The 230686-nt window shown below is 49.9% G+C and carries 218 protein-coding genes, 25 pseudogenes and 4 riboswitches (1 of these 247 cut by a window edge); of the genes and pseudogenes, 27 read left to right on the plus strand and 216 right to left on the minus strand.

The window, feature by feature from the left end; translation table 11 throughout:
• Positions 1–165 precede the first annotated feature (165 nt).
• The 5 genes and pseudogenes from DWX76_RS00005 to DWX76_RS00025 form a co-directional block, all read right to left on the minus strand.
• Positions 166–1386 carry an aldo/keto reductase gene (locus DWX76_RS00005; protein ID WP_118569921.1) on the minus strand — a complete coding sequence of 407 codons (1221 nt, stop codon included), beginning with the start codon at positions 1384–1386 and terminating at the stop codon, positions 166–168.
• Entirely contained in the window at positions 1383–2063 is a 681-nt protein-coding gene (locus DWX76_RS00010; RefSeq protein WP_107000683.1) for a GntR family transcriptional regulator, read from the minus strand. Before DWX76_RS00010 ends, DWX76_RS00005 begins: the two co-directional genes overlap by 4 nt.
• Positions 2047–2958, minus strand: a complete 912-nt coding sequence (ispE, locus tag DWX76_RS00015) for a 4-(cytidine 5'-diphospho)-2-C-methyl-D-erythritol kinase (RefSeq protein ID WP_022360083.1) — start codon at positions 2956–2958, stop codon at positions 2047–2049. The genes DWX76_RS00010 and ispE overlap by 17 nt, the downstream gene beginning before the upstream one ends.
• 55 nt (positions 2959–3013) lie before the next feature.
• On the minus strand, positions 3014–3715 hold the full coding sequence (locus DWX76_RS00020) for a GNAT family N-acetyltransferase (RefSeq protein ID WP_118569922.1): 702 nt from the start codon (positions 3713–3715) through the stop codon (positions 3014–3016).
• Positions 3716–3718: 3 nt separating this feature from the next.
• A pseudogene (locus tag DWX76_RS00025) lies at positions 3719–4245 on the minus strand (peptidylprolyl isomerase).
• Between the two features lie 283 nt (positions 4246–4528).
• On the opposite strand from DWX76_RS00025, the gene DWX76_RS00030 reads away from it, so the two are divergent.
• Positions 4529–4969, plus strand: a complete 441-nt coding sequence (locus tag DWX76_RS00030) for a hypothetical protein (RefSeq protein WP_118471406.1) — start codon at positions 4529–4531, stop codon at positions 4967–4969.
• A 367-nt stretch (positions 4970–5336) separates the two neighbouring features.
• Here the strand turns inward: DWX76_RS00030 and DWX76_RS00035 are convergent.
• A pseudogene (locus DWX76_RS00035) lies at positions 5337–6289 on the minus strand (alanine:cation symporter family protein).
• A complete protein-coding gene (locus DWX76_RS14105) occupies positions 6175–6693 on the minus strand; it encodes an alanine:cation symporter family protein (RefSeq protein WP_243022399.1) in 519 nt (172 codons plus the stop codon). The pseudogene DWX76_RS00035 and the gene DWX76_RS14105 overlap by 115 nt, the downstream one beginning before the upstream one ends.
• 382 nt (positions 6694–7075) lie before the next feature.
• Between DWX76_RS14105 and DWX76_RS00045 the strand changes: the two genes are divergently transcribed.
• Positions 7076–8053, plus strand: coding sequence for a zinc dependent phospholipase C family protein (locus DWX76_RS00045; protein ID WP_117796288.1), 978 nt, complete (start codon positions 7076–7078; stop codon positions 8051–8053).
• Positions 8054–8189: 136 nt separating this feature from the next.
• Here the strand turns inward: DWX76_RS00045 and DWX76_RS00050 are convergent, their stop codons facing one another.
• From DWX76_RS00050 to DWX76_RS00120, 16 genes and pseudogenes are all read right to left on the minus strand, one after another.
• On the minus strand, positions 8190–8783 hold the full coding sequence (locus tag DWX76_RS00050; protein WP_182429704.1) for a hypothetical protein: 594 nt from the start codon (positions 8781–8783) through the stop codon (positions 8190–8192).
• A gap of 188 nt (positions 8784–8971) precedes the next feature.
• Entirely contained in the window at positions 8972–10717 is a 1746-nt protein-coding gene (locus DWX76_RS00055; RefSeq protein ID WP_117796289.1) for a D-alanyl-D-alanine carboxypeptidase family protein, read from the minus strand.
• Between the two features lie 14 nt (positions 10718–10731).
• Positions 10732–11688: a glycosyltransferase family 2 protein gene (locus DWX76_RS00060; protein ID WP_117796321.1), complete on the minus strand. Its 957-nt coding sequence runs from the start codon at positions 11686–11688 to the stop codon at positions 10732–10734.
• Positions 11689–11798: 110 nt separating this feature from the next.
• Complete coding sequence (locus DWX76_RS00065; RefSeq protein WP_118569924.1) at positions 11799–12692, minus strand: LicD family protein; 894 nt, start codon at positions 12690–12692, stop codon at positions 11799–11801.
• 121 nt (positions 12693–12813) lie between these two features.
• On the minus strand, positions 12814–14169 hold the full coding sequence (rfbH, locus tag DWX76_RS00070) for a lipopolysaccharide biosynthesis protein RfbH (protein WP_118471412.1): 1356 nt from the start codon (positions 14167–14169) through the stop codon (positions 12814–12816).
• Positions 14170–14257: 88 nt separating this feature from the next.
• On the minus strand, positions 14258–15322 hold the full coding sequence (gene rfbG, locus DWX76_RS00075; protein ID WP_118471414.1) for a CDP-glucose 4,6-dehydratase: 1065 nt from the start codon (positions 15320–15322) through the stop codon (positions 14258–14260).
• 259 nt (positions 15323–15581) lie between these two features.
• Positions 15582–16355 (minus strand): glucose-1-phosphate cytidylyltransferase, encoded by a 774-nt coding sequence (rfbF, locus tag DWX76_RS00080; protein ID WP_022360069.1) that lies wholly within the window; start codon positions 16353–16355, stop codon positions 15582–15584.
• Between the two features lie 26 nt (positions 16356–16381).
• Positions 16382–16747, minus strand: coding sequence for a hypothetical protein (locus DWX76_RS14110; protein ID WP_243022400.1), 366 nt, complete (start codon positions 16745–16747; stop codon positions 16382–16384).
• Positions 16735–17844: a hypothetical protein gene (locus DWX76_RS00085; RefSeq protein ID WP_243022401.1), complete on the minus strand. Its 1110-nt coding sequence runs from the start codon at positions 17842–17844 to the stop codon at positions 16735–16737. The genes DWX76_RS14110 and DWX76_RS00085 overlap by 13 nt, the downstream gene beginning before the upstream one ends.
• Entirely contained in the window at positions 17841–18776 is a 936-nt protein-coding gene (locus tag DWX76_RS00090) for a glycosyltransferase family 2 protein (protein ID WP_117796293.1), read from the minus strand. The genes DWX76_RS00085 and DWX76_RS00090 overlap by 4 nt, the downstream gene beginning before the upstream one ends.
• A 16-nt stretch (positions 18777–18792) precedes the next feature.
• Positions 18793–20982 (minus strand): hypothetical protein, encoded by a 2190-nt coding sequence (locus DWX76_RS00095; RefSeq protein ID WP_118569925.1) that lies wholly within the window; start codon positions 20980–20982, stop codon positions 18793–18795.
• Positions 20983–21060: 78 nt separating this feature from the next.
• Positions 21061–21695: pseudogene (locus tag DWX76_RS00100) on the minus strand (SIS domain-containing protein).
• Positions 21696–21729: 34 nt separating this feature from the next.
• Positions 21730–24330, minus strand: a complete 2601-nt coding sequence (locus DWX76_RS00105; RefSeq protein WP_118569926.1) for a potassium transporter KefB — start codon at positions 24328–24330, stop codon at positions 21730–21732.
• Positions 24331–24389: 59 nt separating this feature from the next.
• Entirely contained in the window at positions 24390–25007 is a 618-nt protein-coding gene (locus DWX76_RS00110) for a D-glycero-alpha-D-manno-heptose-1,7-bisphosphate 7-phosphatase (RefSeq protein ID WP_118569927.1), read from the minus strand.
• Complete coding sequence (locus tag DWX76_RS00115) at positions 25000–26070, minus strand: GHMP kinase (protein WP_118569928.1); 1071 nt, start codon at positions 26068–26070, stop codon at positions 25000–25002. The genes DWX76_RS00110 and DWX76_RS00115 overlap by 8 nt, the downstream gene beginning before the upstream one ends.
• Entirely contained in the window at positions 26064–26771 is a 708-nt protein-coding gene (locus DWX76_RS00120; protein ID WP_107000699.1) for a nucleotidyltransferase family protein, read from the minus strand. Before DWX76_RS00120 ends, DWX76_RS00115 begins: the two co-directional genes overlap by 7 nt.
• Before the next feature lie 324 nt (positions 26772–27095).
• Between DWX76_RS00120 and DWX76_RS00125 the strand changes: the two genes are divergently transcribed.
• Positions 27096–28439: an MATE family efflux transporter gene (locus DWX76_RS00125; RefSeq protein ID WP_118569929.1), complete on the plus strand. Its 1344-nt coding sequence runs from the start codon at positions 27096–27098 to the stop codon at positions 28437–28439.
• 170 nt (positions 28440–28609) lie between these two features.
• Here DWX76_RS00125 and DWX76_RS00130 read toward each other — a convergent pair whose 3' ends face one another.
• Positions 28610–32602 (minus strand): glycosyltransferase, encoded by a 3993-nt coding sequence (locus DWX76_RS00130; RefSeq protein ID WP_118569930.1) that lies wholly within the window; start codon positions 32600–32602, stop codon positions 28610–28612.
• Between the two features lie 15 nt (positions 32603–32617).
• A pseudogene (locus tag DWX76_RS00135) lies at positions 32618–34197 on the minus strand (ABC transporter ATP-binding protein).
• Between the two features lie 199 nt (positions 34198–34396).
• On the opposite strand from DWX76_RS00135, the gene DWX76_RS00140 reads away from it, so the two are divergent.
• The 3 genes and pseudogenes from DWX76_RS00140 to DWX76_RS14670 form a co-directional block, all read left to right on the plus strand.
• Positions 34397–34861 carry a methylglyoxal synthase gene (locus DWX76_RS00140; protein WP_022360055.1) on the plus strand — a complete coding sequence of 155 codons (465 nt, stop codon included), beginning with the start codon at positions 34397–34399 and terminating at the stop codon, positions 34859–34861.
• Positions 34862–34993: 132 nt separating this feature from the next.
• Positions 34994–35521 carry an MATE family efflux transporter gene (locus DWX76_RS14665; protein ID WP_412693936.1) on the plus strand — a complete coding sequence of 176 codons (528 nt, stop codon included), beginning with the start codon at positions 34994–34996 and terminating at the stop codon, positions 35519–35521.
• A gap of 229 nt (positions 35522–35750) precedes the next feature.
• A pseudogene (locus DWX76_RS14670) lies at positions 35751–36260 on the plus strand (MATE family efflux transporter); the annotation flags it as partial.
• Positions 36261–36830: 570 nt separating this feature from the next.
• Here the strand turns inward: DWX76_RS14670 and DWX76_RS00150 are convergent.
• The 19 genes and pseudogenes from DWX76_RS00150 to DWX76_RS00240 all read right to left on the minus strand — a co-directional run bounded on the left by DWX76_RS00150 (position 36831) and on the right by DWX76_RS00240 (position 54456).
• A complete protein-coding gene (locus DWX76_RS00150; protein ID WP_022360052.1) occupies positions 36831–37037 on the minus strand; it encodes a hypothetical protein in 207 nt (68 codons plus the stop codon).
• Positions 37038–37472: 435 nt separating this feature from the next.
• Positions 37473–37751 carry a helix-turn-helix domain-containing protein gene (locus DWX76_RS00155; protein ID WP_107000705.1) on the minus strand — a complete coding sequence of 93 codons (279 nt, stop codon included), beginning with the start codon at positions 37749–37751 and terminating at the stop codon, positions 37473–37475.
• 17 nt (positions 37752–37768) lie between these two features.
• Positions 37769–38899 carry a type II toxin-antitoxin system HipA family toxin gene (locus DWX76_RS00160; protein ID WP_118293637.1) on the minus strand — a complete coding sequence of 377 codons (1131 nt, stop codon included), beginning with the start codon at positions 38897–38899 and terminating at the stop codon, positions 37769–37771.
• A gap of 443 nt (positions 38900–39342) precedes the next feature.
• Positions 39343–40398, minus strand: a complete 1056-nt coding sequence (locus DWX76_RS00165) for an alginate O-acetyltransferase AlgX-related protein (protein ID WP_182429705.1) — start codon at positions 40396–40398, stop codon at positions 39343–39345.
• A 116-nt stretch (positions 40399–40514) separates the two neighbouring features.
• Complete coding sequence (locus DWX76_RS00170) at positions 40515–41297, minus strand: MBOAT family O-acyltransferase (protein ID WP_412693937.1); 783 nt, start codon at positions 41295–41297, stop codon at positions 40515–40517.
• Positions 41261–41920, minus strand: a complete 660-nt coding sequence (locus tag DWX76_RS14675) for an MBOAT family O-acyltransferase (RefSeq protein ID WP_412693938.1) — start codon at positions 41918–41920, stop codon at positions 41261–41263. Before DWX76_RS14675 ends, DWX76_RS00170 begins: the two co-directional genes overlap by 37 nt.
• A 137-nt stretch (positions 41921–42057) precedes the next feature.
• Positions 42058–42873 carry an ABC transporter permease gene (locus tag DWX76_RS00175; protein ID WP_022360049.1) on the minus strand — a complete coding sequence of 272 codons (816 nt, stop codon included), beginning with the start codon at positions 42871–42873 and terminating at the stop codon, positions 42058–42060.
• An 18-nt stretch (positions 42874–42891) separates the two neighbouring features.
• Complete coding sequence (rfbC, locus tag DWX76_RS00180; protein ID WP_022360048.1) at positions 42892–43446, minus strand: dTDP-4-dehydrorhamnose 3,5-epimerase; 555 nt, start codon at positions 43444–43446, stop codon at positions 42892–42894.
• 90 nt (positions 43447–43536) lie between these two features.
• Positions 43537–43920 (minus strand): DUF2304 domain-containing protein, encoded by a 384-nt coding sequence (locus DWX76_RS00185; RefSeq protein WP_022360047.1) that lies wholly within the window; start codon positions 43918–43920, stop codon positions 43537–43539.
• 4 nt (positions 43921–43924) lie between these two features.
• Positions 43925–44662 carry a glycosyltransferase family 2 protein gene (locus DWX76_RS00190; RefSeq protein ID WP_107000710.1) on the minus strand — a complete coding sequence of 246 codons (738 nt, stop codon included), beginning with the start codon at positions 44660–44662 and terminating at the stop codon, positions 43925–43927.
• Positions 44652–45601 (minus strand): annotated as a pseudogene (locus DWX76_RS00195) (glycosyltransferase). The gene DWX76_RS00190 and the pseudogene DWX76_RS00195 overlap by 11 nt, the downstream one beginning before the upstream one ends.
• Positions 45598–46446 (minus strand): glycosyltransferase family A protein, encoded by an 849-nt coding sequence (locus tag DWX76_RS00200; protein WP_118569932.1) that lies wholly within the window; start codon positions 46444–46446, stop codon positions 45598–45600. Before DWX76_RS00200 ends, DWX76_RS00195 begins: the two are co-directional and overlap by 4 nt.
• Before the next feature lie 258 nt (positions 46447–46704).
• Positions 46705–48675, minus strand: coding sequence for a DUF2142 domain-containing protein (locus DWX76_RS00205; protein WP_118569993.1), 1971 nt, complete (start codon positions 48673–48675; stop codon positions 46705–46707).
• A gap of 225 nt (positions 48676–48900) precedes the next feature.
• Entirely contained in the window at positions 48901–49620 is a 720-nt protein-coding gene (locus tag DWX76_RS00210; protein ID WP_118469213.1) for an NTP transferase domain-containing protein, read from the minus strand.
• Positions 49617–50708: a pyridoxal-phosphate-dependent aminotransferase family protein gene (locus DWX76_RS00215; RefSeq protein WP_118569933.1), complete on the minus strand. Its 1092-nt coding sequence runs from the start codon at positions 50706–50708 to the stop codon at positions 49617–49619. Before DWX76_RS00215 ends, DWX76_RS00210 begins: the two co-directional genes overlap by 4 nt.
• Before the next feature lie 196 nt (positions 50709–50904).
• A complete protein-coding gene (locus tag DWX76_RS00225) occupies positions 50905–52188 on the minus strand; it encodes a lipopolysaccharide biosynthesis protein (protein ID WP_412693939.1) in 1284 nt (427 codons plus the stop codon).
• Positions 52188–53048, minus strand: coding sequence for a LicD family protein (locus DWX76_RS00230; RefSeq protein WP_118481829.1), 861 nt, complete (start codon positions 53046–53048; stop codon positions 52188–52190). The genes DWX76_RS00225 and DWX76_RS00230 overlap by 1 nt, the downstream gene beginning before the upstream one ends.
• Before the next feature lie 119 nt (positions 53049–53167).
• Positions 53168–53650 (minus strand): threonine/serine exporter family protein, encoded by a 483-nt coding sequence (locus DWX76_RS00235; protein WP_242995817.1) that lies wholly within the window; start codon positions 53648–53650, stop codon positions 53168–53170.
• The gene (locus tag DWX76_RS00240) at positions 53650–54456 is read right to left on the minus strand and encodes a threonine/serine exporter family protein (RefSeq protein ID WP_022360037.1); all 807 of its coding nucleotides are present in this window, start codon (positions 54454–54456) and stop codon (positions 53650–53652) included. Before DWX76_RS00240 ends, DWX76_RS00235 begins: the two co-directional genes overlap by 1 nt.
• 245 nt (positions 54457–54701) lie before the next feature.
• On the opposite strand from DWX76_RS00240, the gene DWX76_RS00245 reads away from it, so the two are divergent.
• Positions 54702–55295, plus strand: coding sequence for a cupin domain-containing protein (locus DWX76_RS00245; protein WP_022360036.1), 594 nt, complete (start codon positions 54702–54704; stop codon positions 55293–55295).
• A gap of 138 nt (positions 55296–55433) precedes the next feature.
• Here DWX76_RS00245 and DWX76_RS00250 read toward each other — a convergent pair whose 3' ends face one another.
• The 26 genes and pseudogenes from DWX76_RS00250 to DWX76_RS00370 all read right to left on the minus strand — a co-directional run bounded on the left by DWX76_RS00250 (position 55434) and on the right by DWX76_RS00370 (position 78525).
• The gene (locus tag DWX76_RS00250) at positions 55434–56219 is read right to left on the minus strand and encodes an amidohydrolase family protein (protein ID WP_243022402.1); all 786 of its coding nucleotides are present in this window, start codon (positions 56217–56219) and stop codon (positions 55434–55436) included.
• Positions 56216–56632 (minus strand): amidohydrolase family protein, encoded by a 417-nt coding sequence (locus DWX76_RS14115; RefSeq protein WP_243015197.1) that lies wholly within the window; start codon positions 56630–56632, stop codon positions 56216–56218. The genes DWX76_RS00250 and DWX76_RS14115 overlap by 4 nt, the downstream gene beginning before the upstream one ends.
• A gap of 404 nt (positions 56633–57036) precedes the next feature.
• Positions 57037–58704 (minus strand): 2-isopropylmalate synthase, encoded by a 1668-nt coding sequence (leuA, locus tag DWX76_RS00255; protein ID WP_118293653.1) that lies wholly within the window; start codon positions 58702–58704, stop codon positions 57037–57039.
• Positions 58705–59013: 309 nt separating this feature from the next.
• Positions 59014–59328 carry a phosphatase PAP2 family protein gene (locus DWX76_RS14680; RefSeq protein WP_412693940.1) on the minus strand — a complete coding sequence of 105 codons (315 nt, stop codon included), beginning with the start codon at positions 59326–59328 and terminating at the stop codon, positions 59014–59016.
• Complete coding sequence (locus tag DWX76_RS14685; protein WP_412693941.1) at positions 59325–59567, minus strand: hypothetical protein; 243 nt, start codon at positions 59565–59567, stop codon at positions 59325–59327. Before DWX76_RS14685 ends, DWX76_RS14680 begins: the two co-directional genes overlap by 4 nt.
• Positions 59568–59590: 23 nt before the next feature.
• Positions 59591–60943 (minus strand): MATE family efflux transporter, encoded by a 1353-nt coding sequence (locus tag DWX76_RS00265; RefSeq protein WP_118569934.1) that lies wholly within the window; start codon positions 60941–60943, stop codon positions 59591–59593.
• Between the two features lie 153 nt (positions 60944–61096).
• Entirely contained in the window at positions 61097–62386 is a 1290-nt protein-coding gene (locus tag DWX76_RS00270; RefSeq protein ID WP_118481831.1) for a type II restriction enzyme, read from the minus strand.
• Positions 62373–63221, minus strand: a complete 849-nt coding sequence (locus DWX76_RS00275; protein WP_118493355.1) for a DNA adenine methylase — start codon at positions 63219–63221, stop codon at positions 62373–62375. Before DWX76_RS00275 ends, DWX76_RS00270 begins: the two co-directional genes overlap by 14 nt.
• Positions 63222–63512: 291 nt before the next feature.
• Positions 63513–64856 carry an MATE family efflux transporter gene (locus DWX76_RS00280; protein WP_118569935.1) on the minus strand — a complete coding sequence of 448 codons (1344 nt, stop codon included), beginning with the start codon at positions 64854–64856 and terminating at the stop codon, positions 63513–63515.
• A 4-nt stretch (positions 64857–64860) separates the two neighbouring features.
• Entirely contained in the window at positions 64861–64998 is a 138-nt protein-coding gene (locus tag DWX76_RS13865; RefSeq protein WP_181986263.1) for a hypothetical protein, read from the minus strand.
• Positions 64999–65238: 240 nt separating this feature from the next.
• Complete coding sequence (locus tag DWX76_RS00285; protein ID WP_118569936.1) at positions 65239–65907, minus strand: aspartate/glutamate racemase family protein; 669 nt, start codon at positions 65905–65907, stop codon at positions 65239–65241.
• 251 nt (positions 65908–66158) lie between these two features.
• Positions 66159–67280 (minus strand): RNA-guided endonuclease TnpB family protein, encoded by a 1122-nt coding sequence (locus tag DWX76_RS00290; RefSeq protein WP_118569937.1) that lies wholly within the window; start codon positions 67278–67280, stop codon positions 66159–66161.
• A complete protein-coding gene (gene tnpA, locus DWX76_RS00295) occupies positions 67243–67683 on the minus strand; it encodes an IS200/IS605 family transposase (RefSeq protein WP_118569938.1) in 441 nt (146 codons plus the stop codon). The genes DWX76_RS00290 and tnpA overlap by 38 nt, the downstream gene beginning before the upstream one ends.
• Positions 67684–67980: 297 nt before the next feature.
• Positions 67981–68520, minus strand: coding sequence for a histidine phosphatase family protein (locus DWX76_RS00300; RefSeq protein WP_118469243.1), 540 nt, complete (start codon positions 68518–68520; stop codon positions 67981–67983).
• Between the two features lie 312 nt (positions 68521–68832).
• Entirely contained in the window at positions 68833–69105 is a 273-nt protein-coding gene (locus tag DWX76_RS14120) for a hypothetical protein (RefSeq protein ID WP_243022403.1), read from the minus strand.
• 3 nt (positions 69106–69108) lie between these two features.
• Entirely contained in the window at positions 69109–70293 is a 1185-nt protein-coding gene (locus DWX76_RS00310; RefSeq protein ID WP_118569939.1) for an AI-2E family transporter, read from the minus strand.
• Positions 70294–70513: 220 nt separating this feature from the next.
• Positions 70514–71260, minus strand: a complete 747-nt coding sequence (locus DWX76_RS00315) for a YoaP domain-containing protein (RefSeq protein WP_118471486.1) — start codon at positions 71258–71260, stop codon at positions 70514–70516.
• Positions 71257–71913 carry a TetR/AcrR family transcriptional regulator gene (locus DWX76_RS00320; protein WP_107000730.1) on the minus strand — a complete coding sequence of 219 codons (657 nt, stop codon included), beginning with the start codon at positions 71911–71913 and terminating at the stop codon, positions 71257–71259. Before DWX76_RS00320 ends, DWX76_RS00315 begins: the two co-directional genes overlap by 4 nt.
• Before the next feature lie 192 nt (positions 71914–72105).
• Positions 72106–72576 carry a flavodoxin gene (locus DWX76_RS00330; RefSeq protein WP_107000731.1) on the minus strand — a complete coding sequence of 157 codons (471 nt, stop codon included), beginning with the start codon at positions 72574–72576 and terminating at the stop codon, positions 72106–72108.
• 122 nt (positions 72577–72698) lie between these two features.
• Positions 72699–72836 (minus strand): annotated as a pseudogene (locus DWX76_RS14130) (LysR family transcriptional regulator); the annotation flags it as partial.
• Between the two features lie 316 nt (positions 72837–73152).
• Positions 73153–75153: a heavy metal translocating P-type ATPase gene (locus DWX76_RS00345; protein WP_118569940.1), complete on the minus strand. Its 2001-nt coding sequence runs from the start codon at positions 75151–75153 to the stop codon at positions 73153–73155.
• A 98-nt stretch (positions 75154–75251) separates the two neighbouring features.
• Complete coding sequence (locus DWX76_RS00350) at positions 75252–75470, minus strand: cation transporter (protein ID WP_107000734.1); 219 nt, start codon at positions 75468–75470, stop codon at positions 75252–75254.
• Between the two features lie 247 nt (positions 75471–75717).
• A pseudogene (locus DWX76_RS00355) lies at positions 75718–75825 on the minus strand (DNA-3-methyladenine glycosylase I); the annotation flags it as partial.
• Positions 75779–76651: pseudogene (locus DWX76_RS14690) on the minus strand (hypothetical protein); the annotation flags it as partial. The pseudogenes DWX76_RS14690 and DWX76_RS00355, both read right to left, overlap by 47 nt.
• A gap of 16 nt (positions 76652–76667) precedes the next feature.
• On the minus strand, positions 76668–77549 hold the full coding sequence (locus DWX76_RS00365; protein WP_118569941.1) for an NAD-dependent protein deacetylase, SIR2 family: 882 nt from the start codon (positions 77547–77549) through the stop codon (positions 76668–76670).
• A complete protein-coding gene (locus DWX76_RS00370) occupies positions 77500–78525 on the minus strand; it encodes an NAD-dependent protein deacetylase (protein ID WP_243022404.1) in 1026 nt (341 codons plus the stop codon). The genes DWX76_RS00365 and DWX76_RS00370 overlap by 50 nt, the downstream gene beginning before the upstream one ends.
• A gap of 127 nt (positions 78526–78652) precedes the next feature.
• Here DWX76_RS00370 and DWX76_RS00375 point away from each other — a divergent pair, with 127 nt between their 5' ends.
• From DWX76_RS00375 to DWX76_RS00390, 4 genes are all read left to right on the plus strand, one after another.
• A complete protein-coding gene (locus tag DWX76_RS00375; protein WP_117796831.1) occupies positions 78653–79096 on the plus strand; it encodes an Rrf2 family transcriptional regulator in 444 nt (147 codons plus the stop codon).
• Positions 79097–79340: 244 nt separating this feature from the next.
• Positions 79341–79703, plus strand: a complete 363-nt coding sequence (locus tag DWX76_RS00380) for a CGGC domain-containing protein (RefSeq protein ID WP_118569942.1) — start codon at positions 79341–79343, stop codon at positions 79701–79703.
• Between the two features lie 53 nt (positions 79704–79756).
• Positions 79757–80143 (plus strand): ArsR/SmtB family transcription factor, encoded by a 387-nt coding sequence (locus DWX76_RS00385; RefSeq protein ID WP_118538464.1) that lies wholly within the window; start codon positions 79757–79759, stop codon positions 80141–80143.
• Positions 80140–81162: a helix-turn-helix domain-containing protein gene (locus DWX76_RS00390; protein ID WP_118569943.1), complete on the plus strand. Its 1023-nt coding sequence runs from the start codon at positions 80140–80142 to the stop codon at positions 81160–81162. The genes DWX76_RS00385 and DWX76_RS00390 overlap by 4 nt, the downstream gene beginning before the upstream one ends.
• Before the next feature lie 126 nt (positions 81163–81288).
• Here DWX76_RS00390 and DWX76_RS00395 read toward each other — a convergent pair whose 3' ends face one another.
• From DWX76_RS00395 to DWX76_RS00405, 3 genes are all read right to left on the minus strand, one after another.
• The gene (locus tag DWX76_RS00395) at positions 81289–81900 is read right to left on the minus strand and encodes a sugar O-acetyltransferase (protein WP_015553463.1); all 612 of its coding nucleotides are present in this window, start codon (positions 81898–81900) and stop codon (positions 81289–81291) included.
• 65 nt (positions 81901–81965) lie between these two features.
• Positions 81966–82076 (minus strand): DUF2200 domain-containing protein, encoded by a 111-nt coding sequence (locus DWX76_RS14135; RefSeq protein ID WP_147341939.1) that lies wholly within the window; start codon positions 82074–82076, stop codon positions 81966–81968.
• Positions 82077–82218: 142 nt separating this feature from the next.
• On the minus strand, positions 82219–82614 hold the full coding sequence (locus DWX76_RS00405; RefSeq protein WP_107000742.1) for a pyridoxamine 5'-phosphate oxidase family protein: 396 nt from the start codon (positions 82612–82614) through the stop codon (positions 82219–82221).
• Between the two features lie 119 nt (positions 82615–82733).
• Here DWX76_RS00405 and DWX76_RS00410 point away from each other — a divergent pair, with 119 nt between their 5' ends.
• Entirely contained in the window at positions 82734–83072 is a 339-nt protein-coding gene (locus DWX76_RS00410) for a winged helix-turn-helix transcriptional regulator (RefSeq protein ID WP_107000743.1), read from the plus strand.
• Between the two features lie 411 nt (positions 83073–83483).
• Here the strand turns inward: DWX76_RS00410 and DWX76_RS00415 are convergent, their stop codons facing one another.
• Entirely contained in the window at positions 83484–83798 is a 315-nt protein-coding gene (locus DWX76_RS00415; RefSeq protein ID WP_333489793.1) for a hypothetical protein, read from the minus strand.
• Between the two features lie 12 nt (positions 83799–83810).
• Positions 83811–84074 (minus strand): hypothetical protein, encoded by a 264-nt coding sequence (locus tag DWX76_RS00420; protein WP_333489792.1) that lies wholly within the window; start codon positions 84072–84074, stop codon positions 83811–83813.
• Positions 84075–84414: 340 nt separating this feature from the next.
• Here DWX76_RS00420 and DWX76_RS00425 point away from each other — a divergent pair, with 340 nt between their 5' ends.
• Both DWX76_RS00425 and DWX76_RS00430 read left to right on the plus strand, forming a co-directional pair.
• Positions 84415–86160, plus strand: coding sequence for a diguanylate cyclase domain-containing protein (locus DWX76_RS00425; protein ID WP_243022405.1), 1746 nt, complete (start codon positions 84415–84417; stop codon positions 86158–86160).
• Positions 86161–86531: 371 nt separating this feature from the next.
• Positions 86532–86822 carry a hypothetical protein gene (locus DWX76_RS00430; protein WP_182429706.1) on the plus strand — a complete coding sequence of 97 codons (291 nt, stop codon included), beginning with the start codon at positions 86532–86534 and terminating at the stop codon, positions 86820–86822.
• Here the strand turns inward: DWX76_RS00430 and DWX76_RS00435 are convergent.
• Together DWX76_RS00435 and DWX76_RS00440 are read right to left on the minus strand one after the other, a co-directional pair.
• Positions 86808–87959 (minus strand): sensor histidine kinase, encoded by a 1152-nt coding sequence (locus tag DWX76_RS00435; RefSeq protein ID WP_118469108.1) that lies wholly within the window; start codon positions 87957–87959, stop codon positions 86808–86810. The genes DWX76_RS00430 and DWX76_RS00435 overlap by 15 nt on opposite strands.
• Positions 87956–88633: a response regulator transcription factor gene (locus DWX76_RS00440; RefSeq protein ID WP_118469106.1), complete on the minus strand. Its 678-nt coding sequence runs from the start codon at positions 88631–88633 to the stop codon at positions 87956–87958. Before DWX76_RS00440 ends, DWX76_RS00435 begins: the two co-directional genes overlap by 4 nt.
• Before the next feature lie 147 nt (positions 88634–88780).
• Here DWX76_RS00440 and DWX76_RS13870 point away from each other — a divergent pair, with 147 nt between their 5' ends.
• The 4 genes and pseudogenes from DWX76_RS13870 to DWX76_RS00455 form a co-directional block, all read left to right on the plus strand.
• The gene (locus DWX76_RS13870; RefSeq protein ID WP_182426666.1) at positions 88781–88927 is read left to right on the plus strand and encodes a CD1871A family CXXC motif-containing protein; all 147 of its coding nucleotides are present in this window, start codon (positions 88781–88783) and stop codon (positions 88925–88927) included.
• A gap of 25 nt (positions 88928–88952) precedes the next feature.
• Positions 88953–89846, plus strand: coding sequence for a 4Fe-4S binding protein (locus tag DWX76_RS00445; RefSeq protein WP_182426669.1), 894 nt, complete (start codon positions 88953–88955; stop codon positions 89844–89846).
• An 11-nt stretch (positions 89847–89857) separates the two neighbouring features.
• Positions 89858–90808, plus strand: coding sequence for a TlpA disulfide reductase family protein (locus tag DWX76_RS00450; RefSeq protein WP_182429709.1), 951 nt, complete (start codon positions 89858–89860; stop codon positions 90806–90808).
• Positions 90809–90909: 101 nt separating this feature from the next.
• Positions 90910–91140, plus strand: a pseudogene (locus tag DWX76_RS00455) (peptide-methionine (R)-S-oxide reductase); the annotation flags it as partial.
• A 336-nt stretch (positions 91141–91476) separates the two neighbouring features.
• On the opposite strand, the gene DWX76_RS00465 reads toward DWX76_RS00455, so the two are convergent.
• Complete coding sequence (locus DWX76_RS00465; RefSeq protein WP_233430213.1) at positions 91477–91614, minus strand: hypothetical protein; 138 nt, start codon at positions 91612–91614, stop codon at positions 91477–91479.
• A 284-nt stretch (positions 91615–91898) separates the two neighbouring features.
• On the minus strand, positions 91899–93140 hold the full coding sequence (locus tag DWX76_RS00470; RefSeq protein ID WP_412693942.1) for a hemolysin family protein: 1242 nt from the start codon (positions 93138–93140) through the stop codon (positions 91899–91901).
• 388 nt (positions 93141–93528) lie between these two features.
• On the opposite strand from DWX76_RS00470, the pseudogene DWX76_RS00475 reads away from it, so the two are divergent.
• Positions 93529–94392 (plus strand): annotated as a pseudogene (locus DWX76_RS00475) (ATP-binding protein); the annotation flags it as partial.
• A gap of 72 nt (positions 94393–94464) precedes the next feature.
• Here the strand turns inward: DWX76_RS00475 and DWX76_RS00480 are convergent.
• From DWX76_RS00480 to DWX76_RS00965, 95 genes and pseudogenes are all read right to left on the minus strand, one after another.
• Positions 94465–94626: pseudogene (locus DWX76_RS00480) on the minus strand (CD1845 family protein); the annotation flags it as partial.
• Positions 94620–94913, minus strand: a pseudogene (locus DWX76_RS00485) (AAA family ATPase); the annotation flags it as partial. The pseudogenes DWX76_RS00480 and DWX76_RS00485, both read right to left, overlap by 7 nt.
• Before the next feature lie 633 nt (positions 94914–95546).
• A complete protein-coding gene (locus DWX76_RS00500; protein WP_118471500.1) occupies positions 95547–96758 on the minus strand; it encodes a tyrosine-type recombinase/integrase in 1212 nt (403 codons plus the stop codon).
• 147 nt (positions 96759–96905) lie between these two features.
• Complete coding sequence (locus tag DWX76_RS00510; RefSeq protein WP_118569946.1) at positions 96906–98114, minus strand: tyrosine-type recombinase/integrase; 1209 nt, start codon at positions 98112–98114, stop codon at positions 96906–96908.
• 71 nt (positions 98115–98185) lie between these two features.
• Complete coding sequence (locus DWX76_RS00515) at positions 98186–98416, minus strand: hypothetical protein (RefSeq protein WP_002576363.1); 231 nt, start codon at positions 98414–98416, stop codon at positions 98186–98188.
• Positions 98409–98831, minus strand: a complete 423-nt coding sequence (locus DWX76_RS00520; protein WP_118569947.1) for a type II toxin-antitoxin system PemK/MazF family toxin — start codon at positions 98829–98831, stop codon at positions 98409–98411. The genes DWX76_RS00515 and DWX76_RS00520 overlap by 8 nt, the downstream gene beginning before the upstream one ends.
• 775 nt (positions 98832–99606) lie before the next feature.
• Positions 99607–99768 carry a hypothetical protein gene (locus DWX76_RS14140; RefSeq protein WP_233430214.1) on the minus strand — a complete coding sequence of 54 codons (162 nt, stop codon included), beginning with the start codon at positions 99766–99768 and terminating at the stop codon, positions 99607–99609.
• Between the two features lie 294 nt (positions 99769–100062).
• Positions 100063–100992, minus strand: coding sequence for a thioredoxin-disulfide reductase (trxB, locus tag DWX76_RS00535; RefSeq protein ID WP_117796825.1), 930 nt, complete (start codon positions 100990–100992; stop codon positions 100063–100065).
• A 14-nt stretch (positions 100993–101006) separates the two neighbouring features.
• Positions 101007–101329: pseudogene (locus DWX76_RS14695) on the minus strand (thioredoxin domain-containing protein).
• A 161-nt stretch (positions 101330–101490) separates the two neighbouring features.
• A pseudogene (locus DWX76_RS00545) lies at positions 101491–102671 on the minus strand (MBL fold metallo-hydrolase).
• A 37-nt stretch (positions 102672–102708) separates the two neighbouring features.
• Entirely contained in the window at positions 102709–103752 is a 1044-nt protein-coding gene (locus DWX76_RS00550) for a ribonucleotide-diphosphate reductase subunit beta (RefSeq protein WP_118569948.1), read from the minus strand.
• Positions 103753–103762: 10 nt separating this feature from the next.
• Positions 103763–106275, minus strand: a pseudogene (locus tag DWX76_RS14700) (ribonucleoside-diphosphate reductase subunit alpha).
• Between the two features lie 166 nt (positions 106276–106441).
• Positions 106442–107653, minus strand: a complete 1212-nt coding sequence (locus tag DWX76_RS00560; protein ID WP_107000753.1) for an FprA family A-type flavoprotein — start codon at positions 107651–107653, stop codon at positions 106442–106444.
• Positions 107654–107675: 22 nt separating this feature from the next.
• Positions 107676–109589 carry an acyl-CoA dehydrogenase family protein gene (locus DWX76_RS00565; protein WP_107000754.1) on the minus strand — a complete coding sequence of 638 codons (1914 nt, stop codon included), beginning with the start codon at positions 109587–109589 and terminating at the stop codon, positions 107676–107678.
• A gap of 22 nt (positions 109590–109611) precedes the next feature.
• A complete protein-coding gene (locus DWX76_RS00570; protein WP_015553424.1) occupies positions 109612–110043 on the minus strand; it encodes an RrF2 family transcriptional regulator in 432 nt (143 codons plus the stop codon).
• A gap of 343 nt (positions 110044–110386) precedes the next feature.
• Entirely contained in the window at positions 110387–111058 is a 672-nt protein-coding gene (locus DWX76_RS00575; RefSeq protein ID WP_118569949.1) for a GTP pyrophosphokinase family protein, read from the minus strand.
• Positions 111051–112748 (minus strand): FAD-dependent oxidoreductase, encoded by a 1698-nt coding sequence (locus DWX76_RS00580; RefSeq protein ID WP_118569950.1) that lies wholly within the window; start codon positions 112746–112748, stop codon positions 111051–111053. The genes DWX76_RS00575 and DWX76_RS00580 overlap by 8 nt, the downstream gene beginning before the upstream one ends.
• Positions 112745–113065: a thioredoxin gene (gene trxA / locus DWX76_RS00585; protein ID WP_107000757.1), complete on the minus strand. Its 321-nt coding sequence runs from the start codon at positions 113063–113065 to the stop codon at positions 112745–112747. Before trxA ends, DWX76_RS00580 begins: the two co-directional genes overlap by 4 nt.
• A gap of 28 nt (positions 113066–113093) precedes the next feature.
• Positions 113094–113669, minus strand: a complete 576-nt coding sequence (locus DWX76_RS00590) for a 4Fe-4S binding protein (protein WP_118569951.1) — start codon at positions 113667–113669, stop codon at positions 113094–113096.
• A complete protein-coding gene (locus DWX76_RS00595; RefSeq protein ID WP_107000759.1) occupies positions 113666–113869 on the minus strand; it encodes a 4Fe-4S binding protein in 204 nt (67 codons plus the stop codon). The genes DWX76_RS00590 and DWX76_RS00595 overlap by 4 nt, the downstream gene beginning before the upstream one ends.
• A 12-nt stretch (positions 113870–113881) precedes the next feature.
• On the minus strand, positions 113882–114127 hold the full coding sequence (locus tag DWX76_RS00600; protein WP_107001011.1) for a ferredoxin-thioredoxin reductase catalytic domain-containing protein: 246 nt from the start codon (positions 114125–114127) through the stop codon (positions 113882–113884).
• A 132-nt stretch (positions 114128–114259) separates the two neighbouring features.
• On the minus strand, positions 114260–114418 hold the full coding sequence (locus DWX76_RS00605) for a rubredoxin (RefSeq protein WP_107000760.1): 159 nt from the start codon (positions 114416–114418) through the stop codon (positions 114260–114262).
• Positions 114419–114507: 89 nt separating this feature from the next.
• Positions 114508–114720, minus strand: a complete 213-nt coding sequence (locus DWX76_RS00610; RefSeq protein WP_107000761.1) for a DUF6219 family protein — start codon at positions 114718–114720, stop codon at positions 114508–114510.
• 76 nt (positions 114721–114796) lie between these two features.
• Positions 114797–115171 (minus strand): desulfoferrodoxin family protein, encoded by a 375-nt coding sequence (locus DWX76_RS00615; RefSeq protein ID WP_107000762.1) that lies wholly within the window; start codon positions 115169–115171, stop codon positions 114797–114799.
• 20 nt (positions 115172–115191) lie between these two features.
• Positions 115192–115734: pseudogene (rbr, locus tag DWX76_RS00620) on the minus strand (rubrerythrin).
• A gap of 79 nt (positions 115735–115813) precedes the next feature.
• On the minus strand, positions 115814–116470 hold the full coding sequence (locus DWX76_RS00625; RefSeq protein ID WP_107000764.1) for a Crp/Fnr family transcriptional regulator: 657 nt from the start codon (positions 116468–116470) through the stop codon (positions 115814–115816).
• A 1-nt stretch (position 116471) separates the two neighbouring features.
• Complete coding sequence (locus DWX76_RS00630; protein ID WP_117796820.1) at positions 116472–117251, minus strand: DUF134 domain-containing protein; 780 nt, start codon at positions 117249–117251, stop codon at positions 116472–116474.
• A 187-nt stretch (positions 117252–117438) separates the two neighbouring features.
• Positions 117439–118747, minus strand: a pseudogene (locus DWX76_RS00635) (DUF87 domain-containing protein); the annotation flags it as partial.
• A pseudogene (locus DWX76_RS00640) lies at positions 118743–119282 on the minus strand (helix-turn-helix domain-containing protein); the annotation flags it as partial. The pseudogenes DWX76_RS00640 and DWX76_RS00635, both read right to left, overlap by 5 nt.
• Positions 119263–119430: a hypothetical protein gene (locus DWX76_RS13875; protein ID WP_002576412.1), complete on the minus strand. Its 168-nt coding sequence runs from the start codon at positions 119428–119430 to the stop codon at positions 119263–119265. The gene DWX76_RS13875 and the pseudogene DWX76_RS00640, both read right to left, overlap by 20 nt.
• A complete protein-coding gene (locus DWX76_RS00645; protein ID WP_118569952.1) occupies positions 119427–120257 on the minus strand; it encodes a phage antirepressor KilAC domain-containing protein in 831 nt (276 codons plus the stop codon). Before DWX76_RS00645 ends, DWX76_RS13875 begins: the two co-directional genes overlap by 4 nt.
• A 433-nt stretch (positions 120258–120690) precedes the next feature.
• Entirely contained in the window at positions 120691–121080 is a 390-nt protein-coding gene (gene rpsI, locus DWX76_RS00650) for a 30S ribosomal protein S9 (RefSeq protein ID WP_022358510.1), read from the minus strand.
• Positions 121081–121108: 28 nt separating this feature from the next.
• Positions 121109–121543, minus strand: a complete 435-nt coding sequence (gene rplM, locus DWX76_RS00655; RefSeq protein WP_107000767.1) for a 50S ribosomal protein L13 — start codon at positions 121541–121543, stop codon at positions 121109–121111.
• A gap of 403 nt (positions 121544–121946) precedes the next feature.
• Positions 121947–122756: a putative hydro-lyase gene (locus DWX76_RS00660; protein WP_022358508.1), complete on the minus strand. Its 810-nt coding sequence runs from the start codon at positions 122754–122756 to the stop codon at positions 121947–121949.
• Positions 122757–122792: 36 nt separating this feature from the next.
• A complete protein-coding gene (locus DWX76_RS00665; protein ID WP_118569953.1) occupies positions 122793–123890 on the minus strand; it encodes a biotin-dependent carboxyltransferase family protein in 1098 nt (365 codons plus the stop codon).
• A gap of 2 nt (positions 123891–123892) precedes the next feature.
• On the minus strand, positions 123893–124621 hold the full coding sequence (gene pxpB / locus DWX76_RS00670; protein ID WP_022358506.1) for a 5-oxoprolinase subunit PxpB: 729 nt from the start codon (positions 124619–124621) through the stop codon (positions 123893–123895).
• 223 nt (positions 124622–124844) lie between these two features.
• The gene (locus tag DWX76_RS00675) at positions 124845–126068 is read right to left on the minus strand and encodes an NRAMP family divalent metal transporter (protein WP_117796818.1); all 1224 of its coding nucleotides are present in this window, start codon (positions 126066–126068) and stop codon (positions 124845–124847) included.
• A 24-nt stretch (positions 126069–126092) separates the two neighbouring features.
• Positions 126093–126854, minus strand: coding sequence for a LamB/YcsF family protein (locus DWX76_RS00680; protein WP_022358636.1), 762 nt, complete (start codon positions 126852–126854; stop codon positions 126093–126095).
• Positions 126855–127207: 353 nt separating this feature from the next.
• Positions 127208–128572, minus strand: a complete 1365-nt coding sequence (locus tag DWX76_RS00685) for a sigma-54-dependent transcriptional regulator (protein ID WP_118569954.1) — start codon at positions 128570–128572, stop codon at positions 127208–127210.
• A gap of 75 nt (positions 128573–128647) precedes the next feature.
• Positions 128648–129019, minus strand: a complete 372-nt coding sequence (locus DWX76_RS14160; protein ID WP_412693946.1) for an ATP-binding protein — start codon at positions 129017–129019, stop codon at positions 128648–128650.
• The gene (locus DWX76_RS00690) at positions 128941–129963 is read right to left on the minus strand and encodes a histidine kinase dimerization/phospho-acceptor domain-containing protein (protein ID WP_243022409.1); all 1023 of its coding nucleotides are present in this window, start codon (positions 129961–129963) and stop codon (positions 128941–128943) included. The genes DWX76_RS14160 and DWX76_RS00690 overlap by 79 nt, the downstream gene beginning before the upstream one ends.
• A 61-nt stretch (positions 129964–130024) precedes the next feature.
• Positions 130025–131452, minus strand: a complete 1428-nt coding sequence (locus tag DWX76_RS00695; RefSeq protein WP_118293461.1) for a sodium:solute symporter family protein — start codon at positions 131450–131452, stop codon at positions 130025–130027.
• Between the two features lie 2 nt (positions 131453–131454).
• Positions 131455–132486, minus strand: coding sequence for a tRNA pseudouridine(38-40) synthase TruA (truA, locus tag DWX76_RS00700; RefSeq protein WP_118569955.1), 1032 nt, complete (start codon positions 132484–132486; stop codon positions 131455–131457).
• Between the two features lie 156 nt (positions 132487–132642).
• Complete coding sequence (locus tag DWX76_RS00705; protein WP_118481850.1) at positions 132643–133644, minus strand: succinylglutamate desuccinylase/aspartoacylase family protein; 1002 nt, start codon at positions 133642–133644, stop codon at positions 132643–132645.
• A gap of 50 nt (positions 133645–133694) precedes the next feature.
• On the minus strand, positions 133695–134477 hold the full coding sequence (locus DWX76_RS00710) for an ABC transporter ATP-binding protein (RefSeq protein WP_117796485.1): 783 nt from the start codon (positions 134475–134477) through the stop codon (positions 133695–133697).
• Positions 134470–135318 (minus strand): ABC transporter ATP-binding protein, encoded by an 849-nt coding sequence (locus DWX76_RS00715; protein WP_118481852.1) that lies wholly within the window; start codon positions 135316–135318, stop codon positions 134470–134472. Before DWX76_RS00715 ends, DWX76_RS00710 begins: the two co-directional genes overlap by 8 nt.
• Complete coding sequence (gene opp1C, locus DWX76_RS00720; protein WP_118569956.1) at positions 135315–136139, minus strand: nickel/cobalt ABC transporter permease; 825 nt, start codon at positions 136137–136139, stop codon at positions 135315–135317. The genes DWX76_RS00715 and opp1C overlap by 4 nt, the downstream gene beginning before the upstream one ends.
• Positions 136139–137080: a nickel/cobalt ABC transporter permease gene (opp1B, locus tag DWX76_RS00725; RefSeq protein ID WP_117796486.1), complete on the minus strand. Its 942-nt coding sequence runs from the start codon at positions 137078–137080 to the stop codon at positions 136139–136141. Before opp1B ends, opp1C begins: the two co-directional genes overlap by 1 nt.
• A gap of 11 nt (positions 137081–137091) precedes the next feature.
• Positions 137092–138717: a nickel ABC transporter substrate-binding protein gene (nikA, locus tag DWX76_RS00730; RefSeq protein ID WP_118481853.1), complete on the minus strand. Its 1626-nt coding sequence runs from the start codon at positions 138715–138717 to the stop codon at positions 137092–137094.
• A 170-nt stretch (positions 138718–138887) separates the two neighbouring features.
• The gene (locus DWX76_RS00735) at positions 138888–139496 is read right to left on the minus strand and encodes a LysR family transcriptional regulator substrate-binding protein (protein ID WP_243022410.1); all 609 of its coding nucleotides are present in this window, start codon (positions 139494–139496) and stop codon (positions 138888–138890) included.
• Positions 139493–139858 carry a helix-turn-helix domain-containing protein gene (locus DWX76_RS14165; RefSeq protein ID WP_243022411.1) on the minus strand — a complete coding sequence of 122 codons (366 nt, stop codon included), beginning with the start codon at positions 139856–139858 and terminating at the stop codon, positions 139493–139495. The genes DWX76_RS00735 and DWX76_RS14165 overlap by 4 nt, the downstream gene beginning before the upstream one ends.
• A gap of 80 nt (positions 139859–139938) precedes the next feature.
• Positions 139939–140739 carry an energy-coupling factor transporter transmembrane component T family protein gene (locus DWX76_RS00740; RefSeq protein ID WP_118569957.1) on the minus strand — a complete coding sequence of 267 codons (801 nt, stop codon included), beginning with the start codon at positions 140737–140739 and terminating at the stop codon, positions 139939–139941.
• Positions 140736–141599: an energy-coupling factor transporter ATPase gene (locus DWX76_RS00745; protein ID WP_107000782.1), complete on the minus strand. Its 864-nt coding sequence runs from the start codon at positions 141597–141599 to the stop codon at positions 140736–140738. The genes DWX76_RS00740 and DWX76_RS00745 overlap by 4 nt, the downstream gene beginning before the upstream one ends.
• Before the next feature lie 2 nt (positions 141600–141601).
• A complete protein-coding gene (locus DWX76_RS00750; protein ID WP_107001012.1) occupies positions 141602–142462 on the minus strand; it encodes an energy-coupling factor transporter ATPase in 861 nt (286 codons plus the stop codon).
• Between the two features lie 149 nt (positions 142463–142611).
• A complete protein-coding gene (locus DWX76_RS00755; protein ID WP_118569958.1) occupies positions 142612–143628 on the minus strand; it encodes a peptidylprolyl isomerase in 1017 nt (338 codons plus the stop codon).
• Positions 143629–143999: 371 nt separating this feature from the next.
• Positions 144000–144656: a Maf family protein gene (locus DWX76_RS00760; protein WP_118569959.1), complete on the minus strand. Its 657-nt coding sequence runs from the start codon at positions 144654–144656 to the stop codon at positions 144000–144002.
• A 99-nt stretch (positions 144657–144755) separates the two neighbouring features.
• Entirely contained in the window at positions 144756–145217 is a 462-nt protein-coding gene (locus DWX76_RS00765; RefSeq protein WP_117796491.1) for a divergent PAP2 family protein, read from the minus strand.
• Positions 145218–145294: 77 nt separating this feature from the next.
• Positions 145295–146739 (minus strand): annotated as a pseudogene (gene glgA, locus DWX76_RS00770) (glycogen synthase GlgA).
• A gap of 385 nt (positions 146740–147124) precedes the next feature.
• Positions 147125–147793 (minus strand): hydrolase, encoded by a 669-nt coding sequence (locus DWX76_RS00780; protein ID WP_117796493.1) that lies wholly within the window; start codon positions 147791–147793, stop codon positions 147125–147127.
• A 207-nt stretch (positions 147794–148000) separates the two neighbouring features.
• Positions 148001–148807, minus strand: coding sequence for a sporulation transcription factor Spo0A (gene spo0A / locus DWX76_RS00785; RefSeq protein WP_117796494.1), 807 nt, complete (start codon positions 148805–148807; stop codon positions 148001–148003).
• Positions 148808–149235: 428 nt separating this feature from the next.
• Positions 149236–149311, minus strand: a riboswitch (cyclic di-GMP riboswitch).
• A gap of 214 nt (positions 149312–149525) precedes the next feature.
• Positions 149526–150587: a SpoIVB peptidase gene (spoIVB, locus tag DWX76_RS00795; RefSeq protein ID WP_412693947.1), complete on the minus strand. Its 1062-nt coding sequence runs from the start codon at positions 150585–150587 to the stop codon at positions 149526–149528.
• Entirely contained in the window at positions 150509–150832 is a 324-nt protein-coding gene (locus DWX76_RS14705) for a hypothetical protein (RefSeq protein ID WP_412693943.1), read from the minus strand. Before DWX76_RS14705 ends, spoIVB begins: the two co-directional genes overlap by 79 nt.
• Before the next feature lie 390 nt (positions 150833–151222).
• Entirely contained in the window at positions 151223–151759 is a 537-nt protein-coding gene (locus DWX76_RS00800) for a bL17 family ribosomal protein (protein WP_022360547.1), read from the minus strand.
• A 178-nt stretch (positions 151760–151937) separates the two neighbouring features.
• Positions 151938–152899: pseudogene (locus tag DWX76_RS00805) on the minus strand (DNA-directed RNA polymerase subunit alpha).
• 126 nt (positions 152900–153025) lie between these two features.
• On the minus strand, positions 153026–153619 hold the full coding sequence (gene rpsD / locus DWX76_RS00810) for a 30S ribosomal protein S4 (protein WP_107000789.1): 594 nt from the start codon (positions 153617–153619) through the stop codon (positions 153026–153028).
• 18 nt (positions 153620–153637) lie between these two features.
• On the minus strand, positions 153638–154039 hold the full coding sequence (rpsK, locus tag DWX76_RS00815; RefSeq protein ID WP_022360550.1) for a 30S ribosomal protein S11: 402 nt from the start codon (positions 154037–154039) through the stop codon (positions 153638–153640).
• A gap of 75 nt (positions 154040–154114) precedes the next feature.
• Complete coding sequence (gene rpsM, locus DWX76_RS00820; RefSeq protein WP_022360551.1) at positions 154115–154483, minus strand: 30S ribosomal protein S13; 369 nt, start codon at positions 154481–154483, stop codon at positions 154115–154117.
• A 131-nt stretch (positions 154484–154614) separates the two neighbouring features.
• The gene (rpmJ, locus tag DWX76_RS00825) at positions 154615–154728 is read right to left on the minus strand and encodes a 50S ribosomal protein L36 (protein ID WP_003497809.1); all 114 of its coding nucleotides are present in this window, start codon (positions 154726–154728) and stop codon (positions 154615–154617) included.
• Positions 154729–154977: 249 nt separating this feature from the next.
• On the minus strand, positions 154978–155196 hold the full coding sequence (infA, locus tag DWX76_RS00830) for a translation initiation factor IF-1 (protein WP_022360552.1): 219 nt from the start codon (positions 155194–155196) through the stop codon (positions 154978–154980).
• Between the two features lies 1 nt (position 155197).
• Positions 155198–155470, minus strand: coding sequence for a hypothetical protein (locus DWX76_RS00835; protein WP_117796495.1), 273 nt, complete (start codon positions 155468–155470; stop codon positions 155198–155200).
• 251 nt (positions 155471–155721) lie between these two features.
• Entirely contained in the window at positions 155722–156471 is a 750-nt protein-coding gene (map, locus tag DWX76_RS00840; protein ID WP_118569961.1) for a type I methionyl aminopeptidase, read from the minus strand.
• A 3-nt stretch (positions 156472–156474) separates the two neighbouring features.
• Positions 156475–157119: an adenylate kinase gene (locus DWX76_RS00845; RefSeq protein WP_022360555.1), complete on the minus strand. Its 645-nt coding sequence runs from the start codon at positions 157117–157119 to the stop codon at positions 156475–156477.
• A gap of 108 nt (positions 157120–157227) precedes the next feature.
• Positions 157228–158544: a preprotein translocase subunit SecY gene (secY, locus tag DWX76_RS00850; RefSeq protein ID WP_107000793.1), complete on the minus strand. Its 1317-nt coding sequence runs from the start codon at positions 158542–158544 to the stop codon at positions 157228–157230.
• Between the two features lies 1 nt (position 158545).
• Entirely contained in the window at positions 158546–158986 is a 441-nt protein-coding gene (gene rplO, locus DWX76_RS00855) for a 50S ribosomal protein L15 (RefSeq protein WP_022360557.1), read from the minus strand.
• A gap of 23 nt (positions 158987–159009) precedes the next feature.
• Entirely contained in the window at positions 159010–159192 is a 183-nt protein-coding gene (gene rpmD / locus DWX76_RS00860; RefSeq protein WP_022360558.1) for a 50S ribosomal protein L30, read from the minus strand.
• A 15-nt stretch (positions 159193–159207) separates the two neighbouring features.
• Entirely contained in the window at positions 159208–159717 is a 510-nt protein-coding gene (rpsE, locus tag DWX76_RS00865) for a 30S ribosomal protein S5 (protein WP_022360559.1), read from the minus strand.
• Between the two features lie 19 nt (positions 159718–159736).
• Entirely contained in the window at positions 159737–160105 is a 369-nt protein-coding gene (gene rplR / locus DWX76_RS00870) for a 50S ribosomal protein L18 (protein ID WP_022360560.1), read from the minus strand.
• 17 nt (positions 160106–160122) lie between these two features.
• Positions 160123–160665, minus strand: coding sequence for a 50S ribosomal protein L6 (rplF, locus tag DWX76_RS00875; RefSeq protein ID WP_022360561.1), 543 nt, complete (start codon positions 160663–160665; stop codon positions 160123–160125).
• 99 nt (positions 160666–160764) lie between these two features.
• Positions 160765–161166 (minus strand): 30S ribosomal protein S8, encoded by a 402-nt coding sequence (rpsH, locus tag DWX76_RS00880; protein WP_022360562.1) that lies wholly within the window; start codon positions 161164–161166, stop codon positions 160765–160767.
• A gap of 201 nt (positions 161167–161367) precedes the next feature.
• Positions 161368–161553, minus strand: coding sequence for a type Z 30S ribosomal protein S14 (locus DWX76_RS00885; protein ID WP_022345134.1), 186 nt, complete (start codon positions 161551–161553; stop codon positions 161368–161370).
• A 14-nt stretch (positions 161554–161567) separates the two neighbouring features.
• A complete protein-coding gene (gene rplE, locus DWX76_RS00890; protein ID WP_022360563.1) occupies positions 161568–162107 on the minus strand; it encodes a 50S ribosomal protein L5 in 540 nt (179 codons plus the stop codon).
• 23 nt (positions 162108–162130) lie between these two features.
• Complete coding sequence (gene rplX / locus DWX76_RS00895; RefSeq protein WP_022360564.1) at positions 162131–162436, minus strand: 50S ribosomal protein L24; 306 nt, start codon at positions 162434–162436, stop codon at positions 162131–162133.
• A gap of 12 nt (positions 162437–162448) precedes the next feature.
• Positions 162449–162817: a 50S ribosomal protein L14 gene (gene rplN / locus DWX76_RS00900; protein ID WP_022360565.1), complete on the minus strand. Its 369-nt coding sequence runs from the start codon at positions 162815–162817 to the stop codon at positions 162449–162451.
• Between the two features lie 27 nt (positions 162818–162844).
• Positions 162845–163099 (minus strand): 30S ribosomal protein S17, encoded by a 255-nt coding sequence (rpsQ, locus tag DWX76_RS00905; RefSeq protein WP_107000794.1) that lies wholly within the window; start codon positions 163097–163099, stop codon positions 162845–162847.
• Positions 163100–163138: 39 nt separating this feature from the next.
• Entirely contained in the window at positions 163139–163339 is a 201-nt protein-coding gene (rpmC, locus tag DWX76_RS00910; RefSeq protein ID WP_022360567.1) for a 50S ribosomal protein L29, read from the minus strand.
• Positions 163329–163766, minus strand: a complete 438-nt coding sequence (gene rplP / locus DWX76_RS00915) for a 50S ribosomal protein L16 (protein WP_022360568.1) — start codon at positions 163764–163766, stop codon at positions 163329–163331. Before rplP ends, rpmC begins: the two co-directional genes overlap by 11 nt.
• Positions 163766–164422: a 30S ribosomal protein S3 gene (gene rpsC / locus DWX76_RS00920; protein ID WP_022360569.1), complete on the minus strand. Its 657-nt coding sequence runs from the start codon at positions 164420–164422 to the stop codon at positions 163766–163768. The genes rplP and rpsC overlap by 1 nt, the downstream gene beginning before the upstream one ends.
• 12 nt (positions 164423–164434) lie before the next feature.
• The gene (gene rplV, locus DWX76_RS00925) at positions 164435–164821 is read right to left on the minus strand and encodes a 50S ribosomal protein L22 (protein ID WP_022360570.1); all 387 of its coding nucleotides are present in this window, start codon (positions 164819–164821) and stop codon (positions 164435–164437) included.
• Positions 164822–164847: 26 nt separating this feature from the next.
• Positions 164848–165129: a 30S ribosomal protein S19 gene (rpsS, locus tag DWX76_RS00930; RefSeq protein ID WP_022360571.1), complete on the minus strand. Its 282-nt coding sequence runs from the start codon at positions 165127–165129 to the stop codon at positions 164848–164850.
• 14 nt (positions 165130–165143) lie between these two features.
• Positions 165144–165983: a 50S ribosomal protein L2 gene (gene rplB, locus DWX76_RS00935; RefSeq protein WP_022360572.1), complete on the minus strand. Its 840-nt coding sequence runs from the start codon at positions 165981–165983 to the stop codon at positions 165144–165146.
• Between the two features lie 91 nt (positions 165984–166074).
• On the minus strand, positions 166075–166374 hold the full coding sequence (gene rplW / locus DWX76_RS00940; protein WP_022360573.1) for a 50S ribosomal protein L23: 300 nt from the start codon (positions 166372–166374) through the stop codon (positions 166075–166077).
• A complete protein-coding gene (gene rplD / locus DWX76_RS00945; RefSeq protein ID WP_022360574.1) occupies positions 166374–166994 on the minus strand; it encodes a 50S ribosomal protein L4 in 621 nt (206 codons plus the stop codon). Before rplD ends, rplW begins: the two co-directional genes overlap by 1 nt.
• A 29-nt stretch (positions 166995–167023) precedes the next feature.
• Positions 167024–167659, minus strand: a complete 636-nt coding sequence (rplC, locus tag DWX76_RS00950) for a 50S ribosomal protein L3 (protein ID WP_022360575.1) — start codon at positions 167657–167659, stop codon at positions 167024–167026.
• Positions 167660–167764: 105 nt separating this feature from the next.
• Positions 167765–168082, minus strand: a complete 318-nt coding sequence (gene rpsJ, locus DWX76_RS00955; RefSeq protein WP_022360576.1) for a 30S ribosomal protein S10 — start codon at positions 168080–168082, stop codon at positions 167765–167767.
• A gap of 423 nt (positions 168083–168505) precedes the next feature.
• A complete protein-coding gene (locus DWX76_RS00965; protein ID WP_118569963.1) occupies positions 168506–169894 on the minus strand; it encodes an N-acetylmuramoyl-L-alanine amidase family protein in 1389 nt (462 codons plus the stop codon).
• Positions 169895–170448: 554 nt separating this feature from the next.
• Between DWX76_RS00965 and DWX76_RS00970 the strand changes: the two are divergent.
• A pseudogene (locus DWX76_RS00970) lies at positions 170449–171314 on the plus strand (class I SAM-dependent methyltransferase).
• A gap of 46 nt (positions 171315–171360) precedes the next feature.
• On the opposite strand, the gene DWX76_RS00975 reads toward DWX76_RS00970, so the two are convergent.
• From DWX76_RS00975 to DWX76_RS01010, 8 genes are all read right to left on the minus strand, one after another.
• Positions 171361–172155, minus strand: a complete 795-nt coding sequence (locus tag DWX76_RS00975; RefSeq protein ID WP_118522223.1) for a creatininase family protein — start codon at positions 172153–172155, stop codon at positions 171361–171363.
• Positions 172156–172336: 181 nt separating this feature from the next.
• Complete coding sequence (locus tag DWX76_RS00980; RefSeq protein WP_022360580.1) at positions 172337–172948, minus strand: ECF transporter S component; 612 nt, start codon at positions 172946–172948, stop codon at positions 172337–172339.
• 181 nt (positions 172949–173129) lie between these two features.
• Positions 173130–173247, minus strand: a riboswitch (FMN riboswitch).
• 130 nt (positions 173248–173377) lie between these two features.
• Entirely contained in the window at positions 173378–174559 is a 1182-nt protein-coding gene (locus DWX76_RS00985; protein WP_243022412.1) for a S8 family peptidase, read from the minus strand.
• A gap of 28 nt (positions 174560–174587) precedes the next feature.
• Complete coding sequence (locus tag DWX76_RS00990; RefSeq protein WP_243022413.1) at positions 174588–176609, minus strand: alpha amylase C-terminal domain-containing protein; 2022 nt, start codon at positions 176607–176609, stop codon at positions 174588–174590.
• Positions 176610–176798: 189 nt separating this feature from the next.
• Positions 176799–178667, minus strand: coding sequence for an ABC-F family ATP-binding cassette domain-containing protein (locus tag DWX76_RS00995; protein WP_118522225.1), 1869 nt, complete (start codon positions 178665–178667; stop codon positions 176799–176801).
• The gene (locus DWX76_RS01000) at positions 178664–179434 is read right to left on the minus strand and encodes an exodeoxyribonuclease III (protein WP_107000799.1); all 771 of its coding nucleotides are present in this window, start codon (positions 179432–179434) and stop codon (positions 178664–178666) included. The genes DWX76_RS00995 and DWX76_RS01000 overlap by 4 nt, the downstream gene beginning before the upstream one ends.
• A 275-nt stretch (positions 179435–179709) precedes the next feature.
• Positions 179710–180900 (minus strand): dicarboxylate/amino acid:cation symporter, encoded by a 1191-nt coding sequence (locus DWX76_RS01005; RefSeq protein ID WP_118569997.1) that lies wholly within the window; start codon positions 180898–180900, stop codon positions 179710–179712.
• A gap of 36 nt (positions 180901–180936) precedes the next feature.
• Complete coding sequence (locus DWX76_RS01010; RefSeq protein ID WP_118469111.1) at positions 180937–181863, minus strand: nucleotidyltransferase family protein; 927 nt, start codon at positions 181861–181863, stop codon at positions 180937–180939.
• Positions 181864–182149: 286 nt separating this feature from the next.
• Here DWX76_RS01010 and DWX76_RS01015 point away from each other — a divergent pair, with 286 nt between their 5' ends.
• Complete coding sequence (locus DWX76_RS01015) at positions 182150–182512, plus strand: helix-turn-helix domain-containing protein (protein WP_022360587.1); 363 nt, start codon at positions 182150–182152, stop codon at positions 182510–182512.
• 125 nt (positions 182513–182637) lie between these two features.
• On the opposite strand, the gene DWX76_RS01020 is transcribed toward DWX76_RS01015, so the two are convergent.
• The 7 genes and pseudogenes from DWX76_RS01020 to DWX76_RS01050 all read right to left on the minus strand — a co-directional run bounded on the left by DWX76_RS01020 (position 182638) and on the right by DWX76_RS01050 (position 189780).
• Entirely contained in the window at positions 182638–184275 is a 1638-nt protein-coding gene (locus DWX76_RS01020; RefSeq protein WP_022360588.1) for an ABC-F family ATP-binding cassette domain-containing protein, read from the minus strand.
• Positions 184276–184489: 214 nt separating this feature from the next.
• Positions 184490–185988, minus strand: a pseudogene (gene malQ, locus DWX76_RS14710) (4-alpha-glucanotransferase).
• A gap of 14 nt (positions 185989–186002) precedes the next feature.
• Positions 186003–187313, minus strand: a complete 1311-nt coding sequence (locus DWX76_RS01030; RefSeq protein WP_107000802.1) for a dihydroorotase — start codon at positions 187311–187313, stop codon at positions 186003–186005.
• Between the two features lie 89 nt (positions 187314–187402).
• The gene (locus DWX76_RS01035; RefSeq protein WP_118569964.1) at positions 187403–187780 is read right to left on the minus strand and encodes a VOC family protein; all 378 of its coding nucleotides are present in this window, start codon (positions 187778–187780) and stop codon (positions 187403–187405) included.
• Complete coding sequence (locus tag DWX76_RS01040; RefSeq protein ID WP_107000804.1) at positions 187777–188493, minus strand: MBL fold metallo-hydrolase; 717 nt, start codon at positions 188491–188493, stop codon at positions 187777–187779. The genes DWX76_RS01035 and DWX76_RS01040 overlap by 4 nt, the downstream gene beginning before the upstream one ends.
• 210 nt (positions 188494–188703) lie before the next feature.
• Positions 188704–189120, minus strand: a complete 417-nt coding sequence (locus DWX76_RS01045; protein ID WP_118523490.1) for a thioesterase family protein — start codon at positions 189118–189120, stop codon at positions 188704–188706.
• Between the two features lie 261 nt (positions 189121–189381).
• Positions 189382–189780, minus strand: a complete 399-nt coding sequence (locus DWX76_RS01050; protein WP_022360594.1) for a zinc ribbon domain-containing protein — start codon at positions 189778–189780, stop codon at positions 189382–189384.
• Positions 189781–190103: 323 nt separating this feature from the next.
• Between DWX76_RS01050 and DWX76_RS01055 the strand changes: the two genes are divergently transcribed.
• Positions 190104–191051 (plus strand): DNA-3-methyladenine glycosylase family protein, encoded by a 948-nt coding sequence (locus tag DWX76_RS01055; RefSeq protein ID WP_118471556.1) that lies wholly within the window; start codon positions 190104–190106, stop codon positions 191049–191051.
• On the opposite strand, the gene DWX76_RS01060 is transcribed toward DWX76_RS01055, so the two are convergent.
• From DWX76_RS01060 to glgB, 13 genes and pseudogenes are all read right to left on the minus strand, one after another.
• Positions 191048–191905, minus strand: coding sequence for an EamA family transporter (locus DWX76_RS01060; RefSeq protein WP_022359449.1), 858 nt, complete (start codon positions 191903–191905; stop codon positions 191048–191050). The genes DWX76_RS01055 and DWX76_RS01060 overlap by 4 nt on opposite strands.
• Positions 191906–191911: 6 nt before the next feature.
• On the minus strand, positions 191912–192790 hold the full coding sequence (locus tag DWX76_RS01065; protein WP_118569965.1) for a radical SAM protein: 879 nt from the start codon (positions 192788–192790) through the stop codon (positions 191912–191914).
• Positions 192753–194474, minus strand: a complete 1722-nt coding sequence (locus DWX76_RS01070) for a metallophosphoesterase (protein ID WP_118569966.1) — start codon at positions 194472–194474, stop codon at positions 192753–192755. Before DWX76_RS01070 ends, DWX76_RS01065 begins: the two co-directional genes overlap by 38 nt.
• Positions 194471–194968, minus strand: coding sequence for a pyridoxamine 5'-phosphate oxidase family protein (locus DWX76_RS01075; protein ID WP_118538436.1), 498 nt, complete (start codon positions 194966–194968; stop codon positions 194471–194473). Before DWX76_RS01075 ends, DWX76_RS01070 begins: the two co-directional genes overlap by 4 nt.
• The gene (locus DWX76_RS01080) at positions 194968–195984 is read right to left on the minus strand and encodes a LysR family transcriptional regulator (RefSeq protein WP_118569967.1); all 1017 of its coding nucleotides are present in this window, start codon (positions 195982–195984) and stop codon (positions 194968–194970) included. Before DWX76_RS01080 ends, DWX76_RS01075 begins: the two co-directional genes overlap by 1 nt.
• Positions 195985–196301: 317 nt before the next feature.
• Positions 196302–196859 (minus strand): NUDIX hydrolase, encoded by a 558-nt coding sequence (locus DWX76_RS01085; protein WP_118569968.1) that lies wholly within the window; start codon positions 196857–196859, stop codon positions 196302–196304.
• Between the two features lie 24 nt (positions 196860–196883).
• Complete coding sequence (locus DWX76_RS01090; RefSeq protein ID WP_118569969.1) at positions 196884–198347, minus strand: metallophosphoesterase; 1464 nt, start codon at positions 198345–198347, stop codon at positions 196884–196886.
• Positions 198348–198629: 282 nt separating this feature from the next.
• Positions 198630–198902 carry a GIY-YIG nuclease family protein gene (locus tag DWX76_RS01095; RefSeq protein ID WP_118569970.1) on the minus strand — a complete coding sequence of 91 codons (273 nt, stop codon included), beginning with the start codon at positions 198900–198902 and terminating at the stop codon, positions 198630–198632.
• A gap of 467 nt (positions 198903–199369) precedes the next feature.
• The gene (locus DWX76_RS01100) at positions 199370–200941 is read right to left on the minus strand and encodes a DUF3794 and LysM peptidoglycan-binding domain-containing protein (protein WP_118523449.1); all 1572 of its coding nucleotides are present in this window, start codon (positions 200939–200941) and stop codon (positions 199370–199372) included.
• Between the two features lie 82 nt (positions 200942–201023).
• A pseudogene (cysE, locus tag DWX76_RS01105) lies at positions 201024–201703 on the minus strand (serine O-acetyltransferase).
• A gap of 146 nt (positions 201704–201849) precedes the next feature.
• Positions 201850–202413 carry an HD domain-containing protein gene (locus DWX76_RS01110; RefSeq protein WP_118569971.1) on the minus strand — a complete coding sequence of 188 codons (564 nt, stop codon included), beginning with the start codon at positions 202411–202413 and terminating at the stop codon, positions 201850–201852.
• Positions 202414–202456: 43 nt separating this feature from the next.
• The gene (locus tag DWX76_RS01115) at positions 202457–203347 is read right to left on the minus strand and encodes a mechanosensitive ion channel family protein (protein ID WP_118569972.1); all 891 of its coding nucleotides are present in this window, start codon (positions 203345–203347) and stop codon (positions 202457–202459) included.
• Positions 203348–203368: 21 nt separating this feature from the next.
• Positions 203369–205891 carry a 1,4-alpha-glucan branching protein GlgB gene (gene glgB, locus DWX76_RS01120; protein ID WP_242995783.1) on the minus strand — a complete coding sequence of 841 codons (2523 nt, stop codon included), beginning with the start codon at positions 205889–205891 and terminating at the stop codon, positions 203369–203371.
• Between the two features lie 546 nt (positions 205892–206437).
• Between glgB and lepB the strand changes: the two genes are divergently transcribed.
• Positions 206438–206953 (plus strand): signal peptidase I, encoded by a 516-nt coding sequence (gene lepB / locus DWX76_RS01125; protein ID WP_243022422.1) that lies wholly within the window; start codon positions 206438–206440, stop codon positions 206951–206953.
• Positions 206954–206988: 35 nt separating this feature from the next.
• Complete coding sequence (locus DWX76_RS01130; protein WP_118569973.1) at positions 206989–208308, plus strand: aspartate kinase; 1320 nt, start codon at positions 206989–206991, stop codon at positions 208306–208308.
• Positions 208309–208695: 387 nt separating this feature from the next.
• Here DWX76_RS01130 and DWX76_RS01140 read toward each other — a convergent pair whose 3' ends face one another.
• Positions 208696–210342, minus strand: coding sequence for a DEAD/DEAH box helicase (locus tag DWX76_RS01140; protein WP_107000818.1), 1647 nt, complete (start codon positions 210340–210342; stop codon positions 208696–208698).
• Positions 210343–210755: 413 nt separating this feature from the next.
• Here DWX76_RS01140 and DWX76_RS01145 point away from each other — a divergent pair, with 413 nt between their 5' ends.
• Positions 210756–211568 carry an amidohydrolase family protein gene (locus DWX76_RS01145; RefSeq protein WP_022359467.1) on the plus strand — a complete coding sequence of 271 codons (813 nt, stop codon included), beginning with the start codon at positions 210756–210758 and terminating at the stop codon, positions 211566–211568.
• Between the two features lie 95 nt (positions 211569–211663).
• Here the strand turns inward: DWX76_RS01145 and DWX76_RS01150 are convergent, their stop codons facing one another.
• Positions 211664–212884, minus strand: a complete 1221-nt coding sequence (locus tag DWX76_RS01150; protein ID WP_118569974.1) for a hypothetical protein — start codon at positions 212882–212884, stop codon at positions 211664–211666.
• Between the two features lie 8 nt (positions 212885–212892).
• Positions 212893–213375: a hypothetical protein gene (locus tag DWX76_RS01155; RefSeq protein ID WP_118569975.1), complete on the minus strand. Its 483-nt coding sequence runs from the start codon at positions 213373–213375 to the stop codon at positions 212893–212895.
• 268 nt (positions 213376–213643) lie between these two features.
• Positions 213644–213723: riboswitch (ZMP/ZTP riboswitch) on the plus strand.
• A gap of 85 nt (positions 213724–213808) precedes the next feature.
• On the opposite strand from DWX76_RS01155, the gene pflB reads away from it, so the two are divergent.
• Positions 213809–216112 (plus strand): formate C-acetyltransferase, encoded by a 2304-nt coding sequence (pflB, locus tag DWX76_RS01160; RefSeq protein WP_270233725.1) that lies wholly within the window; start codon positions 213809–213811, stop codon positions 216110–216112.
• Positions 216113–216114: 2 nt separating this feature from the next.
• Positions 216115–216926, plus strand: a pseudogene (locus DWX76_RS01165) (radical SAM protein).
• A 195-nt stretch (positions 216927–217121) separates the two neighbouring features.
• Here the strand turns inward: DWX76_RS01165 and DWX76_RS01170 are convergent.
• The 11 genes from DWX76_RS01170 to DWX76_RS01215 all read right to left on the minus strand — a co-directional run.
• A complete protein-coding gene (locus DWX76_RS01170) occupies positions 217122–217811 on the minus strand; it encodes a response regulator transcription factor (RefSeq protein WP_022359471.1) in 690 nt (229 codons plus the stop codon).
• Between the two features lie 49 nt (positions 217812–217860).
• Positions 217861–219336 carry a sensor histidine kinase gene (locus DWX76_RS01175; protein WP_118569976.1) on the minus strand — a complete coding sequence of 492 codons (1476 nt, stop codon included), beginning with the start codon at positions 219334–219336 and terminating at the stop codon, positions 217861–217863.
• Between the two features lie 268 nt (positions 219337–219604).
• Positions 219605–220792, minus strand: a complete 1188-nt coding sequence (gene metK, locus DWX76_RS01180; RefSeq protein ID WP_022359473.1) for a methionine adenosyltransferase — start codon at positions 220790–220792, stop codon at positions 219605–219607.
• Positions 220793–220870: 78 nt separating this feature from the next.
• Positions 220871–221014: riboswitch (SAM riboswitch) on the minus strand.
• Between the two features lie 96 nt (positions 221015–221110).
• Positions 221111–222403 carry a UDP-N-acetylglucosamine 1-carboxyvinyltransferase gene (locus DWX76_RS01185; protein WP_022359474.1) on the minus strand — a complete coding sequence of 431 codons (1293 nt, stop codon included), beginning with the start codon at positions 222401–222403 and terminating at the stop codon, positions 221111–221113.
• A gap of 290 nt (positions 222404–222693) precedes the next feature.
• The gene (locus DWX76_RS01190; RefSeq protein ID WP_243022416.1) at positions 222694–224664 is read right to left on the minus strand and encodes a hypothetical protein; all 1971 of its coding nucleotides are present in this window, start codon (positions 224662–224664) and stop codon (positions 222694–222696) included.
• A gap of 20 nt (positions 224665–224684) precedes the next feature.
• Entirely contained in the window at positions 224685–225173 is a 489-nt protein-coding gene (locus DWX76_RS14180; RefSeq protein ID WP_243022417.1) for a hypothetical protein, read from the minus strand.
• Between the two features lie 335 nt (positions 225174–225508).
• Positions 225509–226156: a hypothetical protein gene (locus DWX76_RS01195; RefSeq protein WP_118569977.1), complete on the minus strand. Its 648-nt coding sequence runs from the start codon at positions 226154–226156 to the stop codon at positions 225509–225511.
• A gap of 195 nt (positions 226157–226351) precedes the next feature.
• Positions 226352–227272: a nucleotidyltransferase family protein gene (locus DWX76_RS01200; RefSeq protein WP_022358659.1), complete on the minus strand. Its 921-nt coding sequence runs from the start codon at positions 227270–227272 to the stop codon at positions 226352–226354.
• Positions 227273–227565: 293 nt separating this feature from the next.
• Positions 227566–228807: a glycoside hydrolase family 10 protein gene (locus tag DWX76_RS01205; protein ID WP_117796524.1), complete on the minus strand. Its 1242-nt coding sequence runs from the start codon at positions 228805–228807 to the stop codon at positions 227566–227568.
• A gap of 332 nt (positions 228808–229139) precedes the next feature.
• A complete protein-coding gene (locus DWX76_RS01210) occupies positions 229140–229811 on the minus strand; it encodes a V-type ATP synthase subunit D (RefSeq protein WP_022358661.1) in 672 nt (223 codons plus the stop codon).
• Positions 229812–229924: 113 nt separating this feature from the next.
• Positions 229925–230686, minus strand: partial view of a V-type ATP synthase subunit B gene (locus tag DWX76_RS01215; RefSeq protein WP_022358662.1) — the 3' portion only. Its footprint extends 612 nt past the window's final position; 762 of the gene's 1374 nt are visible here — the last part of the coding sequence; its start codon lies beyond the right edge, outside the window; it ends in the stop codon at positions 229925–229927.

Below are 230686 nucleotides of genomic sequence, written 5' to 3' on the forward strand. Positions count from 1 at the left end.
TAGTTACTGTTCACGCATACGTGCCCAGTAACGGAATTTGCCGTGGCTTCGCATTTAAATACGGCAAATTCCTGCTGCCACCACGTTTTCTTACGGCACTTTCGGTTCCAAAAGTGCCTATCCGTGAACAGTTACGGAAAAATGCCTCTTGCATTTATCCTCTCTTTACAGTCTCTTCCCTGCAAGAACCTCTTTATAATCCTTATAATTCTCCTCCAAAAGCTTCGGCGTATCCAGACCATACGGGCACATCGACTTGCAGTGTCCGCAGTGCAGGCAGTCCTCTATCTTCTTCATCTTCGCCTGTCCCTCCGGGGAGAGGTATCTCGCTGACGGGGAACGGCGTAGAAGCAGGGACATACGCGCACAGTTGTTGATCTCGATTCCTGCCGGACACGGCATACAGTAGCCGCAGCCACGGCAGAATTCACCTGCCAGCTCTTTCTGGTCTTTTTCAATAACAGCTTTCAGCTCGTCCGTCAGTTCCGGCGGATTGCCGATGTAGCTTAAAAATTCGTCCAGCTCGCTTTCCTTCTGTACGCCCCAGATCGGCAGTACATTCTCAAACTGTGCCATATAGGCATAGATCGCAGCCGAATTGGTCAGCAGACCGCCCGACAGACCCTTCATTGCGATAAATCCCATTTCGTGCTCCGCACAGGCCTTCGCCAACGCGATCTCCCGCTCGGTGGAAAGATAATTAAACGGGAACTGCAGCGTATCGTAAAGCCCCGACTCGATCGCCTCCTCCGCAATGCTCATGCGGTGGTTCGTGATGCCGATGAAACGGATTTTCCCCTGCTCTTTTGCCTCGAGCATCGCCTCATAAAGACCGCTTCCGTCTCCCGGCTTCGGACAGACTGCCGGATTGTGGAACTGGTAAATGTCCACGTAGTCTGTTTTTAAATTATGTAAACTCGTCTCCAGATCCTTCCAGAAGCCTTCCGCCGTCGTTGCCGCTGTCTTGGTCGCAATATAGATATGCTCGCGCACGTCGCTCAGCGCATAGCCGATCTTCTCCTCACTGTCCGTATAAAAGCGCGCCGTATCAAAGAAACGGACACCCGCATCATACGCCTTGCGAAGCAGTACCTTCGCATCATCAAAAGAAATACGCTGGATTGGCAGCGCGCCAAATCCATTTTTATTGACGATAATATCCGTCTTTCCAAGGGTAACCGGCGTACCGGCTACCCTTTCTCTTTTATCCAGCATCTCTTTCAGTGCCTCGTCGCTGTCATCGATCCAGACATCCTCCTCATCGGCGTTGAGACCGAGATATTTTGCCAGTGTCCGCTCATCATCCGACCGGTTCCAACGGGAAATGTAGCGATCGATTTCCTCAAATGGAACCTGTCCGGACAGGTACAATTCTTTAAATGTCATACTTCCTTCCGCTCCTTTAAATTCTTAAGTACCGTGATTTCCTGGTTATCTATGTGCCCCCTGGCTACCGCCTTTGCCTCCGCCATATGGCGCAGACGCAGTGCCGCCAATATTTTTTCATGCTCTAACTGCAGAATCTGCCGTTTATCCTCGTCCTTGATGTATTCCAGACGGAACCGGTACATCTGCTCACGCAGGTTGTTCAAAATCTGCACCAGACGCTTGTTGCGGGTCGAATGGTAGATCACGTCATGATATGCCTCGTCCGTCTCCGCGATCTTCATCGCATCGCCCTGATCAATTGCCGCTTTAAATGCTTTCTGTGCTTCTTCCAATGCCTGCATATCTTCTTCCGTCATGCGCTGGCACGCCAGCTCAATCGCCAGTTCCTCCAGCGAACGGCGCACTTCCAGCACATCTTTCAGGCTTTTTTCCGAAATCCGCGCCACCTCCGCGCCGCGCCGCGGAATCATCAGAACGAGCCCTTCCAGCTCCAGCTTGCGGATCGCCTCACGGATCGGGGTGCGGCTGACGCCCAGCTTCTGTGCCAGCTGAATCTCCATCAGGCGCTCGCCCGGTGCCAGCTCTCCCTTTAAGATTGCCTGCCGGAGTGTGTTGAATACCACATCCCTGAGTGGGAGATATTCATTCATTTTAACCTCAAAATTGTTCCCCATCTGCGTGCCCCTTCCTGTTGTAAAAACTAGTCAGGTATACCTGTTTCGCCAGATCCTGGCTGCTGCCATAGCGGAGTTCCTCATACGCCGCCTGCGCCGCCGTCTGGTTCGTAAACAAGCCAAATACGGTTGGACCGCTTCCGCTCATCAAAGAGCCGTCCGCGCCCATCTCCATCATCTTATCTTTGAGTGTCTGAATCACCGGATTTTCCGGGATCGTCACCGTTTCCAGCACGTTTCCAAGCTGTGAAACGACGCCGGAGAGATCTTTTTTCTCGATCGCCGCCCGCATCGCATCAATATCCGGATGCGCCTCTGCACCCAGAGACGGCAGGTTTAAGCTCTCGTACACATGCTTCGTCGAAACGCTGACCGCCGGTTTGGCAATCAGCACGCGGCACTGCGGCATCGGCGGAAGCGGTGTCAGGATCTCCCCGATTCCCTCCGAAAGAGCCGTTCCCCGCATGATACAGTACGGCACATCCGCCCCCAGACGGACGCCGCGCTCCATCAGCTCCTGTTTCGAAAGCCCCAGTCCGAACATCTTGTTGACACCAAACAGGACTGCGGCCGCATCGCTGCTGCCGCCTGCCATCCCGGCTGCCACCGGGATAAATTTCTTCATCTTGATCTCCACACCGTCGCGGATTCCAAACTCATCCATCAGAAGTTTCGCCGCGCGGTAACCTAAGTTATTTTCATTGTCCGGCAGATAATAAAGGTTCGTTGAAAGACGGATTCCCTCTTCCTCCGTCCGGTTCAGTTCGATCGCGTCGTACACGCGCACCGTCTGCATGATCATCCGCACTTCGTGGTAGCCGTCTTCTCTCCGGCGGACTACATCCAGACCGAGATTGATCTTTCCATATGCTTTCAGCTCCAGATGCCTGATCATCGGTCATTCCTCCCATCGTTCCCTTAGTGTAATCACACTAGATTGTATTTTTTCATTATTTTGTATACAAGTTATTATATCCTTTTTGCATACAAAATACAATAGAATCCTTGCAGGATGAAGGTACCTGAACGAATTCCATTTTTTCCGCCAATATCCGTGAAGCCGTGTTGGAACGCTTCGTGCAAATCCGGATCTTATCCAGCTCCAGCGTTTCAAACCCATATTTCACAATCGCCCGGCAGGCTTCCAGCGCATATCCCTGACGGCGGAACGGTTCATAAATATGATATCCCAGCTCTCCGTCCGTCAGCCCCGCCTTTCCAACCAGCACACCGTCCGCGCGGCGTTCCAGCGCCCACAAACCGCACTCGGCAAAGCGGTACTGGTGTTTCCGGTATTCCTCGCGCTTGTTCCAATCAGAAAAAGTTCCGTCGGCATCCTCAGCGGATGCCGGTTCCAACGGATCGTCCTGGGAAAATTCACGGATGATGAGGCGGTCAGTTTCAGCAATGAGCCACGGGAGAGCCAGGTGGCGGCGGACGACGCGTTCCAGGAATGTTTCATCGGCGTCTTCAGGGTCTGTAATAAGGTAAAGGCAAGATGAATAGTCGGCCGGCTGTTTTTCCTCGTTTTCCCTCCATAAGCCAACAATAGCTCTCCCGGCTGCTTTCGCAGCCTGAAGAGCTTCGTTTTCATCGGAGAGAATCACCGGGTATGTCTGTCCCGCAATGGTTACTTCTCGTTCGATTGTCATAGATTATCTTTCTTTTCCTTTTTCCGGCTCCGGGTACTCCTCGCCGAAGGTGTCAACGGTCATCTTTTTGATCTTCTGCTCTTTCAGCGGACGATCGCCCCAGTCGGTACGGACGCCGGCAATCTTGTCCACGATATCCAGACCTTCAACTATCTTCCCGAGGATGCATACTGACCATCCAGATGCGGGGAAGTCTCATGCATGATGAAGAACTGGGAACCTGCGGAGTTCGGGTCCATCGCACGCGCCATAGAGAGAACGCCCTTGGTGTGCTTGAAATTGTTCGTAAAACCATTCTGGCTGAACTCACCCTTGATGGTATACCCTGGACCGCCCATACCATTTCCATTCGGGCATCCGCCCTGAATCATAAAGCCCTTGATGACACGGTGGAAGATCAGACCATCATAAAAGCCCTTCTTGATCAGGCTGATAAAGTTGTTGACTGTGTTCGGCGCAATCTCTGGGTAGAGCTCTGCCTTCATGATATCGCCATTTTCCATCTCAATGGTAACAACTGGATTTTTCATGTATGTTTCCTCCTGAATTTTAAAAAATACCTCATTAAGTGGTCACATTATACCATAAGAACGTTCGAAAATCGACTGTTTTTCGTTCCATATTTGTCCATTTTCTTTACATTTCGTAAGTTTCTCCTCACAATTCGTTCACATTTATGGCTTAAGATGTATAGCACAATGTCGAAATGGACATTCTATGCGAAAAGATGAATGTTGCGCTCAGGAATCATCATCTGTCCTGCATCATACATCTGTGAGCAAACTAAGTCAAAAGAAAGGTTGGTAATGTACTATGAAAAAAACATATTTTGCTATCCTGGGCGCGGCTGCGATCCTCTCGCTCGCAACCGCCTGCTCTTCCAAAAACGTGAATGAACCGACTGCTAATGAATCGTCCCAGTCCGCCTCCTCCGAGTCCAGCTCGAATGGCATGGACGAAAGCAGCCCGATGGATGATTTAAAAGAAGACGCCAAAGACGCCGTTCTTCCATCCGAAGGAACTGCCGATGCAAAACAGTCCACATTGACTGGTACGATCAGCGACATCAAAGACTTTATGTTTACGATCACCGCCGACGGAACCGATTATGAATTCAGCTTCGAGCAGGATCAGAAACCGGACGGGCTTTCTGATGTAAAAGATGGGGATAAAGTTACCGTAACGTATACGGGAACCGTCAGTGAAGTGGATGCATTCAGCGGAACCGTTTTATCAGTTAAAAAAGCGGAATAAGGATTGTTGACACACTTTATACCCGTATTTTTTATGGCAGTCTTGACAGACGAAGCACGCAAAATATCTGCGCTTCCTGCCCAGGCTGCCATTTTCGATCCTCTGAACATAAAACATACTTACCAGGATCATGGAATCCATGTTCCGCGTTCATATTTCGTTCACACTTCATTAAAAAACCTTTTACACAATTAACATGGTTTCTTCACGATTTTTCCCTATACTATAACCATAGCAACAAGCAATGCTTACAAATTTTTTTCATAATACCGAGCTGAGTTTATATCAGCTCTCCTCCCTTTTTCAATACCAAAAGACCTCTCACTGCTGGAGAGGTCTTTTGTTGTATCTGAATCCCTCAATTCTCTCACTGTTCCGGTCTTCGTACCTTCCTGCCAAGCACCACCAGCGCTGCAAGGTTTGGCACCGCCATCAGCCCATTGAAAATATCAGATACCGCCCAGACGGCTTCCATCCGGCTGACGCAGCCGAGAAAGACCGAAACAAGATAACCCCCGTGATACAAAATACATATTTTGTCGGCGCGCTTCTGTGGGACATCCCGCATCAGCCATCCAAGGGCCTGATCGCCGATGTAAAACCAGGCAAGGATCGTGGCAAAGGCAAACAGCACCATGCACGCCGCCGTCACCATGCCGCCTGCATTCCCAAAACGGGCTGCCAGAGCCGCCGCCACCGCGCCGCTGCCGCCCAGGGAACCGATCTTCTCGGTCAGATTGTGTGGAAATACACAGAGCAGTAAAAAAGCGGTCAGGCTGCACCCTATGATCGTATCGAAAAATACCTCGAAAATCGCCCACATTCCCTGTTTCTGCGCTTCCTGCCTCTGTCTTAGCCTCCCCTTTCCCTCACTCATCCCATGCAGCACCGCCAGACTCCCCAGGCCCGCCTCATTGGAAAACACACCGCGCGATACCCCGCTCCGGATCGCCGCTGCCATTCCGTACCCGGTCATCCCGCCCGAAATTCCTGAAAAATTCAAAATACTGCTTCCATCCGTCTGTCCTGCATTATCTGCCAGTCCAAATGCCCCGCCCACAATTTTCACCAATACTTCCGGTATCTGATCATAAAAGCTGAACACGGCGATTCCACCTGCCAGCAGATACAGCCCCGCCGATACCGGTACCAGCACCGAGCCGTCCATCCGATGCGTTTTGCCCCGCCAAAGAGCACCACGGCAGTCAAAGCTGCCAGTATGATACCGGTTCCAAGCGGCGGCAGGGACGCTGCATAGCGCAGACTATCCGCCAGAGCCCCCGCCTGTACCATGCATCCCATTCCAAGCGACGCCAGCACGCAAAACAGGGCATAGCATTTTCCAGCGAAACAGCTCCAACCCCATTTTCCAGATAGACATAAGGTCCGCCCCCATACAAAATTCCCAGATAAACCTCCGTATATGCCAGCGCCATCCCCAGAAATGCCGCCGCCCACATCCAGAACACAGCACCCGGACCACCGATCGCCAACGCGGCTGCCACGCCCGTGATATTTCCCGTTCCGACCGTCGCCGCCAGCGCGGTGCAGGTCGTCAAAAGCTGTCCTTTCCCGCCGTTCCCAACCGTCTCTCCCCACCAGACTCTGATATGACGGATCGGAAATCCCCGCAGACGCACCATGCAGAGGACTCCAACCGCCAGAAACAGTCCCAGAAGCCACGGTCCCCACACCATTTTCTGTACGATTCTGAGCGCTTCCATCCGAGCACCTTTCTATATCTATTTTCACTCTATCAAATCAATCCTATGATTTACTATGATATTTCATTCTCCAAGCCGTGATATTGCCTTCCGAGAACTCTCTTTCCATCCACATTTTGTTACTGTACACGCATACGTGTCCAGTAACGGAATTTGCCGTGGCTTCGCATTTAAATACGGCAAATTCCTGCTGCCACCACGTTTTCTTACGGCACTTTCGGTTCCAAAAGTGCCTACCCGTGTACAGTAACCACATTTTCTTACACTTTCCGTAAACATCCGCAAACCCCATGACAAACCAGACCGGCAGTGCTACAATAAGCATATCGGACAGGCGGACAAATTTCCAAATCTCTGTCCTTCTGGAAAGGATGAAAACAATATGCCAGGTTTTACCACGCACTATATATTCGGCATGAAAGCATACAACGATATGCCGTTCACACCCTTAAAACACACGATCGCCAAATACCGCTGGCTCTACCAGCTCGGTCTGCAGGGACCGGATATGTTTTTCTATAATATCCCGATCCTGCGCCACCGCGATTACCGCAACGTCGGTTCCTATATGCACGAACACAAGGTAAACGCCTTTTTTGAGTGCTGTCTGCGCCGTATTGGAACCATCCGCTCGCGCCAGCAGCAGGAGGAAGCCATCTCCTATCTGGCCGGATTTATAAACCATTACATTGCCGATTCGATCTGTCATCCTTACGTGTACGGGCGCATCGGCTATCCAGTGGATGCCCCGACCTCCATGCATCACGGGATGCACGCACATCTGGAAAATGAGCTCGACGCGATCCTGCTCTGGAAATATAAAAAAAAGAAGCCGTCCGAATTTAACCAGACCGCCACGATCTGTCTAAATGGACAGGAAATCCAGTTTATTTCCCATTTCCTGGCTTCCTGCATCAACGAAACCTATTATCCGATCACCTACCGCAACAACTTCCAGGTTACTCCGGCGATGGTGCACCGCTCCATCTGGGCGCTGCGCTTCGGCTGCCGGACACTCTCGGACAAGAACGGCAAGAAAAAATTCGGCATTGCACAGGTCGAATCCATCTTCGTCAACCACCCAGTTGCTTCCGCGAAAATGGTAACGGACTCCGTAACCGACTACCGGAGCAGCTGTAACCTAAACCACGAAGCATGGGGCAACCCGTGGGATCCGACCCGCGTCTCAACCGCCTCGTTTGTTGATCTCTTCCATGAAACATTGGACAAATGCAGCCGTGTCTATGCGCTTTTAAACAGCGCCGTCACAGACAACATGCCGTTAGATAAACAGGATTTATCGCCGCTTCTGGCTGAACTGGGGAATGAGTCTTATCACAGCGGACTACCTGTTGAGTGAAAACACGTACTTCGGTTCCTGGTAAATAAAAGCTGTCATATGAAGAACACTCATCTGTTTCTCATATGACAGCTTTTTTGATCACTTTTCTCTTAATTATACACAGAAAATATCCCGTGTCTGTGCAGACAACCTCTTATTCTGCGTTCTCTGTCTCTTCCTCCGCCTCAGTCGTATCGTACTCGCCTGCTGCTTCTTTCTCTTTCACCTTGGAAATCAGCTCTTTGGTATCCGGAAGTTTGAAATCTGCGCCAGCCTCATAGGAACCACTGATAAACCATGCGTCCTCGTTATCCTGGTCGCTCTCCGGAACGATGCTGTAGGACAGTGTATACTGTTTCCACAGTCCGCCGTAGGAATCTTCACCGGACATCTCAATCGAGAAGTCCTGGGTGTGGACAATGTCGTTGAATCCCTTGATTAAATCTTCCGCATAGGTTCCTATCTGATCATCCGGCAGATCATCTGCCACTACCCAGATCAGCATGATCTGTTTCTTGTTCGGCTCCATATAGAAATGGAAATCGCGGCCGTACTCGTAGGTACTTGTATCCTTGAACATGTCTTCCGCGTCCGTGCTGACCTGTGTCCAGTCGATCTCAACATTTTCCTGGGTCTCAAAATTCGGATCTCCGACTACCGTCTCAGAAGTCGGTTTTACAATCGTACTCTCCGTGCATCCGCTGAGCAGCGCCATACACGCAACCATCATTATCAGAAGTTTTTTCATCGTGTTCTTCTATCCCTTCATTCACTCATTCACAGCCGGAACCAGCCCGAACCGCATGGCTATTATATAATATCGCCTTTTGTTTTTGTAGTCATTTTAGAAAAATTCAAAAAATCTTCATACTTTCCAAAATTTCCCGTAAACAATCCATCTGGACCATTTTACCGCCATTTAGCGCATCCAGGTTGTCAATCCAAATCCTCAACCGTAAGCTCTGTGTCATCCTCCTGCACACCCTGCTGTGTTTTGGCATCCTCTGCCTCTTTCTGTGCAGGTTTTTCTTTCAGCGGCTTCTTTTCCGTGGAACCAGTTCTTACTTTTCCACTCTCTGCCAGCCGGGACGCGGCTGCATCTGCCGCCGGAACCTGTCCTGAACCAGATCGCACATCCATGTCAGACTCCGCCTGCTCTGTGCTCTCATCTGCCTCCGCTGTGCCAGGCGCCCTGTAGGACGCGCCCATCCGCTTTTCAAGCAGTTTTTCAAACTCTTCCCGCGAACAGCCGATCTCCTGCAGACGCTGTCTTCTCCGTTTTCTCCGCTCCTCCTGGCGTCTCTTTTCTTCCTGATGACGCTGGTAGAACAACCATACAAGCGCCGCACACGCCGCTGCCAGAAGCACACTGACGACCACAATCAGCACCGTTCTCACCGATACTTTCGGAAGTTTCGGCAGGGTCAGGTGGAACGAAGATTTCGCCTGCTTTGGTTTTCCGGACGCGCCTGTATTGGATGCTGCCGGATCCGATGCCGTATTTCCGTCATCCGGAGCCGTCTCCCCGTTTGCTGCCGCTTCTGCCGCCGATGCGCTGATCAGATACACCTGTCCGATCTTGCGGTCGTTGTATTTGTAAGAAAGCAGTGCCACCGCGCCCAGCGGTGCATCCTCCGGCAGATCCGTTACCACCGTCTTCTCCGCATCCGCAAACGAAGCATCCTTCGGGATCGTGATGACTGCCGACGTATCCATCGATAAATCGGACGGCTGATAGCTATTGTCTCCGATCTGCACCGGCTGATCGCCGCTTGTGTATGCCGTCTCATTTTCCGAAATATTTACATTTTCAAACCGTAGAAAGCCGAAATCCAGCAATGCAATCGTATCCTGATAATGGGTCGCCTGCGTACTCTTCATCGTGACCGCGATCTGGCGTCTGTCATCCTTGATCGCATAGGTAACAAGCGTCTGCCCCGCAACGGATGTGTAACCGGTCTTTCCGGCCACCGCATATGGATAATAGTTCGGACTCTCTGTGTCAGTCGTGATAAGAAGCTTGTGCTCCGGCTGGATGGTCACACCGTCCGGATTGTTCTTCGTCGCCGGTAATCGGTAGCTCTTATCCTTACTGATCGTTAAAAGCGTGTCATTTTTATACGCCGCCGATGCGATCAGCGCCATATCATACACCGAAGTGAGCTGTGTGTCGTCATTCAGACCGGACGGATTCGCAAAATGGCTGTTCTCACAGCCAAGCTCCGCCGTCTTCTCGTTCATCATCTTCACAAAACCGTCGCGGCTTCCGCCCACATGCTCCGCCAGCGCATTCGCCGCCTGGTTGGAAGAACGCATCAGCAGCAGGTAGAGACAATCGCGCACCGAAAGCGTGTCGCCCTCCTCGATGGCGTTCTTGTTTCCGCTGCCATCTTCCACGTTGTAAACGGCATCGTGGGAAAATGTGACCGTATCATCCAGACTGCTGTTCTCAATGACTACGAGCGCCGTCAATATTTTCGTGATACTTGCCGGCGCCTTCTGCACATGGATGTTCTGCCCAAATAAAACCGCCCCGGAGTCCGCATCCATGACAATGCCTGCCTCCGACTCGATCCCCGTATCCGAGGGCCAGTCCGGCTTTGCAAATGCCGTCATCGGCATTCCGGCAGCCATCAGTGCCGTAATCATCAAACTTATCAGTAAACGTCTTAATCTCTTCATACGATTCCTTCCTGTCAGCTTTCCTTTTCCGGAAATCCTTTTGTATCATGAACGATATAAATTGGACGATCCTTCAATTCTGTAAACAGGATCGCGATATACTCCCCGATAATTCCCACAATCACGAACAGCATCGCGAACATAAAGCATAAAAGCACTACGATCGTCGCGTAACCATTGGGCGTTCCTTTGACCGCCCACTCATAAATCGTTTCCAGCATCACGAGCAGCCCCAGAAAGCCCACAATAATTCCCGAGTAAATGCCGAGCTTTAGCGGCAGATCCGAAAAGCAGAGAATCGTATTGATCGAAAATTTAAATAATTTCCGGATGCTGTACTTGCTCTCGCCCGCCACCCTGGCTCTCGCCTCATACTCGATGGTCGTCCGGTTAAATCCGATATTCTGCACATAGCCGCGCAGGAAACGCACTTTTTCCCGGTAATTGGTCTTTAACACCTGCGCCGCATTGGCAGTCAGCGCAAAGAAATCGGATGCGTTATTTTCCAGCTTCACATCTGAAATCTTGTTCAAAAATTTATAAAAAGCAGAAGACGTCAGGTTTTTGATGAATCCAGCCGATTTATTTTTCGTCCGGACCATGTTGATAACCTCATAGCCCTCTTCGAATTTTTCGATTATCTGCGCCACACATTCCGGCGGATGCTGCAGATCGGCATCCATACACACGATGCCCTCCCCGCTGCTGTGATCCAGCCCCGCAAGCATCGCCGCCTCATGGCCAAAGTTGCGTGAAAAGTTGATCACACGTACCCGCGGATCCGCTGCCGCCAGTTCTGCCAGAATCTGCCCCGAGGCGTCCGCACTTCCGTCGTTGACAAAAATCAGTTCGTAATTCCACGGCAGCGCCTCAAAAACCGGAGTTGCCTCCCGATAGAACTCATGCAGCGCCTTTTCCTCGTTGTAAACAGAAATCACGATCGAGATCGTCTTTGGTTTCTGTCCGTTCATATTTTCCATCCTGTTCTGCATGGTCGACTGTCTGGTTTCATTTTTCTTCTTATCTTCCATGCCGTCTGTCCGTTTTTTCTTATCTTTCTTACTCATATTTCATCTTTCAATTAAGCATCCGGGTCATCCAAAATTTCGATCGCTATCGAAGAATGTGCCGGAACCCGTTTTTCCACCGGCGGCAGCGTCATATAGTCGCCGTAAATCCACTCCAGCACATGCTCATAGCCCACCGGCACCATCAGCTTTGTGTCCTCAAACGGCAGATCCACCGCGTGCTCGCACCATGCGCCCTCCAGCGTTACATAGAGATAATCCGGCTGGTAATTGCTGTAATACCAGTGTTTCGTCTTCTTTTTGCGATCCTTCGCCGCTGCAAGTCTCTGCAGCTTAAATAAAACCGGCATCGGGACAAGGTGTCCCACACCTGCCAGCACACCAACCCGCAGCTTATCCATCAGGCTGTATTTGCTGAAATCAATCTGATCACGGTGTGCGATCGCCATTCCATAAATAACCTTCTGAAGAAATTTTGCGCTCCACGCGCCCACCTTACTATCCGGCAGGCGGTCAAGGACGAACAGATCCACCCAGAGATGGTTTAATTTTCCCTCATAAAACTGCATCTGCTCATTGTCCTCATGGACGCGGCTGTTGTCATAGATGACGCGCGTTGTAAAATCATAAAACACCTTGCCACCCCGGATCTCCTCCGGGCGCAACAGGGACATTCCCTCCGGCAGCTCCCGCGGCGCTACCTTCAAAAACATCTCATAATTGGCACGTGTAAATGCCAGATCGACATCATCATCCCACGGGATAAATCCCTCATGACGCACCGCGCCCAAAAGTGTCCCGGAATCCAGCATATAGGAAATCTTGTATTTCCGGCAGATCCGGTCTATCTCCTTCAAAAGGCGCAGATTCGCCCGGTGAACCTTCTCAAGCCCCGGATACGGCGGCAGTTTGACCGCCCTGAGGCTCTCTGATTTTTCCTCATTCATGATGGTTGTCCCCTCATTTTCTTCTGCAACTGCTCATTCTCTGTCACAGCTGCTCATTTTCACAGGCATTTTCTTACAGGCAGAGTATCTCCCCGCCTGTGAATTGCCGCGGTCCCCGTCCCTACTGACGGCATGCCTCACGAAGTGTCTTTGCCATATAATCAATCATTTCATCTGTCATGCCCGGATAAACGCCGACCCAGAAGGTATCGCGCATGATACGGTCGGTATTTTCCAGAGTTCCGGCTACGCGGTAGCCGCAGTTTTCTTTCCGCATCTCATCAAAGCACGGATGCTTGATCAGGTTTCCGGCAAAGAGCATACGCGTCTGCACGCCCTTTTCCTCGACATATTTGACTACCTTGTTCCGATCCACGCCCTCTTGGCAGGTCAGAAGGAAACCAAACCAGCTCGGATCGGAATGCTCACAGGCAACCGGCAGGATATATGCGTCCTCGGTTCCGGCAAGTCCCGCTTTCAGACGGGCGAAATTGTGTTTTCTGCGCTCCACGAAGGATGGAAACTTTTCAAGCTGCGCGCAGCCGATCGACGCCTGCAGGTCGGTCGCCTTTAAATTATATCCAAAATGGGAGTATACATATTTATGGTCGTAGCCAAGCGGCAGCTCACCATACTGGCGGTCAAATCGGTGACCGCAGAGGTTATCGCAGCCGGACGGGCAGACACAGTCGCGTCCCCAGTCGCGGAAGGAACGGATAATCTTGTTTAAAAGCGGATTGTCCGTGTACACGGCGCCGCCCTCTCCCATCGTCATGTGGTGCGGCGGATAAAAGCTGGAGGTTCCGATATCTCCGATCGTACCGGTAAAATGCCACTCGCCGTTCAGCTCATAGCGGCTTCCGAGGGCATCACAGTTATCCTCCACCAGCCACAAGTCATGACGGTCACAGAATTCTTTTACCTTCTGTAAATCAAACGGATTTCCCAGCGTGTGGGCAATCATAACCGCTTTCGTCTTTTCTGAAAGCGCCGCCTCCAGTTTGTCGGCGTCGATATTGTACTGTGGAATCGTCACATCCACAAATACCGGAACTGCGCCATACTGGATCGCCGGGGTTACCGTCGTCGGGAAACCTGCCGCAACCGTGATGATCTCATCGCCGCGGCGCACCCGGCGTTCTCCCAACAATGGGGAAGTCAGCGCCATAAATGCGATCAGGTTCGCAGAGGATCCGGAGTTTACAAGGGAACAGTATTTGACGCCCAGGTACTTCGCAAGCCCCGCCTCAAACTGATCGGTGTAACGTCCGGAGGTCAGCCAGAACTCCAGCGCACTGTCTACCAGATTGACCATCTCATGGTTATCGTAAACGCGGGACGCATACGGAATCCGCTGTCCCTCGGTAAATTCTTTTTTCTGATTATGATATTTATCGCAATACTCTGCCACCAGATCGAGAATCTGCTGACGCGCAGCCTCTTTTCCGTCCGACAGGGTTACTTTTTCTTCTGACATGTTTCTCCTCCTGCTTTTGCTACTGCTCTCTGCCGCACCCGTTCTGCCTGCTGCCAGACACACCTTTCGTGCAGCCGCCTGCATCTATTTATTTTTCTTCAAACCGAGCCGCATACGCCCGGATCTGCTCATCCGTCACCTCGCGCATATCCGCTCCGGCAAGCCACTTCTTCGACCATTCCACCGTCGCAGCCATCGCTTCTTCTACATGGAAGTGCGGCTTCCAGCCAAATACCTTTTTCACTTTGGAACAATCCAGTTTCAGAAAATTCGCCTCATGCGGACCTCCGTCATAGCGGTTGATCCAATGCATCCCGCCGCCCCATGTTTCACAGAACAGATCCGCCAGACGTCCTGTATTGACGCAGTCACAGTCATCCGGTCCGACGTTGTAGCAGCCCGCCAGCTCCGCATTTTCCCACTGCGCCTTTGCCACCGTCAGATACAAAAACAGCGGCTCTAACACATGCTGGAACGGGCGCGTCGAATGCGGATTCCGCACGATGATCGGCTCTTTCTTTTCCGCTGCGCGCACGCAGTCCGGCACGATCCGGTCCGCCGCAAAATCACCGCCGCCGATCACATTGCCAGCACGACAGGTTGAGACGGCGCAGCGGCCGTCCGTGAAGAACGACTGCTTATAGCTGTGTGTCACCAGCTCCGAACAGGATTTGCTATTGGAATACGGATCATAGCCGTCCAGCGGGTCATTTTCGCGGTAACCGTACTCCCATTCCTTATTTTCATAAACCTTGTCCGTCGTCACATTGACGAGAGAGCGGACGGATTCACACTGTCTGGCGCATTCCAGCACATGAACCGTACCCATGACATTCGCCGCATACGTGCCGACCGGATCCCGGTACGACTCGCGCACGATCGGCTGCGCTGCCAGGTGGAGTACAATCTCCGGCTTCGTCTCATCAAACACCTGTTTTAAATGGGCAAAATCGCGCACATCCCCATCCACATGGTGAATCGTCTCCCCCAGATGCAGGATCTCAAACATCGACGGCTCGGTCGGCGCTTTCAGCGCATAGCCGGTCACCTCCGCCCCCGCCAGATGGAGAATGCGGACCAGCCAGCTTCCCTTAAAGCCTGTGTCACCGGTCACAAGGACCCGCTTTCCTTTATAAAAATCAAGAAGTTCCATAGTTTTCCTCTTTTTAATTAATTTCGTGATTTCATCACTCCATTATCTTTGCTGAGTGCTCTTATTATATTTCTCACCCGTCCACTCACGAACCCGCGCTATCGCGCTCTACCGCCCTACTTCGCATGGCTGTTCGTTCGTTAATGGCGCAAGAAAAGAATATGTCTGCTTCGCAGCCGCATTCTTTCCTTTTGCGCTCATTATATCATACTTTCTTACAGGATTTGTGTATATTCCTTGAATTTTCCCTTACAGTATATTATTTCCACAGCTTCCAGGGCGCATTGCCTTCCTGCCACATCTGTTCCAGCTGCATCTTGTCACGCTGGGTATCCATACATTTCCAGAAACCGTCGTGGCGGTATACCATCAGCTGTCCGTCCTTGGCAAGCTGCTCCAACGGCGCTTTCTCAAAGACGGTATCATCGCCCTCGATATAGTCAAAGACGCCCGGTTCGAGTACCATGAAGCCGCCGTTGACGATCTTGCCGTCATCATCGTTCTTCTCACGGAACTCGCGGATGTGTCCGTCGCTGTCCACATCCATGACACCGAAACGCTGTCCAATGTTGACGCCGGTCAGGGTCGCGATCTTGCCGTGCTGCTTGTGGAATGCCACCAGCGCGTCCAGATCCACGTTGGAAACGCCGTCGCCGTAGGTCAGCATGAACGTCTCATCCCCAATGTAATCGCGGATACGTTTGATACGACCGCCCGTCATCGTGTGCAGTCCGGTATCGACCAGCGTCACGCGCCACGGCTCGGAATAATTGTTATGCACCTGCATCTCGTTCTTCGCCAGATCGAAGGTCACATCCGACGTATGCAGGAAATAATCAGCAAAATACTCTTTTACTACATACTGTTTGTAGCCCAGACAGATCACAAAATCATTGAACCCATACTGGGAATAGTGCTTCATGATATGCCAGAGAATCGGCTGTTCTCCGATCTCGATCATTGGCTTTGGTTTTAAATGGCTTTCCTCGCTGATTCGTGTGCCGAATCCACCCGCTAATATTACAACTTTCATTGCACTTCTCCTTCTGTCCATCGTTTTTATCTAAATATATTCAAATGGTTTTCTTCCAAAATTCTCATCGCATCCCGCACTGCATCCGGGTCGTTATGCAGGTAGGTTTCCAGATCCTCATCGCTCGCCGTCCGGTAATTCAGTCCCAGCTCCCTTGATACCTGTAAATATGCTTTCCGGTACGGCGCTGTCCGGATTTCTGCCTGGGTTGTCCATGCATTTCCAAAGACCGTCAGCATGGTAAATGCCAGCATGCAGATATTTAAAAGTGTGCGTGCTGCCCGTTTCTCCGGCACCCGTGTTTTCGCCTTATCTGCCTCTGTTTCCTGCGCCTTTTCCCGGCACATACTCCAGACGAGTGCAAACGTAAGCAGAATTCCTACAATTCCCATCTGATACTGTATCTCGTACCGCGAGGACATCCCGTACTCGTCCTCAGGAAAATCCACCGCGCCGCCAGCACTAGCAGATGGTTACAGCCGCCGCTGAGAACCAGCAGAAGCGGAAAAATAGTCTTTTTATAAAGCTGAAACCGCACATTCAGATACAGTGCCAGCAGATACGAAACAAACACTGCCAGCCCCAGCAGATACACAAGATGCAGCCGGACAAACCAGGGGCTTCCTGCCTCCAGCTCCTGAATCTGCGCCACGCCGATCACCGACGATGCCACCGATTTCAGCAGAAACCGCAGGAAAAAGAGCGGCTGGGCGGCAAATTCCTGAGCGATTGAAACATCCGTCACTGCTCCACGGTGCACGTAAACTGCCTGTGAATTGCTCCAAAGATATAATACCATCGCAAAAACCGTTGTCAATGCCCCGATGCACCAGGTTCTCCGGCACTTTCGGCTCCAGGAGCGGCTGCTTGTTTCAGCACCCCCGCGCCGATCCGCCAGCCACAGTGCGCCGTATGCCAGCACCAGAATCACCGCATAGCCGCCGCTGTACGGTCCTGCCACCAGCACGACCAGCAGGATCGGCAGAATTGCCAGAAGCACCCGGTCAGACATATTCCGGCACCGGGTCGCCGCTGCATGGTCGAGGACTGCAAAATGGAATAAAAATCCGGAGATCGACAGAGTGCAGACCCAGCCGGTCCCGTTCGTCATCATTTCCCATTTATTCAGGCTGAAATATACAAACTGAATCAACAGGAAGGAAAGATAGCCGACCGAGCGGTTCCGCTCTGCGTAGAGCGCCAGCACCGCCGCGCCCGCACCCAGGCTCAAAACACCCAGAATCATGTCAAAATACGTATTATAGCCAAATAGTTTCACATTGATGATGCGCCCCAGATACGTGATCGGAACGCGCGTCAGGATATCCGGTACAAAGAATTTCGCCGGATTTGTCACATCCGGCAGATATGAATTGATCAGCCGGATATAATCCGAATACGCCACATTGTCTGAGGCATGAAATATATACCAGATATAAAATAAAATCCCCAAAATAACCGGAAGCCCTAAAAATACACGGCGTTTCATCCGTCTCTCCTCTTTAAAATGCTCAGCTGGTTCAAGTAAAGTTCAAATAACTGACGGTGTTTCTTCGTGATAACCTCCAGAATCACACCGCTGATCCACAGCAGGAACGAAATCACATAAAGCCCGGAACACGCGATCAGGGTCGGGAACTTCGGCACCATGCCGGTTGCCAGATAGCCGCTGAGCACCGGCGCGAAAAATGCCGTTGCAATCGCAAAACAAATGAGTCCCAGCCATCCAAAGAACGCAAATGGCTTGTAATCCCGGAAGAGTCTCGCGATCGTGCGTAGCACCTTAAATCCATCCGAAAATGTATTTAACTTTGACACACTTCCCTCCGGGCGGTCACGGTATCCAACCGGGATCTCCACCAGCTTAAAGTTCTTGTCCAGCGCATGGATGCTCATCTCCGTCTCAATCTCAAATCCGGTCGAAAGAATCGGGAAGCTCTTGACAAATTCATAGTTAAATGCGCGCGCGCCTGTCATGATATCCTTGATATTGCTCTTAAAAATCAGGTTGATAAGCCCACGCACCAGACGATTTCCCGTATTGTGGAACGGACGCTTATTTTCGGTAAAATACGTCGAAGAAAGGCGGTCGCCAATGACCATATCCGCTTTTCCCTGTAAAATCTGGTCTGCCAGCTTTCTCGCGTCCTCCGCCGGGTAGGTGTCATCGCCGTCCGTCATGACATAGCACTCCGCGTCAATGTCGCGGAACATGCTGCGGATGACATTTCCCTTGCCCTGCTGGTATTCATAGCGCACAACCGCGCCTGCCTCCCTGGCAATCTCATCCGTGTGATCCGATGAATTATTGTCATATACATAGATCGTTGCCTCCGGCAATGCCTCGCGGTAGTCCTTGACCACCTTGGCAATCGTCTGGCCTTCATTATAACACGGAATTAATACCGCTATCTTGTCCATTTTTCTCCTCCCGTTTTCACTCTTCCACCGTTTTGGCGGACCATTCCGGATTGATCACAACAGCCCGTTTTGTCTCAGCTGTACTTACCAATTCCAATTTTATCTCTCTCTGAAGCCCTGTCAGATCAAGCTGTACTTCCATCGGTTCATATTCCTTCTGCCCCGCCTGGATCACAGCTGCCGTCCGGCTGTTTGTCCCATCCGAGACGATGATCTCCACTTCAAATGGCTGCTTCATCATCCAGTAGTCCGGATCGCACAGAACCGCCCGGATAGTCGGATGATCGTCCCCGCTGGTATTCTCCCAGCGCCATTCTGGTACTTCTTTTTCCGTTTCCTGTGCATCCATGAAAGTCTTCTGCGTGCGGTACCAGCAGTTTTCGCGGCCATGCGCCATCTCAAGCCCTGCCAGCGTAAAGGACTGGACCCCCTGCAGGATTGTTTCCTGATATTCCATATCATGCACATACCATCCCGCCTCATTCATCCATTCCAGATAGCCTTCCAACGTCTCAATCCCCTGCGGGATCATGTCATAGACGCCCTCGCCTGTCTCCATCGCCGCCTCGATTTCATCGATATAGGCGTCTTTCTGCCCCGACAGCTCATTGACGATCGAATACCGGTTCCAGACCGGCACATCTTCGCCCGCAAGCCGCGCATAACTTCCCACATCCGACCAGGTCAGGAAAATGCGGTCAATCTTGGAACGTTCTTCCGGTGTAAACAGCTGATGATCGTGAAATACATAAGGCAGGTTGCTGCGGATGCTCTCACGGCTCACCGCCCGCATCGCCCATTCCCCGCCGTTCCAGACACAGGTGTAGGCATTGTAAGCGCGCCCGGCGTAAACAACTATAAACATAATTGCAAATACAACGCCACCTGTCAGACCGAAAGAAGTGGAAGCCAATCCCCGCAACACCAGACACCCGCAAAGCATTCCGGCGAATAAGAGTCCGCCCATAAAATAACGGCTGTGCCCCGTCGTTGCCGCCCAGAGGACAAAGGATGCGGCATACAGCAGAAATAAGGTTCCCGTCCTGCTGCTGACCCGCTTCCAAATCCAGCAGAGCCCGGCTCCCGCCGCTCCCAGATACATCAGCGCCAGATCCAGATTGTATTTCGCCGGGATCTCACTCAGGCGGTAATCTGGATGCCGGATCATCGAATATGCCCACAAAAGAAACTCTTTTATATTGCTGGGTCCCCATCTCGGGTCCTTAAAGTCCGTTTCCCCAAAATACGGCGAATGAAACAGGCTGTTATAATAAGGATAAACTGGATTTTTCATCGCTATCCCATTGTAAATCAGGTACACGCTGACGAGAATCACCCCCGTCACCAGACACCCCAGAAACAGCTTCGGTGTCAGATACTTCCGGATTTTCCACAGATACAGGAGCACCAGCGGCACCAGATACACGATATTCGTCATCTTGAGGCAGAACAGGATTCCACCAAACAGGCAGAATAAAACCGCCTCGCGCTCCCGCTTCGCCTCATCCAGCCCGCGCAGAAGCAGAAATACCATTTCCAGCAGAAACGGCAGCGCCAGAAGCTCGACCATGTAGCTGCCGCTCTCCTGAATCAACTCCAGGCGGCTGACAATCAGAAATGCCAGTACCGGCGCAAGATGCTTCGACCAGATGCATTTTCTTTCCAGCCGGTCTGCCTCCATGCTCAGGAACACCGTTACCTGCCGATAAATCACAAGCATCGCCAGTGCGTTTAACATTGTCCCCATCCGAAGCCCAAAAAGCGCCCTGAATGGATAAAACATCCGGTCGCCCAGCCGGAAACCGAACATCTGGAACCGTCCCGGTATCACATGATAATGAAGGTTATCCACAAATCCGGGAATCTGCGACAGCAGGTGATAGTTCTGCGTATCATAACTCTGATCCGGTGCAAATCCTTTGACCGAAAAGAACGCCAGGATGAACAAGCTTCCCGCTATAAAAAGCGGACTCACTCCCGCATGGTCCCATTCAAATCTTCCGATTGCCGCCATGACAGCGCCACATAAAACGAGCGCTGCCGCCCGCGACAAAACTGTTCCCTGTGGTACATGTAAAAGCCATGCCAGAAGATCCAGCATTTCCAGCCACCAGATAAAAAGCGTATAGGCAAGCAGCACTACAAAGCTGCGGGTAGTGACTCTCCATTTCGCCGTTTTGTCTGCCGGCCTGTTTCCAAATAACATACTTTTCCCTTGTAATCATCCAGTTTTCTTCATGAACCTGCTGAATCATTACTTCCTTTCCATGAAACAAAATATATCTTAAAAGAAATATTCTTCCAGCATCAGGCACAGTGCATGGTACACCGGAAGATGCAGCTCCTGAATCTTAAATGTCTCCTGCTCCGGCACGACAATCGCAGTGTCGCTGTACCCACGGATCCGCCCGCCGTCGCGTCCCAGAAGCCCGATAACCTTAAGCCCCTTTGCCTTTGCCGTCACGGCTGCATACAGGACATTTTTTGAATTGCCCGAGGTTGAGATTCCGAGGAACACATCCCCCTCTTTTCCATACCCAAGCACCTGTTCCGCGTAAGTCATGCTGCCATCCACATCATTCATAAATGCGGTGGTCAGTCCTGCATGGCCAGTCAGCGCGATCGCCGGAAGTCCCTGCTGCAGCTTTTCAGAAAGTTCCGCTCCCATCTGCGGGTCTACCGTTTTAGCGCCGCCTCTATCTCCGCCGAAACCAGGCGTTTCTTCACAAACCCCTTCATCAGCTCGCCCACGATGTGCTCCGAATCCGCACAGCTTCCGCCATTTCCGGCGATCAGAAGTTTTCCGCCGCGCTCATAGCACTCCTTCATCGTCTCATACGCAGTGCGAATATCCGCTTTTACCGGTGCAAGAACCGGATAGCGGCTGATCAGTTCGTCCAGGTACTCGTATTCCTTCATGATTTCTATTTCCTCCTGTCAGGTTTTTCGATGTCTATTGAGCTTCTGCATCATAAAATAAATACTCCCGCTCAAACATTTCCAGATTGTTCTGCGCTTCTTCCTCCGGCACCGCTGTGTCGGATACACGCGCAAGCATATTTCCATTTTCAAAAAACAGATCGGTCAGGCTGCCGCTGTGGATCAGCTCCCGCAGGAGATCCAGACTCCACTCCCAGCTTCCCGGTCCCAGATAGCCCGCTTCCGCGTAGACGTAATCCGTCTTCGCATACGCCATATATGTTTCAAACGCCTCCGGCGAGTTGACAAGTTCGACGTTGCCCCACGGCGATGTAATATCCTTATACGACTCCACATTGCACGGAAACTGCAAACAGTACGGATGCGTTCCAAATGCGATCACCCGGTTTTCCGGATCCTGCGACACTTCCTGCCAGATCAGCGTGTTTCCCTTTTCCTCCATCCGCGCCTGTTCCTGCGCCCGGTGATTGACACGCCCTTTATTCAGAAGATGAATCTCCGAAAATCCAGCCGTCCACGCCCAGCTGCTGATCGCCGTGACAATCAGATTTAATACCAGCAACGGCGCCAGGCACTTCGACGCGAGCGGATAAAAGCCGATTTTCTTAAAATACACCATCGCCCGGCATGCCCCCAGAATCAGCATAGAATACAGAAGCATGAAATAATTTCCGTCGATCTGGTAAAGCATCGACAGGCTGATCAGGCTGACGATCACAAATGGGAAGAAAATTACCAATGCCGCGTTCCAGATATGGGACTGCTCATCTCCCTTTTTAGACAAAATCCCATAAAGCACCAGCATCACAATCAGCACCGCCATCAGCGAGGTTCCCCACGCCAGAATTACATGCCCCATATCTTCACCCTGCGGCTGCATCAGCATCTGCCAGATGCGCCGCGCCAGCACATGAAGCGTTGATTCCTCCTGATAATTCTGCGGCAGCTCCGAGGTGGCAAATGGGTATTTCATTTTAAAACCAAACCATGCAAAAATCGAAGTAAACACCGAAGTGACCGGCATTCCCGTGATCTTCATCGTCCGCGCCCAGATACCGGCCAATGCCCCAAACGGCAGGCATAATGAGCCAACCAGGCGGACCAGATGGTGAAACAGGTCAGCCGCCGCCCCGCGCTCATGAAACCAGAACCACAGAAGGTACAGCCCCATCATGCCAAATACGGCAGTGGAAAAGACCAGGGAGGTCGGCTTCATCGTGAGGGACAGGAAATAGGAACCGGCTGCCCCGGAGAGGAATATCCAATGATTTTCATACACATGAATATACTGAAAGAAACATCCCAGCATAATAAGCTGCAGCAGCCACGTAATCAAATCCGCCTTGGCTGTGAGCGCCATATTCATGATGCCCGGCACCGAAACCGTCAAAACAGCTGCCATAATTCCCGGCAAGACGCTTCGATGCGTTAGTTTCTTCTCTGTTCCGGCTTCCCGGCTCTCTTTCCCATGTTTTCGATCGCCCGTCAACAGCACCGCATTCCAGACCATCGCCCCGATTCCCAGGACTGCCAGCCAGAGGTTAAAGAACGTCAGGTAGCTGTGGCTTGCCAGATCGCAGAGCGGAAGTGTCAGCACCTCAAAGCCCTTCGAATACACATAGACCATGCCGACCAGCCCCGGATTCTCATACAGCCCCGTTCCGCCTGCCACAATGTACTGAGAACGCACACCATACCAGAGTGTATCAAAGTCGAGTGCGATATTCAGGCGTCCCACCTGAATCAGGAACATCAGGGCACACCAGCCAGCCGCCAGCGTCCATGCCCGGCGCACCCGGCGCGGTATTTCCCGCGATCCCCCGCTGCCAGCCGGTTTGTTACTGTTCACGCATACGTGCCCAGTAACGGAATTTGCCGTGGCTTCGCATTTAAATACGGCAAATTCCTGCTGCCACCACGTTTTCTTACGGCACTTTCGGTTCCAAAAGTGCCTACCTGTGAACAGTAACGCCTGTTTCCCTGTCTCAATCACATGAACCGACACCTTGTCCCTGCCATCCAGCATCCAGGAAAGCGTCTGCCATCCCATGATGCACTGGCAGGAAATCGAGGAAAAATCAAAGCCCAGCGCCGCCACACCCAGAGCATAGACGCTCAGGCGCATCCAGGCGATTTTTCCAACGCCAAGGGCAGAAAGGAGGCAATACACAACGATTGCAAAGGAGGCGCCAAAAAGGAAGTCCATATAAAAAGAAAAATAAGGCCGCTCCCAGACCGTTCCCCTGAAAAACACCCGTTTTCTCAAAAAACGCCCGATCGCCAACAGGCTAATCAGATACACCGCCGACACCACCATCGGCAGAAATACCACATGAATCCAGAAAAACACCAGCACAACCGCCGTCAGCCAGCACATCCGGCTGCGTCCGCGCTTCAAAAGCGCCAGCCCCCCAAAGATCAAGACTGCCAGAATCGCAATCTCCATATACATCCGTTTCGATTCCGTGAAATGAATGTAATCTGCAAAAAAACCATTTCCCATAAACAGCGTTTTCGCCGGAATCAGAATCGCCGCCACGCAGAACAGCACCAGAAAAAGACCAGCCATGCGCACGGCTGCGTCTGGTCGTCCGTTTTGTCTCTGATTCTGCATGTCGATGGTTCCTCTCTTTCTAGTTTATGTACTCCCGGAATCTTTTTGTGAGCCGCATTCTATATACGCCCGCCTAAAATCCCGCGCACCGCATCCAGCAGCGTATCTGCATACGCGTCATAACCGCCCGCCGGACAGCTTCCGTCCTCTTTTATAAGTCCAGCCGCCCTATCTTCCGCGTGTTCTTTTGCCCCATAGCCGGTTCCGACAAGGACTCCGGTCACGCCAAAGTTTTTTCCTGCCTGCGCGTCGATGCGCTTGTCCCCGATCATATAGGAATGCACCTTATCAATGCCCTCCGGCAGATCGCGCTCTGCCATCTCAAACATTCCCGTCTCCGGCTTGCGGCAATGGCATTTTTTCTTATAAAGTCCAATCCCATGCTCCGGGTGGTGCGGGCAATAGTAGAACGCATCTACGTGTGCTCCGTCACGCTCCAGCACCTCATTCATATAATCATGAAGGATTTTTACATCCGCCTCGGTATAGTAACCTCTCGCCACGCCCGCCTGGTTGGTAATGACGATCACCTTATATCCGGCCTCGTTCAGGAGACGGACCGCCTCTGCGGTACCGTCAATCAGCTTCAAATCTTCTTTTCGGTGAAGATAATTGACCTCCACGTTCATCGTGCCATCACGGTCGAGGAATACTACTTTACAGCTATTTTTACACATGGAATGTATACTCCTTATCCGGCATCTGCACCTGAATATCGCGGTAGTCCCAGCGGTCCTCATCGCAGATCCAGCTCTGAGCGCCGCGCAGTTCGAAATTCCAATCCATCAGCTGTCCGCCTGCCGCTTCCAGGCGGCGCGCCACCTGATGTCTGACGTTGTATGGGCAGTACACAAGAAGGAAGCCGCCGCCGCCAGCACCTAAAAGCTTTCCGCCGAGGGCGCCCGCTTTTTTCGCCTCGTCATAGAGCATATCAATCTGCGGATTTGTGATCTTGCTGCTCATCCGCTTCTTGCTCTCCCAGCCGTAATCCAGGAGGCGGCCGAAATTGTGGAGATTTCCCTTTAAAAGCTCGTCCTTCATCGCATAGGAAAGCGCCTTTACCTCGCACATCGCCTGAAATGCGTCCGGTTTCTTATAGTTGCTTACCTGATCCTTGATAATATTCGCGGATACATGGATATTGCCCGTGTAGCATAACAACAGGTTATACTGCAGCTCATTGATAATATCGCGGCGGATGCGGAGCGGGTTTACCACGACGTTGTTGCGTCCGTGAAATTCGATAAAGTTAAAGCCGCCGAAGGTCGCCGCATACTGATCCTGATAACCGCCGGAAATCCCCAGATCGATCCGCTCCACGCCGTAAGCCAGATCCGCCATCGCATAATTATCCAGCGTAATTCCTTTCCAGCGCGCCATCGCGGTCAGAAGACTTACCATGACGGTCGAGGAGGTTCCAAGTCCCGAACCAGCCGGAGCATCACACTGTAAATAAACCTCGCATCCCTGCTTGATATCCATCGCCCGCAGCGCTGCCGTGACAAGATCCAGCCGTCCATCGCAGACGTAATTTTCCTTCGCATTGTACTTGACTGTCATATCAAAATCCAGGGAATGAACCGTGATCTGGTCATCATCCCTCGGAATGATCGAACAATATGCATATTTATTGATAGTACTTCCGATAATGGCACCGCCCTGTTCTACACAGAATGGTTCTACATCCGTACCGCCGCCGCCAAAGCTCACGCGCAGCGGCGCTCTTCCTCTGATTACCATGTAATGTCTCCTTTTCTTACGTCCTCCTGAAACCGGAAATAATCCTCCGGCACACCGATATCAATAAAATAGCCATCATTTACGATGCCGCCGAGACGTCTTCCCTCCTGCATCCACCTGGGGATGCACTCATTTTCCAGCGAAACTTTTCCCTCCGGAATCTCATCCAGCAGCGCCCGCTTCATCAGGTACACACCGCCGTTGATCGTGCCCGCCCCAGTATTGCCGTTTTTCTCATTAAAAGCGGTCAGCAGCCCGTCGGTCAGGCGCGCCGCCCCATAACGGGAAATATCCGGCACACCGCGCAGAACCAGCGCCATCTCCAGATTTTTTTCCTGCTGAATCCGGCTCAAATCGCCGAAATCCATCTGATAAAATGTATCGCCATTCAGGACAAAAAACTGCTCGTCCGTCACATATTTCCCGGCATTCTTGATCGCGCCCGCCGTGCCGAGCAGCTCTTCCTCATACGCATACCGCGCCCGGATGCCAAACCGCGATCCGTCTCCAAAATATTCTTCCACCATGCCGCCCTTATAACCGACGGCAAAAATAATATCATCAATTCCGCTTTTTTTCAGCCCCTGAAGCACATACTCCAGAAACGGCTTACCTTCAACCAGCGCCATCGGTTTCGGACGATCGCTTACCACACTGCGAAGCCGCGTCCCCAGTCCGCCAGCCAGAATGATTGCCTGCATACTGTACTTCCTTTCTGTCTGTTGTTTCTAACTCAATTTTTACTGTTTTTATACTGAAAGATACAATTTTTACTTTTGTCAATCTGTCAACCGCTATTAAGTCCAGTTTAACTTATATATCTTACCACATTTCCCTAGTGATTTCCACTAGATAGGGCGGTTTTATGCTGTTACCACTTTCCCATCGGATTTGCAGCGCTTCCTTGCGGAAATTGCAACAATTTGTTGATTTTTTTGCATGATTCGACAGATTTTTTTTATTTGGCAGACACTCTGTTCCGTGTTACAATCTTAGTTATAAATTGGGATTTGGAGGAAATGCGTATGGCTCGTGATATGACAAAAGGAAATATAACGGGGCACCTGATTGCCTACGCGGTTCCGCTGGTGTTCGGCAACCTCTTCCAGCAGCTCTACCACACGGTCGATTCGGTAGTCGTCGGACAGTTTTACGGAAAAGAGGCGCTGGCGGCGGTCGGCGCGGCGGGTCCGATCATGAATATCCTGACTTTTCTGATTGTGGGACTGTCACTTGGCGCATCGATTTTGATGGCAAGCTACTTTGGAGCAAAAGATTACCAGAATTTGAAAGATGAATTTGCGACCTCTGTACTCTCCGGACTGCTTTTGACCATCGTGCTCTCCGGAATCTCACTGGCCGGAAGCCGCCTGTTTATCCGCCTGACGCAGACGCCGGAAGAGATATCGGCGCAGGCATCCTTGTATTTGCAGATTATCTCGCTGGGTCTTATTTTTACCTTTTTTTACAATATTTTCTCCGCCGCCCTGCGCGCGATCGGAGATTCCAGAGCGCCGCTCTATGTCCTGATCCTGACGACCATTGTCAATGTATTTCTGGATGTATTCCTGGTTGGCATCTGCCGCCTCGGTGTTCCCGGTGCGGCAATCGCTACAATCATCTCGCAGGCAGTCTCTGCGCTCGCCCTCTTTGTCTATATCTGGTCGAAGGTGCCGCTCTTACGGCTCGGCATCCGGGATCTGAAACTGAAAACCTCGATGCTCAAAAAAACGATCGATTTCAGCTCCATTTCCGCCGTCCAGCAGACGATTCTCTACGTCGGCCGCCTGCTCGTCCAGTCCGGCGTCAATGCGCTCGGTGTCGATGCAGTTGCCGCTTTTAATGCCGTCTCCATCATCGACAGCTACGTACTCGCCCCGGGCGACAGCCTCGCGGCATCTATCACGACGTTCTCCGCACAGAACCTCGGCGCGAAAGAATATGACCGGATTCCGAAAGGACTTCGGAAAATGCTGGTGATTGCAGAAATTTATATTATTTTGACAGCGGTAGTCGTGCTGTTCTGCCGTCACCCGCTGCTCGGCATTTTCTTGAAGCCGAATGAAACGGAGGCGCTGCGTCAGGGCATGTCCTATCTGGTGCCGATGGCTAGTTTTTACTTCATCAGTGGTATCACCAATACCTTTCAGGGATATTACCGGGGAATCGGGCACCTGATGATCACCCTGTTCGCGACTCTGGTGCAGATTCCGATCCGCGTTGTGATCAGTTATGCGCTGTTTGGACAGCTGGGAATTCAGGCTGTAGCGATTGGTACGACGATTGGATGGGCTTGTATGGTGGTATTTGAACTTTTGATGTATCGGAGGTATGGACGGGTGGAAGCGCTGCGGAAGAACGATCGGTAATATAGAGTGCTCTACCCGGTAGTACAGGAAAGAGCCTGCAGCATACCGGCGTAGCTGGCTCTTTCCTTCCTTGGATAACTTTAAATTACCCTTACGCAAGAAAACGATCAGAAGCACATTCCCCTGATCGTTTTCTTTATTATATATAATTTTCTATCTTTTACTATTTTTTATTCAAAATCTTCCTTAATCACATCCCAAGCCGCATCAATACTGAAATGCTCGCGGATATAAACCTGCGTTTTCTCTGCCAGGTCTTCCAGGCGTTTTTCGTCTTTGTAGAGTTCTACGACTGTCTCGGCAAATTCGTCCGGCTGATCCTTGACGAGGAGAACTTTTTCTACATCCGGGATTCCCTCGCTGCCGACGGAGGTAGTGACGATGGGGGCACCGTTATAGATAGCTTCTACCACCTTGCCCTTAACCCCTGCGCCGTAGCGGAGCGGTACCACTACAATCCGGCAGTTCCGGTACAGGTCTGCCAGTTCTTCTTCACTTACAAAACCTTTGACGATGATGCCGTTTCCAGGCTGTTCCAGTGCTTTGATCTCGTCGGTTACTTTGGAACCTACGATGTAGAAGTTGACCTTGATCTGTTCCCGGATCTTCGGGAATACTTCTTTCGCGAACCAGAGCACCGCGTCTGCGTTCGGCGGATGCGCAAAGCCGCCGACAAACAGGAGTCCTTCCCGTTTGGCGAAGTCTTTGTTCAGATTCTGTAAAAACTCCTCATAGACATATGCCGTGATCGCCTTGACTGGAATCGTCTCATCAACGGCGTGGATCGCCTCCTCTTCGACGTAGGACGGATAATAAGACACCGCTACTTTGTGGAAGAGTGAAAACTCGATCGATTTCCAATATTCGGATTCCTGACGCTTTTTCACATCGCCGGTCAGCTCATACTCGCGGAACTCACGCATAAAATGAAGGTCGTGACCGTAATAAATCATCTTGATATCCGTGTGTTCTTTGATAAAATCCACATATTTCGTCGCGATATGCGGACGGTTCAGATATGCCACGTGGATATCTTTTCCATTTTTCACCAGCCAGTCCCAGATACCGGTCAGGTATTCCTGTCCGTAGAGGACCTCAATTCCCATCTGCTGCAGCGTAGACGTATACGGTTCCTCATGGAGGTAATTATCTCCGATAAACTTAACAACATACCCCTTTTTCAGGAACATTTTCAGGTACTGGAACGTTGTCTTGGAACCGGCATCTTTGTCAAAGGTCGGCACATAGTGATCGATCACGACAATGATCTTTTTGCCCATGCTGCGCTCGCGTGCGCGGAATGGATTCGGATTGCCGTTGTTGACGCACTGATTCTTGAACTCTTCTTTCCATTTTTCTTTGAGCTTCTCGCTGTTTTCCACCTGATACCGTTTCAGACCGGTTCCGTTGACATCCGTTCCGTTGGAAATGCCTTCGAAATGGATGACCTTGGATTTTGGCTGGTAAACGACGCGGTAGCCCGCTTTCCGCACCTCAAATGCCAGATCCGAATCTTCGCAGTACGCCGGGGCAAACCGCTCGTCGAAACCGCCGATCTGCTTCCAGAGTGCGGTGGATAAAAGGATCGCTGCGCCGGAAATATAGTCTACATCCTTGACGTAGTTATATTCTGCCTTGTCCGGATCGTCGAGGCGTCCGTAATTCCAGCCGGAACCATCGCTCCAGATGATGCCGCCTGCCTCCTGTAAACGTCCATCCGGATATACCAGCTTAGACCCTACCATACCGATGGTGGAGTCAGATTCAATGAGATTTACCAGGAAGCTTAGCCAGCCTTCTGTTACCTGGGTATCGTTGTTTAAAAACATCACGTATTTGCCGCGCGCCGCCTTCGCCGCCTGGTTGCAGTTGCGCAAGAAGCCCTGGTTCGTCTGGTTACGGCAGATCACCAGGTTATCGGCAAACTCCGCCAGATGCTCGGTGGCATCGGTTGAAACGTCATCTGCGATGATAACCTCATAGCTCACATCCTTCGTATGCTCCAGAATCGACTGCAGGCATAGATAAGTATAGTGAATCTGGTTGTATACCGGAATTACGATGGAAACCGTCGGATTTTCTTCCTTCGGAAGGTGGATTTTTCCGTAAGTCAGATACTCCTCACCTATCTCAAAATCACCTTTGATAAGGTTCTTTCCTTCCTCGGTGGTGTACATCTTCATCATTTTACCCGGATGAAGAATCGTCCGTTTCCAGTAGCCGAGCTTCTTGCGGCGTACCGTGCCCTTTGGATAGCACCGGTTAAATGCCTGTCCGAGCTTGCGGCGCACCTTGAAAATGACCGCCTCATGACCATTTAAGTAGGTCAGCGTCTTGCCAAGCTCTGCATTTTCATGGCGCAGATCAGAAATGATAACGTCCAGATTCGCCACGTGGTTATTCGTCAGGCGCTGTACCTCCTGCACTTTGCGGAGTGCCGTATCTTTTTCCGAATTTTCTGCCCGGAGCGCATCCAGACGTTCGTTTGCCCTTGCAAGTTCTCCGTCCACATGGGAAAGATCGGCTAATGTCTTCGTCTTTACCATGTAATCTTCCTGGTAGGTGCGCTGGTTTTCCCCGTGCACGTACTCCTGGAAGCCCCGTTCCATCGCCTCGTAAAGCGAAAGCAGCTTCTCATCCGCCTTCACATACTCCGGGAACTGTCCGATAAATTCCCGCTCGGCCTGACCGCCCAACAGACTCTTATAACGGCGGTAGAAATAAACCAGTGTCCTGTATTTCACAAAACCAGCCGGAACCGGGAATAAGAAGACCCACTCATAGTCGATCGCGTAGGTTCCGTCCGCCGTCACCAGCATATTTTCAAAAAGGGCATCAATGTTGGAGGCGCTGTAGCTCTCGTCCGCAAGAACTGCCCCTAAAGAAGCCCACCCGCCGCCATTTTCTGTTTCTTTATCCCGATAAGAATCCAGCTCGCCCAGCGCATTAAATACCTTGATAAATTCCGGTGTCACCGCAAATGGTTTGCGTTCCTCCGGGCGGATGCTGTAGATCTCATCCATCGCAGTCCGGATCGCGGAAACCTCCGCATCCGCGCCCTGGGCAGTCAGAATTTCTCCCAGAAGTTCCGCCCGCGTTTTTCCCTCTAAATACGGAAATACTGCTGTCATTCCCTCGTCCCGAAGCTCCGGTTTTGCCAGTTTCAGGGACGGATTCTGACGGTCAAGCACCTGATATTTTTCTTCGAAGGACTGGATGTGCGCCTTTCCCTCCGGATAGAGCGCCGTCTTCCAGACCTCGCGGGTTCCATTCTTTTCACGGATCTCTGTCCGGATCTGGAAGCAGTCTTCGCGGGTGCGGTTGTATTTCACATAGATAACGTCCTGTGAAGCATTCTCTGCTTCCGGCGCAGCCTGTCTCTGCCAAAAAACCAGAAATGCATTCGCAAATTCCGGGAACCGTCCGTCCTCGCAGGCTGCATCGAGCGCCGCCCCCATATCCATCAGCATATACTGCGGACAGTCATAGACCGGTAACACACCGGTCAGATCGCCTTTTTTCGGCAGATAGGCATCTGAAAAAATCTCTCCCGCCGTCCGGTAATCCGGCATCGGATAGTAAAATTCCCCGCCCGGAAGCAGCTGCTTCATTTCGTTCCAGGAAAGTGCGCCCGTCTCCCGCTCTGCGCCTGCCATGTATTTCACGCCAAACCAGTTGGAAGCCGCCGCAATCAAGGTTCCATGAGCAGAAAGAAGCTGTTTTGCGGCTGTCATCTGCGCCGCGCGTCCAGCCCTATCTGCCGCCGTCAAATCCCCGATCAGCACTACATATCCATATGTCCCGCCGCACTTTTCCGCTTCCCTCGCATACGTCTCCACATCCGCACAGACATAGCGGATCTTCGCCGCCAGCTCCGGCTCTGTCTGGAAACGACGGCGTACTACCTCCAGATTTTCTTCGGAAACATCCAGCACCGTTACCGATGATAAACGTCTGGCAAGCAGCCCTGTCAGCGCGCCCGCGTCCGCCCCGATCTGCAGCGCCTGCTGTTCCGGGTCAAATTGACACCAGTCCAACAGGTTTTCCCGCAGATCTGCCAGTGCGTACAGATAGGAAAGCTTCTTATTTTCCCGCAGCGCCCGGCGCCGGTCACTGCCGTATTTATCAAACAGAGCGATCAGCTCCTGATTGATTTTTTTCATCTTAATCTCCTTTTATCATGCCTGCAGATCTTCCTGTGCCGCCTCGTCCGCACTAAGCGACTCCGCCTGCTTTGCCGCCTCTCCGGCTGGCGATAACCTGATTGCTACATCCGGCTCCATGTCGTAGACACCGACCGTATTCTTATTGGAAATAACGGTAATATTAGCCACATCGTAGAGACGGTGGTACACCACGTGCTCGCCGCCCTCAAATCCGGTACAGCTCATGGACAGCAGGTATTCGCCGCCCTGCAGGGTCATCTTCTGCGTAAACGCGACATCGTAAATATCGCCCTCCTTGACCGGATGGACATCCGTTCCCTCAAACAGGGTGTTCGTGCCGGTCAGATCGGTTCCCTTCTTATCCTTGATCGTATAAGTAAAGATCGGTGCCTGAATCGGTGCATTGAAACGGATGCGCTCGCGGATGGTAAACTCTTCGCCTTTTAAAAGCAGGTTAGTAATATTGCCGCGCGCGTCCACCAGTCCCAAATCGAAGATCTGCGCCCTGCCGTCGCCGTACTCCTCGCGGTTTGCGTTGATCGTCAGCTTGTCGCGCATCAAGCCCGGCTTTTTCGCCGTTTCTCCGTTCAAACCAGCCGGATTTCCGGTGCCGTCCGATGCTGAACCAACTCCATTTTCTGCGGTGCCATCCACTGCCCCGGAGCCGTTTACATTTCCGGCATCGTTATTTCCAGCCTCATTTCCAGATGCACCATTCTCCGCACTTCCGGCTCCTGCTTTCTCCGCTTTTACTACCTTGTCCCCGGAAAAATCGTTCATCACTTCCAGCTCGGCGCGCAGCGCGTCCATCTGTCCTGCCAGAATCTTTTTGTAGAGATCGACCATCTTGCCCGCCGAACCCTGTGCGATAAATTCTCCCTTATTGAGCAGCACTACCTTATCGCAGTATTTGATGATACTTCCCATATCGTGGGTTACCATGATGATCGTCGTGCCGTTTTTGCGGATCTCCTCCATGCGGCGGTAGCACTTGGACTGGAAAAAGACATCCCCGACCGAGAGCGCCTCATCAACGATCAGGATCTCCGGCTCGACGTTGATCGCAAGCGCAAATGCCAGACGCACGAACATACCGCTCGAGTACGTCTTGACCGGCTGATAGACGAAATCGCCAATCTCGGCAAAATCGAGAATCTCCGGCAGCTTTGCATCCATCTCTTTTTTGGTATATCCCATCATCGTACCGTTCATATAGATATTTTCGATACCGGTGTAGTCCTGGTTAAATCCGGCTCCCAGCTCCAGCAGCGCCGAAATTTTGCCGCGCACCGTCACCTCGCCGGTCGTCGGCGTGAGAACGCCGGTAATGATCTTAAGGATCGTCGATTTACCCGAACCATTCGTACCGATGATGCCGACCGTCTGACCTTTTTCAACCGTAAAGGAAAGATCGCTCAACGCGTAGAAATCCTTGTGGTATTCTTTATGGCTGACGCTCAGAGATTCTTTCAGCCGATCGATCGTTTATCATACAGCCTGTATATCTTGGTCACATTTTTCACTTCGACCGCGTACTTCTCTGCGTTCTCCGCCTCTTGTGCCCCTGTGTTTGTTGTATTTTCAGCAGACATATATCTTTTTCGTTCCTCCTGTTCCACTATTCTCGTAGTATAGCATGTTTTCTATGTTTCTTGCAATTCCTGTACGCAGAAAAACACACCTCTTTCTATGTACTCACGAAAAACATTCGTATTTTTTTGTGAAATGTTTTGTATTTTCTTGACAATATCCAGATGCTATGCAAAAATCATGGCAAAGGAGGATGATTCTATGGATTTTTTAACAATGACAATTCGAAAACAAAAAAATATTGCACTCATCGCACACGACAATAAAAAACGTGAACTCATCGACTGGTGTGAGGCGAACAAAGAGATCCTCAAAAAACATTTCTTATGCGGAACCGGCACAACCGCCCGCATGATTACGGAATATACCGGGCTTCCGGTCAAGGGCTATAACAGCGGTCCTCTGGGCGGCGACCAGCAGATCGGTGCAAAAGTCGTCGAGGGACAGGTTGATTTTATCATCTTCTTCTCTGATCCCCTGACCGCCCAGCCGCACGATCCGGATGTCAAGGCGCTTCTTCGAATCGCCCAGGTTTACGATATCCCGATCGCCAACAATAAAGCGACTGCCGATTTTATGATTACCTCGCCGCTGATGGATGAGGAGTATGAGCATGACATCATCAACTTCCACCAGAATATTAAAGAGCGGGCCAAGACGCTGTAAAAAACACATTCTCCCTTGTATTTATTCTCATTCTTCGGTACAATGGTCGTTACCGTTTATGAGAACAGATACAAGGGAGATTTTTTATGTTGCAGAAATTTTTTTAAATACATTTTCCAAAGCATGGCGGGCATGCTGGGAATTTCCGTCTACATCCTCGCAGACACCTATTTTATCTCGGTCTACTCCGGTGCAGATGGTCTGGCGGTCTTAAATCTGATTTTACCGGTTTACGGACTGATCTATGCGATTGGAGCAATGATCGGGATCGGATCGGCGACCCGTTATGCCATCGACCGTGCGCAGGGCAAAAGCGCCAGCTTCTATTTTCTCTCCGCCGTAACCTGGGATATTCTCATCAGCATTCCGCTGGTGCTGGCAGGCATTTTCATCCCGGATAAAATCTTGCAGCTTCTCGGCGCAGACGCGGGGCTGACCGCGCTCGGAAAGCAGTATCTCCGCATTATTCTGGCTGCCTCGCCGTTTTTTATGTCCAACTACGCATTCACGGCGTTTGCGCGCAATGACAGCGCTCCGGCGATCGCGATGCTCGGCTCCATCGCCGGAAGTATGTTCAACATCGTGTTTGACTACATCTTCATGTTTCCGGCAGGTCTGGGACTGACCGGCGCGGCGCTGGCGACAGCATTCTGCCGCTAGTGACGATGATCATCTGCAGCACGCACTACCTGGGAAAACACAATCAGGTCGGATTTCATTTCCGCGCTCCATCCCTGCGCCACCTGATCGCCTGCTGCCAGCTCGGCGTATCCGCCTTTGTCGGCGAAATATCCTCCGCCGTGATCGCGATCGTCTTTAATTTCCTGCTTCTGGACTCGCCGGAAATGTCGGTGTCGCCGCTTACGGCGTCACTGCCAATCTCTCCGTCGTTGCCATGTGCCTGTTCAACGGACTCGCGCAGGGCACGCAGCCGCTCATCAGTGAGAGCTACGGAAAAGGCGATCACACGCAGAGCCGCCAGTTCCTGACCTGGGGCGTCATCGCCTGCCTGATCGTGGAAGCGCTCATTCTGGTGCTGACCTGGAGCATGACCGATCCACTGATCCAGATCTTCAACCAGGAGCAGAACGCCGAACTTCTGCATTACGCCCACAGCGGGCTCCGGCTGTATTTCCTGGGCTTTCTCTTTGCTGGCATCAACATCCTGCTGGTTGCCTATTTTTCCGCCGTCGCGCAGCCAAAACCAGCCATCGCCGGTTCTCTGCTGCGCGGGGCCGTCGCTATCATCCCCTGCGCTGTCACACTGGCGCGCCTGTTTGGGCTGAACGGCGTCTGGCTGTCTTTCCTGGCGTCGGAAATGATCACTTTCTTCGCTATTTTGCTGCTGGCAAGGTTGGAACATACTTCCAAAGAATCACATAATTTTAAAAAAATTTAATTTTTCCCAAAAAAATATTTGATATTTTATACCATGCGTAGTATATTGACGAAAAAATCAAACACACCAAAACCGTTGAAGCTGAGATCAAAGCAGCATATGCGCGCACAGAGAGTCCGGGAGGCTGAGAACCGGGTCGAGATGCAGGCTGCCAAATGGACCGCTGAGGCGCAGCCAAAAGCTGGATATATTTTCAGCCTAGTACTCTGAGACGTAGGGCATACGTTAGTTGCCGGAGATATGCAGGTATCTCGCAAAGCGCATGGAATCACTCCATGAATCAAGGTGTCACCGGCGTCCGGAGTGAGATCCCGACCGATATCGCGCGATGGTAAATCTGATAAAAGAAGAAAGCGATATCCCGTGTGCCGTATGTGGCAGAATACGTGAAATCCATGAAAAATGCGATTCGGTAAAAAAAGAAAACCGTCTGTAAAAGAATCTTTCATTCTTTCTCAGACGGTTTTCTTTTTCTGGCTTCAGAAGCCTTGTTCTGTCGTAAATGCTTTAGGTTGGTGGTAACTCATCCAATTCTGCCGGATGGTTATAAGCTTGCGAGCAGATTATCCATTACATTTCGCACAGAAACTCTTTTTCTACTTCTGCCTCAGACTCGGTATAACCTAACTGTGCAGCTAAACGATGTACCAGTACCTGCATTGCTTCCTGCTCTAAGGACTCGGAAACTACATGCTTTTCTGCTGGTGTGTTGTAATATGCCTGATATAAATTCTCCTGATATAAATCGTTATTGGATGTTCTTGTTGCTTTCATCATGATAATTACCTCCATCAAATAAAATTATATTTTTTCATATGATAGGCGGAAATCCATTGCAATATTCTTATGATGCTATTACGATATCCGTCTGTGAAAATCTCTTGTTTCTTTCGATGGCAATAATATAACACTGTCAAACAAAAAGTACCATCCCCGGAAGTGTATAAACTTATAAGTCATTTGCAATTATATAAACATAAGTTAATATATGTAATAAGTACCAATTTTGACACCCTGACTATGTACAAAAGTTACAAAAACATCCATACTTGAAATATAAACAAAAACGTCCGGCGGCGATTTGCGGATTTGTGCACCCCGCCTAAAAAAGAATGTACCTTGGCTTATTCGGGCGTCTCGCGCGGTCGCCTGCGAACGGTTCTGGCAGGGCTACGCGGATGGGTGCTGCCTACACAATGCGTGAACGGTGGCTTAACGGGATTCGCGGATTACCTCCTCAATATTTTTGTACGGAACCCGCGTAAAAAGCCCCCGCAGCTCTTCCGCCAAATCCAGTGCCATCGCGATTTTTGTGAGTGACAAAAGGGAAATCTGCCCCGTCGCCTCAAATCGCTTAATTGAGCCATAACTCACCCCACTCATGTCCGCCAGTCTCTGCTGTGAAATAGCGCGGCGTTTCCGGATGTTACGCAGCCGTGATGCCAGTTTCTGATCCAGTTCATCTGCAGTTTCCCAGATAAGTGCTTCCATATTGCTCTCCTGCCTCTCTAAAGATAATGACCTAACATGTCCTGCACACATGTACGAATCTGTTTTATCAGTTCCATGCATCTCGTTTTTTTCATTCCGGCTGCAAGCCCAACTGCAAGCAGCTCCTTCTCACCCGGATTTCGTCCATTTCCATCTACGCTGGTCGTATGTTCCCCATAATATGTGTTGCTATACGTCAGATCATACGCTGGTCCCAGGCGCCATTGCTCTTCCTCCTCCCGATATATATAAGTAAAATTCTTTGAATGATCATCCCGGTTGTGGGCAAACACATTAAAACACATACGGCGGAACATGTTTTCTATATCTTCTGCCTTCCCGTTCGTCAATATTTTCGTTAATTTCATCAATTGATGGTAATCCAGACTTGGCTGTTCAAAATCCAGTTCTAATAACGCCGCTGCCGTCAGCATATGAACCCGCTTTACCATCCCATTTTCTATTTCCCGATCAAATCGTCTGGTTCCAAAATATCCTTTGCATCGCCTTGAGGGAAACAATCTCGATTCACTCATGACAATTCCGCACTGTTTTGCACAGCACGCATAGTCATACTCCATCTTCCCTGCATCTTTTCCATCTATATGTGCCGGAAATTTAATCAGCCAGTCCTCTCCCTGAATCTGCGTCATAATTTTCGGGCGCGCACCTCCGCTTGTACCGCCCAGCCGGTACAGTTCATCCAGTTTGTCCGAGTATTCGGTATTTAATATTTTCTGGCAGGCCTCCGCAAGTTCGTCCAGATTATCATTTTTCTCCTCAACCGAAAGTTCCCGCTGCGGACGATAGGTCAACGCCCCCATCCCAGATCTTCCCACAACCGCCAGCCGGTCTAACACTGTCCAATCGTCTGGCTGCTGCTTATGCGCCAGCAAAAGACGCCGCAAAAGCAGGCGCCCCCACGCATCTGGCAGGCTATCCGCAAACACCCCAAACAAACCTTCAAAATAATCCTTATTTGGAATAAACACCTGCTTTTTCAAAGGCAGTGAAAACGGACTGATCGAAAATCCCTCTTCCAGCCATGCATCATCATACTCAAATGCCACCTTGTGATTCGCTGTTAATGCAAGAGTTCCTACCAGTCTGTCTTCATACATAACCTGAAGTTTCTTTCCTGTCTCCATCCGCCCTATCCTTTCTCCTTTATTATCCCATAAACACAAACTTTGGGGAAATTCTATTTTAATTTTTTCCATTTAAATCATGGATAAAATATTATCTATTAATGCTATATTTTATTTGTTTTGTATAATATATTATCCATTTATTTTAATCTATCCACCCTGATTTTCAAGCCTTCTACCTTCGCTTTTCAAAATTTCCCTCTTTACATCCTCTTCCATTTTTTTATAATAACCCTCGCGCAACAAAATATGGAATCAAGAGGCATAAAAAAAGAATCACCCGAACTAGCACTTTACGAGTGATTCTTTTTATTTAGTTTTAAAAAAACTTTGCAGCCCCCTTCCGCCCGGACATCCGGCACCTTACCCGTCCTTCTCCGGCACCTCATCCCGCCAGACAACCGTCTCCACATCCTCAAACAGCTCCTGGTTGCGCTCGACCGTCAGATAGACAAAATCATCCGGCTGGTACTCATCCAGAAGCGCTCCGTGTACGTGTCAAAGGTCGCAAACACCGTTTTCCGGTACAGCTTCGGCATAAAATATTTAAGGTTCTGGCTAAAGGAATCGCCTACCACCAGAAGTGTTTTATCATTCGGCGAATCCGACTCAAACACTGCAAAGCTGTTGTCCTCGTTCATATCCACCGTCGTAGCCGTCACCTCCGGCAGATAATTCTGAATCACATATTCGGTATCGTCGCTGTACTCTGCTGCCATATTAAGCATCCGCGCCAGGTCTCCGGACGCCGGTCCTGCCGCCTCAATCGAGACTGCACTGAGCGGTGTAGAGGTTCCAAGCAAAGTCTGTGCAATCTGCTGGCTTCCGATAAAAGAGCCGATCTGGTTCCAGTGCGTATCATATTTGTAATAAAGCTGATACGTGTCCGCCTCTTTCAGAAGCTCCGGCTTCATGTCATACACCGGAAGTCCCTGCGCCGCAAGCTCCGGGAGCGCCGCATCCAGACGCGACTCACTTCCGTATACCCGGACCGAATCCGGCATATATTCCGCATAGACACTTTCCTTGTTGGGTGCCTCAAACATCACAAACCGGATGCCGCGCTCTTTCATTTTCTCGTTTACCGAGGTAATCGCGTCCGCCAGCGCTGTTTTCTCATCCGCCGTATAGAGATTTGTCCGCTGATAATCCGCCAGCGCATCCTCGCCGTCCTCCGAAACGGTGTAAAACAGCCAGTTTTCTTTTCCGACCGTCACATCCGAAATCGAGCTTTCATTTAAAAGCTCCAGATCCAGCTTTGTCTTCGCCTTGACAAACAGATTTTTAAACGGAACATGGTCGTTGTAATACGCTTCAAATTCCGTCGGAATATTGTCAAAATTAGCAGCCGACAGTTCCGGAAAGGATGCCAATTCCCTGTTTTCATAATTCTGCTGGTCCAGATGGCTCCTGACCGCCGGATAGACAAGCGTCGGCAGCACCAGGCTCGCCACAAAGGAACCAATCAGAAGTATTTTTGTCCCTGTCTCTCGATTCATATCTCTCGTTTTCTTCTCCCTGCATGAATCCATCTTTCTGTACTTTCACGCCCTGCCGCCCATGCTTTCATTTTTATGTTCTCATCGCACAGACAAACATACTTTCTACAGCGCTTTTAAAAACGGAAATAAATAAATGGATTATATGTATTGTTGACAAGCAGCAAAATGGAAAACCACAGGATCGCCATGTAACCGATCCAGCTTGTGACCGTCACCGATCCATCCTGCGCCAGCACGCGCCCTTTCCATTTCATCCAGAACCACTGCACCGGACCACATGCCAGCAGTGCCGCCGCCAGAAACACCCAGAGTTTCCGGTTCATGTAGCGTTCCATCAAAACGACTGCGCTGTGCGGCACAAACATATACCGGATAAAGGAAAATGCCTGCCCGATCGTGTCCGCGCGGAAGAAAATCCAGCCGATCAGCACGACAAACACCGCATAGATATGCGCCAACGGCCGGAATTTCTCCTGCTTCAGCCATTTTCCCAGAAAACAGCGCTCCAGCACGTTGAAAAAGCCATGGTAAATGCCCCAGAAAATGAACGTCCAGCCCGCTCCGTGCCAGATGCCGGTCAGCAGAAAGACCGTCCAAAGGTTGACATACGTCCGCGCCGTGCCCCTCCTGTTTCCGCCGAGCGGAATGTACACGTACTCTTTAAACCAGCTGGAGAGGGAAATATGCCATTTCCGCCAGAAATCCTGGATCGAAGTTGCTGTGTACGGCAGCCGGAAGTTTTCAATAAATGTAAAGCCAAACATTTTTCCAAGCCCAATCGCCATGTCCGAATAGCCAGAAAAATCGAAATAAATCTGCAGCATATAGAGAAGCGCCGTCAGCCAGAGCATCGCCTGGCTCACATCCGCCGCCTGATACGCGTAGACCGCGTCCACCACCTCGGCAAAGGTATTTGCAGGATGACCTTCTTTCCCAGACCGAAAATAAAGCGTTTCACGCCGTAAGAAAAGCCCTCCAGCGTGACGGTCCTGTTTTCGATCTGCTCCTCGATGTCATGGTATTTCACGATCGGTCCCGCTATGAGCTGCGGGAAGAAGGAAATATAAAGCATCATGTTGAGCGGATTTTTCTGTGCCTGATTTTCGCCCCGGTACACATCCACCACGTAGGAAAGCGCCTGGAAGGTATAGAAGGAAATTCCGATCGGCAGCGTCACCTGAATCGCCGGAAGCGCTATATCAAACCCGCGAAGCAGCGGATTCAGCACCTCGGCGAGGAAATTGTAATATTTAAAATAGCCGAGGATCAGAAGATTGAGCGTCACGCAGAGCGCCAAAAGCCATCTCTTTTTCCCGAATTTCTCCACCAGACGCCCGAAACCGTAGTTGAGCAGAACCGAAAAAATCATGAGCACCACATACCGCGGTTCGCCCCAGGCATAGAAAAAGAGGCTGAATACGGTCAGGATGCCGTTTTTGAACGGTTTGGGGCTCACGTAGTAGAGGAGCAGGATGCAGGGGAGAAGAACCCATAGGAAGATGATTGAGCTGAAAACCATTTTATGTAAACTCCTATTGATAAGTTGTCGCAGAAGGGAGCTGCCGGAGGCGGCACTGGCAGCTTCTCAGATTATCGTTGTTCGCATCTCGATAATCCAATAGCCGTCAACACCATCTACAGCAGCTCCCTTCCCATCTACAGTACGTCTGAGAAATGGGGACGAAGTTTTTTGAATACCTTCAGTCCTATTATCATCAAAATAAATGTTACCACCCAGAAATAAATCGTCATCGTCGGCCGCTCGAAGAACCAGCTTCCCGTAAGCATGCTGTCGCGGTAGCCTGCGGCGATGTAGTAGAATGGGTTAAGCTTGAATACCCACTCCAGCCAGGATGCGCGGCTGGTGAAGATTGCCTCGTCGTACATGATCGGGGTCAGCCACATGCCGAACTGGAGGCAGATGCCGACGATCTGCGCCATATCTTTAAAGAATACCTGCACGGCGCTGGTAAAATAGGTAAGCGCCAGTCCAAGCATCGACGCCGCAAAGGAATAGTATAACACCTGAATCCAGGTTGCAGACGGCATACGCCCGTCAATCAGGTACAGCCCCGCCATAATGATCAGGAAGCAGGCATGTACCAGGAAACAGGAGATAAGCTTGATAACCGGAAGCATCTCCACCTGGAATACTACCTTTTTAACCAGATAATGGTACTCCTGCAGGCAGTTTGTGCCCGTATTTAAAATCTCGCTGAAATAAAACCACGGGATGATACCCGGCGTCAGCCAGATGACATAGGTCGCCCCCGGAACCGGCGGCGCATTTTTCATGCCATGTTCACCGAAGATGAACGCATAGATCGCGATCGTAACCATCGGCTGGATAAACATCCAGACAATTCCAAAGTATGAGCCGACAAAGCGCTTGCGGAAATCCGCCTTGGCAAGCTCGGTGACCAATTTTCTTTTTCCTATCAGTTCCCGAAACAGGGAAATCAGTTCCCGCATTCTATCCTAACTCCATTCTTAAAATTTGAATGCATCCCGGAAGCCGCCCCATTTCTGGTCTTTCTCCGAAATAATCAACTCCATGCCTTCCTCGATCGGCCACTCAACGCCAATCTCCGGATCGTTCCATGCCATACCGCCCTCATCGCCAGGATGATAAAAATCGGTACATTTGTATGCAAATTCTGCCTCATCGGACAGTACCAGGAAGCCGTGTGCAAATCCTTCCGGAATGTAGAACTGCTTCTTGTTCTCCGCGGAAAGAACCACGCCAAACCATTTTCCGTAGGTCTCAGAACCGGTACGAAGGTCTACCGCCACATCAAATACGGTACCGCGCACAGCACGCACCAGCTTGCCCTGGGGATACTGTTTCTGGTAATGAAGTCCGCGCAGAACGCCCTTGACAGACATGGACTGGTTGTCCTGTACAAATACCATGTCGAGTCCCGCCTCATGGAAATCGTTCTGATTGTATGTCTCCATAAAATAACCGCGCTCGTCCTTGAAAACAGTCGGTTCAATTACATAAAGTCCCTTGATGTCACATGGTGTTACTTTAATCTTTCCCATTTTTCTATCTCCTTCTTATGCAGGTATTTCAATTCATTTTTCAATACGTAACTGGCATCATCCTTTTCGGCTGTGCCATCTTTAACTATATCATTCGTTTTTCTGGCTGACAACCTTTTTTACAGATGTTTGTGCCTCTTTCCCCCGCTCATTTTCATCCAGCGCAATCTTCTGCGCCAGATCCTTGATCTTCGTCTCCAGCTGCGACTGTTTAATCGACATATGGAACATTTTCACAATCAGGAGGAAAATAACCGCCAGATAGATAAAATTGGCAGTCGTGTACGTTCCCGCCAGCTCCGCCAAAAGATCCGGCAACCCCGGAAAGATACTGAACACAATGAGAATGGACGAGAATCCCAGCCAGAAAATCGAATCCTCGATCTGGAGTTTTGACTGCCGGATCTTCCGCATAATCATAAAGGTTGTCAGGATTGACACGACGATCAGGACAACTCTGAGTGTTGGCGTCATGGCGCTACCTCCTCTTTCTGAAATTCTGGATTAACAGAATCGAAATCAGCATTTTAAGCATATACCGCATCGCATTGACCGGTGTCAGGTAGCTGACTCCCAGAATCCGTTCATCCATGATGACCGGCACCTCCGCCACCCGCGCGCCCTGGCGGATCAGGTAGGAAACGGTGTCCGGCTCCGGACCGTAGTTAAGCCCCGATGCAAATTCGCGGATCATGCGCTTGCTGAACATCCGCATTCCCGAGGTCGGATCCTTGATATTGACACCAGTTGTGAAGCGGATCGCCATCTCGATCAGATTACTTCCAAGCATCCGCATCGTAAATGGCTTTTTCTCCCCGACAAATCGGGAACCGATGACGATATCGTAACCTTCTTCCATTTTCTTGATCATGGATTCCAGATACTCCGGACGGTGCTGTCCGTCTCCATCGAGCTGGACCGCATATTGATATCCGTACTTGTCGGCATATTTAAGTCCCGCCTGAAATGCCCCCGCCAGTCCCAGATTGACCGGAAGGTTCAACAGATTATATCCATTTCTCTGGCAGATCGCCGCCGTCTCATCGCGCGATCCGTCATTGACGACCACATAATCATACTGCGGAAAATTGGCAGTCAGATGGTTCACAACCCGCTCTATATTTTCGGCTTCGTTGTACGCCGGTATGACTATCAAAAGTTCGGCTTTTTCCGCCCCAGAAGCTTCTTCTGTGGACAATAACGCCTTATCTTCCATCGCCCGCTTCTCCTTCCCAGTATGCCGGATTCATCGTCAGGCTTCGAATCAGCCCCTCCGGCAGCTTTTTATAATGCTTTCCCAGCCAGTACCCGGCATATTTGCTTCCGCTCGCCATCACAAGCTGCGGCAGAAGAAGCGCGTGGCCGTTTTCCACCAGCCATTTCGCTGTTTTCTTCACCAGACGGATTCCCTCGCCCTCCGAATGAAGTCGCCCAAACACCTCGGGGTGATCCGCCTGCGATACGCCGAGGTCGAAATTCCGGTGCAGCTGCTGCATCGCCGTATAATTGTGGGAATGGATGACCTGCGCGTCCGCCGCGTAGGCAATCTGATACCCGGCTTCCACCGCGTGTCCGGCAAAAATCATATCCTCGTTGAAAATGGTTTTCTTCGTAAATCCGCCAAGCTTCAGGTAAATATCCCGCCGGTATGCCGCGCAGACATTGGAACAGAAATACGTCTTGATTCCCAGCTCGTCCTCGTCCTCTTTCCCTTTCAGACGCTCACCGCCGGATAATTAAAGTCCCTCGTATACCGTTCAATCACACCGCAGTCCGCCGCCGGAAGCTGTCTCGCATATGCTGCCGCCACACGTTCCGAAGCATCCAGCGCCTCCAGAAGCTCTTTTACCAGATTCCGGTCATAGGGCACGCAGTCGTGCGTCATGCAGATGCAGACATCCGCATCTGACTTCAAAATTCCCTCATGGCGCGTCCTTCCATGGTCAAATTCCGACTGGCGGATATGGCACACGGTCAGCTTCGTATCTTCCCCCTCAAATAAGGACTCAAACCGCTCAGCATCCCAGTACTTTTCTTCCGTATTCATGATGATCACACGGTCCACCGGCACACTCTGTTCCAACAGCCGCCGCAGAAGTTTTTCCAGCTTATCCCCCGGTTTGAACGTAGGTATAATCACATCGGCTTTTCTCATTTTTCGTACTCCTTATAGGCTTTTCTGTAAAAATGCATCAGAATCTTTACCATCCAGTCCGGCCACATTTTCCGGAACATCGCCATCTCATCCGCCGGGCGCCGGTTGTCCTCGATGCAGGCTTTCGTCGTCGCCGCCGCATGGACGCGGTAGGCAATCAGCGGTTTTTCCGAACAGATAAAACGCCCTTTTTTGCCCGCCAGCTCGTAAAGGTTGTCCCAGTCCAGCGCAAAATCATACTCCGAATGGAACATATCGTCCCCAATCTGTTCTTTATTGTACGTGCAGGACGGACAGCAGATCGAATTGCCAAACCAGACACTGCTCCGCTTGATCCAGGTGCGGTCCGCCAGAAAATGGAAACGCAGCGGCAGGCGCAGTATCTTTTTTACCAGCCAGACCATGTTAAATGGCTCCGGAATGGCTTTCATTTTCCCCTCTTTCTCCGTCATGCGGATCGTGAGATAATCGCTCGCAAACAGCAGCAGATCCGGATATTTCTTCCAGGCTTTTAAAAGCTTTTCGGCATAATCGCTGCGGTATCGATCGTCCTGATGCGCGATCGTGACAAAACGCCCCTGCGCTTTTCCATAGGCAAACATCCAGTCCTCACGGATATTGCTCGCCCCGTCCCGCACATAGAGCGGCACCTGATACCGCGCTGTCAGCTCCCGGATATAGCTGCTCGGCGTCGAGGTACAGCAGATCACCTCCGATTTGACCGTCTGGCTCGTCACCGAACGCAGACATTCTTCCAGATACGGCGAATCCTTGTATGCACAGACCGCAAATGTATGAATGATTTCCTGCTGCATCTCGTTTCCCTTTCTCTCTCGCTCTTTCATGCCGCACTTCTGCCTTCTCGTTTTTCAAGAGCGGTACCTGCTTGAATTTATTTTTACCAGACTTATGATCGATTTTAACGTTTCAAACATCTTTGCCTGTTACTGTTCACGCATACGTGCCCAGTAACGGAATTTGCCGTGGCTTCGCATTTAAATACGGCAAATTCCTGCTACCACCACGTTTTCTTACGGCACTTTCGGTTCCAAAAGTGCCTACCCGTATACAGTAACCTTTGCCTTCTTCTAGCTTGCTTATGCTTACCGGCAGAACTTCATCCAGATATCCAGATAAACCGTTGCCGCCAGAATCAGCGCCGCCGCCCCTAACACCAGCGCATGATAGTTTTTATTCTCCATCCGCACCATCACCCGCTCCGGGTTTAAAACCAGCCAGACAAGCGGCAGAAATGGCAGGTAATAGCGCCCCTGTACGCCGTCGATATAGGTATTACCCGGTCTGGTAAATGCGATGTACATCGAAGTCCAGACCAGCACCGCCGTTCCCACGCAGAGTATAAATATCCACAGCTTCTGTTTTTTTGATAGACGTTTTCCACAGGATGACTGCCCGGCTGTGAGGATAACGGCCGCCGAACCAGCATACAGCGCCCACGGAAATGACATCGTTCCCGTGTGTCCCAGAAGCCCCAGGGAATTTTCGCCCAGTACATAGGACGGAAGCGTCCGGAACAGGTTGCACATCAGCACCCATGCATAGGCAAGCGGCTGTCCCAGAATGTATGCCATCTGCCCTTTCTCGCTGGTGCTGTCGCCTCTCGTATCCCCGATATCGCGCGGCGCGATCAGAACCGGCAGGATGAAGGATAGCATCATCAGACCGCAGATCACGATAAATCCGCCCTTCATCAGGTACATTTCCCGTTTAGAACGGAACTTTTCTGCCGGAATCATCAGTCCCAGCAGAATGAGCGGCGCATATACCGCCTTGACGCGGCAGCCCCAGACAAAGGTAAGCACGATGAGCGCATACGCTTTCCAGTCCATTTTCCGCCCGCCAAGCGCCGCTTCCAGAATGCCCGCAAAAGACAGCCACAAAAACGCTGTGACGGTCGGGTCATAGGAATATGCCCCCGCCAGCATCATCGGCTCAGGCATCAGCGCCAGAAATGCCAGGATTGCCTTGCCGACCGGTGTTTTTTTGATGGCAAAATACAAAACTGTCGCATAGACATAGAGATTTCCCAGCCGCCCCAGCTTATACAGGATTCCAAATGGGATATGAAGCAGCCCGCCCGCTTTCAGCACCAGCGCCGAGCCCACATATCCAGTCATCGTCGTTTTGTTGAGATCCGTACTCCAGAGATGTTCACCGTGCCGGTAACCCGCATTCTGATTCAGATACGAAGTGAGCGCCGCCTGCTCGTCCCGATTCTCCGGCTGATTGTACGGCCAGGTATCTACGCCCGTCGTAAACTCCTGTAAAAGCGCCGGATCCGCCTGCACCGGCGTTCGGTAATTTGCCATCCAGAACGCCTGCGCGAAATGCACTTCCTCATCCCAGCTCACCTTATTTGCCGGGAGCGACAGTGAAAATACTGTTCCAAACGTCAGGGAGATCAGCAGAAATCCAACCTCGATGCGCTTTGCCACGAAATCCCGGAAGCAGAGAAGTGCGATCAAAACCGCCGCCGCACACCAGAAAAGTCCCAGCCGGTACCAGTTGATACCTGCCCGCGCCACCGTCGCAAACCCGGTCAGTGCAAGCGGCATCCCGCCAAAATTCATGTAGGAAAGCCCTTCTTCGTCTAGATCCTCCCGCGTAATCAGAAGATCCACGTAGTCCAGCTTCCCATTCACCGGAACCGAAGAAAATTTCAGCACCCGGCAGTTGCGGTCCACGACCATCTTTGCGTTGTGCTCCCGCTGCTCGCCGTAGATGTTGCGGTAACCGAGGCGGACGGTGGCATTTAACAGACCATCGTAATCATAGTGGTAGAGAAACTGGCTGACATAGCTGCCGTCCAGTGGAATGTGAAGATAACCGCTTGCATCCGAAAGCTGCAGCACCTCTGTTTTTTCTGTCTCTACCCGCTCAAATCCGCTCACCTGCACCTCGTCCAGAGCGATCGTCCGCGTCGCCTGCCGCGTCCATCCATTTGCCCGGAGCGCCGGGAAATTGCAGACAAACTCGCCCAGAACACCGATCACAAAGACTGCCACAAGCGCCAGAAGCAGCCGAAGCACATCTTTTTTCTCTATTCGATTCATAAAATGCCTGTTAAACTGCATCTGTACTTCTCCCTTATTTCTCTTCCTGCTTTGAATCGGCAAAATCCACTGCAATTCCGTCATTATACAGCACTTTCAGTTTCAAAAATCTGTCCGTAAGCAACAAGCAAATCCATCATAATCCATCACGTTCGAAACAATTCAATTCACTTCATCCGTTCCAAGCGCCACAAAGTCTCGCCTGTTCCACGCTTCAAATCAAATCTAGCGCACTATCTTCTCCACACCTCTATGTTCCAGGATGCGCTCATAATCCTCAATATAATCAACCTCCGCCCAGAAATGCCCGCTGACGTCCTCGACATAGACCGGCTGCTGCCCGGTCATGCTGTAAACAACATTTTCCCACCAGACGCCGTGCTCCTGGCGGTCGATCATCTCCTCCATCCGGCAGATAAATTCCGGCATAAATGCCGCTGAAAACCGTCCGATTCCGATGTACTCGCCCGTCACATCATCCCCGGTCAGCTCTTTTCCATATTTTTTCAAAATTCCATCTTCATAGAAGAACTTATAATCCGCTGTCTCCCGTCGGCTCTCGTCCGCAAACATCACCGGGCTCCTGCCCTGCGCGAGGATCCGGTCAAGCAATTTTTCCTCCAGGTATACGTCACCGTTCATGATCAGCAGATCGTCCCCCATCAAGAACTCCTTCGCAAACCATGCAGACGCAATGCTGTTTGTCACATCGTAAAACGGGTTGTAAAAAAAGGATACTCCCTTATCTGCCAAAACCTCGCGGATCACCTGCGCCTCATAGCCCAGCACGATACCGATGTCCTGGATACCCCGGGAATGAAGCAGGTCGATCGTGTACTCGATCAGGCACTGTCCGCCGCCGATATCCACCGTACATTTTGGTTTTCCCGACAGATAACGCGAGATCCGGGTTCCCCGTCCCGCTGCCAGAATCAATACTTTCACAGAAGCCCCCTCCTTTGCATATCTTTCCACGCCGCAATCAGGCTGTCATTGTCTTCTGACGTCAATGCGCCGATATGACCGACGCGGAACACCGTGTCGGCAAGCGCGCCGCCGTTCGGACAGATCCAGATGCCGTATTCATCCTTCAAAATCTCAAAAATCCGATGCGCCGAGACCGGTTTTCCATCTTTATCCACACCCGTCGGGTGAAGCGGCGTCAATGCAGCCGAGAGAGAATTGGAAACAATCTCAAACGGCAGATCTTTAATTTTGCTTCGGAAATCTTCCGCCTGACAGCGGATCCGCGCCTGTTCTGTCGCAAGCCCTTTTTCCTCGATCATTGTCAGCCGTTTATAAAGCTGTAAAAGCACTCCGACCGCTGGTGTAAACGGTGTCTGCCCCCGCTCGCCATTTTTCAGATAGTCGCGCAGATCAAAATACATCGAACGGACCGCCGTCTCCTGCACTCTCGCGATCGCACGCGCCCCCAGCACCAGAATTGAGAGTCCCGGCGGAAGTGCCAGTGCTTTCTGCGAGCCGGTCAGCACCAGATCAACTCCCCATCTTTCCATCCTAAATGGATCGGAAAGAAACGAGCTGACCGCGTCAACCGCCAGAATCAGCTGGTTTCGTCTGCAAAAGTCAGAAATCAGCTCCATATCATAGAGAACGCCCGTGGAAGTCTCATGGACATTGACTAAAAATCCGGTAAATTCTTTTCCCTCATACGGCGCCAGGTCTTCTGCCCGAAGCGCCCGTCCGCTCTCCAGCCGGATCTCCTCGTGAGGAACTTCATGGATATCACAAATTTTCGCAAACCGCGCGCCAAAACTGCCGCCGTTTACGACCAGCACGCGGTCGCGCTCTGTAAAAAGGTTCATGACTGCCGCTTCCATCGCCGCCGTGCCCGAACCTGTCAGAAAAACCGCCCGTGCATCCTCAGGCGCCCCGGTGAACTGCTTCATCAGGCGCTCATTTTCCTTCATAATTGCAGAAAATTCCGGCGTGCGGAAATACGGTACTTCTTTCGCCCCGATCGCCCGGATTTCCTCGTCCATCTGAACCGGTCCTACCGCAAAATTAATCATACATTTCCTCCAAATCTATCTAATGTACTCTCGAAATCTTTCTGTGCTCGATTTTGTGAGATGATTTTTTGTCAGTTGTGCCCAAATTTCTGAGGCGTACGCGGTGCGTACGTTGATAAAATTCGGGTGCGGCTGGCGGAAAATCAGCCACAAAAGCAAGTGCAGAAAGACTCCGAGAGTACATTCTAAACAAGTTCTATATCCCACGTGCCCGTCTCCGGTACATCACAAGCGACGTCAGTCCAAAGCAGGCAGTCAGTGCCGCCATCAAAAGCAGATACGAAAGCGATCCGCCCAGCAGTCCTGCCGCGCGTACGCAGGGCGAAGAAATAAGGAGCGCCGCTGCCGTCACACCGACATAACCCAGAAAAATACGTTTCTGCTCCTGCATAATGATGAGTGCATAATAAAACAGATTCACATACGCATTGAACGCGCCGCCTAGAATGATAAACACCAGCGCCAGACGGCATTCCCGCAGCATGTACGCAATTTTCGGATATAATATTGAGAGAACCGGAATTCCGAGAATCCAGGCACCCCCGACTGCCAGCGCCGTAAGCGCCGCGATGATTGCCGCCAGCCGGCCTACCGTCCCGGCAAATTCCGGGAGCGCATTCCGCTCCCACTGTTCCGAGAGTTTCGTGATATACGGGCGGATGACGAAGCCTGCCACCAGATTGATGACGCTGGTCGGCATGAAGATCGCACCGAATACCGCCTGATACTTGTCCGCCATATTGCCCTCGATCGCATATTTCGCGGCAGAAAAAATATAAAAATCCAGGATAACCGATAAAAACAGGACTACATTTTCTTTAAACAACAGCCCGACACGTCCGGAGCGGACCTCCCAGTCCACCTGCGACAGATGACCGATTACCGAAAAATCAAACAGGCACACGCCCGCCAGCTGCGCCAGTACTGCCGCCAGGCAGGAGCCGACCAGGTTATGGGTCGCATTCAAACAGCCCAAAAAGACACCGACTGATAAAACCGTCCGGAATGCGTTTGATTTGCCCGTCAGATACAGGCGTCCGTCACGCTGAAATTCTGCCTCATAAGCGTCCGCGAAACCATCGATCACCTTGTACGCTACCATCAAAAATACCGTCGCCGCCTTGACAAAGGCATAGTCCCGGTTGATCACCGTCACATAAAAAAGCCCGGCCACCAGTGCCGCACCACAGGTCATCAGGCGCAGCCGCAGATATTCGCCAAACGTAAACCGCCGCCTCGTATCCGTGATCTGGAACGGGCGGATGCCAAAATAGGCCACCATAAACATATGCTGACCAAATGTAGAATACGCAAAGGAGAAGATACCGCCCTCATCCTCGCCGACAATCTGGATGACCGCGATCGTCAGCACCATGGACGCCAGCGCATAGAGAAAGCTCCCTATCATATTCCAGCTCATATTTCGTTTTTCAATCTGCCCGTCTCCACCAATCAGGGCGTTCGCTAAATATTTTATCACTACAGTATCTCTTCCTTTGAAAATTCCAGCCGGCTCGGTGTGTGTGTTTTACGCTTCTCAACCGGCGGAAGCTGCATGAAATCGCCATACATTTTTGTCAGCATTTCCTCGATATTTCCCGGAAAATTCATGCGTCTGCCCTCAAATTCCAGCTTCCGGAGCGGATAACAGCGTGTCCGGTCCACGACATTCCAGTATGGGCTTGTGTCCGGCAGAAATGCCATCCGGCGTGTCCGGTATTTATTGTATTTGCGGCAGACCCGCTCACAGCGCATCCGCAGCCACTGAGGCGAGATATGGAGCAGCTTCATCGCCTTGTAGACCATCCCGCAGACCGCCCAGATAAGCTTCGCCTTGATGCCCCGCTGCTGCAGCGTCGGACGCGGAATCGCCCGCAGAATCATCAGCTTACTCCAGAACCATGCCGTCCACGACTGAATCTGGTATAGAACCGGGTTGTCCGCCACATTGTCAAGCACATACAGATCCAGAAAGATACCAAACGGACAGTCCACATCCTTCATAACCTCCTCGACAAACACCGTCCCCTTCTTCACCAGACGGGTTGTCATCAGCGGATAATTGGGATATCGCTCTGCATTGAGAACCAGATACCGGTCGCTCATCTTCTTTTCCACGATCCGGAGCAGGTGCTCAAAATCTCGCCGCGGCATCGCAATATCGATATCATCGTCCCAGGGAATAAATCCCTTGTGCCGCAGCGCACCGATTCCCGTTCCGGCTATCCCGAAATATTCCAGATGATAGTCTTCACAGATCCGGATAAAATCATCCAGAATCGACAAAATCTCTCCCTGCAGCTGTTTCAGAACTTCTGGCTCATAAAATTTACTGTCCATATCGATGTCTGTCCCCTCCACCAAGCCCGCAGAATACCCCACTCCTGCCGCAGCCGATCATATTTTCCTTAATAGTACGAGGGTATTCTACTATATTTTAAAGGAAAAGTAAACCGCGGCTACTTTTTACCTTCTTTCCCAGGTTCCCACACCTCTATCTCCCGCTTCCATCCAAACAGATGTCCCGGAAGCGAATATGCCGCTCCGATCCCCAGCCCGATTGCGATCGCCATCTTGATTGTATCCATGCCATACTGGAGCGCCAGCGCTTCCTGTCCCATGAAGAAGTTGTAGGCGGTATAGTAGATCGCCGCTCCGGGCACAAGCGGGAAGATGCCGCATACCAGAAAGAGGATCGTCGGCGCTTTCCGCTGTATCGCCAGACAGCGCGACAGCATCGTCAAGACCGCGCTCGCCGCGAAGGTCCCGATGATCGGCGTCTGATAAGCTGCCATGACCGCCAGATACACGCCCCAGCCGACTGCACCGCAGATACCACAGTCCAGCCAATACTTCTTCGGGACTCCAAACAGTGCCGAAAAGGCGGCAGTTCCGACACAGGCCGCCAGAAGCTGCCCCAGAATTTCCCCTGTCATTTCCATCAGAGCATACCTCCCATCGCAAACATCCAGAACCGCAGTGCCACACCAACTCCGATCGCAATACAGCCCGCCGTCAAAAAGGCGTCTACAAAACGGATCAGACCGGATAAATAATCATTTTCCAAAAAATTCCGGATCGAATTGGTCAGCGGCACACCCGGCGCCAGCGTGAACACAGCTCCGATCATGACATGATCCAGGCTTTCTCCCAGCCCGATCCAGCACAGCAAACAACAGCACAATGCAAGCACGCTGCTCGTCATGATCGTCTGCATCATCCGGGACGAAGAAAAGCGCGGAGCTGCGTATAAAAGGAACAAATACAGCAGCACTCCCGCCACAAATGCCGCCGCCGTATCGCGCAGGCTGCCCTGGAACAGGTAACAAAATCCAGCGCTTCCAATTCCTGCCGCCAGAACCTTTCCCCGATTTTCGAGCACTTTCATGTGTTCAATCTGCTCAAGGCGCATCCGCATCTCATAAGGACCGCATTTACCCGCCGCAATCTTTCTCGACAGATCATTTAAGGCATCCACCCGGCATAGAATCGTAGGTGCCAGCGGCACATAACAGATACGGCTGGAATAAAACCGCCCGTCAATCACCACATTTGAAAAAATTCCATTCGCAATCACATACGCATTAAATGCTTCAAGACGCAGCGCCCGCGCCGCATACTCCATCGCCTGCTCCGCCCGGAATACCTCCCCGCCGTTGGAAAGAATCGCATTTCCCAGACGGGTCACCAAACGGAAGCGCTCGATCTGGGAACAATCCTCGATCGAAGCGCGTACTATTTCCTTCATTCTGTTTCTCCCCCTGTTTTTTATTTTCTGTCCACCCGTTTTCTCTATCCCATTCTCCTGCCCCTTCTATCCTCTCACCGATTCACTTCTCCAAATCTGCCGCCCATTTCAGCCTTTTCCAAAAAAACGTTCCATTTTGAAATAAATTTGCCCGCCAAAACTCCCCCTTTGGTTGACGTTCCACTGAAAATCCTGTATAGTGGATATATTATATTAAAGAATGATGCCGCAAGGGGGATATATCTATGGATCATAATGTTACCATCGGTGCCAAGGTGAAAGCCTTCCGTACCGCAAAAAAATACACACTGAAACAGCTCAGCGAAGAGTCCGGTCTGTCCATCGGCTTTCTTTCCCAGTTGGAGCGCGGTCTCTCTTCGATCGCAATCGACTCTCTGGCAAAGCTTGCTACGATCCTCGGAGTTAGTCTGTCTTCGTTCTTTGACTCCTCCGCCGATCAGGAGAAATCCCCGGTCAGCCGGAGTTTTGCCATGCACTGTTCCCAGATCAACCCCCAGATCGTACAGTACCTGGTCAATGGAAATGCACAGGGATTTGCCTGTCTTCCGCGTATTTTCCACCTGATGCCGTCTGCCACCACAAGCTCTGAAAACCAGCTTGAGATGAATCAGCACGACGGTGAAGAATTTATCTACGTTCTGGAGGGTATCCTGACCGTATATCTGGACGGCAGCGAATACTGCCTGAATCCGGGCGACAGCATCCAGATCCACTCCCAGACCCCGCATGACTGGGTCAACAACACAAACCGTGTCGTTAAGATTCTGACCGTACACACGCCGAATCCGTTTGTTCATGGGAATGAAGTCGTATTTTAAATAATCTGCGCGGTATAGAAACATAATAAAAGCTGTCTCTTTTAGAATTTCAAGATGTTTTTATTTTCTTTTTGGTTTTTCCCATCTCAGGAAACAAAAACTCCTGCATTTCTGAAAAAGACAGCTTTTTCATATCTTTTACGCCGTATACACTATTTCTCCTGCCAGATACACTTCCAGCACATCATCCAGCGCACGAATATTCTTTGAGACATCTCCCTTTACAACCAGCAGATCCCCCGCCAGGCCCTCTTTCAGGCTACCCGTCTCCTTCTCGATTCTAAGCACGCTCGCCGCATTGTAGGTTGCGGTTCTCACTGCCTCCACCGGCGTGATTCCATAGTCTACCATATAGCCGAGTTCCTGATGAATCGGAAGCGGCGGTGCTTTGTAGAGTACCATGTCGCTGCCTGCCAGCACCGTAACCCCTGTGTCATAGAGCTTTTTAAAATTATCCCGGTATGCCTCAAACGCCGGTTTGAAAAATGCCTGATCGTGAACGGCTCTGGCGGCGATCGGGTTGTCCATGTCCACACCCGCCTCGATCATCTGCTTCGTCTGCTCATACAAATACGTGTATGCCGTGATCGTCGGCGTCCACGCGATTCCTTTTTCCGCCATCTGGCGCGCCTGCGCCTCTGTTAAAAAGGTTCCGTGCTCGATCGTGTCAAATCCCGCGTCAATACACATCTGAATCGACGGCTGTGTACCCGAATGAACCGCGATCTTCACCCCCTGGCGGTGCGCCTCATCGACCGCTGCATCCAGCTCTTCCTGCGTAAATTCCGGGATATCGCCACGGTTGCTCGTCAGGATCTTGACCCAGTCAGCTCCCGCACGCAGCTGTCTTCGGATAGCGGCGCGCACACCCCACGGGCTGTCCGCCTCCTCGACCCCATCCTGATGTCCGTGTCCACCGGTCATGCAGATACCTGCGTCCGCATGATGATACGCGGAACCGTCACATACCCCTTCTGCCCTGCCAGACGCAGCTGCTTCATCAGATTGGGCGGACAGGACAGATCGCGCACCGTCGTGATGCCGAGCCGCAGCGACTGTTTCGCCTGTTCCAGCGCATAGTATGCCACCATATAATCGTCATAATTATCCAGATCCGGCTGGCTGTAGTAGTAGCCGAAATGCACATGCATATCAAACAGTCCCGGCAGGATCGTCGCCTCGCCGTAATCCTTTACCATCTCTTCCGGGTAGCGCCCCGCCGCTTCCGCAGCGTCTCCTATCCAGCCGATTTTTCCCTCTTTATCCAGATACACCGCCTGATCCTGCAAACAGGTTCTGCCATCTCCGGTAATTAAATACTTCGCCCTTAGAATCATTTTCACGGACTTCCTTTCTCTTTTTCATAAGCATGAAATTTTCAGTCGAATATCGTCATTTCACGCAGTTTTTCAGTTTTCTATATCGTAACACCGGGATTTTGTTCTTGTCAATATTGGAATGCGGAGTGTACGCTAAAACGTGTTTCAATTGTGTTACTGTTCACGCATACGTGCCCAGTAACGGAATTTGCCGTGGCTTCGCATTTAAATACGGCAAATTCCTGCTGCCACCACGTTTTCTTACGGCACTTTCGGTTCCAAAAGTGCCTACCTGTGAACAGTAACTCAATTGTTACTGTTCACGGGCAGGCAGAAAAAGAGCGGCACACATTTCTGCATACCGCCCAAACCAGCGACTGTCCACACACAAGCAGTCACTCTGAATTGATTCATTTTATTTTTTAGTAGAACAATCTGTTTACCGCACTGAAGATACCGCGGATAGATGCTCTCGTAATGTTAGAGCTGATGCCGACACCGTAGGTTGCCCGGCCGCTCTTTACATCCATCAGATGGATGTAGGACGCTGCCTGTGCGCCGGAACCGGAACGAAGTGCATGCTCGTTGTAGTCCAGAACACGGATCTCGATGCCAAGTGCCTCCTCGATCGCTCTCTGTACCGCATCGATCGGTCCGTTACCTACGCCCTCAACGGTGCGCTCGGTGTCATGAGCGGTAAAGGTAAGAGTTGCAACGGTTGCGAATGCGCCGCCCTCGTACTCCTTGTCTGTGATCTGGCATTTTTTGAAGTGCATCGGCTCTTTTCTGTCCAGGTAGTTTGCACGGAACTCGTCCATGATCTGCTCCGGAGCTACCTCGCCCTGCTTCTCTGCAATCTTCTGGATAATGTCAGCAAACTCTTTGTGCATTCCCTTCGGAAGACGGAATCCGTAGAAGGAATCCATGACGAAGGCTACGCCGCCCTTGCCGGACTGGCTGTTGATGCGGACAACCGGCTCGTACTCGCGTCCGATATCACTCGGATCGATCGGCAGGTACGGAACCTCCCAGATGCCGTCGTTTCTCTTCTGCAGCGCCTGCATACCCTTGCTGATTGCATCCTGATGGGAACCAGAGAATGCGGTAAATACCAGCTTGCCTGCATACGGATGTCTCGGGTCAACGGTCATCTTTGTGCAGCGCTCACAAACCTCGGTGATCTCCTTTACATTTTCCAGATTTAACTCCGGGTTGATACCCTGGGAGAACATATTGTAAGCGATATTTAATATGTCGATATTACCAGTACGCTCGCCGTTTCCAAGCAGTGTACCCTCGACACGGTCTGCACCTGCCAAGAGAGCCAGCTCGGTCGCTGCAATGCCGGTACCACGGTCATTGTGCGGATGGATACTTAAAATAATGCTGTCACGGTTCTTAAAATGCCTGTTCATCCACTCGATCTGGTCTGCGTATACGTTCGGAGTCGTCATCTCAACCGTTGCCGGAAGGTTGATGATGATCTTATTGTCCGGGGTTGCGCCCCACTCTTCCTGTACAGCGGTGCAGATATCCAGTGCAAAATCAAGCTCGGTTCCGGTAAAGCTCTCCGGAGAGTACTCAAGGATTACTTTTCCGTCGTAATCTTTCATATATTTTTTTACCATGCGGGTACCATCAATCGCGATCTGCTTTACTTCCTCGCGGTCTGCATGGAATACAACCTCACGCTGTAAGGTAGAAGTCGAATTGTAAATATGTACGATCGCCTTCGGAATACCCTGGATGGCATCGAAGGTTCTCTTGATCAGGTGCTCGCGGCACTGGGTCAGAACCTGTACAACTACGTCGTCCGGGATAAGCTTGCGTTCTACTAACTGGCGCAGGAAATCGTACTCGATCTGGGAAGCTGCCGGGAAGCCAATCTCGATCTCTTTAAATCCAAGTTTTACCAGGAGGTTGAACATCTCAATCTTCTCCTCTACGACCATCGGCTCAACCAGTGCCTGGTTGCCGTCGCGCAGGTCAACGCTGCACCAGATCGGCGCTTTCTCAATCTCTTTATTCGGCCACTCACGCTCCGGGTAATCTACCACCGGAACTCTCTTATATTTCTTGTAATTTAACATGTCTTTCTCCTCCATCACTCTATCCCTGGTCTCGTTCCAGGTACCTCATCATCAAAAAACGCAGTTCCTATCATCCTAAGCTTTGGAGTCGATAGATCACGCCGTACCTTTTAACAATGAATAAAATTACTGATTCTGGTCTAACCCCATCATAATCATCCCTTTTCTATCATAAAAGAAATTATTTCGATTATAGATTATACCATCGGAAATAAAGGATATCAAGAGAAAAACGGGGCAATTACAGGTGTTCTGGCATTACTGTACACGCATACGTGCCCAGTAACTTCTGGCATCTCTTACATAAAATTATCTATTTTTTCTGTCCTCTGGTTTTTTCATCTTCTGTCTCCAGAACCGTATCAGCTGCGCCGCCAGCCGGTTTCCAAAATACCCCGCCGCGCATCCCACAATCATGCCGCCCAAAACATCGGTCGGGTAATGCACATATAAATACATTCTTGAAAATGCCATCAGGATCGCCAGAGGCAGCGTGATTTTCCACCATTTTTTCGCCCCGGCAAAGTACAGAGCTGCGACCGCAGCAAACGAAGCCGCCGTATGTCCCGACGGGAAGGAATAGTCCGCCGGGCGGGCAATGATCAGCTGAACTGTCTGATTCACATCGCACGGAGGATCCGGCAAACCATAGGCTTTAGTAAGATATTACAGATGATCGCATCCAGACAGAGCGCTACCGCCAGCGCAGCTCCCCATCTTCTCGTCCGCGGAATCATAAGCAGCAGGCATGTAAACAGAATCCAAATCATTCCTGCATTTCCAAGCCGCGAAATAAACACCATCCAGACATCGCCCACCGGCGTCCGCATCTGCTGAATCCAATCCAGTATTTGTAACTCCATTTTCATTTTGCTCCCTCTGTTTTTTACACAACTTTATGCGCGAGCCATCTCCGTCCCATAAAGCGGAATGTGAATACGATGCCCCGGATCGTCCAGTCTGTAAACATGCCGATCCACACCGCGATCGGTCCGAAGCCGTGGACGCGGCAGAGATAAATGCACAGCGTCACCCGGAACACCCACATACTGATGCAGGAGAGAATCATCGAAAACCTCACATCCCCGGCAGCCCGCATTCCATATGCCGGAATAAATGCGAGCGTCCAGACAATCGGCTTTACCACCGTGATCCATCCGACCATGTAGAGACACATCTTCGCACTCTCCGGCTCCATGCCGCCCAGAATCGTGACCGGTTTCGTCGCCAGAAATACGAGCGCACAGCTTGCGATGATGACGATCTCCGCCACTGCCGTCAATTTTTTGATATAATAGATCGCCTCATCCTTGCGCCCCGCGCCGAGACACTGTCCGACCACCGTCATCATGCCGATTCCGATACCGATCGCTGCGATGCCGTTTAAGTTTTCCAGAATATTCGTCATCGCCTGGGCTGCGATCGCGATCGTCCCGAGGGTCGAAACGGTTGACTGAATCGCAAGCTTTCCAAACTGGAACATCGCATTTTCGATACCGTTTGGGATTCCCAATGAGAGAATCCGCATAATCCGGCGTCCGTCCGGACGGATATGCAGATAGTCACGTACCGCAATTTCCTGGCTGGAATTGTGCAAAAAAGCGAACACCACCACTGCCGAGATAACGCGGGAACCGAGCGTGGCAATCGCCGCACCGGCAACTCCAAGATGGAAGCCCCAGATAAGCACCGCATTTCCGGCGATATTTAACCCGTTAGAGACGACCGCGATCGTCATCGGAAGCCTTGTATTTCCCTGCGCCCGGTAGATCGAGGAACCGGCATCATAGAGGGCGATAAATGGGAACGAAAGCGCCGTGTAGAAGAAATAGATCTGCGCCGCCTCCATGACATCCGCCTCGACGCTGCCGAAAATCAGCCGCAGCAGCGGTCCGCGTGTCAGAAGGCAGACTGCCATGACCGTCGACGAGATGCACGCCACCACAAAAGATAACTGTCTCGCGGATTCCTCCGCATTTTTTTTATCTTTCTGTCCGATGTACTGGGAGCAGACGATCGTGCCGCCTGCCGCCAGCGCATAGAATGCCTGTATCACTAAAATATTGATGGCGTCAACCAAAGAAACCGCCGAGATCGCCGCCGATCCCACGTTGCTGACCATAATGCTGTCCGCTGTACCCATCAGGGAGTTTAAAATCTGCTCTACGATCAGCGGAACCAGAAGAATCCGCAGATCGCGATTGCTGAAAAGATGATTTGTCTGCTCTTGTCTGCCCATATGCTGTCCTGTAACTTTCTATATTTTATTCTCTGTCCAAATGGTCTGTTTTTCTAACGGTCTGGCATCACATGCACGGACGCCGCCGCATCTGAGACGAAATTACCCCCTTAGCATGATAACGGATACATATAATAATTCCGCACCATTTCCCTATCCTTCGTTCACCAGCGTCAGAATCCAGTACAGCCATGCCCGCACTGAACTTGACCTTCGCACAATCAGATTTTCCCCGCAGACCTGGTATTCCCGCATTTTCTTTGCAACATACTCCTTGTCCGGAACATCTCCGATCTGAAGGGCAGCTTCAAATAAATCGTGGAAAATCGGGTGTTCCAGAATCAGGCGGACGTATTCGAGCTGGCGCGCCCTATACGGCAGTTTCAAAAGCCGTCTTCCTATCGCCGTGATATGCACTTTCACGCCGTCCTCATCCGTCTGCTTCTCCGCCAGCCCCAGATAGCGGCACGCGTTGAAATAATAGTCCGACTGTCGCTCCTTAAATCCAAAAAGCTGCGCGATCTCCCCGCCCGTCATCGGATTCTCGTTCAGCCGTTCCACCAGTGAAATAACCTTGTAAAAGCTGTCCGCCTGGATAAAGGTAACCGCCGGTTCCGGCTTGACCTTTGTCCGTGCCCAGACATCGTATAAATCATCCAGCGTGATCTCGATTTCCTCTAAGCTGTAATTTCGCTCCTGCACCAGCCGCAGCGAATTGTAGTAGCGCAGGTCCGTAAATTCATATTCCAGCAGGCGGAAAATATTATTCGAATACACCATAAACACCGGACGGATCGGCTTGTGTATCTTCTCCGCCCAGAGTCTCGCCGGATAATAAAGCTGCCGGATCAGAAAATTGCTGTGAACGACGTTTTTTCCCTCGATCAGCGTAAATACATTCTCATTTTCAAATCCGCCGTCGATCTCGACCTGCGAATTCTGTACCTGGATAAGCGGCTTTTTTTCAATCAGCTCTGATTTTTGATAGTCGCTGACATAAAACTCAAAATTTCCAGACCCCATCCGCCCCGAAACCGTCTGCACCATGCGATCTTCGCCCAGAAAATCATCCAGAATCCCCGTGATGCTCATAACGTTGATCGCGCTGGCTTCCGAGCGGATGTCATGAAGGTCGATCGACTCAAAGTAATCGGGTATCTTCGCGCTCGTCACCCGTTTGATATCGGACGGAATCTCCGGAAAATCCTGATACAAGTCAAACTCGCCCAGCACATAGCCGCCGCGCGACACCGGAAGAATCGAAATCTTCTTTCCAAACACCCGCGGCAGGGATTCCCGCGTGTCAAATTTCGTCATCAAACGCGGTTCCTTGACTTCGCGGATCTGGTCAGCGGTGATGTAAAACCGCCCATGTTTCTCAATTTCCCGCTCAATCCGGTATTTATCAAATAAAATTCTCCATTTATCATCAATCAAGCTCATAATTGCGTACCAGAACTTCCTGAATCTCTCCGCGCTTCTCCGGTTTCACGTTGATCGCGCGCTTGGCATCCACGTGGTCGATGATGTAATCTTTATATAAATCCTCGATAAATTCGCAGGACGAATTGGAAAGCAGGAACTTGATGCCCTTTGCATTCAACATGTCACACTGCTCTTTTAATGCGATCTGCTCTTCCTCCCCGAAGCCGCCCGCGGTGTAGCCCGTGAACGACGCCGATGAGCTGATCGGCATATAAGGCGGGTCAAAATAGACGAACGCGCCCTTCCGGATGCCCTTTAACGCCTCGCGGTAATCGCCGCATTTGATCGTGATGTTTGCTTTATTTAAATACGCATTCAGCGCATGGATAGTCGCCTCGTTCGTGATATTCGGATTCTTATATCTGCCCCACGGAGAATTGAACTCGCCGGAGCTGTTGACGCGGAACAGGCCGTTGTAGCAGGTCTTGTTCAGGTAAATGATCCGCGCTGCCCGCTCGACGTTGGTCCGCGTCTGATACGTCTCCTTGTCGCGATCCCACGCCCGCACCGTATAATAATACTCCTCGCAATTCTGTTCCTTATGGGCGCTCAGCGCCGCAATCAACGCTTCCGGCTCTTCCTTGATCATCCGGTATACATTGATCAGCTCTTCGTTGGAGTCATTGATCACCGCCTTGTTCGGCTGTCTCCCAAAGAGCACCGCACCGCCCCCGATAAACGGCTCATAATAGGTCGAACATTCCGGGATCAGCGGATTGATGCTGTCCAGCAGCTGCCGTTTGCCGCCTACCCATTTGAGGATGGGCATGACGAACGGATTTTTTCTTGACATCGGATAGGGTACCTCCTTCTGTTTGTCTTCCGGATACATTGCAATACAAAAACGGGAAATCAGATGTCCGCTTGTGCTCTGATTACCCGTTTATTATAATCGTACAACTGTTCTAGTTCATTATACTTGACTTTGGGGTGGATGTCCAGCATTAGAACCGGAAATTCCTTATGTATTCTCAAGCTATATCATTGACTCGTATACTTCTCTCCTAAACCTAAGTCACATTTTGCATGACGTTTATTACAATTATATGCAATTGAATATCCTTTATTCTCAGTAAAACCAAATTTATCGAGACGGCTCCACTTTCTCAGTCGGCCAGGATTTTCTCAGTGCCGCATAGGAAACCAGAAAGTTGGCAAGCCATCCTGCCGGCACGGCAAGCCAAACAAAATCAATGCCAAAACGTGGTGCACCGATCAATGCCACGGACAGGCGGATCGCAAGGTTTACCATGTTGGCAACGAGGAATGGCCGCATGATTCCGAGTCCGCGAAGGACTCCATCGGTCGCCATTTTAATTCCCATAAAGATAAAGAAGTAACCAAGCCATCTCATATAATCCCCAGACACCTGATAAGCCAGGGCGGTTCCGTCTTTTCCAAGGAACAGTGCGGAAATCTGTGTGTGCAGCGTTTCAATGACAAGGAAAGCAAGCGCCGCAAAACACACATCCAGCACCAATGCTGCGTGGTAGCCTTTTTTGATGCGCTGGGTTTTTTTTGCGCCAAGATTCTGGGAAACAAATGGGGAAACCGCATTGCCGATGGACACAAAAATCAGGGAAAAAACATTCTCCACCCGCATCGTTGCCGCGTATCCGGCGAGTGCCTGTGTGCCAAAAGGATTTACCACCGCCTGTACGATCATCATACCGATGGATACGGTAGACTGCTGAAGAACCGACGGAACAGCAATCCGAAGCATCGAGCGCAGCTCCTGTCCCTCAAACCAGGCAAAGATACTCTTATACCGCCGCATCCGGTTAAAAAAAATCAAAAGTGAAAACACAGCCGAAATGCCCTGTGCGATCAAAGTTGCAAGCGCCGCACCGAACACGCCAAGTCCCAGACCGGCTACCATCCAAAGATCCATTACAATATTCAGGATTGATGAAAAGATCAGCAGTCCCAACGGAATTTTTGATTCACCGATGGAAGTGAACATGGTAGAGAGAATATTGTACATGAACAAAAACGGAAAGCCCACAAAATAGACCCGCAGGTACAGCACTGCTTCCTCCAGAATATCGGCAGGAGTCTGTAATCCGCTCATCATCGCATGGGAAAAACAAAAGCCAAAGACACCAAGGATGATGCTCAGCAGCAAAAAGCTAATCAGTGATGTAGACACAATCGTTTTCATTTTTCCATACTCTTTGGCACCGAAATAGCGGCTCACAAGCACACCTGCACCAGCACCGGCCCCCAGTGCCACACAAATGAAAACATTCGTCAGCGCTGCACAGGCGCCAACCGCCGCCAGTGCGGAGGAACCCACAAACTGGCCGACGATAATGGAGTCCGCCATATTGTATACCTGCTGAAAAAAACTGCCGAGAATCATCGGCATTGCAAAAACCGTCAACGCTTTCAGCGGCGCATCGGTAATCAAATACTCATCTTTTGACATGATCCTATTCCTCCACAACTTCCTGCTTTTTACCCAAAAGCACGAACTTAGCAAGTGCGATCCGTAATTCGTGTGCAAAAATTCCGGCAAAACCAAAACAGGGTCCAGAAATAATTGGCATAACATTGTTAATTCGTTTCATAATTTCACTCATTCACTTTCTGCGCCACAGTTGCAGCTATGGTTATCCGGTGCCTCCATTGCCTTTTACTGTGTTCAGCAGCTGCTGGGAATGTATGTGTACCCAGCATAATATTTATATAAACCGCCAGTTTTTCTGTCTATTTATATTATAATCGATCTTCCATTTAAGATACAATCATTATACACAAAAAAGCTCCGCCTATATTTTAGTATAGACGAAGCTTCCTAATTCTAACTCCTAATCCTCCATATTTTCTCTTCTCAATAGCTCAAACAATGTCAGCAGTCCCTCACACAAAACAGGATCCAGAACCGGAATTCCTACTGTCTTTTCGATGGAAGGAGCAATACGGATACTGGACATTCCTGTACAGCTAAGGGCAATCGCATCGGCACCCATCTCTTTCTGCGCAGCCGCTGCTTTCATGGTGGCCTCATATCCTCTGTCTGTCATCAAATCCAGGACATTTTCTACCCCATCTCCCTTTGCATTGTCTACGATCCGATCACCGAATATCCGCTGATATCCTGACGGTACATCTTCAGTAATCCCCAACACAGCCGGATGACTGCCAAAAAACAGACTCAATGCAGCAGTACTGGATCCCGCTCCTATAACCGGAATCGGTACGGCCTGTCTTGCCTCCGGAACTCCCGGGTCACCGGCACAGCTGATAATAATAGCCTGACAGCCTTCCTTCCACAGTTCCACTGCAAGATTCACCACCTTAGGTACACCTACAGCGAATGTTTCATCGTCATGAATTCCCTCCGGTTGATCCGGAATACATCGTGACACCACCTGGAACATAGGGAAATACGATTCTATCAGCTTTCCATGCAGCTGCAGCAATTCCTCGTCCTCTGTGGTCAGCACCCGAATCAGACCAACTTTATATGTTTTCATATTATACGTTCCTTCTCTCTTGGTTTCCTAAAAATACTTTCATGAGCAAAATACTCAGGCAGCAATTGGAATATCTCCGTGACATACTCCCTCCACTTAGCTAACGCTTGAAGTGGGGGCTTCTCGTTCGATTGCCCTATTGGGCAAAGCATAGGCGAGCTATCCCCGTGTGTCCCACGGTTCTGTTATTATGAGCGGAACTGTTTCGTATCTACGCAGTCCCAAACAAAATCTATGTTCTTTGGGGAAAATCAGGAGATTTTTCTTTCTGCATCAAGTTCAACTCCCAATATTCTCAAGCCTTCTCTGCAAATATTGATAGCTGCATTCTCATCACGATTCATCTGATTTCCGCAAGTGCAGCTATACATACGGTCTTCCAGTTTCAGCTCTTTTTTGAGTTTTCCGCAGCAGCTGCAGATTTTTGAACTGGGATACCACTTATCGATACGAACCAGTTTCTTACCGGCACGTTCTAATTTGTAGGAAAGAAAATCAGTAAACATTCCCCATCCATTATCATGAACACTCTTTCCAAACCTTGAATCCTGGCTCATTTCTTTCATGTTCAAAGATTCTATGCACACAAGATCATAAAAATTGGTTATCTTTCTGGATTCCTTGTGCAGATAATCTTTCCGCTGACGTGCAATATGAGCATGGAGTCTGGCTATTTTCTTTTTCTGTTTCATGTAACGGCTACTCCCCTTTTTGCAATGACTCAACCTGCGCTGCTCCCTTGCAAGTTTTTCCTGGGATTTTCGGAAAAAATGAGGATAATCTGCATGAGTTCCAGTGGAATCTACATACAATTCATTCATGGAAAAATCAAGCCCGATTGCGGTTTTTACTGGCCTGATTTTATGTTCCGGTTTTTCTGCCGCATACAGTAATGATACATAATATTTGTCATCTGCTTCCTGGCTGACGGTGGCGCCCTTCAAAGTATAACTATCATCGATACTCCGATGCTGTTTTATGCGGATCCAACCTGCTTTCGGAAGTTTCAGTTTACCATTCTGCAAAGTAATATTTCCATTTACGCAGTTTGTCGTATAACTTCTTACCGGATTCTCTCTTGACTTGAACTTCGGAAAACCAACCGAAGAATCCCGAAAGAAGTTCTTATAGGCTGTCTGCAGATGCAGCTGTGCATTACACAACGCCAGACTGTCTACCTCCTTCAGCCACGGAAACTCTGCCTTATACTTTGCAGGCGTAACCTTTATTAATACTTTTCCGGTTTTCTCATAATATTCTATCTTCTCTGCCAGCATCCGGTTATACACGAAACGCACACAACCAAATGTCCATGCAAATAGTTCTTTTTGAGATTTATTCGGGTAAATCCGAAAACGGTACACGATGTTCACTCTTATTTTCTCCCTGTGTTTCTATGTACTGGCGGATAACCTCAATGGGTGCACCACCAGCACTTAACAGGCAAAAACTCTGGCTCCAGAACATTTCTTTCCAAAGCTTCTGCCGAATCTCCGGATACTCTTTTTTAATCAATCGGCTGCTTGCGCTTTTATACGCATTGATAAATTTGCTGAGTTCCGATTTCGGATGGGCTCGGAACATAATATGAACATGATCCCGATCATGATTCCATTCCTCTAATGTAACATGATACTTCGGAGCGATATATTCAAAAATCTCCCGGGCACGCTCAGAAACAGGATTCGTCAGTATCTTTTTTCGATATTTTATAACCAGAATCAAATGATAATAGAGTAGAAACACTGAATGTGCATTACTGTCCAATTTTCTCATAAAATCAGCCTTTCTTTTTACTTTCGACTGATTATATTATAACACAGGAACACTTGTTTGTCTATGCCTTTCAGAACATTTGTTCTTCTATATTTGTTTTCATTCATGTGCACAGATATGCGCAGTTTTAATATGCCAGATATTGCATGATTTTCCCAAAAGGCAATTCATCTCACCACCTAGAGAGGATGGGAGAATTCTTGCAAAGTGTTGTTAAATCTGGAAAACTCCATTCTCCATAATTCCAAACGATATCCCTTGGTCGAGAGCGCAGCCTGACCGGAAAGGTCATACATATTAGAAGTCATACCGCACCACCTGGCAGTTTTTTACGCCAAAGGATGCAAATTCTTCATTAGTCATATCCGTAAAATAAGACTGAATCATCCTTGAAATTCCATTGTGTGCCACCAGAATGTATGTCTTATGGTCAGACTCCTGTTTTATCTCATCCAGCAGATTATAGATACGCTGTGCAAGCTGCAGCATGGATTCTCCCCCTTCATATCGGCAGGCAAATGACGCTTTCGCCATCTTAAACTCTTTGCCGTCTCTCGGCGTAGACTCCCATTTTCCAAAGTTCTGCTCTATGAGTCTTGGTTCTTCCCTACAGGGAATCCCGCTCATTTCAGAAATAATTTTTGCTGTATCTGCTGCACGGCTAAGGGGTGAATAGAGAATTTCATCTGCCTTGATTCCGCTTTCTACAATATTTTTCCCGGTTTCAGCCGCCTGCTGCCGTCCATGCTCCGTCAACGGACTGTCTGTTGCTCCGCAGATTTTATTCTCCACATTCCACACAGTCTGTCCGTGTCTTACAAAATAAAAATGTCCCATGATGTCATCCCTTCTCATTAGCTTCGCAAGCTTTTTTATACCCAGGAAATTCCCTGCTGCCTATCATCGTCATACATCATTTTCGTCATTGATAATCCTGGGAAAGCAGCTGTCATAATTGTATTATAACTATACTCAGGTTAAGATACAACTCTATCCTTTACTGGGCACGTATGCGCAAACAGTTCCAGTGCTGTTCTCAAAATCCGTTTCTTTGTGCCTTCTGCCATAATTATTTTCTTCATTAAAGTAACCATTCGATAACTACGCTATGATTACCGAATGGTTACTTATCAAGAACTAATGAATAATTCAAGTCGAACGTCTTCCATTTGACTTGCCTCCCTCGAAAACCCTTCGTTTTTCCTCGAACGGCAGCCCTAGATCAATGCCGGCTGCTTCCGACTCCCCCAACTTATCAGCAGATACTTTCAGAACCACACCATACCATTTATTATTGTCGTTGCGCCTCAGCACAGCTTTCCAGTCATTCCAGGGATATTCCAGCTCTGCGCCGTAATGGTCATCCATCTCATCGTAAATAATATGCTCGATAATTGCCGTGGTCTTTGTTGAATAGACCACAACTTAAAGGGTGCTTGCTTTCTTCATGAACTCCAGATAAAGGCTGAACAGCACGGCGCAGACGGGAACGCTGAACAGCATCCCTAAGATGCCGAATGCTTCGCCGCCAATCGTAACAGCCATCAGCACAAGCAGTCCAGGAAGTCCGACGGACTTGCCGACCACCTTGGGATAAATCAGATTGCCCTCCACCTGCTGCAAAACGATCAGAAAGAGAATGAACCACAGAGCCTTTCCAGGTTCTGCCAGCAGAATCAAAAACGCACCAAAGCCGCCGCCAATCCATGCGCCAAAAATCGGCATCAGCGCAGTGACGGCCACAAACGCGGAGACAGCACCGGCATACGGAATCCCAAGAATCAGCATTCCAAAGAAGCACAGAACACCGATGATAACCGCTTCGGTAAGCTGGCCGCTGACAAAATTTGTGAAGGTCTGATTGGTCAGCGCGGCAATACTAAGAAGCCGCTGCGCCGTCTTTTGCGGAAGGACTGTCTCAATGAGTTTTTTCAAATGTGCCGCGACGACCTCCTTCTTCGCAAGCAAATAAAGTGCAAAAACAAGCCCCAAGAGAACATCTACAAAAACCGACAGGACAGAGGTTGCCGCGCCCCATGTCACGGTGAGAATCCCGCTTTTCTCGTCACTGATCAAGGCGGTGACCTTCTCAATCAACAGGTCAGAGTCTATGACATATTCGGGCAGGACAATGTTATATTTTGCAGCAAACTGGACAACGTCAGCCCACCACCGCCCGATTTCCTCCACATAGATCGGAATGTTTTGGATAAACTCATCGCCGGATTCCCGCAAGCTGGGGAGCATCATAAATACCACAGCAAATAGAATTCCAAGGATAAGCAAGGTGCTTGCTGTCAGGCACACGGGGCGGGTCAGCTTTGCAGGAGCTTTTCGGCACGCCTTGTTCCAGCAGCATTCCATTGGCCGAAGAACTACGTTGATCAAAAAAGCAATCGCGCCGCCGATCAGAAACGGAGTGAACAGTGCAAGCACCTTGCCGAGAAAACACAAAACAGCGTCAAGGTTTACCAGAGCCCATGCGAATACAATAAGCAGCAAAAAAGCACGGATGATATAGCGAATGATCGTCTCGTCCGACCATTTGCCTCCCTGCGGTGCGGGTGTTTCATTTTTGTTAGAGGTTGGATTTTGCAATTTTTTCTCCATGTTTTTCCTTTCTGTCAGTATCGGAATCCCTTTTTTAAATCCGAAAGCACTTTTGCAGGGCTTTATACTCACTCCTTGTGAATCGCACGATAGCTTTATTGTGCGCAGGTCAAAGACACGTCACATTGGCAAGCTTGAAATAATCAATATATTTTTCATTCGTTTTTTCTCCATTTCATTTGATAACATTATGTTGCGACTCAAAAATAGCGGAGTAAAATCAATTTTGTAAACCTGCCAGCGCCAGGAATTTTTTATCTGACTGGATACTCTGTGTCAGAAACTGACCGTCCCGAAACAGTGCATAAGTCGTGACCGGTGCAGGTACATTCTGTGCTGATTCTTTGTCAGTGATGTGGATGGCATTGAACGGGATACCATGTTCCTTTGCCGCCTCCTGCACCTTTGGTACCCAATAATAGGTATATGGGCATTGATCGGTGTAATAAAGAACAAAACCTGCTTCTTCAATCACCGGATGTTTCGCACATTCCTTGAAATACGGCGGTTGTGCCCCCGATTCAATGGAAAGATACATAAGATTGATTCCGCAGTCGGATATGTCTGCCACACGGAAACCCTTATAAGTAAGGAATTTCGGGTCAGCGAGGAATTCCCGCTTTCGGCCCTCCGCGCACAAAATGCAAATACCTTTCTTTCCCTGCACCCTGGCATCACAGATACACGCCTCCAGCAGATCATTTGAGTATCCGTGTCCCTTCATGGAGCCGGATACCCATAGACAGTTAATGTAAAGATAACCATCTGCCGCAATCGGCACCCAGGCGTTTTCAGCCGGAATGTATTCAATAAAGCATTTACCGCGTTCCTCACTGCGATAGAAAACAAGTCCATCATCAAAGCGCTGCCGCAGCCATTCCTTTTTTACAACACTCTGCTTACCGGACATGGCGCAGCAGATATGTTCCTTGTCAATATTGTCTTTGGTGATCCGAATATAGTTCATCCGTTATTCCTCCTGCTTAAAACAGCTGTCCCGGCAGCTTCTGATCTGTAACCAGCCTCAACCTTGGCAATAAAGCGATCAATGTGTGTCGCCAATAAGGAAGAAACCGATTCTTTTTCCTCCGCACCGTCGTAGACACTGTATAGAAGATACATTGGCCCATAGAATTCCAACGCCAGCTGCATAGCCTCCTCATCAGAATCTGCCAATTTGCGGAAGATGGCCGCCATATACTCCAGAGGACCGCCCGCCAGATAGTCGTGGTGAAGCTGTGCAAGCTTGGAATCACGGTATTGCTCCAGCGTCAGCATTTTACGGAAATTGGAGGAAAACGGCTCCTTTGTCCAATGGTCAAACTGGGCAAGGCTGTATGTGCGAATTTTTTGAATTGGTGTATGCAGATATGCTTCCGCAAAGCCGTCTGGTTCCGTTTCCGGCATTTCATACGCCTCAGCGCGCTCATAGTCCATCTTGTTCATTCGCTCCACGATCTTATCTAAGATTTCCTGTTTGCTGGCATAGTGCTTATATAAAGCAGCTTTCGTAATTCCCAACTGCCCTGCAATATCATTCATAGATGTCCCCAGATAGCCGTTCTGCGCAAACAGTTCCAGTGCTGTTCTCAAAATCCGTTCCTTTGTACCCTCTGCCATAATTATCTCCTTTATCAAAGTAACCATCGTAACTACATTATAGTTACCGAATGGTTACTTGTCAAGAACGAATGAAAAAATTATGCCCTTTCGTTAAAATGTGCAAACTCCGGCGCAAATTCGCCAAGCGCATTTCTTCCTGCTGTCTGTACCATTTTTTCCATATTCTGTATACTTCCATAACACTGCTGTTTATAAAGAATTTACCCACTCACTGACTTTCTGTTTTGTTCCGCGGTTTAACAGACTGCCTTCTGTGATAACAGCCTCTGGTGCGGATGGCTGCAATTCTTTTACAGTATTACCGAATCCACTTCCACCGGATGTTGCAAAAAGAACGATCTTTTTACCGCTGAAATCATAGGCTTCCAAAAATGTATTGATAATTGTTGGAGCTACATACCACCAGATAGGGAATCCCAGAAGGATTTCATCATAAGAGCTCATATCTATCTCTTTCTTCATAATCTCCGGTCTGTATTTCTTATCACTCATTTCCACACTGCTCCGAGATTTTTTATCCATCCAGTCAAGATCAGCCTTTGTATATGGAACTTTTGGCTCAATCTCAAATAAATCAGCTTTTGCTTCCTCTGCAATCATCTCTGCTACTTTTTTTGTTGTTCCGCTTGCACTGAAAAATGCCACTAATTTTTTACTCATAATAAAAAGCCCCTTTCTTTGCAAATTTCTTGTATAAAAATAGATGTATAAGATTTGAATTTCTCTTATACATCTATTTTATACCCATTATTTTATTATGTCTAATGCTTATATTGAATTCTATCTACAAGTCCTTTTTTCATCATCTCATAAACCGTATCTGCTGTTGCGGTATGAAGTTCAATCTGAATCAGTGGGTATTTTTCTTTATACGTTTTACATATCCTTGCCAAGGTCTCTACTGCCGCAAATTCACCGCATAGCTCAAATTTTATGCTGTAATGCCATTACGATTTCTTACAATACAAATTCCGTCATTTCGGTCATATTCATCCAGCAGTTCCGGATAATGCGTAGTGAAAATAAGCGTTTTAGAACATAGTAAATAGCCTTTCCACTCCTGCGCCAGCGAACCAAACCTTTCATGCGTAAAATACGGATATGGTGAGAAACAGCGGACTCTGACCTATTCAGTTTGTCTGCAACTTCACTGACACATGCTTCTGAGGGACCAATTTAAAATAAAGCCTTCATGCGGGAAGGATCCCCCCTTTTGTTTTTGTTTATTTCTGAACTTTAAAGATTTTTCACAAACAGTGCCCGGATAGCGTTGAGGACGGCTATAATCATCACGCCCACATCCGCAAACACGGCCAGCCACATATTGGCGAAGCCCAGAGCGACCAGCACGAGGCAGACCAGTTTTACGCCGATGGCCACCACGATGTTCTGATAGACGATGCCAAGGCACTTGCGTGAGATTTTGATTGCTTTGGAAATTTGCATTGGATCGTCATCCATCAGTACTACATCCGCAGCTTCAATGGCAGCGTCAGAACCCATAGCGCCCATAGCAATGCCGATGTCTGCCCGGCGAAGCACCGGGGCATCGTTGATGCCATCTCCCACAAAAGCCAGTTTTTCTTTCTCCGGCTTGTTCTGAATCAACTGCTCCACTTTCTCCACCTTGTCGGCAGGAAGCAGTTCACTGTAAACCTCATCCAGCCCCAGTGCGGAGGCTACACTATCAGCCACCTTCTTGGCGTCACCAGTAAGCATCACAGTCTTGCGAACCCCAGCCGACTTTAATGTCTGAATGGCTTCCTTGGAGTGAGGCTTCACGATATCGGAAATAACAATGTGCCCGGCATATTTCCCGTCAATCGCCATGTGAATAATGGTGCCTACGCTGTGGCACGGAATAGCCTGGACCCCCAGACGATTCATGAGCTTGTCGTTTCCAGCCGCGACCTGATGATCATCCACTGTGGCGATGACACCGTTGCCGCTGAGCTCCTGAATATTGGTTACACGGCTGCAGTCAATTTCCATGCCATAGGCTTTCTGTAAGCTCTTGCTGATGGGATGACTGGAAGCGCTCTCTGCCAGGGCCGCGTACTCCACCAGCTTGCGTTCGTCCATCTCGTTGTGGTGGATGGCGTTGACCTCGAACACGCCCTGGGTCAGAGTACCGGTCTTGTCAAAGACCACGATCTTAGCCTGTGACAGGGTCTCCAGATAGTTGGACCCCTTCACCAGAACGCCCGCCTTACTGGCTCCGCCAATTCCTGCAAAGAAGGACAAAGGAATGGAAATGACCAAAGCGCAGGGGCAACTGGCAACGAGGAAGGTCAGCGCACGATAGATCCAGGTCTCCCAGCCTGCATCCAGCCCCATGGCAAACATCCGTACCAGCGGCGGCAATACAGCCAGCGCCAGCGCGGCATAGCACACCGCAGGAGTGTAGATCTTGGCAAAGCGGGAAATGAAGTCCTCCGACTTGGACTTCCGGGAGGAGGCGTTCTCCACCAGATCCAGAATCTTGGAGACAGTGGACTCGCCAAATTCCTTGGTTGTCTGAATATGGAGCAAACCTGTCATGTTGATACAACCGGAGATGATCTCATCGCCAGTCTTGACCTCACGGGGCAAACTTTCACCAGTGAGAGCGGCAGTGTTCAAAGTGGATTCTCCCTGCACTACGGTACCGTCAATAGGAATTTTCTCACCGGGCTGTACCACAATAATGGTGCCGATACCCACTTCGTCCGGGTCTACCTGTTCCAGTTTTCCCTCCCGTTCGATATTGGCATAATCAGGACGGATGTCCATCAGATCACTGATGTTCCGGCGGCTCTTGCCCACAGCGTAGGACTGGAACCATTCGCCCACCTGGTAGAACAGCATCACCGCAATGGCCTCCAGATAGTCGCCGTTTTCATATACAGCCAGTGCCAGAGCCCCCAGCGTAGCCACCGCCATCAGAAAGTGCTCATCGAACACCTGACCGTTACGGATACCTTTTCCGGCTTTTTTCAGAATGTCGTAGCCAATAACCAGATAATCCACCAAGAACACAGCCAGACGTACCCAGCGGCCTGCCGAGCCAAACACTTCAAATGCGCCTGCGCCCAGGATCTGCAAAATTAACAGTAGAACCGTAGCAGTCAGAATCCGCCACAACATCACTTTTTGTTTTTTGGTCATACCGGCGGAGGGCCGCATGCCGATGATCTGAAGGATCACGGCCAGCAGAGCCACCACGATCAGCAGACCGTTGATGATATACTCCTGCATTTCGTTTTACCCCTTTCACAATTGCTTATTCGTTTATTTATCTAAGAGAAAAAATGCCCTGCAAGCTGCCGCTCGACAGGGCATTTCGTTTCGCTGGCTTACAGAAATATCTCGCAGTCGGGTTCCACCTTCTTGCAGGCTTTGCGAACCTCCTGCATAACAGCCTTGGGATCCTGATCTTCCTCGAACTCCACGTTCATCTTGAGGGTCATAAAGTTCACCGTAGCACTCTGTACGCCGCTGGTCTTGCGGGCGGCATCTTCCATCAGGTTGGCGCAGTTAGCGCAATCCACATCGATTTTGTAAGTCTTTTTCATTTTGAAAATCTCCTCTCTTAATTTGTTCCTGTTGTCAGAACAATTAAATCATCGTTTAATTGTATCTTCATCATACGCAGGAAAACCGTCCTCGTCAACGCTTTGAACCCATATCCTGCTATTCGGGAAAAGGGTTCTTCTGTTTGGGCAAAATGCAGCTTTTATCGGCACATTCCAGTACCCGGTAAAAAGCCGGGAGGCATTGACAATTTGAGTCAACTTCCCGGCGTTTTATTTTCTGCATTTTCTACTGCTGCAAAGGATTCAGAAAGCAAATTGATTCATGAGAGTTGATAGCTCCCACCGCCTGCAAATAGGCATAGATGATTATGGTCCCCACAAACTTCATGCCTCGCACGCCTCCCGGAGAGCAGGCAGCAGCTCATCCAGCCGCCCGTCCAGTCCGAGGACTTCTCTTTGATATTGTCCGCAATGTAGATCTCCCCCAGATTGATGGTCACATAAGTGGCGTTTGGCTCGCCGGCCACCAGGCGCATCATCGGGGCCTTGATCAGCTGATTGCGCCAGCCAATGCCCAGCTCTAGAACCACCAGTTTCTTTCCGTGGTAGGTTTTCAGAAAGTTTTGGAACCGTGCCTGGGCAGCGGTATCCGGAATCATTCTCTGACCCGCGCCCATGTGGATGTCCATGGGACCTCCGCACTTGGGACAACGCGGCACCAACTCTGTAGGCACATGGCCGCCCTGTTCCGCAACCGATAATTTTTCGGCCACCTCTAAACTTGAATAGAGGGTGTCGTGGCAGGGGCGGGCACACTGCATCGTAAACCAGTTGCCCTCAATCTCATAGATTTTCGTCGGATCGAAACCACACCGTTCAAAGTGACCTTCTCCGTTTGATGTGACGACAAAGTAATCCTTCTCTCCCACAATGGCCTTCAAATCGTTCATCACCGGCGTAGGCTGGTATTGCCCGCAGTAATGATGGATGAGCCGGGCCCAGAAGGCCCATTTTTTCTCCTCGCTGGGCCATCCGGCCATCATTCCCTGCAAAATACAATGTAAGCCGTATTTTTGTTTGAAATCTCCAAACAATTCATCAAAGGCTGCATTATCTGCAAACAAATGCAGTCCTTCGGTGATGGACAGGCCGTTACTGGCCCCGATCAGGATAGCGTCCGCTTCTCTGAATTTTTCGGCAATGGGTTTCCAATCAATCATATTCGTTCGCTCCTTTCTATTTTATGGTTGCTGCGATGGATCGCGCCTGCCGGAGAGCAGCCAGAGTTTCCGCCAAATCTCCTTGCAGATACAGGCTGCGTCCCCGCAGATGCTCCGGACTATGAGATACCTCTCGATTAAGACATGCATAAAAGACGTCTTCGTTTTTGGCAGTAAGTTCCCAGAAGGCTAGTTTGATGATACTGGGTGTCATCTCACCCACGCCAAGTTCCAACAGCAGGACTTTTTTGTCGGACTGATCCATTATCCAGTGTCGCAGGAATCTATGGTAGCGATGCAGACTATCCTGCCAGAAGGTTCCCTCCAGAAAGGTATCATCTCGTACCCAGGGCACCAGCACTCGCCCGCAATCCAGGCAACGGGGAACAGCCTCCTCCGGCAGGCGAACACCTACCAAGCAACCAGTCAGTTCCTTCACCAGTTCGCGGTTTTCCCCAATATCATCCCGGCAGGGCTGACTGCATTGGCAGTAGCTAAAGTCTCCCTGAAAGGCGCAAATTTGTTTCTGAGGAAATACTCGAAAAAACTGCTGATCCACATTGGTGGTCAGAACAAAAGCAGGTTTGTCCGCAACAAGCGCCTGCAGGTCCAGATAGGGCTGCCCAGTAGGGGCTTCCCACATGAAGCGGATATATTGGCTGTAATACCCCCACTGTTCCCCATAGCTGGAAAAGCAATGGTAGAATCCAGCCAGCGGGGAGGTGAAGCCATACTGTTCGCGAAATGGAGCCAATGCCTCCGAAAGTGCCTGGGACCAATGGTAGTGGTCGTATCCAGCCGCGCTTGACAAGCCGGAGCCGCCTCCGATCACAACAGCATCTGCTTGATCAATACGCTCGGCAAGTTCCTGAATCGTCGCTTGGTTTGCAACCCTCATTGATCGTTATCTCCGCTGCCATGGTGTCCCGTGCATCCCGTAGCACTTGAGCAATGTCGGCCACAATGGTCATGCCCTTGTCCTCCAACTGTTTGGGCAGGAAGTCATACTTGTTGTTGACAGCAATATACCGGGCATGGGGAAAGCTGAGGGTCAGGTTCCAGAAAGGCTCCTGAATAAACATGGGAGTCATTCGGCCAACGCCCAGTTCCAGAAACAGAATTTTGCTGTCTTTGTGTTCCAGCACATAGCGAGAAATTTTTTCGTACTGTTCTTCGTATTTCTTTCCTTGCAGAAAATTCCCATATCCTCGCACCCAGGGGAATGCCTCACCGCCGCAGTGGGGGCACCGGGGAATGAGATCCGTAGGAATCTTCGTGCCATCCCCCATAGCGGCTACCATATCAGCCACCGGCTTTACCGCATCCCAAGTGTCATCGGTACAACAGGCGGCACACTGGAGGAAGCGGTGATCCCCCTGGACCTCCGCCACCTTCTCCTCCGGGTAGAGTTTGACAAACTGGGTATCCTGGTTAGTGGTGAGGATGAAGAAGTCCTTGCCTTTCAGCAAAGCGTCCAGATCCAGATAGGGATGACGCACAGGTGCGGTCTGGGTGGTGTGAAGGAAGGTGGCGAGATACCCCCAATACTCTTCCCTTGTCTTCCATGGGTGCATCATCCCTGCAAAAGCACCTTTGAAGTGGTACTTCTCGGCAAAAGGTCGGAAGTATTTGCGGTAGGAGTCGCTGTCCTCGTAGTAAAAATCTCCGCCACCAGCAGCGGACAGGCCGGAGGCCCCGCCCACTACCACACAGTCAGCTTCCTTTACCTCCTGTACCAACCGATTAATCTGTTCGCTATACGGCAGCGGCTTTTTGTCAGTCAGCTGATAAGGCGTACTGCCGGAAGCATAGATATGATAGTGTCTGGAATAATTCATCTGGGTCTGCATGACCAGATCATCATAGAAGTTCATTGTCACCATTCCTTTCAAGTTGGTGTTATTTTTATTCTTACTTCAAATTATTTTAGCATCCCCTTGCGTCACTGTCAATATGCTGTTATAATAAAAATAACATCAAAACAAAAAAGGAGATCAGGCCATGAAATATCCAACCCGCCTTAGCGATGCTGTTCATATTCTAGCTTTTATCGCTCTGTACCCAGACTGCGATCTGACCAGTAACAAGCTGGCAGAGAGCATTCAGACAAATCCTGCCTATGTGCGCCAGCTCATGTCCGCCCTGCGGAAAGGTGGACTGCTGATCAGCGTGAAGGGACATCCCCGACCTGCTCTGGCTCGTGAGCCGGAGAAAATCACTCTACTGGATGTCTATCGAGCAGTAGAGGGCAACAAGCCCCTGCTCCATCAGGACATCCACACCAACCCCGCTTGTGGCGTGGGCGTGAACATTCAACTGGTGCTGCGGGATTTTTACTTGGACATTCAAAAAAAAGCGGAACAAAGAATGCAAGAAATTACACTGAAAGATGTACTGGAACAATATCACATGAAGTTAGAAGGGACGCTCTTGCAGCGTTTATGACGGATTGATTTTCAGAAACTCTTCCATTTGGGAGAAAAATTCTTCTGAACGGGAAATACAGAACCTCCTTGCGGAGCTATACTGAGAACCGGAGAGACCTATACCCCGTATTTTGTGAATGATTAAAGAGGATCGCTACTACGAGGACATTTCCATCCAGCTGTTGGAAAATCTGGTTACATAATAATAGACAATGGACCGGCCAAATCTGAATGGCAGGCCCTAAATTAAGGAGGAAACTAATATGAAACTTGGCATTATTCGTTGTATGCAGACAGAGGATTACTGCCCCGGAAGCCGGGATTTTCGGACAATCCGAGAGAGAAAAGGCGCTTTTATGGGAGAGGATGATATTCAGTTAGTGGGCTTCATCAACTGCGGCGGCTGCCCCGGAAAAAAAGCGGTGCTGCGGGTCCGTTCTCTGGTAGAACAGGGCGCTGACACCATTGCTTTTGCTTCTTGCATCAGCAAAGGGACTCCCATTGGTTACCCCTGTCCTTTTGCTAAGCGTATGCGAGAGCTGGTGCAGAAAGAGGTAGGCGATGGTGTCCGTATCTTGGATTACACCCATGACGCTGGCCCTGAACCAGAAACATCTCAAAAGTAAAGTTTCTTTTCTCTCCGGTCTATGATAAGATAGACTTCAAGGAGGAGTGCTAAATGATTCAGAACCACTTACCCCACGACCACGGACAAACTATCGAGCATGAACTGGAATATATGCCCAGCGTAGAAAACTTTCAAACCGTAGCTGATATTTTCAAGCAGCTGGGAGATGGCAGCCGTATTCGCATTTTTTGGTTGCTTTGCCACTGTGAGGAATGTGTTATCAATCTTTCAGCCATGGTAAATATGAGCAGTCCTGCAGTTTCTCACCATCTCAAGCAGTTGAAATCAGCGGGTCTGATCGTTAGCCGCCGGGACGGAAAAGAGGTCTATTATAAAGCGGCTGATACCGAGCAGGCCCGAAATTTCCACCACATGATTGAGTGGCTTGTAAAAATCGCCTGTCCGTCGCAAGTAGAAAAACAAAAAGGAACGCCATGAAAAAAGAAGAATCCAAAGTTATCGCTCAAAAACTTCAAAAGATCCCAAACGGCACCCTCGCCTTGAAGCATTGCCGGGCTGGTGGAACGGGTACTACACTCTTTGGAGAACAGTTTCGAGCGGTTACCGCTGGAAAAGGGTGTATGGAGGCATATGAAACTTTTCCTGGAATAGAGGTATCCTTCAATGTTTTTCTTGCTTCAGAGGTCAGGTTTCGGCATGATGCTTCGGATTCTGTTTTAGAAATTTACTATTGTCGCAGTGGTCGCGTGGGTTGGAATATGCACGGCGGTACTGCCGTCTATTTAGGTACAGGTGATGTGACAGCACACAGTATGGCCTGCTGCGCGGATTCCGCCATGATGTTTCCCCTAGGATATTCAGAGGGAATTTCCATTTCCGTGGATCTGAAACAGCTCTCTTCCATTTGCCCGGAAGTTTTAAAGAATGCCGGTGTGGAAGCAGACCAGTTACAGAATCGATTTTGCTCCGGAAAGCCATCCGCAATCCCGTCTTGTTCCGATTTAGAGCATATTTTTGCCCCACTCTTTTCTGCTCCTGTGTCCGTTCGAATTTCCCTCTTGAAATTGAAGGTGCTGGAAATTTTGATTTATTTGAGCAACATGAAATCGGAGCATAAAGAATTGACTCAATACTTTTCCCAGCAAACCGAATTAATAAAAGAAATTCATCAACAGTTGACAGAGCACTTGGAGCAACGATTTACGATTGCAGAACTTTCCAAACAGTATTTGATAAATACCTCCACTCTAAAGGAGATATTCAAGGCAGTCTACGGTCAGCCTATCGCCACCTATATGAAGGAATTTCGAGTGCGTCAGGCTATGAAATTATTACGAGAAACAAATGACACTATCGCGGATATTGCTTCCCAGGTAGGCTACCAAACCCAGGGAAAGTTTTCAAGCGCTTTTCAGTCTATCGTCAAAATGTCACCCAGAGAATACAGAAAAATCCAGGGTATAGCTCCATCGGATTCCTTTAGCAAAACACTGTAATGAAAAATCCCGAATTGTCATTCCCAGTATAACATGCCTTCTCCCCGCAGAAAAGCATGGCAAAAAACAAAAATGTCCCCGGAGAGCTTGTGCGTATGTTTTTTCAGCGTTTCCGATCTGAATTTCTCAGAACAGAATATCCTCCGGCTTGAACTTATCTTTTTCGGTAATGGGGCGGATCACCTTGCAGGGCACCCCTGCTGCGATGACACCGGCGGGAATGTCATGGGTGACGACGCTTCCCGCCCCGATAACCGAGCCTGCCCCGATGGTAACGCCGCCGCAGACGGTGGAATTTGCACCGATCCAGACGTTTTCCTCCAGCGTAATAGGTGCTGAGGTTCCAATGCCGTGGCTGCGCTGCTCCGGGTCGATGGCATGACCGGAGCAGGCAAGGCATACGCCGGGGGCAATAAAGGCACCTGCTCCGATGTTTACCGGAGAGGTATCCAGAATGACACAGTTATAGTTGATGACCGCCAAGCCGTGGGTATGGATGTTGAAGCCATAGTCACAGTGGAAATCCGGTTGAATGCCGGTCATGGGAGAGCAGGTGCCCAGCAGGGTCTGCAGGATGCTGCGCCGCTTTTCCTGTTCGTTGGGAGCGGTGCGGTTGTACTCCCAGCACAGTTGCTTTGCACGGTTCTGTTCCTCCGTGGGGGTGTTTTCATAGCCGCTTACGTAGGCGGCAGGGCGTTTCATAATATCCAGAGCGTTCATCGTGTTTGTCCTTTCCATACAATGTTTCCTCAAGGATTATACCACATTCTCTGTCGGTGTGTAATAGGCTGCTTTCCCCTCCCTCATTTGTTTCTCCGCTTGATCTTCTCCATCACTTTGCCCTTAGCCAGCTCATCCACCAGCATGGGATATATTTTTGCAAATGGCATGGCATATACTTTTTCAGTTTCCATTTTCGTCCCTCCCTCAGGTGCGTCTATGTGCAGCGTATACCACGCTTCCGGATAATAAAGAATATGTGCCGCCGCCCGCAGCGCCAAACATCAGCCGGGGAATTTCCAGTCTGACAAACCGTAATGTACATTACTCAAAATTTTACAGATTGATAACCTTCGGTTCTTCTGTGAATGAATAAATAGTTGCGATGCCACTTTCAAAAACGAATACCGTCATCAAATTGTCATCAACCGTATACATAGACTGGAGAGCATTTTTATTTGCTTCCATCATGGCTACACGAGCTTCACGGCGAGTATCTTCTTTTACTGCACCTTTCACACGAATCCAAGTACCTTTGTTCATTCCACACATTTCAACTTTTCCATTTACTTTCATCTGATTGTAAACATCTTTTTTATTATTCGTTACAATATAAAGTTTTCCTTCAAATTCACATACAGCACCAAATGGGCGTACATGTGGCTGGTCTCCTTCTACCGTGGCAAGATAAAAAGTTCCGCATTCCTGCAAATATTTTACTACGTCATTCATTTCAAAATCCTCCTGAAAACAAATTGTATTTTTATTTTTTATGCGTATAATTATATATCATAGGAGAAAACAAACAAGTACGATATTTTACGATACTGGTATCAGAAAGGAACGTATATATGGAAAAGAAAAATCTATTTGGGCTTTGCCCGTATGTGACTTCGCAAAAAGTTTTAACAGGTAAATGGTCTATGTATATTATGTATTTGTTAACAGATGGCCCCATCCGGTTTAATGAATTACAAAGAAAAATGCCAGAAGAAATGACACATACAACGCTATCAAGACAGCTGAAAAAGTTGGAAGAAGAAGGCTTGATTGAACGCATAGAATATCAGCAGATTCCACCAAAAGTAGAATACAAATTAAGTGATATTGGAGAAAAATTCAGGAAAGTACTGAAGGAGTTGGAAATATGGGGAAACGAGTATATTCAATATTTAAACGATAAAGAATGATGAAATATTCTCCTACGAATATGGGTAGCATATAAGCTATTCAGTTTTCAAGGAACATCCGTTTTCGCGTTGGCCTCGTAGGCGCGCTTTGGTTGTCCTTGCAGGACTACCTACGGTTCGTTTTGACTTTTTTAGTGTCCTATGCAGTCGGATTGGGGCAAAAAAATACCCCGTTGGTTTCCCAACGAGGCATCGAAGACGATTCTATTCTGTTTTCTGTAAACTGGTACCCGTTTATCTCCTGGTGACCATTTGAGTCACGGCCAATGTATTAAAAAAGCAAAGCTCATCTCAGCAAATCAGACAAGCTGTATTCTCCTTTGGGGATATTTGCTGTTCTGCGATACTCTTTTATGGCTTTCACCAAGAGCTGTGGGTTACTGAAATACTGCTTCACAAAATCATACGACTTCACATCATGCATCCGAAGATTTGTTTTACAAAATTCGCTTGTTTTTTTCCAGAACGCTTAAACTGATCATATGCTTTACTCAATCGAAATTCCTCTCTGCGAGAATCCAAAATCCGTATCACAGAAATCTGCTCATCAAATCCTTTCCGTAAGTATCGCTCCTCGAATCGTTTAGCACTTCTGCAACGGATAACACATTCTTCCAACATTTCTTCTCTTTTGAAAATCAGAAGATCATTATCAACCAGTATGTCGATAATAGCTTCTTCGGCAGATCCTTCACATATACACGCCTTATATTTTGCTAATTCCATTCTGCTGCCTCCTTAATTGATTGAAGCAGCCAGGCTTTTCTTCAAGCGCATATACGCTTCATATGCTGGCGTTGTTCCCTCAAGGAAACCGCTCTGGTAGGCATCACTCTTTTTAATATCATTACGTTTCAATATATGGCTCAAATTTTCTGCTGTAATGCCATTACGGTTTCTTACAATACAAATTCCGTCATTTCGGTCATATTCATCCAGCAGTTCCGGATAATGCGTAGTGAAAATAAGCGTTCCGCCATTTTTGTTCAGTCGGCTGTCCATAAAGAAGCGTAACCGCCATGTTGAATTCCAAAAGAAAAGATGCCATAAAAACAAGCAATCCAACAATCAAACTGTACTTTTTTTATTTGTTTAGGAGCACTACTTCTCTTTTCCATTGTACGCAAGGAAAACGTTATCAGTACAATGTAAAAACGTTCTATAACTTTTTGGGCAAAATTTATTCAATTTTTTTACTTCCGTGATATAATGCTTAATTATAAAAACATCAGTCAGAGACCCAACTCCCACTGAGACAAATTTGCTATTACTCACCACCTGAAGAGGTGGGAGTCTTCTCGACTGAGATAAAACGAGGTGAATCAGGTGAAAAAAAAGACACTTGTGCCTCTTCTCGTTTTTTTTAATGGGCATATGCCTTGTTAGTTTAGTCGTATACAACACAGATACTCATGAAAAAGAGCAGAGCCGCACAACAGCACAATTAAATGCAACAACCTATGGAGAACGTATAGAGAATGAGATTATAAATGGAATAGAGATTACAGATGTTCTGAAACAGCTTTTGATCAGCGGAACTGGAGAAATCAATCAATTTGACACAATTGCAAAAAATATTATGTCGGATTCTGTTGAAAGCGTACAGCTTGCTCCGGCTGGTATTGTAACGGATATTTATCCGGCCGATGGAAATGAGGCAGGTAAGATTGATCTGATTCATGATAAAGAACGTGGTGAAATTTCCATATATGCAAGAGATCATCATACAATCGTTACACAGGGACCTTTTGAATTGAAACAAGGTGGATATGGAATTGCTGTCCGCAATCCTATTTATCTGAAAGATGAAAACGGGCAGGAATATTTTTGGGGATTTACCATTGTTATCCTTCGTGTTCCGGATATTTTTTCAGATGCGACAAGTGCGCTTTCGAAATTTGGATATGAATATAGTCTTTCCAAAACGGATAATCCATGGAGTGATAATTATAAAATTATTTATCAGTCAGATCGTCAATTAACGAATCCTGTTTCCTATGACTTTACGATAGGAACGGAGAACTGGAAGTTTGAAGTAATGCCTGAAAATGGCTGGGGAAACAATACATTAATAGCAGTAATCAGTGTTTTCTTTATTGCGATTACCATGCTTTTGGTAACTCTTACCCGGATGTGGCTGGTATCAAAAGAAAATAAAAACAAATTTCAAATACTGGCACACACAGATTCTCTTACAGGTATTTACAATCGCTATGGATTCGATGAACTGGCAGAAAAGATGATTAATAAAAATCCGAAAGCGAAATTTGTGGCTGTACTCCTTGATATTGATGATTTTAAATTTATTAATGATATCTATGGACATGTTTACGGAGACAAAGCATTAAGGAGTCTGGCAGACAGTATGAAAGCTTTTTTCCCGTCTGATGCGTTACTAGGAAGAAATGGTGGAGATGAGTTCTGTATTCTTTTAAAAAATTATTCCTACGAGGATGTAAAAGAGAAGCTACAGCAATTCACTATGGCTCCAAAGACATTTTCATATAAGGGAAAAGAATATCCATTTTATATTTCTCTTGGATATTCGGAATATCCGACATTTGCGTCTAACCGTTCACAGCTTATGCGCTGTGCAGATGCAGCCCTTTACGAAATAAAACTTCATGGAAAAAATGGCTGCATGGCTTATAGGGAAGGACTTGAATTAAGGGTTCGTAAACAACTGGGATTTGCATTTAGGGATATCTCCGAGCACCTTCCAGGAGCATTTATCATATACAGAGCAGACAAAGAAGATGATGAACTCTTTTATGCAAATCAGGAGTTTCTTCATATGGCCGGATATAAAGATATGGATGAACTATTCAGACTTACAAAGAAAAGTTTCAGCAACCTGATACGGGAAGATGAGAAGAAGAAGATAGAAGCAAGCATTTGGAAACAGATTGATAATGGCAATGGAAATGACTATATCCACTTTCATTTACGAAGAGCGGATGGATCGTATCTGTCTGTGCTTGACCATGGGAGAATTGTTGAGAGCCAGCAATATGGCAAAGTATTTTATGTATTGTTCATGGACTGGGAGGATATGAAAAGTCATTACAGTGAAAAATTTTCCGGATAATCGAAGGAAATATTGTAAAAAATATCGTTGTAAATAGAAAAATCCTGCTCATATTCATATATTGAACAGGATTTTTTTTTAAATCGCATGTGGAGCTTCTATTTTATTTGCCAAGCTATGATCTGTTTTCGCCAGTGAATTAAGCAATGCCCGCATCTTTGGATCCAGATTCTTTTTCCCATAAAATGCTTCTTCAAAACCCATGATAACTTAGAGGATGACACCCATCAAGGTATCCACCAAGTTAGCCACCAAGATTCTACGCCGTCAGCAGTTATACTGCGCCTAATAAAATTGTGTTAATAGGGTTATTTAAATACAGCAGATCAGCATGAGCAAAAAGTGGGATTCCAAGCCCGCGCTGGACGAGCATGGTTGCCGTGGAGCGTGAGGACTTTGACCGACTTTCCACTCTGGCAAAGAAGTACGTTACAGCAGAGAAAAAGGAATCCAAACTGCAAAAGGCGGTGGATGCGGCAAACAAACTAATTGCAAAGCTCAAGGCTGAGATTGACAGTTTGAAACAGAAAATTTCTGATTATAAGTCTGTCCACAGCAAGCTCCGTGCGGCGGAATTGGAGCGTGAAAATACGGAGAGGGACGCCGCAGGGCGGCAAGCGAAGCAGCGAAAAACGAATAAAAGTGTTTTAGGGCTTCGTTGATTGTTGCGTTGGCAACCCCACCGCAATGGTAGTGCCCTTCTCCGAACTTTTCTCCACCCAAACGGAGCCGCCGTGGAGGTCGGCGATCTCCCATACCAGTGAGAGCCCCAGTCCTGCGCCACCGTATTCCCGGCTGCGAGACTTGTCCACCCGGAAGAAGGGCTGGAAAATACTGCGCTGATACACCTCCGGGATGCCGCAGCCGGTGTCGGAGACGCGGAGCAGGAGCTTTTCCAACTCCTGAGTGACAGAAACCCGTACCGAGCCGCCCGGCCGGTTGTACTTGACAGCATTCTCCGTCAGGTTGAAGATCAGCCGGTAAATCAGTGCATCGCTACCGGTCATAATGCCGTCGCCCTCCGCCGTCAGCGTGACGCCGAGCTTATCTGAGAGCGGCGCAAGATCTGTGAAGATCTCCTCGATCATGGGAGCGAGCTGGATCCGCTCGTTCCGCGCCACCTGCTGCAGATTGCTCATCTCCAGCAGTGTCCTGGTCATCTGTATCAGCCGTTCCGTCTGCTCACGCAAAAGCGTGAGGAACTCCGCCGTCTCCGGTCGCACATCAGGATGCTCCGCGGAAAACAGCTCCAACTGCGCCTGCATTAGTGCCAGTGGCGTGCGCAGCTCGTGGGCGGCGTTGCCGGTGAACTGCCGCTGAGCGGAAAAGGCGTTGTTCAGCCGCTCCAGCATCTGGTTGAACGAGCGGCTCAGCTGCCGGAACTCCGAAATAGCGTCTTCATCGATCCTCATATCGGCAAGATTGTTCAGCTGCACCTGCTCCACCTGCGAGGTAAAGCTGCGCAGGGGCTTGAGAGCGCGTCCGCTGACGAAATAGGCGAGGATGCCGCTGAGCAGCGTTATCGCCGCCGTGATGTACCAGTTGGTGGTGCGGAAGCGCCCCTGCACCCCATCGACAATGATCGTCAGATCCTCGTCAGGGGCTATGAGCTGTGGGTCAAAGCTCGCCGCTCCGCCATCATTCAGGATCACCGTGCCGCCGCCTTGTAAGTTGTCCGCAATGGTGTCCATATAATACACACCGGAGGAGCACAGCAGCAGATTCATGGCCACGCAGGTGACACCGATGAGCAGGACGGACATCAACGTGATGCGCCACTGCAGGGAAAGCCGCTTCATTCCTCCTCACCTCCCATCAGATAGCCCTCGCCGATGCGGTTGCGGATGGGGTCATAGCCCAGCACGGTGCGGAGCTTTTTGCGCAGGGCGGAGATGTGGACGCGAATGGAATTGCTGAAGCTGTCCACGCTATTGTCCCAAACGTGATCCATCAGCTCCTCCTGACTTACTGGCCTTCCTTGATGCACCATCAGGTATTCCAGGATTCCTGTTTCCTTCCGGGTGAGCGTCAGCGTCTGCCCGTTGACGGTGGCGGTACGGGAGCGGGTGTCAAAGGTCAGGTCTCCGCAGCTTAGCAGCACATCCTGCTGGGTAAACTGCCGCAATGTCAGGCTGCGGATGCGGGCCTCCAGCTCCGCCAAGTGGAAGGGCTTCGCCAGATAGTCGTTCGCCCCGGCATCTAGCCCCTGCACCTTGTCCTCCACTTCGCTGCGGGCGGAGAGGATCAGCACCCGCGTCTCCCGGTCGGTCTGCCGCAGGGTGCGCAGCACCGTCATGCCGTCCTTTTTCGGCAGATTCAGATCAAGAAGCACCAGATCGTATCGTTCCACGCCCAGAAGCGCCAGCGCTTTTTCCCCGTCATAGCAGTAGTCCACGCTGTAGGCCAGCCGCCGCAGGCTGCGGACGATGGTCTCGCACAGGGCGCGTTCATCTTCAATTACTAAAAGGTGCATGAGAGCCCTCCTTTTTATTTCTTCGTTTTTGTGTTGCTTTCATTATAGCAAAAACAGATAAGGTTTGTGTTAAGTTTTCGTTCTTAACAGAGACTTTAACTCTCCCGCGCTATGATGGGGACAGAAAATCGGAAAGGGTGATGAAAAATGAGTTGCGAGAAAAAGGCAGCGGCGCAGATCGCGCTGCTGATGGCCGGAGCCGCCATGCTGTGCTTCGGTGTCTGGCGGGGCGAGGCGGCGACAGTGCTGAGCAAAGCAATCAAATTATGTCTGGAGTGTGTGGGCATTGGGTAAAAAGTTTTCAGGCGTTTCACAGACAATGTCCCGCTTCCGGGGCTGGATTCAGGCGGGGGCGACGCTGCTGACCAACCTGCATCTGCCGAACTTTCTCAAGGGCGGACTGTATCAGGGGGCGGGGAAGACCGTCTGCGTGCCGGGGCTGAACTGCTACTCCTGTCCGTCGGCGTCTGGGGCCTGCCCCATTGGTGCGTTTCAGGCGGTGGTGGGGTCTTCCAAGTTCAGCTTCTCCTACTATATCATAGGCTTCCTCATTCTGCTGGGCGTGCTGCTGGGGCGCTTTATCTGCGGCTTTCTATGCCCCTTCGGCTGGTTTCAGGAGCTGCTGCACAAAATCCCCACTAAGAAGCTTTCCACAAAGAGGCTGAAGCCGCTGACATACCTGAAATACGCTGTCCTGCTGGTGATGGTTTTCCTGCTACCGGCGTTCCTTGTGAACGATGTTGGCATGGGAGATCCGTTCTTCTGCAAATACCTCTGCCCCCAAGGCGTGCTGGAGGGAGCCATCCCGCTGTCCCTTGCCAATTCCGGCATCCGGGCGGCGCTGGGCAAGCTGTTTACATGGAAATTCAGCATCCTGCTGTCGGTGATTGCGCTGAGCGTACTGTTCTACCGACCGTTCTGCAAGTGGCTCTGCCCGCTGGGCGCGTTCTACGCGCTGTTCAACCGGGTGTCCCTCTTCCAGATGAAGGTGGATAAGAATAAGTGCGTTTCCTGCGGGAAATGCGCCAGAGCCTGCAAGATGGATGTGGATGTGACGAAAACGCCCAACCATACCGAGTGCATCCGCTGCGGAATGTGCATCCGCGCCTGTCCGACGAAAGCCGTGTGCTTCCGCTACGGCTTCGGAGACGGTAAAGATAAGGCAAAAGCAGCGGAAACACTACAGACAAACAACACTAACAGGGAGGAATAAAACGAATGAAGATGAATAGGACGAATACTGCCGGCAGAATTCTGGCGCTGCTGCTTACTGCACTGATGGTGCTCTCTCTGGCAGCCTGCGGCACAAAGGGCGGAGACAAAATGGACGGAATGAGTAGCGAACCGAAGAATGCCGAGGAAGCGGTTACCATGCACAAGGAGCTAATGGCGCAGGAAAATGCCATTCTCTCGGAGAACACAGCGCTTTGGGAAAAAGTTTTCATAGCGGCCGACAAGGGCATGACCATGCAGGAGGACGGCAAAAACTATGGTGAGTTCTTGTTGGACACCATCGAAGATTCCAAAGATCAGTTTACGGAGGATGAGCTGAAGCTGCTCAAGGAGGCGGCAGAGAAGATCCGCGAGATTGAAAACAAGCTGACCATGATAGAGAAAAAGTACCCCGAGGCGGCACAGCAATCTACGGATGGCGCTATGAGCGTGCCCGCGGGCAGCGACATGACCACGCCGCCTGATGACGGCAGTATGCAGAAATTCCCCGTCTTTGAGGGCAAGGACCTGGATGGCAACACGGTGAAGAGCGACGAGCTGTTCTCCGCCAACGCCGTCACCGTGGTGAATTTCTGGTTCACCACCTGCAATCCCTGCGTAGGCGAGCTTTCCGAGCTGGATGCGCTGAACAAGGAACTGGCGGAGAAGGGCGGCTCCCTCATCGGCGTCAACACCTTCACGCTGGACGGCGACGAAACGGCAATTTCCGAGGCGAAGGATGTGCTTGCCAAGAAGGGCGCCACCTATCAGAATGTGTATTTTGACTCCGACGGTGAGGCGGGAAAGTTTACCACCAACATCTTTGCCTATCCCACCACCTATGTGGTCGACCGCAGCGGCAATATCGTGGGTGAACCCATCGTAGGCGCCATCACGGAAAAGAAGCAGGCGGAGACTCTGCAAAAGCTCATCGACCAGGCTCTTGCCGCCGATATGGGCTGACAAACGAATTTATCTTCTCCGAAAGGAGGGATACACCATGTATCGGAGAGTATTGCCGCTTCTGCTCACCGCGGTACTGCTGCTGAGCGGCTTTCACAAAGCCCATTGAAGAGCCTGCCGTGGTGGAACTGGAGGACCTGAGCCACGGCATGCGCCGTACAGAGGTCAGAAGCCGTGCCGGAGATTCTCACCTTGGTCATGTGTTCACTGGCGAGCCGGAGTCCCCCAATGGCGTGCGCTACTTCATCAACAGTGCGGTCCTGCGCTTTGTGCCTTACGCAAAGATGAAAGCAGAGGGTTACGGATATCTTCTGTATCTGTTCGAGGAATGAGTTTGCAAAATACTGTTATGTTTCTTAATATTTTTGCTATCAACATGTTCTCCTGCGGCCTTACGATCTGTCAAATCCATCCATGCTTTTGCCTTAAATGGAATCAAATATGCCGCATCCAAGACAGTCACTCCGTGCTTAAACTCTACGTCCTCATAGGTAACCTTGACTCCAAGAACTTTATCGAGATATTCCATGTCATCACCTGCATTCTTAACTCTTTTTCTGTATTATAACTTTTTTTGAGTTAAGATACAATATTTGAGTTAAGAGCAGTCAAAGATCAACATTATAAAAAATCATTTTCAAAGAAAAAAGCCCGGTGCAGCATGAGCATTACACCCACACTGCACCGGACATTCCATCATCGACTGCTTTGTCTATTTTCTTCTTCCTGCCGCACTTCCTGCTCATGCAGCTGCTCTTTTTCTGCTCGTCCTCTTTCAGGTTTTCCTGCATAATCTTCTGCGCCACAAGCCAATCCTGCATTTCCGATTTGGTCTTGCGGTACTCTGCATGTGTTCGTCCGTCAACGGCAAAATTGGACTTCATGGATTAAACAAATGTGTGTCTCCCTCTTTTTTATCGCAACATCATTCTATCCCTGTTGTATTTGAAAATGTATATGTACTCTTCTGATATATCCCCTTGTTTCTAAAATAATTTTCAAATGCATTTCAAAATTTTATTCTAAAATTTCTATAATTGCATGTTCAACTTGATGTTCTTTTATTTTGTCAATGATTATATGCATATTTCTATTCTAATTCTATTTTTGTATCCCCATCCTTTGGTACCATACCAAATTTTTGAAATACAAATCCAGTAAATGTGTCACAATCTTCTGCTGTAAATGTAACACCTATAGCGTCTTCAATATCACTTAATCGTATATTTCCTTTCACTTCCCACTTGTTATCGCTTATTCTTATAATAACAGTTTCTTCTTCCGACGATATTGGTTCAATATCGTTTAAATCGCCAACAATTTCTTCTAATAAATCAAAAAGAGTTACTATTCCAACCACTCCACCATGCTCATCTAATACAATCGCCATAGATTGCTTCGATTGTTTCATATTTTTAAAAAGCACATCTGCTTTTGTAGTTTCCATAACAAAGTATGGTGCAGAAATTGCAGAATCTATAACCATATCCTTACTTTTTTCTTTTAATCTAAAATAGTCTTTTGCATTTAAAATACCAATAACATGATCTATCGAATCTCCACAGACGGGATAAAGGGTATGTCGTGTATTGTGGATCGTTTCATCCCACTCCTTCACATCATCAGACATCCATAATATTGTCACATCTGTTCGATGTGTAGCAATCGTACCAGCCATAATATCATTAAATTCAAAAACATTTTGAATAAACTCTTTTTCTTGATGATCTATTGTTCCTTTTTCACTTCCCGCATCAACAAGCATACGTATTTCTTCTTCACCTACTTGATCTTCCGCTTCATTTGGATCAATACCACAAATCCTCAAGACAATATTTGTTGATATTGAAAGAAATGAAACGATTGGCTTAAATAGGATAGAGATTCCCGTAACCAATCCTGAAATCCCCATTGCCAGTTCTTCAGATTTTTTCATTGCGATTCTCTTTGGAACTAATTCGCCAAAAACCAACGTGAAATATGATAAAATCAATGTAATCAATATAACAGCTATGGTATCTAAAGTAGAACGTGGAATATTCACACCCATCCCAACAACCCAATCAACTAAAGGTTCTGAGAAATTATCTGCTGCAAAAGCACTTCCTAAAAATCCCGACAATGTGATTGCAACCTGAATTGTCGCAAGAAATCGTGCCGGCTCTTGCGTTAATCGTACTAATCTCTTTGCCCGACCATTACCTTGTTCTGCCATTCGTTCTAGCTTTGTTTCATTCATTGATAAAACAGCGATCTCTGCACTCGCAAAAATCGCGTTTAATATAATTAAAATAATCTGCACTACTAAAAGAATAAAAATTGATGTACTCATAAATAAAACCTTTCTACAATAAAATTATCTAAATATCACACTTACTTAAAAGCAACAAAAGACATGGTCTATGTTCCGAATACATAGTCCATGCCTTGCGATATATAAATAAAAATTCTATTGAATTGGTTCGCTTCAGAATCATTATCACTTTCGTCCATGTTAAATATTCCTCCTCTCAAATAGTATTGTAGTACAGTATAACAAAAAGACCTAACATAATCAATTCGAAAAAAGCAAAAGTGTGTTAAATTTATGTAAAACATAAAATCCGATTATTTTTATTTTCTTTGTGAAATTCAATTTTCTTTATCATCACTTAACATCATTTTAAAGTAAAAAGCAAGCCATTTTCAGACTTGCTTTCCACCATATCATCTTCCTTATTGATGGACTCCTGACCAATGCCGGAAAACTCATGACCGATCAGCTCACGGTTTATAACTCCCGTATGTTCTGTATCCGGTGGAATGGCTTGGAAAAAGGCTCTATCTTTGATGATGCGCTGGACGATAAAGAATACGAGGGAAATTTGATTTATTTACTGAACAGCGGCAGTGAATTTATTCGCAATAATTCCAAAGTCCGTTTTGTCAAAAAGGCACAGTATCGTGTAGACAAGACGGATTATGCTGAACGAGCTGTGACAGAGGCTCTTGTTAATGCGCTTATCCATCGTGATTATATTGTGCTTGGCAGCGAAATCCATATTGATATGTTTGATGATCGGGTGGAAATCACATCTCCGGGCGGTATGTTTGGCGGCGGCTCAATTCAGGAATACGATATTTACAGTATCCGTTCCATGCGACGAAACCCTGTGATTGCTGACCTGTTCCACCGCATGAAGTATATGGAACGCCGTGGAAGTGGCATACGCAAAATCGTCAGTGAAACCGAAAAGCTGCCTGGATACACAGAGGCATATAAGCCCGAATTTTTCTCAACAGCGACAGATTTCAGAGTCATCTTGAAAAATGTAAACTACAACATGTGCGGTGCTTCCGTACATGATGCCGCACATGATGGCGCACATGATACATCTGTGATCAGCAAGCAAAACTTGCTATTGGAATTTTGTGCAGATCCTAAAAGTCGAGATGAAATGCAAGCATATATTGATGTTTCCAGCCGTTCTCACTTCAGCAAATATTACCTCAAGCCTTTATTATCTTCTGGTAAACTTGAAATGATGTTTCCAGACAAACCCAAAAGCAAAAACCAGAAATACACTACCGTTCATTCCAAATAACCCAGAAGCAGGGCATTGGGTCTCATCTCCCATTGTCCTGCTTCTTTTCATTCCAGATTATATTCACATCATTTACCCATACATCCAATCCTGGATCGCAAATTTCAAATCCTGCGCCTTACCCAACAGCCAGATCGCCGCCAGCGGCAATCCCATCGGGCTAATCAAAAAAGCTATAACCAGCAAAATCGCACCATTCTGCGAGGAATAGGTAATAAGCACAGCCACGCCAACTGGATGTCCGCAGGCATCAGGTCTACACCCTCTGGGTGGTGCAGGATACCCTCGCCGGGACGAAGCGGCTCATCCATCAGGATACGCCCCATAGCGTCCGACAGCGTAAAGGGCAGCTTGTCCGGCTGGGGATGGCCCAGGCTGATTGTCAGGCTCCCTTGCGGGTCCCCGTCGATCAGCAGGACTTTCTTTCCGGCCTGCGCCAGCCCGATTCCCAAGTTGGCACAGGTCGTTGTCTTGCCAACGCCACCTTTCTGGTTGGCAATGGCAATGATTTGCGTGTTCATTGACTTCACCTCATTTCTAATTGTTGCTATTGCTTCTGGAAATAGAAAAAGCCGCCACTTCAAAATCATAAAGTGACGACCCTTTCTAATGCAGGAATCTTTTTCCCTGAAATGAAAAAAGCACCCAGTTATTTGTTACTGAGTACCTGCATTAGAATCGTATTTAATTGTTCAGATTTGGTCAGATTATGCCAAACTCTCCGGCGAAAAATTTGGTGTCTGAGAGTGCCAAAATTGCCCTCAAAAATACCCCCGAAATTGCTCTCTGGTTGTCCTACTTTTTTAACCACTAAGGACGTTTTTTGACCCCATTTTTGGCGGTTGTCCTATATTTAACCACTAAAAATTGGGTGAAAACGGCTCTCGTTTTGCCAAATTTGGTCAAACTATATCAGCCCATTTAGGTATAAGAAAACCCCGGAAAACCTTGATTTTCCGGGGTTTTTGAACCATTTTGATATAGTCTGAGCAGTCGATTATCGCTTGCTGAACTGCGGAGCGCGACGAGCTGCTTTGAGACCGTATTCACCTGACCTTGATCCCAAAAGTCCAGTATTCATGCGTTTTTTCGGGCTTCCCTCTCTCAGTAAACCCATAGGTAAACCCACGAAATCGCGAGATTTTTGGTGCCGTTTAACGCAGCCCGAATGCAGCATTCACAACGCTGCTTAATTTCTCAGGTTTATTATACTTGCCTTTCGCATAGATGTCCATAGTCGTTTTGCTGTTCTCATGGTCTGCCAAATACTGCACCGTCTTTGGATCAACACCTTTGTAAATCAGATTGGTGATGTAGGTGTGCCGCAGCATGTGCGGAGTCACCTTGAAGTCCATCGTATACACCAGCTTGGGATTGTTCGGCTGATGCTCACCAAGCCTTGGCTTTATTCTATGCTTGATGGACTGCCCATTTACATAGGTGTAATAACAGCGTTCTGCGGTGGAACGGACTGTTATGTACTTCCAGACCCTCACAAACTGTGCTTCCGTCAAAACAGTTCCCTTTGAATTGGAGATCACATATTCCGATTCTGATTTTTCCCTTGCTTCCTTGAGACAGGCTACCAGGCATTTGGGAATCGGAACATCTCGCTTCGCTGCCGGAGTCTTCAAAAGTGTGTTGACCACCGGCTCACCGCCTTCCACATGCCATGCACGCCTTACAGAAATGTACGGCGTTTTTTCATCCAGGAATACGCAGTCCCATTTCAATCCAAGAATCTCTTCTCTACGCAATCCCGCGTACAAGCCGATCATTACGAAAACATACGGTGGTAGCTCACGAATGCTATCCAGCAAAATGGCAGTCTGTTCATCCGTCAAAGCTTCGCGCCGTTTCGCAGGCTTTCCTCCTCTTGCGCAAATCGTTTTGGATGGATTCTCTTTGATCACCTTGCTCTCTTCTGCCGAATTAAAAATGTTCTTAATCAGCATATTAAGCTGACCATACATTCCGGAAGAACCTTTTGATAGCGGAACCATCAGCAGCCGCAGGTCATCTGTGGTCACCTCATCCATATACATCTGTCCAATTGGACCCACGATGTACCGATTCACCATCCGCTCGTATCCCTCCAACGTATTGGTTCTTACCGTTCCAGACCGCATCAGCAGCCATTTTTCGCAGTACTCTTCCACGGTCGGATTCTCTCTGTGGAAAACCACTTCTGCAATTTTCTTCTGGGCATCTTCCACCCGGTCATACAATTCTTCGCGTGTCAGCCCATAGATTGCCACTCTCTTTCCGTCTGCATCTGTAATTCGGGTACGATAATACTGTACCCCTTTCATCATCACTGTTCCGTATTCCGGAAGTTCAGCAGGACGCTTTTTTCCTTTAGCCATGTGTTCTCCTCCTCGTCTATCTTCATATATTGCGTGTTGTCACTTTTATTATCATGGCGTACACCACTTCCTTCAAGGATGTCGAATGTATGTAAAAAGGGCAGGGATTTTTGACCATCCCTGCCCTAAGTTTTTTCTGATTTACTCTTAATCCCACGATGCAAAAGCATCTTCCAGCACTCCTGCGAGCTGCTCTGGGCGATTGTATTTCACCTTGGCGTAAATATCCATGGTGATCTTGCTGCTTTCATGACCGGCAAGATACTGAACTGTCTTCGGATCAACCGAAGCATGAATCAGATTCGTAATATAGGTGTGCCGCAGCTGATGCGGAGTCACCTCAAAGTCCAGACTGTAAACCACATTTCCATTGTGTGCCGCCTTTTGCCCCAGAACCGGCTTCACCGTATGCTTTACCCTCTTGCCATCTTCATAGCGATAATAGCAGCGTTCCTTGGTGGTACGGGTTACGATATACTGCCATAATCTCTTGAATTGCGTATAGGACAACGGGTCTCCATCCCGGTTTGCAACCACATAATCCGATGTCGATGTATTCTTCGCCTCTTTCAGACATTCCAGAAGATTGTCCGGCAGAGGGACATTCCGATGCGCTGCCTTTGTTTTCAGCTCTGTCAGAATCACCGGACGATTATGCTCCGTATGCCAGGCTCTCCGAACGGTAAGGTACGGAGCCTCGCAATCAAGATACACCGAATCCCATTGAAGTCCGAGGATTTCTTCTCTCCGCAATCCTGCGTACAGCCCCAGCATTACAAACACATACGGCGGCAAGCCGTAAATGGCATCCAGCAGCTTATCCACCTGCTCATCCGTAAGCGGGAGGCGTTCCTTCTGGGGAATTCCTCCCACATTCTTCTTCAGATAGATGGTCGGATTCTCATCAATGATCTTGCTCTCCATTGCTGCCGTAAAAATACACTTATATATAACGCTCACCGATTTGTACACGGATGCCGACTTTTTTGATGCCGCCAGCAGTGCCAGGCGAATGTCATCTGCTGTTACATCTCCCATATGCATATCGCCCAATGGCTTAATGATGTAGTTCTTCACTTTCGATGTATAGTCAATCAGCGTTGTCATCCTGATCTGTGCTGACTGCATCAGCAACCTTTTCTCGCAATACTCCTCCACTGTAGGTGTACTGCGGCGATACGTCTTGTTCTCAATCTGCTGGATCGCTTCCTGTTCCTTCTGGTACAGTTCCTCTCTCGTTCTTGCATATAAGGAAACCCGCCGCCCCTGCTGATCTGTTACACGGGTGCGATAATACTGCGTTCCCTTCATACTCACCGTACCATAATCGGGAAGCATCATTCTTCTTGCCGCCATATCATTACCTCCAATCCTGTTGTTGCTTTCATTATTGCGGATTCATCGTCCATACTCAACGATGTCGATTTTTACCGCCGAAAGCTTCGAGGTTTGCGATATGTCGCAGCACGTTCCATCGGTTTTGCACGGTGCGTACATTTTGCAATGTACTCCTGAATCCCCACTTCCGTGAAATAAACGCAGCCGTTTTCCACATACTGAACATAGGAGATCAAACCGTCTGTTCTTGCAGCATCCAGTGTTTTTACGCTGATTCCCAGTATACTGGCTGCTTCCTTCCTTGTAATCAGTTTATCCATCGCCTTCTTCGCCTTCCTTTCGGCATTTGCCCTGTCTTTTTTTCTCTGCCTGTTCCGGAATGTAATAACCAAGCTGAATCCTTACAGCTTCGTCAATCCCACGCATCTGACCCTTACTTACCCGCCCAAGATAGCGAATCACGCATATCTTGTCGCAGGTGTCGAGCTGTTCCGCCAATACCATAGACGGTTTTGCCAGTCCCTTTGCTTTACGGAGAAAGAAATGCGTTGTCTGCTTTCGCTTCTTCTCAATTTTTGATGTCAGCGGAGCAATCGTGATTGTCGGCGCATAATAATTACCGACATCATTCTGAAGAACCACAACAGGACGAACACCGCCCTGCTTTGATCCAACCGGAACACCGAGATTGGCGAGATATAAATCACCTCGCCGATAAACCCAGTTTTCTTTCATTTTCTGTTGTCTCCAATCTCCATACACTGATATGGATAAAGCCTGCCAGGTATCATGCTGATACAGCACCCAGCAGTGCTTTCTGAAAATATGGTTTCTCTGTACTTTTTCTTATCACCCCAGAGATGTAGGATTTCTCACAGGCGGCAGTGTGCTTCACTGCTCCATTGGAATTTAACCATCCCGCCTTCCTTATGGCCGGACCGCGAATTACGGAAGTATCATTGTCCCTGTCTGGCTTTAGCACCGCCGCCGGTTGCAATCCGGCATTTGCTTCTGCGAAACCGCTATCGCCCCGATGGGATTCATGGCGTGCAGTCGAAGGCTCGACCAAACAGGAATGTACCTGAAGAATGAGTATTCAGTTTTCAAGGGACATCCGGACTTTCGTCCTTACAAAGTAAGTTTAACAAGAATCCTCCGGTTTCGCGTTGGCCTCGTAGGCGCACTTTGGTTGTCCTTGCAGGACTACATACGGTTCGTTTTGATTTTTTCAGTGTCCTATGCAGTCGGATTGGGGCAAAAAAAAATGCCTCGTTGGTTTCCCAACGAGGCATCGAAGACGATTCTATTCTGTTTTCTGTAAACTGGTACCCGTTTATCTCCTGGTGACCATTTGAGTCACGGCTAATGTATCAAAAAAGCAACGCTCATCTCAGCAAATCAGACAAGCTGTATTCTCCTTTGGGGATATTTGCTGTTCTGCGATACTCTTTTATGGCTTTCACCAAGAGCTGAGGATTACTGAAAGACTGCTTCACAAAATCATACGACTTCACATCATGCATCCGAAGATTTGTTTTACAAAATTCGCTTGTTTTTTTCCAGAACGCTTAAACTGATCATATGCTCCTTCTGCATGAATAATCAGCATTTCAATTTCTGGAGCAGTAATGACATTTACCACGTCAATTTTCTGCTCATATGCTTTACTCAATCGAAATTCCTCTCTGCGAGAATCCAAAATCCGTATCACAGAAATCTGCTCATCGAATCCTTTCCGTAAGTACTATGCATAAAAGCACAGCCGCAGAGTACATCTGTGGCTGTGTTTCGTGTTCAGTTGCTCACTGTTGCGTGGACTGGATATGGAGAGACAACATATCTCCCGATCTTACATGGGTGATCTTATCTGCCATCACTCTGGCAGTTTTCCTTGCAGATATGTCGGCATCCCCACTGCGGTCGTATCCGGCCTGACCTTAAACATGGCTTTTTCAATCTACCTTCCTTATCGGTTTTCCGCGATATATTTCTCCGCCATGTGGACTGCCACCGCGCCGTCCGCCACGGCGGTGACCACCTGACGGAGGGGCTTCGTCCGCACGTCGCCCACGGCGTAAACGCCGGGAATACTGGTTTCCGTGGTCTCTCCGGCCACGATATAGCCGCCGCCGTCCAGCGCCAGTTGACCCACCGCCAGCGCCGTGGCGGGCTGTCGGCCCACGCTGACAAATACGCCGTCGCAGTCCACCACGCTTTCCTCACCGGTGACGGTGTCCCGCAGGCGTACGCCGGTCAGCCTGTCCCCGGAAAGCAGCGCGGAAACGGTGCTGTTCCAGCGGAATTCCACATTTTCGGTCTGTTCCAGTGGCTCGTGATAGATCTTGGTGGCCCGCAGGGTGTCTCTGCGGTGGACGAGGATCACCTTTTTCGCCACGCGGCTGAGAAGGAGGGCATCTGCCGCGGCGGAATTGCCGCCGCCCACCACGACCACCGTTTTGTCCTTGTAAAACATCCCATCGCAGGCGGCGCAGTAGGCCACGCCCCGGCCCAACAGCTCCGTCTCTCCGGCAACGCCCAGCGTTCTGGGGTCTGCGCCGGTGGCCAGCACCACGGTTTTTCCCCGGAAGATCCCCTCGCTGGTCTCCACGAGCTTGGGAACCGCCGTCAGATCCATGCGGAGAACTTCCGCGTATTCGCTGCGTGCCCCAAAACGCTCCGCCTGCTTTTGCATCTTCTCCGCCAGAGAGAAGCCGTCGATCCCGTTCTCAAAGCCGGGGTAGTTGTCGATCTGCTCGGTCAGGGCCATCTGCCCGCCAGCAGACAGCTTTTCCAGCACGACGGTGTCCAGCCCCGCCCGGGCCGCGTACAGGGCGGCGGTGTAGCCGCCCGGGCCGCCGCCCACCACGAGCATATCATAAACATGATTGTTGTTCATATCTGAATCCTCCGTTATTTCGCCAAGGCTTCCTGAATGAAGCGGTCGATCTCTGCCTTTGAGCCGGGCGCGGTGATGGAATCCACGGCCTTTCCGTTCCGGTACAGCACCAGAGTTGGGATGACCTCGATCCCCTCGGCCCCCGCCAGCCGCGGCTCCTCGTCAATATTGATCTTGCTGACAACGAGGCTGTCCGCGTATTCCTCTCCAATCTTCTCATACGCAGGGCCGATCCTCCGGCAATAGCCGCACCAGGCGCCCAGAAATCCACCAAAACGGGCTTTTCGCCCCGGGTCGCCTGCTCAAACTGCTCCTGATTCATATTCATAGCTGCCATATCTGTCAGCTCCTTTCTTTTGTTTGGGTATTCTCAAGACTCCGTTCTCGCCCCACACCACATCGTGACCTCAACCTGAGATGACGGTACTCTGCCCTTGGGACATAAAGCAGATGAGTAAGACCATCATCTGTACGAGAATAGCTGCGGTTTGTTGCAGCTTATTCCGCGCAGAGCTCCGCCACAAGAGCGTCCATCTGCGCTTCGCTGGTTTGGTTCAGTGCGCCGCGCAGCGATACCTCCGTTTCACACAGTCGGAGTTCCTTCATCTTTTCCAACTCGGCGCGCATCAGCCGCGCGGCAGCAGGGGCCCATGAGCCGTTTTCCATGAGGCCGATCCGGCGGTTTCGGAATCCCTTTGTCTGTAAATGATCCAAAAAGGCCTTCATGGGCGGGAACAGTCCTCCGTCATAAGTGGAGCAGGCCAATACCAATTTCCCGCAGTAGAACGCACTGGCAACAGCGTAGGAAAGATCTGTCACAGTGAGATCACATATGCTGACCTGCACGCCTTTTTTCTCTAATTTACCCTTGAGGGTCTTCGCCGCATGGGCAGTATTTCCATGGATGGATGCGTGGGCAATCAGTATGCTCTCCGATTCTTCAGGTTCCCATTGTGACCAGAGATCATAGAGCCGCAGACACTCCTCCAGCCCTTCTGTAAGCACGGGACCATGGAGCGGGCAGATCGTTTGGATCTCCAGCGCGGAGGTCTTTTTCAGCAGAGCCTGCACCTGTGCGCCATATTTCCCGATAATATTGTAATAATACCGTCGGGCCTGCGGCACCCAGGGGGCACGGGCAGTCCGTTCCAGTGAGCCAAAGCGTCCGAAGCATCCGCCGAGAACAGGATTTTTTCCGTTTCCTCATACGCCGTCATCACCTCCGGCCAGTGTACCATCGGTGCCAGCAGGAAGCGCAGCCGGTGTGAGCCCAGAGAGATCGTGCTGCCCTCGCCAACCTCCAGCATACGGTCTTCCGACAATGCACCCGTGCCAAAGAACTGCTTGATCAGGGTAAATGTTTTCGCGTTTCCCACGATCTTCATCTCCGGGTACTCTTGCGCTATCCGCATGAGGCTGCCGGAATGATCCGGCTCCATGTGTGTGACCACAAGATAATCGGGGTTGCGCCCCCCCAACACCTGCGCTACATTGGAAAGCCATTCCACCGCCGCCCGTGCGTCCACGCTGTCCATCACGGCGATTTTCTCGTCCAGAATGACATAGGAGTTGTAGCTCACTCCCATAGGCTGGACGGGGTACTGGTTTTCAAAGAGTGCCAATGTGTTATCATCCACCCCTACATAGCGGATGGCATCTGTTACCGTTCGGATATCCATATAAAAAATACCTCCTATTCTGATGTCTTTGGTTTTCTTATAAATCGTCTATCAGTGCGGTGCTCTTGGCGTAGGCGGTACTGCGTGCCTCAAAGAAATCGGTCTTGACCATATTGGCGTCAGCGTACTGGCTGACCCATTCCATGCTCTCCGGTTCGCTCTCAAAGCCCGGATACAATGCCGGATAGCCAAGGCTCGTCCAGCGAAGATTCCCGAGATAGCGGATGTAATCGCTAATCATCTGCCGGTTCAACCCCGGGATGTCGTCGCCGATCACATAATGCCCCCATGCGATCTCCTGCTCCACGCCCTCACGCATCATCTCGCGCAGCGCTTGTACGCTCTCGGCGGTGAACAACTCCGGCTGCTCCTTTTGCAGCTCCGTGATGATATTGCGGAACAGCCACAAGTGCGTATTCTCGTCGCGGTTTATATAGCGGATCTCCTGCGCCGAGCCGGGCATCTTCCCGTTTCGGGAGAGATTGTAGAAGAACATAAAGCCGCTGTAAAAATAGATGCCCTCCAAAATATAGTTCGCCATCATCACGCGCAGCAGCGTGGGAGCGTCCTTCCGCTCCTGAAACTCGTTGTAGCAGTCCCCAATGAAGGTGTTGCGGCGCAGCAGATGCTCGTCCGTTTTCCATTGGTAGAGGATGTCATTGCGCTCCACGGGGGAACAGATGGTGTCGAGCATATAGCTGTAGCTCTGTGAGTGGACACACTCCTGAAACGCCTGAATGGACAGGCAGAGATTGACCTCGTTGGCTGTAATGTAGGTGCCGATATTAGGCAGGTTCGCTGTCTGAATGGAATCCAAAAAGACAAGAAAACTCAGAATTTTATCGTAGGCGCTGCGCTCGGCTGACAGCAGGCGGGGATAGTCCTTCACATCCTGCGAGAGATTGATCTCCTCAGGGATCCAAAAGTTGTTCATGGCCTGCCGGTACCAGTCGCTGACCCAAGCGTACTTCATATTGTTGAAGTCGTTGAGGTTGGTGGTATTGCCGCCGATCATGCGCCGCAGGCGCACATCAAGGTCGCCCTCCGGGTTAAAGAGGGGCTTTTTCTTCAGTTCCATCATGCTATCCTCCTTATGACGAGCAGCTTTCACAGGCCTCGACCTCAAGGGCCTTGCTGCGGACATAATAAATGGTCTTGACGCCGGCCCTCCACGCCTCCAAATACAGTCTGAGCACCTGACGCATGGAATAGTCGTTGGTGATATAGAGATTCATGCTCTGCGCCTGGTCAATATGTCTCTGGCGAAAGCCCGCGGCGCGTACCGACCAGCTTTGGTCGATCAGATGCGCCGCCTTATAGTACCACCATGTATCCATAGAAAGCTCCGGAGCAACGCGGGGCAGCATGCTGCCCTTTTTTTCCTCTAAAAAGAATCTCTTCATAATTGGATCGATGCCCGCCGACGTGCCGGAGAGGATGGATGTGCTGGAAGTGGGTGCGACAGCCAGCAGATAGGCGTTGCGCATTCCCTGCACCGCCACCGTTTCCGCAAGCGCCCGCCACTTTTCTGAGGTATAACCTCGCTTTTCAAAATACGCGCCTGTCTGCCAGTCGCTGCCCTCAAAGAGCGCATAGCGGCCCTTTTCCCGTGCCAGTGCTGTGTCCGCCTTGACGGCGGCGTAGTTGATATGCTCGAATACCGCATCGGTGAAGGCAAGGTGCTCATCGCTCTCCCATCGGATGCCGCGCTTTGCCAGCATGTGGTGGTAGCCGCTGACGCCCAGGCCGATGCTGCGGTACTTCTGATTGGTAAGCCGCGCGTATTCCAACGGGTAGAAGTTGAGGTCGATCACATTATCCAGTGCGCGGATGGCCGTTTCCACCGTGCGTTCCATATAGCCTCGTCCTCCACCGCCAGATTACCGAGAGACAGACTCGCCAGGTTGCAGACCACAAACTCACCGGGGAGTGTGGCCGTCACCACCACTGTGTCGCCGTTCTCCGTGTGCACCTCAGTGCTGATATGCTCGATGGGCGCCATGTTCTGTGCGATCTCCGTGCAGAGATTGGAGCAATAGATCATTCCCGTGTGGCCGTTTGGTTCATACGATTTACGCTGTCGCGGTTGAAGGCGAAGGGCGTGCCGGTCTCCACTGCCGAGCGAAGCACCAGCCGCACGATGTCCTTGACGGTGACGCTGCGCTTTTCGATGCGCGGGTCATTGACGCAGTCAGATACCGCTTCTCCCATTCCGTACCCCAGTAATCCTCCAGTGCGTAGCCCTTGACCGTGAGGATCTCATGCGGACACATGAGATGCCACGGCGCGTCTATGTTCTCCTCCGCCAGTCGCCAGAAGAGATCCGGATAGCACACGGCGGGAAACACATCATGCGCCTTCATGCGGTCGTCGCCGTTGTTGGTGCGCAGTTGAAGGAATTCAGGCAGATCCCGGTGCCATGCGTCTAAGTAAACCGCCGCAGCGCCCTGCCGCATCCCCAACTGATCCACCGCCACGGCGGTGTCGTTGACCAACCGGATCCAGCGGATAACACCGCCCGCCGCCCCTTGAAAGCCGCGGATGGTGCTGCCTGCAGCGCGCACCTTACCGAAGTACATCCCCATTCCACCGCCAAATTTAGAGACCTTTGCGAAGTTGTCCAGCGAGCGGTAGATGCCGTCCAGACTGTCCGGCACAGTGTCCACAAAGCAGCTTGAAAGCTGATGGTAGGGCTTTCGTGCGTTGGACATGGTAGGTGTCGCCATCGTGACCTCCATACGGCTGAGCATATCGTAAAAGCGTTTTACCCACCCATGCGGTCAGAGCCTTCGTTCATAGCAAGATGCAGCGCGATACCCAAAAACATCTCCTGCGGTGTTTCCAGCGGCACGCGGCTGCGTGACTGGATCACATAGCGTTTGAGCAGCAGGTCAAGGCCGGAGTAGGTGAACAACTCGTCCCGTTCCGGGCAGAGAAAGTCCTCCGCCATAGCGATCTCCTCGTGGGTATAGTGGGCAAGAATATAGTCACCGTAGAGTCCCTTATCCGTCAGATAGCGAAGCCTGCCATAGAGGTCGCCGACGCCGCGCCCCTCCCATTCCTGTGCGTTGCGACAGCGAAAGGAGTGGTTCAGAAGCCGCGCCGCGATGAACTCCCACTTGGGTGCCTCTGCCGTAGTCAGCTCTACCGCTGCCTTGGTCAGTGCCTCAGCCCTCTCATCCTCCGTCATGCCCGGGCGACAGAAGCTCTCAAACTTCATTTGAAGCGCCGCGAGGGAGTAGATTTCCTCGGTAAAATCCATCTGGATACGGCGCAGCACCTCGTCAAGCGAGTTATCCCCCACCGTCTGCGCGATGGTATGCCGGACGCGGCGCAGCGCAGACCGCTTTTCGCGATAGAGGATGTACGCCTTGGCCACCTCATAGTGTCCGCGCTCCATGAGCGTCCGCTCCACCTCGTCCTGCACACGTTCCACGGTGAGCGGTACTGTGACGGAGAGATTGTTGAGAACGGCGGCGAGGATCTCCTCCAGTTCTCCGCCCCCAATCTCCCTTCCCTGTCCATCAAACGCTTTTTTCATGGCGTTGAAAATTTTCTCCTGTTGAAAAGGAACAGACTTCCCGTTTCGTTTTCTGATCTCCATTTCGATCCTCTCATCTTCTCCGGTCACTTTTCATGTCCTTTTTGGGCAAAGAGCGGGCAAGCGCAGTATCACGCTTGCCCGCTCTATTTTTGAAAGCCGGTTTTTCTGCAGCCGACACGGCGGGGCTGTTTGTTGTCTGTTGTCTTGGTTTTGGCTTTCCTGCCAGTTACTTCATAGATTCCAGAATGGCGTCCGCCAGTGCTTCCAGCTCAGTGCGCTTGTCCGTGCCCATGGACGAGGCGAGGCTGAGCCGCTCGTTGAGCACCGTCATGTTCTTAAGCTCATCGTTGACAAATTTCTGCATGAGGTCACCGGACTTCACCGCCCATGAGCCGTTTTCAATGATGGCAAAGGTGCGGTTTTGCAGATTCAGTGCCTTCATATCCATGAGGAAGTCATGCATGGCGGGGTAGATGCCGAGATTGTAGGTCACAGAGGCCAGGACAATGTGACTGTACTTAAACGCCTCGGAAATCAGCTGGGAGACATGAGTGGAGGACACATCGTACATCGCCACCTTGCTCATGCCCTTATCGCAGAGCGACGCCGCCAGCGCCTGCGCCGCGTTCTCCGTGTTGCCGTACATGGAGGCGTAGACGATGAGCACGCCCTGGGTCTCAGGGGCATAGCGGCTCCATGTGTCGTACTTTTCGATGAACCAGCCCAGATCCTTGCGCCACACGGGGCCGTGGAGCGGGCAGATGTACTGGATCTGATCCAAAACGCCGCCGGCCTTTTTCAGCAGGAGCTGGATGTGGGGGCCGTACTTGCCCACGATGTTGGTGAGATAGCGGCGGGCGTCGTCCAGCCAGTCCCGCTCGAAGTCCACCTCGTCGGCGAACAGCTTACCGTCCAGCGCGCCGAAGGTGCCGAAGGCGTCGGCGGAAAAGAGGACGCCGTCGGTGACGTCGAGGGTCACCATGGCCTCCGGCCAGTGAACCATAGGCGCGCCCACAAAGGTGACGGTGTGCTTGCCAAAGGAGAAGGTGTCGCCCTCCTTCACCTCGATGCACTCATGTCCGTCCACATGGAAGCCGAACTGCCGCATGAGCATGAATGCCTTCTCGTTGGAGATCAGCTTCACCTTAGGATGGCGCAGCAGGATCTCCTCGATGCAGGCGGCGTGATCCGGCTCCAGATGGTTGACCAGCAGGTAGTCCAGCTCGCGGCCATCCAGCACATACGCCAGATTTTCCAAAAGCTGGCGGCAGGCAGACCAGTCCACCGTGTCAAAGAGCACCGTCTTTTCATCCAGCAGGCAGTAAGCGTTGTAGCTTACGCCCCGGGGAATGGGAAAGCAGTTTTCAAACAGGGCCAGGCGATGGTCGTTGGCGCCCACCCAGTAGAGGTCGTTTGTTACTTTACGCACGCAATACATCTTATCTTACCTCCTTCACGGCTCAAGCCTTTACAAATTGATCCTTCGTCTCCGCGCACTCCGGGCACACCCACTCGGCGGGAAGCTGCTCAAAGAGCGTACCCGGCGCGATCTCGCCGTCCTCGTCGCCCAACTCCGGCACATACTCGTAGCCGCAGCCGCTGCAGACGTAGCGGTCGCCGATGGGGGCGGGCTTCGGCGGTGTGGGCCGCTTCATCTTTACCATAGGCGGCGCGGGCAGCTTTTCGCCGCTATCCAGCGCAGCAGTGAGCAGGGGCAGGATCTCCTCCACATCGCCCACGATGCCGTAGTCGCAGTTCTTGAAGATAGGCGCGTTACCGTTCTTATTGATGGCCACGATGGTGGAGGCGTCCTTGATGCCCTTAAGGTGCTGGGATGCGCCGGAGATGCCACAGGCGATGTACAGATTGCCGGTGAACTTCTGACCGGACATACCCACATAGCGGTTCAGCGGCAGATATTTGAGAGTCTCCGCCACAGGGCGGGAAGAACCGATGGCCGCGCCGGCAGCCTTGGCCAGCGACTCTACCAGTTTCATGTTCTTTTTCTCCCCGATGCCCTTGCCCGCGGAGACCACCCGCTCCGCCTGCGGGATGGGCGTATCCATAGGGATGCCCACGGAGAAGTCGTGACCATCCTTCTTCAGCGCCGCTACAAGGTCGGCCACCTGCTGGGCAGCATCCCCTTCCCGGAAGATGGTCTTTTTGCGAATGCCGGTGATGGGCGCGGGTTTCTTGGCCGCCGAACGGCTCTCGCCGCCGGAGCTCTTGCCCAGCCTGCCCACCAGATGAGAGGCGATGACCACCCGCTGGATCTCGTTAGTGCCCTCGTAGATGGTGGTGATCTTGGCGTCGCGGTAGGCCCGTTCCACCTCCATGCCCTTGAGGAAGCCACTGCCGCCGTGGATCTGCAAGGCATCGTTGGTGACCTCCAGCGCGATGTCCGAGGCGTACATCTTCGCCATGGCGGACTCCATGCCGTAAGGCGCGTGCTGCTCCTTCAGCTCCGCCGCGGAGTAGATGAGGAACCGGGCGCAGCGCAGCTTGGTGGCCATATCCGCCAGCTTGAAGGCGATGCTCTGCTGGGCCGCGATGGGCTTGCCGAACTGGACGCGCTCCTTGGAATAGCTCAACGCGTGCTCAAACGCGCCTTGGGCGATGCCCAGCGCCTGCGCGGCGATGCCGATGCGTCCGCCGTCCAGCGTGGACATGGCAATCTTGAAGCCCTCGCCCTCCTTGCCCAATAGGTTTTCCTTGGGAACCTTCACGTCGTTGAAGATCAGCTCCGCCGTGGAGGAGGAGCGAATGCCCATCTTGTCATAGTGGTCGCCGAACTCAAAGCCCTTCCAGCCCTTCTCCACGATGAAAGCGGAGATGCCCCGGGTGCCGATGTCCGGCGTGGTGACGGCGAAAACCACATAGGTGTCCGCCTTAGGGGCGTTGGTAATGAAGATCTTGCCGCCGTTGAGGAGGTAGTAGTCCCCCTTATCCAGCGCCGTGGTCTCCGTGCCGCCGGCGTCGGATCCGGCGTTGGACTCCGTGAGGCCGAAGGCGCCGATCTTCTCGCCCTTGGCCAGCGGAACCAGATATTTCTTCTTCTGCTCCTCGGTGCCATAGGCGAAAATGGGCCATGAGCCGAGGGAGACGTGGGCGGAGAGGATTACGCCCGCGCCGCCGTCCACACGGGCCAGCTCCTCCACCGCGATGGCGTAGCTCAGGGCATCAAGACCGGCACCGCCGTACTCCTTGGGGTAGGGAATGCCCATCCAGCCCAGCTTACCCAGCTTCTTGACAGCCTCCTCGGGAAACTCATTGTTCTGATCCATTAAAAATGCGAGGGGCTTGATCTCCTCCTCCGCAAAACTCCGGATCTTCGCGCGCAGCTCTTCGTGCGCCGCCGTGGTTTGAAACAGCATATGGGTACCTCCTCTTAAAATTTTACAGCTTGCTTGTATCTTGGGGATCGGATCCGCCGGTCAGCAGCCTGCGCAGGCTCACGGCACGGAACGCCTCGTCCTGCTTTTGCTGCAAGGCCGCCAGCTGACAGTGGATGGCGCACCGCCCATGCTTGTCCTGCCAGCGGCATTCATATCCCGGCTCCATGCAGGCGCACAGGATGCCCCGCTCCCCCACGACCCCCATGAGATCGTAGAGGGAGGTCGCGTCCAGATCGCAGGACAGCGCGCAGCCGCCGAGGGCGCCGCGGCTCACCCGCACCAAATTGCCGGCGGAGAGCTTGCGCAGAATCTGGTAGGCAAACTGATTGGGGATCAATTCCGTTTCCGACATCTCGGCCACCGAATGCTTCTCCCCGTCCAGCAGCACCCGCAAAATGCGCAGTGCGTAGTCCGTCTCTTTGGTGATGATCATGCTCCACATCCTCTTTTCGCTTGCTTGTTAATGCCATTATATCAATCTTGATAAATTTTATCAAGATAATTTCCAAAAAAATATATCGTTTTAACACAGACCGCTCCAGCCCGGGTCAGCTTCGCTTTCCATTCAGCGAAAAGCCATGTTCCTTACAATATAGAAGCCGAAAAAGCTGTGCCGTGGCAGTCCGCCGAAAGCAGAAAAGACTATGCCTGAAAACCAGAAAGCGGAGAAATTGGTTGGGGCTCGCAGGGGTCGCCCACCCAAGGCGGATAAGGCGGTCCCTGGCAAGTCCAAGGCAAGCACCAAAGTGCGTGCTTTTCATTTTATATTCGACACATTATGTTATGATATGCAGTAAATGTTCCATCTTACCGTCCCATTCTCTGCTGGAATCGGCGCACTCTTTCAGTTCAGTTTCGACTTCAGCATTTATCGGCAAGTTTTTCTTATAGCGGATGGTATGCTCAAGGCTTGCCCAGAAGTCCATAGCGATTGTACGGAGTTGTATCTCCACCGGCACATGGATCACTTTTTCCGCAAAGAATACCGGCAGCCGGAGCGTCAGGTGCAGACTGCGATAGCCATTTGGCTTAGGGTGTGAAATATAATCTTTCTCTGTGATGATTTCAATGTCAGACTGTTTTTTTAAGCACTTTGCCAAAAAGAACACATCCTCCTCGAAAGAGCAGATCACCCGCACACCGGCAATATCCATGATATTTGTCTGCATGGTCGGAAAATCCAGAGGAAGTCCGCGTTTCTGCATCTTATTCATAATGCTGGACGGCGACTTCAAGCGGCTTTTTATACTTTCTATCGGATTGCGATCATGCTTCAATGAAAACTCTTCGTTTAGAATTTCCAACCTGCTTTCCAGTGCTTTCAGCGCACATCGGTATTGCAGCATGACTTCCTGATACCTGCGATTTTCGCTTAAAAGGCGCTGGCACTGCAAATCATCTAAGCCTTTATCTGCCGCAACCGTCAAGCCAAATAAATTCTCACTCATAGCTTCTCCATTCCGCAGGGATAGCGCTCCGCGCTGTCTGCCGCTCTTGTATTACGACCTGATAAAAACTGTATCCGCCGGAGAGATGGGAACAGGTGAAACCGTACTGCGTCAAAAGTCGGCAGGCCAGATAACTGCGAAGCCCTGTCTGGCAATTCACATAAACAGGCTTACCCCGGTCTAACTCGTCCAAATGCTCCCGCAGATCGTCCAGTGGAATATTGCGGAATCCATTCAAGTGCCCACGCCGATATTCGCCTTCTGTACGGACATCCAGCAGTGTCGCATTGCCATCGCAAGGCAAGTCCTCAACCTCATTCCAATGGAACTGCCGTACCTTCCCGCTCTCCAAATCCTCGATCATAAAACCGGCCATATTGACCGGGTGTTTGGCAGAGGAATAGGGCGGCGCATAGGAAAGGTCAAGCTCCGTCAGTTCCAAGGCTGTCATTTTTGCGCGAATGGCCGTTGCCAGTACATCAATGCGCTTGTCCACGCCCTCGCCGCCAACGATCTGCGCACCCAGCAGCCGCAGGCTTTCTTTTTCATACATCACCTTCATTGCCATAGACTGTGCGCCGGGATAATAGGTAGCGTGGGATGCCGGGAATAATACGACTTTGTCGTAAGCGATCCCTGCTGCCTGCGCTGCCTTCTCATTGATCCCCGTGGAGGCCGCTGTCAAGCCAAACAGTTTCAGAACAGACGAGCCCTGAGAGCCGTGAAAGCGGCTGTTTCCGCCGCAGATATTGTCAGCGGCAATGCGTCCCTGCTTGTTGGCAGGCCCCGCCAGCGAGATCAATGCTTTTTGGCCGGTCACGAAATGGGTGACCTCTACGGCATCGCCCACAGCGTAGATATCCGGCACGGAGGTTTCCATCCGCTCGTTGACAGCGATGCTGCCCCGGATGCCCAGCTCAAGTCCGGCCTCTTTTGCCAGATGGGTGTCCGGCGTGACGCCGATGGCCAGCAGCACCATGTCGGAGCGCAGCGGCTCACTTTCCTCCAGCAGCGTCAGCACGGAATCTCCGTCCTGTCGGAATCCGGTGACGGTTTCATCCAACCGCAGAGCCACACCGTGTCTGCGCATTTCCGCATGGACAAAGCTGGCCATATCCGCATCCAGCGGCGCTAATAGCTGCTTCAGACGCTGGACGATGGTAACCGAAACGCCCATCTCCACAAGGTTTTCCGCCATTTCCAGACCGATAAAGCCGCCGCCAGCCAAAACAGCGGTTTTCGGCTTCTGATCCTCTACAAAGCGTCGAATGCGGAGGGTGTCTTCCACGGTGCGCAGGGAAAAGACCCGCTCGCTGTCCACGCCGGAAAGCGCAGGAATCGTCGGCTTTGCGCCGGGGGCAAGAAGCAGTTTGTCATAGGTTTCCGTGTAGACCTTCCCGCTGTCCAGTGCGTGGACGGTGACGATTTTCTCTGCGGGATTGATCGCAGTTACTTCCTGCCGTACTCGCACATCAATGCGAAAGCGATCCCAAAAGCTCTCCGGAGTTTGCAGCGTCAATTCTTCCTGCTCCTTGATCACACCGCCCACATAATACGGCAGACCGCAGTTGGCATAGGACACATAGCCGCTGCGCTCGATCATGATGATCTGCGCGTGTTCATCCAAACGGCGGATGCGGGCGGCGGCAGAAGCACCGCCCGCCACACCGCCTACGATTACAACTTTCATCTTGCGCCCTCCACCATTGCGGCAATCTCCGACTTAGGCCGATAGCCCACCGATTTGGCAACGGCCTTTCCATCCTTGAATACGACCAGCATCGGGATACTGGACACCTGAAAACGCATTGCCAGCTCCATCTGCTCGTCCACATTGACCTTTCCCACCTTGAGCGCGCCGCTTTTTTCTTCGGCAAGCTCATGCAGTATGGGAGAGAGCATTTTGCACGGTCCGCACCAGTCGGCGTAGAAGTCCAGCAAAATGGGCTTGTCGGAACGCAGTACCTCATTTTCAAAATTCGCAGCAGTAATTTTCAGTTCAGCCATGAGTAAGGCTCCTTTCTGTTATCTTTGTTTATTCTTTGTTTTTCAGCTTGCAAATCCCCTGCGTCATGGTTCCCATGGGGCAGAAGGCACACCATGTACGGGGCTTGTAGAGCACCATGACGATGAGGCCGATGAGCAGCGAGGTCAGCATGAGGCTGTAAAAGCCGAAGCTGAATTGGGCTACCCAGTCTGTCACCGTTCCGGCGGTGTAGGCCCAGCCCCACGGCACACGGAAGGTCCAGAACAGCTTAATGGCCTCCCGCAGGGACGAAGTACCCGCAGCGACCAGATATGTCTGAAACACCATGTTGCCGAACATCGTCAGGAAAAAGATCAAAAAGCCATAACGGAACCACTTGGAGGACATCCAGCGGGGCGTGGGCTTGCAGCGGGAGCATTTAAGGTCTGTCCCCAGCTTGCTGAACAGTTGACCCCGTCCGCAGAGGTGGTTGCAAAAGTATTTGTTCCCACCAAAGATGGCTAAGAACAGCGGCAGAAGAAAATCGATCATGCCCAGCCACGCGAACAGGATATTGAAAAAGCCCAGTGCAAAATAGATGATTGCATATACCAACAGGTAATCGTACCAATGCTTTACTTTCATGCGTCAGCCCTCACTTTCACCTCAATGCAGCCGACGGGACAGATCTTTGCGCACTTGCCGCAGCCTACGCATCGTTCCGCCTCCACAGCGGCGTAGCAGCCGCGGCGCACCTTGACGGCCCCCAGTGGACAGGTATTTTCACACACGCCGCAGGCGACGCACCGCGTCTTATCTATGGCGGCCAGTTTCTTTGACAGCATAGCGTTCCTCCCTTAATCCTGCAAGGATTTGTAATAGAGCATACAGTGGCAGAATCCCTCGAAGCCCGGATCTGCAATTTGATCCTTAAACTCCTGGCACATACATTTGGTCGCCTCTGTGCTCTCCCTGCGGCAGGGGCAGTACCCGCCGGTGCGCTTGAGTCCTTCTCTGATGGTGCTGACAATCTCCTGATCGGAATTGAGCTTGATTTTCATGTTCGCCACCTCTTTCTTGTTGATTGATTGTGGCTTTATCATACCGCAGTACAAAGCATTTTTCTGTGACGAGGTTACGTTACGGCAAATTTTTATATAAGTGAGAAAGAGCCGTGAAGCGGTATCTTACATACTGCTTCACGGCTCTTTGTTTATAGGTTTTGTTGTGCTTCCTTACTCAGCCACAGAAAACTGGTCTTTGCCAACAAAACATAAGGGGCATTCAAAATCATCCGGAATATCTTCCCATTTTGTACCCGGTGCAATGCCGCCTTCCGGATAGCCATTTTCTTCGTCGTATTCCCAACCACACACATCGCATACATATTTCATAATGAAATTCTTCTTTCTTGTTTTTTATTTCGCACACAACATTAGCCCGACTTTATCGTCATCAGAAACAATAACGATTCCTATCTTACTCAAAGAATATCCACAGCTTCCGCTTGTTTTACTCTCTTTGTTTTCTTATTCCCTGAAATCATTTTATGACCCGTATATACTGCCATAACCATGCAGATCAAGGAACTAAGCGCAAGGTACTTATGCGTTGTTTTTGAGCCTTTATATCCAGTGCAAAAAGTTCCAAACATGGTAATTACCGCTCCGATTGACCAATATTTATGTGCTTTCATGACTTGTTTGCCTCCTGCCTGCAATACATGACATTCAGTTCTCTATGTTGGTTCTAAGATACCATGCGCGGAACGATCACGCTTTCCACAGACTGTGGAGGTTGCAGTAGGCGTAGACCGCCTCGACTTCGTCGCCCTCGCAGAGCGCAAAGCAGACCTCCGGCTTCTCGCCCGGGTGCAGTTCCTTGCGCTGGTTGCCCTGATTGGTGTGGAGGGACACCCACTCGATGTAGTGCTCCGGCAGCATGGGATGCTCTACGGAGCCGACCTTGACATGAACGATGCCGTTTTCCACAGTCCAGACAGGGACGTGCTTCTCCACGGCGGCGTCGGTGGTACCGGGGATGATCTCGCTCATCGGCTCACCGCAACAGATGACGGGAACGCCCGTGTCCTTGACCTTGGCAATGATGTTGCCGCAATGCTTGCAAATGTAAAACTTCTGCTCCATGATTCGTTCTCCTTTTCTCTTTAATAGTTTTCTGCGTGAATTTCAAAGTAGCTCTGGGGATGGTTGCAGGTCGGGCAGACCTCCGGTGCTTTCTCACCGATCACGATATGCCCGCAGTTGCGGCACTCCCATACCTTGACCTCACTCTTGGCGAAGACCTCCGCCATCTCCACATTGTGCAGCAGGGCACGGTAGCGCTCCTCATGATGCTTTTCAATGGCGGCTACCAGGCGGAAACGCTGGGCCAGCTCATGGAAACCCTCCTCGTCGGCGGTTTTGGCAAAGCGTCGTACATATCCGTCCACTCGTAGTTCTCGCCCTCAGCGGCGGAGAGAAGGTTTTCGGCGGTGTCGCCAATGCCGTTCAGCTCTTTGAACCACAGCTTGGCGTGTTCCTTCTCATTATCAGCGGTTTTGAGGAACAGCGCCGCGATCTGCTCGTAGCCTTCCTTCTTGGCCTTGGATGCAAAATAGGTGTATTTGTTGCGCGCCTCGGACTCACCGGCAAAGGCAGCCATCAGGTTTTTTTTCGGTTTGAGTTCCTGCGTATTTCGTTTCTTTCATGGCGGATACTCCTTCCTGTTTTTCTGCTTTTATTGTAGCAAATCTATGATTTTCTTCTGTAACGAAGTCACATTTCTTTTTATTTTAGACGATTTAGTCTGTTCTTATCCCGCAGCGTGATTGCACCACGCTTCAGCTCCACCAGCCCGTCCTCCGAGAAGCTTTTGAGCATCCGTGCCACTGCCTCCCGTGCCGAGCTGATGTGCTGGGCGATCTGCTCATGGGTCATGCGTATCGTGTCGGAGCCGGTACGTTCCGCTTCGGCAAAGAGAAATTCTGCCAGCCGCTGATCCAATCCCTTGAACATAATCTGCTGCATCGCCCACATCACATCAGAAAACCGTTTCGTTGCCAGTTCATAAAGAAAACAGCGGACATGGAGATTTTTCTCCTTGAGTGCAGCAATGACATTTGCAGAGATAATCAGAATGTCCGTATCCATTCCGGCAGTCATTTGTGTATCAAAGGTGATCTGACTGATCACGCAGGAGGCGGAAAGCACGCATAGTTCGCCCGGATACAGGCGGAACAGCGTTACCTCCCGCCCCTCATCAGAGAGAAGATAGGTGCGGATCTCGCCGGAAAGAATAAACAGCATTCCGAGACATTCATTGTCGCTGCTGTGAACGAACGCACCCTTTTTATAATGACGGACAAAGGCACTTCGGCGTAGTGTGTCCATTTCGCGTTCGGTCAAGGATGACCAGAACGGAAGTTGTGTCAGTGTGCGTTCCATATCAATGGCAGCTATGCTTGCCGCAGCCGTGGTCACCGCAGGAGTGACCAGCCTCGCCGTGTTCATGGTCATGGTGGTCACAGTGAACATTGGGATCGTAGCCCAAACTTCCGTTGAGCAATGCGCTCACCGCCGCGTCAGCGTCCCCGCTGACACCGCCGTAGAGCTTGATGCCCGCTTCGGCGAGTGCTGCCTGCGCACCGCCGCCGATGCCTCCGCAAATCAAAGTGTCCACGCCGTTCTGCATCAGGAATCCTGCCAGTGCGCCGTGACCGCTGCCGTTGGTATCAACGACTTCCGCATGGACGATTTTGCCGTCCACAGATTCATAAAGCTTGAACTGCTCGGTGTGACCGAAATGCTGAAAGATCTGACCGTTGTCATAGGTAACTGCAATTTTCATAATGGAATCTCCTTTGCAAGTTTTGCCTGATTTTTCCATGTTGGCTCTCTGCATCCGGCAGCAACGGCCGCAGTGAGCTGCCTCCTGTCCTCCGCAGATGCGGTAGTTTCCCCCGGTGATGTGCAGCGGTTTCCCGTGGACAAGACACGCTACGATCTTGCTCCGTGCGCTTTCGTAAATCTCCTGCACGGTAGAGCGGGAAATCTCCATTTGAGCGGCACACTGCTCGTGGGTTTGCTGCTCCAAGTCAACCAGCCGAATGACCTCGTATTCGTCCAGCGTCAGCAGGATCGGCTCGGTATTCTCGCACCCGTTAGGACAGAATGTATCGACCTGTGGTACGCCACAAATTCGACGGCACCGTGGCGGTCTTGGCATGGGAGCTTTCCTCCCTTTGTATTCGGTATATTCCAATTATAGCACTTTGAGCAGAAAAAGCAATTTTTCAAAAGCTGCTACATTTTCCGTCCTCATATGTGTGCTGGCTGATATTCGGTGTCGAAGACTACGTGTGAGCCATGTTCGTATTGTCAGATTATCTACATTTGACAGAACTTCGCAGGGTATCCTCTTCCGAATAGTTCGCATTGATGTCCATCGGGTTGATATACTGCGCGCTGGAAGGGCTGATTTTAATGACCTGCCCCTCAAATTTCTTCACCAGTGCCGTGTACTCGGCTTCCGGATCGCACACAATTACATCGTCATCCGTCACCAGAAACGCATTGGCGATTTCTCGCTTGGCAGAGAAGGATTTACCGGAACCGGGAGTACCCAGAATCAGCCCGTTGGGGTTTTTGAGCTTTTTCCGGTCAACCATAATCAGGTTGTTGGACAGAGCATTCAGCCCATAGTACAGAGCCTCTTTCCCGGTCTGAAACAGTTCCTGGGTGGTAAACGGAACGAAAATTGCCGTGCTGCTGGTAGTCATGCTGCGCTGAATCTCAATCAGGTTCTGTGCCAGCGGCAGACAGCTCATCAGCCCCTGCTCCTGCTGAAAGTCCAGACGGCGCAGGTTGCAGTTGTACTTCTGCGCGATACTGGAAGCTTGAAACACATTGGTTTCCAGCTCCTGCTCCGTCTCGCCGGTATTCATCACCAGAAAGGTCAGCAGGAACATACGCTCATTCTGGCTCTGCAATTCCTTCAGCAGTGCCTTTGCGTCCCTGCCGTAAGTTGCCAAATCTGACGGAATGATGTCCATATCGTATCCGGAACGGACAGCTTTCTTCTGTTCCTCAATCTTGGAACGATCCAGCTCCGTAATGGTGTGCTTGATGGATTTGATTGCTTTGTTCTGGTCTACCGACTGAATGTGCATGGTCACAATCTGGCTGGATTCCATATCCAGAAAGTCCTTCAGCAGCTGATCCGACAGGTCGGAAGCCGTAATCTGGAGATAGGACATGGAACCATACATCCCACCCATCTGAAAAACACGGTTCTTCGGAAAGGCAAACCCGGTCGGGGCAATAAAGTCCTTTACCGACAGCCCGCTCTCCGGCAGCCACTTCCAATCGAAATTGAATCGGTCATGGTCACCCATGTGGAACATATCGTGCATCAGATGAAGCCGTTCCTTACCGTTCAGCAATTTTGCCCGGACACCCAAGCGTTTGAAGTTGTTCATCAGGTCGATCTCAATGTGATTGAGCCTCGGCTTTGCCTGTTTCATGGATTCTGCTTCAATGCCAAACGTCAGGTACTTCGTCTTGGTCAGGCCGTTGTTGCCTGGCAAGCTGGCGGCGCAGCATGGTGCTGTACTCCGTGCGCACCGGATTGAAATGATCCTTCTGGTACGGGATGCGCACCATCTTCTCAAAATTCGAGGCATCCGTAGCCATATTCATAAAAGAAAGCTCAAAGCGGATACTCAGAGAGCCGTTCCACCCGCATCTGATAATCTCCTGGGAACTCCTGCCGGAGCTTGCCGTATTCCGTGTCAGAGAGAAGGACATTTTCGTATTAGCCATACCGGTGCTGGATTTCCTTCTTCTCTCTTTTATTGATTGTTTCAGTACTTGTTCTATTAGTACTTAATTGCGCGGGATTTTCCGTAACCGGTGTGTCCGTATCCGGATTTACCGTATACGGCTTTTCCGTACACGGCTTTTTCCTTGGCATCTCATAGATCACATACTCCGCTCTGCCCATCCGACCGTTACTCTCACGCTGCTGGTTCCTTTCCAGATATCCAAGACGTTCCAGTTCTTTCAGAGCTGTAAGCACCCCATCTACGCCATCCGGTGTAATCGAAGATAATCCCCGTACCGAATAGTTCCATGTGTCCGGTAAACTAAGCAGCATAGAGAGAAGTCCTTTTCCTTTCAGGCTGAGACCCTGATCCCGCAGGTGGTAATTGCACATCGTTGTGTAATTGCTGTTTTTCTCAACCCTGAATACCGGCATGGTGCTCACCATCCTTTTTCGCAGGCTCCGTTTTTTTCTTCGGACATTTGCGCGGACGATCTTCGCTGTCCTCCCGTCGATGGTATTTGCCGGTATCCTGCATCATGCGTTCAAACGCCTGAAGGCGTCCCTCTGTAAAAAGCGTCATTCGATCACACCCCATTTCTTAAACAACTTGAAGAGATGATTCTTTCCCTTGCAGGTCACTCTCGTCTGCTGCACCAGTTTTCCGCTTCTGCCGTAGCAATCCCGGACAATAAAATAGCCCCTTGCAGATTTGTCTGCAAAAGGCATCAGCCAGCCGCTTGGACTGCGGTACAGATAGCGATGATCCAGTAAGAGAGCTACTGCCGTCTTCTCCGGGATTCCGATTTCCTTACAGAAATTCCGGATGCAGGTACAATCCTCCGAATTCACAAAGGTGTCGAAGTAGTCTGCCTTGGGCTGTGCCGCATCCAGCTGTTTGCGGATACCCTCAAGCTGCTCTTTCTCGGCCACAAGCTCCTTCGCCAGGGTGTAGATGACCTCCGGATGCTGAATCACCTGATCCAAAATAGAATCGCTCATATACACACCATGCTTTCGGATGGACGGGAGAACTTCATCAAACACCCAGTGTTCAAACCGTTCTGCCGATGGCAGCTTGCTGTGAACGATCAGCCGATAAACATCACCTTCCGTGATAAAGGAGATTTCAACGACCTGCTCTCCAGCATCTCCATACTGATTCACCTTCTGAACGACCCCCTCGCGTTTCGTTAGGGGGCCTCTACAATGGCGTTTCACTGCGGCGTAGGGATTCACATATCCCAACGCTTTCGCCACGTCGCTTGCACAGAAGAAGGTCTTGCCTGCCTCCTGTAACAACCGGATCGAACCAAACTCCTGGTTCTCAAACACCTCCATCATCTGCCTCGACTGTCCGCCATGACTGCCCACATCGGTGTCATGGGTCTTCTGATTGAAATCCGTCATACCTGTTACCTCCTACTCAAATTTGTCTCGCCGGATTTCGGGCGAAAAAAATAGAGCCTCGACCCATTCTCGTTTTCAAAGAATGAGCCAAGGCTCTATGTAACAGGATACCTGATATCATTTTTTTGCAGATTTCGTCAGAACTCGCCAAACGAATCCGACACCATTTTTCATTCCGTTTCAGCCGGATTTTTCCCGAAAATCTGTCAAGGATATGGGGCGAATTTCCCCTCCAAAATGGCCTTCTGTAAACCCATTTTCCCACCCATTAGGCTCAAAAATAGACCGTAAACCCATGGTAAACCCATCAAAATGGGCTAATTTGAAGTCAAATTTCCTCAAATTTCACCATCGGAATCAGGTGATTTCAGGCATAGAAAAAGCCCGGAAAATGGCGTATTTCCGGGCTTTTTTAGCATTATTAAGCTGTAGATTATCGCTTGCTGAACTGCGGAGCGCGACGAGCTGCTTTGAGACCGTATTTCTTACGCTCTTTCATTCTCGGGTCACGAGTTAAGAAGCCTGCTTTCTTCAGTACCGGACGGTAATCAGCGTCTGCCTGAAGAAGTGCACGGGAGATGCCGTGTCTTACAGCGCCAGCCTGACCTGTGAAGCCGCCGCCACGTACATTTACAAGTACATCGAACTTATCAACTGTCTCGGTTGCTACGAGCGGCTGACGAACAACCACTTTCAGGGTCTCAAGACCAAAGTACTCGTCGATGTCTCTTTTATTGATAGTAATCTTGCCGGTTCCCGGTACAAGGTATACTCTAGCGATAGATTTTTTTCTTCTGCCTGTTCCGTAAAATTTGTTAGCCATTATAGTTTCCTCCTTCCAGTGCCTTTAATTAAAACTTGATTTCTAAAACTTCCGGCTTCTGAGCTGCCTGCTCGTGCTCCGGACCTGCGTATACATGAAGTTTTGTAATCATGCTTCTTCCTAAAGGTCCCTTTGGAAGCATACCTTTAACTGCTAACTCGATAACCTTCTCCGGCTTCTTAGCCATCATTTCACGAAGGGTCGTCTCTCTCATGCCACCTACATAATCAGAGTGATTGTAGTAGATTTTCTGATCCATCTTCTTACCGGTTACTTTGATCTTCTCTGCGTTTACTACGATTACATAATCGCCGCAATCCATGTGCGGTGTGAAGATCGGTTTGTTCTTGCCTCTTAATACCTTTGCTACCTCAGATGCAAGACGACCTAATGTATATCCTGTAGCGTCAACTACATACCATTTTCTTTCGATTGTTGCTGGACTAGCCATAAAACTCTTCATTGGTTGACCTCCTGTTTTACTTCATATAATTGAGATTAACTATATCATGAAATGCCTGCTCCGGGGCTTTGGTGCCGACATCTTCCTGACTCATGTCATACTGATTTATTATATTACACCGTCCCGGACGTGTCAAGCGGTTTTTCCTTGAAAATACAAGGTTTTTTCCCCGGATTTACAAGATAAGTTCGTTTCATTCCATGCATCTGATATACGCATGGGATACACATGAAAAAGGAAGACTTCCTCCTCTCAGATTCCATCTTCCCTTTTCGCCGCTTTTTAGGTTGGTAATGAACTTTTTCTCTTTTCTCAAGAGAATTTATTTGAAGGAGACTGGGAAATCTCCGTCAAACCTTATTTTTCGATAAAACCGTTCCTGCAATGGAAGAACCGATTCTGCCTATTTCTGCTTCTTCGCTTCCAGATAATCATTCAGCTCCGTATTCAGGACATTGGTGATGAACATATGTCCCGGTGCGTGGGTAATAACTAACGGAAGTTTTGCATTTTCAATCGCTGCCTGCGGGGTAACGCCGCAAGCCCAGAATACCGGGATCTCACCCTCGCGGATCTCGACCGGATCGCCATAGTCTGGTTTGGAAATATCCTTGATACCGATCGCTGCCGGATCGCCGATCTGGACCGGACCGCCGTGTACGTTTGGATAACGGTCTGTGATCTCTTTGGCTTTCTGTGCGTTTTCCGGTGTCATCGGACGCATGCTGACAACCATCGGTCCCTTGAACACGCCGGCGCTCTCGCACTGAATGTTGGTCTTGTACATGGAAACATTGCAGCCCTGCGCGATATGGCGCACTTCAATGCCGGCTTTCATAAGCGCCTCCTCAAAGGAGAAGCTGCAGCCAATCAGGAATGCAACCGAATCTTCTTTCCAATAAGAAGAAACATCTGTCACCTCATCGACTTTCACGCCGTCACGATAAATGAAATATTTCGGGATGTCCGTCACGATGCTCGCGCCTTCGCCCATATCGTGGATATCCGGTGTGCCCTCTACGACTTCCAGGATTGGGCACGGTTTCGGGTTCTTTCTTGCAAATTCTTTAAAATCATCGGCGTACTTCTTCGGCAGGATAACCAGATTTGCCTGTGCATATCCGGCACACATGCCAGCCGTCGGGCGGGTAATCTCGCCAGTCCGAATCAGTTTCCATACTTCCGGTGGTGTCATTTTGCTGTAATCTGCCATATACGTTCCCTCCATATCTTTCGATGCATCTGAGTTTTATCTGAATCTCTCAGTCTCTTCCTCTAATTCAACCATATATTCAGTTCCATCGATCACAACCCGGTAGGTTCCAATCGGATTCCAGTATTTCTTCGACTCACATCCAACCGCTACCTGAATCACTGCATCAAGTTCTCCGCACGGTTCCGGTACCTTTGCCAGTTCTTCTTTGAGTGCTTTGAGTTTTTCCACCTGCTCAATGTAAAGCTTCTGCGCTTCCTCAACCGTTACTTTCTGGAAATGTACTTTATAGCCCGGTCTGGACTGTGCAACCAGCGGAAGATCCACAGAGATAACGCCAGCAATCTTCGTATAACCGCCGGTGGTCTGATGATCCGCCATCATGATAATCGGCTGTCCGTGGGACGGCACCTGAATCGCACCAAAGGCGATACCGTCTGTGATAATATCGCCGCCATTTTTATGCTCGATGACCTCGCCCTCGAGACGGCAGCCCATACGGTCGGACTCATTCGTAAATGCATATGTGCTGCTTAAGAACGTCTCTACACCTTTCTCAGTAAAGCAGTCATCCTGCGGTCCCATGACAACGCGGATGGTTTTCTCAGTCTGGGAGAAGTCCTCCGGCGTCACTTTTCTCTTTCTCATATTTGGAAGGGTCGTCTTAGGAGCGGCAAAACCAATCTCGTCTCCGCCGCCGATCTTTCTTCCCTGATAACCACCTACTTTCAGCTTTAGGTTGGTGGATTTGCTGCCCATCTGTACCGGGATATCCAGCCCGCCTGCCACTGCAATGTACGCGCGGCTTCCACTTGTCATACCGGCAAAGTTCATGGAATCGCCCCTATGTACTAAAACTGCCTGATACATCGGAAGATCTTTTCCATTTACCTTCGGAACCAGATTGCCACCGGTTACTGCGATAATATTATCTTCTGTAAATTCCATCATCGGTCCCATTAAGGTTACTTCCAGAACCGCCTCGTTTTCATCATTTCCCACTAAAATATTCGCGATCGCTGCGGAACGCTGATCCATAACGCCTGATACAGACATACCAGACTCCTGATAGCCGGTGCGTCCCATGTCCTGTACGGTTGTGAGGAATCCGCCGCTTGCAAACTTAATGCCCATCTTTATACCTCCTTATCGTACACAACGTATTTGTAGGTTCCATCTTCGACTTCTTTTTCGATCTTTTTATACTCTTCCTCGGTTACTGCAGCAAACTTGATATATTGTCCCGCTTCCAGAAGCACTGGTTTCTCGCGGTCTGCATCATAGAGTTTTAACGGAGTCCGTCCAATTAACTGCCAGCCGCCCGGAGATGCTACCGGGTAGATACCGGTCTGCTCACCGGCGATACCGACGGAGCCGCCCTCAATCTTCACTCTCGGGCTCTTCAGACGCGGGGTTGCGATCTCTTTGCTCATGCCGCCCAGATATGGGAATCCAGCAATGAATCCAATCATGTAGATTAGATATTCTTCAGATGTATGAATCTTGATAACCTCTTCCACGGTCTTGTGATTGTGCTCCGCAACATTTTCAATATCCGGACCCATCTCTCCGCCGTAGAGAACCGGAATTTCGATAACGGTTGGCGGCGGAATCGGAATGCTGGATAAGGAACCCATCAATTTATCAAATTTTTCTGTGAGTGCCTTGAATCCGATCACTTCCGGATGATAATGTACTAATAAGGATCGGTATGTCGGAACCGTCTCCACAATTCCCGGTATATCGCTTTTTTCAACCGCAATCTTGAATGCGCGGATTTTCTTGTTGATCTCCGGGCTGATTTCATTGCCAAACTCAACGCACACAGCGCTGTCGCCCGCTACAAGGTATCTTACCTCGCTCATATATACCTCCTGTCAGATAAACGAAGCCCCCGCCTGCCTGTTCTGCTTTTCTTCGAAAAACCTAAAAACTGCTTCCGACCCAACAAGCCAGTTACAGGGAAACGCCCGGCAGACCTGCTGCCATAAGCCAGCCATCTGCGTGCTCATCCAGCCAGTCCGCCGGGCGCCTGTCCGTTTAATCGTTTTTTATTATTTTACCACATTTTTTGCATTTTTTCATTCATTAACCAAAGATAGTAAGAATCTTCGGCAGAGCCTTGATTCCTGAGTAACCGGTCAGAAGAACAACGCATACACCAAGTACGATGAGTACGGTCGGATGTTTGTAATTTTCACCGACGATATCTTTTCTGCGGCTTGCCAGAAGAATGACAAGCAGTGTAATCGGAAGAATCAGTCCGTTTACGGAACCAGCCAGAACCAGAAGAGTTGCCGGCTGTCCAAGTAATGTCATGATAACGGTCGATACAGCGATGAAGCCGATAACGAACCATTTCTCATTCTCCATGATGAACGGATGCAGGGTCTTTAAGAAGGATACAGATGTATACGCTGCACCGATGATGGAGGTGATAGCTGCAAACAGGATAACCAGACCGAAGATCTTGTAACCGATGATGCCTGCGCCTGCCTTAAAAGCTGCTGCTGGCGGGCTTGCTACCCATGCTTCGCTTCCAACTACTTCCGGAGTTGCTGTAACAACGCCTAAAACTGCGAGGAACAGTAAAATTCTCATAACTCCCGATACGCTGATGCCCATTAATACGGAGCGGCGAACATGCGGAAGATCCTTGGTTCCGGAGAAACCTGCATCCAGAAGACGATGTGCACCGGAGAATGTGATGTAACCGCCGCAGCTTCCGCCAAGCAGGGTAATAATCGGGAATACCAGGTTCGGGAATTCGTTCAGATGTCCAACACTGCCGATTGCCTCGACAACCGGAGGTTTGGAACGGAATGCTACATAAAGTACGGTAACAATCATGATGCTTCCTAAGTATTTGGTCAGCTTATCCATGAAGTTTTTCGCATCCTTGGATAAGAAGATCAGGATACCGATGACACCGGCTACAACGGTTCCGACTTTCAGTGGGAAACCGAATACGATATTAAAACCGGTTGCGGCGCCGCCGACGTTACCGATATTGAATACCAGACCGCCGAGAGACACAAGGAACGCAATGAAATATCCGAGTCCCGGAACAACTTTATTTGCGATATCCTGTCCACGCATACCGGACACACCGATGATGGACCAGATATTTAACTGGGTTGTAACATCCAGAAGAATGGTGCAGATGATTGCCAGTGCGAAAATAGAGCCATACTGACCGGTAAAGGTTGCGGTCTGCGTCAGGAAACCAGGTCCGATCGCAGACGTTGCCATCAGGAACGCGGCGCCAATCAGGGCTGTCGTGTTCGCATTACTTTTTTTCTTTTCTCCCATATTTTTCTTCTCCTTATATACGTATTAGCGGAACAGATTTTTAATCTCCACTCCCTCGGCTACCAGGGTCTCACGAATGTTCTTTACGAACTCCAGTGCTTTTGGGTTGTCTCCGTGTACACAGATGGAATCTGCCTTGATGGAAATGTCGTTTCCGTTGATGCTCTCAACTTTTCCTTCTTTTACCATTCTTACGACACGTTTGATTGCCAGGTCTTTATCTTTGATGACTGCTCCCGGAAGTTTTCTGGAAACCAGGGTTCCGTCATCGTTGTATGCACGGTCTGCGAACACCTCGCTCGCTGCCTGTAAACCAACCTCCTCAGCCGCCTTGATCATCTGGGATCCTGCCAGACCCATGAAGATGATATCTTTATCTACTTCATAGACTGCTTCACACATCGCTCTCGCTAGCTTCTCATCAACAGCTGCCATGTTGTAGAATGCACCGTGCGGTTTTACGTGCTGGATTTTTACGCCCTGGCTCTTAGTAAATGCGCTCAATGCGCCGAGCTGGTATTTCAGATATGCTTTCGCTTCTTCCGGAGTTACCACCATGTTTCTTCGACCGAAGCCCATCAGATCCGGAAATCCCGGATGTGCTCCTACTGCGGTTCCGTATTTCTTTGCCAGTGCGATGGTCTTATCCATAACCATCGGATCACCTGCATGCCATCCACAGGCCACGTTGGCGGAAGACACGTACTGAAGAATTTCTTCATCCATACCAATCGTATAGTTACCGAAGCTCTCACCTAAATCACTGTTTAAATCGACATAAAACATGGTTCATTCCTCCCTTTCTTAGCTCACACATCTCATTTTTGCGGCTTAGCGTTTCTTCTGTCTGTTTTCAACAACTATCGGAAACTATTTTTAAGATGAGATGTTTTTTGTATGTTCCCCTTGTCTTTTTGCTTCTAATGATATTTTATCTGACTTTTATGTATTTTTCAATCATAATTTTAATATTTTTCAAAATAATTTAATTTATATACAAAAATCGTGCAAAAACGCACGTTTTAGGCGTGCGTTTTTGCACGATGTGATTTTTTGCACTCTTTTACCATTCATTCCTGCACCCGGTTTACCAGACAACCGTTTTCGTCCTTCCTCCTGATACAGTTTTTCTGCTTTTTCTACTTCTCCCCATCTTCCCGCTCCATCTTCCGTTTCATCGAGAACCGGGTGACGCCGAGCAGCGCCGCCGCCCGCGTCAGGTTATTGCCGGAAAGTTTCAACGCCTCCGACATATATCGTTTCTCCAGCGCCGCGACCTCCTGCTCGAGGTCGATCGGTCCTTTTTTCAGATCTTTCAGATAGATGCAGTCCCCGCTCTCCGGCCTTGCCTCCCGCTCGACCGGCGCCAGCTCCACGTGTTTTTCCAGGATATTTCCCTGGCTGAAGAGAAAACAACGCTCAAAAATATTTTTAAGCTCCCTGACATTGCCTTTCCAGTCGTACAAGAGCAGCTCCCGCATGAAATCCGGATCCACTTTTTCGATATTGCGGGCAAAGGCTTTATTATAATAGTCAAGGTAATAGTCACAGAGCACCGGGATATCCTCGCGCCGGTCACGAAGCGGCGGAATCTCGATCTGCATGACATTCAGCCGGTAGAACAGATCCTCCCGGAATTGCCCCGCCTTGATCGCCTCCTCGAGATTTCTGTTCGTCGCCGCAATGATCCGAACATCGACCGCCGTGTCCTCCAGCGCGCCGATCCGCTTAAATTTCCGGTCATCCAGGAAGGTCAGAAGTTTCGTCTGCATCGCCATCGGCAATTCGCCGATCTCGTCCAAAAAGACCGTACCGCCGTCCGCCAGCTCAATCAAGCCCTTTTTCGTCTTGAGCGCCCCCGCAAACGCGCCGCGCTCGTAGCCAAAGAGCTCGCTCTCCATCAGATTTTCCGGAATCGCACCGCAGTTAATGCGCACCATCAGGTTATCCTTGCGGGCGCTGTTCGCATGAATCTGCCGCGCCACAACTTCCTTGCCCGTTCCCGTCTCCCCGCGCAGGAGTACATTGACCGACAAATTTTCCCCAAGCACCTGAATAAGGTGCCGGATCCGGGTAGCTGCCTCACTGACACCTAAAAACTGCGGCACATCGCCTTTCAGGAAGACGAGTGAATCCCGGTTGCGCTTCTGCTCCAGACACCGCTTGATCAGCATATCGATTTCATCCACATCAAACGGCTTTAAAATATAATCATATGCGCCGCGCTTCGTCGCCTCAACCGCCTGGGAGACGGAGCCGTACGCCGTCATCATGATGACCTGCAGTTCCTCATCTGCATTTTTGAAATTGACAATCTCATCCATCCCGACACTGTTTTCGAGGAGATTATCGAGAAGGAGCACCCCCGGATGATATTTCCTGACAAACTCCAGCCCTTCCTCGACGGTTGCGGCTGAATAGGCGTCATATCCCCTGTCTTTCAGTCCTTCCTCCAGTGTATAGCGAATCAGAAATTCATCGTCCACAATCAAAATTCGATCCATGTGCATCCTCCTCCCTGTTTCATAACATTATACTCTAAATACTAAATTCGTGAAATACCTCATTAAATGGTCACACTATACCATTTTCCCCGGAAATCTTAAAACCACGTCTGTCCCTACCCCCGGCTTGCTCACGATCTCCATCGTTCCTCCATTTGACTCCACCAGGCGGCTCACGATTGAGAGCCCAAGCCCGGTTCCGTTGATGCTCTTTGTATAAAATGGTTCCAGCGCCTTGGAAACTTCTTCCTCCGTCATGCCTTTTCCGTTGTCCTGCACCATCACAAGCACTTCTTTCTCCTGCGCGGCTGCCATGAGCTTGATCTGTCCCTCGCGGTCCGATACCAGCGCCTTCAGGCTGTTGCTGATCAGGTTGTGGATGATCTGACGGAACTCATTTTCATTGAGACTCGCCTCAGTCCCTCTTCTGCCTCCACCAAAAGCGATGCGCGGCGGCTGTCCGGTCCTTTCGCATAGATCATTCCGATCTCCTTTAAAACACCGGTCACAGAAACCTCCGTTTTCAGTGATTCACGCCGGATTGACAAAGTCAGAAGATTCATGATCAGCGCCGTGACGCGGTCGATCTCATGGATCATGCTGTCACAGAGCATCTTATCTCCGTCCTTGACTGCCCTGCCCTTTAAAAGCTGAATCCCGGAGCGGATGCCCGCGATCGGGTTCTTGATCTCATGCGCCAGCGTCGCTGCCATCCGGCTGGTATATTCCATTTTCGTGTAATTATCCATGTTTTTGAGCAGTCCCTCAAAGGTAACCGCCAGCTGCCCGATCTCGTCGTGGCGGCTGACCGCCTCAAACCGGTATTTCTGATAACTGCCCTTGTTTTCCTCGATTTCCTTACAGGTATGGCTCATCCGGCGGATGGGGCGCGTGATACTGTGGGAAATGAAAATGCTTGCCTGGCAGATGAGAATCAGCGCCGCGATCGCGCCAACTACCAGATAGCTCTGCTGCTCTAAGATGCGTTCCCCGAATATTCTCTCATTCATCCGGTACTCCAGCCGCCAGCCAAATGGATTGTCCCCCTCGCTGACTGCCAGTACCGATGTGTTTTCCCAACGGGTTCCAGCCGTGATCTCCTCACCGTCACGATCCAGAATCCGAATCCGCCCGCGCTCAAAATTCCGGTATTTTTCCGCGATCTCCTCCTCCGGCAGACGCTTTTCCAGAAAATGCAGATCGCGGTTTACATCCTCAAACAGCGTATCCGCCAGCTCCAGCTCGCTGTTTTTCTGCATCGTGTAGCCATTATAATAGGAAATCACGCTGAAACTTCCGATGACAAGGATTCCCACCAGAACAAAGGGAATCATGACCTCATTTTCAATCTGGAAAAACCAATTTGAAAGACGTTTCAGCCATTTATTCATCGCTCGTTTTCGCCTCCTTCTCGCTGTTGTCTGCCACTTTCATGTTTCCAAATGCACGCCTTTAGCAAGCACGTTTTTTCCATATACTCTCCAGCACCGGGGCAAGGACAAAAACCAGGGTCGAACACAGCGTCACCGGAAATCCCCAGTAAACCGGCAGCTCGCGTGGCTGAAGCAGCACCGTCCCGGTTACCCCTGTCACAAATGCCGCCCATGCGCCCGTCCTCGTTGCCCGCTTATAATAAAGCGTACCGTAGAGAAGTGGCGTCAGAATTGCTGAAAACAATCCCCAGATATCCGCGCCGAAAAACAGGCTGTTGGACGGTGGATTTAAGGAGAGCAGAAGCGCCAGCGTTCCGCCGAGAAAGATAAAGAGCTGCGTCAGCCCCAGGATACGGTCCTCTGTTTTCTTCCATTTTCCATACTGCGCCGCCACATCGTAGGACATCATCGAGCCAATCAGAAGCAGCTGCGAGTTCGCCGTCGACATGCACGCGCCGATCACGCTGATTAAGAAAAATCCGCTGAACCGTGATCGGAGCAAATAATTAATTGCGTAGACAAAAATATCGTCTGATCCGAAGTAATAGGACAGATAAGGAAACAGGATCCGAAGCCCCAGACCGATCTGGGTCAGGCAGAAATAAAAAAATGTCAAGAACACCAGCGAACAGATCAGGACTTTCCGCGCCGTCTCACGGCTCTTTGCCGCCACAATCCGGATCAGATACTGTGGGTTCGCTGCCAGCCCCATACCCCAGCCAAAAAACATCGTGAGGTACATGGTAAGGCTGTAATCTTTCATCAGATTTCCAAAACTGTCCGTCCCGCTGCCCGCCGCATTTCGACTAAACACCTCCGCGTTTGTCAGAAATCCGCTTCCCTCTATTCCTCCGACCACGACAAAATAGACAACCACTATACTGATCGTGAGCATGATAAGGTTTCCGCCATCCGTCTTGGTAACCGAATTGAATCCTCCAAAGGTAGAATACAGAATAAACAGATAAACCAAAAAAATTGCAACTTTATAATCGATATTTAAAAGCGTCGCCGCCGCAATTCCAAATCCCTTGATCTGGATCACCAGATAAAAAACGTAACCGCCCGAGAGCAGCAGCGCACAGCAGGTACGCAGAAAGCGGGAATGGTAGCGCTCCCCGATAAACTGCGGGATCGTGAGCATGTCGCAGTCATAGATACGGCCGCTGATGAGATACAGCAGCCCCGCGCCGATGAACCACGGGATAACCGTCACAGCGATCACGGAGGTTCCATTTTCAAAAACATTGCCCGTGTATCCCAGAATGGTCGCAGCGGACACCCAGGTCCCGACGAAGGTGGAAAACAGCCGCCAGAACCCGCATTTCCGTTCTCCGATAAAAAATTTCCCAATCGAATCGCTCTCACCGAACGATGATTTTCCTATGATCAGGATAATCAGCGAATAGACGCTGAAACAGACCAGATAATCAAATGTTCTACTCATACTCACTGATGTTCACCCTCGTAGACGGCTTCCAGCCAGCCTTCTTCCGTCTCCGGCTGCCGTCTCAGCCGGTAATATCCGCAGATGCTCCCCTCTTCTCCAAACGTATCCCGCACAAACACCCGTTTCGCGCCGTTTCGGTATGCCTGATGGATCACGCGGCGCAGCACGCCGTCAAGCTCTTCCGGCTCACAGCGCTCGATCGTGAGGTATGCAAGCCCTTTCTCCGGGACATTTCTCTGATCGAGCACATAGTGCCAGTGCTTATTTTCGCCCTCCAGGTACGGTGCCAGCTCTTTTTCATACTCCAGGCTTACGAGCGTCAGCCCGCGTGCTGGGATCGTAGGACCTGCTGCCGCCCGGTTTTTCTCCTCCAGAATCTCCTCCATCTTCTCCGGCGGGTAAACTCCCATGCCGATCTTAACCAGCGTCCCGGCGATGATCCGGACCATATTGTAGAGGAAACCGCTGCCGCTGATGCGAATCGTAATCAGGTCGTCCGCCTTCGTCACGGTCAGGCTGTAGATCGTCCGCACCGTCTCCTCCGCCTGCGTCCGCACCGTACAGAAACTCTTGAAATCGTGCTCGCCGATGAGATAGGATGCCGCCTTCTGCATTTTCTCTAAATCCAGATTGAAATAGCAGAAATGGCTGTATAAGCGCTGCAGCGGCATATCGATCTTGCGGTTCAAAATCTTGTATTCATACGTTTTCACGCAGTTTGCCTTGCGTGGATGGAAGGTAAGGGGTACCTCCTCCGACGCCTGGATCCGCACATCGTCCGGCAGGCGCTGGTTGAGTGCAAAGCAGATCTTATCCCCCGGAATCCGGCTCTCGGTATCGAAAACTGCCACATTTCCCATCGCATGGACACCCGAATCCGTCCGGCTCGCCCCGATGACCTGGATATCCTCTTTTAAAAGAGAAGAAAGCGCCTTGTTTAACACTTCCTCGATCGTGACTCCGTTGGGCTGTAGCTGCCACCCGCAGTAGGCGGTTCCGTCATAGGAAACCACTAGCTTAATTCGTCTCATATATATTCCTCTATTTCTATATTTATCCTCAAAAATCTATTTTCTGCTATTTATCATACCATATAATCCCCTTTTTTTGACAGATATTTTTTTATTGACCGTCTTTTCCTATGCAAAAAGCACCTTTGGATCCTTTCATCCAAAGATGCTTTTTTCTTAGCATTCGCCATATGCTACCAGCGGTTCTCCCTCACTTACCCCCAGTGACAAGGTATAGTAAAAGACCATGCCGTCAAGCTCTGATTCATAACGATACATCAGGCTGCCGTCAAGCCGCCGGATTTCTCCCAGTAAATCTCCTTTTTTCAGGCAGCTTCCTTCCCGGATAGCCGGATACCAGAATCCATTTCCCGGTGCCTCCAGATAGCGCATGATCCGAATCTCCCTTTGCTCTATTTTCCCGGATGGAAGTACCTCTGATTCCGGGGAGCTTTCTGAATCTTTTAAATTCATTCCTTTGACTGATTCCAGAATACTTTCTGGCAAAATATCCAGATGAACCAGCAGTTCATACAGGTTTATCCGATATGCATCCACCTCCCGTTCTGTCCAACGTCCCAGTCCGCCCCGTTCTAGTAGAAGAGCCGGGATTCCTTTCTGCGCTGCCCAGCTGTACAGACCATTTTTCGCCGTTGATGCCACTCTCCACGACAAAGACATCGCTCTTGCCGCTGCAGCCGCCTTTTTTTCTACCGTCTCGCCTGCTGCCACCGGAAAAAAGGCAAACGGAACTACCATCTCGTGAATATCTCCACTATGGAGATCCACGAGGAAGTCCGCATCTGGATACAGATACGTTTCCACAGCTGCTGCTATCTTCGCTGACCGGCTTCCCATTTCCGTTCCCGGAAATGCCCGATTTAAATTGACACCATCCTCCGGTACCAGCTGCTTGATTTCCTTATAAAATCCACCTTCATTAGCAATCGGAAGAAATACAACCTCTCCCTTCATCTGCCTCGGATCCAGTTCCTGAATCAGACGGGAAACTGCCAGAATTCCTATGTACTCACAGCCATGTACCCCCGCTGTAACAATCAACCGTTTTCCCGGTCTTGAACCACAGAAAGCCGCCGCTTTCAGGCTGCATTCCTCATCCACCGGAATTTTCAGCCACTGCTTCGTGCCTGCCTCCACCTTCGTTTCATATATTTTCATGTTCTATTTCCTGTTCTGAGAACTTTTCTGCTCCTTTTACTCAATTCCATCTAAACGATCGCCTGCAGCAGCCTGCGCGCATATTCATCCGTTGTCTTTCCCAGCTCCCGGACCGGACGGCATTCTGTGATATGTCCGCGGTATAAAAACAGCACCTCATCGCACAGATAGGTAACCGACGTCAAATCATGCGTAATAAATACATACGTCAGATTCAGTTTCTCCTTTAAATCTATAAGCAGATCCATAACCTGCACCTGCGTATGTGCATCCAAAGATGAAATCGCCTCATCGAACAGAATTATCTCCGGTTCGCAGGCTACCGCCCGGGCAATGCAGACTCGCTGGAGCTGACCGCCGGACAATTCATGGGGATATCGATCCAGAAAATCTGCACTTAGTCCCACCATCTCCATCAGCTCTCCGGCACCTTTTTTTATTTTCTCTCTTGAAAGCTTCCGGATTCCCTTTTTACGTGCTGCTGCCCGCTGTCCCTCCGCCAGAATATCCCGTATACGGAAACGCGGGTTCGCCGAGGTTGTATAATCCTGAAAAACAATACTGATTTTCTTCTGCAGATTCTTTCTCCCCTGACGGTTTCGATAAATCTCCTCCCCATCCAGAAGCACCTGCCCGGAATCCGGTTTTAAAAGTCCGCAAAGGACACGTCCAACCGTCGATTTTCCGCTTCCGGTTTCTCCTAAGATCCCCAGGCAGCTTCCCTTTTCCACCTGCAAAGATACGTCAAACAGCACCTGGTCCCTGGAGGTTCCAAACAATTTATCCTGACGCTCACTCCGGAAGCTGACACATATATCTTTTAATTCAAGCATAATTCCTCCTGATTATCCAGCAAAGCCGGTAGCGCTCCATGACCGAGCGCCGTGTCTCTGCAAGCATCCGTGTATACGGATCCTTTGCATGCCTTAAGATATGTTCAAAATCGCCCTGTTCGACCAGTTTTCCTCCATTCATCACGACGATCTCGTCCGCAATCTTCGAAACCGCCCCCAAATCATGGGAGATAAATATCATCGCCGTATGACTTTCTTCCTTGATCCGCTGAAATTCCTTCAAAATTTCAGCCTGGGTGATGGCATCGATTGCCGTTGTCGGTTCATCTGCCACCAGAAGTGCCGGCTTCATCGCCAGTGCCAGCCCAATCATGATTCTCTGAAGCATTCCTCCGGAAAGCTGGTGTGGATACTGCCCCAGCACTTCCTCCGGATTATGAATTCTCATTTTTTCCAATACTTCCAGGGAAATCTCCCGGATCTTTGCCCGATCCCAATCTGTATGGGCTGCAAAGGTCTCGGCCATCTGGCTTCCAATCCGGTAAAGTGGATCAAAGCAGGTCATCGGATTCTGGAGAACCATGCCTATCTTCTGCCCACGCAGCCGCCGCAGTTCATCCCGTCCTGCCCGGCATAGATCCTTTCCCTCAAACCATGCCTGTCCTTCTATCCGGAACTGGCGGTCCAGAAGTCCCAGAATTGCTTTTACCGTCATGCTTTTTCCGCTTCCGGATTCTCCCAGAATACCCAGGCACTGCCCCGGCTCTACCTCAAAGCTTACATTCTCGACCAATTTTTTCTGTTTATTTCTGATTTTCAGTTCTACATTCAGTCCATCCACCCGCAGAATCGGCTGCACCCGCTCATGATTCAGGCTCATTTCTGCACCTCCTTCGGATCCAGCACATCCCGCAGGGCATCTCCCATCAGGTTAAACGCTGCTACCAGAATTACCACCGCAATTCCCGGAACCAGCATCTGTACCGGATTGCTGGTGAGGACATTCTTCGCCTCGCTCAGCATCGCTCCCCATTCCGGTGTCGGTGCCTGTACACCCAGTCCCAGAAATGAGAGGGTTGAAATATTGATAATCGCCCATCCGACATCCAGAGAGGATAAAACTGCCAGTTCTGCCGCAATTGACGGTACAAGATGGCGAAATAATATAAAAGATTCTGGTGTTCCTATACATCGTGAAAAGCGCACAAAGTTCCGGTCACGATACTGCATAACACCTGTCCGGATCATCCGCGCATACCAGGCCCATTTAATAAACACATTGGCCAGAATTACATTCTGCACGCTGATTCCCAACAGGGCTACCACTGCAAACACCATGATCTGGCTCGGAAATGAAAGCATTACATCGACTGTGCGCATGATCACCTCTTCCACGATCCCGCGGAAATAACCTGCCAAAAGTCCCATCAACGCTCCCAGGCCAATCGTTCCAAGCATGGTCAGGACTGCCAGCCCCAGCGTCGGACGGATTCCATAAATCATTCTCGACAAAATACACCGTCCCAGATTATCGGTACCAAGTGGATACTGCTGGCTGAATCCGGCAAATTTATTTAAAATATCCGTTGCATACGGATCATTCGGTGCGATAAACGGTGCAAAGATCCCTATGAGCGCCACGATAAGCACCAGACCAATCGTTCCAACGGCCGCCCGGTTTCGAATCAATCGTCCTACCATCAATGACTCTCCTTTCTAAGACGCGGATCTGAAATTGTCTGAAGAATATCAAATAATAAATTAAATCCGACAAATAGTACTCCGATCAATAGCACATACGTCTGGATCACCGGATAATCCCGGTTAAAAATCGAGCTGATACAGAGTGTCCCAAGCCCCGGCCAGGCAAATACATTCTCAACGACGATCGTTCCGGAAATCAGCTGCGGTATGCTCATTCCGATCGCTACAATACAAGTATGCATCGAATTTTTCAAAATGTGTTTAAGAAGAATCTGCCGGTTTGGAATGCCTCTCACATTGGCATAGAGAACATAATCCTGTTTCATGTTTTCCAACATATTATTGCGGATCAGGCGGATATACGTCGATATATAACTCAATGATACCGTAAACGATGGCAGAATCAGGTGTTTAAAGCTCCCGCTTCCGCTCGTTGGAAGCAGATCCAGCTTGATCGAAACCAGCCAGATCAGAAGAAGCCCTACCCAGTATGCAGGCATCGCCGTTGTCATAAAAACAATCGCCCGCATGATGCGGTCAAACACACCATCCTTATAAACGGCACAGAGCACTCCAATCGGAATGCTCAGTACCAGAACCATCACAAACGATACACCCGCAAGCTGCAGAGTCGCCGGAAGACAGCGCATCAGTTCGCCCGCAACTGTACGGCTCGGATTGACGTAACTGATTCCAAAATCTCCCCTCAGACAGTCAGCCAGCCAGGAAATATATCGTATCAGATATGGTTTGTCCAATCCAAGTTCCGCCCTTACCTGTGCCACCGCTTCTTCTGTAATAATCGGTACCTGGCGGATGCGCAGTGCCACCTCCGCCGGATCGGATGGTATCAGGTTAATAAACACAAAACACACAAACGAAATGATAATAAGAAGCGGAATTGCCGACAGGATTCGTTTTATGATATATTGTTTCATTTATTTTTCCTTTATTTCTTCTCTCCAAAATAGAAATCAGCGAACGGAACCTCATACTGAGTCTGCGTAAAATGGAAGCCCTGCAGATCCGAACGGTAGATTGCCTTATTGCACTCATAAGTAAGCGGAATATAGACCGCATCCTCATGCAGACGGGTCAGCACAAATGTATACAGCTCCTGACGGCGCTCTTCATCCGTGGAAACCAGGATCTCTGTAATCGCATCATCGATATCTGCCTTATCTTCCAGTCCCTGCTGTGCCGCAAAATCTCCATAAACCGGAGCGCGCATCGCCGCCAGGGAGGACTGCGGGTCATACGGAGTTCCCCAGCAGATATTAAATACCATGTCAAAGTTTCCAGCCTTCATACTATCACGGTAAGACTGTTCTTCCTCTCCATGAATGTTCAGGGAGACACCCAGCTTCTGGTATTCGCTCTGGAGGTACTCCGCAATCGCTTTTTCCGTCACACTATCGCTGTTATAAAGCAGCTCCAGTTCCATTTTCTGGCCGTCTTTTTCACGTACGCCGTCTCCAGCCAACGTCCAGCCTGCTTCCTCCAGCATCTTCGTTGCTTCTTCCACATCATACTCATATGGGGTCAGATTGATATCGCAGTAAGGAACGGTAGATGCAAACAGTGTATCCGCCGGCTGTTCCAGACCATAAAAAATACCTTCTGAAATCGCTGCTTTGTTTGTCGCATGCTGAAGTGCCTTACGCACTTCCTTCTCATCCAGAATATCACGGGTTGTATTCAGTACAATCTGCCGGGTCGAGGTCGGATCCGATAACGCAACCGTAAAATTGTCATTTCCCGTATACTGGTTAATTGCATCCGCATCAATCATATTTTTACCGAAAATCAGATCAATTTCCCCTTTTTCCAGTGCCATGATACGCGTCTGATTATCCGGTATTACTTTTACCGTAATCTTTTTGATGGACGGCTGCTCCCCCCAATAGTTTTCGTTTGCTTCAAATACTGCATACTCATCTGTCACAAAATCGGTCAGGACATATGGACCTGTTCCAATGTATTCGTTTACGCCATCCTTTGTGCTTCCGTCCTTCATCGCCTTCGGAGAAATCATTGCAAACGGACGGGTAACTCCCAACTCTGTCAGCAGAGGATAGTACGGCTCCGACAGTTCGATCACAAAGGTTTTATCATCCGGAGCCGAAACCCCAACCAGAAGATTCATCATTTCCAGCCAGGTGTGACGATCTTTGTTTTCAATGATTGCATCAAAGTTTGCCTTGATCGCGTTGGCGTCACACACCTCTCCGTCCGAAAATTTCACTCCATCACGGATGTGGAACGTGTAGGTCTTTCCATCTTCACTGATATCCCAGCTCTCTGCCAGGCAGCCCTCATACCCATTTTCTGTAATATTGACTAAGGTCTCGTAGAGCATTTCCTGTGCATACATTTCACCTGCATACAGATGTGGATTCAGATCACGGATATCCCGGTAATTAACAAATACCAGTTCATCCTTCGTGCTCTCTGCCGATGCACTCTGCTCTGATTTTGTCCCTTCTGTACTGTTTGAAGCGTTTCCGCCACATCCAGCCAAGACAGCCACGGAAAGAACACCAGCTGCCGCTATGAGTCTTTTACTTTTTTTCATATATGTCCTCCTGTTATGCCTGACGCAGGTTTGAAAGCCTGCATCTCTTTTATCTACTTTGTTAAAACAATTCGTTTTTACCGGCAGATAAAAGGATAACATAGTTACGCACAACTAACCACTATCGTTTTACAGGGGGATTGCTATAACGATTTGTTATATCTAAACAATTAAAGCATTTTTTTGAAATGTTCTAAAAACCACGCTGCCTCCGCACTCAGCTTTTCTTCATTCTGGTAAATATATCCGATTACCAGAAATGGTTCACTATTCCGGATCTTCAGATTACGGATTGGATATTGTTTATAATCCTCATATAAAAAATCAATTCCCAGGCTGCAGATATCGCTCTGCATTAGGAGATTCATTGTCATATGATCGCTATTGGTATGTACAACCGTATTCAGCATATCCGTGCTGATCGCTCCCAGGCTCACATGGTTTAAATGATGCTCCATTGAGAAAAAATCCCGGATTCCGCTGACGAATTTTAACTGCGGAAGCTCGGTAAAATCGATACTCTCATCCTCATAACGCGGATGATTTGGTCCCACATAAACACAGGCAGGTTTGACATCCAGTTCCTGAAAAGACAATTTTTTGTGGGACAAAATATGCCGGAATGCCGGAACCTGTTTCTGTGCTACATACACAATCCCCAACTCCGAAATTCCCTGGGATACCTGATCACTAATCTCCTCCACACTGCCTTCCCGGTGGGAAATCTGGCACTCGCAGCCATATTTCTTATAAAAATCTGTCAGAAGCCTCGCAATCATGTTGCTCGGTAGGTAGAAACGGTAAATTTCCGTTCCTGCGTATCTTCTGCCAGCGAGTTAATAAGACTCACATGATTTAAAATATTGTGTGCATACTCCCGGACCGTTTCTCCATATGGGGTAACCCTGAGCCCTCTGCTTGTCCGCTCAAATAACGCACGCCCCAGCTCCTGTTCCAGCATCCCGATCACCTTGCTGACATTCGGTTGGGATGTGTATAGGCATTCTGCTGCCTGATTAAAACTACCTTTTTCACAGGCAACCATAAAATATTCAAGCTGTTTTATTCCATTGAAGTCCTCCTTCTGTTGTTCTCCATTCCACCTTATGTTAGCTGTAACTAACCAAAATACAAAAATCAAGAGGCACACAGCTTGCACAGCCTATGCACCTCTCTTTCGGTTCCAAAAGTGCCTACCCGCGGACAGTAACCCCTTTTTCGCTAAAAAACGATCCGCAGTACAATCACAATTCCCAGATAAGCCAGAAGAATCAAGTAGGTAATCCGGTCTCTCCTCTCATAATGCAGCGGCTTCATCTTCGTGCGCCCACTTCCGCCCCGGTAGCAGCGCGCCTCCATCGCCATCGCCAGATCCGTCGCGCGGCGGAACGCCGATACGAAAAGTGGTACCAGAATCGGGATCATGCTCTTTGCCCGCTGTACGAGATTGCCAGATTCAAAATCAGCGCCTCTCGCCATCTGTGCCTTCATGATCTTATCCGTCTCCTCAATCAGAATCGGGATAAAGCGCAGTGCGATGGACATCATCATGGAGATCTCATGCACCGGCACATGGATGCGGTTCAGACATCCAAGGCTCTTCTCCAGACCGTCCGTAAGCTGGTTCGGGGTCGTCGTCAGCGTCATGACAGAGGAACCAATCACCAGATACATCAGGCGCAGACCCATGAAAACTGCCAGCCGCAAGCCCTCATGCGTCACTTTTAAGAATCCTATCTGAAAAATCACCCGTCCATTTGTCAGAAACAGATTAAAGCTGATACTGATAAGTAACAGGAACACGATCGCCTTGAGTCCTCGCACGATAAATTTAAATGGTACGCGTGAGGTGCGGACCGCCATCGCCAGAAATACGGTTGCCACTGCATAGCAGAGCAGGTTGTCCGCGAAAAATAATGAAATAATGTAGATCAGCGTTCCAAACAGCTTGGTACGCGGATCCAGCCGGTGAACCACTGATTCGACCGGATAATACTGTCCGATTGTGATATCCCGTATCATTGTTTCTCCCTCCGCTTGTTATACAGCGCCAGAATCGCCTCCCGCGCCTCTTCTACCGTCGTGATCGTGTCGTCGATCGGAATCCCGCGCTCCCGAAGTCCCTGCACCACATAAGTGATCTGCGGCGCGGCAAGACCGATCGCCTCTAACTCCTTGTAATGGCGGAATACCTCCTTCGGCGTATCGTCAAACATCTTCACGCCGTCGTTCATGACCATGATGCGGTCCACGTAGCGCGCCATGTCCTCCATGCTGTGGGAAACCACCAAAATCGTCAGCCCGTGCTCCCGGTTCAGGCGCTCGATCTGACCTAAAATCTCATCGCGCCCCTGCGGATCGAGTCCCGCCGTCGGCTCGTCGAGGATCATCATCTCCGGACGCATCGCCAGTACACCCGCGATCGCGACGCGGCGTTTCTGTCCGCCGGAAAGTTCAAACGGGGACTGCTTATAAAATTTTTCATCCATGCCGACCAGCTTTAAGGCATGGCGGGCACGTTTTTCCACCTCTTCCTGCGGAAGCCCCAGATTTTTCGGTCCGAAACAGACGTCTGTAAAAATATCTGCCTCAAAGAGCTGGTACTCCGGATACTGGAACACCAGCCCCACTTTACTCCGCAGATCCTTTAATTTATAACCCTGGCTGTAAATGCTGACACCCTGATACTTAATGTCGCCGCTGGTCGGCTTGATCAGACCGTTTAAATGCTGGATCAGGGTTGATTTTCCCGATCCAGTGTGACCAATCAGACCGACAAATTCGCCGTCCTGAATCTCAAAACTCACGTGCTTTAATGCCTGGCGCTCTAACGCCGTGCCCTCGCCGTAGGTGTAGCACAAATCTTCTACCTGTATTGCCATCTCTATTCCTCTTTCAAAAGCGGTACCAGTGCGTCCAGAAGCTCCGATTTACGAAGGATTCCATCTGGAAGCGGAATTCCCTTTTTCTTAAGCTCCCACGCAAGCTCCGTCACCTGCGGCACATCCATCCGGTATTGTTTTAGTTCCTCCACGCGGGAGAAAATCTCCTTCGGCGTGCCGTCCATCACGATATGACCGTCATCCATGACGATCACGCGGTCTGCATCGACCACCTCTTCCATATAATGGGTGATCAGCACCATCGTGATTCCTTCCACCCGGTTTAACTCATGGACGGTGCGGATAACCTCCTTGCGTCCGTTCGGATCGAGCATCGCCGTCGGCTCATCGAGCACGATACATTCTGGTTTCATCGCCATGACGCCCGCGATCGCCACACGCTGCTTCTGTCCGCCGGACAGATGGTTCGGGGACTGCTTGCGGTACATCGTCATCCCGACTGCCTTTAAGCTCTCATCCACTCGCTTCCAGATCTCCTCGGTCGGAACTCCGATATTTTCCGGACCGAATCCGACGTCCTCTTCCACTATATTTCCTATGATCTGGTTATCCGGGTTCTGAAAGACCATGCCCGCATTTTTGCGGATATCCCACAGATGCGCCTCGTCCCTCGTATCCATCTCCGATACAAAAAGCGTACCGTCAGTCGGGCTCAAAATGCCATTGATCTGCTTGGCAAATGTGGACTTGCCGGAACCATTGTGTCCCAGGATTGCCACAAAGCTGCCTTTCTCAATCTCCAGATTCACATGATCCAGGGCGCGCTTTACTTCCTCTACCTGCCCCTCTTCATCGCGTCTTATATAATCAAATACAAGATTGACCGCTTTTATGATATTCATGTATTTTTCCTCCACAGTATGTCCGCCTGACCGGACATTACCGTTCATTGTAGAAGAATTTTCCCCGGTAGTCAAGCGGTTGTTCCGAATTGTTATCCTTTTTTAAAAATAAGTTTACTTTTTGTCTGCCCGCCCCAGGTACAGACTACCTATTTGATCGCATATTCCGCGTAAATCTCAAAAAAATCCGCGTCATTTTTCTCGAACTCCGAGGTCAGATCCAGACTGTCCCAGAGCCCGCTGCTGTAAGAAACGGAGATCGTATTGCTGAACCGGTCGTAGATCTCCTGAAAGGCGCGTTTTTTCCGCTCCTCGTAGATGCGCTCCTTGCGCGCCGCCGTCTCGTCCTCGTCGTAATCGTCCGTACATTTGATCACATAGTACGCGTCGTCCGCATGGATCACCTGGCTGACTGCGCCCTCGGCAAGGGAAAATGCCTCTTTCTCATAGGCATCCGACTCATCGCCGCGCCCCAGCACCCGGTCACTCACCGTCAGCCCCGCCTCCTCGGCACAGGACTGGAAATCGGCATCTTCCTGCGATGCCGCCCGCTGGAAGGCGTCTGCCTCGCTCTCATCCGATGTCTTTATCTGACTAACATGGATCACCTTTGCCTCACTGTCGCTGACCTCCAGCGCCACATTGTCCGTGAGCTGTCCCGCCAGCTTCTCCGCCAGACCATAATCCTCATAGATATGCTGGACATCCGCCTCTGTCACGCCCATCGAGTCAATCGCCGACTGCGGCAAACGCCCAAAATACTCGGCTGCTGCCCGGTCCATCGCCGCCCGCTCCTCTGAAGTCAGGGAAATCCCCCGGTCGGCTGCCAGCAGGTTCATGATTTTCAGCTCATCCATAAACGAACGGATCTGTTTTTTTAGATACGTTTCAAAATCATCGCCCTTTTCTCCAACTGAAACGCCCCAGATCTGATCCGTACAGACCTCCTCATAGCGTTTTTTCTCCGTCATGGCAATCACCATCACTTCCGCGCGGGAATAACCCTTTTCATTCTTCTTTCCCACCACGATCGTGCTGCCGTCCGAGCCGCATCCAGTCAAAAGCCCCAGCTGAGCGCCAGCCCCGCAAGCAGGGCACACGCCGCCCGGTGGATATGGTTTGTCTTCCTTTTCTGTTTCTGCATGGATACTCCCTTTCTCCTGCATATTTTAGCAATTCCTGTCACATATTCTCTCTGAGCGGCTGATTTATCTCAGTCGAGAAGACTCCCACCTCTTCAGGTGGTGAGTAATAGCAAATTTGTCTCAGTGGGAGTTGGGTCTCCGACTGAGATAAACGCTCCGCGAGGATGCGCAGTGATTCTGTAAAGAATATGTCAGCTTACGCTGACCAGAATCACGCGCCAAGTCTCACGGACGTTCGACTTGAATACTGTTCACACATATGACCAGCAGCGCTGCGTTCTGTCAATCCTTCCACTCTGGTTCACGGTCTGCCACCACGTTTTCTTACGGCACTTTCGGTTCCAAAAGTGCCTACCCGTGAACAGTAACTTTCTTTCCATCCGCCATCCACCTCAGACCGTATGCTTGAGCAGATCCTCTATCTTCTCCGGACAGATCCGCTTCAATTCCTGATAGAGTCTTCCGACCGGCAGCCCCATCACATTCGTGTAAGAACCGTCGATTCCGCGGATATGCGCGGCAAAGCTTCCCTGAATGCCGTATGCGCCCGCCTTGTCCATCGACTCGCCGCAGTCTACATACGCCTCGATCTCCGCATCGCTCATCGGATATACATCCACCCGCGTCTCAACCGCAAAGCAGCTCTCCCGATCCTCAGTCAGGATCGCCACGCCCGTGTATACACGGTGGCTGCGCCCCTGGATCCGTCCGATCATCTCAAGCGCCTCATCCCGATCCGCCGGTTTTCCTAAAATCTCGTCATCCACACTGACAACGGTATCGGAACCAATGATAATCCCGGAAAATAGGATTCCCGTCGTCCGCGCCTCCTCACGCACCTGCGCCATCACATCGCGCGCCTTCTGTCCCGCCAGTTCCATCACAACCTGCGCCGGTTTCGTACAGAGCGGATTTTCCTCCAAAGTGCTCGGATGAATCTCCGGTTTCAGCCCAATCCGCTCCAAAAGCTCCCTGCGGCGCGGAGACGCACTCGCCAGAATTAACCGGCAGGCTGGTTTGATATTTTCTATGTCTCTTCTCTGTTCCATTGTTCTGTTCTCATTTCCTCAGTTTCATTTAACGCTTAAATACACGTTATCCCTATATTTATACCATCTATCAGCCAAAATGAAAAGATCCGATGTTCGTTATATGAACATCGGATCGAGAATAAATGCAATCAAAATGCCTAAAATCGCGCCTGCTGCTACCTGTATCGGCGTATGCCCCACGTATTCCTTCAATTTTTCCTGTAATACCACGCCGTCCAGCTTGAGGAAATCATCGAAAAGCAGGCGGTTCAGAACTCTTGCCTGCTTTCCTGTCTCCTGCCGGACACCGATCGCGTCATACATAACAACCATCGCCAGAATAAAGCTGATGGAAAATTCAAAGCTTCCCACTCCGTACCGCAGCGCCGCCGCCGTTGCCAGCGAACATACAGTGGATGAGTGGGAACTCGGCATACCGCCGGAGCCAATCAGACGCTCCGGGTTGAACGAATGGTTCAGCCCGATGTCCAGAATCGTCTTGAGCACCTGGGCGACCACCCACCCGGTCACGCCGGTCATCAGCGTCTGGTTTGATGTCAATTCCTGAAAAAAAGTCATGTTTCTCTCCTGTACTATCTTAATTCCTCTGTTTTCTTCCACACATATGCCACTGTCCTAAATCACTCGGTCCGTCATTAATATCCTATCAGCCAGTCATACAATTCCTGATATTTTCCAGCCGATGTCTGCCAGGAAAAATCAGCCGCCATGCCGCGGTCTACGATCTTGTTCCACTCGCGCTTCTTATTATAATAGATGTATTTTGCATAGCGGATGCAGTCGAGCATCTCATGTGCATTGTAGTTAGCAAAGGAAAATCCTGTTCCGGTTCCATCGTATTCATTGTATGGCCATACAGTATCCTTGAGGCCACCCGTCTCACGCACGATCGGCACGGTTCCGTAGCGAAGCGCCATGAGCTGGCTCAGCCACATGGTTCAAACAGCGACGGCATCAGGAATGCGTCACAGGCTGCATATACCTTATGCGACATATCTTCCGAATAATAAATATTAGCGGAAACACGATCATTGTACTTCCAGTCATAGTGGCGGAACATATTTTCATACCGTTCATCTCCGGTTCCCAGCACAACCAGCTGTACATCTTCCGTACAGATCTCATCCATCACACACTGTACCAGGTCAAGTCCCTTCTGGTCGGTCAGACGGGAGACGATACCGATCATGAACTTTTTCTCGTCCTGCGCCAGTCCCAGCTCCGCCTGCAGCGCCTTTTTATTCTTGGATTTCTCCTTGCGGAATGTCTTTGCGTTATAATTTTGTACGATCCGTTTATCTGTCTCCGGATTAAATTCATCGTAATCAATACCATTTAAGATACCGCGCAGACTGTTGCTTCTCGCACGCATCAGACCGTCCAGTCCCTCGCCGTAGAACGGAGTCTTAATCTCCTCCGCGTAGGTGTTGCTGACCGTCGTGATCGCATCCGCGTATACGATGCCGCCTTTTAACATATTGCCGTCTTTGTAAGCTTCCAGCTTATCCGGTGTAAAATAGTAGTCCGGCAGCTCAGAGAAATGCTGGATTGTCTTCACATCCCACACACCCTGGAATTTCAGGTTGTGGATCGTCATGACGGACTTGATATCCCGGAAGAACTCGCCGCCGTGGAATTTGTCCTTGAGATGCACCGGGATAAGTCCCGTCTGCCAGTCGTGGCAGTGGATGACATCCGGCTTGAAGCCGATCACCGGCAGGGATGAGAGAGCCGCCTTGCAGAAGAAAGAAAACTTCTCCAGATCGTAATACCAGTCCCCATACGGGCGATCACCCCAGAAATAACTCTCATTATCAATAAAATAGAAGGTCACGCCCTCATATTCATATTCCAGGATGCCCACATACCGGTTCTGTCCCAGATAATCCATATAAAAATGGTTCACATACTTCATTTCACTGCGGAATGACTCTTTGATGCACAGATACTTCGGGATCATAACACGCACATCAAAATACTGCTTATCAAAACATTTTGGAAGAGATCCGACAACGTCTGCCAGACCTCCTGTCTTGATAAATGGAACCGCCTCCGATGCAATAAATAGAATATTCTTCATAGCTACTACCTCCCAACCGTGCCCGCTCGCGATCCGGCACCCTATTAAAATTATTATACAATAGAATCAGGGAATTAGAAAGTAGGCGACAGAGAAAAAAATCGGGAAATATATGACAAATAGTTCCGATTTGCAGACTGTATTTTCTGAATTGGATATTTTGCATAGTACCGGATGAATTATAAATTTTACCGCATGAAAAAGAATGTGCCTTGGCACATTCTCGCGCCGAGCGCGGTCGCTTGCGACATGTTTCTGCTTCGCGCGAGTGCGCATCCTCGCGGAGCGTTTTTGTTTCATAGGACGCAATTTCCTATGAAACAAAAATAAAAGACGGAGCCGAAAAGAAAATTATGTTTTCTCTTCGGCCCCGGCTTTTGTATAATCAGGGATTGATCTCCCTGTATTTCTTCATCGTCCGCGCAAACAGCTCGCCGTTGGACGGCGGCGTGTACGTGATCGCATTGGCGCCCGCCTCGATCGTCTCCAAAATCGATTCGTTAGTCGGTCCTCCGGTCGCGATAATGGCAACGTCCGGATACTCCTTCCGTATCTCGGCTACCATCGATGCGGTGGCGGCAGCGCCTGATACATTTAAAATATCGGCTCCCGCCTCCAGTTTGCGGCGGACATCCGTGTGAACCGAAGCAATCGTCGCAATGACCGGAATGTCAACCACCCGCTTGATCTCCGTGATGACCTCATCCGCGATCGGCGCGTTGACCACTACACCGTAGGCTCCCTGATGTTCTGCCTGAAGCGCCAGACGGACGGAACGCTTTCCTCCGGTCAGACCGCCGCCGACCCCGACAAACACCGGCACATCCGAGATGCTGATGATCGACTGTGAGATAGCTGCCTGCGGAGTAAACGGATAAACTGCGATGATCGCATCCGCGTTGATATTTTTGATGATTGCCACATCCGTTGAAAAGGCGATCGATTTGATACGCTTTCCAAAGATGCGGATTCCTGAACATTCACTGATACAATACGGACACATAATCGTGTGATCCCGCAGGGTTCCATTGTACGCCGGTACTTTTTTTTTCATAGGCAATTCTCCGTTCTTTTAGCTGCTTTCCTGACCTCTCTGTCCAGCTGTTTTATACAGGGGCAGTTTTTCAGTCCTGCATCTTTTATTTCCCCTTTATCTTATCATACACACATTTACCCATGCAATCAGTCACTTTCATAAATGTGTTACAATCGTGTTAAAAAGGCTTACAGCACTTTCGGCTCCAAAAAGCACCGCACGATTTTATACATCCCGCTTATAATCCAGGCAAATCTTATCAACAATCAATGCGATAAATTCCGAATTGGTCGGCTTTCCTTTCCCTGTGCTGACGGTATATCCAAATAGATCGTTGATCGTGTCCATCTTGCCGCGGCTCCATGCGACCTCAATCGCGTGGCGGATTGCCCGCTCGACACGGCTTGAAGTGGTCTGGCGCTTCTTGGCGATGGTCGGGTACAGGATTTTCGTCACAGAACCGAGCATTTCTTTATCACTGACTGACAAAATAATCGCATCCCGCAGGTACTGATATCCCTTAATATGAGCCGGAATCCCAATCTCATGCAGAATCTGCGTCACATCGCTCTCCAGATTCTGTCTTTCATATTCCGCCGACACCATATACGGCTCCACCTTCCGGTTGCCCGCCAGGGTCGAAGCGCGGTTCCTGTAATTCTTCAGGCGATGTACCTTGTCTAAAACCGCCTCCTTCGAAAATGGCTTTACTATGTAATAACAGGCGCCCATCCGAAAAGCATCCGCTGTCAGATTCTCGCTGCTCGCAGCTGTAATCATAACAAAGGAAGTGTCAGCTGAACAGTCTTGATTTGTCTTGATGCGCTCCATAACCGAAATTCCATCCATTCCCGGCATCACTACGTCCAGAAATACAATATCCGGCTTTGTCTTTACGATCATATTATAGGCATCGGTTCCGTTTTCCGCTTTTCCGACCACCTGAATCTCCTTATCACTTTCCAGTATATTTCCAAGCATATCCAATGCCTGACGATTATCCTCTGCGATCGCAATCTTCATTTCTGCCATAATATTCTCCTCCTCGGCACCTGTGATGATTAAAATAATTATAAATTCTTTTTTTAACAAGTTTCAACTCGTTTTGATCGCGCAGTTCGACACTCAACGCTCATTTTGTCTATCAATTCTTTTGATGCAAAATAAATTACACAAGATGCAAACCATATATAAGCATGTATTGTAGCTAACCGTATCTGTTAAGATTCCGCTATAAACCTTCTACCGCCCAGCCGCCATACGCCTATCTAACGATCCCTTATCACCACGTTTTACCGATTCCGGTCGAAAGACACATAAAATACACGCAATTAAAAAGCCTCCACGACCGGTTTCTGAACATGAAAATTCCATCTTTGCAGATCAAGTTTCGATAAATTCCTATAAAAAAACAGAGTTACGCCATAGCCATACAACTATAACATACTCTGTTATCGTGTTAATGCAACTGGCTGCCATTTTACAGGCCCTATAGCTTTGCGTCGCAGCTTTTCAACTGTTTTGCCAAATATGTAATTTGCTCTATTATATACGCTTTTTTTATATCCTGTCAATAAAGAGAGCAAAAACTTTGTACTTTGCATGTTACTGTTCACACACGTGTGCCCAGCAACAGGATTTTGCCGATGCTGCGTATTCAAAATCGGCAAAATCTGCTGCCAGAACTGTATCATATGGAATTTTCAGTCCAGAAAATTCCCACTTGTAAACAGTTACTTTGCATCCAGATTCAATGTCCCAGCATATTCTCCACCAGAATCCCATACCCTCGCGTCGAATCCTGAATAAAAACGTGCGTGACTGCTCCGATGAGTTTTCCGTTCTGGATGATGGGGCTGCCGCTCATGCCCTGGACGATCCCGCCGGTCAGGGACAGAAGTTCCGGATCGGTTACGCGGATGACCATGTCCTTGTTGTGGCGGTTGGAAGAGTGGTCTATTTTCTGAATCTCAATCTCGTAGTCTTTCAATTCCCCGGACACGCTGCTGCGGATGCAGGCACGGCCTTTTTTGACGTCCTGACGGTAACCGATCGGAATTGCAGGGTTCTTTACCCGGCTTAAAAAGCGCGGATTTGCCGTCCCGAAAATGCCTTGATCCGTATTCGCCTCCACACTTCCCAGCCGCGACTGATTTCCATAGTAAATAACGCCCGACATCACGCCCGGCTTTCCGAAACTACCCTTCTCCACACCCAGAATCTCCGTATCGTATAGTTCGCCGCCGGAGGTCTGCACCAGAAGTCCCGTGTCGCCGTCGCTGATACCGTGTCCCAGCGCTCCAAACGCGCCGTTAGCACATACATAGGTCATCGTACCGATGCCCTGCGTATCGTCGCGGATCCACAGCCCCAGCTTATAGTCTCCCTCCTGCGTCTGTACCGGCGTCATCTGTACATCCATCGTCTCTCCCTCGCGGCGCACTGAAAGTGTCAGAGCCATATTTCCCGCTTCCTTGACCGCCCGTATCATATCTTTCTTGTCCGTCGCCGGCGTCCCGTTGATTGCCTCGATATAATCTCCAGAACGCAGGATCCCGTCCGCCGGATCTATCACTTCCCCCGTCTGTGCCGTCACCCTTCCGGTTCCAATCACCATCAGTCCATCGGATTTCATGTAAATACCCACCGGCAGCCCACAGGGAACCGCATACTGGACGTCCGACACATCTACCTCGATATCCTTTAATTTCCATATTCCAAAGAGTTTGAGACTTAAACGGTACGTTCCCTCCTGTTCAGAATAGATGGAAAAGGGCTGGTTGAGCTGCAGATGGATCTGGTCGGACGGAATTTAGAGCTGCCGTTTAGAAGCACCTCCTCGCTCTCACTTTCCAGCAATGCTCGAAACGGCAGCCCAAAGCGAACTTGCTCCTGCCGGTCCACCACCACATTGATGCGGTCGGGAACCGCGTTCTTCACATATTGATAAGACACGCCGGCAAGCGCAATGACCCCCGCACCAAAGATTATCAGCAGAACACGGCGAAGTTTTTCCTTCCGACTTATTGTTTTCCACATACCAGAGTTTTTTCGCACGGTTTTTCCTCCTTCTACTCCTATGTACCTCCCCCGTTCCGTAGATTCCGCACTGCGGCGAATCTCAACGAAATGCAGATGTACACTCTGTTTGAATCCAAGAACTTGTTCGATAAAATCGTTTAATCCTAGTATGCGGAAAACCGTAAAATTCAGTCTGCTATTTTTGCGCCATTCTTTCTATTTTTTTCATTCAAGTGTTATTAAAACCCTGACTTTTTCTCAAGGTAAATGGAAAACCTGAAAAATTCCATTCTAACGTCAAAAAACCCGGTTCAGAAGACAGATTTCTCTGTCTCCCAAACCGGGGATATAAAATCATCTTACGATTCAAAACTTGCGTAAAAGAACGAAGATTTGATACAACTTAAACAAACGAATCTATCTAAATTATACCAGCTCTAACAGAACTTCCATAGCGCCGTCGCCCTTACGCTGACCGATCTTAACGATACGGCTGTAACCACCATTGCGGTTAGCGTACTTCGGTGCAAGCTCATCAAACAGCTTAGCCGGCATATCTACCTTCTTAGTGTTTTTCTTCTTGCCTGCTCTTGCAGTCGGAACGTCTGTTACATCGTAGAGAACCTTCAGCATCTGTCTTCTAGCGTGAAGTCTGGAAGCTTTATCTTTCTTGATCTCTTTCTCTACTTCGTCGTAAACGGTAACTTTCTTGCCGTCAACAACTTCTTTTACTCTCTTGCCGTTCTCGTCTTTGCGAGCTACCTTAGCGGTAACTTTAACGGTCTCGAAGTTATCTTTCTCTTTTACTGCCAGAGCGATCAGACCCTCAGCGATCTTCTTCACTTCTTTTGCTCTTGCCTCAGTGGTAACGATCTTGCCGTTGAATAACAGTGCGGTTACCAGGCTGCGCAGCATTGCTTTTCTCTGACTGGAAGTTCTTCCAAGTTTTCTATATCCTGCCATGATTCTTTCTCCTCCATTTGCGGAAGCCGGCACTCATGCCCTTTGGACTTACTGAATGTCTGCTATATAAAATATAATTGTTTGATGGTTATGCAGGGACCTGTGCCATTCGGACTTACCCGTCCCCGTATCTGCATGAAAGGGACGCACTGCAAAGCACGTCCACCCACGCGGTATCTTAAGCCTCTTCGCTCGGGTTGAGCTGCAGGCTAATTCTTTCAGTTTTGCAAGAACCTCTTCCAGGGATTTGCGGCCCAGATTTCTGACTTTCATCATATCTTCCGGTGTGCGGTTGCACAGCTCCTCCACTGTATTGATTCCGGCTCTCTTTAAACAGTTGTAAGAACGAACGGATAACTCCAGCTCGTCGATGTTCATCTCAAGCACTTTCTCTTTCTCGTTGTCTTCCTTCTCTACCATAACCTCTGCGGTCTTGGCATTCTCGGAAAGGTCAATGAAGAGGTTCAGATGCTCGCTCAGAACCTTTGCTGCCAGGCTGACAGCTTCGTCTGGTGCCAGCGTTCCATTTGTGTATACATCTAATGTCAGCTTATCATAATCTGTCACCTGACCCACACGGGTGTTCTCAACGGTCATATTGACACGCTCCACCGGTGTGTAGATAGAATCAACAGCCAGAACTCCGATCGGAAGATCTTCACTCTTGTTCTTATCTGCGCTGATGTAGCCGCGGCCCTTCGTGATCGTCAGCTCCATGTAGAATTTGCTGTCCGCGCCGCCGCTTAATGTAGCGATGACCTGGTCCGGATTCAAAATCTCAATGTCAGAATCAGCGTGAATGTCAGCTGCTGTGATGACGCCTTCGCCCTCGAACTCGATATAAGCCGTCTTCGGCTCATTCGTCTCGCTGCTGTTTTTGATCGCCAGACTCTTGATGTTCATGATAATTTCAGTTACATCCTCTTTTACACCAGGGATAGAACTGAACTCATGCAAAACGCCGTCGATTTTCACTTGACTTACTGCTGCACCAGGCAAAGAGGAAAGCATAATTCTTCTTAAAGAATTGCCTAATGTGGTACCATAGCCTCTTTCCAGCGGTTCAACCACAAATTTGCCATATCTTTTGTCTTCGGAAATCTCAGCAATTTCAATTTTTGGTTTTTCAAAATCGAACACGATAGCCCCTCCTTTTGGGAACATTTTTGAGGGTCTGCCATACTCTTGTAGTCTCGGAATCTCCCAAGCAGCTGCCAAAGCAGATACATGGGAGATTCTGGACTAACATAATAGTAATACTTCTTATTATTTGGAGTACAGCTCGACGATAAGCACTTCGTTTACAGGAACGTCAATTTCGTCTCTGCTCGGTAACTCTTTAACAGTACCTTTCAGGTTCTCAGCGTCAACTTCCAGCCATGCCGGTACCATTCTTCCGCCGGTTACCTCAGCGATATCTTTATATCTCTGTGAAGATTTGTACTTCTCTTTGATCTCGATTACATCGCCAGCCTTAACTAAGTAGGACGGGATGTTTACGCTCTTGCCGTTTACGAGAACGTGCTTGTGATCTACGATCTGACGTGTCTCTTTTCTTGTACGGCCAAAGCCCATTCTGAATAATACATTATCCAGTCTGCACTCCAGAAGGATCATCAGGTTAGCACCGACCTGACCATTCATTCTGGATGCTTTTGCATAGTAATTTCTAAACGGTTTCTCTAACACACCGTAGATGAATTTTGCTTTCTGCTTCTCTCTCAGCTGGAGTGCATACTCGCTCATCTTTCTGTTGGCTCTCGTTAATTTTCTCGTTGATTTCTTGTCGATTCCTAAATAAACCGGATCAAGGTCAAGAGATCTACATCTTTTAAGTACAGGAACTCTATCTACTGCCACTTTACTTGCACCTCCTAATTAGACTCTTCTACGTTTCGGCGGACGGCATCCGTTATGCGGAACCGGAGTTACGTCCTTAATGCTTGTTACTTCCAGACCACATGCCTGAAGAGCACGGATTGCTGCTTCACGACCTGATCCCGGACCTTTTACCATAACGTCTACAGACTTTAAGCCATGGATAAGAGCTGCCTTCGTTGCAGTTTCTGCAGCCATCTGAGCTGCATATGGAGTAGATTTCCTTGAACCTCTAAATCCCAGACCGCCTGCACTTGCCCATGATAAGGCATTACCCTGTGCATCTGTTAAAGTAACGATTGTGTTATTAAAAGATGACTGGATGTGCGCCTGTCCGCGTTCAACGTTTTTCTTTACACGCTTTTTTGTCACTTTCTTGCCAGTGGACACTTTTTTAGCCATTTTAAACTAACCTACTTTCTCAAATATTGAATCCTGTTGCTAAACCTAACCTGATTCAGTTTCCTTGTTACTTAATTATTTCTTCTTGTTTGCTACTGTCTTTCTCGGACCCTTACGAGTTCTAGCGTTGGTCTTTGTCTTCTGACCACGAACCGGAAGGCTCTTTCTATGACGGATGCCTCTGTAGCATCCAATCTCCTGCAGTCTCTTGATGTTCATAGCGATCTCTCTTCTCAGATCACCCTCAACCACCTGACTGTCAGCGATGATTGCCGCAAGCTTCTTAACTTCGTCGTCAGTTAAGTCCTTAACACGAGTGTCAGGATTAACTTCAGCTTCGGCCAGGATACGGGCTGCACTTGCTCTACCGATACCGTAGATGTAAGTCAAGCCGATCTCTACGCGTTTCTCTCTTGGTAAATCGACACCTGAAATACGAGCCATGTGTGTAGTACACCTCCATTAGTTTTTCTTACTTCTTCGTTGATAATGTATAAATTTGCTTAAACTACTGAACAACTCATCCGAGTGGTTCATAATAGAAAGCCGCGCGAAAAAATAGGTGCTAAATCAAATTAGCCCTGTCTTTGTTTGTGCTTCGGATTCTCACAGATTACTCTGATACTGCCTTTTCTCTTGATGATCTTGCACTTTTCGCAAATTGGTTTAACCGATGATCTAACCTTCACAGCAATTCTCCTTTCCGTAATAGTCCGTCCAATCTCGGACATACAATTTTTTATAACCTATTGTAGTCCTGTGTCGGACTTACAGGTACAACAGACTCGTTCCATCCCCCTGCCGTGAGAGGACAAAAGGGCGGATCTTACCTGATGCTTCAACAAAGTTCGCTAAAGCATTATAACATTTAAAATCCTATAATGCAAGCGAAATTTACACTTCTCTCAATATTTTTATTGAGAAAAATGGATTGGTCTTTATTTATCTCTCCAAATGATTCTTCCCTTAGAGAGATCGTATGGCGACATTTCCATTGTAACCTTATCGCCCGGCAGAATACGGATGTAGTTCATACGGAGTTTTCCGCTGATCGTAGCAAGTACGATGTGTCCGTTTTCCAGTTCTACCTTAAACATAGCGTTCGGCAGCTTCTCTGCTACTACGCCCTCAATCTCAATTACATCTGCTTTCGACATTCTATATACCTCCCTGCAATGATTTCTGAATGAAATAGCGAATCGCTTCATCCTGGACTGCCGCTCCGTCCGCAAACTGGGCTGCCAGCGCCTCATCCCATTTGTGGGAGAACTGCACGTGCTTTCTCTTCTTGCGTTTCGGCTTGGCGGCGGTTTTAGTGCGTCCGTCTGCCAGATACACGTAGCGTGCATCTTCTCTGACTATAATATAATAAGTGCCTTTGTCGTGGCCCGCAAGTGAGCGAACCAGACAGCCAGTTCCATATTCCGTCATTCTGATCTCCGTTTCTGTAGACAGGTGTTTCCGCTCCCGCCGCAGTTCTCAGATTACAGTTTGTTCGCTTGCCTATTTGCTCACTTAGTTCGCAAACAGGGCAAAAATTCATGCAGATTTGTCTTCGACAAAGAATTTTTGCCATTGCCCGCCTTATTGATCGGCTCGGACATCTGCCTCAAGATGCGTACATACTGTAATCGGAAAGCCTGCTTAGGTCTTCGTAAAAACTTCCCCAGCTTACTTCTTCTTTATAAGGAAAGGATCTCAGGTTCGCCCTCTGTAATAAGAATCGTATTTTCATAATGAGCAGCCCAGCCGCCATCTTCCGTCATGACGGTCCAGTCATCATCGAGCCAGACTACTTCGTAGCTGCCCTCGGTAATCATCGGCTCGATCGCGAGCGTCATGCCGGGCTGTAAGAGAATTCCTTTTCTTTTTCTTGCAAAATTCGGAATCTCCGGATCCTCATGCAGATGGGAACCGATTCCATGACCAACCAGATCCCTGACAACACCAAAACCGAAACTTTCGGCATATTTCTGGATCGCTGCAGAGATGTCATTGAGATGATTGCCAGCTTTGGCAAATTTAATTCCCTCAAAGAAGCTCTGTCTGGTAACTTCAATCAGTTTTTTGGCATCATCGTCGATCTCTCCGATGCCGTAAGTCCGGGCTGCGTCTGAGTGGTATCCTTTGTAGATCACTCCTGCATCCAGACTGACGATGTCTCCCTCATCGAGAAAATGTTCCTTGTGCGGGATTCCATGTACAACCTCATCATTGACAGAGACGCAGATCGATGCGGGATAGCCGTTGTAATTTTTGAACGAGGGAATGCAGCCGTAACTCCGGATGATTTTCTCTCCCATATGATCAATATCCCAGGTGGACATACCCGGCCGAAGATTCTTCGCCAGTTCCTCATGCGTTTTGGCGAGAATTCTTCCCGCCTCACGCATCAGTTCAATCTCCCTGGGAGATTTTATCGTCACTGCCATGTTTTAAGCTCCCAAAATATCCGTAATGTTCTTGAATACGTCTTCCATGGTCTGTGTACCGTCTACCGTATGAAGAACGCCCTTCTTCTCATAGTACTCGATCAGCGGGTGTGTCTGGTCATGGTATATTTCCAGACGTTTCTGTACAGTCTCCGGCTTGTCATCATCACGAAGCACCAGCTCAGAACCGCACTTGTCGCAGATTCCTTCTTTTTTCGGTGCTGCGAACTGGATGTGGTAGGTAGCGCCGCACTTTAAGCACGCACGGCGTCCTGCCATGCGGTTTACGATGTTTGCATCCGGCACATCTACGTTGAGCGCGAAATCAATCGCCTCGCCGTTTGCTGCCAGCGCCTCTGTCAGACTCTCAGCCTGCGGGATCGTTCTTGGGAATCCATCCAGAATATAGCCGTTCTTGCAGTCAGCCTCATGGATCCGGTCAAGAAGCATGCCGATCGTTACCTCGTCCGGTACTAAAAGCCCCTGATCGATGAACGATTTTGCTTTTTTACCAAGCTCTGTGCCTGCCTTGATATTGGAACGGAAAATATCTCCGGTAGAAATGTGCGGAATGCCGTATTTTTCTGCAATTCTCTGAGCCTGTGTTCCTTTTCCGGCTCCCGGTGCTCCTAACATAACAATCTTCATAATGGTTACAATCTCCCTATATACAACAGAATCGCCTCCAGGCAGGAGCTGTCTCCGGCCACCTCCAGCCGTAAAGTAAGCAAGCTCCCGCCCAGAAAGCGAGTTGTCTTAGTCGTTTAAGAATCCTTTATAGTTGCGAACCAGCATCTGTGATTCGACTGCTTTGATTGTCTCAAGTACTACACCTACGATAATGATAAGAGAAGTACCTCCGAAGGAGAGACGGCTCACTGAGAACAGTCCAGAGACAATGATCGGAACCAGGCAGACAATGATCAGTCCGCAGGCACCAATCAGTATAATATACTCCAGAATTCCATCCAGGTAATCGGATGTTGGCTTTCCTGGACGAATGCCCGGGATGAAGCCGCCAGATTTCTTCATGTTGTTTGCTACTTCAAGCGGGTTGAATGTAATGGATGTGTAGAAATACGCAAACACAATAATCAACGCGATGTAGACAATTAAACCAACTGAATAAGCCGGACGCTCTGGATTAAACCAGGAGCTGGAATTCAGAGCCAGAAGAATCTTTCCTCCGATGGTGTCATAATTAACCTGGAAAAATCCAGCAATTACCACCGGGAAAGACATCAGGGATGAAGCAAAGATAACAGGAATAACACCTGCTGTATTTACTTTTAACGGGATGCTTGTGGACTGACCGCCAACCATCTTACGTCCCTGCATCTTTTTAGAATACTGAACCGGAATTCTCCGCTCTGCATCCTGTAAAATGATAACAAATACAACCATCGCTACGATAACCGCTACGATAATCACGGCTGTTACAACTGCAACCGCCACGATCTTGCCCTGCAGGAAACGCTCATAGAGCGTAATCATATCGCTTGGCATGGTTGAAATGATATTGAACAGAAGCACGATAGAAATACCGTTTCCGACGCCGTTCTCGGTGATTCGCTCACCGATCCACATCAGCATGGCACTTCCGGCTGTCATTGTCACAATAGCGACAATCACATTCAGGGCAGTAAACTCAACTAAAAGTCCCTTGCCGCCGAAACCGATCGCCATAGCGACGGACTGCATCAGCGCCAGTGCAACCGTAAGGTAACGCGTATATTCCGCAATCTTCTTTCTTCCGTCCTCGCCCTCCTGCTGCATTTCCTCTAATTTCGGAATTGCAATTGTCAGAAGCTGCATGATAATGGAAGAAGTGATGTACGGGGTAATACTCAATGCGAATACCGACATGTTCGTGAACGAACCGCCGGTAATCGTATTGAAGAAACCAAACGCATCATTGGACTGTCTTGTAAACAGTTCCTGGAAAAATGTTGTATTAACTCCGGGAATCGGCAGCTGCGATCCGATACGGGTCACAACCAGCATAAAGAACGTATAGAGGAGTTTTTCTCTGACCTCTTTTATCTTAAATGCATTCTGGAGCGTTTTTAACATATTAGATCACCTCGCAGGTTCCGCCAACGGCCTCGATCTTAGCTTTCGCGCCTTCACTTACCGCATCAACCTTTACGTTCAGCTTTTTGGTCAGCTCGCCATTGCCGAGGATCTTAACGCCGTCACGCGGGTTCTTTACGATGCCTGCTTCGATTAATGTTTCAACCGTAACAACTGTGTCGTTCTCGAATCTCTCAAGAGCGCTTACGTTGATACCAACGATGGTCTTAGAATTTCTGTTTGTGAAGCCTCTCTTCGGGAGACGTCTATATAACGGCATCTGACCGCCTTCAAATCCTGGTCTCGGAGCGCCGGAACGAGCTTTCTGTCCCTTATGTCCCTTACCAGCAGTCTTACCGTTGCCTGATGCGTGACCACGACCTCTTCTGAAGCTGTCGCTGTGCTTAGAGCCTACCGCCGGCTTTAAATTGGATAAATCCATGACTGCACCTCCTTGCAAATATCTTAGATTTCCTCTACTTTAACTAAATGTCTAACATTCTGGATCATGCCTCTGATAGCGGCGTTGTCCGGCTGCTCAACTGTCTTGCCAGTCTTGTTTAAACCAAGAGCTGCAACCGTTGCTTTCTGCTTCGGGATAGCGCCAATAGGAGACTTAACCAATGTGATTTTTAATTTCTCTGCCATTTTTATCTCCTCCTATTAGTTCAGAATTTCTTCTACAGACTTACCGCGAAGTTTTGCAACCTCTTCCGGAGTCTTTAAAGAACCTAAGCCTGCCAGGGTAGCAAGAACTACGTTTGCCTTGTTGTTGGAACCAAGGGATTTTGTACGGATGTTCTTGTAACCAGCCAGATCCAGTACGGCACGAGCCGGACCACCAGCGATAATACCGGTACCTTCCGGAGCCTTCTTCAGAAGTACGTTAGCGCTTCCGAATTTGCCGAGGAAATCGTGCGGGATGCTATTGTTCTCATCGAACGGAACCTCCATCAGGTTTCTGGCAGCTGCCTCTTTGCCCTTGCGGATTGCTTCCGGAACCTCAGCAGCTTTTCCCATACCAGCACCAACGTGGCCGTTTTTATCTCCAACTACTACTAAAGCGGAAAAACGCATTGTACGTCCGCCCTTAACGGTCTTGGATACACGTTTGATTGCCACTACAGTATCCTCTAACTCGAACTGGTTGGCATCAATTTTTGTACGTTTCATGTGTATGTTCTCCTTCCTACTAGAATTCCAGACCAGCCTCGCGGGCTGCATCTGCTAATGCCTGAACTTTTCCGTGGTAAATAAATCCGCCTCTATCGAAGACAACTTCTTTAATACCTTTTTCAAGCGCTCTCTTAGCGATTACAGTTCCAACGTGAGCTGCTGCTGCAACATCGTTCGTCTTCTCCAGTTCAGCTTTAACTTCCTTCTCGGCAGTGGAAGCTGCTACTAAAGTTTTTCCAACTGTATCATCAATGATCTGAGCATACATATGATTATTACTTCTAAACACTGCTAAACGCGGTCTCTCGGCTGTGCCAGAAAAACGGTTGCGTAATCTAACGTGTTTTTTAACGCGAATTTCGCTTCTTGACTGTTTGCTAACCATCTTCACACTCTCCTTAATTATTTCTTACCAGTCTTACCAACTTTACGTCTGATAACCTCATCGGCATACTTAATACCTTTGCCCTTGTACGGCTCAGGTCTTCTCTTATCCCGAATCTCAGCTGCATACTGGCCAACTTTTTCTTTGCTGATACCTTTAACAGTGATCTTGTTCTGTCCTTCCAGAACAGTCTCAATGCCTTCCGGATCTTCCATCTCTACCGGATGGGAGTAACCAAGGCTGAGAACCAGTTTCTTGCCCTGCTTTGCTGCTCTGTAACCAACACCGTTAACTTCCAGCACTTTCTCATAGCCTTCTGTTACACCATGAATCATGTTGTTAATTAAGGTTCTTGTCAGACCGTGTAAAGATTTCATTTTCTTTAAGTCGTTCGGTCTGGTAACTACGATATGACCATCCTCTTCTTTGATGTTCATCTCAACCGGGAGTTCTCTCTCAAGTGTTCCCTTCGGACCTTTTACAGTCACTAAATTGTTCTCTGCGATTGTTACGGTTACGCCCGCCGGAATCGCAACTGGCATTCTTCCGATACGTGACATGCCTTTTACCTCCTACTTAGATTTTCGGAGAAGCCTGAGCGGCTTCTCTGTTTTCAGTTGTATCTATACCTTGTCTAAACCGATGATGATGCTTTCGGTTTACCAAACAAATGCAAGAACTTCTCCGCCTACGCCGAGTTCTCTTGCCTGCTTGTCAGTGATAACGCCCTGGTTGGTGGAGATGATAGCTACACCTAAACCGCCCAGTACCTTCGGCATATCTTCCTTGTTTGCGTAGATACGCAGACCCGGTTTGGAAATTCTCTTGATGCCGGAGATGATTTTCTCGTTTTTGTCTTTACCGTACTTTAAGGTAATACGGATAGTCTTGAAATTGCCGTCCTCAACAACGTCATATTTCTTGATGAAACCTTCCTTTACCAGGATGTCAGCGATTGCTAATTTCATCTTGGAAGACGGAACATCTACTGTATCATGTTTTGCAGTGTTAGCATTACGGATTCTTGTAAGCATATCTGCAATCGGATCGCTCATTGTCATTTTGAGTGTGCCTCCTTATAATTTGACTACCACTTACTGTAAGTGGGTTTCGGTGGGTTTTGGGAACACTAGGATGTGTCCTCTATAATATAGGCATCGTCCACTCGACTAAGCTCGTCTATCGTCTTCGACTCTGACTCACTAAGTCTCGGGACGGGCTTTCGCACTAGATTCGAAACTACCTCATCAAGTGCTCAATGCCTACCAGCTTGCTTTCTTTACGCCCGGAATTTCGCCCTTGTAAGCTAATTCACGGAAGCAAACTCTGCAGATGCCGTATTTTCTTAAATATGCATGCGGACGACCGCAGATTCTGCAGCGGTTATATTCTCTGGTGGAGAATTTTGCCGGACGCTGCTGTTTAATCTTCATTGAAGTTTTAGCCATGATAAATCCTCCTATTATTTAGCAAATGGCATGTTGAACTGAGTTAACAGCTCACGTGCTTCTTCGTCGGTCTTAGCAGTGGTAACGAAGATGATATCCATACCTCTTACCTTATCTACTTTATCGTACTCGATCTCCGGGAAGATAAGCTGCTCTTTGATACCCAGAGCGTAGTTGCCTCTGCCGTCAAATGCGTTCGGATTTACACCGCGGAAGTCTCTTACTCGCGGAAGAGCCAGGTTGATCAGACGATCAGCGAACTCATACATCTTCTCGCCACGCAGGGTAACTTTACAGCCGATAGCCATACCCTCTCTAAGTTTGAAGTTAGCGACTGATTTTTTCGCTTTTGTAAGAACTGCCTTCTGGCCAGTGATGATTTCCATATCTCTTACAGCAGAGTCCAGAACTTTAGCATTTTCTTTTGCCTCGCCAACGCCCATGTTGATAACAATCTTGTCCAGCTTCGGCACTTCCATGATATTTTTATATCCGAATTTTTTGATCATAGCGTCTACGATTTCGCTCTGATACATTTCTTTTAATCTAGCCAATTTTAACGTTCCTCCTCTCTGTATTAGTCAATTACTTTACCGGTTGCCTTAGCAACGCGGACTTTCTTGCCGTCTTCTACTTTGAAGCCAACTCTCGTAGCCTTGCCATCCACTACCAGCATAACGTTGGAAATGTCAAGCGCGCCTTCCTGATGGATGATGCCGCCCTGCTGATTAGCTGCAGACGGTTTGGTATGCTTTGTTACCATGTTGCATCCCTCAACCAGGACTGTATTCTTCTTTACATTAACGGAAAGAACTTTTCCGGTTTTGTCTTTGTCTTTACCTGTGATAACCTTTACCAGGTCGCCTTTTTTAATTTTATGCACAGCTGACACCTCCTACAGTACTTCCGGAGCCAGGGAAACAATCTTCATAAACTGTTTCTCACGAAGCTCTCTGGCAACCGGCCCAAAAATACGGGTTCCTCTCGGGTTCTTGTCGTCTTTGATGATAACGGCTGCGTTCTCATCAAATTTGATGTAGGAACCATCTTTACGGCGTGCGCCCTTAACGGTACGTACAACAACGGCCTTCACTACATCGCCTTTCTTTACAACACCGCCTGGTGTTGCATCTTTAACGCTGGCAACGATTACATCGCCAATATTTGCATATCTTCTAGTAGAGCCGCCCATAACGCGGATACAGAGTAATTCTTTCGCACCGGTATTGTCGGCAACCTTTAATCTGGTCTCCTGCTGAATCATGCCCAATACTCCTTTCTGATTTAGAAATTATCTCGCTTTCTCGATAATTTCGACGAGTCTCCATCTCTTATCCTTGGATAACGGTCTTGTTTCCATTACCTTTACAGTATCACCGATACCGCACTCGTTGTTCTCGTCGTGTGCTTTTAATTTATAAGTTCTCTTAACAATCTTACCGATTAAAGGATGTTTTACGTGGTTTTCGATAGCAACTACGATTGTTTTGTCCATCTTGTTGCTTACTACCTTACCGGTACGTGTTTTTCTAAGATTTCTTTCCACGGTAGATATCTCCTTTCCTATTTTAGGAATCTATGATAATTAGTTCGCTTTCTCTGTAATAACAGTCTGAATACGAGCGATGTTTCTGCGAACTTCTTTAATTCTGCTTGTATTATCCAGCTGGTTGGTAGCGTTCTGGAATCTTAAGTTGAAGAGTTCCTTCTTAGCAGCTACTAATTCTTCGTTTAATTCTGCAGATGTCTTAGCTTTTAAATCTTCTACATACTTATTAATTTTCACTGTTATCACCGCCTTCTAAATCTGCTTTAGAAGCAATCTTGCACTTGCACGGAAGTTTGTGCATAGCAAGACGAAGCGCTTCTCTCGCTGTCTCCTCTGGTACACCCGCGATCTCGAACATTACGCGGCCTGGTTTTACTACTGCTACCCAGTACTCAAGTGCGCCTTTACCGGAACCCATACGAGTCTCAGCCGGTTTAGCAGTTACTGGTTTATCCGGGAAAATCTTAATCCAAACTTTACCACCACGTTTGATGTAACGGGTCATGGCAACACGGGCTGCCTCGATCTGGTTGGATTTGATCCAGCACGGTTCTGTAGCGACTAAACCGTACTCACCGTAGTTGATTACATTTCCTCTAAGCGCCTTGCCGGCCATGGTACCACGGAACTGTTTACGACGCTTTACTCTTTTCGGCATTAACATTATTTATCGCTCCCTTCCTTATTTCCTTTCGCAGGAAGTACCTCGCCTTTGTAGATCCAAACCTTAACACCGGTCTTGCCGTATGTTGTGTTTGCCTCAGCGAAACCGTAGTCAATATCTGCTCTTAATGTCTGAAGCGGGATAGTGCCCTCGCTGTAGAACTCTGTACGAGCCATATCAGCACCGCCAAGACGTCCGGATACGGAAGCCTTGATACCCTTAGCTCCAGCCTTCATGGTTCTGCCCATAGCGGACTTCATCGCACGACGGAAGGAAATACGGTTCTCAAGCTGCTGAGCGATGTTCTCTGCAACGAGCTGAGCGTCTCTGTCTGGTCTCTTAACTTCTTTGATGTCTACAAAAACTTTCTTGTCAGTTAATTTCTGAACCTGAGCTTTTGTCTTCTCGATCTCTGCGCCGCCCTTACCGATAACAACGCCCGGTTTAGCAGTGTAAAGAATGATTTTTACTTTATCAGAAGCGCGCTCGATTTCGATTTTGGAAACACCGGCGCTGTATAATTTCTTCTTAAGGAAGGTTCTGATTTTGTGATCCTCTACCAGGTTATCTGCAAAATCAGCTTCCGCATACCATCTGGAATCCCAGTCTTTAATAACACCGACTCTTAAGCCGTGCGGATTAACTTTCTGTCCCATAATTGCCTCCTCTTATTTCTCATCAAGCACGATTGTGATGTGGCTCATTCTCTTTTCGATTCTGTAAGCGCGGCCCTGTGCTCTCGGTTTTACTCTCTTCATTGTCGGTCCCTTGTTAGCGAAGCATTCTGCAACGTACAGGTTCTCCGGATTCATCTGGTTGTTGTTCTCTGCGTTAGCAACAGCAGACTCGAGTAATTTTTTAATTAAAGTAGAAGCATATCTAGGATTGTATGTTACAATACCAAGCGCTGTCTTCACATCTTTGCCTCTGATGGCATCTAATACGAAGCATGCTTTCTGAACGGATACTCTGGCGTAAGACAGCTTAGCCGACGGTCTCGTATCCTTATTAGCATTTCTTTCTCTTTTAATCTGGGATCTATGTCCTTTAGCCATTGGTGAAACCTCCTTTCAAGCGTAACTTACTTACGTCCTGCTTTCTTCTCGTCTTTTCCGTGGCCTCTGTAAGTTCTAGTGGCTACGAACTCACCGAGTTTATGTCCAACCATGTCCTCTGTCACGTATACCGGAACATGTTTTCTACCATCGTGAACTGCGATTGTATGTCCAACCATCTGCGGGAAGATTGTGGAACGGCGGGACCAGGTTTTGATAACCTGTTTCTGTCCTGCTGCGTTCATCTCATCTACTTTCTTTAAAAGATGAGCATCTGCAAATGGTCCTTTTTTTAATGAACGACCCATTAGTATACCTCCTATTACTGTTTACCGTTTCTTCTTCTTACGATTAACTTATTAGACTGTTTGTTTTTCTTTCTGGTCTTCAGGCCGAGTGCCGGTTTGCCCCAAGGTGTGCAAGGACCTGGACGACCGATACTGGTCTTGCCCTCACCACCACCATGCGGATGGTCATTCGGGTTCATAACAGAACCGCGGACAGTCGGACGAATACCCATGTGACGTTTTCTACCAGCCTTACCGATATTGATCAGGTTGTGGTCGCCGTTGCCAACTACACCGATAGTAGCGCGGCAGCTGATCGGAACCATTCTCATCTCTCCGGACGGTAATCTAAGGGTTGCATATTTGCCTTCTTTAGCCATTAACTGAGCAGAGTTACCAGCGGAACGAACCAGCTGACCACCCTTGCCCGGAAGAAGCTCGATGTTGTGAATCTGTGCACCAACCGGGATTTCAGAAAGCGGTAAGCAGTTACCAACTTTTGCCTCAGCCTCTGCACCGCTCATAACCTTCTGTCCAACCTGTAAACCAGCCGGAGCAAGGATATAAGCTTTCTCGCCGTCTGCGTAGCAGATCAGAGCGATGTTTGCTGTACGGTTCGGATCGTACTCGATACCAAGTACGGTTGCTGCGATACCGTCTTTTGCATTTCTCTTGAAGTCGATGATTCTATATTTTCTTCTGGAACCGCCGCCTCTGTGACGAACGGTGATTTTACCCTGGTTGTTACGACCTGCGTTCTTCTTTAAAGAAACTACTAAGGATTTCTCCGGTGTGGATTTTGTAATCTCAGAGAAATCAGAGCCGGTCATATGTCTTCTGGAAGGTGTATATGGGCTGTAAGATTTAATTCCCATGACTTTGACTCCTTTCGTTCAACGCCTCCTGGCGTTTCTTCATGTTTTTCACGACATAGTGTTCGTCGTATAATTGTCTATTGAGGATGAATTATAAACCAGCGAAGATCTCGATCTCTTTGCTGTCCTCGGTCAGCTGAACGATAGCTTTCTTTGTTGCAGCTGTCTTACCGAATGTCATGCCTCTTCTCTTTGTCTTGCCGTCCATGTTCATGGTGTTGACACTCTTAACTTTGGTGCCCGGGAACATCTTCTCAACGGCTTCTTTGATCATAGTTTTGTTTGCCTCGGTGTGTACCAGGAAGGTGTATTTCTTGTCTGTCATAGCATTCATACTCTTCTCAGTTACAACCGGTTTGAGGATTACGTCATAGTACTGTACGTTTGCCATTATGCATATACCTCCTCGATAGAAGCTACAGCAGCCTTGGTTGCTACTACTGTGTTGTATTTCAGGATATCGTAAACGTTGATGGTGCTTACGGAAGCAGTCTTAACGTCTGCCACGTTTCTAGCGGATAATACAGCCTTGTCACAAGCCTCATCCAGAACAACTAAAGCTTTGTTTACTTTCAGGTTGTTCATAACCTCAACAAATTTCTTTGTCTTGATCTCGTCGAAGTTCATAGCCTCAACTACGATGAACTTGTTCTCGTTTACACGGCTTGTCAGAGCAGATTTAAGAGCAGCTCTCTTCTCTTTCTTATTTAAACGGATTGTGTAATCACGTGGTGTCGGAGCGAATACTACGCCGCCGCCCGTCCACTGCGGAGCTCTTGTTGAACCCTGTCTTGCATGTCCGGTACCTTTCTGTCTCCACGGTTTCTTACCACCGCCGGAAACTTCGGAACGGGTTTTTGCTTTCTGAGTTCCCTGACGTTTGTTAGCAAGCTGTGCTACAACTGCCATGTGAACCAGATGTTCATTTACTTCTACACCGAATACAGCATCATTCAGTTCTAATGTGCCAACTTCGTTGCCTTCTAAATTGAAAACAGATACGTTTGCCATCTGTATGTTCCTCCTTTCCCGTAAAAGCCTTATCTAGCGACCTTTACTGTCTCTTTGATTGTTACTAAGGATTTCTTCGGTCCCGGTACAGAGCCTTTAACAAGGAGTAAGTTGTTCTCAGTATCAACCTTAACAACCTCCAGGTTCTGAACAGTTACTTTTACGCTGCCCATGTGACCCGGCATTCCTTTGCCCTTAAATACGCGTCCCGGTGTGGTTGCAGAACCGTTGGAACCCTGATGACGATGGAACTTGGAACCGTGAGCCATCGGTCCTCTGTGCTGGCCGTGTCTCTTGATGGCACCCTGGAAACCTTTACCTTTGGAAATAGCAGTTGCATCAATTTTATCGCCTGCTGCGAAGATGTCTGCCTTGATTTCGTCTTTTACAGAATACTCTTCAGCATTCTCTAAGCGGAACTCTCTTACATATCTCTTGTAAGCAACGCCTGCCTTGTCAAAATGACCCTTAACCGGCTTTGTCACAAGTTTTTCTCTCTTGTCTACAAAACCAACCTGTACTGCTTTGTAGCCATCGTTCTCTTCTGTCTTAACCTGTGTAACAACACACGGTCCAGCCTGAAGAACGGTTACTGGAGTTAAAACTCCGTCTTCGTTGAAGATTTGAGTCATTCCGACTTTGGTAGCTAAAATCGCTTTCTTCATTAATCTGACCTCCTGTTTTTCTACAGCGGAACGCGTTCGTCAAACTCCCGCGTTCATCCTAGAACTGTCCAGATGTCTCTATCTAAACTAGTATAGGATTCTTAATTATTTGTTTTTCATCTTTACGTTGATGGACACGCCAGCCGGCATTTCCAGTCTCTGCAGTGCATCAACTGTCTTCTGGCTCGGAGCAATGATATCGATGAGTCTCTTATGAGTTCTCTGCTCGAACTGCTCTCTGGAATCTTTGTACTTATGAACTGCTCGCAGAATGGTTACTACCTCTTTCTTAGTTGGCAGCGGCACCGGTCCACTCACCTTTGATCCGTTTTTCTTTACAGTCTCAATGATTTTTGCAGCGGATGTATCTACCAGCTGATGATCATAAGCTTTCAGTGTGATTCTCATTACTTGACTTGCCATAAAAAAAGTCGCCTCCTTTTCGTACTATTAAGCACGACAAGCGGTGACTGTACACATACCCGTGTGTGTCCTCGCAGTCCACACACCAAATCCGTCATTTGTCTTCAGGATACTCTATTCTTGTACAGTGACTTGTCGCCAGTTTCCTAACTTGACATTCGCTCCGCGGAATAACCTGCTTATCATAAGCAGCAACCTCTCGTTTCATCGCTATCATGCCACAGCTTCGTTATAATAACACAGCTTTCTGGGAAATGCAAGTGTTTTTTTAAGAAAAAATCTATATTTTTCAAGAAAAAACAGGAGTTTCTTCTTCCGGTGGGTAATTACACCTTTTATATAGAAGAAACTCCTTTTTATCCACAAGAATATATTTCCATGCAGAAATTTTATCTCAGTCAAGAAGACTCCCAGCTTTTTTAATTAATCCTCCCAATACGTCGGTTCCACCGGGGTTCTAGCCTCGTCGCTGCCATCGTCGCTTGTGCCGTCCACCTCTGTGACAACACCCGCAGAGCTTGTCTTAAACTTTGTGCCGTTCGCATCCTTCACGGTGCTGGATTTCACTACCTTGCCACTCGTCGTTACCAGATAGTTTTTGCCATTGACTTCAATGACTTCATACTTGGTACCGCTGTCTGCCTTCTGAAGCTTACCCATGTAGTACAGGAATCCATCCTCCACACCTGAGTAGCCGCGTCCAGCCTTGTTGCCGCTGTCAGCGAAATAGAACTGTCCGGTCGTTCCGTCGCCCTCTACTACATTTCCCTTGCCTTTTACGACTGAGCTGGTCGCCTTGTCCGCGCCGAAGAAATAGCAGGCATACTGACCGCTCGTTCCTACCTCCAGACGTCTCAGACCATAGACCGGGTTGCCCTTCTCATTAAATAAGTAGGTAATATTGTTGATGCGAACCAGGTTGCTCGTCGAAGCGTCAGAAATCTTCGGACCCACCTTCGGCTCGCCGTTGCTTGAAAAATAATACCACTGTACATCGCTGCCGAGATCCAGATTGTAATCATCATCCTCCGGCGGAGTCGTGGAGAGCCAGCCAGTCTGTACCTGACCGTTGCTCTGATAATAACGGTAATTTGCAAATCCAGAGGAATTTCCCATATCGACCCAGCCGGTCTGCATCGCTCCGTTTTCGTCGAAGCAGTAGTAGGTTCCGTCAATCTTATACTGTTTATATTTAGCACCGCCTAAAGAAGGCACATATTTCTTTCCTGAACTCTGAAAGTAGTACCAATGATGATCCTCATCGTCGTCGCCGGGTTTCACTTCATCATCGTCCTTTTTGGTATCATCCGGATCTTCCAGATATGCCCAGCCGATCTGCATGACACCATCTGCATTCGTGTAGTAGGTGTCATCATCCACCCAGCCCGTCTGCATCGCTCCATCACCGTCGAAGTAATAGTACTTGCCGCCGATCTTGGACCAGCCGTCGGATACCATCTTTCCGCTGGTGGAGAAATAGTACCAGACCGTCGTAGCGGAAGTCTCGTTCCATGCCGGATTGCGCTTCGGCAGTTTCAGCCACTTGTCAGTCGCCATGATGCCGGTACTCTCGACAAAGTATTCGTCGTCCACCCAGCAGTTCGACGCGATGTTGCCCTGGGAATCGAGATAGCGCCAGAGATTGTCTGCGCCCTTCTTCCAGGTATTCGTCACCTTATTGCCATTGTTGTCCACATATATCCAGCTGTTTCCAGACTGCTGCCAACCTTCTGCCGCGTAAGATGTCAGGGTCGCCGCCCCTATCATCAGCGCTGCAGAAAGGACGCAGACTGCCAGTTTCTGTTTCTTCATATACAAGCCCTCCCAGTTCACGATTGATAACGTCTATTCTCCCACCTGCTGCGCATTCGCACACTTCCCGTCGTGTGGAGACTGCATCAGATGCTTATAACGCCTTGTTTTGTTCCAGATACGTGCAATCTATCATTTACCTAATATACATTTTAACAGGAGATGTAGGAATCTTCAAGGAGATTTATCTTTCAATTTATTTACTTTTTTGGCAGGAAGCCGTTCAAAAGGTTTGACACGCCAATCAATGACCGATATAATTAGGTATGCATTTCAACTGAACCGTTTTTCCGGTCAGACAGACTGCGTTTATGGTTACTGTGCACGCATCGTGCCCAGTAACGGAATTTGCCGTGGCTTCGCATTTAAATACGGCAAATTCCTGCTGTCACCACGTTTTCTTACGGCACTTTCGGTTCCAAAAGTGCCTACCCGGGAACAGTAACCATTTATGCCATTTAGATGGAAATGGCTTATGGATAACACCGATTATAAAGGCGGCAGATACCCTTTTCCGGGGTTTGCGCCTCATTTTTTTGAAAGGATAAAATTTTATGTGGATTGCAGATGGATGGAACGATTATGAAGTGATTGACTGCTCCGAAGGAGAGAAACTGGAGCGGTGGGGCGACTATCTTCTGGTTCGCCCGGACCCGCAGGTTATCTGGAACACCCCCAAGACACACCGCGGCTGGAAAAAGATGAACGGACACTACCACAGAAGCTCCAAGGGCGGCGGCGAATGGGAATTTTTCGACCTGCCGGAGCAGTGGTCGATCCATTACAAAGAACTGACCTTTAACTAAAACCGTTCAGCTTCAAGCACACAGGTCTCTTCCCGGAGCAGGCGGCAAACTGGGACTGGTTCGGTGACCGCATCCGCAATGCCGGACGCCCAATCAAGGTTTTAAACCTCTTTGCCTACACAGGCGGCGCTACCCTGGCGGCAGCCGCAGCCGGCGCCAGCGTGACCCATGTGGACGCCTCCAAGGGCATGGTAGCCTGGGCGAAGGAAAACTCCCGTTCCTCCGGGCTGGAAAATGCACCCATCCGCTGGATCGTCGATGACTGTGTGAAATTTGTTGAGCGTGAGATCCGCCGCGGCAACCATTACGACGGAATCATCATGGACCCGCCGTCCTACGGCCGCGGACCGAAAGGCGAGATCTGGAAGATCGAAACTTCGATTTACCCGTTCGTGCAGCTCTGCACGAAACTGTTATCGGACAACCCGCTCTTCTTCCTCATCAACTCCTACACCACCGGGCTGGCGCCGTCCGTCCTGACCTATATGCTCTCAACCGAAGTTGCCTCCACCCACGGCGGCACAGTGAAATCGGACGAGCTGGGACTTCCGGTTACCCGTACCGGACTGGTATTACCATGCGGTGCATCCGGACGCTGGGAATCTGGTAAATAACACTGGTATTCGGATGACATAGACACCCCATTTTTAAGTTTGATTCCTATTCATTCCAATCCCGGATATCTAACAGCCCCGGGACCAGTTCCCGCGCACTCGTCTCTAATATAATTCGCCCCTTCTCGGCGCTTGCACCAGACGGATCTCCTCCAATTCCAATCGGCGATCCGTCTTTTGTTTTCCAGTCCTCCGACACCCAGCCGATCGAAACCGGACCGTATGGCTTCAGGGCGCGGGTCTTCTCAAACGCCGTCGGCTCTCCCGCTTCCGAAAGTTCCAGCTTCACAAGACTCTCATCGACCGCCATTACCATCGATGTCTCCATCTCTCCACCGTGGAAATCCCAGATATTCCCCTTTGAAATCGTTGCTTTTACATCCGGATGACCAAATGCTCCCGATGAAAGGATAAACGGTGCAATCCCCAGCTCACTCCGAAGTTCCCGGCTTAAAACCTGCGCAATCGGCGCATTCCCACCATGGCATACCAAAAAAGCCAGCTTCTTAAAACCGTGATGCGCCAGGCTGACGCATATATCATATAAGAAATGATAGTAAGTGTCCGGCCGGACTGTGACCGAACCGCAGAAATTCTTATGCTCTGTACTTAAGCCCACCGGAATCACCGGAAACAGCAGCATCGGGAAGTCTTCTTCCCCCTCTGCCTCCAGTGCCTTTTTGATCTCCTGACTCATCGCCTCCGCGATAATATCATCCGTTCCCAGTGGTGCCTGATTGCCGTGCTGTTCCAGAGCCCCGAGCGGAATCAGGACAATCGTGTTCTCACGGTCCACCTGCTCCATTTCCCATCTTGTCAAATCTCTATAGTTACGTATCATAGTATCTCCTCCTCTTATAAAAACAGATATGTCTTTGCACGTTCCATCAAACAAAAAGGATTGTCCGGGATTCTCCCCCAGGCAGCTTTCCCAGCGGTTTCCCGACAATCCTTTCTATGAAATGGTTCTGCCGTTTCACAGCAAACAGCCAAATCCGTCAAACCATTCCTCTTATTTCATTTTATACTGCTTTCGGCACAATCTTCGCCGCACGCAGGCGTACAAACAAAAGCTGTCCAACGATATAGTTGAGTCCCACTTTCAATACGTTGAATGGGATCGTCGCCAGGATGATAAATCCATTCAGGTCTTTGATCGCCGGGTTGACCGACGCTACCATGCGGATCACTTCATCCAGCGGCAGGCTCATCGCTTTCGCATATAACGGAAGCGTAATGTTCGCATTGATAAAGCATGCACACGCGGTGCGGATCACGATACTGAGCAGAAGTGCTTCTACAGCTGCCTTACGGTTAGCGCCCAGCTTCTGATAGAGGAACCACAGCGGCCATACGAACAGGAACGCCGCAATCAGGTTGGCCAGCTCACCGACGTACATCGTGTTAGTTCCGACAGTAATCAGCTTGATTAACAGCTTGATGACTTCTACACAGATACCGGATACCGGTCCCATCAGAAACACGGCAATCACAGACGGTACATCACTGAAATCCACCTTATAAAACGGCGGCATCATCGGAACCGAAAATTCCAATGACATCAGCACGCCAGCAACCGCTGCCAGCATCGCCGTATAAATCAATTTTTGAATACTCCATTTTCCTGTCTTCATCTTAAATCTCCTTTCGGTTTTAAAACTCATTTCTCCGAAGGAGGAGTATGAATCAAGTGCCGGACTAGCTGCATTTGTAAAACTAAAAAAATCCCAGGTTGTTCGGGACCTGGGATAATAAATCGCAACTTAGCCGATGTACACCAGCCTGCTTACGCTCAAGCGGTACACTCTCTGACTCCTGCCTCTTCTCTCATCCAGACTATACTGTCGGTTTCGGAATCTCACCGAATCGGCCGCCATCGCGGTTCGCGGACTATACCGCCGGTAGGGAATTTCGCCCTGCCCCGAAGAAATCATGGTAATTACTCCGTCTTCATACATATAAACATATGAATCTGCGGGGCAATTATCTCACCCGTTCATGGTATCATATACAAACGAGAATTTCAATATTTTTTTAACAATCTTTCTTTTCGTTTTTCCCATCTACGGCATCGCCGCCCCGGCATCCAGCATACCGCCGGTTGCCACCTTGCCGGACAGACTCTCAATCGGTCGCGCCGACTGCAGAATACGGTTTCTCACATCCATAAGCGACAGGGACGCATCGTAGGAGTACAGCATCGCCGCCGTTCCGGTCACCATCGGCGCCGCCATCGATGTGCCGCTCATGTAGGCATAGTCATTGCCCGTGATCGTGCTCAGGATATAATTGCCCGGCGCTGCCAGATCCACGCTTCTTACCCCGTAATTGGACGCACGGTCGAGCTGACCGTCAAAGCGCAGGTTTGCCACGGAAATGATATTGTCCAGTTCAAAGCTTGCCGGGTACATCGGCTGCTCATCGATGCTGTAGCCATTGCCGGAGGCGTCGCCGTTTCCAGCCGCCACAATAAACAGCATCCCCGAATCCTTGATCGCCTGATACAGCTCCTCGCTATATTTCATCGTGCCAAAGCTCAGATTGCAGATCGACGCGCCATTCGCCTGCGCATACCGGATCGCCTTAACCACGTTGCTGACGGTTCCGACACCGGACGATGTTCCAAGCGTCTTGATCACCATGATCTTCACATACGCCGGATCGCAGATTCCAACCGTTCCGACTCCATTTCTCGCCGCCGCGATCGTGCCCGCCGAGTGGGTACCATGATTGTCATCCGTCCCGGTAAATACCTGGGCATTATTATCATAGAAATTCCAGCCGTAAACGTCATCGATATAACCATTTCCGTCATTGTCAATGCCATCGCCCGGAATTTCCCCCGTATTCGTCCAGATCGAACCGCTAAGCTCCGGGTGAGTTATGTCAACCCCTGTATCAATCAGCGCCACAATCACCTGACGTTTTCCACTTTTCGCGTCATATTTCTTCCATGCCGGGACAATATTCATATCGATCCCTTCCAGAGAACGAACCGTTCCATCTGCTGAGAGCGCCGGGCTGCCGGTAATCGCCCCAATCGCTGCATCCACTGCCGCCGTATGGCTCGGCACCAGACGCAGTTCACCTGTATTTAAAAAAGCCCACTGATAGGAGGCATAGGAATCCGCATAGGGAACCGACTCCCGTGACGGACCCGCCGCATATGCCGGAAGCGCCGCGCTCCCTGCCATCATGGCAGCACACAGGGCGGCTGCCAGCCCTCTAAAAAGTTTCTTTTTCAACTTGCTTTATCCTCTTTCAATTCCGTTCTTACAGTTCGCGCGCTGCCGCAACCACAGTCTCCGCTTCCTTTGCCGGTTCTTTTCTGACATTCTGCCGTTTTACCGATTTTACCACTTTCCCGGCTTTTTTGCCATCCTTTTCGGATGCCGGACCGGAAATTGGCTTAAAGCCGCGAAATACCAGAATACTCCGCGGCGGAACCATATACTGGCGAAGCTCTTCCTGCGGCTCCTGCCCTGCCTCCAGGCTATCCGGCGGACAGATTCCGTTATTGTCTGCGTCGTCTGTGTTGATGCACAGAGTCCACTGCATTCCCTTCGGAAGCTTCGGAAGATCAAATTCATGCGGCTCCCAGTGCATATTGTAGGCGACAAAGAAATAGTCATCGCTGGTGCCGTCCGCTCTTCGCCCGTACTCGCCGCAGTAGAGAATGCCGAGCTGGCGGCGGAAATTTTCAAACTCCGGGCACCATGTTTTGACGCCGTGGTAGGAAACATCCGGGTGTCCGCAGACGAGGTAATCAATATTTTTCGGCTCCACCGGCAGATGGAACACTGGATGCGCTTTGCGGAACGCTATCATATATTTTACAAATTCGTAAATATCCCGGTTCGTCTCCAGCTGATGCCAGTTGAGCCAGGAAATCTCATTGTCCTGACAGTAAGCATTATTGTTGCCGTTCTGGGAATTGCCGAACTCATCGCCCGCTAAAAACATCGGCGTTCCCTGGCTCAGAAAGAGCAGCAAAAATGCGTTGCGGAGCTGTTTTTTCCGCATCTGCACAATCTTCTTTTTCCGCGTCGTGCCCTCGACGCCGCAATTCCACGTATAATTATAATCGCTTCCATCCCGGTTATTCTCCCCGTTCGCTTCGTTGTGCTTCTGCTCACAGGAAACCATATCCATCATCGTAAAGCCATTTGTCGCCGCCATATAGTTGATCACGCCATACGCGTCCGGATTCCGGCGTGTCTGGTAAATGAGACGGCCGACCTGATCCTCATCGCCCTTTAATACCCGGCGCATATCGATCAAAAATCCTTCATTGTACTCGCCCAGATGCCAGCGGCGCTCCCGCAGCTTCGGTGCCGCTGCCGTTTTTGGCACACGCACGCCATCCCAGGAACCAGCTAATAGCTTCGTATCGGCTAACAGCGGATCCGACGCCAGCAGTTCGGCCGGCGCAAACCCGGACAGGTGCACGCCATCCACATGATACTCGTAAACCCAGAAACGAACCGCCTCCTGCGCCAGTGCCGCGCTCTCCTCGCCGGTAAAATAAAGCTCAACCAGCACTTCAATATCATTTTTATGAAATTCTTTCACCAGATCCTTAAATTCCCGCTCCGGTTCTTTCTCTTTCCCGGATGTGTACGAAGCTTTTGGCGCAAACAGGTATCCCGCCCCATAGCCCCAGTAATTGAGCCGTCCGGTCGGTGTCCCGGTCGCATACGGATTCCCGTCTGCCCCATCCTCCATCATCACTTCCTGAAATTCATTCGGCATCATTAATTCAACTGCTGTGATACCCAATTCCTTTAAATAGGGAATTTTCTCCGTCAGCGCACGGAACGTTCCCCGCTCCCCGGTGCCGGAAGAAGTATGACGGGTAAATCCGCGCACATGCAGCCGGTACAGGATCGTCTCATCATACGGATGTTTCAGCGGCTGATCCATTTCCCAGTCATACGTTTCTTCCGGGAAACGGCAGCGCACCGGACGGAGCGCCGCTTTTAGATCGCCCCAGCGCTCATGTCCTGTATAGATGCGCCCGCACGGATCCGGCAGCTCCCCCTGCTCAGTCTCGATCGTGTATTCCAGTCCCGAAAAATCATCGCCCGCAAGCTCCATCATCCAGAGATCCCCCACCCGTTCTTCCGGGGAAAATGGGATCCGAACACCCTGTTTTTTACCTGTCTCATAAATTGCCAGATGGCAGAATGTCCCCGGTGCCTCGACGCACAAGTGCATTCCCGTCTCTGTCCGCTTGATTCCCGGTGTAAAATCAGGGGTTCTTATCTTCTGTCTCACGATTTTTTCTGCTTTCACCTGTATCCCCTCCACGTTTTCATACGGCACTTTCGGTTCCAAAAGTGCCTATTTGTGAGCAGCCGCCTGCGCCTGTTACAGTCCACACATATGTAGACTGTAACAGGATTTTGCCGATGCTTCGCATTCCAAATCGGCAAAATCCGCCACCTCCACGTTTTCATACGGCACTTTCGGTTCCAAAAGTGCCTACTTGTGAGCAGCTGCCTGCGCTTCTATTTTCTCCGCCAGATCGTTCAGATACATCCAGCGGTCCATCTTTTCTTCCAAAAGAGCTTCTTTTTCCTCTTTTTCCTTTATGATGCCGTTCAGAGCCGTATAATCGCGGGCAGAGTCCTGCATCTGCTGCTCCAGATCCGCGATTGCCTCTTCCAGCGCCGCGATATCATCCTCGATCGTCTCCCACTCTTTCTGCTCCATATAGCTGAATTTGAGCTTTTTCTCGCGCTGGCGACCGCGGTTTTTATCCTTTGCCGTCTCCGCTGCATCTGACGTTCCCGCACCAGAAGCGCCTCCGGTCTTCTGGCCTCTGCCGTGTTCCTGACCGGATTCCTCCATCTCTGCCGCTATGCGTTCCCCACAGGCTGCCTGATAGTCGGTATAGCCGCCCTCATACTGACGGATCGCGCCGCCGCCCTCAAAGGCGAAGATCCGGCGCACTACGCGGTCAAGGAAATACCGGTCATGCGATACCGTAATCACGATCCCCTGGAAATGATCAAGATAATCCTCCAGAATCGTCAGCGTGCCGATATCCAGGTCGTTGGTCGGCTCGTCGAGCAGAAGGACGTTTGGCGCGCCCATCAGGATATGGAGCAAATAGAGTCTGCGCCGCTCGCCGCCCGATAGCTTGCCAATCAGCGTGTACTGCATATGGGACGGGAACAGGAACCGTTCCAACATCTGGGATGCCGATACCAGCCCGTCCGCCGTCCGCACGTACTCTGCCACATTTTTAATGTAGTCGATCACGCGCATCGACTGATCCATATCTTCGTTTTCCTGTGAAAAATAACCCATTTTTACGGTCTGGCCGATGATCGTCTCGCCCGAATCCGGTTTCACCCAGCCGGTAATCATCTTCATCAGCGTTGATTTGCCGCTGCCGTTCGGTCCGATGATGCCGATGCGGTCATCCTTCAAGAAGATATAGGAAAAATCATCGATCAGGAGGCGGTCACCATACGCCTTATGAAGATGGTGTGCCTCGACCGTGGTTCGTCCGAGACGGCTGGAAATCGAGCTCATCTCCACATTTCCATCTACTTTCGGCGCTTCCACCGCACTCAACGCCTCGAAGCGCTGAATACGCCCTTTCTGCTTCGTGCTGCGTGCCTGTGCGCCGCGCCGGATCCACGCCAGCTCCGTCCGCAGGATATTCTGGCGTTTCTGCTCCGAGCTCACCGCCATCGCCTCGCGCTCTGCCTTTAATTCCAGATAGCCCTCATAGCCGGACTGATAACTGTACAGCTTTCCCTTGTCCAGTTCGACGATGCGGTTCGTCACGTTATCAAGGAAATACCGGTCGTGCGTGATCATCAGAAGCGCGCCGCGGAATTTTTTCAGGTACTCTTCCAGCCAGTCCGCCATCGCACTGTCCAGATGGTTCGTCGGCTCGTCTAAAATCAACAGATCCGCCGTCGATAACAGCACCGCTGCGAGGGCAACGCGCTTTCTCTGTCCGCCCGAAAGTGTCTCCACCTTGGCACTATAATCGGTGATTCCAAGCTTATTCAGCATGGATTTCGCATCGCCCTCGAGATCCCAGGCGTGCTCATGCGCCATATTTTCCCGGATCACGCAGTCTAAGACGGTCCGTCCCGCTTCAAACTCCGGATTCTGAGGCAGATAACGGATATAGAGATTTCGTCCCTTTACTACCGTACCCTCATCCGGCTCTTCCAGACCGGCTACAATCTTTAGAAGAGTAGATTTTCCGGTTCCGTTGATGCCGATGAGACCAATCTTATCACCTTCACCGATGGAAAATGCCACGTCATCAAAAAGCAGCCGTTCCGTATATGATTTTTTCAGATGTTCTGCTGTCAGTAAATTCATGTCTCATCCCGATCCTTTATCTGTAATTCTACCGGGCAGTGATCCGAACCCAGTATCTCCGTATGAATCTGTGTGCCCGCCAGCCGGTCCTTCAGGCTCTTGGAAACACAGAAATAATCAATCCGCCACCCAGCATTCTTCTCGCGCGCCTTAAACCGGTACGACCACCAGGAATAAACGCCCTCTTTATCCGGGTAAAAATAGCGGTACGTGTCGATATATCCAGAGTCCAGAAGCTCCGTAAACTTGCTTCTCTCCTCATCCGTAAATCCGGCATTTTTCCGGTTCGTCTTTGGATTTTTCAGGTCAATCTCCGTGTGTGCCACATTCAGATCCCCACAGAAAATAACCGGCTTTTTCTCCTCCAGCTTCTTCAAAAACTGGCGGAAATCATCCTCCCACTGCATCCGGTACGGAAGTCTCGCCAACTCATTCTGGGAGTTCGGCGTATAGCAGGTCACCACATAATAATCCGGGTACTCCGCCGTAATGACGCGCCCTTCATGATCGTGCTTCTCAATGCCAAGACCGTAGCTCACGCTAATCGGCTCCTCCTTCGAAAATAACGCCGTTCCTGAATATCCCTTCTTCTCCGCATAGCTCCAATACTGATAATACCCCGGAAGCTCCAGATCAATCTGCCCTTCCTGCAGCTTACTCTCCTGAATACAGAAAATATCCGCATCCAGCTCATGGAATACATCCAGAAATCCCTTTCCCACACACGCCCGCAAGCCGTTTACGTTCCAGGAAATCATTTTTTTCATTCTATCTCTCCTTTTTATCAAATAAGGTTTTTCCGATACATAAAAAGACAGCAGGCAGGTGGCAGACGCTCCGAAACTGGTCTGTGGATGCAGAGCAGGCTTTCGCCTATCAGTTGTACGCATCTTGAACACGCTTGTCCGAATGGGGCGGACGCAAGTCCGACACAGACGAACAAGTGTAGTGAAAGCAAGCGAACAACGATAGTGCGAAGAGCCAGCGGCGCATTCACAGACCTGTTTCGGGGCGGCTGCTGCCTGCCCCACCTCTCTCATTTTTATAAATCTACGTGTAAATCCTGATGTTTAATCCCATGTTTCTCCACATATCCCGTCAGCATCAGGGTCAGCGCACCATCACCCGTTACGTTGCAGGCAGTACCAAAACTGTCCTGAAGCGCAAAGATCGTCAACATCAGCGCCGTTCCAGTCGCATCGAAACCGAGGACACCGGTGATCAGTCCCAGGGATGCCATAACCGTACCGCCCGGAACACCCGGTGCACCTACGGCAAATACACCTAAAAGAACACAGAACAGAACCATCGTCATCATATCCGGGAGGGCGCCGTACAAAATCTTGGATACCGTCATGACAAAGAATACCTCGGTCAGAACCGAACCGCACAGATGGATATTCGCAAACAGCGGAATACCGAAATCAACCATATCGTCACGAAGCGGCTCTGCCTTTTTGGCACAGCTGAGCGCCACTGCCAGGGTCGCCGCAGAAGACATCGTACCGACTGCCGTCAGATATGCCGGACCATAATGCTTGATAACGCCTCTCGGGTCACGGCCAGAGTAAATACCAGCCAGTGTATACAGCAGCGCCATCCAGATATAGTGGCCTGCCATAACAATCAGGATAACCGAAATGAAGATCGGCGCCTGTTTTGTGATGGTTCCCTCATATGCCAGGGAACAGAACGTAAATGCGATGTAAACCGGAAGAATCGGAATGACAATCTTCTGTACAATCTCCAGAACGATCTTCTGGAACTCGTCTAAGAGTTTCGTTACCGTCACCGCCTTGGTCCAGGTCGCTGCCAGACCCATCATAACGGAAAATACCAGCGCACTCATGACGCCCATGATCGGCGGAACGTCCAATTTAAAGACAACCTCCGGCAGACTGCGCAGTCCATCGACTGCCGACTGAATCGACATATGCGGAATCAGCGTATATCCGGCTGCCATCGAAAACAGCGCCGCGCCAAGAGACGATGTATACGCCAGAATCAGCGCTACTCCAAGCAATCTGGAGGCATTCTTTCCAAGCTTCGTGATCGACGGGGCAATAAAGCCGATGACGATCAGCGGTACACAGAACGAAATAATCTGCCCAAAAATATAATTCAGCGTCACAACGAGATTCATAAAACTTTCATTTGCTATAAGACCGGCAATAATACCGATCGCTACACCCAGCACCAGCCGAAACGGCAGGCTTTTCATCAACTTGCTCATACCCATTTTTCCTTCCTAATACCTATCTCTTCATTCTTACTCTTCCCAAAGTTTTTTCGGATACAGACCGCTGTCCTTCATCCCCTGGATCGCGTCTGTCACCATCTTCTTATCTTCCTTGTAGGTCACGCCATACCAGCGATCCACGCTCTTTAACACAGTCACCTCGGCTTTCCCCTCTTTCAAAAGTTCATCCACCACAAACGGAAGGAAATACTCACATTTGAGTGGATTTACCGACAGGTTTTTCTCCAAAAATGGAACAAAGCGCGCCTTTAACTCCTTTAAGATGCTGGAAGTAAAGCCCCAGAGGTTCATCGATACAAGCGTATCCTCCCCCAGCTGCTCCCAGGTTGCGCCGTCATCCTCGGTATATTCCGCCTGATCGCCGTGCTTCTCGATGCGCGTTCTCTCGTGGATATCCGCCAGATGTCCATCCGCATCCACTGTACAGACGCCGCGCGCCACATGGCCGTTTTCCGTCAATGTGTTGTAGAGATGATAGGCAACCATCGCATACTGATATTTGTCATCATCGCCGCAGGATGCCAGACGATCGTAGATCGCCTTGAACGCCGATTTTCCATAGTAATCATCCGCGTTGATCACCGCAAACGGTCCGTCGATCACCTCGCTGCAGCAGAGAATCGCATGACCGGTTCCCCACGGTTTGACGCGTCCCTCCGGAACCTCAAACCCATCCGGAAGACGGTCATTTTCCTGATACACATACTCCACCTGCACGTGCTTTTCCATGCGGTTTCCAATATGTTCCTTAAACTCTTTCTCAATCGATTTCTTGATAATAAATACGACCTTTTCGAATCCAGCCTCGACTGCGTCGAAGATCGAAAAATCGATGATCAGATCTCCTTCCCGATCGACCGGATCAATCTGCTTCAAGCCGCCGTACCGGCTGCCCATACCAGCCGCCATGATCACCAGAACTGGCTTCTGACTCATGAAAATTGTCCTCGCTTTCTGTTTCTTATCCACAATCCTGCCGTTTTCATTCAAAGCAGAATTGCCTGTTTCCTTTTATTTTAAACTAATTCGGGCAGACTGTAAACAGTAAAACAAAAACCCGGCTGCCGTTTTATTCCATAGAGCGGATATTCTTTTTTGTTTACATTTTTATAAATGTATTTTTTGCTGTTTCTACACCAGTTAATTGTATCTTTTAGTTCTGCGCATACTTGTATGATAGATTGTTTTCACAAATATTTGATGTATGCGGGAGGTGCTTTAAATGATTGCTGCTGGTGACCGGCTCCGTGATTTACGGGAGGACAAAGGAAAAACGCAGGCGGAAATTTCCAGTCTGCTGGGTACAACTCAGCAAATCTATTCCCGCTATGAAACAAACCGGACAGATCTGCCTCTTCGGCATCTGATAAAACTGGCGGATTATTATCAGGTCAGCGCTGATTATATTCTCGGTCGAACCTCCTACCCGAAGAATCCGCCCGAAATGGCGAAACCATTTCTTAAAAATGTCACCTATGGAGAGGTCAATGGACGTATCTCATCCTTCCAGACTTCCACGAAAAAGCAGTTGATCGAATACATCAATTACCTGGTTTATCTGGAATCACGCCATAAGAAGGATTGATCGCAGTGAACAGGACATTAATACCATAGGTGTGCAAAAGACAGCTCCAGGCATCGCTCACATGCAGCGTCTGGGGCTGTCTTTTATCTTTCAGACTTTTGTCTAAATCACTTTGATTCCAGCTCTTAGTCGTCCTCTTCCTCACTATCCGTAACAGTAAATACCTGACGTTTTCTCGCCATCTCATCGTTTGCCAGATACTCATCGTAAGTAGTAATCTTATCGATCAGCTTGCCGTTTACGATTTCCATGATACGGTTTGCGGTCGTCTCAACGATCTGGTGGTCACGGGAGGAGAATAACAGCACGCCCGGGAACTTGATCATACCGTTGTTCAGAGCGGTAATGGACTCCATATCCAGATGGTCGGTCGGCTCGTCCAGAATCAGGACATTGGAACCGGAGATCATCATCTTAGAAAGCATGCAGCGCACCTTCTCACCACCAGAAAGAACGCGGACCTTCTTCACGCCGTCCTCACCGGCAAACAGCATACGTCCTAAGAATCCGCGGACATAGGTCACATCCTTAACCGGAGAGTACTGGGTCAGCCAGTCTACGATCGTGTCGTCGTTATCGAACTCTTTCGAATTGTCCTTCGGGAAATATGCCTGACTGGTGGTCAGACCCCATTTATAGGATCCCTCATCCGGCTCCATCTCGCCGGAAAGAATCTTGAAGAGAACGGTCTTTGCCTGCTCGTTCGGTCCTACAAATGCTACCTTGTCCTCGCGTCCGAGAATGAAGGAAATATTATCAAGAACCTTCACACCATCGATAGTCTTAGACAGGTTCTCTACGCTTAATACCTCATTACCGATCTCACGTTCCGGACGGAAGTCGATATACGGGTACTTACGGCTGGACGGTTTGATCTCATCTAACTCAATCTTCTCCAGAGCACGTTTTCTGGAGGTTGCCTGCTTAGACTTGGAAGCATTGGCAGAAAATCGCTGGATGAACTCCTGCAGCTCCTTGATCTTCTCTTCCTTCTTCTTGTTGGCTTCCTTCATCTGCTTGATCATCAGCTGGCTGGACTCGTACCAGAAATCGTAGTTTCCGGCATAGAGCTGAATCTTGCCATAGTCGATATCTGCGATCTGGGTGCAGACTTTATTTAAGAAGTAACGGTCATGGGATACCACGATAACCGTATTCTCAAAGTTGATCAAGAACTCCTCGAGCCATGCGATCGCATCGAGATCCAAGTGGTTTGTCGGCTCGTCGAGAAGCAGGATGTCCGGGTTTCCGAACAGTGCCTGTGCCAGAAGAACTTTGACCTTCTGGGCACCGGTCAGATCTGCCATCTGTTTGTAGTGGAGATCCGTCTCGATTCCCAGACCATTTAAAAGGTTCGCCGCGTCGGACTCTGCCTCCCAGCCGTTCATCGTGGCGAACTCGCCCTCCAGCTCGGCAGCCTTGACGCCGTCCTCCTCGGAGAAGTCTTCCTTCATGTAGATAGCTTCCTTCTCTTTCATGATCTCGTAGAGTCTCGCATTTCCCATAATAACGGTATCAAGTACCGGATATGCGTCATATTTAAAGTGATCCTGCTGTAAGAATGAAAGTCTCTGTCCCGGTGTGATGATAACCTCACCATTGGTCGGTTCCAGCTGTCCGGACAGGATTCGTAAAAAGGTAGACTTTCCGGCACCGTTGGCACCGATGAGTCCGTAGCAGTTTCCCTCAATAAATTTAATGCTTACGTCCTCAAATAACGCCTTCTTTCCTACTCGCAGTGTTACATTGCTTGTACTAATCATGGCAATTTCCTTTCATACTGTTCAAATCGTTCATACTCCCCAGGTGCATCTTTGCCCCGGGCGGGTGCAATCCATGTATATTTTACAGGTTTTTCCCGAATTTGCAAGCATTTTACGGGTTTTTATTCCCATCCGACAAAAACCAAGTTACTGTTCACGCATACGTGCCCAGTAACGGAATTTGCCGTGGCTTCGCATTTAAATACGCCAAAAACTAAAATCTTCCGAACGTATCCACCAGCCAGGACAAATAATCTGCCCGCTCATCCGTAAACTGCCCCGGAACCAGACGCCAGCGCCAGTTTTCCCCGAGGGTTCCCGGCGTATTCATGCGCGCCCAGTTATCGAGCTTCAACACATCCTGCATCTGGAAAATGGCAACGCTCGCGACTGAACCGTATGCCGCGCGGAACACGCGGTCTACCACCTCACTCTGGTGTGCTGCACCGAGGTAATCGGCAATGTACTGAAGCTCCCACCACTGACGTTTTTCCGGTTTGAAATACCCCGCCAGCGTCTCATTGTCGTGCGTTCCACCGTAGACTACGGAGTTCGGGTCATAGCAGTGCGGCAGATGCTCGTTGAAACGGTCGCCACTGAACGCAAACTCAATGATCTTCATGCCCGGATAGCCCGTCTCTGCCAGCAGATCCTTGACCTCCTGACAGAAGACACCAAGATCCTCCGCGATGATCTTCGTCTCGCCTGCCGCCTCGTCAAGTGCGTCGGTCAGCTTTTTGCCCGGACCTTTCTCCCACTCGCCGTCTTTCGCAGTCACAGCGCCATACGGGATTGCATAATACTGCACCACGCCGATGAAATGGTCGATCCGCACCGCATCGTAGAGCTTCGCGGACGCTTTCATCCGGCTTCGCCACCAGGCGAAATCGGTTTGTTTCATTTTCTCCCAGTCGTAAAGCGGGTTGCCCCAGAGCTGTCCATCCTCTGAAAATGCATCCGGCGGCACACCCGATACCTTGAGCGGCGTCAGATTTTCCTCGTCGAGCTGGAACAGCTCCGGGTGGCTCCAGACATCCGCGCTGTCGAGCGCCACGTAAATCGGAATATCACCGACGATCTGAAGTTCTTTTTCTTTTGCATACTGTTTTAATTTTTTCCACTGTTCAAAAAACTTAAACTGTAAGAACTTCCAGTAATTTATTTCTTCTGCCAGCTCTTCGCGCATGCCGAAAGCGCCTCCGGACGGCGGAACCGGATGTCCTCGTCCCAGTCCATCCAGCCTTTTCCTTCATATTTACCCTTGACTGCCATATAGAGCGCATAGTCGTCCAGCCATTCTTCATTTTCTTCCAGAAATGCCTGATATTCCTCACTTTCCTTATGGCTGCTCCGCTCATACGCCTTGCGCAGAAGCGGAAAACGGTAATAATACAGCGCGTCATATTTGACCTGATCCTGCTTGTCGCACCACCAGCAGGCGTCTATCTCATCCTGGGTCAGAAGTTTCTCGTCTTTCAGCGTATCCAGATCAATAAAATACGGATTTCCCGCAAATGCAGAGTAGGACTGGTACGGGCTGTCCCCGTAGCAGGTCGGTCCCATCGGAAGCACCTGCCAGTACGTCTGGCGTCCGCGTTTTAACTGATCAATAAACTCATACGCCGCCCGTCCGAACGTACCGATTCCATACGGCGACGGCAGGCTGAAAATCGGCATCAGTACGCCTGCGCCGCGTTTTAACATTGTCTTCATCGCTTCGTTTCCTCCTATTCTGCCCGATATACTGTCTCACCGCTGCAGATGGTATAGTGAACCTTTCCATAGAGCTTCACTCCCACAAACGGGGAGTTAGACGCCTTGGAATGGAATTTTTCTACGGTATATGGTGTCTGGTCGTCAAAAAGAACCAGATCCGCCGCGCCGCCCTCGCGGATGCGTCCCGCCTCCTTCATCCGGTACAGCTTCGCCGGATTCAGGCACATTTTCTCAAACAGAGTCAGATAATCAATGTGACCAGCTTTTACCAGCCTGGTAACCGCCAATGGCAGGGAGGTTTCCAGCCCGATGATGCCGCTCGGTGCCTCGGTCAGCGGTTTTTCCTTCTCCTCGGCGCTGTGCGGTGCATGATCCGTCGCAATCATATCAATCGTGCCGTCCTTGATTGCTTCAATCAACGCCTCGCGATCCGCAGCACTCCGCAGCGGCGGATTCATTTTCGCCAGTGTTCCGTACTCCAGAACCGCCGTCTCGTCCAGTGTAAAATGATGCGGTGTCACCTCCGCCCAGACATGCGCGCCCAGCTTTTTCGCCAGCCCGACCATCTGCACCGCATTACGGGAACTGATGTGCTGGATATCCACATCTGCGCCCGTGTGAAGCGCGATCATGCAGTCGCGCGCCACCATCGAATCCTCCGCCAGCGCCGGGGAACCACCGATTCCCAGCTGCTCGGACACCGGACCGCGGTTGATGCCGTTGTTGAAAATAAATGCCGGATCCTCCTCATGGAAGCTGAGCGGCACATTGAGACGTTTCGCCGTCTCCATCGCCTCTTTGACCAATTTTTCGCTCATCAGCGGGATTCCGTCATCCGTAAATCCGATCGCACCCGCCTCTTTGAGGGACTCCATATCGGTCAGTTCTTTTCCTTGAAATCCCTTCGAGACTGCCGCGCAGGTTTCCACGTGGATTCCCGTTTTCGCACCCTTTTCCAGAATATACCGGACAATCTCCGGCGTATCGGCAACCGGTTTCGTGTTTGCCATACAGACCACCGTCGTAAAGCCGCCCGCCTTCGCAGCCGCCGCGCCCGTCTCGATGTCCTCCTTGTAGGTCAGACCCGGATCGCGGAAATGCACGTGGACGTCCACCAGTCCCGGCGCGACGATCAGCCCTTCTGCATCCAGCACCTCGGCATCCGCCGGGATGAACGGTGCGTCAGATGCCTCATCTGATTCTGATTTTGTATCTTTTTTCACGATTTTCTGAATTTTCCCATTTTCAATCCACAAATCTGCCCTTCCGTCGAATCTGCTCTCCGGATCGATGACTCTGCCGTTTTTAATTATTTTTACCATTCTAACCCCTTTTTAACTCATATGTTAAAACGTAACTGTTCAGTACCTTCACAGTCACGTCAAAACATTTTTTCAGACAAACTCAGCCCTTAACTCATCTTCGCCGGCACGATCTCCAGCCAATATCCATCCGGATCGTTAATGAAATAAATACCCATCGCCGGATTTTCAAAACAGATGCATCCCATTTCCTTATGTTTGGCATGTGCCGCCTCCATGTCTTCCGTCTCAAATGCCAGATGGAACTCATTGTCGCCCAGGTTGTAGGAGTCCTTCTCCCAGTCGCGCAGCCAGGTCAGCTCCAGCTGGTAGCCGGTCGTGCCATCGCCCAGATAAACAAGGATAAAGCTTCCGTCTGCCGCCTCCTTGCGGCGTACCTCCTTAAGTCCCAGTGCTTCCTCATAAAATTTCAGTGACTTGTCCAGATCGATGACATTGAAATTGTTGTGTGCAAATGTAAATTTCATCGAATAAACTCCTCTCCTTCCTTGTGAATCTCTACAATCCGATCCCGCCAGCCTTCACTGGATGGATGTTCGATTAATTTTGGTATAATCGTATAATCTTCCCAGAAATGCATCGGGAAAATCCATTTTGCGTCCGCCTGCTCCATAAAACCGGCAGCGCCCAGATAAAACCACTGCTCCTGCCTCGGATCGACCGGGATAAATGCCAGATCCGCCGTGCGCCCGGAAAGCTTTTTCATCTCCTGTTTATAAGAAGCCGCCATATTCCGGTTCCATGCCATATCTTCGCCTTCCCACCACCAGTTATTTAAGTCACCGGCGTGATAAATCTCCTTTCCTTCGCAGGAGAGCCAGAAGGCGACGCCTTCGTCGGTGGAATGGAACGTCTCGACGATAAGGCTTTCTTCAGAAATATTCAGGCAAAATCTTTCTCCTGCCTTTACCAGCCGTATCCTGTCTTTATATCGTTTACGATATTCCTCCGGTATCTTTTTCCCAATCTCTTTTGAGAGAATATAAAAAACATTTTCCCGTTTCTCTCCCAGCTGAAAGATTACCGGAGCATAATGATCGGCATGGAAATGGCTCGCAAAGATAAAGAGGGGCTTCCCTGCCGGAAACTCCGGGAGAGTTCCCTTAAAATAATCAAACAGAATCACGGCATTTTCAAGCTCAACTGAAAACGAGCTGTGATGAATATATGTGATTTTCAAACGAATTAATTCCCTTCTATAATGAAAAAGAATGTGCCTTGGCACATTCTCGCGCCGAGCGCGGTCGCTTGCGACATGTTTCTGCTTCGCGCGAGTGCGCATCATTGGCACGTTAGTGCCTTTTTGTGTAATAGGAAATTTCAAGGAATTTCCTATTACACGAAACAACAGCCAGCCAAAAGTATCCCGCATACGATACTCGCAGCGCTTTCAGCCGGCTGTGCTCTCTTCGCAACCTTTAGTTTCTTTCTTGCTCTGTGCTTTTGCTAAGAATTTCTCATTTTTGATGATGAAACGCTCATGTGTGCCGCCGCCGATGGAACCTTTCGCGTCAAATGCCTCTACCTTAAATACGAGACGTCTGCCGTCTACTTCTACCAGCTCACTCTCGCACCAAACCTGCATGCCGACCGGGGTCGCTGCATTATGGGCAATTTCCAGCTTTGTACCAACGGTTCCCTCACCGTCGTTTAAGTACGGAGCCACGCTCATCCACGCGGTTTTCTCCATCAGTGCAACCATCGCCGGAGTTGCAAACACCGGTAACAGACCGCTTCCCACTGCTGCTGCGGAATTTTCATCCGTAACCATAACTTCCTGTCTTCCCTTGATACCAGCTTCTAACATATTGTCTGCCTCTCTTTCTTTTTTGCGCCAAAATCTGCGCTGTATCAAATTTGTTACTGTTCACGCATACGTGCCCAGTAACAGAATTTGCCGTGGCTTCGCATTTAAATGCGGCAAATTCCTGCTGCCACCATGTTTTCTTACGGCACTTTCGATTCCAAAAGTGCCTACCCGTGTACAGTAACTCAAATTTCTGTAACCGTCCCGTGCTTCCACAGCCGCCATCACTCTTTTAGCGGTATCCGTCTGTATTTCCCCGCCTTACAGCGGTTTGCCGCACTTTGGACAGTACGAAAAATCCTCATCCGTCTCAAATCCACAGGACGGACAGACCTTATGACGGTGTGATGCATCACTTCCCGTCCACGGATTTCCATTTCCATCCTGCCGAAGTGTCAGATCGCTTTCCGTGATCTCGACCTCCTCGCCCCGAAGCAGCCTCTTTCCTACCTCCGGATCCAGCTCATAGACCGCACCGCAGCACGACATTTCTACGAAAAAGCGCCGGTTCCATTTAAAAATCGGGATAAAAAAGAAACTAAAATACATATAGGTCATGTACACCTGATACCGCCCATAAGCGCCGCAGCGCCCGCAGATCACTGTTTTCAGGTACTCCAGCGGCTTCACGCCGGAACTGATGCCACCGATAAAAAACATCCGTCTCCCCTCCTGCCATAGAACAAAGCATGTGCTCTGGCACATTCTCGCGCCGAGCGCGGTTGCTTGCGACATGATTCCTCTTCGCGCGAGTGCGCACATATATACATCATACCTAAGTAGCGCGTCTTTCGCAAGATTTTTTTACGCTCTGATGCAATTCTCTTTCTGATAAAAGGTAACCGTTTGCAGTCAAAGGTCTTCTATGCTATGATACGTCTCATAAGAATTACATGATTTGATACTTTATGATTCAAGGTTTTATAACTTGATATTCCATTGATATAAGCAAAAAATATTTAAAAAAAAGAGGATGCCCTGCCATGAACACACATACAACAAACCTGCCTGCAATCGAAAAGCACAATTTTCCCAACTCCCACATCATCTCCTGCCTGAACCTGAACCTCGCACAGATCGCCGCCTCCGGTCAATGTTTCCGTATGCTTCCGGTTCCGGAAAAACCGGGGATCTGGTCACTCATCAGCGGGACGCACTATCTGGAAATTTCCGGGACGCCGGACGGTTTCTTCTTCGACTGCCCGGACGAAGCGCTTCCTTTTTGGAAACAATACTTCGATCTCGGCACCGATTACGGCTCTTTCATCGCCTCCATCCGCGCAGACGATGCCTACCTCGCGGCGGCGGCAGACGCCGGTTCCGGCATCCGGATTCTCCGTCAGGATCTCTGGGAAATGATGATCACCTTCCTGATCTCCCAGCAGAAAACCATCCCAAAGATCCGCGAAGCCGTCGAGACCCTGGCAAAAAAATACGGTGCGAAGAGAACCGCCGCCCTGTCCGACGGTTCTATCCGCACCTACTATTCTTTTCCCTCGCCCGAAGAACTGGCATCTGCCAGCCTGGACGACCTATTAGCCTTAAAACTCGGCTACCGCGCCAAATACATCCACCGCCTCATCCAGGATGTCCTCGCCGGAACCGTATCCTTAGAATCCCTCGCAGCCCTGCCGCCGGACGAAGCCATGACCGCACTTACCAGCCTCTATGGCATCGGTCCCAAGGTCGCCAACTGCGTCTGCCTCTTCGGACTCCACCACATCGACGCCTTCCCCGTCGATACCTGGATCGAACAGATCCTGACCAAAGAATACCTTCCCAAGCACCCCATCCGCTACCGCCGCCTTCCAAAAAGCCGCCTGTACACTACTATTATCCAGGATTTTTTTGGAAGCTATAAAGGATACGCAGGGGTAATGCAGCAGTATATCTTTTATTATGAGCGCAGCATCCGAAACGGAAAATTCTAAAGATTCAGCAGCGCCAACGCCACCAAAATAATCCCGCATCCCCCAATCTGTCTCCGGCTGATTGGATCCCCGAGCACCAGCACGCTCACAAAACTGACCACCAGGATCGTACCGACACTAAAGCTCGGATACACGATAAACGCCGGCAGTCTCGACACACTCGCCAGCAGCAGCGAGGTTGAAAAATAGTTTGGAAATCCGACTGCCACACCACTCAAAAAGTCCATCTTTCCAATCTTGCGGCGGGTTCTCTGCTGCTCGAGAAATGCCAGAACCACAGTCAGAACCAGTGCGGTCAGGAACGTATAGAACAGAAACAGCGCATCAAACCGCCTCTCGCCGATCCTCTCCGTTACCTTGGACATCCCGTCTGCCATACCGCTGACGACAAATAAAACGAGCAGAAGTCCCGCCGAACCCATCCTCCGTCTGCGTCCGCAGCCGCGGTCCCCCTCGCTGTTGATGACCCAGATCGCCACAATAACCAGCACGATCCCCACCAGCTGGAACAGCGTTGGGATCTCACCTAAAAACAGGATACTCGCCGTGACCGGAATCACGATACCAAGCTTCGCAAATGCCGACGACAGAACTGCCCCATTTTCACGGATGCATTTCTGCATTAGAACCAGATTTCCTGTAAACAAAAATCCATTCACGATTCCCGTAAGAACCGCCGTCCGGCTGCCTGCCGCAAAGATATTTTTATCTGGAAGCAGAACAAACGCCACCACCAGGCAGGTCACATAATTTCCAACCAAAATCCCATATCGGTTATCGCTGAACGTCTCACTGATCCGCAGCGCCAGCGCCAGGGACGCGCTGAAAAGAATCGCAAAAATCAGATAAATCATATCTACTTATAAGAGATCGCCGGTCTCCCGGAATTTCCGGTAATGATGCGTTCTCTTTGCCTCCTCCAGTTTTTTAAGCATGGCCGGAATATCCCCGTTTAAGGTTCCCGCCAGAATCACGTAGTTCGACGCATGGTTCGTCCGGAATACTGTGCCCGGAGAATCCACATTTTTCAGGAAAATTTCCATTTCATCCACAATTTCATCCGGGGTTATCCGCTGGAACCGCCCTTCCACGACATCTGCATACATCGGCGTGCCCTCGTACAGGCGCAGCGTCAGGAAGGATGCGTACTCCGGGTTCATCGCCGTGATGAGCTTCGCACAGGACAAGGCATGTTCCTCCACCTTGCTGCGTCCGCCAAGCCCCGAAATCAGCGTCACTGAGGTCGCGATGCCGCAGCGTTTCAATTTTTGTCCTGCCTCAATGGTCTGTTCCGCCGTCACGCCTTTATTGATATATTTTAAAATCTCATTGTCGCCGGATTCCGCACCCACATAGACGATTCCGAGTCCCGCCTTGCGCAGGCGGATCAGCTCTTCTTCCGATTTTCGCAAAATATCCTGTGCCGTTCCGTAGGAAGCCACCCGCTTCACGCCCGGATACAGGCGGTGGATCGCATCCAGAATCACCAGAAGATCCTCTGTTTTCATAACCAGCGCATCGCCGTCCGCCAAAAATACCTTATCGATATACGGCGCATACGGATTGTGCGAAACCTCCGTCAAATCTGCCAGAATCTCTGTCAGGCTCCGGATCCGGAACTTCTTTTCTTTATACATATTGCAAAAGCCGCAGGTGTTGTGTGCACATCCGATCGTCACCTGAATGATCAGGCTGCGCGCCTCACTCGGCGGTCTGTATACAATTCCCTCGTAGTCCATATGATTCCTCCTTTTTCTGTATCTCCTCTGCCGGACTGCCCGCATCTGCTCCGGCAGTTTCCTCATTTTCTGCATTCTCCGGGTTTTCTATCGTCTCCCCCGGCAACGGGAAATCCACACCCGCTTTCAGCTCCAGCACCGTGTTGTCCGTCCGGGCATCGTGCAGGATCGCCTGCAGCCTTGCCAGCCAGAAATCATTGCCGCTATAACGGATCCAGTACTGATATGCCTCGCTTTTTCTGATCTTTGCCACATCAATCTTCGTGCCCGAACAATAATCACGGTTCATATCGGCATAGAGCCTTGCCATCTCTTCTTTGATATCCTTTGATGCCGACTGCAGCGCCTTAAACGCCTGTTTCGAAATCACATCTACCAGAAACTGATCCGCATAAGCATCAAAATTGAGAAGATTCTCGTCTTCTTCCCCGTAGCGCTGCGCCCAGCCTGCTATGTCTACCTTTTTTGTATGGTAGGACAGACTGCCATCCGCCTGCCAGTTTAGGATACTGTACTGGCACGGCGCCATCGGAAGCGGAGAAGTCACTATCTCCCGGATTCCATATCCGCCCGGTGTGTTCAGATTTGACGTATGCTTCTTGATTCTCTGCAAATGCAGATGCCCGCTCAAATACACCGGAACTCCATATGCTTCCAGAAGCGCGGTCACTTCTTTCGTATTTTCAATCGTGCATTCCTCCGGATAGAGTGTACTCTCATCCAGCAGATTGTGGTGTGAAACCGGAATGACCGTCACACCCTGTTTTTTCGCCTCCTCCAGCTGTGTTTTCATCCACGCAACCGTCTCTTCGCTTAGCTTTCCGCCCGTCTCATGGACCGGTTCACACATGCAGCTGTCCAGCATCATCAGCCAATATTTTTCATCCAGGCGGTAAACATAACTCAGCGAATCCGAAGCCCGGGACACCGCCTGATCATAGCCAAACTTATGGTAAATCTGGTAAAACTCTTCCGAACTTGTTCCCTCTGCCGGAGATACCTGATCATCAAAATACGTTGCCGCCCACGGGTGGTTGATATCATGGTTGCCCGGAATCACCAGCACCGGAATTCCCGCTGCCTGCACCCGCTCTAGCTTCTCTGCAAGCGCTTCATGGTTTGCTTTCTCACCATTCTGGGAGAGATCTCCGCTCAAAACCAGTGCCGATGGATGCGCCGTCCGCACTTCCTCCAGAAATGCCTCCGTGATCTCATCCAGATACGGCACGATCGTCCCATCATTTCCCATCGTATAGGTATCAAACGCCGACTGGAAATCTGTCATCTGCGGGGACTGATAGTGAAGATCCGTCGCCAGCCAGATGGTCGGCGGCATATAAACTGTCTCTTCCTGTGCCTTCTGGGGCTCTTTTTCTCTTTTATACAGCTGTTTCCGGGAAGTCCGGCGCTTTAAAGCCGTTTCTCCATCCGAAGCGTTCTCATCTGCATCATCCTGTATCACTTCCCCGGCGGATGATTCATCCTCCTTCAGATTCCCGGCGGCTCCATTTTTTTCATTCTCCGCCACATCGCCGCCATCTGTCTCAGCTTCCGAAGCTTCCGTCCCGGATGCATGCTTTTTCCCTGCATCCGGCACCAGCCATACAACCAGAAAAAGTGCGAGGACCAGCAGCAGAAGCTGTGCCCCCCGCACCAGAATTGATATCTGTCTTAACTGTTTCATGCCTGCTCCGGTTTCGGCGCATTGCTCTTACCTGTCAGAGTTTCCACACGCAGGCAGAGGACGGTGGTTCTCGCCGCCACCTCCGGAGCAAACTCATACGGTCCGCCCTCCGGGTCATACTGCTGCATGATCCGTGTCAGTGCCTCTCCTTTCTCCCCAGGATCAGCTACACGGGATAACCGTCCAGTGCCGCAGACACTCTCATAAATCATCGTGCTTCTGCATGCCGGTTCCAGAATCTTTATCTCTTTTTCATTCTGCACACAGAATGCCACCCGGTTGTCGCGCTCCATATGCTCAATCTTCGTTCCCACCGGAGCGCCGTGGAAATACAGCACCGGCGTCTCCTGGTCTTCGTTCCACACAAAACCATAATTTAACGGGATCACATACGGGTATTCATCCCCGGAAAAGGCGAGACTACACACCCGGCAGTGTTCCAAAATGGCTTTCTGCCCGTCTTTCGACTCAATCGCACGTTCTCCTCTTCGCATTATTTATCCCCCTTCTTATCCGAACCTTTCTTCTCCTGATTCTCTTTCTCCCGTTGCTCCCGTACCTTCTGGAACGCCTCGTCGCCGACTGCCACGCGGATAAACTCCTCCATTGCTTTCGTGAGGTACTTATTTCTCTTCTTGTACAAATAAACGTAACGGACCGCCAGCTCTTCATTCATCTTGTAAAAGCACAGCGGCACTTCATATGGAAGATTGACGATCAGGCCATCCGGGATGAAGGTCGCGCCCACGCCCCGTCCTGCCATGTTGAACGCAGAGACAACCTGGTCCGGTTTCATGATAATATTCGGCGAATAATTCTGGCGGCTGCACATCTTCATGCTGCGCTTGTAAATGCTGTTTTCCTCTTTGACGAAGATAAACGGAGTACTCTTTAAGAGCGGCAGCGGCAGTACCGGGAACTCCGCCTGACTGTGGCGTCCTGCCCGGATATCTTCCGCGGTAAGCTGATACTGGGTCAGCTCCTCATTGATCGAAAAACTCTTCGGAACAGCCAGAATAATTCTCTCCGTGCTATAATAATACTTTTCATAATTTTTGTCATCCAGTTCCGAGTTATCGATCAGAAGATCCAGTTCCTCGGCAACCAGCTTATCGGTCAGCTGTGTGGTCGTGCCCTCCTGCAGATCAATCTTGATCTGCGGATACCGATGGGAAAACTCGCTCAACACGCCCGGAAGTACAAACGAGGTAAAAAAGATCGTTCCGCCAACCGACAGCTTGCCCGCCAGAAGCCCATTTAAGTTATTCAGTTGATTGAGCGTGTTCTGTTCCAGCGCAAACAGCTTTTCGATCGCGTCGATATAAACTTCACCGCCCGGCGTCAGTCCGATCGGAGAGGTGCTCCGGTCAAAAATCGGAGTTCCTATCTTTTTCTCCACCTTCTTGATCGCCGTGCTTAACGCCGGCTGCGTAATATACAGTTTCTGCGCCGCCTTCGAAAAACTCTTTTCCTCGTAGACCGCGTATACATACTCTTTTCCGTCGAACATGTTTCCTCCTATGTACCCTGCTTTTTCTCATCGCTGCATCCTGCGGGATATTTCATCCCGAAACTTCCCGCCCGTGAACATTCTCATTCCGTTCCATTCTTTCCCCTTTATCTACAGGGTTTCCGGCACTTTTGTCCACTTATGATTCTATAACAAAAAATTTATAATAATTATTTTCTTATTTATATTTGATTATATACGATGAATGATATATAATCAAGTTAAAGATAAGGAACAAGAGAAAATAATTCATCTTCTTATCTTTCTGGCATAGCCAACCACCCCGATTTTCCCCAAAATCGGTTCCCATATATTGATTATTCCTCATGAGCACGCACTGCAGAACCCTCGTTCCCCAACCAACCCGCAGTTGCGTGCTTATTTGTATGTAATTTTTCCCCCGTCCAGCTCAGCTCTATCAGCTCGTCCCCATCATATGACAATTTCAATGAAAAAAACGTATCCCTTTCAATCAGAAGCTTCAAAAAGATCCGATCGCCGTCCCAGAGCCGCAGAGCCGGCACATCCTTTTTCGCCACCCAGGCAAGCTCGCCCTCGTCACATTCGCGAAGCGTTCCCTCAAATCCATCCGCCGTGTACAGACACATATATTCCGTCGGCCAGCCTTTCGCGATAAACGTCACGATTCCACGGAAGCGCCAGGAAGTCAGAGTCAGCCCTGTCTCCTCCTTCACTTCGCGCAGCAGGCAGTCCTCCGGGCTTTCATTCTCCTCAAAATGTCCGCCGACGCCAATCCATTTTCCTTCATTCACATCCTGTTTCTTCTTGATGCGGTGCAGCATCAGATATGAATCGTCTTTTTCAATGTAGCAGAGCGTTGTCAGCGGCGAACGCTGTTTTTTTGTCTCTCCCATGCCTCCTGGTACCTCCATTTTTATTTAATGTACGCTCGGAATCTTCAGATGCCCGTAGTCCTTCGCCTCGTCCTCCAGGATATTCTGCAGAAAATCGCTCAGTTCGCTGACATAGCCGATCTTGTTCCAATCTTCCAGCACCGGATTTTCCTTTGCGGCTTCCTCGATCTGATACATCCGTCCTTCATAATAATTCACGCACAGATCCGCGTAGTACGAAGCCATTTCCCGTTTCTTCTCGTCCGTAAAAAATGCATGGCGATCCTCAATATGGCGATTCAGATCCCGAATTGCATCGCGGATTGCCGCCCGACGCAGGATCGACTCCGAATAAGCCGTAAAATCTGCCAGATCACGGTTATGGTACGAGTGGCGTATCGCCCAGCCGTCCACATCGACTGATTTCGCATCATACTGGTAGGTCCCGTCGTTCCAGATGCGGACAATCCCGTAATGGCACGGAGCCATCACCATGGAACCCGTCACAATCTCATAGATGCCCGTGTCCTCGTCTTCCTTATAATGCTGGATATGCAGATGTCCGCTCAAGTGCAGGCGCACGCCATGATCCGACAGCATCCGCACCAGTTCCTCGTTGTGCTCGATCGTACAGTTGTCATAAAAGGCCCGGCTCACTCCGCTCTCATCCAGCAGGTTATGATGGCTGACGGATATCACGCGGGCGCCTTCCCGCTCCGCCTCTTCCAGAATCGGCTCCATCCACTCATACGTTTCCCGGCGGATCATGCCGCCGACCTCATTTTTCGGTTCATACTGACAGGAATCCAGCATCAGCAACCAGTTTGCACTGTCTATCTTATAAAGATAACTCAGCGATGCCGGATCCCGGCTGTCCGCCGCTACATAGCCAAAATCCGCATAGATATCCCGGAACTCGTCCGCTGTGATGGACTCCACCTTTTCCGCTCCATCCGCCGTATAGCGGCGGGCATCCGGGTTATTGATATCGTGGTTTCCCGGTATAACCGCGACCTCAATTCCCGCCTCGCTGAGTCCTTCCAGAAGTTCTGCCAGTTCCTCATGGCTCGCTTTCTCTCCGTCCAGCGTCAGATCTCCGCTCAGAATCAGAAGGTCCGGATCTTCCTCCTTCATATCATCGAGAAAGGCGTCCATGACCTCCCAGCCGTACTCCAGCACGCGCCCGTCTCCGCCCCTCGCCATTCCGACAAAGGAATCACAGCGGTTTCCTGCCAGTTTCTCGGCAAAATAGTGCATATCCGTTGCCACCACGATCTTCTTTTCCACGAAATGGTCCTCGGTTTCCTCTTCCCCGCTTTCTTCGTCTTCGGCAGCCTCATGGCTCTCCTGTGTCTCCTCTGTCTCAGTTGTCTCAGTCTCCGACTCCTGTGTGGCACCCGGACTTTCCGTTTCCGCCTCGCTGGAAACCTCCGTCGCGTCTGCCTCCTTCGATAGAACGAACAGCCGCCAAGCAGCGCTGCCAGAAGGACTGTTGCCATCACTATACATCCTTTGTTTCTTCTACCTTTTCTCACTGTACCTATCCGCTCCTGTTTTCTCTCCATCTTTCAATTTCTGTAACTGTTCAGTACCTTCACAGTCACGCGCAAAAATCCATTAAAAATTGCCTACGGCAATGGGATTTTTGCCTGCTGGCCCATGTTTTCGTACGGTCAGCACAGTAAATGTGCAGACCTACTGAACAGTTACCAATTTCTACTGCTGTTTCTTGCCTTTACCGCTATTGTTTGTACCAATTCTTCGTACATAATCTGCTCCGGCGCGATATATCTACGTCTCGTCATCCACCGAAAGCTCCGTCCGTCCCAGCGCTGCCATCGCCTCTTTTTCCTTTTTGGTCAATTTCTTGATCGCTGCCTCCCGGCGCATCGCCTCGCTGCGCGTCGCATATTCTTCATAGTATGCCAGCACTACCGGACGGCGGGTTTTCGTGTATTTTGCACCTTTCCCGGCATTGTGCGCCGCCACCCGCGCTGCCAGATGGTTCGTCCACCCGCAGTACAAGGTTCCGTCCGCGCAGCGCAAAAGATATGTATAATTCATGCCTCATCCTGCCTTTATGGTTCGCACTCCCGACAAAAATTTCTCAGTACACAGGAAAACGCATCCGGACGCCCTATGTAAACGGCGCCGCGCCTTGCAATGCACGGGCACCGCCCGGTTCGGGAAATTCCTTCCCCGGATCTATCATCAAGCACCGGCCGGATGCGTTTTCCTGGCTTACAAGGCAAAAATCCTTTGTCAAAGTCAAATCTGCATGGATTTTTGCTTGTAACTGTAAAGATATTGAACCGTTACAATAATAGTATATAAAGTTTTCCCCCAAATGCAACCATTCCGGCTGGATTTTTTGTTACTGTACACGCATACGTGTCCAGTAACGGAATTTGCCGTGGCTTCGAATTTCAATACGGCAAATTCCTGCTGCCACCACGTTTTCTTACGGCACTTTCGGTCCCAAAAGTGCCCACCCGTGAACAGAAACGATTTTTTCTCTCTAAAATTCCTACCTATGAACAGTTACCCGCCGTTACCTCTTTGATCAGAAGCAGCCGCGCCCCTGCACCGGCTTCCTCCCCGTCGATTTCATTCATTTCCCGCACCTGATCCACCGTCGTGTGGAATTTTTTTGCAATTTTCCACAGAGAATCCCCCGGCTGCACAATATAACCCACAATCCCTGGCTGCTGCTCCCAGCGCTTTAAATCGAACGGCTGTGTCTGCACGGATGTAACCACCTCTTCCTGCATCGGCTGGAATACAAGCAGTTCCACCGTGAGCTGCGCCTTGACCTCCGCCTCACCGCCGCCCAGCATCACCGCGCCGAGCTGTTCCAGCCCCAGATTCAACTGCCAGACGCAGTCTTCCCGGATCCCCTCCGCCTCGACCGTGCCGGAAAATGGCAGAACCTCAGAAATTGCCCCGACCGGCGCCGCGTCATCATCCGTCAGATACAGGAGACTGACTTCCAGCACTCCCTCGATCGCCAGACCGTTTTCTGACGGGCGGCTCTCATCCAGCCGGACAATCCCACTGCTGTGGCAAATCTGCAGAATTCGCTCCGGTTTCTGAAAAGAAACACTTCCGCCCACCCGCATTTTGCAGCTGTTGCGCGTCAAAAGCCGGTCAAAGCACACCTCCCCCTGCTCGCTCACGACCTCGCAGCCGGTCGAATAGAGATCGCTTAAAAGTTCCACTGATTCTTCTTTATAAAGGCGGATGTCCAGCTCCAGCACCGCCTCCACTTCCACTTCGCGCATCTCCCCATCGCTGTCCGGCTTTTTGCCCGCCTCTGCATGAAGAATCCGGACCCCGACCGCCGGGATCATCTCCTCCACCGCCTCCGAGAGTTCCACTTCACCGGAAAACGGAATACTCTCCTCCAACCACTGAACCGGCGTGTGCTCGCCCTCGCCGCTGTAAATCAGGAACACCGACAATTCACCGTCCAGATGCAGTTTTCCATCCAACGGGCGCACCGAAACATCCCGAAGACGCATCTCCTGCCAGAGAATCGTCTCAATATTCGGCTTATTTGCCGATACGCTTACTTCCTCCCGGACCCGGTAGATATCTTTGCGCCGCACTGCAAGCGTCGCTGCCGGAACGCTTCTCTTCAGGACTTGCAGCCCCGCATCATCCGTCTCGACATCCGCGGCAGCCTGCACATCGACGCGGCTTTCCGCCCGCACCGTAAGCGTCAGCACCGCTTTGGCGCTCAGCTTGCGCGAATGAATCATGGTAATATTCAAATCTTCGATATTCCATACGATCTGCGTATAGTCGCGCTCCGAAAGCTCCGGCACATTGACCGTTTCCTCAAATGGGATCTCCCCGCCCATCGCCTGCAGCCCGCCCGACTCCCGGCGGTACAGCACCCGGAACACAAGCTTTCCCCGGATCAGCACCTTTTCTCCCTGAATCCGTGAATTTTCTATCTGAACCTCCCCGTCTGACAGCAGTATCTGCACCGCATCATCCAGCGCATCCGGCACAATAAAATCATCATCCAGCGTCAGCTGCGACACCGCCGTCCCCCTCTGCCGGTTCATATGTATCTCTTTTTTGATCAGCTCTATCATAAAAAACGCCCCTTTCCAAACCGCACGCATTTCTCTCAAAGAAATTTATGCAGCCGAAAGGGGCGTTATGAATAATTTTATGTCAGGCTTTCTCCTGTCCTGCCCGCACTGCTTCCAGTTCCTTCCGCAGGTTTGCCGACTCTTCTCTAAGTTCCTGAAGCTCTTTCCGGAGCGCGTCGATCTGCTCTAAAATACGCTGATCGTCCTCGCCGATGATCATCTTCTGCTTCTTTGGCAGCGCCACGCCGTCCTTCTTGACCGGACGCGCCGGAATGCCGACAGCCGTGGTATTTTCCTCGAGCGGGCGGAGCAGAACCGCATTTGCCGCTACGGAACAGTTATCACCGACCTCGAAAGAACCGAGAATCTTTGCGCCGGAACCGACCGTCACATTATTTCCCAGCGTCGGATGACGTTTACCCTTCTGTGTTCCGACACCGCCCAACGTCACACCCTGATAAATCGTACAGTTGTCGCCAACCACCGCCGTCTCACCGATGACAACGCCGCAGCCGTGGTCAATCAGAATACCGTGTCCGAGCTGCGCACCCGGATGAATCTCAATCAATGTAAAGAAACGTGCCACCTGTGAAATCAGGCGCGCAATGAAAAACATATGGTGCTCATAAAACCAGTGCGCCACCCGGTGCCAGATCAGGCATGTACGCCCTGATATAAAAGTAGTACCTCCAATGCATTTCTCGCAGCCGGATCTCGCTCCTGAACCGCTTTTACATCCATCCAAATATCTTTTAAAATCATGTCTCTTCCCCTTTTACTGAACTGAATGACCTTTCCGTTTCCGCAAAATCCCAGAACCTATCGTCCTTCTCTTCTCCGACAGCCATTCTTTCTGACTGGCTGCTGCAGTTTCTCATTGTCATCCTATGTTGTTTTTATGCTGCCGTTCATATATTTTGTAAACTACAACACCCTGCGATCCCGCCAAATACCTTGCCGCAGAGACGCACATATTCCTGATATTCCGGTGTCTCATTCAAGTCCTTCAAAAGGTCTATCATCGACGTGTAATACCACGCCTGTTTCTCTCTGTCCTTCATATTAAACCGCTGCCAGAGCTCCTCCCCGACCAACAGATAGTCACGCGCCATGCTGCGGATATTGCTCAGCTTGTCCGCCATCGTCAGGATCTTCTCCGCCGGACTCGCTGTTTTCAAATGTTCCAGCGTGTGCCCCTTGCGCTCAATCCAGGTTTTGGACTTATCCTCGCTCTCCGCCAAGACCAGATCTGCAACCCGGGTGCCAAACTCCTGTTTCAAATCCTCGTAGGTCACATCCGTGTCCTCGATCGTATCATGCAGAAGTGCCGCTGCCAGTATCTCCTCATCGTTCGTCAGCATCGACGCAATCAGCGCCGTCTCCAGCGGATGAACGATATACGGAATTCTGGTTCCCTTCCGGTGTGCGCCCTTATGCGCCTGTTCTGCAAATTTTGCCGCTCTGTCAATCATGGTTGTTCCTCTGTCTATATTGCTTATACTGTTTAAACGATTGCTACTGTTTTAAATGTACATCCATCTTGTTGTATGGAATTTCGATGCCCGCCTCGTCAAATGACAGCTTGATCCGTTCCAGAATGTCCCATCTCGTCTGCCAGTAATCGGACGTCTCTACCCAGCCCCGGATGCCAAGCACCACGCTGCTGTCGCCCAGGCTGTCCACAAATACCTTGATGTCCTCGTCCTTCTTCACCATCGGATGTTCCCGGTAAACGCGCTCTAACACCGCCTTTGCCGTCCGGATATCCGCCTCATAGGCAATACCGACCTTGAGCTCCAGCATCCGCTTGTCCATCGCCGTCACATTGGTCACGGTTGAGTTTGAAAGGGTGCCATTCGGGATGGTAATTGCTTTATTATCGGTTGTCAGGATAGTCGTGTAAACCAGCCCGACCATCGAAACCCTTCCTTCCCCGGACGGGGAAATGATATAATCACCCACCCGGAACGGTTTCATAATTAAAATCAAGAGTCCGCCCGCAAAGTTTCCAAGACTCTGCTGGAGCGCCAAACTCAGCGCAAGACCTGCCGCGCCAAGAACCGCCACAATCGAGGCGCTGTCCATGCCAAGCTGCCCTGCAATCATAAAAAGCAGGAATACATTCATCACAAACTGGGTCAGAGCCCGCAGGAAACGGGTCACGCCCACATCCATACCGGCATGCTCCATCGAGCGGGACAGCATCTTCTCGATCATCGAGATGATCTTCCGCCCAATCAGGAAAATGATGAACGCCACCAGTACCTTCTGTCCCAATGCCATAAGCCCCGGACCAATCCGATGCATGATCGAAGCCATCGTATCCACGTTCAAATTTGCCGGATCCGATAGTGACTCTGCTACCGCCGCGATCTCCTCGCCTGTCAGCTCTGCCGCTGTTGCCATCTATTTCATTCCTTCCTGTACTTACTCTTTTCCCACCTTTTTATCCAGACCTTCTTCCAATCCCGCCTGTCGTCTCGCAATCGAGGACAGACTGATAATCTTGGAGGAAAGCCCCGCCTTCGCCTCTGCCAGCTTATCTGAAATACCCGCCAAGCGTTCTGCTGCCGCAGCAGCTGTCCCCCCGGCTTTTCCATTGAATGCCGACGCTGCCTCCGCCATCATGCTCTGGGGATCGGTTTCTGCCTTTTCTTTTACACTCTTAGTGCTGTGGGTCGTCTTCTTCACCTTCGCCGGTTTTTCCTTCTTCTCCGGCTCCGTCGGCGTGCAGCTGAAGACACTGATGCCAAGCGGTGCCAGCTGGATCGTGATGGAATTGTCCTTTCCATCACATTCCTCTGCCTTCGAGGACTTCATACGCGGATTGACCTTTCCGCTTCCGCCGAATTTCTCCGCATCGCTGTTGAAAATCTCTTTGTATTTTCCCTTAAACGGTACGCCGACCGCCAGCTTCTCATGCAGCTGCGGGGCAAAATTGCAGACAAAGAGCAGTGTCTCATCCGCGCCGCGCCGGAGAAATGCAATGATATTGTCCGCTGCATCCATGCAGTTGATCCACTCGAAGCCCTCCGTCTGATAATCTTTCTGATAGAGTGCCGGATGGCTGGTATAAAGGTGATTTAACTCCTTCACATACTCCTTCATCTGGCTGTGGATCGGGTACTGCAGCAGTTCCCACTCGATCGATGCATTCTCATTCCACTCATCCATCTGGGCGAAATCCTGTCCCATGAAGAGGAGTTTCTTGCCCGGATGTCCCATCATAAAACCGTATGCCGCCCGCAGGTTCGCAAACTTGTCCTCAAACGTCTGTCCCGGCATCTTATTGACCAGGGAACCTTTTCCGTGAACCACCTCGTCATGTGAGAAAACGAGGACGAAATTTTCACTATAGGCGTAAATCATGCTGAAAGTCAGTTCATTGTAGTGGTGGCACCGGAAATATGGATCCTGCTCCATATAGCCCAGGAAATCGTTCATCCAGCCCATGTTCCATTTATAATCAAATCCAAGACCGCCGTTCTTCACGTCGCCGGTAACCTTCGGCCATGCCGTCGATTCCTCGGCAATCAGAATCGCACCATCCTTGCGTCCCCTGAAGACAGAGTTCAGATGCTTTAAAAACTCGACCGCCTCCAGATTCTCATGACCGCCGTACATATTGGCAATCCATTCACCCGGATTCTTGCCATAATCCAGATACAGCATCGACGCCACCGCATCAAACCGGATGCCGTCCGCGTGATAGCGGTCCGCCCAGAACATCGCATTCGCAATCAGGAAGTTTGAAACCCCCGGTCTGCCGTAGTTGTAGATCAGCGTACCCCAGTGCGGATGCGCCCCCTGTCTCGGATCCTTGTGCTCATAGAGGCAGCTTCCGTCAAACTGCGCCATGCCCCATGCATCACGCGGGAAATGTGCCGGAACCCAGTCAAGGATAACGCCGATTCCCTGTCCGTGCAGATAATCCATAAAATACATGAAATCATCCGGTGTGCCGAAGCGGCTGGTCGGTGCGTAATATCCCGTCACCTGATAACCCCACGAAGCATCCAACGGATGTTCCATGACCGGCAGAAGTTCCACATGGGTATACCCCATTTCCTTCACATATTCCGCCAGCTTGACCGCGATCTCACGGTAATTGTAAAACTCCGATCCGACAATCTCGCGTCCTCTCTTATCCACCTCGGTCGGTTTTCGCATCCAGGAACCGAGATGTACCTCATAGATCGACATCGGCGCCGTCTTCGTGTCGAGCGCCGCCCGTTTCTTCATCCAGTCCTGATCGTTCCATTTATATTCGTCCAGATCCCAGACGATGGATGCCGTGTTCGGTCTAAGTTCCGCATAGTTCGCATACGGATCCGCCTTCAACGCCGGGTCGCCGTTCTTGAACTTAATTTCATATTTATAAACAGCGCCCTTTTTTAGCTCCGGGATAAAAATCTCAAACACGCCCGAATCTCCCAACCGCCGCATCTGGCTGCGTCTGCCATCCCACAGGTTGAAATCACCGACGACACTCACGCGCATCGCTTCCGGCGCCCAGACTGCAAAATAGACGCCGCTCACACCTTTGACCGTCATCGGATGCGCGCCCATCTTATTATAAATGCTGTAGTGGACGCCCGCCTCGAATTTCTTCAAATCCGATTCCGTAAACTGCGGTGCAAAGGAATACGGATCGTGTATCTCGCTTAACGTACCATTATCATAAAACACAAGGAGGGTATAATCCGCCAGAGTCTTGCGCGGAATCAGCGCCGCAAAAAAGCCAGTCTCGTCCGCCATCTCCATCTGGTATTGCTTGCCGGTTGCCGAAAGTTTGACCGTAATATCGCGCGCCGTCGGAATAAACGCCTGTACCAGCATTCCCTCCGGCGTCATATGGGCTCCCAGCATCCGGTGCGGGTTTGCCGCTTCCGAATAGACAATTTCTTCAATTCCAGCCCAGTCCATCAGATCGTATAATGTTTTATCCATACATACGCCCCCTTGCGTTCCTTTGTGGTTTTTGGTTTTAGCTTCATTTTAGCATCCCGCGCCCAATAATACAATCATACACTTCAAAACATTTATGAATTTTCCCGAAATTTCGTGAAAAAACTTGATAAATCAAGGCATCTCATATACACTATTATGTCAGAAGGTTACCATTTACAGTAGCCTATTACTGCTCATGCGTTGCACAAACGTTACTGCCGTAGCAGACACCTTTGGAACTGAAAGTGCCATAAGATAACGTCACACAGACAGCAACAGCAGAGAGAGGAGATATATATGGAAGATCAAGATAGAGACCATATTTCGTCCCGAAGCAATTTCTCCGGGCGTTCCGATCAGGAACTGGATGAGATGCTCGATGAACTCCGCGCCGGAAAAATCGGCATCAACCAGCCAGGCCAGAACTCTTCGGAACACGATTCAGAAGATACGCCCGAAGAGAACAACAACGCTTCAGGTACCGGAAATGCCGCAAAATCCAAGAAGGGCAAGAGCCGCAAGGAGGGCTTCAATCTCAAGGACGAGATCATAAGCTGGATTCAGGTTCTGGTTGCCGCCGCTATTATCGCATTCTGCGTCAACCATTTCATCATCGCCAACAGCGAAGTCCCGACCAGCTCGATGGAAACGACCATTATGGCTGGCGACCGCGTCATCGGCTCACGTTTAAGTTACAAATTCGGAGATCCGCAGCGGGATGACATCGCCATTTTCATTTATCCGGATGATGAAGCGAAGGGCATCAAAACGTACTATGTCAAACGTATCATCGGTATGCCGGGCGACACGATCGACATCGTGGACGGCAAGGTATACTTAAATGGTTCCGATACACCGCTCGACGAGCCGTATCTGCATGAACCGATGGAACCAGAAGAACCGCAGCACTACGAAGTGCCGGATGGCTGCTATTTCATGCTGGGCGACAACCGGAACTATTCCAACGACGCACGCCGCTGGACGCACAAATATGTGAAACGAGATAAACTGGTGGCCAAGGTGCTGTTCCAGTATTTCCCGAAGATCCAGAAACTGAATTAACCCCATATTTACTTTAGGAAGGAACAAAGAACATCATGAAGAAAGTAGTAAAGTTTGGCGGAAGTTCCCTCGCCAGCGCAAAACAGTTCAAAAAAGTCGGAGATATTATCCGTGCTGATAAATCCAGACTCTACGTTGTACCGTCTGCTCCGGGCAAACGCAACAAAAATGACACCAAGGTAACTGATATGCTCTATGCCTGCTACGAGGCAGCTTCCACCGGCGCAAGCTACGGCAAGCTTCTTTCCGCCATCAAAGAGCGCTATGAGCAGATCATCGACGGTCTGGAGTTAAACTTAAACCTTGATTATGAATTCAAGACCATCGAAGAAAACTTCATCGCCAAAAAGGGCAGCGATTACGCAGCTTCCCGCGGCGAGTACTTAAACGGTATCATCATGTCCCATTACCTGGGTTATGAGTTCATCGATGCCGCCGAGGTAATCTTCTTTGACGAGAACGGTACATTCCTGTCCGAGAAAACCAATGAAGAGCTGGCAGAACGCCTCGCGCACACTGAGCGCGCCGTTATCCCGGGCTTCTACGGTTCCAATCCAGACGGGACAATCCACACCTTCTCCCGCGGTGGTTCTGATATCACCGGTTCCATCGTAGCCCGCGCGATTCACGCAGACCTCTACGAGAACTGGACCGATGTATCCGGTTTCCTGGTAACCGACCCGCGCATCGTGGAAAATCCGGTTCCAATCGAGACCATCACCTACAAAGAACTGCGTGAACTGGCTTACATGGGTGCAAGCGTCCTTCATGAGGATGCCATCTTCCCGGTACGCCGTGAGGGCATTCCGATCAATATCCGCAACACCAACAAGCCGGAGGATCCGGGTACACTCATCGTCGAGAATACCTGCCGGAAGCCGAAATACACCATCACCGGTATTGCCGGAAAGACTGGATTCTGCTCTGTCACCATTGAGAAAGCGATGATGAACTCCGAAATTGGGTTTGGGAGAAAAGTTCTGGGCGTCTTCGAGGACTGCGGTATTTCCTTCGAGCATATGCCATCCGGAATCGATACGATGACCATCTTCGTACACCAGTCCGAATTCGAACAGAATGAGCAGTTCGTTATCTCCAACATCCACCGCGCGGTACAGCCGGATTCCATCGAGCTTGAGTCCGATTTAGCACTCATCGCCGTCGTAGGACGCGGCATGAAGTCCACCCGCGGCACTGCCGGACGCATCTTCTCCGCTCTGGCACACGCCCGCATCAACGTCAAGATGATCGACCAGGGTTCCAGTGAACTCAACATCATCATCGGCGTGAAGAACGCAGATTTCGAGGCGGCTGTGAAAGCGATTTATGATATTTTTATTACGGCGGAGCTGTAAGAGCAAATTTTAAAGTTATTAAGATAAAAAGTCATCTTTGAGACAAACAAAACATCTCAAAGATGACTTTTTATAATTTTATCTTTATGATATACTAATACAGCTACCACCCCTAGACAGGTGCAGAAAGGGGGTGTGCCATTTTGAATATATTTCTGTCTTTTCTTGTGTCCGTCGTGGCAAGTGTAATCGCCTATTACATATGCAAGTGGTTGGACGGACATCGTTAGGTAGTCAGCCAGAGGCTTAAGCCACCTCGCCCAAATGGAATAAAATCCCTCAGGTGTGCCCGCACCTGAGGGATTTGTTTTTGTGCCACTTTGAACACTTTTGTCTTTTCGCCTAATGGCATTATAGCATATGCCAAATATAATTTCAATATGCTCTTTACTTCCGGTTCGCCTTCTCCATATGCACGTTCTTGCCCTTGATCTTCGCACCGCGCATCGCCTGCAATACAACGTCCGCATGCTCTCTCGGCACCTCGACGAATGTGTAATTATCGAACATATCAATACTTCCGACCATACGTCCCGGCATGCCGGATTCTCCGGCGATCGCACCGAGGATATCACCCGGACGGATGCCCTGGTTCTTTCCGATGTTAATGAAGAGACGCGCTACATCCTCATTTCTGCCACGGCTTCCTCTGCCGTTTCTTCCACCACGGCTGCGGCGGCTCTCATCCTCGAGATCCTCCAGCTCACGCAGCGGGCGGTTCTCCTCTAAGAGCTCCTCGCCCTCTTCGCCCATCATCATTTTGAGTAGCGCTGCTGCCAGATCGAGCGTCGTGTAGTCCTCTTCCAGCACACGTTTTTCTACAATATCGATCACCTTGCTCAGATCGCTGTCCTGCAGCACCTCGCCCACCTGGTCGAGAATCTTATCCGCCTTGATGGAGGTCACATCGTCCAGAGACGGAATCGCCTGCGGAATGATGCGGGTCTTGCAGTAGCGCTGGATCTCGCGCAGCTTGTAAACCTCTTTGCCGACTACGAGGTTAAACGCCTTGCCCTCGCGTCCGGCACGGCCGGTACGTCCGATGCGATGTACATAATACTCGTCATCCTGCGGTACATCATAGTTGAATACCGCCTCAACATCATCGACGTCGATACCGCGGGCTGCCACATCCGTTGCCACCAGAATGTCCGTCCGTCCGGTACGGAATGCACGCATGACACGGTCACGCTGCTCCTGTTTCAAATCGCCGTGAAGCCCTTCTGCAAAATAGCCGCGTCCCTGTAAGCCCTGTACCAGCTCATCGACCTGCTTTTTCGTGTTGCAAAATACCACTGAGAGCTTCGGATCATAGAGATCCAGCAGACGGCACATAACCTCCAGCTTGTTCTTCGGTTTTACTTCATAATAATACTGGGTTACCTTCGGAACGGTCAGCTCTTTCTTGACCACGCGCACAATCTGCGGATCTTTCTGGAAGTTCGTCGCGATCCGCTGAATCGCCTGCGGCATCGTCGCTGAGAACATCAGCGTCTGTCTCTCCTCCGGCAGTGCGCTTAAGATGGTTTCCATATCCTCTAAAAAGCCCATGTTCAGCATCTCGTCCGCCTCGTCGAGGACAACCGTGTGGATCTGATCCATCTTGACGGTTTTGCGGCGCATGTGATCCATCACACGCCCCGGCGTACCGATGATAACCTGCACACCATCCTTGAGGGAACGGATCTGACGTCCGATCTCCTGTCCGCCGTAGATCGGCAGAACCTTGACACCGTGCATGTATTTTGCCAGGCGGCGGATCTCCTCAGATACCTGGATGGCAAGTTCACGGGTCGGGCAGAGAATGATCGCCTGCGGCTTCTTATTCTTCGGATCGATCTTCTGTAACAGCGGAATACCAAACGCAGCCGTCTTACCGGTACCGGTCTGTGCCTGTCCGATGATATCCAGTCCCTGCAGTTCCAGCGGAATCGCCTGGCCCTGAATCGGAGAAGCCGCCTCGAATCCCATATCGGTGATCGCGCGCATGATCTTTGCATCTAACTCTAAATCTTCAAATCTGATTGTTTCCATTCTATTCCTTTCATTGTCTGATTAACGGTCTGCACATTCCGGAGATACATTTCATATATCATATTAGTTATCTTTTTTTTGCATTCTTCCGGAATATTTACAAAAAAAGAAAGAGGCAGTTTGCCCCTTTGCAATACGCATAGCTATCACTATACCAGATCATAGTGTGGATGTCAAACAGATGGAGAAAAATTTGACATCCACCCCATTTGGGACTACACTAACAGTTGATTTCATACAGTTGCTGCATGCTCTATGAACCTGCCGGACTGTTACTGCATTTCTTATTCATATACACCCGAAGTTTTGTTGCACCGGATTTTCTCAAAACTTCCAGACATACATCACAGCAGAAAGGAGGACAGCGCCGTTCTTTTTCCAAAAGGTTTTTGATACAGGCGCCTGTTATCATTATGAAAATCATTGATTCACATTTGCACTTTTGTCCCGGTTACCCGCATTTCGATGAGATTGCCATCGAAGCCGGTCATATCAATAATGAAGAGCATCTGCGGGAATGCTTTCAGAAATATAATATCGTCGGCGGCATCGTCATGGGAAACCGCGGCGTTCACCCGGATAATCACACATACCCGGATTTTCTGCGCTATTGCGTCGGCGTCGAAGCACGAAAACTGACGCCGGAAAAGATTCAGAAGACATGCGATCTTGTCGAAGAAAACTTAAAACGGAATACCTGCGTCGGCATCAAACTCTATCCGGGATATGATTCCATCTACGTTACCGACGAGCGCTTCGAACCGATCTACGACCTCGCCAAGGCGTATAAAAAGCCGGTTGCCATCCACACCGGACAGACCGCCGGTTCCAAAGCATTCATCAAATACAGCCATCCGCTGACCCTCGATGAAGCCGCCGTCCGCCATCCGGATGTCCAGTTCGTCATGTGCCACTTCGGCAACCCGTGGCTGATGGATGCCGCCGCCGTTGTCGAGAAAAATGAAAATGTCGCCGCCGACCTCTCTGGGCTTTTAGAGGGCAAATTTGACATTCCGGAGTTTCTGGAAGAGCAGAGCGGGTATATCAGCACCCTGAAAACCTGGCTTGCCTACATCCGCGACTATGATAAGCTCATGTTCGGCACCGACTGGCCGCTCGCCAACTATGAAGATTACATCGAAATTACGAAACGGCTGATTCCGGAAAAATACTGGGAAACTGTGTTCTATCAGGCGGCGGAGCGGATTTATCATTGCAATTTTTAATGGATTTTTAGAAATCCTAACTCTTTTAAACCATAAAAAGATACTGAAAACGGCTTATTTCAGGCTGTTCCCAGTATCTTTTTTATCTCAAACCATCATTCTTTCCCGGCACCTGTCACGTCTAAAAATACATCCGCCACTCTTTCCATCCCCAGATACGCATACGGCAGCAGCAGCATAAAATACACCACCGAATACTGCCCCTTCGCCTCCCAGACCAGATGGAACAGGAATCCCCCAATAAACACGATTCCCGGAAGCAGCATCCCCCATCTGTCCGGTTCTCCACGTTCCTGCCTCTCCCAGACCGTTTCCATTCCCTGTTTTTTCACAGCTTTCACAGTTTTTTCTGCCTTTTCTGCTTCTATCCTCTTTTCCCATGTTCGTTTCATCAGGACATGCTTACTTCGGCTTCCTTTGGCACTCATCCCGGCAATCACCCATACACACGCCATCGCATACACAAACGTCTGCAACAGATTCGCCGCAAAAACATAGAGCCGGTTCAGACCCCCTTCTTCCTTGAAAAGCTCCCATGGCGGGCTTCCCTCCGCCCAGGAGGTATTTCCCACCTCCTGGATCCAGAGACTCTGAAAGGTCGGTTCCGCCCAGATTGACTCGATCTTCCGAACAAAGAAATCAGCGGCTTTCGCCGGTTCCCCTGCCATATCTGAAATCGTTCTCCGCAAATCTGCCTGCGCCCATGCGGCCGCCAGATCCGCATCCCCATCTGCCTTCTGAAAGAGTTTTACCTGATAGCCATTGTACCAGCCCGGTCCACGTTTGCTCTCCTCCAGTCCCATCTGCACCCAGGCAATCATCGGCGCACCGTCCGATACCGTGCGTCCGGTCACGGAAGAAATTCCTGTCTGAATCCCCCGGTTTCCAATCACATACACTGTAATCAGAAGCACCGCTGCCACCAGCAGGCGTGCTTTCCTTCGAAAGACTCCCGAGGATGCCAGATACAAAAACAGCGCCACCAGCACAATCTCATAATTCGACTTGAGGATCACCGCCGCCGCTACTGCTGCCGCGCCAATCCAGAAGTCTCTTCCCCGCCCCTCTTCCACATACCGCATCAGACGTTCCATCGCCAGACACGAAAGTCCAAATCCTGGCATCGTGCCGTACACGAAGAGGATATAGAAAGAAAATGGCAGACAGCACGCCATCCACAAAAGCAAGCTGCACCTTTCGTTTCCCCGGACCGTCATCCGCTGCAGGCTCACGATTCCCAGAATAAAAAAACCGATATTTAAAATCTGGAAAACTGCATACGCCACATCCCCAAAGAAAAATACCAGCACTGCCATATAGAGAATCAGCCGTTCTGAGACGGGTAAGTGTACGCATACCCAAGCGGTCCTTCCGCTGTCCCATACGAATACGCCACCGGCTCCCAGGCGCTGAAATCGCCCTGCAGAAGTCCCTGCGCGGACGCCATACACTGATGAGAGTCAGAACCGCCCCAGGACGGGACAAGGAGAATCCAAAAAAGATAGGCAGCAGCCGCTAAAAGAAGCCATTGGTTTTTCCGGCAGATACGTTTCCGTTCTTCGCCGCCATTTTGCACTTTTTCTTTTCCCACAAGGCGCTTTCGTTCCTTTCTCCGCCTGTAAAACACCGTCAGTCCAATCACACCCGCACCAAAAAACAGGTGCAGAAACAGACTGTCCCTTCCATACTGTACAATCTCAGAACCGCCATAGACCCGGCAGGTCACAAACGCGCTGAGCAGTGTCAGGAAAAAAAGAATTCCTCCCAACAAAATCCGCACCAGCCCGACACAAAATTTTTCCAGCATTTCCTTCCTCTCTTCTGTCATTTCTGTCAAATTCAGGTTTCATCATTACTGTTCAAGCATCGTGCCCAGCAACTTTTTATCCCTTTTTCATTCCCATCTGTCCTAAAACTTCACTCATTTTATCAAGTCATTTGCTAAATGTCCACTCTTTCCGGCACTCTTTTTGTTACTGTGAACAGCTACGGACTTGAACTGTTACCTCTTCACTGCTACCTCTTCCCCAAAATATAGCTTGACATTCCTCTTCGGTTCTGATATATCTTAAACATAGCAGTCATACAACTGACGGATAAGTGGATCAACCACATGAAGTATGACTGGAAATTGCCGACCGTCTGGGCGTCACAGCACAGACCGTGGGTATTTTTTTTACTTTTTTTTCACTCTCACTGTCTCTGCTGGGATCGAAATTTTTCAACCAGGAGGGAAACACATGTCTGCTATGTATCAAACATTCCAAAACACACCTATCTTTCAAACGGCCTGGAGAGGTTTTCTGGGCTCCAAATGGACCGACGAAGTGAACGTCCGCGATTTCATCCAGAACAACTATACGCAATATGATGGCGATGAAAGCTTTCTCGCTGCCCCAACCAGTGCCACTCATCTGCTCTGGGAACGCCTTCAAAAGCTTCAGAAGGAAGAGCACGAAAAGGGCGGTGTGCTCGAATGCGAAACTGAAATCGTATCCAGCCTGACTGCCTATGGTCCGGGATATATCGATCCGGAGCTTAAAGATCTGGAACGCATCATCGGACTTCAGACCGACAAACCACTCAAGCGGGCATTTATGCCATTCGGCGGAATCAAGATGGCGGAGGAAGCCGCCAAAACCTACGGCTACCATGTCAATCCAAAATTTCATAAAATCTTTACCGAATACCACAAAACCCACAACCAGGCCGTCTTCGATGCATATACCCCGGAAATGAAAGCCGCCCGCCACTGCCATATTGTCACCGGGCTTCCGGATACCTACGGACGCGGCCGAATCGTAGGCGACTACCGCCGGATCGCCCTGTACGGAATCGATTTCCTAATTCAGGAAAAGAAAAAGGATCTGGAACGCTGCGGAAATGGTGCCATGTTTGATGACATCATCCGCCAGCGGGAAGAGCTCGCCGAGCAGATCCGCGCTCTAAAGGGCATTCAGGAGATGGCTGCCATCTATGGTTTTGATATCTCCCGTCCGGCTTCCAATGCCAAAGAAGCCGTCCAGTGGCTCTACTTCGGTTACCTCGCTGCCGTTAAGACCCAGAACGGTGCCGCCATGAGTGTCGGACGCGTTTCCACCTTCCTTGATATCTACATCAACCGGGATTTAACAGAAAAAACACTGACCGAAGCCGAGGCACAGGAATTAATCGACCATATGACAATGAAATTCCGCATGGTAAAATTTGCCCGGATTCCATCCTACAACCAACTTTTCTCCGGCGATCCGGTCTGGGCAACGCTGGAGGTTGCCGGTCTGGGACAAGACGGGCGTCCGATGGTAACGAAAAACGATTTCCGCTTTTTACATACGCTGGAAAATATGGGACCGTCCCCGGAACCAAACCTGACCGTACTTTACTCTTCCCGCCTGCCAGAGGCATTTAAGAAATATGCTGCCAAAATCTCCATCAACACATCCTCGATCCAGTATGAAAACGACGATGTCATGCGTCCCATCTGGGGGGACGACTACAGTATCTGCTGCTGCGTCTCCGCCACCCAGACAGGCAAGGAAATGCAGCTGTTCGGCGCCCGTGCCAATCTTGCCAAATGCCTTCTCTATGCCATCAACGGAGGCAGAGACGAGAAATACACTACCAAAGACGGACGCCCGATGCAGGTTGGTCCGGCGTATGCGCCGATCACATCCGAATACCTCGATTATCAGGAAGTCATGCATAAATACGATCAGATGCTGGACTGGCTGGCGGGCATTTATGTGAATATCCTCAATTTGATTCACTATATGCACGATAAATATTACTATGAGTCCGCTGAGATGGCGTTGATCGACACGGATGTCCGGCGTACCTTTGCCACCGGAATCGCCGGTTTCTCCCACGTGGTCGATTCTCTCTCCGCGATCCGGTATGCAAAAGTGAAGGTCATCCGTGATGAATACGGCATCGCCCGCAAGTTTGAGACAGAGGGCGATTTCCCACGCTACGGAAACGATGACGACCGCGCCGACGAGATTGCCGTATGGCTGTTAAAAACCTTTTTACATAAAGTAAAAAAATACCACACCTACCGGAATTCCGAGGCAACCACCTCCATCCTCACGATCACCTCCAATGTTGTATATGGCAAGGCAACCGGCGCACTTCCGGACGGACGGCCGGCATTCACCCCGTTTGCCCCGGGCGCAACTCCTTCCTACGGCGCAGAGCAGAACGGTCTGCTCGCTTCTTTAAACTCGATCGCAAAACTTCCATATGAATATGCGCTCGACGGCATCTCCAACACAGAAACGATTGCACCGGGGGCGCTCGGTCACTCCGAGACAGAGCGGAAAAACAACCTGGTTCACGTCCTGGACGGATATTTTGATCAGGGCGCGCATCATTTAAATGTAAATGTCTTTGGAATCGAAAAACTGAAAGACGCGATGGAACACCCGGAAAAGCCGGAATATGCCAACTTCACCATCCGTGTTTCCGGATATGCCGTTAAATTTATCAATCTGACCAGAGAACAGCAGCTCGACGTGATCGCCCGTACCTGCCATGAGGTGCTGTAACGATGCATACCGGTTATATTCATTCCATCGATACCTTCGGCTCCGTAGACGGTCCCGGTGTCCGCTTCGTGGTATTCATGCAGGGCTGTCTCATGCGCTGCCGCTACTGCCACAATCCGGATACATGGGTACTGCCAAAGGGACTTTCCCTCCCGGACGCCTCCACCCGCACTTCCGGCGCATCCGCTCTTTCCGAGGTGTTTCTTGTCCATCTAAACACACCGGTTCGCAGGAAATCATCCCGGAAGCACTTCTTCGCCAGGCACTCCGCTACCGGAGTTACTGGCGCGGGGGCGGCGGCATCACCGTCAGCGGCGGAGAACCGCTCCTTCAAGCTGACTTTTTGTGTGAATTTTTCCAGCTTGCCAAAGAACAGCACATTCACACCACACTGGACACCGCGGGACAGCCATTTACCACCGCCGAACCTTTCTTTTCCCGCCTGACCACGCTTTTAGAGCACACCGATCTTGTTATTCTGGATCTGAAACACATCGATCCAGAAAAACATCGTCTTCTGACTGGGCACTCCAACGAATCCATTCTTTCCTTTGCCCGGTTTTTAGACCAGATTCATAAGCCCATGTGGGTCCGGCATGTTTTAGTCCCCGGCATTACCGATGATCCAGCCAACCTGCATGGAATCCGTGCATTTCTGGACACACTTTCAAATGTGGAAAAGGTAGAAATTCTCCCCTACCACACGCTCGGCATCTATAAATGGGAAACGCTTGGCATTCCCTATTCCCTGTCCGGCATCCGTATCCCGGACGAAAACGATCTGAAGCGGGCAAACCAAATCCTGTTGGAATAAAAAAGAATGTGCCTTGGCACATTCGGGCGTCTCGCGCGGTCGCTTGCGACATGTTTCTGCTTCGCGCGAGTGCGCATCCTCGCGGAGCATTTTATATTTCATAGGACGCAATTTCCTATGAAATATAAAACGGCCCTTGGAAAGCGCTCCTGTTTGCGTTTCCCAAGGGTCGTTTTTATGTGGCTTATCCAGTCATCAGACTTTAAACCGGTATCCAACGCCCCATATCGTCTCAATATACTGCGGTTTCGCCGTGTTGAACTCGATCTTCTCACGGATCTTCTTAATATGCACGGTAACCGTCGCGATATCTCCCAACGACTCCATATCCCAGATCTCGCGGAAGAGTTCTTCCTTGGTAAATACATGGTTCGGGTTCTGTGCTAAAAAGGTCAGCAGGTCAAATTCCTTCGTCGTGAAGTTCTTCTCCTCGCCGTTGATGTAAACGCGGCGGGCAGTCTTATCAATCTTGAGTCCCCGGATCTCGATGATCTCGTTTTCCGGCATACCGCTGCCGATCAGGCGCTCATAACGCGCCAGATGCGCCTTGACACGCGCCACCATCTCGCTCGGACTGAATGGTTTCGTGATATAATCGTCCGCGCCCAGTCCCAGACCGCGGATCTTGTCAATATCGTCCTTTTTCGCAGATACCATGATGATCGGTGTGTTTTTTACTTCCCGGATCTTCTTGCAGATCTCGAAGCCATCGACCCCTGGCAGCATCAGATCAAGAATCAGAAGGTCAAAATCTTCCTCCATGCCGCGTTTCAGTCCCGTTTCTCCATTATTTTCTATCTCAACCTCAAAACCAGAAAGCTCCAGATAGTCTTTTTCCAGCTCTGCAATACTCTCCTCGTCTTCTACGATTAATATTCTGCTCATCTGTGAATTCCTCCTGCTGTTTTTATTTAAACGACCAAACTTCAAATCACTATGCCCCGACATACTTGCGCAAAACGAAATGGATCTCCGTTCCGATGCCTTCCTTGCTGGTCGCCCAGATGCGTCCGCCGTGATCTTCGATAATCTTCTTTACGATCGAAAGCCCGATGCCGCTACCGCCCTTGGACGAATTTCTCGACGAATCCGTCCGGTAGAAACGGTCGAAAATATACGGCAGATCTTTCGCCGCGATTCCCTTTCCGTTGTCCTCGATGATGACCTGGATAAAATCGCCGTCATCCTTGATGCGGATATTTAAAATACCCTTTTTCTTGTCCAGATATTTGAGCGAATTTCCGATAATGTTGTTGATCACTCGCTTCATCTGCTCCGCGTCCGCGATCACGACCACATCCTCGTCCACATAGTTGAAATATCCCAGCTCGATGCCGCGCGTCTCCATATCCAGACCAACTTCCTCAACACAATCACCAAAATATTCCGCCACATTGATCTTTGAAAAGTTGTACGGAATCTTGTTCGTATCAATCTTCGAATAGAACGTCAGCTCGTCAATCAATCGATCCATATCGTTTGCTTTATTATAAATCGTCCGAATATATTTATTCAATTTCTCAGGTGAAGAAGCCACGCCATCCTGAATGCCTTCCACATACCCCTTGATCGCCGTGATCGGAGTCTTCAGATCATGGGAAATATTGCTGATCAGCTCTTTGCTCTCCTTGTCGTACTGGAGTTTTTCTTCCTGCGATTCCTTGAGACGCAGGCGCATCTCCTCGAAATCCTGGCAGAGCATTCCGATCTCATCTTCATCATCCACATCGAGCGTAAAGTCCAGATTTCCATCCCGGATCTGCTTGGTCGCCTCCTGCAGCTTGTGCAGCGGACGCAGCAGAGAACGGTAGATCCACATGATCAGCAGACCGCCCATAAAACTGATGATCAGCACGCCGAGAAGCAGCATCTCTCCGAGCAGCGCCTTGATCTCCGGCACATAATCCCCGACGTTCGTCACGATGAACACACTGCCCTGTGAATCATCTGAAAACCGGAAATCGATCTGTTTGACCAGATGCTGTTCCTCGCCATCCATGTAAATACTGCCTGCCATACTTCCCTGATCACCGTACGGCGCCAGCCGTTCGCAGAGCTCGCGTCCATCCTCGCTTCCGCAGAATGTGATGTCCTTGCCCTTGCGGATGACCAGATACGAATATTTATCGCGCAGTTCTTCATTGACCTTGCTCAAATAAGCCGGTTCTTCAAATAAATCTGTATTTTTCCCGACCGCCTCGCGGATCTCCTCCTGGATTCCCTGCGTCAGCCGGTTAAACACCTGTGTCTGATTGCCGGAGAGCAGATCGATCTGCTCCGACAGCCCGTATGTTTTCTGAAACAGATGCTCCTGATAGTTTACGAGTCCGAACGCCGCCACAAATATGAGCACAATCGGAACGACCGTAATCGTCACAAAAGCAATCGCCAGACGTGTGCGTATCTTCATCCTATTTCCTCCAGTCATTGCCCGGTCTGATACCAGATTGCCCCTACAAAAATCCTCCCGCAAAACTGCGTCGGACTTCTGCGCTTTTGCTCCTGATATCTTCCACAAATAGTGTATCATATTTTGCAGATTACGTCTCTAAAAGTATTATAAATAAAAAAGCATGTGCCTTTTTGTGTAATAAAAGAGACTACCGCAAAAGCGGCAGCCCCCTCGTTCTGATCTTATGATTTTTTACGGGCAGATATCCCTGCAGCGTTTCCTACTTTTACAGATACGCCTTTAATTCATCCACCTTATCCAGCTTCTCCCACGGAAGATCCAGATCGTCGCGACCGAAATGTCCGTATGCAGCCGTCTGTTTGTAGATCGGGCGGCGCAGGTCAAGCATCTTGATGATGCCAGCCGGACGCAGGTCAAAGTGCTTGCGGATCATCTCAACCAGCTGATCCTCACGCAACTTGCTGGTTCCGAATGTATCTACCATGATGGAGGTCGGCTGTGCAACACCGATCGCATAGGAAAGCTGAATCTCACATCTGTCTGCCAGTCCAGCTGCTACGATGTTTTTCGCAACATAGCGGGCTGCGTATGCAGCAGAACGATCCACTTTTGTGCAGTCTTTTCCGGAGAATGCGCCGCCGCCGTGACGCGCCATGCCGCCGTAGGTGTCCACAATGATCTTACGTCCGGTCAGACCGCTGTCTCCATGCGGACCGCCGATAACGAAACGTCCGGTCGGATTGATAAAGAATTTTGTATTCTCATCAACCATCTCTGCCGGCAGAATCTCGTCAAATACATATTTTTTAATATCCTTATGGATCTGCTCCTGGGTTACTTCCTCGTCATGCTGGGTGGAAAGAACCACTGCATCCAGACGGGATGGTTTGCCGTTCTCATCGTACTCTACGGTTACCTGTGTCTTGCCGTCCGGGCGCAGGTAGCGCAGGGTTCCGTCTTTGCGGACCTTGGTCAGCTGGCGTGCCAGTTTGTGTGCCAGATAAATCGGATATGGCATATATTCATCCGTTTCGTTGGTCGCATAACCAAACATCATACCCTGATCGCCGGCACCGATTGCCTCCAGCTCCTCGTCGGTCATCTTGTTCTCTTTTGCCTCCAGCGCTTTATCAACTCCCATCGCGATATCCGGGGACTGCTCGTCCAGTGCCACGATCACGCCGCAGGTATCACAGTCAAAACCGTATTTCGCACGGTCATAACCGATCTCACGGACGGTATTGCGGACTACCTTCTGGATATCCACATAGCCTTTCGTTGTGATCTCGCCCATAACCATAACCAGACCGGTTGTCGTCGCCGTCTCACAAGCCACACGGCTCATCGGATCCTGCTCTAAGAGCGCGTCCAGAATCGCATCGGAAATCTGATCACACATTTTATCCGGATGTCCTTCGGTTACTGATTCAGATGTAAAAAGTAATCTCTCCATATTTCCTCCTTTGATAAGTTTGTCATAAGACATAAAAAAAGTCCGCAGCAACACGGACTTGATTATCTCGATCAAATCCTCTTATTGCTCGATAAACCGATCTCCCGGTTCCTCGCTCAGGCTGGCACCTTCCGTTCCCTGCTGAGACCAATTTTCAGTCCCATGTAACGGGGTTGCCGTGACTTCATAGATCCTTTGTATCTCCATCACTCTGAATAAGGGATATATACGAACTTTTTAATTGTTAAAAGTTTCAACAGTACGATAACATACTCCGCGGTGTCTGTCAAGCAATATGTGACACCGCATTCTTTTTTATCAGCCCACTTTGAGTCTGAACTTCTGCGCCTCTTTCTCAGAATCGACTTTCTCGATCACCGCGCCAAGTCCCTGCAGCTTCTTCTCAAAATGCTCATAGCCTCTCTGGATATAACCGATCTCATCAACGGTCGTATATCCTTCCGCTGCCAGCCCCGCAATGACCAGGGCAGCGCCTGCGCGCAGATCTGGTGCCTCCACCTGTGCTCCGGTCAGCTTCTTCACGCCGGTAATGATCGCGGTATTGCCCTCTACCTTGATGCGTCCACCCATACGGGCAAGTTCGTCCACATATTTAAAACGGTTTTCAAAAATACTCTCAGTCACTACACTGGTTCCCTCTGCCAGTGCCAGTGTCACAGTGATCTGCGGCTGCATATCAGTCGGAAATCCCGGATACGGAAGTGTCTTGATATCGGTATGCACATGGCTCGGGCGTCCCACAACACGAACCGCCTCATCAAACTCCGTCACCTCACAGCCCATCTCGATAAGCTTCGCAGAAATTGCTTCCAGATGCTTCGGAATGACATTCTGTACCATCACGTCGCCGCGGGTGATCGCTGCCGCACACATAAATGTACCTGCCTCGATCTGGTCCGGGATGATCGAATATTCGGTTCCATGCAGCTTGTGGACGCCGCGGATGCGGATCACGTCGGTTCCGGCACCCTTGACATTGGCTCCCATGCTGTTTAAGAAGTTCGCCACATCGACGACATGCGGTTCTTTCGCCGGATTCTCGATGATCGTCTCGCCCTCTGCCAGCGTCGCTGCCATCATGATATTGATCGTCGCGCCGACCGACACCATATCCAGATAAATATGGGTACCAACTAAATCAATCGCATGTGCGAGCACCGCGCCATTTTCCACCTGCACCTTCGCACCGAGGGCACGGAAGCCCTTTAAATGCTGGTCGATCGGACGGCTGCCGATGTTGCATCCGCCCGGAAGCGGAACCTGTGCGCTTTTGTACTTGCCAAGCAGGGCGCCAATAAAATAGTAGGAAGCTCGGATCCGGCGGATGTACTCGTCATCCACATGGATCGCATGAATCCCCTTCGCATTGATGCGGACAGTGTGCCGGTCAATCCGGTCTACCATCGCGCCAATCTCCGAAACAGCCTCCAGAAACACGTTGATATCACGCACGTCCGGCAGATTTTCTATTAAAACATCCTCGTCAGTCAGAATCGATGCCGCCAAGATTCCCAGCGCCGCATTCTTCGCTCCGCTGATAGTCACTTCGCCTACCAGCGGATTTCCGCCCTTCATAATAAATTGTTCCATTCTGCACCTCAAAATCTATTATCTTACGATACTTACACGCGCCAGACGGCGCCTCAAATCTTTAATATTTTCTTAAATTTATATCACGTTATCTACATGATTATATCATAACATCTCAATTTGTAAAGCACTGGCTTTCCGTTTATTACTGTTCACGCATATGTGCCCAGTAATGGAATTTGCCGTGGCTTCGCATTTTAATACGGAAAATTCCTGCTGCCACCACGTTTTCTTACGGCACTTTCGGTTCCAAAAGTGCCTACCCGTGAACAGTAATTTCCGTTTTTCCCTTAATTGGAAAGGAAACAAATGAAATCATTGCCTCCGTTTCCCTCGAAAAATGCCGCTGCATCGTTGAGTCCCATCTTATCCGTGTAGGCAAATTCCGTGCCCGGATACCAGAGACAGGAGATGTTGTACGCGTCGTATCCACAGATCAAACCATAGCTTCCGTCTCCCAGATATGCCACCACCGGCATGCCCGCGTAGACAAAGTAGAGAATCTGGTTCAGCGTCAGCCCGCGTGCGTCGATTAACTCTGTGCCATCCGAGGAGGTCGTCTTTCCGTCCGCCATATCCGACAGATAGCGGCTGACGGTTCCCGCCATATTCTGTACGTCGCGGATTGTCTTCGCGTCGCTCCGGTTTGCTCTCACCCAGACAACCCGGTCATTTTCATCCGTTACGAGTCCCATGCCATCGTAAGCTGCCTGCACCGCGCTGGAAAATTCCGCATACGAGCCTTTCAGGCGTCCCTCGCTGTAGGCACTGTAAATCCGCTGTGCAGCCGCGCCATTGTTCTGAAGCACAATCACATCATTTTCTTCTGCTGCCACCTGCTTCGGAACATGCACCTTCGTGCTCCGTGCCGTCTTGCCTGCATCCAGCTTGACGCAGTAGAGACGCCCCTTTGCGCTGTCATTTAACGTAGCGATTCCATCCAGTGGATCTTTCGACACTTCCTCATTACAGACCAGCGTGTCCTCGTCCATCGGCTGATAGCCGCTTCCTATCTGGTGCATCCGTGACAGATGAACCCGGCTGTCCTGAATCCGCACATCCACCAGGCTGACACCCGGCTTCTCATAGCGGGTCTCCATCTCCATATTGCTGCCGACGATCTCGACCGCATACAGCGGAAGCCCCGTCACGCGTCCGTCCATCGTAAGCTGCTCGTTCGGATGGGCAAGCCCGTAGACTAAGTCGGTTCCGACAAATCCGATCAGCCGGATCACGGTCTGATCCGGAAAGGAAATCTCATCCTTCTTGCCTGTCTCCAGATTCATGACATGCAGCTTGGTCGAACGGTAAATATCCGCCCCATCCTGCCACGCAATCCGGGAGGCATCCGTGCTGACTGCAAAATTTTCCTCCGTCAGGCCATCTGCCACCACCATGTACTCTTTTCCCGTCAGATCGATACTGTAAACCGCATGGTTCATCAGCACATACAGTGTCTGGCCGCCGCTTAAGTAGCACAGCTGGTTGATATCCTGGCGCAGGTTGCCGTAATCGGTCGATGCCGGCAGATACAGCCGCTCTGTCAGGGCATTTCCCGCACTATCATAGCGGTACAGCGCGATTCCCGTCGTTCCCTCGTGGTTACCGCGGCTCATATAGCCGTACACGGCAAAATCAATCTGGCCTGCCTCGCTCACATCCAGAATCTTGATTCCGTAGGTATCATAATTGACCCTCGTATCATTCTCGCTCTTGCGGAACGCAAATACCTTTGTGCTCTCTTTTTTTCCTGTATCATAAATCCAGAGCGCCCGGTTTGCCACAAAGGCACGGTATTTCCCCGCTTCATCCTGCATCGACTGCAGATCCTCCGCATCCGAAACCCCCAGCTGAATCCGGTCGCCAGAATAGGCGCTGCTCTCCCCCGTAAAAATCTGGTCCGCGCGGCGGTCATAATTCATCATGTAGATGCGCTGTGCGCCCAGCTTCATCGTGAAGCTCTCGATCACATCGTAATAAGCAGCCGCCTTGCCATCCTTCATCTCACTTACAACATACTTTAAATCGATCGTCCCAATGATGCCCTGCAGCTCCCGCAGATGAATTTCCGGTTCGCTGACCCGCTCCATCGAAAGCCCTTTCCAGGTCAGCTGGCTGAAATCGCTTTTTAACGTCACATGTCCCAACGAACTGTTGTCCGCATTCGGATCCGTCTCCAGATAGGTCGTCAGCTCCCTCGCTGAATCATAATCAAACGTCTTTTCAGAAAAGGACACCGCCAGATCGACCATCTCCTGCACACGGCTCTCCTGCTGCCACATCACGCGCGTGTAAAATAGATCGCCGGGTGCTTTTCCGTCGCGATCGCAATCGTTAAGCGGTATTCGCTTTCCTCCGTCAGAAGGTTCTGGATCGGAAGCTCCGCAGAAACCTCTTCCCCTGACTGTTCCCAGTGGTCAAGCGTTGTCCGTTCTACCAGACGTTCGCCGTCCAGACTGCGGATCTCATACTGCATCCCCGTAATCTGGGAGTCCAGCTTGTCGATCGTCACCGACAGTTTCCGGTCTGCCGGAAGCAGCGTCAGATCCCCGCGTCCAGCCGCTTTCTGGCTGTCCTCCACGAAACCGTCCAGCTCGTTCATCCGCCGCCCCAGAATATTCACATAAGCGACTGGAAGGTTCGCGTCCTCAATCGAGGTATAGGCTGCCCCATCCTCCCGCAGCTGCATCCAGGACCAGGTAAAATAACCGGCTGATGCCAGCACAAATAAAATCAGTAAAATCAGTATCTTTTTCAAGTTTTTCTTCATATATCAAATCAATTCCTTTTATCGCTCCACCATACCAGTTCCGTATCTTCACAGGTACAGGAAAATCTACCCGCCGAACTGTTTCCGTTTTGTCATGCACGCCAAAAACTGCCGCAGGCACCCATCTGTCCCGGCGGCAGCCTTTGTTTCAGTATAACACAAGCAGGCTTCAAATTCCAGAATTTCTATGATTTGTAAGAACTCCGATTGTGTTACTGTTCACACATACGTGCCCAGTAACCCGATTGTTCTTTTTCCAAATCGGTAAAATTCGTTGTCACACCTGGATGTTACCGCATTTTAATTCAGAAAATTCACACCTGAAAATTGCCATTTCAGCACTTCCGACACCGTCTTCGCTCCTGCAGCTCATTCATTAATAAAACCTGAAGAAAATCCTGAAGCGGCGCTCCCCACGGATTCCCCGGTCTCCCCGGACGCGGTCCCGGCGGCGGGGGCGGCGATCCCCACGGATTTCCTGGTCCTCCCGGGCGCGGTCCCGGCGGCGGACTCCATGGACGGCGCTCCTGCGCGGTCAGATTCGGCTCATCCGCCTCCCACACCATATATCCAGCGTTTCCGCCCTTCTGTTCGCCCCGAAGTGGTCCATACCATACATCATTTCCAGGAAGATGCGGCTGTATGCTGGTTCCCGCCAGATTCTCTTCTCTTTCTCCACCAGGAGAATCTATTTTCAGGGAATTTTCCACCATCGCCGTTCCTTCTTCTGTGGATACAGTGCCCACGTCCGCCGCCTTCATATAGGTCGTCAGTGTATCCGTCCTCTCCGTTCCAGCCGGATAAACCTTCTGCCATTTTTCCAGTGCCCGTTTTGTCAGTTTTTCCAGAAAGATCCGATCCGGATATTCATCATAGATGGGACTCCCCTCATACTCCAGCTCATCACAGACCGCTTCCACGCAAAGCTGCATCTGCTTACATGCAGCCGGATAAAGACTCTTAAAATATGCAAAATCCTGCATCGGACTGCCATTCCCCCTTAATTCAAGGCTTACATGGTATCCTATGCAGGATTTATGCGTATCATGTTATTCTCACGTACCGTTTTTCACGTTATCCTCTGCACAGCCAAATCAGCTGTTCCATTTCGCAGTATCGTTCTCATGATGTTTTATCTTTTTAAATAATTCTGTTTCTTTAAACTGTTCTTCAAATTGTCAAAACAGTTTTTCCGGGTACACGCCCTCACGAATCAGCGCCCGGATCGACTCCGTCACGCTCTCCTTATCCTCACGGTAGGTCACACCAAACCAGCAGTCGTGCGTCTCCAGAAGTTTCACCCTTGCGCGCCCGTCGTGGATCATCTGATCGATGATCGTCGGAAGCAGGTACTCCGACTTCACGTCGCCCTCTTTCAGCCCCGCAAGAAACTCTGGAAATCCTTTTTCCAGCTCCTCCACAAAGCCCGGTGTGAGTCCCCACATATTCATCGATACATGCTGGTTCTCCTGAACCGAAACCGGATTCCCCTCTTTGTCCGTCGCCGTCATGCCGTCCGCTGTCTTCTGGATATTGTAGGTTTCGGTTACGCGTTTTAAAATCTCTCCCTCGCCCACCTCACAGACGCCGCGTGTCACGCCGCCGTTCTCGCTGAGCGTATTTGCCAGAATAAAGCCGCCCATGCAGATATCATACACCGGTGCGTTCACGTCCATCTGTTCCACCATGTATGTATGAATCTTTCGGAACACTTCTTTTCCATAATAATCATCCGCATTGATCACCAGGAATGGCTCTTCGACCAGTCCGCGGATGCTCAAAATCGCCTGTCCAGTTCCCCACGGTTTTTTCCGGTCTGCCGGGACACTGAATCCCTCCGGTACATCCGAAAGCTCCTGGAATGCGTATGTCACCGGCGCAATCTTCTCAATCCGGTTCCCGATCACTTCTTTGAAGTCCTCCTCCAAATCATGGCGGATCACAAAGATAATCCGGTCAAATCCAGCTTCCAGCGCGTCATGGATAGAGTAATCCATAATGATCTCCCCATTCGGACCCACCGGCTCCAGCTGTTTGATCCCTCCGCCAAAACGGCTTCCGATTCCGGCTGCCATAATGACAAGTGCTGTTTTTTTCATCTTCCCTCTCCTCGTCCGTATATTTGCTGCCATCTGAACATTATGTAAACAACAACATTTTTACTGCAATCGTATGTCCAGTATAACACAGAACCCCTGTGGTTGCAATCATCCACAGGGGTTTCCATTTCTCCAACAAGGTATCATGGTTACCGTTCACGGGTAGGCACTTTTGGAACCGAAAGTGCCGTAGAAAACGTGGTGGCAGCAGGAATTTGCCGTATTTAAATGCGAAGCCACGGCAAATTCCGTTACTGGGCACGTATGCGTGAACAGTAACTATCTGGGAGCACTTAATGGAACAGCGCCGTCACATTCGCCACTTCCTCCGCTGCCGCCGCACGCGTCAGGGACGATAAATCATAGAAGCAGTAACCGCTCACCTGTCCGGTTGCCCGTCCAGCCTGCACCTCGCGCTTCATGATATCATGATACCGCTGCCACTCCGGCACCTCGTTGCCGTCCACTGCATCTGTTCCGGTCTTATAGAGCGCCAGACCGACATACAGCTTCACATTTCCCTTCTTTTTCAGCGTCACCCACTCATTCAGGCAGTTTGCAAACGCATAGCCCGCTGCCTGGCCGTTCTGCTTCGCCTCAAATCCCCAGTAAATCTGCGGCATCAGGTAATCCACATAGCCGCTCTGGGTCATCCACGCATCCACATCTGTAAACTGTCGGGTATCTTTTCGGAGGTTCTGTAAATATCCCTCCGGGCTGATACCGAACAATGCCTGCGGACGGATCGACTTGACCGCACTATAAACTCCCCTTACCAGCTCATTGACATTATTCCGTCTCCACGCCGCCACACTCAGCGATGTGCCGCCCGCCTGGTACTCCGGATAATCAAACCATGTTTCCGCCTTGCTGTCATCGAGATTCGGATAGAAATAATCATCAAAATGGATGCCGTCCACCTCATAATTCGTCACGATCTCTTTCACACCGTCAATAATCAGCTGGCGCACCTGCGGAATCGCCGGATTGTAATAATACTCACCATTCTGGCACAATACCCACCGGTCATTCGAACTGTCCCCGTCCTTCGCCCACGCGATCGCCGGATTTGACGCACACAGATCCGAATAACGGTTCAGATACCCCGTGATCCGGTACGGATTGATCCACGCATGAAGCTGCAAGCCCCGCTGATGCGCCGCCTGCACCGCATATGCCAGCGGATCATACCCCGGATTCTTTCCCTGTTTTCCAGAGGCAAATTTCGACCACGGGAAATACTGTGACGGATACATCGCATCTCCATCCGGGCGAACCTGTAGGAAAACCGCATTTAACCCCTTCTGTACACAGAGGTCCAGTGTCTGATCCATCGCTTTCTTATATCCAGCCTCATCCTTCGCCCATCCATTCCAGTCCAGATACGAAACCCAGACACCTCTCATCTCTCCACTTCCAGGACTGCCGCCCGATACCGGACCCGCATACGCCTTCGAAACCGGCAGGAACAACATCCCCACCGCCAAAAGAAATGCTGCCACCCAGCCGATCGCCCTCTGTACCTGCTTTGCCATGCAAAATTCCTCCCCTCATTTCCTCCTATTCTACCAAATATTTCCAATAAATACTTTACTTTTTTCTGTCTCTTTTATTTTTCCAATACACAGGGACGAGCCCGCGAGGTCCGAACCGCCTTTCATATATCTTTGTACGCATCTTGAACACAGGTGTCCGAACAGGGCGGACGCAGTCCGTCATGGGCGAACATCTGTAGTGAAAGCAAGCGAACAAAGGTATATCGAAAGGGCGGTTCGAACCTCGTGGGCTCGTCCCGTCATTTTCACAACTATGTGCAAAAAAACCTCCCCTGACAGCCCTAAAGCCGCCAGAAGAGGCATTTTCATCATCACGAACAAAGCTCCCGCTTCTCCTTATAATGATGCTTCTCCTCCAGCATCATATCCTTCACCTTCATCAGGCGGATCTGCGTGCTTCTCTCATTTTCATCCAGCTTCATCGTGATATATTTGATATTTTTGCGCGCCTCCGGAATAATTACGTGTTCCAGCGCATTGACTCTCCGGCGCGTTTTCTCGATCTCGGCTGCCATGAGCTGGCAGGCTTTCTCTGTCTCGGACAGCCGCAGCATATCCGGCAGAATGTCCGCCAGCGACTTGACTGCCCCGTCCAGATCGCTCGAAGTAAACGCAAATCCATACGAGTAAATATCGTTCTCATCCGCCGTCCGGGTCTTATAATGGAACACCGGAATATCGACGCTCATTACGTTTTTCTTGTCTGCTTCCAGATAAACCGCCTGTTTCGGCGCGGCAAGCGCGGTATTTAACGCCTGCTCGGACATCCCGGCTTTAGCGATGACGAAATTCACATTCGCACTCCGGATGCCCGCCTCCACTTTCTGGCGCAGCGCCATATTTTCCCGGACCAGATCCAGGAACTGACGCATCAGCTCATCCCGCTTATCCTTCAGCAGTTTATGTCCCCGCGTGGCTGTCGCCAGCTTCTTTTTCAGCCTCGTAAGCTCCATTCGGGTCGGGTTGACCTGTGTCGATGCCATGCGTACCACCTCTCTCCTGCAATCACTTTGTCACGACAGATCCGCCAGCTCCCGCAGCCGCGTTATGACACGCCACTTTCGTTTTCAAGCGCATCCGCCATGCACAGGCATTTTTACTCTTTCCCATAATACAGATCCAGATACTTCTCATCGATACGTTTCAGCTCGCTTCTGGGCAGGATGGAAAGCAGTTTCCAGCCAATCCGCAGCGTCTCCTCGATATCGCGGTCCGTATTGTAGCCCTGTGAAACATATTCTTTTTCAAAGGCGTCCGCAAATTTTGCATAAATTAAGTCAACATCGGACAATGCCGCCTCGCCCAGGATCACCATGAGTTCCTTCGCTTCCTTGCCGCGCGCATACGCCGCAAAGAGCTGGTTTAAGGTGTTCGAATGGTCGGCACGCGTCTTGCCCTCGCCGATTCCCTTATCTTTCAGACGGGACAGCGACGGAAGTACGTCAATCGGCGGTGTGATGCCCTTGCGGTACAGATCACGGCTTAAGATAATCTGTCCCTCGGTAATATATCCGGTTAAGTCCGGGATCGGGTGCGTCTTGTCATCCTCCGGCATGGTTAAGATCGGAATCATCGTGATCGAACCATTCTTGCCTCTCTGGCGTCCGGCTCTCTCATACAGGGATGCAAGATCCGTGTACATATAACCCGGATAACCACGGCGTCCCGGAACTTCCTTGCGGGCAGCCGAAATCTCTCGCAGCGCATCCGCGTAGTTCGTGATATCCGTCAGGATAACGAGAACGTGCATATTTTTCTCAAATGCCAGATACTCGGCAGCCGTCAGCGCCATACGCGGGGTCGCGATACGCTCAACCGCCGGATCGTTTGCCAGGTTGATAAACAGGACGGTACGGTC

Source organism: Clostridium sp. AF21-20LB (assembly GCF_003478795.1).
Classification (GTDB): domain Bacteria; phylum Bacillota; class Clostridia; order Lachnospirales; family Lachnospiraceae; genus Otoolea; species Otoolea fessa.

What these genes read in the sequence shown, in the direction of transcription:
- DWX76_RS00005 (WP_118569921.1), bottom strand. Translation starts at nt 1,386, where the DNA reads ATGACATTTAAAGAATTGTACCTGTCCGGACAGGTTCCATTTGAGGAA.
- DWX76_RS00010 (WP_107000683.1), bottom strand. Translation starts at nt 2,063, where the DNA reads ATGGGGAACAATTTTGAGGTTAAAATGAATGAATATCTCCCACTCAGG.
- ispE (WP_022360083.1), bottom strand. Translation starts at nt 2,958, where the DNA reads ATGATCAGGCATCTGGAGCTGAAAGCATATGGAAAGATCAATCTCGGT.
- DWX76_RS00020 (WP_118569922.1), bottom strand. Translation starts at nt 3,715, where the DNA reads ATGACAATCGAACGAGAAGTAACCATTGCGGGACAGACATACCCGGTG.
- DWX76_RS00030 (WP_118471406.1), top strand. Translation starts at nt 4,529, where the DNA reads ATGAAAAAAACATATTTTGCTATCCTGGGCGCGGCTGCGATCCTCTCG.
- DWX76_RS14105 (WP_243022399.1), bottom strand. Translation starts at nt 6,693, where the DNA reads ATGGAAGCGCTCAGAATCGTACAGAAAATGGTGTGGGGACCGTGGCTT.
- DWX76_RS00045 (WP_117796288.1), top strand. Translation starts at nt 7,076, where the DNA reads ATGCCAGGTTTTACCACGCACTATATATTCGGCATGAAAGCATACAAC.
- DWX76_RS00050 (WP_182429704.1), bottom strand. Translation starts at nt 8,783, where the DNA reads ATGAAAAAACTTCTGATAATGATGGTTGCGTGTATGGCGCTGCTCAGC.
- DWX76_RS00055 (WP_117796289.1), bottom strand. Translation starts at nt 10,717, where the DNA reads ATGAAGAGATTAAGACGTTTACTGATAAGTTTGATGATTACGGCACTG.
- DWX76_RS00060 (WP_117796321.1), bottom strand. Translation starts at nt 11,688, where the DNA reads ATGAACGGACAGAAACCAAAGACGATCTCGATCGTGATTTCTGTTTAC.
- DWX76_RS00065 (WP_118569924.1), bottom strand. Translation starts at nt 12,692, where the DNA reads ATGAATGAGGAAAAATCAGAGAGCCTCAGGGCGGTCAAACTGCCGCCG.
- rfbH (WP_118471412.1), bottom strand. Translation starts at nt 14,169, where the DNA reads ATGTCAGAAGAAAAAGTAACCCTGTCGGACGGAAAAGAGGCTGCGCGT.
- rfbG (WP_118471414.1), bottom strand. Translation starts at nt 15,322, where the DNA reads ATGGAACTTCTTGATTTTTATAAAGGAAAGCGGGTCCTTGTGACCGGT.
- rfbF (WP_022360069.1), bottom strand. Translation starts at nt 16,355, where the DNA reads ATGAAAGTTGTAATATTAGCGGGTGGATTCGGCACACGAATCAGCGAG.
- DWX76_RS14110 (WP_243022400.1), bottom strand. Translation starts at nt 16,747, where the DNA reads ATGGGAATTGTAGGAATTCTGCTTACGTTTGCACTCGTCTGGAGTATG.
- DWX76_RS00085 (WP_243022401.1), bottom strand. Translation starts at nt 17,844, where the DNA reads ATGAAACGCCGTGTATTTTTAGGGCTTCCGGTTATTTTGGGGATTTTA.
- DWX76_RS00090 (WP_117796293.1), bottom strand. Translation starts at nt 18,776, where the DNA reads ATGGACAAGATAGCGGTATTAATTCCGTGTTATAATGAAGGCCAGACG.
- DWX76_RS00095 (WP_118569925.1), bottom strand. Translation starts at nt 20,982, where the DNA reads ATGTTATTTGGAAACAGGCCGGCAGACAAAACGGCGAAATGGAGAGTC.
- DWX76_RS00105 (WP_118569926.1), bottom strand. Translation starts at nt 24,330, where the DNA reads ATGCAGAATCAGAGACAAAACGGACGACCAGACGCAGCCGTGCGCATG.
- DWX76_RS00110 (WP_118569927.1), bottom strand. Translation starts at nt 25,007, where the DNA reads ATGTGTAAAAATAGCTGTAAAGTAGTATTCCTCGACCGTGATGGCACG.
- DWX76_RS00115 (WP_118569928.1), bottom strand. Translation starts at nt 26,070, where the DNA reads ATGGTAATCAGAGGAAGAGCGCCGCTGCGCGTGAGCTTTGGCGGCGGC.
- DWX76_RS00120 (WP_107000699.1), bottom strand. Translation starts at nt 26,771, where the DNA reads ATGCAGGCAATCATTCTGGCTGGCGGACTGGGGACGCGGCTTCGCAGT.
- DWX76_RS00125 (WP_118569929.1), top strand. Translation starts at nt 27,096, where the DNA reads ATGGCTCGTGATATGACAAAAGGAAATATAACGGGGCACCTGATTGCC.
- DWX76_RS00130 (WP_118569930.1), bottom strand. Translation starts at nt 32,602, where the DNA reads ATGAAAAAAATCAATCAGGAGCTGATCGCTCTGTTTGATAAATACGGC.
- DWX76_RS00140 (WP_022360055.1), top strand. Translation starts at nt 34,397, where the DNA reads ATGGATTTTTTAACAATGACAATTCGAAAACAAAAAAATATTGCACTC.
- DWX76_RS14665 (WP_412693936.1), top strand. Translation starts at nt 34,994, where the DNA reads ATGCTGGGAATTTCCGTCTACATCCTCGCAGACACCTATTTTATCTCG.
- DWX76_RS00150 (WP_022360052.1), bottom strand. Translation starts at nt 37,037, where the DNA reads ATGATGAAAGCAACAAGAACATCCAATAACGATTTATATCAGGAGAAT.
- DWX76_RS00155 (WP_107000705.1), bottom strand. Translation starts at nt 37,751, where the DNA reads ATGGAAGCACTTATCTGGGAAACTGCAGATGAACTGGATCAGAAACTG.
- DWX76_RS00160 (WP_118293637.1), bottom strand. Translation starts at nt 38,899, where the DNA reads ATGGAGACAGGAAAGAAACTTCAGGTTATGTATGAAGACAGACTGGTA.
- DWX76_RS00165 (WP_182429705.1), bottom strand. Translation starts at nt 40,398, where the DNA reads ATGAATCGAGAGACAGGGACAAAAATACTTCTGATTGGTTCCTTTGTG.
- DWX76_RS14675 (WP_412693938.1), bottom strand. Translation starts at nt 41,920, where the DNA reads ATGGTTTTCAGCTCAATCATCTTCCTATGGGTTCTTCTCCCCTGCATC.
- DWX76_RS00175 (WP_022360049.1), bottom strand. Translation starts at nt 42,873, where the DNA reads ATGCGGGAACTGATTTCCCTGTTTCGGGAACTGATAGGAAAAAGAAAA.
- rfbC (WP_022360048.1), bottom strand. Translation starts at nt 43,446, where the DNA reads ATGGGAAAGATTAAAGTAACACCATGTGACATCAAGGGACTTTATGTA.
- DWX76_RS00185 (WP_022360047.1), bottom strand. Translation starts at nt 43,920, where the DNA reads ATGACGCCAACACTCAGAGTTGTCCTGATCGTCGTGTCAATCCTGACA.
- DWX76_RS00190 (WP_107000710.1), bottom strand. Translation starts at nt 44,662, where the DNA reads ATGGAAGATAAGGCGTTATTGTCCACAGAAGAAGCTTCTGGGGCGGAA.
- DWX76_RS00200 (WP_118569932.1), bottom strand. Translation starts at nt 46,446, where the DNA reads ATGAAAGAGCGAGAGAGAAAGGGAAACGAGATGCAGCAGGAAATCATT.
- DWX76_RS00205 (WP_118569993.1), bottom strand. Translation starts at nt 48,675, where the DNA reads ATGAATCGAATAGAGAAAAAAGATGTGCTTCGGCTGCTTCTGGCGCTT.
- DWX76_RS00215 (WP_118569933.1), bottom strand. Translation starts at nt 50,708, where the DNA reads ATGATTAATTTTGCGGTAGGACCGGTTCAGATGGACGAGGAAATCCGG.
- DWX76_RS00230 (WP_118481829.1), bottom strand. Translation starts at nt 53,048, where the DNA reads ATGGACAGTAAATTTTATGAGCCAGAAGTTCTGAAACAGCTGCAGGGA.
- DWX76_RS00235 (WP_242995817.1), bottom strand. Translation starts at nt 53,650, where the DNA reads ATGGAAATGACAGGGGAAATTCTGGGGCAGCTTCTGGCGGCCTGTGTC.
- DWX76_RS00240 (WP_022360037.1), bottom strand. Translation starts at nt 54,456, where the DNA reads ATGAAGGAAATAGTACGCGCTTCGATCGAGGATTGTTCCCAGATCGAG.
- DWX76_RS00245 (WP_022360036.1), top strand. Translation starts at nt 54,702, where the DNA reads ATGGATCATAATGTTACCATCGGTGCCAAGGTGAAAGCCTTCCGTACC.
- DWX76_RS00250 (WP_243022402.1), bottom strand. Translation starts at nt 56,219, where the DNA reads ATGACCGGTGGACACGGACATCAGGATGGGGTCGAGGAGGCGGACAGC.
- DWX76_RS14115 (WP_243015197.1), bottom strand. Translation starts at nt 56,632, where the DNA reads ATGATTCTAAGGGCGAAGTATTTAATTACCGGAGATGGCAGAACCTGT.
- leuA (WP_118293653.1), bottom strand. Translation starts at nt 58,704, where the DNA reads ATGTTAAATTACAAGAAATATAAGAGAGTTCCGGTGGTAGATTACCCG.
- DWX76_RS14685 (WP_412693941.1), bottom strand. Translation starts at nt 59,567, where the DNA reads ATGGAGTTACAAATACTGGATTGGATTCAGCAGATGCGGACGCCGGTG.
- DWX76_RS00265 (WP_118569934.1), bottom strand. Translation starts at nt 60,943, where the DNA reads ATGGGCAGACAAGAGCAGACAAATCATCTTTTCAGCAATCGCGATCTG.
- DWX76_RS00270 (WP_118481831.1), bottom strand. Translation starts at nt 62,386, where the DNA reads ATGAGCTTGATTGATGATAAATGGAGAATTTTATTTGATAAATACCGG.
- DWX76_RS00275 (WP_118493355.1), bottom strand. Translation starts at nt 63,221, where the DNA reads ATGTCAAGAAAAAATCCGTTCGTCATGCCCATCCTCAAATGGGTAGGC.
- DWX76_RS00280 (WP_118569935.1), bottom strand. Translation starts at nt 64,856, where the DNA reads ATGTCAAAAGATGAGTATTTGATTACCGATGCGCCGCTGAAAGCGTTG.
- DWX76_RS13865 (WP_181986263.1), bottom strand. Translation starts at nt 64,998, where the DNA reads ATGAAACGAATTAACAATGTTATGCCAATTATTTCTGGACCCTGTTTT.
- DWX76_RS00285 (WP_118569936.1), bottom strand. Translation starts at nt 65,907, where the DNA reads ATGAAAACATATAAAGTTGGTCTGATTCGGGTGCTGACCACAGAGGAC.
- tnpA (WP_118569938.1), bottom strand. Translation starts at nt 67,683, where the DNA reads ATGAGAAAATTGGACAGTAATGCACATTCAGTGTTTCTACTCTATTAT.
- DWX76_RS00300 (WP_118469243.1), bottom strand. Translation starts at nt 68,520, where the DNA reads ATGGGACATTTTTATTTTGTAAGACACGGACAGACTGTGTGGAATGTG.
- DWX76_RS00310 (WP_118569939.1), bottom strand. Translation starts at nt 70,293, where the DNA reads ATGGAGAAAAAATTGCAAAATCCAACCTCTAACAAAAATGAAACACCC.
- DWX76_RS00315 (WP_118471486.1), bottom strand. Translation starts at nt 71,260, where the DNA reads ATGAACTATATTCGGATCACCAAAGACAATATTGACAAGGAACATATC.
- DWX76_RS00320 (WP_107000730.1), bottom strand. Translation starts at nt 71,913, where the DNA reads ATGGCAGAGGGTACAAAGGAACGGATTTTGAGAACAGCACTGGAACTG.
- DWX76_RS00330 (WP_107000731.1), bottom strand. Translation starts at nt 72,576, where the DNA reads ATGAGTAAAAAATTAGTGGCATTTTTCAGTGCAAGCGGAACAACAAAA.
- DWX76_RS00345 (WP_118569940.1), bottom strand. Translation starts at nt 75,153, where the DNA reads ATGCAGGAGTATATCATCAACGGTCTGCTGATCGTGGTGGCTCTGCTG.
- DWX76_RS00350 (WP_107000734.1), bottom strand. Translation starts at nt 75,470, where the DNA reads ATGAAAAAGACTTACAAAATCGATGTGGATTGCGCTAACTGCGCCAAC.
- DWX76_RS00365 (WP_118569941.1), bottom strand. Translation starts at nt 77,549, where the DNA reads ATGAGGGTTGCAAACCAAGCGACGATTCAGGAACTTGCCGAGCGTATT.
- DWX76_RS00370 (WP_243022404.1), bottom strand. Translation starts at nt 78,525, where the DNA reads ATGAACTTCTATGATGATCTGGTCATGCAGACCCAGATGAATTATTCC.
- DWX76_RS00375 (WP_117796831.1), top strand. Translation starts at nt 78,653, where the DNA reads ATGAAATATCCAACCCGCCTTAGCGATGCTGTTCATATTCTAGCTTTT.
- DWX76_RS00380 (WP_118569942.1), top strand. Translation starts at nt 79,341, where the DNA reads ATGAAACTTGGCATTATTCGTTGTATGCAGACAGAGGATTACTGCCCC.
- DWX76_RS00385 (WP_118538464.1), top strand. Translation starts at nt 79,757, where the DNA reads ATGATTCAGAACCACTTACCCCACGACCACGGACAAACTATCGAGCAT.
- DWX76_RS00390 (WP_118569943.1), top strand. Translation starts at nt 80,140, where the DNA reads ATGAAAAAAGAAGAATCCAAAGTTATCGCTCAAAAACTTCAAAAGATC.
- DWX76_RS00395 (WP_015553463.1), bottom strand. Translation starts at nt 81,900, where the DNA reads ATGGAAAGGACAAACACGATGAACGCTCTGGATATTATGAAACGCCCT.
- DWX76_RS14135 (WP_147341939.1), bottom strand. Translation starts at nt 82,076, where the DNA reads ATGGAAACTGAAAAAGTATATGCCATGCCATTTGCAAAAATATATCCC.
- DWX76_RS00405 (WP_107000742.1), bottom strand. Translation starts at nt 82,614, where the DNA reads ATGAATGACGTAGTAAAATATTTGCAGGAATGCGGAACTTTTTATCTT.
- DWX76_RS00410 (WP_107000743.1), top strand. Translation starts at nt 82,734, where the DNA reads ATGGAAAAGAAAAATCTATTTGGGCTTTGCCCGTATGTGACTTCGCAA.
- DWX76_RS00415 (WP_333489793.1), bottom strand. Translation starts at nt 83,798, where the DNA reads ATGGAATTAGCAAAATATAAGGCGTGTATATGTGAAGGATCTGCCGAA.
- DWX76_RS00420 (WP_333489792.1), bottom strand. Translation starts at nt 84,074, where the DNA reads ATGGACAGCCGACTGAACAAAAATGGCGGAACGCTTATTTTCACTACG.
- DWX76_RS00430 (WP_182429706.1), top strand. Translation starts at nt 86,532, where the DNA reads ATGGTTGCCGTGGAGCGTGAGGACTTTGACCGACTTTCCACTCTGGCA.
- DWX76_RS00435 (WP_118469108.1), bottom strand. Translation starts at nt 87,959, where the DNA reads ATGAAGCGGCTTTCCCTGCAGTGGCGCATCACGTTGATGTCCGTCCTG.
- DWX76_RS00440 (WP_118469106.1), bottom strand. Translation starts at nt 88,633, where the DNA reads ATGCACCTTTTAGTAATTGAAGATGAACGCGCCCTGTGCGAGACCATC.
- DWX76_RS13870 (WP_182426666.1), top strand. Translation starts at nt 88,781, where the DNA reads ATGAGTTGCGAGAAAAAGGCAGCGGCGCAGATCGCGCTGCTGATGGCC.
- DWX76_RS00445 (WP_182426669.1), top strand. Translation starts at nt 88,953, where the DNA reads ATGTCCCGCTTCCGGGGCTGGATTCAGGCGGGGGCGACGCTGCTGACC.
- DWX76_RS00450 (WP_182429709.1), top strand. Translation starts at nt 89,858, where the DNA reads ATGAATAGGACGAATACTGCCGGCAGAATTCTGGCGCTGCTGCTTACT.
- DWX76_RS00470 (WP_412693942.1), bottom strand. Translation starts at nt 93,140, where the DNA reads ATGAGTACATCAATTTTTATTCTTTTAGTAGTGCAGATTATTTTAATT.
- DWX76_RS00500 (WP_118471500.1), bottom strand. Translation starts at nt 96,758, where the DNA reads ATGGCTAAAGGAAAAAAGCGTCCTGCTGAACTTCCGGAATACGGAACA.
- DWX76_RS00510 (WP_118569946.1), bottom strand. Translation starts at nt 98,114, where the DNA reads ATGGCGGCAAGAAGAATGATGCTTCCCGATTATGGTACGGTGAGTATG.
- DWX76_RS00515 (WP_002576363.1), bottom strand. Translation starts at nt 98,416, where the DNA reads ATGGATAAACTGATTACAAGGAAGGAAGCAGCCAGTATACTGGGAATC.
- DWX76_RS00520 (WP_118569947.1), bottom strand. Translation starts at nt 98,831, where the DNA reads ATGAAAGAAAACTGGGTTTATCGGCGAGGTGATTTATATCTCGCCAAT.
- trxB (WP_117796825.1), bottom strand. Translation starts at nt 100,992, where the DNA reads ATGAACAACAATCATGTTTATGATATGCTCGTGGTGGGCGGCGGCCCG.
- DWX76_RS00550 (WP_118569948.1), bottom strand. Translation starts at nt 103,752, where the DNA reads ATGATGGAACTGAAGAAAAAGCCCCTCTTTAACCCGGAGGGCGACCTT.
- DWX76_RS00560 (WP_107000753.1), bottom strand. Translation starts at nt 107,653, where the DNA reads ATGTATTGCGTGCGTAAAGTAACAAACGACCTCTACTGGGTGGGCGCC.
- DWX76_RS00565 (WP_107000754.1), bottom strand. Translation starts at nt 109,589, where the DNA reads ATGCTGTTTCAAACCACGGCGGCGCACGAAGAGCTGCGCGCGAAGATC.
- DWX76_RS00570 (WP_015553424.1), bottom strand. Translation starts at nt 110,043, where the DNA reads ATGATCATCACCAAAGAGACGGACTACGCACTGCGCATTTTGCGGGTG.
- DWX76_RS00575 (WP_118569949.1), bottom strand. Translation starts at nt 111,058, where the DNA reads ATGAGTGAGAATTTATTTGGCTTGACGGTTGCGGCAGATAAAGGCTTA.
- DWX76_RS00580 (WP_118569950.1), bottom strand. Translation starts at nt 112,748, where the DNA reads ATGAAAGTTGTAATCGTAGGCGGTGTGGCGGGCGGTGCTTCTGCCGCC.
- trxA (WP_107000757.1), bottom strand. Translation starts at nt 113,065, where the DNA reads ATGGCTGAACTGAAAATTACTGCTGCGAATTTTGAAAATGAGGTACTG.
- DWX76_RS00590 (WP_118569951.1), bottom strand. Translation starts at nt 113,669, where the DNA reads ATGAAAGTAAAGCATTGGTACGATTACCTGTTGGTATATGCAATCATC.
- DWX76_RS00595 (WP_107000759.1), bottom strand. Translation starts at nt 113,869, where the DNA reads ATGCTGTCAAAGAAACTGGCCGCCATAGATAAGACGCGGTGCGTCGCC.
- DWX76_RS00600 (WP_107001011.1), bottom strand. Translation starts at nt 114,127, where the DNA reads ATGATAAAGCCACAATCAATCAACAAGAAAGAGGTGGCGAACATGAAA.
- DWX76_RS00605 (WP_107000760.1), bottom strand. Translation starts at nt 114,418, where the DNA reads ATGAAATATGTATGCGATGTGTGTGGTTGGGAATACGACGAAGAAAAT.
- DWX76_RS00610 (WP_107000761.1), bottom strand. Translation starts at nt 114,720, where the DNA reads ATGAAAGCACATAAATATTGGTCAATCGGAGCGGTAATTACCATGTTT.
- DWX76_RS00615 (WP_107000762.1), bottom strand. Translation starts at nt 115,171, where the DNA reads ATGGAGCAGAAGTTTTACATTTGCAAGCATTGCGGCAACATCATTGCC.
- DWX76_RS00625 (WP_107000764.1), bottom strand. Translation starts at nt 116,470, where the DNA reads ATGGAACGCACACTGACACAACTTCCGTTCTGGTCATCCTTGACCGAA.
- DWX76_RS00630 (WP_117796820.1), bottom strand. Translation starts at nt 117,251, where the DNA reads ATGCCAAGACCGCCACGGTGCCGTCGAATTTGTGGCGTACCACAGGTC.
- DWX76_RS13875 (WP_002576412.1), bottom strand. Translation starts at nt 119,430, where the DNA reads ATGACGCTTTTTACAGAGGGACGCCTTCAGGCGTTTGAACGCATGATG.
- DWX76_RS00645 (WP_118569952.1), bottom strand. Translation starts at nt 120,257, where the DNA reads ATGACGGATTTCAATCAGAAGACCCATGACACCGATGTGGGCAGTCAT.
- rpsI (WP_022358510.1), bottom strand. Translation starts at nt 121,080, where the DNA reads ATGGCTAACAAATTTTACGGAACAGGCAGAAGAAAAAAATCTATCGCT.
- rplM (WP_107000767.1), bottom strand. Translation starts at nt 121,543, where the DNA reads ATGAAGAGTTTTATGGCTAGTCCAGCAACAATCGAAAGAAAATGGTAT.
- DWX76_RS00660 (WP_022358508.1), bottom strand. Translation starts at nt 122,756, where the DNA reads ATGGCAGATTACAGCAAAATGACACCACCGGAAGTATGGAAACTGATT.
- DWX76_RS00665 (WP_118569953.1), bottom strand. Translation starts at nt 123,890, where the DNA reads ATGGGCATTAAGTTTGCAAGCGGCGGATTCCTCACAACCGTACAGGAC.
- pxpB (WP_022358506.1), bottom strand. Translation starts at nt 124,621, where the DNA reads ATGAGCGAGGTAAGATACCTTGTAGCGGGCGACAGCGCTGTGTGCGTT.
- DWX76_RS00675 (WP_117796818.1), bottom strand. Translation starts at nt 126,068, where the DNA reads ATGGGAGAAAAGAAAAAAAGTAATGCGAACACGACAGCCCTGATTGGC.
- DWX76_RS00680 (WP_022358636.1), bottom strand. Translation starts at nt 126,854, where the DNA reads ATGTTTTATGTCGATTTAAACAGTGATTTAGGTGAGAGCTTCGGTAAC.
- DWX76_RS00685 (WP_118569954.1), bottom strand. Translation starts at nt 128,572, where the DNA reads ATGGATCGAATTTTGATTGTGGACGATGAATTTCTGATTCGCTATACA.
- DWX76_RS00690 (WP_243022409.1), bottom strand. Translation starts at nt 129,963, where the DNA reads ATGAATAAATGGCTGAAACGTCTTTCAAATTGGTTTTTCCAGATTGAA.
- DWX76_RS00695 (WP_118293461.1), bottom strand. Translation starts at nt 131,452, where the DNA reads ATGAGTAGAACATTTGATTATCTGGTCTGTTTCAGCGTCTATTCGCTG.
- truA (WP_118569955.1), bottom strand. Translation starts at nt 132,486, where the DNA reads ATGAGACGAATTAAGCTAGTGGTTTCCTATGACGGAACCGCCTACTGC.
- DWX76_RS00705 (WP_118481850.1), bottom strand. Translation starts at nt 133,644, where the DNA reads ATGAAAATATATGAAACGAAGGTGGAGGCAGGCACGAAGCAGTGGCTG.
- DWX76_RS00710 (WP_117796485.1), bottom strand. Translation starts at nt 134,477, where the DNA reads ATGCTTGAATTAAAAGATATATGTGTCAGCTTCCGGAGTGAGCGTCAG.
- DWX76_RS00715 (WP_118481852.1), bottom strand. Translation starts at nt 135,318, where the DNA reads ATGAGCCTGAATCATGAGCGGGTGCAGCCGATTCTGCGGGTGGATGGA.
- opp1C (WP_118569956.1), bottom strand. Translation starts at nt 136,139, where the DNA reads ATGGTAGGACGATTGATTCGAAACCGGGCGGCCGTTGGAACGATTGGT.
- opp1B (WP_117796486.1), bottom strand. Translation starts at nt 137,080, where the DNA reads ATGAAACAATATATCATAAAACGAATCCTGTCGGCAATTCCGCTTCTT.
- nikA (WP_118481853.1), bottom strand. Translation starts at nt 138,717, where the DNA reads ATGAAAAAAAGTAAAAGACTCATAGCGGCAGCTGGTGTTCTTTCCGTG.
- DWX76_RS00735 (WP_243022410.1), bottom strand. Translation starts at nt 139,496, where the DNA reads ATGATTGCGAGGCTTCTGACAGATTTTTATAAGAAATATGGCTGCGAG.
- DWX76_RS00740 (WP_118569957.1), bottom strand. Translation starts at nt 140,739, where the DNA reads ATGATACGGGATATCACAATCGGACAGTATTATCCGGTCGAATCAGTG.
- DWX76_RS00745 (WP_107000782.1), bottom strand. Translation starts at nt 141,599, where the DNA reads ATGGCAATACAGGTAGAAGATTTGTGCTACACCTACGGCGAGGGCACG.
- DWX76_RS00750 (WP_107001012.1), bottom strand. Translation starts at nt 142,462, where the DNA reads ATGAATATCATAAAAGCGGTCAATCTTGTATTTGATTATATAAGACGC.
- DWX76_RS00755 (WP_118569958.1), bottom strand. Translation starts at nt 143,628, where the DNA reads ATGCAGGAGAAAGGGAGTATCCATGCAGAAACAGAAAAGGAAGACAAA.
- DWX76_RS00760 (WP_118569959.1), bottom strand. Translation starts at nt 144,656, where the DNA reads ATGGAACAGAGAAGAGACATAGAAAATATCAAACCAGCCTGCCGGTTA.
- DWX76_RS00765 (WP_117796491.1), bottom strand. Translation starts at nt 145,217, where the DNA reads ATGACTTTTTTTCAGGAATTGACATCAAACCAGACGCTGATGACCGGC.
- DWX76_RS00780 (WP_117796493.1), bottom strand. Translation starts at nt 147,793, where the DNA reads ATGAAAAAAAAAGTACCGGCGTACAATGGAACCCTGCGGGATCACACG.
- spo0A (WP_117796494.1), bottom strand. Translation starts at nt 148,807, where the DNA reads ATGGCAGAAATGAAGATTGCGATCGCAGAGGATAATCGTCAGGCATTG.
- DWX76_RS00800 (WP_022360547.1), bottom strand. Translation starts at nt 151,759, where the DNA reads ATGGCAGGATATAGAAAACTTGGAAGAACTTCCAGTCAGAGAAAAGCA.
- rpsK (WP_022360550.1), bottom strand. Translation starts at nt 154,039, where the DNA reads ATGGCTAAAAAAGTGTCCACTGGCAAGAAAGTGACAAAAAAGCGTGTA.
- rpsM (WP_022360551.1), bottom strand. Translation starts at nt 154,483, where the DNA reads ATGGCTCGTATTTCAGGTGTCGATTTACCAAGAGAGAAACGCGTAGAG.
- infA (WP_022360552.1), bottom strand. Translation starts at nt 155,196, where the DNA reads ATGTCGAAAGCAGATGTAATTGAGATTGAGGGCGTAGTAGCAGAGAAG.
- DWX76_RS00835 (WP_117796495.1), bottom strand. Translation starts at nt 155,470, where the DNA reads ATGACGGAATATGGAACTGGCTGTCTGGTTCGCTCACTTGCGGGCCAC.
- map (WP_118569961.1), bottom strand. Translation starts at nt 156,471, where the DNA reads ATGGCAGTGACGATAAAATCTCCCAGGGAGATTGAACTGATGCGTGAG.
- DWX76_RS00845 (WP_022360555.1), bottom strand. Translation starts at nt 157,119, where the DNA reads ATGAAGATTGTTATGTTAGGAGCACCGGGAGCCGGAAAAGGAACACAG.
- secY (WP_107000793.1), bottom strand. Translation starts at nt 158,544, where the DNA reads ATGTTAAAAACGCTCCAGAATGCATTTAAGATAAAAGAGGTCAGAGAA.
- rplO (WP_022360557.1), bottom strand. Translation starts at nt 158,986, where the DNA reads ATGGATTTATCCAATTTAAAGCCGGCGGTAGGCTCTAAGCACAGCGAC.
- rpmD (WP_022360558.1), bottom strand. Translation starts at nt 159,192, where the DNA reads ATGGCAGAGAAATTAAAAATCACATTGGTTAAGTCTCCTATTGGCGCT.
- rpsE (WP_022360559.1), bottom strand. Translation starts at nt 159,717, where the DNA reads ATGAAACGTACAAAAATTGATGCCAACCAGTTCGAGTTAGAGGATACT.
- rplR (WP_022360560.1), bottom strand. Translation starts at nt 160,105, where the DNA reads ATGGTTAGCAAACAGTCAAGAAGCGAAATTCGCGTTAAAAAACACGTT.
- rplF (WP_022360561.1), bottom strand. Translation starts at nt 160,665, where the DNA reads ATGTCACGTATCGGAAGAATGCCAGTTGCGATTCCGGCGGGCGTAACC.
- rpsH (WP_022360562.1), bottom strand. Translation starts at nt 161,166, where the DNA reads ATGACAATGAGCGATCCGATTGCAGATATGCTTACAAGAATCCGTAAT.
- DWX76_RS00885 (WP_022345134.1), bottom strand. Translation starts at nt 161,553, where the DNA reads ATGGCTAAAACTTCAATGAAGATTAAACAGCAGCGTCCGGCAAAATTC.
- rplN (WP_022360565.1), bottom strand. Translation starts at nt 162,817, where the DNA reads ATGATTCAGCAGGAGACCAGATTAAAGGTTGCCGACAATACCGGTGCG.
- rplP (WP_022360568.1), bottom strand. Translation starts at nt 163,766, where the DNA reads ATGTTAATGCCGAAAAGAGTAAAGCGTCGTAAACAGTTCCGTGGTACC.
- rpsC (WP_022360569.1), bottom strand. Translation starts at nt 164,422, where the DNA reads ATGGGACAGAAAGTTAATCCGCACGGCTTAAGAGTCGGTGTTATTAAA.
- rplV (WP_022360570.1), bottom strand. Translation starts at nt 164,821, where the DNA reads ATGGCTAAAGGACATAGATCCCAGATTAAAAGAGAAAGAAATGCTAAT.
- rpsS (WP_022360571.1), bottom strand. Translation starts at nt 165,129, where the DNA reads ATGGGTCGTTCATTAAAAAAAGGACCATTTGCAGATGCTCATCTTTTA.
- rplB (WP_022360572.1), bottom strand. Translation starts at nt 165,983, where the DNA reads ATGGGAATTAAATCTTACAGCCCATATACACCTTCCAGAAGACATATG.
- rplW (WP_022360573.1), bottom strand. Translation starts at nt 166,374, where the DNA reads ATGGCAAACGTACAGTACTATGACGTAATCCTCAAACCGGTTGTAACT.
- rplD (WP_022360574.1), bottom strand. Translation starts at nt 166,994, where the DNA reads ATGGCAAACGTATCTGTTTTCAATTTAGAAGGCAACGAAGTTGGCACA.
- rplC (WP_022360575.1), bottom strand. Translation starts at nt 167,659, where the DNA reads ATGAAGAAAGCGATTTTAGCTACCAAAGTCGGAATGACTCAAATCTTC.
- rpsJ (WP_022360576.1), bottom strand. Translation starts at nt 168,082, where the DNA reads ATGGCAAGTCAAGTAATGAGAATCACACTGAAAGCTTATGATCATCAG.
- DWX76_RS00965 (WP_118569963.1), bottom strand. Translation starts at nt 169,894, where the DNA reads ATGAAGAAACAGAAACTGGCAGTCTGCGTCCTTTCTGCAGCGCTGATG.
- DWX76_RS00975 (WP_118522223.1), bottom strand. Translation starts at nt 172,155, where the DNA reads ATGATACGTAACTATAGAGATTTGACAAGATGGGAAATGGAGCAGGTG.
- DWX76_RS00980 (WP_022360580.1), bottom strand. Translation starts at nt 172,948, where the DNA reads ATGAAGACAGGAAAATGGAGTATTCAAAAATTGATTTATACGGCGATG.
- DWX76_RS00995 (WP_118522225.1), bottom strand. Translation starts at nt 178,667, where the DNA reads ATGAATTTACTGACAGCAGAACATCTGAAAAAATCATATACGGAACGG.
- DWX76_RS01000 (WP_107000799.1), bottom strand. Translation starts at nt 179,434, where the DNA reads ATGAAAAAAATGATTTCCTGGAACGTAAACGGCTTGCGGGCGTGTGTG.
- DWX76_RS01005 (WP_118569997.1), bottom strand. Translation starts at nt 180,900, where the DNA reads ATGAGCAAGTTGATGAAAAGCCTGCCGTTTCGGCTGGTGCTGGGTGTA.
- DWX76_RS01010 (WP_118469111.1), bottom strand. Translation starts at nt 181,863, where the DNA reads ATGAGTCAGAAGCCAGTTCTGGTGATCATGGCGGCTGGTATGGGCAGC.
- DWX76_RS01015 (WP_022360587.1), top strand. Translation starts at nt 182,150, where the DNA reads ATGATTGCTGCTGGTGACCGGCTCCGTGATTTACGGGAGGACAAAGGA.
- DWX76_RS01020 (WP_022360588.1), bottom strand. Translation starts at nt 184,275, where the DNA reads ATGATTAGTACAAGCAATGTAACACTGCGAGTAGGAAAGAAGGCGTTA.
- DWX76_RS01030 (WP_107000802.1), bottom strand. Translation starts at nt 187,313, where the DNA reads ATGGTAAAAATAATTAAAAACGGCAGAGTCATCGATCCGGAGAGCAGA.
- DWX76_RS01035 (WP_118569964.1), bottom strand. Translation starts at nt 187,780, where the DNA reads ATGAAATTTACATTTGCACACAACAATTTCAATGTCATCGATCTGGAC.
- DWX76_RS01045 (WP_118523490.1), bottom strand. Translation starts at nt 189,120, where the DNA reads ATGTTAGAAGCTGGTATCAAGGGAAGACAGGAAGTTATGGTTACGGAT.
- DWX76_RS01050 (WP_022360594.1), bottom strand. Translation starts at nt 189,780, where the DNA reads ATGTTTTTTATCGGTGGCATCAGTTCCGGCGTGAAGCCGCTGGAGTAC.
- DWX76_RS01055 (WP_118471556.1), top strand. Translation starts at nt 190,104, where the DNA reads ATGAACACACATACAACAAACCTGCCTGCAATCGAAAAGCACAATTTT.
- DWX76_RS01060 (WP_022359449.1), bottom strand. Translation starts at nt 191,905, where the DNA reads ATGATTTATCTGATTTTTGCGATTCTTTTCAGCGCGTCCCTGGCGCTG.
- DWX76_RS01065 (WP_118569965.1), bottom strand. Translation starts at nt 192,790, where the DNA reads ATGGACTACGAGGGAATTGTATACAGACCGCCGAGTGAGGCGCGCAGC.
- DWX76_RS01070 (WP_118569966.1), bottom strand. Translation starts at nt 194,474, where the DNA reads ATGAAACAGTTAAGACAGATATCAATTCTGGTGCGGGGGGCACAGCTT.
- DWX76_RS01075 (WP_118538436.1), bottom strand. Translation starts at nt 194,968, where the DNA reads ATGCGAAGAGGAGAACGTGCGATTGAGTCGAAAGACGGGCAGAAAGCC.
- DWX76_RS01080 (WP_118569967.1), bottom strand. Translation starts at nt 195,984, where the DNA reads ATGTTCGACGGAAAAGAGTATGTATACGCGGTCTACGAGGAAAAGAGT.
- DWX76_RS01085 (WP_118569968.1), bottom strand. Translation starts at nt 196,859, where the DNA reads ATGGGAGAGACAAAAAAACAGCGTTCGCCGCTGACAACGCTCTGCTAC.
- DWX76_RS01090 (WP_118569969.1), bottom strand. Translation starts at nt 198,347, where the DNA reads ATGTATAGTGATGGCAACAGTCCTTCTGGCAGCGCTGCTTGGCGGCTG.
- DWX76_RS01095 (WP_118569970.1), bottom strand. Translation starts at nt 198,902, where the DNA reads ATGAATTATACATATCTTTTGCGCTGCGCGGACGGAACCTTGTACTGC.
- DWX76_RS01100 (WP_118523449.1), bottom strand. Translation starts at nt 200,941, where the DNA reads ATGATAGAGCTGATCAAAAAAGAGATACATATGAACCGGCAGAGGGGG.
- DWX76_RS01110 (WP_118569971.1), bottom strand. Translation starts at nt 202,413, where the DNA reads ATGATTGACAGAGCGGCAAAATTTGCAGAACAGGCGCATAAGGGCGCA.
- DWX76_RS01115 (WP_118569972.1), bottom strand. Translation starts at nt 203,347, where the DNA reads ATGGCAACAGCGGCAGAGCTGACAGGCGAGGAGATCGCGGCGGTAGCA.
- glgB (WP_242995783.1), bottom strand. Translation starts at nt 205,891, where the DNA reads ATGGATAAAACATTATACGATCTGATGGACTGGGCTGGAATTGAAGAA.
- DWX76_RS01130 (WP_118569973.1), top strand. Translation starts at nt 206,989, where the DNA reads ATGAAGAAAGTAGTAAAGTTTGGCGGAAGTTCCCTCGCCAGCGCAAAA.
- DWX76_RS01140 (WP_107000818.1), bottom strand. Translation starts at nt 210,342, where the DNA reads ATGGAAACAATCAGATTTGAAGATTTAGAGTTAGATGCAAAGATCATG.
- DWX76_RS01145 (WP_022359467.1), top strand. Translation starts at nt 210,756, where the DNA reads ATGAAAATCATTGATTCACATTTGCACTTTTGTCCCGGTTACCCGCAT.
- DWX76_RS01150 (WP_118569974.1), bottom strand. Translation starts at nt 212,884, where the DNA reads ATGGCAGTGCTGGTATTTTTCTTTGGGGATGTGGCGTATGCAGTTTTC.
- DWX76_RS01155 (WP_118569975.1), bottom strand. Translation starts at nt 213,375, where the DNA reads ATGCTGGAAAAATTTTGTGTCGGGCTGGTGCGGATTTTGTTGGGAGGA.
- pflB (WP_270233725.1), top strand. Translation starts at nt 213,809, where the DNA reads ATGTCTGCTATGTATCAAACATTCCAAAACACACCTATCTTTCAAACG.
- DWX76_RS01170 (WP_022359471.1), bottom strand. Translation starts at nt 217,811, where the DNA reads ATGAGCAGAATATTAATCGTAGAAGACGAGGAGAGTATTGCAGAGCTG.
- DWX76_RS01175 (WP_118569976.1), bottom strand. Translation starts at nt 219,336, where the DNA reads ATGAAGATACGCACACGTCTGGCGATTGCTTTTGTGACGATTACGGTC.
- metK (WP_022359473.1), bottom strand. Translation starts at nt 220,792, where the DNA reads ATGGAGAGATTACTTTTTACATCTGAATCAGTAACCGAAGGACATCCG.
- DWX76_RS01185 (WP_022359474.1), bottom strand. Translation starts at nt 222,403, where the DNA reads ATGGAACAATTTATTATGAAGGGCGGAAATCCGCTGGTAGGCGAAGTG.
- DWX76_RS14180 (WP_243022417.1), bottom strand. Translation starts at nt 225,173, where the DNA reads ATGAAGAAAAACTTGAAAAAGATACTGATTTTACTGATTTTATTTGTG.
- DWX76_RS01195 (WP_118569977.1), bottom strand. Translation starts at nt 226,156, where the DNA reads ATGCAGGATTTTGCATATTTTAAGAGTCTTTATCCGGCTGCATGTAAG.
- DWX76_RS01200 (WP_022358659.1), bottom strand. Translation starts at nt 227,272, where the DNA reads ATGAAAAAAACAGCACTTGTCATTATGGCAGCCGGAATCGGAAGCCGT.
- DWX76_RS01205 (WP_117796524.1), bottom strand. Translation starts at nt 228,807, where the DNA reads ATGGCAAAGCAGGTACAGAGGGCGATCGGCTGGGTGGCAGCATTTCTT.
- DWX76_RS01210 (WP_022358661.1), bottom strand. Translation starts at nt 229,811, where the DNA reads ATGGCATCGACACAGGTCAACCCGACCCGAATGGAGCTTACGAGGCTG.